Annotated in this window: 209 protein-coding genes and 2 pseudogenes (2 of these 211 only partly in view); 110 read left to right on the plus strand and 101 right to left on the minus strand. The window is 60.3% G+C overall.

Features of this window, described 5'->3' with window-relative positions:
- Positions 1–8,705, minus strand: the 5' portion of a protein-coding gene (locus AB4N74_RS11800; protein ID WP_460100318.1) for an amino acid adenylation domain-containing protein. Its footprint begins 4,312 nt before the window's first position; only the first 8,705 of its 13,017 coding nucleotides appear in the window; it begins with the start codon at positions 8,703–8,705; the stop codon falls past the left edge of the window.
- Positions 8,706–8,963: 258 nt separating this feature from the next.
- Complete coding sequence (locus AB4N74_RS11805; RefSeq protein WP_460100321.1) at positions 8,964–15,374, minus strand: amino acid adenylation domain-containing protein; 6,411 nt, start codon at positions 15,372–15,374, stop codon at positions 8,964–8,966.
- Between the two features lie 486 nt (positions 15,375–15,860).
- Between AB4N74_RS11805 and AB4N74_RS11810 the strand changes: the two genes are divergently transcribed.
- The 4 genes from AB4N74_RS11810 to AB4N74_RS11825 all read left to right on the plus strand — a co-directional run bounded on the left by AB4N74_RS11810 (position 15,861) and on the right by AB4N74_RS11825 (position 19,324).
- A complete protein-coding gene (locus AB4N74_RS11810; protein ID WP_095047888.1) occupies positions 15,861–16,655 on the plus strand; it encodes a helix-turn-helix transcriptional regulator in 795 nt (264 codons plus the stop codon).
- A 33-nt stretch (positions 16,656–16,688) separates the two neighbouring features.
- Complete coding sequence (locus tag AB4N74_RS11815) at positions 16,689–18,083, plus strand: efflux transporter outer membrane subunit (protein ID WP_460100324.1); 1,395 nt, start codon at positions 16,689–16,691, stop codon at positions 18,081–18,083.
- A gap of 156 nt (positions 18,084–18,239) precedes the next feature.
- A complete protein-coding gene (locus AB4N74_RS11820) occupies positions 18,240–18,845 on the plus strand; it encodes an SCO family protein (protein ID WP_007915980.1) in 606 nt (201 codons plus the stop codon).
- On the plus strand, positions 18,845–19,324 hold the full coding sequence (locus AB4N74_RS11825; protein WP_116254890.1) for a copper chaperone PCu(A)C: 480 nt from the start codon (positions 18,845–18,847) through the stop codon (positions 19,322–19,324). The genes AB4N74_RS11820 and AB4N74_RS11825 overlap by 1 nt, the downstream gene beginning before the upstream one ends.
- A gap of 80 nt (positions 19,325–19,404) precedes the next feature.
- On the opposite strand, the gene AB4N74_RS11830 is transcribed toward AB4N74_RS11825, so the two are convergent.
- Entirely contained in the window at positions 19,405–19,902 is a 498-nt protein-coding gene (locus AB4N74_RS11830; protein ID WP_257355369.1) for a cupredoxin domain-containing protein, read from the minus strand.
- A gap of 221 nt (positions 19,903–20,123) precedes the next feature.
- Between AB4N74_RS11830 and AB4N74_RS11835 the strand changes: the two genes are divergently transcribed.
- The 3 genes from AB4N74_RS11835 to AB4N74_RS11845 all read left to right on the plus strand — a co-directional run bounded on the left by AB4N74_RS11835 (position 20,124) and on the right by AB4N74_RS11845 (position 22,337).
- A complete protein-coding gene (locus AB4N74_RS11835) occupies positions 20,124–20,498 on the plus strand; it encodes a hypothetical protein (protein WP_093430735.1) in 375 nt (124 codons plus the stop codon).
- On the plus strand, positions 20,495–20,692 hold the full coding sequence (locus tag AB4N74_RS11840) for a helix-turn-helix transcriptional regulator (protein ID WP_194933138.1): 198 nt from the start codon (positions 20,495–20,497) through the stop codon (positions 20,690–20,692). The genes AB4N74_RS11835 and AB4N74_RS11840 overlap by 4 nt, the downstream gene beginning before the upstream one ends.
- A gap of 61 nt (positions 20,693–20,753) precedes the next feature.
- Positions 20,754–22,337 (plus strand): alkaline phosphatase D family protein, encoded by a 1,584-nt coding sequence (locus AB4N74_RS11845; RefSeq protein ID WP_460100330.1) that lies wholly within the window; start codon positions 20,754–20,756, stop codon positions 22,335–22,337.
- Positions 22,338–22,370: 33 nt separating this feature from the next.
- On the opposite strand, the gene AB4N74_RS11850 is transcribed toward AB4N74_RS11845, so the two are convergent.
- Positions 22,371–23,387, minus strand: a complete 1,017-nt coding sequence (locus tag AB4N74_RS11850; RefSeq protein ID WP_038365959.1) for an ABC transporter substrate-binding protein — start codon at positions 23,385–23,387, stop codon at positions 22,371–22,373.
- Positions 23,388–23,806: 419 nt separating this feature from the next.
- Between AB4N74_RS11850 and AB4N74_RS11855 the strand changes: the two genes are divergently transcribed.
- Together AB4N74_RS11855 and katG are read left to right on the plus strand one after the other, a co-directional pair.
- Complete coding sequence (locus AB4N74_RS11855; RefSeq protein WP_460100333.1) at positions 23,807–26,017, plus strand: LTA synthase family protein; 2,211 nt, start codon at positions 23,807–23,809, stop codon at positions 26,015–26,017.
- A 151-nt stretch (positions 26,018–26,168) separates the two neighbouring features.
- On the plus strand, positions 26,169–28,439 hold the full coding sequence (gene katG / locus AB4N74_RS11860) for a catalase/peroxidase HPI (RefSeq protein WP_099756501.1): 2,271 nt from the start codon (positions 26,169–26,171) through the stop codon (positions 28,437–28,439).
- Positions 28,440–28,723: 284 nt separating this feature from the next.
- Here katG and pepN read toward each other — a convergent pair whose 3' ends face one another.
- The 6 genes from pepN to AB4N74_RS11890 are packed head-to-tail and all read right to left on the minus strand — an operon-like array spanning position 28,724 to position 35,240.
- Positions 28,724–31,381, minus strand: a complete 2,658-nt coding sequence (gene pepN / locus AB4N74_RS11865; RefSeq protein ID WP_460100336.1) for an aminopeptidase N — start codon at positions 31,379–31,381, stop codon at positions 28,724–28,726.
- Between the two features lie 10 nt (positions 31,382–31,391).
- Positions 31,392–32,222 (minus strand): DUF2797 domain-containing protein, encoded by an 831-nt coding sequence (locus AB4N74_RS11870; RefSeq protein ID WP_093430729.1) that lies wholly within the window; start codon positions 32,220–32,222, stop codon positions 31,392–31,394.
- Complete coding sequence (locus AB4N74_RS11875; protein WP_007919229.1) at positions 32,219–32,479, minus strand: YeaC family protein; 261 nt, start codon at positions 32,477–32,479, stop codon at positions 32,219–32,221. The genes AB4N74_RS11870 and AB4N74_RS11875 overlap by 4 nt, the downstream gene beginning before the upstream one ends.
- A 33-nt stretch (positions 32,480–32,512) precedes the next feature.
- Positions 32,513–33,382, minus strand: a complete 870-nt coding sequence (locus AB4N74_RS11880) for a rhomboid family intramembrane serine protease (protein ID WP_257355375.1) — start codon at positions 33,380–33,382, stop codon at positions 32,513–32,515.
- Positions 33,379–34,350, minus strand: coding sequence for a metallophosphoesterase (locus AB4N74_RS11885; RefSeq protein WP_093430727.1), 972 nt, complete (start codon positions 34,348–34,350; stop codon positions 33,379–33,381). The genes AB4N74_RS11880 and AB4N74_RS11885 overlap by 4 nt, the downstream gene beginning before the upstream one ends.
- Positions 34,350–35,240, minus strand: a complete 891-nt coding sequence (locus AB4N74_RS11890) for an NAD(+) kinase (protein WP_003224174.1) — start codon at positions 35,238–35,240, stop codon at positions 34,350–34,352. The genes AB4N74_RS11885 and AB4N74_RS11890 overlap by 1 nt, the downstream gene beginning before the upstream one ends.
- A 115-nt stretch (positions 35,241–35,355) precedes the next feature.
- Here AB4N74_RS11890 and AB4N74_RS11895 point away from each other — a divergent pair, with 115 nt between their 5' ends.
- Positions 35,356–36,306 carry a DUF1853 family protein gene (locus tag AB4N74_RS11895; protein WP_460100341.1) on the plus strand — a complete coding sequence of 317 codons (951 nt, stop codon included), beginning with the start codon at positions 35,356–35,358 and terminating at the stop codon, positions 36,304–36,306.
- 104 nt (positions 36,307–36,410) lie between these two features.
- Here AB4N74_RS11895 and AB4N74_RS11900 read toward each other — a convergent pair whose 3' ends face one another.
- Positions 36,411–37,694, minus strand: coding sequence for an arsenic transporter (locus AB4N74_RS11900; RefSeq protein WP_099756505.1), 1,284 nt, complete (start codon positions 37,692–37,694; stop codon positions 36,411–36,413).
- A 165-nt stretch (positions 37,695–37,859) separates the two neighbouring features.
- Entirely contained in the window at positions 37,860–38,417 is a 558-nt protein-coding gene (locus tag AB4N74_RS11905) for an NADPH-dependent FMN reductase (RefSeq protein WP_038366013.1), read from the minus strand.
- 185 nt (positions 38,418–38,602) lie between these two features.
- Here AB4N74_RS11905 and AB4N74_RS11910 point away from each other — a divergent pair, with 185 nt between their 5' ends.
- Both AB4N74_RS11910 and AB4N74_RS11915 read left to right on the plus strand, forming a co-directional pair.
- Positions 38,603–38,833, plus strand: a complete 231-nt coding sequence (locus AB4N74_RS11910; protein WP_093430724.1) for a hypothetical protein — start codon at positions 38,603–38,605, stop codon at positions 38,831–38,833.
- Positions 38,834–38,918: 85 nt separating this feature from the next.
- Entirely contained in the window at positions 38,919–39,812 is an 894-nt protein-coding gene (locus tag AB4N74_RS11915; protein ID WP_186624347.1) for a LysR family transcriptional regulator, read from the plus strand.
- Here AB4N74_RS11915 and AB4N74_RS11920 read toward each other — a convergent pair.
- From AB4N74_RS11920 to AB4N74_RS11940, 5 genes are all read right to left on the minus strand, one after another.
- Positions 39,778–40,392, minus strand: coding sequence for a GNAT family N-acetyltransferase (locus AB4N74_RS11920; RefSeq protein WP_099756507.1), 615 nt, complete (start codon positions 40,390–40,392; stop codon positions 39,778–39,780). The genes AB4N74_RS11915 and AB4N74_RS11920 overlap by 35 nt on opposite strands.
- 14 nt (positions 40,393–40,406) lie before the next feature.
- Entirely contained in the window at positions 40,407–42,662 is a 2,256-nt protein-coding gene (locus tag AB4N74_RS11925; RefSeq protein WP_460100348.1) for an Orn/Lys/Arg family decarboxylase, read from the minus strand.
- A gap of 133 nt (positions 42,663–42,795) precedes the next feature.
- Positions 42,796–43,554: a DNA polymerase III subunit epsilon gene (gene dnaQ, locus AB4N74_RS11930; protein WP_093430720.1), complete on the minus strand. Its 759-nt coding sequence runs from the start codon at positions 43,552–43,554 to the stop codon at positions 42,796–42,798.
- Between the two features lie 217 nt (positions 43,555–43,771).
- The gene (rnhA, locus tag AB4N74_RS11935; protein WP_093430719.1) at positions 43,772–44,242 is read right to left on the minus strand and encodes a ribonuclease HI; all 471 of its coding nucleotides are present in this window, start codon (positions 44,240–44,242) and stop codon (positions 43,772–43,774) included.
- A gap of 91 nt (positions 44,243–44,333) precedes the next feature.
- Positions 44,334–45,092: a class I SAM-dependent methyltransferase gene (locus tag AB4N74_RS11940; RefSeq protein ID WP_093430718.1), complete on the minus strand. Its 759-nt coding sequence runs from the start codon at positions 45,090–45,092 to the stop codon at positions 44,334–44,336.
- Between the two features lie 66 nt (positions 45,093–45,158).
- On the opposite strand from AB4N74_RS11940, the gene gloB reads away from it, so the two are divergent.
- The 8 genes from gloB (at position 45,159) to fabI (ending at position 56,021) form a co-directional block, all read left to right on the plus strand.
- On the plus strand, positions 45,159–45,926 hold the full coding sequence (gene gloB, locus AB4N74_RS11945) for a hydroxyacylglutathione hydrolase (RefSeq protein WP_093431663.1): 768 nt from the start codon (positions 45,159–45,161) through the stop codon (positions 45,924–45,926).
- Positions 45,927–46,025: 99 nt separating this feature from the next.
- A complete protein-coding gene (locus tag AB4N74_RS11950) occupies positions 46,026–47,489 on the plus strand; it encodes a transglycosylase SLT domain-containing protein (protein WP_093430717.1) in 1,464 nt (487 codons plus the stop codon).
- A gap of 336 nt (positions 47,490–47,825) precedes the next feature.
- Entirely contained in the window at positions 47,826–49,658 is a 1,833-nt protein-coding gene (locus AB4N74_RS11955; RefSeq protein ID WP_099756511.1) for an extracellular solute-binding protein, read from the plus strand.
- On the plus strand, positions 49,655–51,496 hold the full coding sequence (locus AB4N74_RS11960) for an extracellular solute-binding protein (RefSeq protein WP_460100354.1): 1,842 nt from the start codon (positions 49,655–49,657) through the stop codon (positions 51,494–51,496). Before AB4N74_RS11955 ends, AB4N74_RS11960 begins: the two co-directional genes overlap by 4 nt.
- Positions 51,497–51,500: 4 nt before the next feature.
- Positions 51,501–52,574, plus strand: a complete 1,074-nt coding sequence (locus AB4N74_RS11965) for a microcin C ABC transporter permease YejB (RefSeq protein ID WP_007910584.1) — start codon at positions 51,501–51,503, stop codon at positions 52,572–52,574.
- 1 nt (position 52,575) lies between these two features.
- Positions 52,576–53,595, plus strand: a complete 1,020-nt coding sequence (locus AB4N74_RS11970; RefSeq protein ID WP_093430714.1) for an ABC transporter permease — start codon at positions 52,576–52,578, stop codon at positions 53,593–53,595.
- A gap of 1 nt (position 53,596) precedes the next feature.
- Entirely contained in the window at positions 53,597–55,207 is a 1,611-nt protein-coding gene (locus AB4N74_RS11975) for an ABC transporter ATP-binding protein (RefSeq protein ID WP_460100358.1), read from the plus strand.
- A 19-nt stretch (positions 55,208–55,226) separates the two neighbouring features.
- Complete coding sequence (gene fabI, locus AB4N74_RS11980) at positions 55,227–56,021, plus strand: enoyl-ACP reductase FabI (RefSeq protein ID WP_007910591.1); 795 nt, start codon at positions 55,227–55,229, stop codon at positions 56,019–56,021.
- Between the two features lie 572 nt (positions 56,022–56,593).
- On the opposite strand, the gene AB4N74_RS11985 is transcribed toward fabI, so the two are convergent.
- From AB4N74_RS11985 to AB4N74_RS12000, 4 genes are read right to left on the minus strand one after another with little or no spacing between them, the layout of a single operon-like run.
- A complete protein-coding gene (locus AB4N74_RS11985) occupies positions 56,594–57,559 on the minus strand; it encodes a GGDEF domain-containing protein (RefSeq protein ID WP_093442483.1) in 966 nt (321 codons plus the stop codon).
- A gap of 55 nt (positions 57,560–57,614) precedes the next feature.
- Complete coding sequence (locus AB4N74_RS11990; protein WP_093442488.1) at positions 57,615–58,193, minus strand: hypothetical protein; 579 nt, start codon at positions 58,191–58,193, stop codon at positions 57,615–57,617.
- 1 nt (position 58,194) lies between these two features.
- A complete protein-coding gene (locus tag AB4N74_RS11995) occupies positions 58,195–60,357 on the minus strand; it encodes a xanthine dehydrogenase family protein molybdopterin-binding subunit (RefSeq protein WP_257355389.1) in 2,163 nt (720 codons plus the stop codon).
- A 22-nt stretch (positions 60,358–60,379) separates the two neighbouring features.
- Positions 60,380–60,835: a (2Fe-2S)-binding protein gene (locus AB4N74_RS12000; protein WP_003224136.1), complete on the minus strand. Its 456-nt coding sequence runs from the start codon at positions 60,833–60,835 to the stop codon at positions 60,380–60,382.
- 266 nt (positions 60,836–61,101) lie between these two features.
- On the opposite strand from AB4N74_RS12000, the gene AB4N74_RS12005 reads away from it, so the two are divergent.
- Entirely contained in the window at positions 61,102–61,941 is an 840-nt protein-coding gene (locus AB4N74_RS12005) for an alpha/beta fold hydrolase (RefSeq protein WP_257355390.1), read from the plus strand.
- A gap of 170 nt (positions 61,942–62,111) precedes the next feature.
- On the opposite strand, the gene AB4N74_RS12010 is transcribed toward AB4N74_RS12005, so the two are convergent.
- The gene (locus tag AB4N74_RS12010) at positions 62,112–62,504 is read right to left on the minus strand and encodes a GFA family protein (protein ID WP_460100364.1); all 393 of its coding nucleotides are present in this window, start codon (positions 62,502–62,504) and stop codon (positions 62,112–62,114) included.
- Positions 62,505–63,135: 631 nt separating this feature from the next.
- Here AB4N74_RS12010 and AB4N74_RS12015 point away from each other — a divergent pair.
- The 3 genes from AB4N74_RS12015 (at position 63,136) to AB4N74_RS12025 (ending at position 65,355) form a co-directional block, all read left to right on the plus strand.
- Positions 63,136–63,501 (plus strand): DUF6124 family protein, encoded by a 366-nt coding sequence (locus AB4N74_RS12015; RefSeq protein WP_460100367.1) that lies wholly within the window; start codon positions 63,136–63,138, stop codon positions 63,499–63,501.
- Between the two features lie 145 nt (positions 63,502–63,646).
- Positions 63,647–64,558 carry a carboxymuconolactone decarboxylase family protein gene (locus tag AB4N74_RS12020; RefSeq protein ID WP_460100370.1) on the plus strand — a complete coding sequence of 304 codons (912 nt, stop codon included), beginning with the start codon at positions 63,647–63,649 and terminating at the stop codon, positions 64,556–64,558.
- A gap of 128 nt (positions 64,559–64,686) precedes the next feature.
- Positions 64,687–65,355 carry a class I SAM-dependent methyltransferase gene (locus AB4N74_RS12025; protein WP_460100373.1) on the plus strand — a complete coding sequence of 223 codons (669 nt, stop codon included), beginning with the start codon at positions 64,687–64,689 and terminating at the stop codon, positions 65,353–65,355.
- A gap of 153 nt (positions 65,356–65,508) precedes the next feature.
- Here the strand turns inward: AB4N74_RS12025 and AB4N74_RS12030 are convergent, their stop codons facing one another.
- Positions 65,509–65,760, minus strand: a complete 252-nt coding sequence (locus AB4N74_RS12030) for a transmembrane sensor/regulator PpyR (RefSeq protein WP_460100376.1) — start codon at positions 65,758–65,760, stop codon at positions 65,509–65,511.
- A 313-nt stretch (positions 65,761–66,073) separates the two neighbouring features.
- Between AB4N74_RS12030 and AB4N74_RS12035 the strand changes: the two genes are divergently transcribed.
- From AB4N74_RS12035 to AB4N74_RS12055, 5 genes are all read left to right on the plus strand, one after another.
- Positions 66,074–66,577 (plus strand): VOC family protein, encoded by a 504-nt coding sequence (locus tag AB4N74_RS12035; RefSeq protein ID WP_460100379.1) that lies wholly within the window; start codon positions 66,074–66,076, stop codon positions 66,575–66,577.
- A 35-nt stretch (positions 66,578–66,612) separates the two neighbouring features.
- Entirely contained in the window at positions 66,613–67,446 is an 834-nt protein-coding gene (locus tag AB4N74_RS12040) for an AraC family transcriptional regulator (RefSeq protein WP_257355399.1), read from the plus strand.
- 191 nt (positions 67,447–67,637) lie between these two features.
- Entirely contained in the window at positions 67,638–67,940 is a 303-nt protein-coding gene (locus AB4N74_RS12045; RefSeq protein ID WP_116254907.1) for an ArsR/SmtB family transcription factor, read from the plus strand.
- A 62-nt stretch (positions 67,941–68,002) separates the two neighbouring features.
- Positions 68,003–68,986, plus strand: a complete 984-nt coding sequence (locus AB4N74_RS12050) for a zinc-dependent alcohol dehydrogenase family protein (protein ID WP_460100382.1) — start codon at positions 68,003–68,005, stop codon at positions 68,984–68,986.
- A 22-nt stretch (positions 68,987–69,008) separates the two neighbouring features.
- Entirely contained in the window at positions 69,009–69,317 is a 309-nt protein-coding gene (locus tag AB4N74_RS12055) for an antibiotic biosynthesis monooxygenase family protein (protein WP_460100385.1), read from the plus strand.
- A 117-nt stretch (positions 69,318–69,434) separates the two neighbouring features.
- Here AB4N74_RS12055 and AB4N74_RS12060 read toward each other — a convergent pair whose 3' ends face one another.
- The 3 genes from AB4N74_RS12060 to AB4N74_RS12070 all read right to left on the minus strand — a co-directional run bounded on the left by AB4N74_RS12060 (position 69,435) and on the right by AB4N74_RS12070 (position 73,201).
- Positions 69,435–70,022 (minus strand): LysE family translocator, encoded by a 588-nt coding sequence (locus tag AB4N74_RS12060; protein ID WP_093442549.1) that lies wholly within the window; start codon positions 70,020–70,022, stop codon positions 69,435–69,437.
- A 330-nt stretch (positions 70,023–70,352) separates the two neighbouring features.
- The gene (locus AB4N74_RS12065; RefSeq protein ID WP_257355402.1) at positions 70,353–72,590 is read right to left on the minus strand and encodes an ATP-binding protein; all 2,238 of its coding nucleotides are present in this window, start codon (positions 72,588–72,590) and stop codon (positions 70,353–70,355) included.
- A complete protein-coding gene (locus tag AB4N74_RS12070; protein WP_460100388.1) occupies positions 72,587–73,201 on the minus strand; it encodes a biliverdin-producing heme oxygenase in 615 nt (204 codons plus the stop codon). The genes AB4N74_RS12065 and AB4N74_RS12070 overlap by 4 nt, the downstream gene beginning before the upstream one ends.
- A gap of 274 nt (positions 73,202–73,475) precedes the next feature.
- Between AB4N74_RS12070 and AB4N74_RS12075 the strand changes: the two genes are divergently transcribed.
- Positions 73,476–74,096, plus strand: a complete 621-nt coding sequence (locus AB4N74_RS12075; protein ID WP_099756527.1) for a LysE family translocator — start codon at positions 73,476–73,478, stop codon at positions 74,094–74,096.
- Here AB4N74_RS12075 and AB4N74_RS12080 read toward each other — a convergent pair.
- A complete protein-coding gene (locus AB4N74_RS12080) occupies positions 74,093–74,506 on the minus strand; it encodes a VOC family protein (protein WP_320336590.1) in 414 nt (137 codons plus the stop codon). The genes AB4N74_RS12075 and AB4N74_RS12080 overlap by 4 nt on opposite strands.
- Before the next feature lie 210 nt (positions 74,507–74,716).
- On the opposite strand from AB4N74_RS12080, the gene AB4N74_RS12085 reads away from it, so the two are divergent.
- The 4 genes and pseudogenes from AB4N74_RS12085 (at position 74,717) to AB4N74_RS12100 (ending at position 78,225) form a co-directional block, all read left to right on the plus strand.
- Positions 74,717–75,799: a bifunctional transcriptional activator/DNA repair enzyme AdaA gene (locus AB4N74_RS12085; RefSeq protein ID WP_460100393.1), complete on the plus strand. Its 1,083-nt coding sequence runs from the start codon at positions 74,717–74,719 to the stop codon at positions 75,797–75,799.
- 32 nt (positions 75,800–75,831) lie between these two features.
- A complete protein-coding gene (locus tag AB4N74_RS12090; protein ID WP_460100396.1) occupies positions 75,832–76,629 on the plus strand; it encodes an isocitrate lyase/PEP mutase family protein in 798 nt (265 codons plus the stop codon).
- Positions 76,630–77,260 (plus strand): annotated as a pseudogene (locus AB4N74_RS12095) (DNA-3-methyladenine glycosylase family protein).
- A 449-nt stretch (positions 77,261–77,709) separates the two neighbouring features.
- The gene (locus AB4N74_RS12100; protein ID WP_257355407.1) at positions 77,710–78,225 is read left to right on the plus strand and encodes an HvfX family Cu-binding RiPP maturation protein; all 516 of its coding nucleotides are present in this window, start codon (positions 77,710–77,712) and stop codon (positions 78,223–78,225) included.
- Positions 78,226–78,228: 3 nt separating this feature from the next.
- On the opposite strand, the gene AB4N74_RS12105 is transcribed toward AB4N74_RS12100, so the two are convergent.
- Entirely contained in the window at positions 78,229–79,845 is a 1,617-nt protein-coding gene (locus AB4N74_RS12105; RefSeq protein WP_460100399.1) for a L,D-transpeptidase family protein, read from the minus strand.
- A 151-nt stretch (positions 79,846–79,996) separates the two neighbouring features.
- Here AB4N74_RS12105 and AB4N74_RS12110 point away from each other — a divergent pair, with 151 nt between their 5' ends.
- The 4 genes from AB4N74_RS12110 (at position 79,997) to AB4N74_RS12125 (ending at position 83,312) form a co-directional block, all read left to right on the plus strand.
- Positions 79,997–80,707, plus strand: coding sequence for a murein L,D-transpeptidase catalytic domain family protein (locus AB4N74_RS12110; RefSeq protein ID WP_095047934.1), 711 nt, complete (start codon positions 79,997–79,999; stop codon positions 80,705–80,707).
- A 254-nt stretch (positions 80,708–80,961) separates the two neighbouring features.
- Complete coding sequence (locus tag AB4N74_RS12115) at positions 80,962–81,219, plus strand: DUF2790 domain-containing protein (protein WP_064389346.1); 258 nt, start codon at positions 80,962–80,964, stop codon at positions 81,217–81,219.
- Positions 81,220–81,228: 9 nt separating this feature from the next.
- Entirely contained in the window at positions 81,229–81,900 is a 672-nt protein-coding gene (locus tag AB4N74_RS12120) for a heavy metal response regulator transcription factor (RefSeq protein ID WP_007918415.1), read from the plus strand.
- Complete coding sequence (locus AB4N74_RS12125; protein WP_095124590.1) at positions 81,897–83,312, plus strand: heavy metal sensor histidine kinase; 1,416 nt, start codon at positions 81,897–81,899, stop codon at positions 83,310–83,312. The genes AB4N74_RS12120 and AB4N74_RS12125 overlap by 4 nt, the downstream gene beginning before the upstream one ends.
- A gap of 28 nt (positions 83,313–83,340) precedes the next feature.
- On the opposite strand, the gene AB4N74_RS12130 is transcribed toward AB4N74_RS12125, so the two are convergent.
- A complete protein-coding gene (locus AB4N74_RS12130) occupies positions 83,341–84,753 on the minus strand; it encodes an MFS transporter (protein ID WP_460100404.1) in 1,413 nt (470 codons plus the stop codon).
- A 103-nt stretch (positions 84,754–84,856) separates the two neighbouring features.
- Here AB4N74_RS12130 and AB4N74_RS12135 point away from each other — a divergent pair, with 103 nt between their 5' ends.
- Entirely contained in the window at positions 84,857–85,744 is an 888-nt protein-coding gene (locus AB4N74_RS12135; protein WP_460100407.1) for a LysR family transcriptional regulator, read from the plus strand.
- Here the strand turns inward: AB4N74_RS12135 and AB4N74_RS12140 are convergent.
- Positions 85,741–86,361 carry a cell wall hydrolase gene (locus tag AB4N74_RS12140; RefSeq protein WP_257355411.1) on the minus strand — a complete coding sequence of 207 codons (621 nt, stop codon included), beginning with the start codon at positions 86,359–86,361 and terminating at the stop codon, positions 85,741–85,743. The two genes, AB4N74_RS12135 and AB4N74_RS12140, sit on opposite strands and share 4 nt — an antisense overlap.
- A 198-nt stretch (positions 86,362–86,559) precedes the next feature.
- On the opposite strand from AB4N74_RS12140, the gene AB4N74_RS12145 reads away from it, so the two are divergent.
- The 3 genes from AB4N74_RS12145 (at position 86,560) to AB4N74_RS12155 (ending at position 89,665) form a co-directional block, all read left to right on the plus strand.
- Positions 86,560–87,411 carry a CAP domain-containing protein gene (locus tag AB4N74_RS12145; protein WP_460100410.1) on the plus strand — a complete coding sequence of 284 codons (852 nt, stop codon included), beginning with the start codon at positions 86,560–86,562 and terminating at the stop codon, positions 87,409–87,411.
- 322 nt (positions 87,412–87,733) lie between these two features.
- Positions 87,734–88,732, plus strand: coding sequence for a GTP 3',8-cyclase MoaA (moaA, locus tag AB4N74_RS12150; protein WP_460100413.1), 999 nt, complete (start codon positions 87,734–87,736; stop codon positions 88,730–88,732).
- 36 nt (positions 88,733–88,768) lie between these two features.
- Positions 88,769–89,665, plus strand: a complete 897-nt coding sequence (locus tag AB4N74_RS12155; protein ID WP_460100416.1) for a bestrophin family protein — start codon at positions 88,769–88,771, stop codon at positions 89,663–89,665.
- 1,343 nt (positions 89,666–91,008) lie between these two features.
- Here the strand turns inward: AB4N74_RS12155 and AB4N74_RS12160 are convergent.
- Positions 91,009–92,214, minus strand: a complete 1,206-nt coding sequence (locus AB4N74_RS12160; RefSeq protein WP_460101131.1) for a molybdopterin molybdotransferase MoeA — start codon at positions 92,212–92,214, stop codon at positions 91,009–91,011.
- Complete coding sequence (gene moaB, locus AB4N74_RS12165) at positions 92,211–92,750, minus strand: molybdenum cofactor biosynthesis protein B (RefSeq protein WP_095047943.1); 540 nt, start codon at positions 92,748–92,750, stop codon at positions 92,211–92,213. The genes AB4N74_RS12160 and moaB overlap by 4 nt, the downstream gene beginning before the upstream one ends.
- A 289-nt stretch (positions 92,751–93,039) precedes the next feature.
- On the opposite strand from moaB, the gene AB4N74_RS12170 reads away from it, so the two are divergent.
- From AB4N74_RS12170 to AB4N74_RS12185, 4 genes are all read left to right on the plus strand, one after another.
- Positions 93,040–93,975 (plus strand): LysR family transcriptional regulator, encoded by a 936-nt coding sequence (locus AB4N74_RS12170; RefSeq protein WP_460100419.1) that lies wholly within the window; start codon positions 93,040–93,042, stop codon positions 93,973–93,975.
- 382 nt (positions 93,976–94,357) lie between these two features.
- The gene (gene chrA / locus AB4N74_RS12175) at positions 94,358–95,701 is read left to right on the plus strand and encodes a chromate efflux transporter (RefSeq protein WP_257355424.1); all 1,344 of its coding nucleotides are present in this window, start codon (positions 94,358–94,360) and stop codon (positions 95,699–95,701) included.
- Between the two features lie 409 nt (positions 95,702–96,110).
- Entirely contained in the window at positions 96,111–97,475 is a 1,365-nt protein-coding gene (locus tag AB4N74_RS12180; RefSeq protein WP_460100422.1) for a glutamine synthetase family protein, read from the plus strand.
- Between the two features lie 146 nt (positions 97,476–97,621).
- Entirely contained in the window at positions 97,622–98,905 is a 1,284-nt protein-coding gene (locus tag AB4N74_RS12185; RefSeq protein WP_460100425.1) for an NAD(P)/FAD-dependent oxidoreductase, read from the plus strand.
- Between the two features lie 104 nt (positions 98,906–99,009).
- On the opposite strand, the gene AB4N74_RS12190 is transcribed toward AB4N74_RS12185, so the two are convergent.
- Together AB4N74_RS12190 and AB4N74_RS12195 are read right to left on the minus strand one after the other, a co-directional pair.
- Positions 99,010–99,795: a DeoR/GlpR family DNA-binding transcription regulator gene (locus AB4N74_RS12190; RefSeq protein WP_116254933.1), complete on the minus strand. Its 786-nt coding sequence runs from the start codon at positions 99,793–99,795 to the stop codon at positions 99,010–99,012.
- 252 nt (positions 99,796–100,047) lie between these two features.
- Positions 100,048–100,941 (minus strand): LysR family transcriptional regulator, encoded by an 894-nt coding sequence (locus AB4N74_RS12195; RefSeq protein ID WP_460100428.1) that lies wholly within the window; start codon positions 100,939–100,941, stop codon positions 100,048–100,050.
- Between the two features lie 85 nt (positions 100,942–101,026).
- On the opposite strand from AB4N74_RS12195, the gene AB4N74_RS12200 reads away from it, so the two are divergent.
- The gene (locus AB4N74_RS12200; RefSeq protein ID WP_460100431.1) at positions 101,027–101,803 is read left to right on the plus strand and encodes an NAD(P)H-dependent oxidoreductase; all 777 of its coding nucleotides are present in this window, start codon (positions 101,027–101,029) and stop codon (positions 101,801–101,803) included.
- 330 nt (positions 101,804–102,133) lie between these two features.
- On the opposite strand, the gene AB4N74_RS12205 is transcribed toward AB4N74_RS12200, so the two are convergent.
- From AB4N74_RS12205 to AB4N74_RS12215, 3 genes are all read right to left on the minus strand, one after another.
- Entirely contained in the window at positions 102,134–103,156 is a 1,023-nt protein-coding gene (locus tag AB4N74_RS12205; protein ID WP_460100434.1) for an AbrB family transcriptional regulator, read from the minus strand.
- Between the two features lie 141 nt (positions 103,157–103,297).
- The gene (locus AB4N74_RS12210; protein ID WP_460100437.1) at positions 103,298–103,720 is read right to left on the minus strand and encodes an HD domain-containing protein; all 423 of its coding nucleotides are present in this window, start codon (positions 103,718–103,720) and stop codon (positions 103,298–103,300) included.
- A 15-nt stretch (positions 103,721–103,735) separates the two neighbouring features.
- Positions 103,736–104,125 carry a hypothetical protein gene (locus tag AB4N74_RS12215; RefSeq protein WP_093440769.1) on the minus strand — a complete coding sequence of 130 codons (390 nt, stop codon included), beginning with the start codon at positions 104,123–104,125 and terminating at the stop codon, positions 103,736–103,738.
- Positions 104,126–104,290: 165 nt separating this feature from the next.
- Here AB4N74_RS12215 and AB4N74_RS12220 point away from each other — a divergent pair, with 165 nt between their 5' ends.
- Positions 104,291–104,722 (plus strand): hypothetical protein, encoded by a 432-nt coding sequence (locus AB4N74_RS12220; RefSeq protein ID WP_460100440.1) that lies wholly within the window; start codon positions 104,291–104,293, stop codon positions 104,720–104,722.
- A gap of 78 nt (positions 104,723–104,800) precedes the next feature.
- On the opposite strand, the gene AB4N74_RS12225 is transcribed toward AB4N74_RS12220, so the two are convergent.
- From AB4N74_RS12225 to AB4N74_RS12240, 4 genes are all read right to left on the minus strand, one after another.
- Entirely contained in the window at positions 104,801–105,085 is a 285-nt protein-coding gene (locus AB4N74_RS12225; RefSeq protein ID WP_122598586.1) for a hypothetical protein, read from the minus strand.
- Positions 105,086–105,236: 151 nt separating this feature from the next.
- Entirely contained in the window at positions 105,237–105,650 is a 414-nt protein-coding gene (locus tag AB4N74_RS12230; RefSeq protein ID WP_460100443.1) for a hypothetical protein, read from the minus strand.
- 130 nt (positions 105,651–105,780) lie between these two features.
- A complete protein-coding gene (locus AB4N74_RS12235; RefSeq protein ID WP_320337654.1) occupies positions 105,781–106,116 on the minus strand; it encodes a hypothetical protein in 336 nt (111 codons plus the stop codon).
- Positions 106,117–106,195: 79 nt separating this feature from the next.
- Entirely contained in the window at positions 106,196–106,621 is a 426-nt protein-coding gene (locus tag AB4N74_RS12240; RefSeq protein ID WP_007919295.1) for a hypothetical protein, read from the minus strand.
- Positions 106,622–106,793: 172 nt separating this feature from the next.
- Between AB4N74_RS12240 and AB4N74_RS12245 the strand changes: the two are divergent.
- Positions 106,794–106,886: pseudogene (locus AB4N74_RS12245) on the plus strand (fructose-bisphosphate aldolase); the annotation flags it as partial.
- Between the two features lie 242 nt (positions 106,887–107,128).
- Here the strand turns inward: AB4N74_RS12245 and AB4N74_RS12250 are convergent.
- The 4 genes from AB4N74_RS12250 to AB4N74_RS12265 all read right to left on the minus strand — a co-directional run bounded on the left by AB4N74_RS12250 (position 107,129) and on the right by AB4N74_RS12265 (position 112,559).
- Positions 107,129–107,677 (minus strand): cupin domain-containing protein, encoded by a 549-nt coding sequence (locus tag AB4N74_RS12250; protein WP_007950154.1) that lies wholly within the window; start codon positions 107,675–107,677, stop codon positions 107,129–107,131.
- 414 nt (positions 107,678–108,091) lie between these two features.
- Positions 108,092–109,375: an NAD(P)/FAD-dependent oxidoreductase gene (locus tag AB4N74_RS12255; protein ID WP_093440793.1), complete on the minus strand. Its 1,284-nt coding sequence runs from the start codon at positions 109,373–109,375 to the stop codon at positions 108,092–108,094.
- A gap of 49 nt (positions 109,376–109,424) precedes the next feature.
- Positions 109,425–110,915 carry an aldehyde dehydrogenase gene (locus AB4N74_RS12260; protein ID WP_093440797.1) on the minus strand — a complete coding sequence of 497 codons (1,491 nt, stop codon included), beginning with the start codon at positions 110,913–110,915 and terminating at the stop codon, positions 109,425–109,427.
- A 267-nt stretch (positions 110,916–111,182) separates the two neighbouring features.
- The gene (locus AB4N74_RS12265) at positions 111,183–112,559 is read right to left on the minus strand and encodes a glutamine synthetase family protein (protein ID WP_093440801.1); all 1,377 of its coding nucleotides are present in this window, start codon (positions 112,557–112,559) and stop codon (positions 111,183–111,185) included.
- A gap of 282 nt (positions 112,560–112,841) precedes the next feature.
- Here AB4N74_RS12265 and AB4N74_RS12270 point away from each other — a divergent pair, with 282 nt between their 5' ends.
- The 5 genes from AB4N74_RS12270 (at position 112,842) to AB4N74_RS12290 (ending at position 118,089) form a co-directional block, all read left to right on the plus strand.
- Positions 112,842–113,603: a gamma-glutamyl-gamma-aminobutyrate hydrolase family protein gene (locus tag AB4N74_RS12270; RefSeq protein WP_093440805.1), complete on the plus strand. Its 762-nt coding sequence runs from the start codon at positions 112,842–112,844 to the stop codon at positions 113,601–113,603.
- 363 nt (positions 113,604–113,966) lie between these two features.
- The gene (locus AB4N74_RS12275; RefSeq protein WP_007919249.1) at positions 113,967–115,109 is read left to right on the plus strand and encodes an ABC transporter ATP-binding protein; all 1,143 of its coding nucleotides are present in this window, start codon (positions 113,967–113,969) and stop codon (positions 115,107–115,109) included.
- Positions 115,106–116,020: an ABC transporter permease subunit gene (locus AB4N74_RS12280; protein ID WP_034155532.1), complete on the plus strand. Its 915-nt coding sequence runs from the start codon at positions 115,106–115,108 to the stop codon at positions 116,018–116,020. Before AB4N74_RS12275 ends, AB4N74_RS12280 begins: the two co-directional genes overlap by 4 nt.
- On the plus strand, positions 116,017–116,892 hold the full coding sequence (locus AB4N74_RS12285; protein WP_038365610.1) for an ABC transporter permease subunit: 876 nt from the start codon (positions 116,017–116,019) through the stop codon (positions 116,890–116,892). Before AB4N74_RS12280 ends, AB4N74_RS12285 begins: the two co-directional genes overlap by 4 nt.
- A 99-nt stretch (positions 116,893–116,991) precedes the next feature.
- Complete coding sequence (locus AB4N74_RS12290; protein ID WP_034155530.1) at positions 116,992–118,089, plus strand: polyamine ABC transporter substrate-binding protein; 1,098 nt, start codon at positions 116,992–116,994, stop codon at positions 118,087–118,089.
- A gap of 250 nt (positions 118,090–118,339) precedes the next feature.
- Here the strand turns inward: AB4N74_RS12290 and thpR are convergent, their stop codons facing one another.
- Positions 118,340–118,861: an RNA 2',3'-cyclic phosphodiesterase gene (thpR, locus tag AB4N74_RS12295; protein ID WP_116254945.1), complete on the minus strand. Its 522-nt coding sequence runs from the start codon at positions 118,859–118,861 to the stop codon at positions 118,340–118,342.
- Between the two features lie 107 nt (positions 118,862–118,968).
- Here thpR and AB4N74_RS12300 point away from each other — a divergent pair, with 107 nt between their 5' ends.
- Complete coding sequence (locus AB4N74_RS12300; RefSeq protein WP_093440824.1) at positions 118,969–119,160, plus strand: hypothetical protein; 192 nt, start codon at positions 118,969–118,971, stop codon at positions 119,158–119,160.
- Between the two features lie 116 nt (positions 119,161–119,276).
- Here the strand turns inward: AB4N74_RS12300 and AB4N74_RS12305 are convergent, their stop codons facing one another.
- Both AB4N74_RS12305 and AB4N74_RS12310 read right to left on the minus strand, forming a co-directional pair.
- Positions 119,277–119,630: a DUF1428 domain-containing protein gene (locus AB4N74_RS12305; RefSeq protein ID WP_093440829.1), complete on the minus strand. Its 354-nt coding sequence runs from the start codon at positions 119,628–119,630 to the stop codon at positions 119,277–119,279.
- Between the two features lie 2 nt (positions 119,631–119,632).
- Positions 119,633–120,715 (minus strand): hypothetical protein, encoded by a 1,083-nt coding sequence (locus AB4N74_RS12310; protein ID WP_099756558.1) that lies wholly within the window; start codon positions 120,713–120,715, stop codon positions 119,633–119,635.
- A 288-nt stretch (positions 120,716–121,003) separates the two neighbouring features.
- Between AB4N74_RS12310 and AB4N74_RS12315 the strand changes: the two genes are divergently transcribed.
- Positions 121,004–121,279: a hypothetical protein gene (locus tag AB4N74_RS12315; RefSeq protein ID WP_095047967.1), complete on the plus strand. Its 276-nt coding sequence runs from the start codon at positions 121,004–121,006 to the stop codon at positions 121,277–121,279.
- Positions 121,280–121,335: 56 nt separating this feature from the next.
- Here the strand turns inward: AB4N74_RS12315 and AB4N74_RS12320 are convergent, their stop codons facing one another.
- Entirely contained in the window at positions 121,336–121,539 is a 204-nt protein-coding gene (locus AB4N74_RS12320) for a hypothetical protein (protein ID WP_007918829.1), read from the minus strand.
- A 243-nt stretch (positions 121,540–121,782) separates the two neighbouring features.
- Here AB4N74_RS12320 and AB4N74_RS12325 point away from each other — a divergent pair, with 243 nt between their 5' ends.
- The 4 genes from AB4N74_RS12325 (at position 121,783) to paoC (ending at position 127,597) form a co-directional block, all read left to right on the plus strand.
- On the plus strand, positions 121,783–123,537 hold the full coding sequence (locus AB4N74_RS12325) for an L-lactate permease (protein WP_257355441.1): 1,755 nt from the start codon (positions 121,783–121,785) through the stop codon (positions 123,535–123,537).
- Positions 123,538–123,825: 288 nt separating this feature from the next.
- Positions 123,826–124,449, plus strand: a complete 624-nt coding sequence (paoA, locus tag AB4N74_RS12330) for an aldehyde dehydrogenase iron-sulfur subunit PaoA (RefSeq protein ID WP_460100456.1) — start codon at positions 123,826–123,828, stop codon at positions 124,447–124,449.
- Positions 124,446–125,402 (plus strand): FAD binding domain-containing protein, encoded by a 957-nt coding sequence (locus AB4N74_RS12335; protein ID WP_460100459.1) that lies wholly within the window; start codon positions 124,446–124,448, stop codon positions 125,400–125,402. The genes paoA and AB4N74_RS12335 overlap by 4 nt, the downstream gene beginning before the upstream one ends.
- Positions 125,399–127,597 carry an aldehyde oxidoreductase molybdenum-binding subunit PaoC gene (paoC, locus tag AB4N74_RS12340; RefSeq protein ID WP_427120659.1) on the plus strand — a complete coding sequence of 733 codons (2,199 nt, stop codon included), beginning with the start codon at positions 125,399–125,401 and terminating at the stop codon, positions 127,595–127,597. Before AB4N74_RS12335 ends, paoC begins: the two co-directional genes overlap by 4 nt.
- 249 nt (positions 127,598–127,846) lie before the next feature.
- Here paoC and AB4N74_RS12345 read toward each other — a convergent pair whose 3' ends face one another.
- Positions 127,847–128,323, minus strand: coding sequence for a (R)-mandelonitrile lyase (locus AB4N74_RS12345; RefSeq protein WP_320337646.1), 477 nt, complete (start codon positions 128,321–128,323; stop codon positions 127,847–127,849).
- A 97-nt stretch (positions 128,324–128,420) separates the two neighbouring features.
- Here AB4N74_RS12345 and AB4N74_RS12350 point away from each other — a divergent pair, with 97 nt between their 5' ends.
- Positions 128,421–129,314, plus strand: a complete 894-nt coding sequence (locus AB4N74_RS12350; RefSeq protein ID WP_460091317.1) for a LysR family transcriptional regulator — start codon at positions 128,421–128,423, stop codon at positions 129,312–129,314.
- A 19-nt stretch (positions 129,315–129,333) separates the two neighbouring features.
- On the opposite strand, the gene AB4N74_RS12355 is transcribed toward AB4N74_RS12350, so the two are convergent.
- On the minus strand, positions 129,334–130,281 hold the full coding sequence (locus AB4N74_RS12355) for an aldo/keto reductase (RefSeq protein WP_460100463.1): 948 nt from the start codon (positions 130,279–130,281) through the stop codon (positions 129,334–129,336).
- Positions 130,282–130,393: 112 nt separating this feature from the next.
- On the opposite strand from AB4N74_RS12355, the gene AB4N74_RS12360 reads away from it, so the two are divergent.
- On the plus strand, positions 130,394–131,164 hold the full coding sequence (locus tag AB4N74_RS12360; protein ID WP_460100466.1) for an alpha/beta hydrolase: 771 nt from the start codon (positions 130,394–130,396) through the stop codon (positions 131,162–131,164).
- 274 nt (positions 131,165–131,438) lie between these two features.
- Positions 131,439–132,305 carry a CAP domain-containing protein gene (locus tag AB4N74_RS12365; RefSeq protein ID WP_460100468.1) on the plus strand — a complete coding sequence of 289 codons (867 nt, stop codon included), beginning with the start codon at positions 131,439–131,441 and terminating at the stop codon, positions 132,303–132,305.
- Here the strand turns inward: AB4N74_RS12365 and AB4N74_RS12370 are convergent.
- The 3 genes from AB4N74_RS12370 to AB4N74_RS12380 form a co-directional block, all read right to left on the minus strand.
- Positions 132,275–133,216, minus strand: a complete 942-nt coding sequence (locus tag AB4N74_RS12370; protein WP_460101134.1) for a DHH family phosphoesterase — start codon at positions 133,214–133,216, stop codon at positions 132,275–132,277. The genes AB4N74_RS12365 and AB4N74_RS12370 overlap by 31 nt on opposite strands.
- Before the next feature lie 101 nt (positions 133,217–133,317).
- Positions 133,318–134,601: a Zn-dependent hydrolase gene (locus tag AB4N74_RS12375; protein ID WP_186624588.1), complete on the minus strand. Its 1,284-nt coding sequence runs from the start codon at positions 134,599–134,601 to the stop codon at positions 133,318–133,320.
- Positions 134,602–134,745: 144 nt separating this feature from the next.
- Positions 134,746–136,230, minus strand: a complete 1,485-nt coding sequence (locus AB4N74_RS12380; protein WP_460100471.1) for an NCS1 family nucleobase:cation symporter-1 — start codon at positions 136,228–136,230, stop codon at positions 134,746–134,748.
- Between the two features lie 626 nt (positions 136,231–136,856).
- Here AB4N74_RS12380 and hydA point away from each other — a divergent pair.
- From hydA to preA, 3 genes are all read left to right on the plus strand, one after another.
- A complete protein-coding gene (gene hydA / locus AB4N74_RS12385) occupies positions 136,857–138,296 on the plus strand; it encodes a dihydropyrimidinase (RefSeq protein WP_460100474.1) in 1,440 nt (479 codons plus the stop codon).
- A 159-nt stretch (positions 138,297–138,455) separates the two neighbouring features.
- Positions 138,456–139,823, plus strand: a complete 1,368-nt coding sequence (locus tag AB4N74_RS12390; RefSeq protein ID WP_460100477.1) for an NAD(P)-dependent oxidoreductase — start codon at positions 138,456–138,458, stop codon at positions 139,821–139,823.
- The gene (gene preA / locus AB4N74_RS12395; protein WP_099756571.1) at positions 139,824–141,098 is read left to right on the plus strand and encodes an NAD-dependent dihydropyrimidine dehydrogenase subunit PreA; all 1,275 of its coding nucleotides are present in this window, start codon (positions 139,824–139,826) and stop codon (positions 141,096–141,098) included.
- 250 nt (positions 141,099–141,348) lie between these two features.
- Here the strand turns inward: preA and AB4N74_RS12400 are convergent, their stop codons facing one another.
- The gene (locus AB4N74_RS12400) at positions 141,349–141,969 is read right to left on the minus strand and encodes a TetR/AcrR family transcriptional regulator (protein ID WP_007919317.1); all 621 of its coding nucleotides are present in this window, start codon (positions 141,967–141,969) and stop codon (positions 141,349–141,351) included.
- A 139-nt stretch (positions 141,970–142,108) separates the two neighbouring features.
- On the opposite strand from AB4N74_RS12400, the gene copC reads away from it, so the two are divergent.
- Together copC and copD are read left to right on the plus strand one after the other, a co-directional pair.
- Positions 142,109–142,471: a copper homeostasis periplasmic binding protein CopC gene (copC, locus tag AB4N74_RS12405; RefSeq protein ID WP_099756572.1), complete on the plus strand. Its 363-nt coding sequence runs from the start codon at positions 142,109–142,111 to the stop codon at positions 142,469–142,471.
- 3 nt (positions 142,472–142,474) lie between these two features.
- Positions 142,475–143,332 (plus strand): copper homeostasis membrane protein CopD, encoded by an 858-nt coding sequence (gene copD, locus AB4N74_RS12410; protein ID WP_460100482.1) that lies wholly within the window; start codon positions 142,475–142,477, stop codon positions 143,330–143,332.
- A 120-nt stretch (positions 143,333–143,452) separates the two neighbouring features.
- Here copD and AB4N74_RS12415 read toward each other — a convergent pair whose 3' ends face one another.
- Together AB4N74_RS12415 and AB4N74_RS12420 are read right to left on the minus strand one after the other, a co-directional pair.
- Positions 143,453–144,595 (minus strand): HlyD family secretion protein, encoded by a 1,143-nt coding sequence (locus tag AB4N74_RS12415; RefSeq protein ID WP_093440910.1) that lies wholly within the window; start codon positions 144,593–144,595, stop codon positions 143,453–143,455.
- A complete protein-coding gene (locus AB4N74_RS12420; protein WP_093440914.1) occupies positions 144,592–146,247 on the minus strand; it encodes an MFS transporter in 1,656 nt (551 codons plus the stop codon). The genes AB4N74_RS12415 and AB4N74_RS12420 overlap by 4 nt, the downstream gene beginning before the upstream one ends.
- A 293-nt stretch (positions 146,248–146,540) precedes the next feature.
- Here AB4N74_RS12420 and AB4N74_RS12425 point away from each other — a divergent pair, with 293 nt between their 5' ends.
- From AB4N74_RS12425 to AB4N74_RS12450, 6 genes are all read left to right on the plus strand, one after another.
- Positions 146,541–147,836: an OprD family porin gene (locus tag AB4N74_RS12425; protein WP_093440919.1), complete on the plus strand. Its 1,296-nt coding sequence runs from the start codon at positions 146,541–146,543 to the stop codon at positions 147,834–147,836.
- Positions 147,837–148,112: 276 nt separating this feature from the next.
- Positions 148,113–148,937 carry an NAD-dependent epimerase/dehydratase family protein gene (locus AB4N74_RS12430; RefSeq protein ID WP_220556436.1) on the plus strand — a complete coding sequence of 275 codons (825 nt, stop codon included), beginning with the start codon at positions 148,113–148,115 and terminating at the stop codon, positions 148,935–148,937.
- Positions 148,938–148,967: 30 nt separating this feature from the next.
- Positions 148,968–149,861, plus strand: coding sequence for an SMP-30/gluconolactonase/LRE family protein (locus AB4N74_RS12435; protein ID WP_460100486.1), 894 nt, complete (start codon positions 148,968–148,970; stop codon positions 149,859–149,861).
- 61 nt (positions 149,862–149,922) lie between these two features.
- Complete coding sequence (locus tag AB4N74_RS12440; protein WP_257355456.1) at positions 149,923–150,894, plus strand: TRAP transporter substrate-binding protein; 972 nt, start codon at positions 149,923–149,925, stop codon at positions 150,892–150,894.
- A 76-nt stretch (positions 150,895–150,970) separates the two neighbouring features.
- Positions 150,971–151,498 (plus strand): TRAP transporter small permease, encoded by a 528-nt coding sequence (locus AB4N74_RS12445; protein WP_093440938.1) that lies wholly within the window; start codon positions 150,971–150,973, stop codon positions 151,496–151,498.
- Positions 151,498–152,778, plus strand: coding sequence for a TRAP transporter large permease (locus AB4N74_RS12450; RefSeq protein ID WP_016986826.1), 1,281 nt, complete (start codon positions 151,498–151,500; stop codon positions 152,776–152,778). The genes AB4N74_RS12445 and AB4N74_RS12450 overlap by 1 nt, the downstream gene beginning before the upstream one ends.
- 43 nt (positions 152,779–152,821) lie before the next feature.
- Here the strand turns inward: AB4N74_RS12450 and AB4N74_RS12455 are convergent, their stop codons facing one another.
- The 3 genes from AB4N74_RS12455 to AB4N74_RS12465 form a co-directional block, all read right to left on the minus strand.
- Positions 152,822–153,622 carry a sulfite exporter TauE/SafE family protein gene (locus tag AB4N74_RS12455; RefSeq protein ID WP_150708839.1) on the minus strand — a complete coding sequence of 267 codons (801 nt, stop codon included), beginning with the start codon at positions 153,620–153,622 and terminating at the stop codon, positions 152,822–152,824.
- Positions 153,623–153,631: 9 nt separating this feature from the next.
- Positions 153,632–154,876 carry an NAD(P)/FAD-dependent oxidoreductase gene (locus AB4N74_RS12460; RefSeq protein ID WP_460100492.1) on the minus strand — a complete coding sequence of 415 codons (1,245 nt, stop codon included), beginning with the start codon at positions 154,874–154,876 and terminating at the stop codon, positions 153,632–153,634.
- Positions 154,877–155,043: 167 nt separating this feature from the next.
- Complete coding sequence (locus AB4N74_RS12465; RefSeq protein WP_007915092.1) at positions 155,044–155,385, minus strand: ArsR/SmtB family transcription factor; 342 nt, start codon at positions 155,383–155,385, stop codon at positions 155,044–155,046.
- Between the two features lie 91 nt (positions 155,386–155,476).
- Here AB4N74_RS12465 and AB4N74_RS12470 point away from each other — a divergent pair, with 91 nt between their 5' ends.
- Entirely contained in the window at positions 155,477–156,340 is an 864-nt protein-coding gene (locus AB4N74_RS12470) for an MBL fold metallo-hydrolase (protein WP_186624574.1), read from the plus strand.
- 96 nt (positions 156,341–156,436) lie between these two features.
- Here AB4N74_RS12470 and bkdR read toward each other — a convergent pair whose 3' ends face one another.
- Positions 156,437–156,925, minus strand: coding sequence for a Bkd operon transcriptional regulator BkdR (gene bkdR / locus AB4N74_RS12475; RefSeq protein ID WP_008059350.1), 489 nt, complete (start codon positions 156,923–156,925; stop codon positions 156,437–156,439).
- Between the two features lie 185 nt (positions 156,926–157,110).
- Between bkdR and AB4N74_RS12480 the strand changes: the two genes are divergently transcribed.
- The 5 genes from AB4N74_RS12480 (at position 157,111) to AB4N74_RS12500 (ending at position 163,309) form a co-directional block, all read left to right on the plus strand.
- The gene (locus AB4N74_RS12480; RefSeq protein WP_003224001.1) at positions 157,111–158,346 is read left to right on the plus strand and encodes a 3-methyl-2-oxobutanoate dehydrogenase (2-methylpropanoyl-transferring) subunit alpha; all 1,236 of its coding nucleotides are present in this window, start codon (positions 157,111–157,113) and stop codon (positions 158,344–158,346) included.
- A gap of 1 nt (position 158,347) precedes the next feature.
- Positions 158,348–159,406, plus strand: a complete 1,059-nt coding sequence (locus AB4N74_RS12485) for an alpha-ketoacid dehydrogenase subunit beta (protein WP_003224000.1) — start codon at positions 158,348–158,350, stop codon at positions 159,404–159,406.
- A complete protein-coding gene (locus AB4N74_RS12490) occupies positions 159,407–160,675 on the plus strand; it encodes a dihydrolipoamide acetyltransferase family protein (RefSeq protein ID WP_460100497.1) in 1,269 nt (422 codons plus the stop codon).
- Positions 160,676–160,682: 7 nt separating this feature from the next.
- Positions 160,683–162,056, plus strand: a complete 1,374-nt coding sequence (lpdA, locus tag AB4N74_RS12495) for a dihydrolipoyl dehydrogenase (protein ID WP_460100500.1) — start codon at positions 160,683–160,685, stop codon at positions 162,054–162,056.
- A 233-nt stretch (positions 162,057–162,289) separates the two neighbouring features.
- Positions 162,290–163,309 (plus strand): branched-chain amino acid aminotransferase, encoded by a 1,020-nt coding sequence (locus AB4N74_RS12500; protein WP_007915073.1) that lies wholly within the window; start codon positions 162,290–162,292, stop codon positions 163,307–163,309.
- A gap of 250 nt (positions 163,310–163,559) precedes the next feature.
- Here AB4N74_RS12500 and AB4N74_RS12505 read toward each other — a convergent pair whose 3' ends face one another.
- The 3 genes from AB4N74_RS12505 to AB4N74_RS12515 all read right to left on the minus strand — a co-directional run bounded on the left by AB4N74_RS12505 (position 163,560) and on the right by AB4N74_RS12515 (position 166,514).
- Positions 163,560–164,393, minus strand: a complete 834-nt coding sequence (locus AB4N74_RS12505) for a TIGR03915 family putative DNA repair protein (protein WP_093440970.1) — start codon at positions 164,391–164,393, stop codon at positions 163,560–163,562.
- Complete coding sequence (locus tag AB4N74_RS12510; protein WP_093440974.1) at positions 164,390–165,610, minus strand: putative DNA modification/repair radical SAM protein; 1,221 nt, start codon at positions 165,608–165,610, stop codon at positions 164,390–164,392. Before AB4N74_RS12510 ends, AB4N74_RS12505 begins: the two co-directional genes overlap by 4 nt.
- A 145-nt stretch (positions 165,611–165,755) precedes the next feature.
- Positions 165,756–166,514, minus strand: a complete 759-nt coding sequence (locus AB4N74_RS12515; RefSeq protein ID WP_093440977.1) for an ArsR/SmtB family transcription factor — start codon at positions 166,512–166,514, stop codon at positions 165,756–165,758.
- A gap of 79 nt (positions 166,515–166,593) precedes the next feature.
- Between AB4N74_RS12515 and AB4N74_RS12520 the strand changes: the two genes are divergently transcribed.
- A complete protein-coding gene (locus AB4N74_RS12520) occupies positions 166,594–167,697 on the plus strand; it encodes a cytochrome P450 (protein WP_460100504.1) in 1,104 nt (367 codons plus the stop codon).
- A 130-nt stretch (positions 167,698–167,827) separates the two neighbouring features.
- Here AB4N74_RS12520 and AB4N74_RS12525 read toward each other — a convergent pair whose 3' ends face one another.
- Both AB4N74_RS12525 and AB4N74_RS12530 read right to left on the minus strand, forming a co-directional pair.
- Entirely contained in the window at positions 167,828–169,147 is a 1,320-nt protein-coding gene (locus tag AB4N74_RS12525; protein WP_460100507.1) for an Nramp family divalent metal transporter, read from the minus strand.
- Positions 169,148–169,219: 72 nt separating this feature from the next.
- Complete coding sequence (locus AB4N74_RS12530; protein WP_460100510.1) at positions 169,220–169,756, minus strand: chalcone isomerase family protein; 537 nt, start codon at positions 169,754–169,756, stop codon at positions 169,220–169,222.
- A 147-nt stretch (positions 169,757–169,903) separates the two neighbouring features.
- Here AB4N74_RS12530 and AB4N74_RS12535 point away from each other — a divergent pair, with 147 nt between their 5' ends.
- Both AB4N74_RS12535 and AB4N74_RS12540 read left to right on the plus strand, forming a co-directional pair.
- Entirely contained in the window at positions 169,904–170,677 is a 774-nt protein-coding gene (locus AB4N74_RS12535) for a hypothetical protein (RefSeq protein ID WP_116254965.1), read from the plus strand.
- Between the two features lie 84 nt (positions 170,678–170,761).
- Positions 170,762–171,319: a DcrB/PsbP domain-containing protein gene (locus tag AB4N74_RS12540; protein ID WP_093440992.1), complete on the plus strand. Its 558-nt coding sequence runs from the start codon at positions 170,762–170,764 to the stop codon at positions 171,317–171,319.
- Here AB4N74_RS12540 and AB4N74_RS12545 read toward each other — a convergent pair.
- The 4 genes from AB4N74_RS12545 to AB4N74_RS12560 all read right to left on the minus strand — a co-directional run bounded on the left by AB4N74_RS12545 (position 171,309) and on the right by AB4N74_RS12560 (position 174,976).
- Positions 171,309–172,025, minus strand: coding sequence for an alpha/beta hydrolase (locus AB4N74_RS12545; RefSeq protein WP_460100512.1), 717 nt, complete (start codon positions 172,023–172,025; stop codon positions 171,309–171,311). The two genes, AB4N74_RS12540 and AB4N74_RS12545, sit on opposite strands and share 11 nt — an antisense overlap.
- A 182-nt stretch (positions 172,026–172,207) precedes the next feature.
- Positions 172,208–173,320: a M14 family metallopeptidase gene (locus AB4N74_RS12550; protein WP_460100515.1), complete on the minus strand. Its 1,113-nt coding sequence runs from the start codon at positions 173,318–173,320 to the stop codon at positions 172,208–172,210.
- 200 nt (positions 173,321–173,520) lie between these two features.
- Positions 173,521–174,300, minus strand: coding sequence for an ABC transporter substrate-binding protein (locus tag AB4N74_RS12555; RefSeq protein WP_016984244.1), 780 nt, complete (start codon positions 174,298–174,300; stop codon positions 173,521–173,523).
- A gap of 247 nt (positions 174,301–174,547) precedes the next feature.
- The gene (locus AB4N74_RS12560; RefSeq protein WP_116030086.1) at positions 174,548–174,976 is read right to left on the minus strand and encodes a rhodanese-like domain-containing protein; all 429 of its coding nucleotides are present in this window, start codon (positions 174,974–174,976) and stop codon (positions 174,548–174,550) included.
- Between the two features lie 101 nt (positions 174,977–175,077).
- Between AB4N74_RS12560 and ftrA the strand changes: the two genes are divergently transcribed.
- From ftrA to AB4N74_RS12575, 3 genes are all read left to right on the plus strand, one after another.
- Positions 175,078–176,052, plus strand: a complete 975-nt coding sequence (gene ftrA, locus AB4N74_RS12565; protein ID WP_095048007.1) for a transcriptional regulator FtrA — start codon at positions 175,078–175,080, stop codon at positions 176,050–176,052.
- Positions 176,053–176,488: 436 nt separating this feature from the next.
- A complete protein-coding gene (locus tag AB4N74_RS12570; protein WP_460100518.1) occupies positions 176,489–176,869 on the plus strand; it encodes a DUF6124 family protein in 381 nt (126 codons plus the stop codon).
- Between the two features lie 2 nt (positions 176,870–176,871).
- Positions 176,872–177,141 carry a hypothetical protein gene (locus AB4N74_RS12575; RefSeq protein ID WP_007915053.1) on the plus strand — a complete coding sequence of 90 codons (270 nt, stop codon included), beginning with the start codon at positions 176,872–176,874 and terminating at the stop codon, positions 177,139–177,141.
- 139 nt (positions 177,142–177,280) lie between these two features.
- Here the strand turns inward: AB4N74_RS12575 and AB4N74_RS12580 are convergent, their stop codons facing one another.
- Positions 177,281–177,694 (minus strand): hypothetical protein, encoded by a 414-nt coding sequence (locus AB4N74_RS12580; RefSeq protein ID WP_460100520.1) that lies wholly within the window; start codon positions 177,692–177,694, stop codon positions 177,281–177,283.
- 35 nt (positions 177,695–177,729) lie between these two features.
- Complete coding sequence (locus AB4N74_RS12585) at positions 177,730–178,068, minus strand: FKBP-type peptidyl-prolyl cis-trans isomerase (protein WP_460100522.1); 339 nt, start codon at positions 178,066–178,068, stop codon at positions 177,730–177,732.
- A 163-nt stretch (positions 178,069–178,231) separates the two neighbouring features.
- Between AB4N74_RS12585 and AB4N74_RS12590 the strand changes: the two genes are divergently transcribed.
- A complete protein-coding gene (locus AB4N74_RS12590) occupies positions 178,232–179,308 on the plus strand; it encodes a diguanylate cyclase domain-containing protein (RefSeq protein WP_460100525.1) in 1,077 nt (358 codons plus the stop codon).
- 5 nt (positions 179,309–179,313) lie between these two features.
- On the opposite strand, the gene AB4N74_RS12595 is transcribed toward AB4N74_RS12590, so the two are convergent.
- On the minus strand, positions 179,314–179,778 hold the full coding sequence (locus AB4N74_RS12595) for a hypothetical protein (RefSeq protein ID WP_460100528.1): 465 nt from the start codon (positions 179,776–179,778) through the stop codon (positions 179,314–179,316).
- 101 nt (positions 179,779–179,879) lie between these two features.
- Complete coding sequence (locus AB4N74_RS12600) at positions 179,880–180,185, minus strand: RcnB family protein (protein WP_116030094.1); 306 nt, start codon at positions 180,183–180,185, stop codon at positions 179,880–179,882.
- A 1,158-nt stretch (positions 180,186–181,343) separates the two neighbouring features.
- Here AB4N74_RS12600 and tcuC point away from each other — a divergent pair.
- The gene (gene tcuC, locus AB4N74_RS12605; RefSeq protein WP_095048013.1) at positions 181,344–182,636 is read left to right on the plus strand and encodes an MFS transporter; all 1,293 of its coding nucleotides are present in this window, start codon (positions 181,344–181,346) and stop codon (positions 182,634–182,636) included.
- A gap of 12 nt (positions 182,637–182,648) precedes the next feature.
- The gene (locus AB4N74_RS12610) at positions 182,649–183,419 is read left to right on the plus strand and encodes a substrate-binding domain-containing protein (protein ID WP_034156154.1); all 771 of its coding nucleotides are present in this window, start codon (positions 182,649–182,651) and stop codon (positions 183,417–183,419) included.
- On the opposite strand, the gene AB4N74_RS12615 is transcribed toward AB4N74_RS12610, so the two are convergent.
- Positions 183,409–184,323: a LysR family transcriptional regulator gene (locus AB4N74_RS12615; RefSeq protein WP_460100532.1), complete on the minus strand. Its 915-nt coding sequence runs from the start codon at positions 184,321–184,323 to the stop codon at positions 183,409–183,411. The genes AB4N74_RS12610 and AB4N74_RS12615 overlap by 11 nt on opposite strands.
- A 251-nt stretch (positions 184,324–184,574) precedes the next feature.
- Between AB4N74_RS12615 and AB4N74_RS12620 the strand changes: the two genes are divergently transcribed.
- A complete protein-coding gene (locus tag AB4N74_RS12620; RefSeq protein WP_093441057.1) occupies positions 184,575–186,383 on the plus strand; it encodes a monovalent cation:proton antiporter-2 (CPA2) family protein in 1,809 nt (602 codons plus the stop codon).
- Between the two features lie 115 nt (positions 186,384–186,498).
- Here the strand turns inward: AB4N74_RS12620 and hcnC are convergent, their stop codons facing one another.
- From hcnC to AB4N74_RS12640, 4 genes are all read right to left on the minus strand, one after another.
- A complete protein-coding gene (hcnC, locus tag AB4N74_RS12625) occupies positions 186,499–187,758 on the minus strand; it encodes a cyanide-forming glycine dehydrogenase subunit HcnC (protein ID WP_460100535.1) in 1,260 nt (419 codons plus the stop codon).
- Entirely contained in the window at positions 187,751–189,160 is a 1,410-nt protein-coding gene (hcnB, locus tag AB4N74_RS12630) for a cyanide-forming glycine dehydrogenase subunit HcnB (protein WP_460100538.1), read from the minus strand. Before hcnB ends, hcnC begins: the two co-directional genes overlap by 8 nt.
- Positions 189,157–189,474, minus strand: coding sequence for a cyanide-forming glycine dehydrogenase subunit HcnA (gene hcnA, locus AB4N74_RS12635; protein WP_194936307.1), 318 nt, complete (start codon positions 189,472–189,474; stop codon positions 189,157–189,159). Before hcnA ends, hcnB begins: the two co-directional genes overlap by 4 nt.
- 240 nt (positions 189,475–189,714) lie before the next feature.
- Positions 189,715–190,254: a hypothetical protein gene (locus tag AB4N74_RS12640; protein WP_460100541.1), complete on the minus strand. Its 540-nt coding sequence runs from the start codon at positions 190,252–190,254 to the stop codon at positions 189,715–189,717.
- On the opposite strand from AB4N74_RS12640, the gene AB4N74_RS12645 reads away from it, so the two are divergent.
- A complete protein-coding gene (locus AB4N74_RS12645) occupies positions 190,247–190,456 on the plus strand; it encodes a hypothetical protein (protein WP_147307379.1) in 210 nt (69 codons plus the stop codon). The genes AB4N74_RS12640 and AB4N74_RS12645 overlap by 8 nt on opposite strands.
- Positions 190,457–190,480: 24 nt before the next feature.
- Here the strand turns inward: AB4N74_RS12645 and AB4N74_RS12650 are convergent, their stop codons facing one another.
- Entirely contained in the window at positions 190,481–191,410 is a 930-nt protein-coding gene (locus AB4N74_RS12650) for a hypothetical protein (RefSeq protein WP_093441079.1), read from the minus strand.
- A 307-nt stretch (positions 191,411–191,717) separates the two neighbouring features.
- Here AB4N74_RS12650 and AB4N74_RS12655 point away from each other — a divergent pair, with 307 nt between their 5' ends.
- Both AB4N74_RS12655 and AB4N74_RS12660 read left to right on the plus strand, forming a co-directional pair.
- Positions 191,718–192,401 (plus strand): response regulator transcription factor, encoded by a 684-nt coding sequence (locus AB4N74_RS12655; protein ID WP_007914996.1) that lies wholly within the window; start codon positions 191,718–191,720, stop codon positions 192,399–192,401.
- Positions 192,379–193,773, plus strand: coding sequence for a sensor histidine kinase (locus AB4N74_RS12660; protein WP_099756601.1), 1,395 nt, complete (start codon positions 192,379–192,381; stop codon positions 193,771–193,773). The genes AB4N74_RS12655 and AB4N74_RS12660 overlap by 23 nt, the downstream gene beginning before the upstream one ends.
- A gap of 131 nt (positions 193,774–193,904) precedes the next feature.
- Here AB4N74_RS12660 and AB4N74_RS12665 read toward each other — a convergent pair whose 3' ends face one another.
- From AB4N74_RS12665 to AB4N74_RS12675, 3 genes are read right to left on the minus strand one after another with little or no spacing between them, the layout of a single operon-like run.
- Positions 193,905–194,315: an SRPBCC family protein gene (locus AB4N74_RS12665; protein WP_034156162.1), complete on the minus strand. Its 411-nt coding sequence runs from the start codon at positions 194,313–194,315 to the stop codon at positions 193,905–193,907.
- 21 nt (positions 194,316–194,336) lie between these two features.
- Positions 194,337–195,134 (minus strand): SDR family NAD(P)-dependent oxidoreductase, encoded by a 798-nt coding sequence (locus AB4N74_RS12670; protein ID WP_099756603.1) that lies wholly within the window; start codon positions 195,132–195,134, stop codon positions 194,337–194,339.
- Entirely contained in the window at positions 195,131–196,153 is a 1,023-nt protein-coding gene (locus AB4N74_RS12675) for an aldo/keto reductase (protein WP_460100546.1), read from the minus strand. The genes AB4N74_RS12670 and AB4N74_RS12675 overlap by 4 nt, the downstream gene beginning before the upstream one ends.
- Before the next feature lie 112 nt (positions 196,154–196,265).
- On the opposite strand from AB4N74_RS12675, the gene AB4N74_RS12680 reads away from it, so the two are divergent.
- Positions 196,266–197,162: a LysR substrate-binding domain-containing protein gene (locus AB4N74_RS12680; protein WP_460100549.1), complete on the plus strand. Its 897-nt coding sequence runs from the start codon at positions 196,266–196,268 to the stop codon at positions 197,160–197,162.
- Positions 197,163–197,379: 217 nt separating this feature from the next.
- Positions 197,380–198,039, plus strand: coding sequence for a methyltransferase family protein (locus AB4N74_RS12685; RefSeq protein ID WP_460100552.1), 660 nt, complete (start codon positions 197,380–197,382; stop codon positions 198,037–198,039).
- A gap of 126 nt (positions 198,040–198,165) precedes the next feature.
- Here AB4N74_RS12685 and AB4N74_RS12690 read toward each other — a convergent pair whose 3' ends face one another.
- Both AB4N74_RS12690 and AB4N74_RS12695 read right to left on the minus strand, forming a co-directional pair.
- Positions 198,166–198,834, minus strand: coding sequence for an HAD-IA family hydrolase (locus AB4N74_RS12690; RefSeq protein WP_320337621.1), 669 nt, complete (start codon positions 198,832–198,834; stop codon positions 198,166–198,168).
- Positions 198,835–198,912: 78 nt separating this feature from the next.
- A complete protein-coding gene (locus AB4N74_RS12695) occupies positions 198,913–199,326 on the minus strand; it encodes a response regulator (protein ID WP_095048027.1) in 414 nt (137 codons plus the stop codon).
- 199 nt (positions 199,327–199,525) lie between these two features.
- Here AB4N74_RS12695 and AB4N74_RS12700 point away from each other — a divergent pair, with 199 nt between their 5' ends.
- A complete protein-coding gene (locus AB4N74_RS12700; RefSeq protein ID WP_116254989.1) occupies positions 199,526–200,467 on the plus strand; it encodes a class I SAM-dependent methyltransferase in 942 nt (313 codons plus the stop codon).
- Between the two features lie 149 nt (positions 200,468–200,616).
- Here AB4N74_RS12700 and AB4N74_RS12705 read toward each other — a convergent pair whose 3' ends face one another.
- A complete protein-coding gene (locus AB4N74_RS12705) occupies positions 200,617–201,390 on the minus strand; it encodes a helix-turn-helix transcriptional regulator (protein ID WP_460100557.1) in 774 nt (257 codons plus the stop codon).
- A 110-nt stretch (positions 201,391–201,500) separates the two neighbouring features.
- On the opposite strand from AB4N74_RS12705, the gene AB4N74_RS12710 reads away from it, so the two are divergent.
- The gene (locus AB4N74_RS12710) at positions 201,501–202,616 is read left to right on the plus strand and encodes an extracellular solute-binding protein (protein WP_258708445.1); all 1,116 of its coding nucleotides are present in this window, start codon (positions 201,501–201,503) and stop codon (positions 202,614–202,616) included.
- Positions 202,617–202,777: 161 nt separating this feature from the next.
- Entirely contained in the window at positions 202,778–203,896 is a 1,119-nt protein-coding gene (locus tag AB4N74_RS12715) for a DmpA family aminopeptidase (RefSeq protein ID WP_460100560.1), read from the plus strand.
- A 546-nt stretch (positions 203,897–204,442) separates the two neighbouring features.
- Here AB4N74_RS12715 and AB4N74_RS12720 read toward each other — a convergent pair.
- Positions 204,443–205,129, minus strand: coding sequence for a GNAT family N-acetyltransferase (locus AB4N74_RS12720; RefSeq protein WP_220556468.1), 687 nt, complete (start codon positions 205,127–205,129; stop codon positions 204,443–204,445).
- 151 nt (positions 205,130–205,280) lie between these two features.
- On the opposite strand from AB4N74_RS12720, the gene AB4N74_RS12725 reads away from it, so the two are divergent.
- The 3 genes from AB4N74_RS12725 (at position 205,281) to AB4N74_RS12735 (ending at position 206,526) form a co-directional block, all read left to right on the plus strand.
- Positions 205,281–205,766 carry a DUF3592 domain-containing protein gene (locus AB4N74_RS12725; protein WP_093441138.1) on the plus strand — a complete coding sequence of 162 codons (486 nt, stop codon included), beginning with the start codon at positions 205,281–205,283 and terminating at the stop codon, positions 205,764–205,766.
- A 181-nt stretch (positions 205,767–205,947) separates the two neighbouring features.
- Positions 205,948–206,271, plus strand: coding sequence for a YXWGXW repeat-containing protein (locus tag AB4N74_RS12730; protein ID WP_095048035.1), 324 nt, complete (start codon positions 205,948–205,950; stop codon positions 206,269–206,271).
- A gap of 42 nt (positions 206,272–206,313) precedes the next feature.
- Entirely contained in the window at positions 206,314–206,526 is a 213-nt protein-coding gene (locus AB4N74_RS12735; protein WP_007908149.1) for a YXWGXW repeat-containing protein, read from the plus strand.
- Between the two features lie 15 nt (positions 206,527–206,541).
- Here AB4N74_RS12735 and AB4N74_RS12740 read toward each other — a convergent pair whose 3' ends face one another.
- Positions 206,542–207,105, minus strand: coding sequence for a YceI family protein (locus AB4N74_RS12740; RefSeq protein ID WP_460100565.1), 564 nt, complete (start codon positions 207,103–207,105; stop codon positions 206,542–206,544).
- Between the two features lie 74 nt (positions 207,106–207,179).
- Entirely contained in the window at positions 207,180–208,535 is a 1,356-nt protein-coding gene (locus AB4N74_RS12745) for an MATE family efflux transporter (protein ID WP_099756614.1), read from the minus strand.
- 199 nt (positions 208,536–208,734) lie between these two features.
- Here AB4N74_RS12745 and AB4N74_RS12750 point away from each other — a divergent pair, with 199 nt between their 5' ends.
- The 3 genes from AB4N74_RS12750 (at position 208,735) to AB4N74_RS12760 (ending at position 211,732) form a co-directional block, all read left to right on the plus strand.
- Positions 208,735–209,298, plus strand: a complete 564-nt coding sequence (locus AB4N74_RS12750) for a chorismate mutase (RefSeq protein ID WP_093441152.1) — start codon at positions 208,735–208,737, stop codon at positions 209,296–209,298.
- A gap of 166 nt (positions 209,299–209,464) precedes the next feature.
- Entirely contained in the window at positions 209,465–209,944 is a 480-nt protein-coding gene (locus AB4N74_RS12755) for a phage infection protein (RefSeq protein WP_258708449.1), read from the plus strand.
- A gap of 147 nt (positions 209,945–210,091) precedes the next feature.
- Positions 210,092–211,732 carry a sensor domain-containing diguanylate cyclase gene (locus AB4N74_RS12760; protein ID WP_093441156.1) on the plus strand — a complete coding sequence of 547 codons (1,641 nt, stop codon included), beginning with the start codon at positions 210,092–210,094 and terminating at the stop codon, positions 211,730–211,732.
- Here AB4N74_RS12760 and AB4N74_RS12765 read toward each other — a convergent pair whose 3' ends face one another.
- The 4 genes from AB4N74_RS12765 to AB4N74_RS12780 form a co-directional block, all read right to left on the minus strand.
- Entirely contained in the window at positions 211,733–212,026 is a 294-nt protein-coding gene (locus AB4N74_RS12765) for a hypothetical protein (RefSeq protein WP_175553880.1), read from the minus strand.
- A gap of 112 nt (positions 212,027–212,138) precedes the next feature.
- A complete protein-coding gene (locus tag AB4N74_RS12770; RefSeq protein ID WP_093441166.1) occupies positions 212,139–212,834 on the minus strand; it encodes a hypothetical protein in 696 nt (231 codons plus the stop codon).
- A 197-nt stretch (positions 212,835–213,031) separates the two neighbouring features.
- A complete protein-coding gene (locus AB4N74_RS12775; RefSeq protein WP_460100571.1) occupies positions 213,032–213,418 on the minus strand; it encodes a c-type cytochrome in 387 nt (128 codons plus the stop codon).
- Between the two features lie 52 nt (positions 213,419–213,470).
- Positions 213,471–214,802, minus strand: coding sequence for an aminotransferase-like domain-containing protein (locus AB4N74_RS12780; RefSeq protein ID WP_460101138.1), 1,332 nt, complete (start codon positions 214,800–214,802; stop codon positions 213,471–213,473).
- Between the two features lie 89 nt (positions 214,803–214,891).
- Between AB4N74_RS12780 and AB4N74_RS12785 the strand changes: the two genes are divergently transcribed.
- Entirely contained in the window at positions 214,892–215,785 is an 894-nt protein-coding gene (locus AB4N74_RS12785) for a DMT family transporter (protein ID WP_460100574.1), read from the plus strand.
- Positions 215,786–215,788: 3 nt separating this feature from the next.
- Here the strand turns inward: AB4N74_RS12785 and AB4N74_RS12790 are convergent, their stop codons facing one another.
- The gene (locus AB4N74_RS12790) at positions 215,789–216,604 is read right to left on the minus strand and encodes an AraC family transcriptional regulator (protein ID WP_095048045.1); all 816 of its coding nucleotides are present in this window, start codon (positions 216,602–216,604) and stop codon (positions 215,789–215,791) included.
- A 131-nt stretch (positions 216,605–216,735) separates the two neighbouring features.
- Here AB4N74_RS12790 and AB4N74_RS12795 point away from each other — a divergent pair, with 131 nt between their 5' ends.
- Positions 216,736–217,248, plus strand: coding sequence for a carboxymuconolactone decarboxylase family protein (locus AB4N74_RS12795; protein WP_186625250.1), 513 nt, complete (start codon positions 216,736–216,738; stop codon positions 217,246–217,248).
- Positions 217,249–217,823: 575 nt separating this feature from the next.
- On the opposite strand, the gene AB4N74_RS12800 is transcribed toward AB4N74_RS12795, so the two are convergent.
- Positions 217,824–219,269 carry a SulP family inorganic anion transporter gene (locus AB4N74_RS12800; protein ID WP_093441205.1) on the minus strand — a complete coding sequence of 482 codons (1,446 nt, stop codon included), beginning with the start codon at positions 219,267–219,269 and terminating at the stop codon, positions 217,824–217,826.
- Positions 219,270–219,426: 157 nt separating this feature from the next.
- Here AB4N74_RS12800 and AB4N74_RS12805 point away from each other — a divergent pair, with 157 nt between their 5' ends.
- Both AB4N74_RS12805 and AB4N74_RS12810 read left to right on the plus strand, forming a co-directional pair.
- Positions 219,427–219,744 carry a DUF7693 family protein gene (locus tag AB4N74_RS12805; protein WP_257355493.1) on the plus strand — a complete coding sequence of 106 codons (318 nt, stop codon included), beginning with the start codon at positions 219,427–219,429 and terminating at the stop codon, positions 219,742–219,744.
- 53 nt (positions 219,745–219,797) lie between these two features.
- Positions 219,798–220,343, plus strand: coding sequence for a hypothetical protein (locus AB4N74_RS12810; protein ID WP_460100578.1), 546 nt, complete (start codon positions 219,798–219,800; stop codon positions 220,341–220,343).
- A 40-nt stretch (positions 220,344–220,383) separates the two neighbouring features.
- Here the strand turns inward: AB4N74_RS12810 and AB4N74_RS12815 are convergent, their stop codons facing one another.
- Entirely contained in the window at positions 220,384–221,019 is a 636-nt protein-coding gene (locus tag AB4N74_RS12815) for a hypothetical protein (RefSeq protein WP_460100581.1), read from the minus strand.
- A 128-nt stretch (positions 221,020–221,147) separates the two neighbouring features.
- Complete coding sequence (locus AB4N74_RS12820) at positions 221,148–221,606, minus strand: GNAT family N-acetyltransferase (protein WP_460100584.1); 459 nt, start codon at positions 221,604–221,606, stop codon at positions 221,148–221,150.
- A 143-nt stretch (positions 221,607–221,749) separates the two neighbouring features.
- On the opposite strand from AB4N74_RS12820, the gene AB4N74_RS12825 reads away from it, so the two are divergent.
- Positions 221,750–222,394, plus strand: a complete 645-nt coding sequence (locus AB4N74_RS12825) for a TetR/AcrR family transcriptional regulator (protein WP_093441219.1) — start codon at positions 221,750–221,752, stop codon at positions 222,392–222,394.
- Between the two features lie 19 nt (positions 222,395–222,413).
- Here the strand turns inward: AB4N74_RS12825 and AB4N74_RS12830 are convergent, their stop codons facing one another.
- The 3 genes from AB4N74_RS12830 to ggt form a co-directional block, all read right to left on the minus strand.
- Positions 222,414–223,427, minus strand: a complete 1,014-nt coding sequence (locus tag AB4N74_RS12830) for a lysozyme inhibitor LprI family protein (protein WP_320337608.1) — start codon at positions 223,425–223,427, stop codon at positions 222,414–222,416.
- A gap of 198 nt (positions 223,428–223,625) precedes the next feature.
- On the minus strand, positions 223,626–224,159 hold the full coding sequence (locus tag AB4N74_RS12835) for a cysteine hydrolase family protein (RefSeq protein WP_099756626.1): 534 nt from the start codon (positions 224,157–224,159) through the stop codon (positions 223,626–223,628).
- Positions 224,160–224,225: 66 nt separating this feature from the next.
- Complete coding sequence (gene ggt, locus AB4N74_RS12840; protein WP_093441230.1) at positions 224,226–225,953, minus strand: gamma-glutamyltransferase; 1,728 nt, start codon at positions 225,951–225,953, stop codon at positions 224,226–224,228.
- Positions 225,954–226,106: 153 nt separating this feature from the next.
- On the opposite strand from ggt, the gene AB4N74_RS12845 reads away from it, so the two are divergent.
- Positions 226,107–226,622 carry a methylated-DNA--[protein]-cysteine S-methyltransferase gene (locus AB4N74_RS12845; protein WP_460100588.1) on the plus strand — a complete coding sequence of 172 codons (516 nt, stop codon included), beginning with the start codon at positions 226,107–226,109 and terminating at the stop codon, positions 226,620–226,622.
- A gap of 98 nt (positions 226,623–226,720) precedes the next feature.
- Here the strand turns inward: AB4N74_RS12845 and AB4N74_RS12850 are convergent, their stop codons facing one another.
- Positions 226,721–226,902, minus strand: the 3' end of a protein-coding gene (locus AB4N74_RS12850) for an NUDIX domain-containing protein (RefSeq protein ID WP_460100591.1). Its footprint extends 406 nt past the window's final position; only the last 182 of its 588 coding nucleotides appear in the window; its start codon lies beyond the right edge, outside the window; its stop codon occupies positions 226,721–226,723.

Genomic DNA, 226,902 nt, shown 5'->3' on the forward strand with positions numbered 1-226,902 from the left:
TGCACGGTCGCGCCGATGCACAGCGCTGGCCAGACCTCCCACGCCATGGCATCGAAACCAAACCCGGCGACACTCGACGTGTGACTGCCCGCGTGCAGGTCAAAGGCGCCGTTGTGCCAGTGCACGAGGTTTTCCAGCGTCGCGTGTTCGACCATCACGCCTTTCGGCTGGCCGGTGGAGCCCGAGGTGTAGATCACGTAGGCCAGATGCGCCGGGGTCAGCGTCGGCACCTGCGGATTGCGGTCCGGCAGATGCGCCCAGTCAAGGCGATCGAGATCGATCACAGACGCAGCACCGAGCAAATCACGCGTCGAAGCCTCGGCCAGAACCGCCAACGGCGCGCTGTCCTCAAGCAAGTAGGCAATGCGTTCCGCCGGATAGGCCGGGTCGACCGGCACATAACCGGCGCCGGACTTGAGGATCGCCAGCAGCGCCACCAGCATCTGCGGGCTGCGCCGCACGCACACGGCGATGCGGTCGTCAGGCTGCACGCCAAGGCTGAGCAGATGGTGAGCCAGGCGGTTGGCGCGTTGATTGAGCTGGCCATAGGTCAACGCTTGCCCGCCCTGCACCACCGCCAGCGCCTCCGCCCGTTGTGCCGCCTGAGTCTCGACCAGCGCATGAAGGGTTGCGCCACGGCGAAACGCGACGGCACTCCGATTGAAATCGACCAGCAGTCGCGTCTGCTCCGGCAGCGACAGAATCGGTAGCTGATTGAGTGGCATTTGGGGCTGCTGCTCCAGCGCTTGCACCAGTTGCTCCAGTGCGGTGTGCATGTAACTGCAGATCCGCTGCGCACCGATCTCGGCGAGCGCCAGCACGTCCAAGGCAAAACCGTCGCCCAGATCATCCACCGACAGGGTCAGCGGATAGTTGCTGCGCTCCTCGCCACCGAGCATGCGCACGCCTTGCCAGATCCCCTGGCCGTCGCGCGGCTGTTGTGCGGCGGCGCTGTGCCGGTAATTGAGCAAGGCGCTGAACAGCGGCGCCGAACCCGGCATGCCGCTGCAGCGTTGAGCCAGCGCCAGTGACGCGTGTTCATGAGCGAGCAGCGCCGTCAGCCGCGCGTGGGTGGTTTTCACCCCGGCGCGCACACTTTCAGCGAGCCCCACCCGCAGCGGCAGGGTGTTGATAAACACCCCCAACGTGCGGTCGGCGCCCTCACCGCCCTGCATGCGCCCCATCAACACGGTGCCGAAGACCACGTCGCGACGGCCGGAAACGACGCCCAACACTTGCGCCCAGGCCATGTGCATCAGGCTCGCCGGGCTGACGCCCAACTGCCGCGCCTGTTCACGCAGACGCCGATTGAGCGCGGCATCCACCGCTTGCAGCGCTTCTTCGATGCCACGCCCGTCGCCCTGAACATCCTGCAGACCGAAGGGCAAAGTCGGCTCGTCGATGTCGCCGAGCATCTCGCGGAAGAACGCCTCATGTTCCTGCTCATCGGCGCCGAGGCGTGCCTGCGCCACGTAATTGCGGTACGGCATCGGCGGCGTCAGCGTGTCGAGCTGATCGAACATCAACGCATGCATTTCCCGGCCGATCACGTCCATGGCGGTGTGGTCGAGAATCGAGTGATGGAACAGCACGATGGCGACGACTTGCTGTTGCGCCGGATCCTCGGCGTAGACCATGCGGATCAACGGAGCTTGATTGAGGTCGAGGCGGAAATGCCGGGCATCAAAACGCGCGTGCAGCTGTTCGAGAATGTCTCCGTCCTGCGGATCCGGCAGCACTTGTTGCACGACCATCTGCGCCGTGCGCCAGACCACCTGATGCGGGCTCGGCAAGCCTTCCCAGACCACGCTGGTGCGCAAGATGTCGTGACGGGCGATGACCTGCTGCAAGTGCTCGGCGAAGCTGTGCAGACGTTCAAGGCTGTCGAAGGCCAGACGCGATTGCAGCAGGTACGGATCGCCCTGTTCGGCACTGAGGTGGTGATAAAGAATGCCTTCCTGCAACGGTGCCAGCGGATAGATATCCTGCACATTCGCAGCACCGCCCGGCACCGTCGCGACGATACGATCAATGCTGGCCTGATCCAGCGTGGTCAGGGTCAGCATGTCCGGGGTGATGTGCGTGCAATCGGCCGCAATCAGATTGGCCGGCACTGCGATTTCCCGGCCACTGCCCAAGGCCCGCGCCAGCGCGGCCAGGCTCGGTTGGTTGAACAGCACGCGCACATCGGCGCTCAGACCGGCCTGACGCATGCGCTCGATCAGGCTCACCGCCAACAGCGAATGGCCGCCGAGTTCGAAGAAATTGTCGTGACGGCCGATCTGCTCGATGTTGAGGACGTCGGCCCAGATCTGCGCCAGCGCCATTTCGACCGGGCCTTGTGGCGCTTCATATTCACGGCTGAGCCACGCGTCCTGATCCGGTTCGGGCAAGGCCTTGCGGTCGAGTTTGCCGTGAGCCGTGAGCGGCAGGCTGTCCAGTCGCACGTAAGCGGCCGGGACCAAAGTGTCCGGCAGCCGCGCGTGCAGATACTGATGCAAATCGCCGATCTCGACAGACTCGATGGCGGTAAACCAGGCGACCAGACGGCCGTCGCGCACAAGCACCACGCATTCGCGGACCGCATCATGTGCGCTCAGCGCCGCTTCGATTTCCCCGAGTTCTATACGCACGCCGCGCAGTTTTACCTGATCATCGTTACGCCCCAGGTATTCGATATTGCCGTCCGCCAGCCAGCGCGCCAGGTCGCCGGTGCGGTACATCCGCGCATGCGGTTCATCGCTGAACGGGTCGTCAAGGAATTGTGCTGAGGTCAGTTCCGGACGATTCAGATAGCCGCGCGCAACCCCGGCGCCGCCGACATACAACTCGCCTTGCACACCGGTCGGCACTGGTTGTTGCTGACGGTCCAGCAAATAGACTTTGGCATTGGCAATCGGCCGGCCTATGTGCAAAACCCGCCCGGGTTCGATGCGCCCGGACGTCGCCACCACCGTGGCTTCGGTCGGGCCATAGTTGTTGATCACATCGAACGTCTGATCTCGCGGGAACTGGCGCAATTTATCGCCACCGATCAGCAATGTGCGCAGGGTCGGATGACCCAATTCACGACTGAAGGCATATTCGGCCACCGGGGTTGGCAGAAAGCTCACCTGCAACGGCTGCGCGCGCCACCATTCGAGCAGTTCATCAAGATGTTCGTTTTTGATCGAAGACGGTGGCAGATGCACGGTCGCGCCAACGCACAACGCCGGCCAGACTTCCCAGGCCATGGCATCGAAACCGCAACCGGCGACGCTGGCGGTGTGGCTGCCGGCATGCAGATCGAAGGCTTCGGCGTGCCAGTGCACGAGGTTTTCCAGGGTGCGGTGCTCGACCATCACGCCTTTCGGCTGCCCGGTGGAACCGGAGGTGTAGATCACGTAGGCCAGATTCGCCGGGGCCAGCCTCGACAGCGCTGGGTCGGTGTCAGGCAAGTGCTGCCAGTCGCCGGCATCCAGATCGATCACGGGAACAACGCCAAGCAGCTCGCGCGTCGACGCCTGCGCCAGCACCGCGATCGGGTCGCTGTCCTGCAACAGGTAGGCGATGCGCTCTGCCGGGTAATCCGCATCGATCGGCACGTAACCGGCGCCGGCCTTGAGAATCGCCAACAGCGCAACCAGCATGTCCGGGCCGCGACGCAGGCACAGCGCGACACGGTCGTCGACTTGCACGCCGAGACCAATCAGGTGATGGGCGAGACGATTGGCGCGCTGATTCAGTTCGCGGTAGCTGAACTGTTGCTCGCCCTGCACCACCGCCAGCGCCTCGGGGTGCGCCGCCACTTGCGCTGCGAACAGGCGCGGCACGGTCTGCGCCGGCGGGTATTCACGACCGCTGATGTTGAAGCCGACCAGCACGCGCTGCCGCTCACTCGGCGACACGATCGACAGTTGCTGCAACGGTGCCTGCGACGTGTACTCCAGTGCCGTGACCAGACTGTGCAACGCGGTTTGCAAGAAATCGCAGACCCGCGCGCCGTCCACCTGTGGCACAGCTTGCACGCTCACGCGGAAGCCTTCGCCGAGGTCGTCGACGCTGACCACTAACGGATAATTGCTGCGCTCGCGGGAGCTGAGAATCTGCACGCCGTCCCACGCTACAGCGGCCGACTCGGGCGCGCTGTGGCGGTAGTTGAGCAAAGTGCTGAACAGCGCCTGCGCACCGCTAACACCACTGCAACGCTGGGCCAGTGCCAGCGAGGCTTGCTCGTGGCCGAGCAATTGCGCCAGACGCGCATGGGTTCCCCGCACCCCGCTCTCCACCGAATCAGCCCCGACGCTGACGCGCAGCGGCAAGGTGTTGATGAACATGCCCAACGCCCGATCTGCGCCTTCGCCGCCCTGCATGCGCCCGAGCAATACCGTGCCGAACACCACGTCCTGCTGGCCGGACACCTGCGCCAACACCTGAGCCCAGGCCTGATGCACCAGACTGGCCACACTGACACCGAGCCGCCGCGCCTGCTCACGCAGACGTTTACCGAGGTCGGCATCGAGTTCGGAATGACTGTCGAGAATGTCGCTGCCGTCGCCGTGCACGTCCTGCAGACCGAAGGCCACGGTCGGCTCGTCGATATCGCCAAGCATCTCGCGGAAGAACGCCTCATGGGCCTGATCATCAACGCCGAGCCGCGCCTGGGCGACAAAGTGGCGGTATTGCACCGGCGGCGGCAGATCCTCGCTGCGGCCAAGCATGACGTCATTCATTTCCGCGACCAGCACGTCCAGTGCGGTGTGGTCGAGGACGATATGGTGCATCAGGAGAATGCCGATCCAGCGCTGGTTTGGCTGATCTTCGGTGTAGACAAAACGCATCAGCGGCGCGCGATTGAGGTCCAGACGATAGTGGCGTGGATCGAAACGCGCCTGCATCTGTTCCAGCACATCGCCGTCGAGTTCGTCGGCATCGACGCGTTCCAGCGCCAGCGGCGCCTCGCGCCAGACCACTTGTACCGCCTCTTCAAGCCCCTCCCAGAAGATGCCGGTGCGCAGAATGTCGTGGCGCGCGATCACGCCGTTCAAGGCGCGAACGAAGGTTTTGATCTGCGCCAGACCGTCGAAGGCAAATTGCGCCTGCAACACATACGGATCACCGGCACTGGTTGCCAGATGATGATAGAGAATCCCTGCCTGCAAAGGCGCCAGGCCATAGATATCCTGCACATTGGCGCTGCCGCCCGGCACGCTGGCAACGACACGGTCGATCGCGGCTTGATCGAGATTGCTCAGCGGCAGCATGGCCGGGGTGATGCGCATACAACCCGGCTCGATCAGGTTGTCGGGAACGACGATGCCGCGTTCGCTGCTCAAGGTCGCCGCCAGCGCGGCCACACTCGGCTGACCGAACAGCACGCGCACATCACAGTGCAGATCCTGTTGGCGCATGCGTTCGATCAGCTTCACTGCCAGCAGCGAATGACCGCCGAGCTCGAAGAAATTGTCATGGCGGCCGACCTGCTCGACACCAAGCAATGTCTGCCAGAGACCAGCGATCAGATTCTCTACCGCTCCGACCGGCGCTTCGAAACCGCGCCGCGCGAATGCATCGCTGTCCGGTGCCGGCAAGGCTTTGCGGTCGAGCTTGCCGTTGGTGGTCAGCGGGAAGGCTTCCAGGCGCACGAAGGCGCTCGGCACCATGTAGTCAGCCAACCCCGCCAACAGCTGATCACGCAATTGCACCACATCCGGCGCCGCACCTTCATCGGCCAGCCAGTACGCGACCAGACGCTGATCGCCGGGGCTGTCCTCACGGGCGATGACCACGGCTTCGCGCACGCCTTCGCAACTAGACAGACGTGCCTCGATCTCGCCCAGCTCAATGCGGAAACCGCGAATTTTTACTTGATCGTCATTGCGACCGAGGTATTCGAGGCTGCCATCCGCAGCCCAGCGCGCAAGGTCTCCGGTTTTGTACAGCCGCGCATCGACATTTTCAGTGAACGGATCATTGATAAAACGCTCGGCAGTCAATGCTTCACGATTCAGATAACCGCGCGCCACCCCGGCCCCGCCGACGTACAACTCGCCGACCACGCCGACCGGAACCGGTTCGCGCTGAGCATCGAGGATATACAGTTGCAGATCGGGAATGCGCACGCCAATCGGGCTGACGCCGAGCAACTGCGCGTCGGCGGCTTGCAGCGGCCGATAGGTCACGTGCACGGTGGTTTCGGTGATGCCGTACATGTTCACCAACCGCGTGCCGGCATTGCCGACCCGCGCATACCACGGCTTGAGCAAGCCCGGTTCCAGCGCTTCGCCGCCGAACACCACTTCCCGCAACGAGTGTTGCAGCTGACTGCGGCCCTGCGCGGCGATCAGTTGGCGGAAGGCGCTCGGCGTCTGGTTGAGTACGGTCACGCCGGTCTGGCAGAGCAATGCATAGCAGTCGTCCGGCGAACGGCTGACGGCTTGCGGGATCAGCAGCAATTGCCCGCCGAACGCCAGCGCGGCCCAGATTTCCCAGACCGAGAAGTCGAACGCGAAGGAATGGAACAACACCCCGATGTCTTGCGGGTTGAACTGGAACCAATCGTGGGTGGCGGAAAACAGCCGCGCGACGTTGCGGTGCTCGACCATCACGCCTTTGGGTAAACCGGTGGAACCGGAGGTGTAGATCACGTACGCCAGATGCGCCGGGGTCAGCTCGGGGATCTGCGGGTTGCTGTCGAGTTCGGCCTTGAGGTGAGCGCTGTCGAGGTCGATCTGCGGCACTTCGAGAGCGGCCACGCGCTCGCGCGTCGCCGCCTGCATCAGCACCGCTGCCGGGGCGCTGTCCTGCAAGGTGAAGCTGATTCTGTCGGGCGGATAGGCCGGATCGATCGGCACGTAACCGGCGCCGGCCTTGAGCACACCAAGCAGGCCGATGATCATTGGCGCGCCACGCTCGACGCAGATCGCCACGCGGTCGTCGGGACGAATGTTCAGGGCCAGCAGATGATGCGCCACCTGGTTGGCACGGCGGTTGAGTTCGCCGTAACTGAGGGTTTGTCCGTCGAATATCAGCGCCGTGGCCTCAGGCTGGGCCTGGGCATGGGTTTCGAATTGCTGGTGAATCAACAGGGTTTCCGGGAACTGTGCCAGCGGCGAATTGACGCCGTACAGCAAGTGTTCGCGTTCGCTGGCCGGGAGGATGCGCAGCGTTTGCAGCGGCACATCGGCGCTGGCTTGCAAGGCTGCGAGCAGACTTTCCAACGCCGTGTTCAGGTACGCGGCCATGCGCTCGGCCCCCAGCGCTGCATCCGCCAGCGCGGTGATGCGCAAATCGGCGCCGAGGTCATCGATGTTGATGGTCAGCGGATAGTTGGTGCGCTCGCGGGCACCCAACACATGCACACCGGGGGCGATGTCGATCACCTCCGCCACTTCCTCAACGCTGCTGTGTCGGTAGTTGAGGATCGCGCTGAACAGCGGCGTCGGCACCGCAACGGCGCTGCAGCGTTGCGCCAGGGCTAGCGAAGCCTGCTCGTGCGCCAGCAGCGCGGTCAGGCGCCGATGGGTCGCCAGCACGCCGGCGCGCACGCTTTGCTCGCCAACATCAACGCGCAGCGGCAAAGTGTTGATGAACATGCCCAACGCCTGCTCACCGCCCTCGCCCGCGTCCATCCGCCCCAGCAGCACGGTGCCGAACACCACCGCCGTGCGCCCGGACAATTGCCCGAGCACCCGCGCCAGCGCCAGATGCGTCAGGCTCGCGACGCTGACGCCGAGCTGCCGCGCCTGCTCGCGCAACTGCCGGCTCAAGCGGCTGTCGAGCATCAGCGAGGCTTCCTCGATGGCGTGGCCATCGCCCTGCACATCCTGCAAACCACAGGGCAGCGTCGGCTCGTCGATATCCGCGAGCATGTCGCGGAAAAACGCTTCCTGCGCCTGCTCGTTACCAGCATTGCGTGCCCTGGCCAAGTGATCGCGATACGGCACAGCGGCAGGCACTTGCGCGGTCTGCCCGAGTAGACAGGCCTGGATTTCCCGACGCAGCACATCCAGCGCCACGTGATCCATGATCATGTGATGAAACAGCAACAGCGCGACCACGCGGCCCTGCGCGGGATCCTGCGCATACACCAGACGCAGCAAAGGCGCTTGCTGCATGTCGAGACGGAAGTGCTGCGGGTCGTGGCGTGCGAGCAGTTGCGTGAGCACGTCGGCGCCACTGTCGACGGGGACTTCCTCACACACCAGCGGCGCCTCGCGCCAGACCACTTGCAGCGCCTCGTCGAGGTATTCCCAGACGAACGAGGTGCGCAGGATGTCGTGACGGTTTACCACCCAGCGCAGCGCGTCGGCGAAGGCATCCAGCCGTTCCTGGCTGTCGAATACGAAGCGCGCCTGCGAGATGTAAGGGTCACCGGCAGCGGCCGAGAGGTGGTGATAGAGCATGCCTTCCTGCAACGCGGACAACGGATAGATGTCCTGCACGTTGGCGGCGCCACCCGGCACCGTGGCGACGATGCCGTTGAGGGCATCCTGCTGCAGATCCACCAGCGGCAGCATGTCCGGGGTGATGCGAAAGGCCGGGCTCAGCCAGTCGCCGCCGTGTTGGGCGACCAGCTCCAGCAGTTGCGCCTTGTGCGCCGCGAGGCTGTCCCACAACGCGTCATCCAGCGCGTCGTCGCTGCCCAGAATGACCAGGTCTTCATCTTCCTGTTGAAGGCGGATCGCACGGGTGGAAATGGCAGCCATCAGTTCGCTGAAATGCATGAGGTAACCTGCTGTAAATACGAAAAAAAAGAGCGCGCAGCAGCGAGTCCATGCAGGCGGCGCGCAGCCTGGAAAAACTAAAACATCGGGGCGTGGGTGTCTGACATGGGAAGCGGGGACAAGCCGCCGGCGCGAGCACCGCAAGTCCCCTGTGGGAGCGAGCTTGCTCGCGAAGGCGGTGTATCAGTCACCAGCAACATTGACTGAACCAGCGCTTTCGCGAGCAAGCTCGCTCCCACAGGTTTTGTGTCCGGTCCGTCAGAGCCGGCGTTTGCGGTTGAGGCTCGGGATGGTGGTCTGCGCGATTTCGACCTGCTTCGCCTGCCGCGAGGTCTGAGCCGCCAGCGCCGCCAGCGTCGGCTGGCTGAACAGCGTGCGCGCGTCGACATGCAGACCGGCCAGACGCATGCGCGCGACCAGACTGACCGCCAGCAACGAATGCCCGCCCAGCTCGAAGAAGTTGTCGTGCCGGCCCACCTGCTCGACCTTGAGCACCTGCGCCCAGATCTGCGCCAACGCGGTTTCCACGTCGCCTGCGGGGGCCTCGTAAGGACGGCTGAGCAGCGCCTCCGCCCCCGGTTCCGGCAACGCCTTGCGGTCGATTTTGTCGTTCGGCGTCAACGGCAACGCCACCAGCCTCACGTAGGCGCCAGGCACCATGAACTCCGGCAACTGCGCCAAGACATGCGCTCGCAATGCTTCCAGCGTCGGTGCAGCCAGTTCGGCGCGCAGGGTGTAATAAGCCACCAGTCGCTCATCGCGTACCAGCACCACCGCCTCGCGGATGGCCGGGTGTTCCAGCAGGCGCGCTTCAATCTCGCCCAGCTCAAGGCGCACTCCGCGCAGCTTGACCTGAAAGTCGTTGCGACCGAGGAATTCGAGGTTGCCATCGGCGCCGTAACGCACCAGATCACCGGTGCGATACAAGCGATCACCAGGTACGAACGGACTGTCGATAAAGCGTTCGGCCTGCAATTGCGGCAGTCCCAGATAGCCCCGCGCCACGCCCACTCCGCCAATGTGCAAATGCCCACTGACGCCAAACGGCACAGGCTGATCAAAGGCATCGAGGACGTACAGCCGCGTGTTGCTCAGGGCCTTGCCGATCGGCACCAGTGTCTGCGGCACCGGTTCGCCGGGTTGCAGCGTCCAGCCACTGCTGTCGACCGTGGTTTCGGTCGGCCCATAGACGTTGTGCAGGCGCACCCACGGCAGGCGCTCGCGCACTTGCCGGGCCAGGGCGACGGTCAACTCGCCGCCACCGTTGAGCACGTCGGTCAGGCTGGTGCACTGGCTGACATCGTCCTGTTCAATGAACTGCTGCAACAACGCCGGCACGAACTTGACCACGGTGATGTTCTGCTCACGGATCACTTGCGTGACATACGCCGAATCGCGATTGCCATCGGCCCGCGCCAGCACCAGGCGCATGCCCGAGCACAGTGGCCAGAAGATCTCCCACACCGAACTGTCGAAACTGTACGGCGCCTTTTGCAGCAACGCACCGTGTTCAGTCGGCGGCGACAACTGCGAACCCCAATGCACCATGTTGCACGCGCTGCGGTGCTCGATCATCACGCCTTTCGGCGTGCCGGTGGAGCCGGAGGTGTAGATCATGTAGGCCAGATTCGTCGCACCGAGACCGGGCACCTGCAGATTCTCGTGTGGTTGGTCCCGCCATACACCGAGATCGAGATCGATCAGTGGCACGCGGGATTCGCCGAGCAAATCACGCGTTGCGGCATGCACCAGCAGCGCGACCGGGGCGCTGTCCTGCAACATGTAGTTGAGCCGTTGCTGCGGATAATCGGGATCGAGCGGCACATAAGCACCGCCGGCCTTGAGAATGCCCAACAGACCGATCACCAGTTCCGGCCCGCGCTCGACGCAGATCGCGACCCGCGAATCCGGTTGCACGCCGAGCCCGCGCAGATGATGGGCCAGGCGGTTGGCCTGCTCGTTCAACTCGCGATAGCTCAGGCGTTGCTCGGCGAACTGCACGGCGATGGCATGCGGCTTGCGCTGCACCTGTTGTTCAAACAGCGCCTGAAGTGGCTGATCCAGCGGGCAGTCGACTGCCGTATCGTTGAACTCGATCAGCAGCCGTTGCAGTTCCTCCTGCGGTAACAACGGCAGGCTATTCAGCGGCCGCTGCGGCGTGTTCTCCAGCGCTTCGACCAACACGCTCAGCGCTGACTGCACATAACTGCATATCCGCTGCGCACCGATGCTCGACAGGGTTCGGCTGGTCAGACGCAAGCCTGTGCCGAGGTCATCGACACTCAGGGTAAACGGATAATTGGTCCGCTCCTCGTTGGCCAGGGTCTCGATGCCCTGCCAGGTTTGCCGGGAGGTTTTTTGCCCGACATCATCGCTGTGCCGATAGTTGAGCAAGGCGCTGAACAGCGGCGCCGGCGCAGCAACGCCGCTGCAACGCTGGGCCAGCGCCAACGAAGCGTGTTCATGGGCAAGCAACGCGCTCAGGCGCGCATGGGTGGACTTCAGCGCTGCGCGCGCACCCTCGCCGACATCGACCCGCAGCGGCAAGGTGTTGATGAACACCCCGAGCGCCCGGTCGGCACCCGCGCCACCCTGCATGCGGCCCATCAACACCGTGCCAAATACGACACTTTGCTGCGCGGAGGTCGCCGCCAACACTTGCGCCCAGGCGAGGTGGATCAGGCTGGCGATGCTCACGCCCGCCAGGCGTGCCTGCTGCTGCAGGCGCTGATACAGATCGCTGCCCAGCGCCTGCTCGGCTTCTTCGATGTTGCTGCCGTCGCCCTGCACGTTCTGCAAAGCGAACGGCAAGGTCGGCTCGTCGATGTCGCCGAGCATCTGCCGGAAGAACGCTTCATGCTCCTGCTCACTGACGCCCAGTCGCGTCTGCGCCACGTAGTTGCGATACGGTACTGGCGGCGCCAGCGTCTCCGAGTGCCCGGACAGGCTGGCGTGGATTTCTTCGCGCATCGCCTCCAGCGCAATGTGATCCATCGCCAGGTGATGGAACAACAAGATGCCGACCACCCGATTGTGCGCGGGATCACGGGCATACATCAGGCGCAGCAGCGGCGCCTGACTGACATCGAGGCGATAACGCCGCGCGTCGAAACGCTCGTGCAATTGGTCGATAATCGCGCCACGGGCAGGATCAAATTCAACCTTCTGCACCGGCAAAATCGCCTCGCGCCAAACGACCTGAACCGGTGACGTCAGCCCTTCCCAAACCACCGCCGTACGCAGGATGTCGTGCCGCGCCATGACCTGACGCAGCGCAGCGGCAAAGGCCTCGACCCGCTCGAGGCTGTCGAACGCCAGCAGCGATTGCAGCAAATACGGATCGCCCTGCGCAGCGGTGATGTGGTGATAGAGAATGCCTTCCTGCAACGGGGCCAACGGGTAGATGTCCTGCACATTGGCGGCACCGCCCGGCACGGTCGCGACGATGCGTTCGATCATCGCCTGATCCAGTTGCACCAATGGCAACAGGTCCGGCGTGATGTACGTGCAATCGGGCGCAATGCGGTTAGCCGGCACCTCGACTTCGCGGCCGCTGCCCTCTGCCGCCGCTAACGCCGCCAGTGTCGGTTGATTGAACAGCACGCGAACATCGCTGCTCATGCCAATCTGGCGCATGCGTTCGATCAGGCCTACGGCGAGCAAAGAGTGGCCGCCCAGCTCAAAGAAATGGTCGTGACGCCCTACCCGGTCGACCTGCAGGACCTCGGCCCAGATCTGCGCCAAGGCGATTTCGACGTCACCTTGTGGCGCCTCGTATTGACGACGGATCAACGCGTCCGGCCCCGGCGCCGGCAACGCCTGACGGTCGAGTTTGCCGTTGGCGGTCAGCGGCAAACTCGCCAATTGAATGTAGGCGGCCGGCAGCATGGCGGCTGGCAAACGCGATGTCAGGTGCGCATGCAGTTGCTGGATGTCCAGCGCTGCGCGCCCGGTGAACCATGCCAACAATTGACCGTCGCGCACCAGCACCACTGCTTCCTGCACCGCGTCATGGCTGGCGAGTGCGGCTTCGATTTCGCCCAGCTCGACACGCACCCCACGAACTTTCACCTGGTCATCGTTGCGACCGATGTACTCAAGATTGCCGTCGGCACGCCACCGCGCGAGGTCGCCGGTACGGTACATGCGCGCATCAGGCTGCGCACTGAACGGGTCGTCGAGAAAGCGTTCGGCGGTCAGGTCCGGACGATTCAGATAACCCCGGGCCACCCCGGCGCCGCCGACATACAACTCGCCCATGATGCCGATCGGCACCGGACGCTGCTGATCATCGAGCAGATAAGTCGTGGCATTGCTGACGGGTTTGCCGATGTGCAACGCCTGCCCCGGAGTGATTAGCCCCGAGGTGGCGACCACCGTGGCCTCGGTCGGGCCGTAGTTGTTGACCACCGCGAACGACTGCGCGCGGTTGAACTGGCGCAGACGATCGCCGCCGATCAGCAAGGTGCGCAAGGTCGGATGATCGGCCTGTTGGCTGAAGGCGTATTCGGCAATCGGCGTCGGCAGAAAGCTGACGTCCAGCGGCTGCGCCCGCCACCAGGCGAGCAGCGCATCGATGTCTTCGCTGCCTTCGCTCGCGGGTGCAAAATGCAGCGTTGCCCCGGCACACAGCGCCGGCCACACCTCCCAGGCCATCGCGTCAAACCCGAAGCCGGCCAGGCTCGAGGTGTGCTGCCCGGGGCCAAGTCCAAACGCCGAACAGTGCCAGTCGACCAGATTGCCCAGCGTGCGGTGCTCGACCATCACGCCTTTGGGCAACCCGGTGGAGCCGGAGGTGTAAATCACATAGGCGAGGTGGCGGGTGTTCAACCCCGTCACGTCGGGATCGGTCGTGTTGTCGAGCGACCATTCGCGCCGATCCAGCTCGATCACCGGCAGCGTTGTGGCGGGCAGACGCTCACGCAGATCGCTTTGCGTCAGCAGCGCCACCGGCGCACTGTCGCTGAGCAGATAACTCAGGCGCTCGGGCGGATGCGCCGGATCAATCGGCACATAAGCAGCGCCAGCCTTGAGAATCGCCAGCAACCCGACCAGCGTGTCCAGGCCGCGGCGGGCAACGATTGCCACACGATCGTCAGGAAGCACGCCGAGGCCGATCAGATGGTGGGCCAACGCATTGGCTTGCCGATTCAGCTCGGCATAACTCAGGGTTCGCCCCTGATACGTCGCGACCACAGCGTCCGGCTCTTCGGCCACTCGCGATTCGAAGCGCTGATGAATCAGTCGGCCTTGCGGATAACTGACCCGGGTGTCGTTCCACTCATTGAACAGGGCCAGTTCTGTCGGGCTATTGAGGTTGAAATCGGCGATCGCCAGCGCCGGGCATTCCAGACCTTGCTGCAGAATCAGCAGCAAGCGCTCGGTCAACGCCGCGATCTCGTCAGCCGTGAAATAGGCTGGCGAGTACACCAGATGCAGCCAGGCTTTGTCGGTGTAACGGTTGCTGCGCAGGTGAATGGCCAGCGGAGTCGCCTCGTGCTGATTAGAGACCTTGACCGAGTGTCCCGACGCCTCACCGTAACGGTAGTCGTGGTCGTCCTGCTCGTAGGACAGCGACAGCTCGAACAGTTGCGCACGATCTTCACGCAACAGCCCCAGCGCGCGGTTCATCTCGCTCAGCGGGTAGCGTTGATGGCGGAAATCCTGCTTCAGGTCAGCGCCGATCGCCTTGATCAATTCAGCGAATGACAACGTTCGACCGAAGCCCATGCGCATTGCACTGACCTGGGTGAACAAGCCCAAGGTGCTTTTGAAGCGGGCACCGGAGCGATTGAGAATCGGCAGACCGACCACCCACTCGTCACGTTGGGCGGTACGACTGAAATACACGTGCAGCGCCGCCAGCAATACATGAAAGGCCGAGCCACCGAATTGTCGCGCGCAGTCTTTCATGCGCTCGTGCAGCACGGCTGGAAAAGCCTCGACGTGGATGCGACTTGGCGCTGCTTCAACATCAAGGAATTCGCGATGACGGGGCGTCAACAAGGGCTCGGGCAAGCTACGGTACTTGTCCAGCCAGTAACGTTGATCGCGCTCATAGCGAGGTGACTGATGGTAGCGCGCGTCTTCTTCGATAAAGCCGACATAGGACGGTGCCGCCCTGCGCGGATGCTCGCCACGGCACAACGCGCTGTAGATCTCGCCCACCGACTTGAACAGCAGCGCGAAAGCCCAGCCATCGATGATCAAGTGATGGGCCTGGGCTGCCAGCCAGTGACGATGGCGATCGAGGCGAATCAGACTGAAGCGGAACAACGCCTGCCCGCTCAACACAAAGGCCTGCACCATCTGTGCTTCAACCAGCGTCTGGGCCGCCGACTGCGGATCGGCTTGCCCGCTGAGATCAAACAGCGGCATGGCCACCGGCAGTGCCGGCGCAAACCCTTGCAACGGCAGCCCGTCGTGCCCCACGTCCGCGAGCAGCACAATGCGCAAGGCATCATTCGCTGCCACCAGAGACTCAAGCGCCGATTGCAGCAATGCCGGATCCAGCGGCCCGCTCAGCTCCACGTAACCGCCAATGTTGTACAGCGGCGAATCGCCGCGGCTCAGTTGGTCCAGCCAGATATCTCGTTGGGCGGCAGTCAGCGCAAATGTCTCGACAGGCACGGACACATCGTCCGCCACGTTGGCAGAAGTAGGCTGCATAAGATCCATCTCATGAAATTTTGCCGGTATTCAAGCATCGGCCCCGGCGCCGACATGACACCTGAAACCCGGACAACCACCAGGCTCGTTCGCGCCTGTCTGACCTTGCGGGCGTGTTTACCGTAGGCACTGTCGAAAAGTTCGGAGAGGAAATACTGAAAAGCTTGTAGGAAAAAAACCACATAGCAGCGCCGCCATTTACCCGAGCGCTGCCGATCAGAATTCCCCTTCGCCAGGTTTTCCGGGGCTTGAGCGTGACTGAACAGTCACTCTCGCCGCTACGCCGGCGTTTAACAGCGTCAGAACCCCGGCGCCAATATTCAGAAATAGTGGCACTTTGTGTCCCTGTTTTCCCCTACAGACGTAGGACAAATCCATAGGCTTAAATCCCGCTCCAGATCATGTTCAAGGAGAAATGACTGCGTGGGCGGCTTTTACAGAGACGGCAGACGATTCAGTGATGGCTCTGAACCAAGGATGAAGGATATGAATCTGACCGGCAGCATTCGTAATATGGAAAACCCACACTTCTACTGGCAACTGGGTGAGTTGATTGCCAGCACCGGCGATGATCACTTCGCCACGAACATGTTCCAGTTGGTCGACACCTTGGTGCCGGTCAACCGCGTGGATCTCAGTGAGTGGACGCTGGATGAACGTCAGGCCAGTGTGGTCGACATCAAGCCGTTGGGCAGCGCCGGTTTGACGCAGACCTGTGCCGCGCCCGATCCGCTGGAAAGCCCCGACGATCATCCGCTGCTGCAGAAGATGATCGAGATGAACGACTCGCTGCTGATTCAACTGAAAGCCTCGCTCCAGCCTCGCCATCCGCAACACAGTGCCCATCAATGCAATCTGGTTTCGCGTACGTCCAACCGCCGTTGCGTGATTTCGTTTTACCGACCGCATACCCAACGGGTGTTTTCCCTGCCGGAGCTGTCGTTTCTCAAGAGCCTGTCCGACACCCTGCTGCCGCTGATCGAACGTCACGCGCAGATCAGTCGGCAAATCCTCGCCCGGCAACCGCGCCAACCGTTGGCCGAGCTGGATCAGGCGCCGCTGGCGCAGGTGTTCGATGAGCGCCTGGCATTAAGCGACATCGCCCTGTCGGTGCGCGAGAAAGAAGTCTGCCTGGGCCTGTTGACCGGCGGCACCGTGCCGCAAATGGCGGAAAAGCTGCGGGTCAAAAACAGCTCGATCGAGACGTACCTGAAACGCGCCACGGCCAAACTCGGCGTCAGTGGCCGCCATGGTCTGGCGAAATGGATGGCCGGGGCCTGAGCACAACGCTCTTTATATGCATGAGGCAGTTCGATGTTGACGTTGCGACTTTCCCTGCTGTCCATCGCGGTGCTGATGGGCGGTTGTTCATTGATTCCCGAGTATCAGCGCCCCGCTTCCCCCACCGCCGCGCAGTATCCGACAGCAACGCAGCCCGCCACGAGCGCCGAGGACTGGCGCACGCTGTTCACCGATCCGGCGCTGCAACAACTGATCGAAAGCGCGCTGGTCAACAACCGCGACCTGCGCGTGGCGGCACTCAACGTCGAAGCCTTTCAGGCGCAATACCGCATCCAGCGCGCCGACCTGCTGCCGGCGGTGTCGGCCAATGCCAATGAATTGCGCCAGCGCATGCCGCCGAGCGTGACCCAAGGCAAAGCGCTGATCAATTCGACGTACTCGGTCAACCTCGGCATCAGCGCTTATGAGCTGGACTTCTTCGGTCGCGTGCGCAGCCTCAGCGAGGAGGCCTTGCAAACCTGGCTTGCGACTGAAGAAGCGCGGCGCAGTGCCGAGCTGAGTCTGGTGGCCAACGTCGCCAACGCCTACCTGACCTGGCGCGCCGATCAGGAGCTGCTGGAGCTGACCCGCGACACCCTTGCTGCCGATGAACAGAGCCTGCACCTGACCACCCGCAACCGTGAGGCCGGCAAATCGTCAGCGCTGGAGCAGGCGCAGGCCAGAACCAGCGTCGACAGTTCACGGGCCAATCTGGCGCGCTATCAGCGTCAGGTCGCCCAGGACTTGAACAGCCTGACCTTGCTGGTCGGCGCGCCCGTGCCCGAGTCACTGCCCGCCCGCCCACTGGCCAGCGAGCTGGTGCGGCAACTGCCCGCCGGCCTGCCCTCGGATCTGCTGCAACGGCGTCCGGACATCCTTCAGGCGGAGTACAAACTGAAAGCAGCCAACGCCAATATCGGTGCGGCACGGGCGGCGTTTTTTCCCAGTGTCAGCCTGACGGCGAATGCCGGGACGTCGAGCCGCGATCTGTCCGGGCTGTTCGGCGGTGGCTCTGGCGCCTGGACCTTTCAGCCGCAGATCAGCCTGCCGATTTTTAACGCCGGCAGCCTGCGCGCCAGCCTGGATTATTCGAAATTGCAGAAAGATGTGGCGGTGGCCGAATACGAAAAATCGATTCAAACCGCATTTCAGGAAGTCGCCGACGGCCTCGCTGCGCGCAGCACGTATCAGCAGCAATTGCAGGCGCAGCGCGATCTGGTCGCGGCCACACAGACTTACTACAACCTGGCGCAAAACCGTTATCAGAATGGCGTCGACAGCAGCCTGACGTTCCTCGATGCGCAGCGTTCGCTGTTCAGTTCGCAGCAAGGCCTGATCACCGATCGCCTCGCGCAACTGGTCGCCGAGGTCAACCTTTACACCGCGCTGGGCGGGGGCTGGAGCGCCGCTGAATCAAGCGTCCAGTAAGCTGTAGTCACTTTTTCTTACACCTTTTGTCGCGCGATCCTCTGCCGTGCGGCGATCCGTGGCCGGCGTCTGCCTGCAGTTTGGTATCATGCGCCGCTTTTACGGTTAACCCCCCGCCAGTCCTGCTGACTGACGGGCTGCAAAAGGCGGTATTAGATGACGGCTTTGTTGACTCGCCGCAAGGTGCTTGCGGGAATGGGCGTACTCGGGCTCGGCCTGCTCGCCGGCTGCGACACCCGCGGCCAACTGTCGTACAAGTACGGCAAGGATCTGAGTAACAAGATCATGGGGCGCACCTTCAAACTGAAGAACACCGATGGCGAAACCATGACGCTGTCGAGCTTTCGCGGCATGATGCCGATGGTCTTCTTCGGCTTCACCCAGTGCCCGGCAGTCTGCCCGACCACCCTCGCCCGCGCGGCGAAAATCAAGAAACTGATGGGCGCCGATGGCGATCGTTTGCAGGTGATCTTCATCACCCTCGATCCCGAGCGCGATACCCCGGAAATCCTCGACGCCTACATGAAAGCCTTCGACCCGACGTTCGTTGCGCTGTACGGCACACTCGAGGAAACCGCGGCCACCGCCAAGGAATTCGACGTGTTCTACGAGAAAGTCCCGGCCGGCGACACCTATACCATCTCGCACACTGCCACCAGTTACGTTTACGACTCCAACGGCGGCTTGCGCCTGGGTCTGTCCACCTCGCTTTCGGCAGAACAATGCACGGAAGATTTGCTTACTGTTATGGAGGTTTGCTGATGCAACCTGTTCTGAACCACATCAAACGCGCTGTCATCGGTCTGTCTCTGCTGGGCCTGGCGTTCCAGGTGTCCGCGCAGACCAAAGTCGACGAAGCCTGGGTCCGTGCCACCGTGCCGACCCAGTCCGCCAGCGGCGCGTTCATGACCCTCACCGCCGACAGCGACAGCAAGTTGCTCAGCGTCGCGACGCCGGCGGCCAAAGACGTGCAGATCCACGAAATGACCATGAAGAACGACGTCATGAGCATGGGCCCGGTGAAGTTCGTCGAGCTGCCGGCCGGCAAAGCCGTCAAGCTTGATCCGAACGGCTATCACGTGATGCTGATGGGCCTGAACGGTCAGCTCAAAGAAGGCGAAAGCGTACCGCTGACCCTGACCGTGGAAAACGCCAAGGGCGAAAAAGAAACCATCGAAGTGAAGGCACCGGTTCGTGCGCTGACCAACATGGAAGGTCACGATCACAGCAAAATGCACTGATCTGACTGAGCGGCAATAAAAAAGGGGCGGCCTGATCGATAATCAGGCCGCCCCTTTTTTTGTCTTTGATGGGCGCCGCATTAACGCCTGCGGGCCAATGCCTTGCGCACACTTTCCCGTGACATTCCCGAGCCGGAACGGGGCACGGCCTTATCTACGGGCGCCTTGGCCAACTGTCCCTTGCGCTTTTCCACCTCACGCCACTGGTAACCGAGATATCCGCCTGCCGCCACAATCCCCAGCCAACCGAACACCGAACTGACGAAGAACCACAGCCCGAGGGTGATCCACACGTTTTTCGAGGTGAACAACTTCAAGCTGTCATCGGCACGCACCGGTTCAACCGGTTCAACCGCTGCCTGCGTCACCGGTACTCTGTGCACCCCATCCAGATCAATGCGCCAAGCGAAGTCCGCCCCGGCCACCGGAATGTCTAGCTGATTACCTTCAGCACGATGCACCCGAATTTCGCCATCGACGAGCGACATGGAGCTGAAACTGATCTGGGTTTCATGGTGAATCTCGCCGTTGACCAAGGTCACGACGGTTCGTTGTGGGTCATTGGGGGTCTCGCGCATGTCGATTCCTTGAGCGTTGCACGTCGGACGACGTGCGAAGGGATAATCCGTTGAGTTCGAATGCTACTGAGTGGTTATTACGCTGTCCAGAACGCGTGCCCCTACGCTGCAACTGCTCCGACACCAGCATGTTCGAGGCGACCAGCGTGATGGAAAGCGTGCTTTACATCGGATAAATCTTCGGCGACCATGTAAAGGGTCTTTTACATAGGAAGTGAAGAATGAACCGGTACTACCTCGAATTGGGCGCAGCATTAATCATCTACATGCTGGTGCTGACAGCCTCATTGGTTGCCTCGCAATACCTGATGGACGCCCCCATCGTGCTGCGCTCGGCCGTCGCAGTGACGCCGGTCATTCCGGCGGGACTGATGTGCTGGGCGATCGTGCGCAACATGCGGCGCATGGACGAGATGCATCTGCGCATCCAGTTTGAGGCGTTGGGTTTTGCCTTCGCCGCCTCGGCACTGCTGACCTTCAGCTACGGTTTTCTGGAAAACGTCGGCGCTCCGCACATTCCGTGGACGTGTGTATGGCCGGTGATGGGGCTGATGTGGATTGTCGGTCTGCACATTGCGCGACGCCGCTACCAATGAAAAACCGCCTCAAGGAATTGCGCGCCGAGCGCAAATGGTCGCAGGTCGATCTGGCTGAACGCCTGAACGTGTCGCGTCAGACGATCAACGCGATTGAAAACGAACGCTACGACCCGAGCCTGCCACTGGCCTTTCAGATTGCTCGGGCGTTCGAGTTATCAATCGAAAGCATTTTTGATGATGGCATGAACTGAAACGCTCCCCTAGCGTCCTCGCTACTTGCAAAAACGGACTACGCTCGGAGACACCACGGCATTGCGTGGCATCTGTTTTTCTATTGTCAGCGAGGACGACAACATGAGTCCCTTTGGCCCGGTTTTGAGCTTTCGCGGTATTCAGAATCAGAAATACTGTGTATCTGCCCTGCTGGTGCAAGACCTCAACGCACCGGCACCCACTACGCAGGTCGCGCAGGCACACAATCCGACGATCAAACGGATTGCCCGGATTCCTTTGATCAAACCGCGCATGGCCGTCTGGCGACTGGACATGCAGATCCAGCAAAGTAAAACGCAGTTGAAGATCGACTATGACTTGGGAGATGTGTCGGGCTCATTTCACGTCCCGCCTCTGGATCAGGCTCCCCGCATCGCTTACACCTCGTGCAACGGTGTGTCGGACGTCAAATACCTGAATTCGCTGGCAGATCGCTATGCCGAACGCTGGAGTCATCTCGCGCAGACCCACAAGCAAGCCGAGTACCATCTGTTGGTCATGGGAGGCGATCAGATTTACAGCGATGAACTGTTACAGACTCAAGGCCCCTTGAATGAATGGTACAAACAGTTCTCCTGGAATCGTGATGACACTCTGTGGACTGAAGAAATGGAAGTTCAGGCAGACGAGTTTTTCGCCAGTGTTTACCCGCGATACTGGGCCAGACCACAGATACTGAACATGCTCAGTTGCGTTCCGACCCTAATGATGTGGGACGATCACGACATCATCGACGGTTGGGGTTCCTATCCCCAGGCCCTGCATGAAAGCCCCGTACACCAAGGGCTGTTCCGTATTGCCAGCTATTACTTTCGTCTTTACCAATTACAGGTTGACGAAACCGAGAGCCGCCCGGGAGCGATCACTCGCCAGGGGCATACCTTCGCTTTTGAGGGCCTCGGCGGCCTCGCCATTGTCGTTCCCGACCTCAGGTCTGAACGTGCACCCGACATCAAGGGCAGAAACGGCCAGCTCAAACAGCCCACGCAAATCATGTCGCAAAAAAGCATCTCGCAGATGTTTACCTGGATCAAAAGCCTGACGGCCAGCAAACCTTCACACCTGCTGTTCATATCCAGCGTTCCAGTATCGTTCGTCAACCTTGCGCTGCTTGAGGCCCTGATCGGATGGATTCCGGGAGAGATCGGACCGGAGGATGATTTCCGCGACCACTGGCGCCATCAGCCGCACAAAAACGAGCGCAAGCAACTGATCAATGGGTTGCTCGATTTCGCCAAGTTGGCGAAATGCAAAGTCACCATTGTCTCCGGGGATGTGCATGTAGCGGCCGCCAGCGTCATTCGTTCGGCCAACCCCCGGCATATCGACAATGGTGCAGAAGTCATCCATCAGTTGATTTCAACCGGCATCGTCCATCCTCCTCTGCCTGTGCTGACGATCAGAAGCCTGGAAACGATCACCGGTACCCGGGAAAAGATCGACACCGACCTTACTGCCGAGATGCAAGCCATTGGATACGACGGAAATTGCCTGATTGCCAGTCGTAACTGGCTGTCCATCGAGCCAGACAAAAGTTCCGACGGGCGCAATCGGTTGTGGGTGAAATGGCACGTCGAGGGGCACGATCACCCCATTACGCGACTGATCGAGCCTGCCGGTTGAGTTCCGGAAATCCCCTGCACCGGGCCGGGTTCTTCAGCTACCGGCCCCACCATGCGCCTCTTCAAAGAAGTAATCCTTCCAGCTGTCGGCCTTGTTCTTCAGCACGCCCAGTTCCTGCAATTTCTCGGCATAAATAAAGGTGCGCTGTGGCACCACGGTGAAGTCGATTTCCGGGTCTTTGACGATTTGCTCGACCAGGGCCAGCGGCAACTTCGACTGCTCGACACGGATATAAGCCTGAGCCGCCGCCGGTTTGTCGGCCTTGATGATTTTCTCAGCCTCAGCCAAAGCGTCGTAGAACGCCTTATAGGTTTTCGGGTTTTCGTCGTGGAATTTTTCCGTGGTGTAGAGCACGTTGAATGTCGCCTGACCGCCGAGCACATCATAAGAGCTCAGCACTTTGTGCACGTTGGGATTCTGCAACGCCTGGTACTGGAACGGCGGGCTGGAGAAGTGCGAGTTGATCTCAGAGCCGCCGGCGATCAGCGCGGCCGTTGCATCGGGATGCGGAAGGCTGACTGAGATGTCATCGAATTTCTTGTACTGCGCGTCACCGAATTCCTTGGCGGTTTCGATCTGCAAGGTGCGTGACTGGAAACCGACACCGGCGGCCGGCACGGCAATGCGGTCCTTGTCGGTGAAGTCCTTGAGCGTTTTGATGTTCGGGTTGTTGGTCAGCAAATAGTTGGGCATCGAACCCAGCGCGGCGATGGCTTTGACGTTCTGTTTGCCTTTGGTGCGATCCCACACGGTGAGCATCGGCGGCACGCCCGCCGAAACCACATCGAGCGAACCGGTCAGCAGCGCCTCGTTCATCGCCGTAGCGCCGGAGATGCTGTTCCAGTCGACCTTGATGTCGAGGCCCTGCGCCTTACCGTGTTTTTCGATGAGGTTCTGGTCGCGCACTACATCGAGAATCAGGTAACCGATGCCGAATTGCTGGGCGATGCTGATCTTGCCTTCAGCCTGGGCGCCGGTGCTGAACAACGCACTCGCGGCCAGGGAGGCGGCCAACAGAGTCAGTGCAGAACGTTTGAACGGTGTGGCCATGACAACCTCGCAGCATGGGGGTGGTGTGCTGAAAGGCCTGACTTTATCGCTATAAAAAACAGAAATTAAATACCTTTATCGCATATCGATAGCACGGGTTGTCGAGCGAAAGGAGGCTGCAATCTTTTGATTCCGGGTTTCGATAACAAGATCAAAAGATCGCAGCGTGCCGCAACTCCTACATTGGAATCCGGTGGCGGCTCGACGGGTTAAACAGCCTGAAACAATAAATCCACCAGCCTCAATATCGTCGATTGCCGTGCCACGCGAAGGCGGGTCAGGCCTGCAGACACTCCATCACCTTCAGAGGCCACCGCACCAGCGCATCAGCTGAGGGTTTAAAAGGGCGATCAGACAGCTCACCCTTGGTATCATCGCGCACACTTTTATGACGATTTAATGGCTGGAAGGTCTTTTTTGTGAGCGCTCTTTTTAACCGGTTGCGGCAGCCGCATGCCCGTCTCTTTTCCCTGATTGTTCTGGTGCTGGTGGTGCCGCTGTGCCTGCGTGCGGCGCTGGGTTGGTCGGCACCGCTGGGCTATTTGTCGGATCTGGCCATCGGCAGCCTGTTGGTGGTGTTGCTGCATCGCCGGGCGTGGTGGCTGGCCTTGCCGGTGTTGCTGTTCTGGGGATTGCTGGCGGTGGCGACCGCTGAACTGGTCAGCGCGGTCGGTCGGCTGCCGACGCCTACGGACATTCATTACCTGATCGATCCGCAGTTCGTGGAAAACTCCACGGGTGGCGGTCTGGCCCATCCTGCGCTGGGCATCACTTTGCTACTGGCCCTGCTGTTCTGGCTGCTGACCCGGTTTGCCAACCGCAACCTGCCACGTCCGCCCCTGCCCCGCGCAGCCTGGAGCGCGCCGCTGGTATTGTTCGCCGCCCACTGGGGCGCGCAGAACCTGTGGCCGAACGAAGCGGATCCGTGGCGCCAGTACAACCTGCCGCACCAATTGCTGGCCAGCGAGGTCGCCGATCTGCAGATCCAGGCCGAGGAATGGCTGGACGGCGATGTCGAAGAACCCGCGCCGGCCATGGCCGGGCTCACCGACGTCGACCTCAACGGGCAGAAACTGCTGGCCGCGCCGGGACAAGCACGCAACGTGCTGATCATCGCGCTGGAAGGCATTCCCGGGGCTTACATCCGCGCCAACCGCGAGGCGATCGGCAGCCATTATCAGGAAGACCTGATGCCCAACCTCAGCCGCTGGGCCGAGCGCGGCATGAACACCCCGGACTACGTGCTGCATACGCACCAGACCATTCGCGGTCTGTACGCGATGCTCTGCGGCGATTACGACAAACTCAACAACGGCACGCCCAAAGGCGTGGAAATGCTCACCCTCAACGAGCGCAATCAGGCCTGCCTGCCGGCGCAGCTGCGCGAACACGGCGTCAGCACGCACTATCTGCAAGGTGCCGGGCTGCGCTTCATGGCCAAAGACAAGATCATGCCGCACATTGGTTTCGATGCGACGCACGGTCTGGAATGGTTCAGCAACAGCAATTATCTGGAATTCCCGTGGGGCAAGGATGACAAGGCGTTTTTCGAAGGCGCGCTGGATTATGTCGGCCAACTGAAAAAGCAGAAGAAGCCGTGGATGCTGACATTGCTGACCGTCGGCACCCATCAGCCCTACTCCGCGCCCGAGGAATACCTGGAGCGCTACGAAACGCCGAAACAGGCCGCCGTCGGTTATCTCGACGATGCGCTGGAGCAATTCCTCAGCGGCCTCGAGCACCAGGGCGTCCTGAAAGACACGCTGGTGGTGATCACCTCGGACGAATCCCACGGCATCGACGGCGTGCGCCTGGCCTCTTCATGGGGCTTCAACCTGACCCTGGCGCCGGAGCATGAACAACTGCCACGGCTGAACAAAGGCGTGTATGGCCATGTCGATCTGAGCACTTCCATCCTCGACTACTTCGACCTGCCGGTGCCTTCCGCGCTGAGCGGCCGCTCGCTGTTTCGCGACTACGACAGCGGCCGCGAAATCATGTCGTTCACCAACGGCAAGCTGCGCTATCACAACGGTCAGGGGATTTTTTCCGAGTGCGACATGCCGCGCCGCTGCCGCTATTACGAAAGCGCCGGGTTCATCGCTGAAAGCGCCACGTACAAAGGCAACTACAGCGGTCATCCGGCCCGGCAGATCGCCGCCCGCGCCAATGCTCTCGACCTGTCGCTGCTGCGCACGCCGCTCAATCATCGCTATCAGTTCGGCAGCACCAACGTCATCCCGCTGCAAGCGCAAATCAAGGATGACTGGGCCGACAACCTGATCGGCGCGCAGTACCTGGAAATGCCCAAAGGCTCGCACACCCGCGTGCGCCTGACCGTGCGCTCAGTCGATCCGCAACAAGCGGCGTACATTCAGCTCAAGGCCAAAGAGTTTGAACAGGACGTGCAGATTGGCCTGCCGCAGGAGATGGTGGCAACCGCCGAGCAGCCACTGGAAATGAACTTCAGCTTCGACAACCCGCAAGAGCGCAAAGCGTTTTCTTTCCATTTGCTGGGGTATGGATTGGGCGCGGTTGAGGTGACGGATTTCAGTGTGATTACCGAGTTGCCAGGGCAAGAGGACATCCTTGACGACGTGCCGGAGGACGACACGGCCCAATCCACCTGATCAAGGTCCTATAGGGGCGAGCGCGCAGTAAAAGGTTCTGACTATCAACGTCCAATAGTCGGCCTATTAGCTGACTTCCCCAGTCGGGTCTAGCCTTACTAGTCCGAAGTCGGCACGAGCCGGCCGTAGCAGACCTGATAAGGACCCGAACATGGCAAACGAATCGAAATGCCCGTTCAACCACGCCGCCGGTGGTGGCACGACGAACCGTGACTGGTGGCCGAATCAACTCAACCTGAAAATCCTCAGTCAGCATTCGCCAAAGTCCGATCCGTTGGGCAAGGATTTCGACTACGCCAAAGCCTTCAAAAGCCTGGACTTCCAGGCGCTGAAACAAGATCTCAATGCGCTGATGACCGACTCTCAGGACTGGTGGCCAGCCGACTTTGGCCACTACGGCCCCCTCTTCATCCGCATGGCCTGGCACAGCGCCGGCACCTATCGCACCGCCGATGGCCGTGGTGGCGCCGGCTCCGGGCAACAGCGCTTCGCTCCACTGAACAGCTGGCCGGACAACGTCAGCCTCGACAAGGCCCGGCGCCTGCTGTGGCCGATCAAGCAGAAATATGGCCGCAATATTTCCTGGGCCGACCTGATCGTTCTCACTGGGAACGTCGCGCTGGAATCCATGGGTTTCAAAACCTTCGGATTCTCCGGTGGCCGCCCCGATGTGTGGGAGCCGGACGAAGACGTTTACTGGGGTTCGGAGCACGAATGGCTGGGCGGCGACAGCCGCTATGGCAAAGACAAGTCCGCCATGCAGGAGCCCGGTGACGGCACGCTGGTGGCTGAACCGGATCTGCACGGCAAAGAAGAAAGCCGCACCGATCAGGGCGAACGCAATCTGGAAAACCCGCTCGCCGCCGTGCAAATGGGCCTGATCTACGTGAACCCCGAAGGTCCGGAAGGCAATCCAGACCCCGTCGCTTCAGCCCACGACATCCGCGAAACCTTCGGCCGCATGGCCATGAACGATGAAGAAACCGTCGCGTTGATCGCTGGCGGTCACGCCTTCGGTAAAACCCACGGCGCCGGCCCAGCCGATAACGTCGGGCCTGAGCCGGAAGCGGCCGGCCTCGAAGAACAAGGCCTCGGTTGGCGCAACGCGTTCGGTACCGGCAAGGGTGGCGACACCATTACCAGCGGTCTGGAAGTGACCTGGACCACCACACCGACGAAGTGGAGCAATAACTACCTGGAAAACCTGTTCGGTTTCGAGTGGGAACTGACCAAAAGCCCGGCTGGCGCGCATCAGTGGATTCCGAAAAACGGCGCCGGTGCCGGCACCGTTCCGCATGCCCATGATCCGAGCAAAAAGCTTTCGCCGACCATGCTCACCTCCGACCTGGCGCTGCGTTTCGACCCGGCTTACGAGCAGATCTCGCGGCGCTTCCTCGCCAACCCGGATCAACTGGCCGACGCCTTCGCCCGTGCCTGGTACAAACTGATCCACCGCGACATGGGCCCGCTGTCGCGCTATCTCGGCCCGGAACTGCCGAGCGAAGAATTGCTGTGGCAGGATCCGATTCCGGATGTCACTCATCCGCTGATCGACGACAGCGACGCGGCTGCGCTGAAAGGCAAAATCCTCGCGTCAGGCCTTTCGGTGTCGCAACTGGTCTCGACCGCATGGGCCGCTGCCTCGACCTTCCGTGGCTCCGACAAGCGCGGCGGCGCCAATGGTGGCCGTCTGCGTCTGGCACCGCAAAAGTTCTGGCAGGCCAACCAGCCTGAGCAACTGGCCAAAGTGCTGCAAACCCTTGAGGGCATTCAGAACGACTTCAACAGCGGCGCTGCTGGCAAGAAAGTCTCGCTGGCGGACCTGATCGTGTTGGCGGGCAATGCCGGAGTCGAACAAGCAGCGAAAAACGCCGGCCATTCGGTCACGGTGCCGTTCACCCCGGGGCGTACGGATGCAACCCAAGAGCAAACCGATGTTGATTCCTTCGGCTTCCTTGAACCGATTGCCGATGGCTTCCGCAACTACAGCAAAGGCAAATACACCGTCTCGGCCGAGGCGTTGCTGATTGACAAGGCGCAACTGCTGACGCTTACCGCACCGGAGATGACTGTGCTGCTGGGCGGTTTGCGGGTGTTGAACACCAATGTCGGGCAAACCCGGCATGGTGTGTTCACTTCGCAGACGGAAGCACTGACCAATGACTTCTTCACCAACCTGCTGGACATGGGGGTGGAGTGGAAGCCAACGTCACGGGATGCGGATGAGTTCGAGGGGCGTGACCGTAAAACCGGCAGCGTGAAGTGGACGGCGACGCGGGTTGATCTGGTGTTTGGTTCCAATGCGCAATTAAGGGCGCTGGCTGAGGTGTATGCCAGTTCGGATGCGAAGGAGCAGTTTGTTAAGGACTTTGTTGCGGCGTGGACGAAGGTCACCAACCTGGATCGTTTCGACCTGAAGTAACTTTTAGTCAAAAAAAACGCCGCATTGGTTAATGCGGCGTTTTTTTATGTGTACGGCTTGGGGTTTGTGGTGATGCGTGAATCCTACCCCCTCACCCCAGCCCTCTCCCCCCAGGGGGGCGAGGGGGAAAGGGAGCCGATCTTCGTGCTTTTCAAGTCCTGAGTTCGGCTCCGGACTTTCAGGTCGGTGTAACTCAACCATCCACCTCGGTCAGTCCCCTCTCCCACTGGGAGAGGGTTAGGGTGAGGGCCGGCAACAGCTGGAACACCGACACCAACACACCATCAAGCCAGGCTCTTGCTCACCACCTCATACACATCACTCGACAACTGCCCAGACGCCCGAATCCGCTCCAGCTCAGCCTTCATCAGCGCCTGCCGCGCATCGTCATATTTACGCCAGCGCGTCAGCGGCGCCAGTTGGCGCGAAGCGATCTGCGGGTTGAAGCCGTTCAACTCAATCACCAGATCCGCGAGGAAGCGATAACCGGAACCGTCCGCCGCGTGGAAGTTAATCAGGTTCTGCCCGGCAAACGCACCGACCAGTGCACGCACCTTGTTCGGGTTCTTGATGTTGAACGCCGGGTGTTGCATCAACGCTTTCACCCGTTCCAGACCGCCCGGCAAGGTGCTGCCGGCCTGCACGCTGAACCACTGATCCATAACCAGCGGGTTGTCCTTGAAGTGCTCGGCGAAACTGGCCAGTGCCAAGGCTTTCTGCTCTTCGAACGGCGAATTGACCAACACCGCCAGCGCGGTCAGGCGCTCGGTCATATTGTCGGCTGTTTCGAACTGTTCCAGCGCCGCCGCGAGTACTTCCGGCTTGCCGCTGAGCATCAGGTACGACAGCGCAATATTCTGCAGCGCACGACGGGCGAAGTGCTCGGCTTCGGCCACATACGGGGTTTTTTTCGACAAATCACGGTTGGCCTGATACCGCAGCCACAGCGCTTCGAACAGACCTTCCGCCAGTTGCTGACGAGCGAACTCACGGGCGATATGAATCGCATCGACATCCGCCACTTCGCTGATTTCAGTGAGGTACGCCTCACCCGGCAACGAAAGCATTTCGGCGACCATGGCCTGATCCAGCGACTCATCCGACAGCACCGTACGCAGCGCCGAGACCAGGCGCGGATCAAGCTTCAGGCTCTCGCCCTTCTGCTGCTGGCCAATCAGTTCTTGCAGCACTTGCACCGACAGTTGCTGACCGGCATCCCAGCGGTTGAAGCCGTCGCTGTCGTGCTGCATCAGGAACATCAGCTGATCGCGGTTGTACGGGAAGCTCAGCTTGACCGGCGCGGAGAAACCGCGCAGCAGCGAGGGCAGCGGCTGTTCGGCGATGTCGACGAAGGTGAAGGTCTGCTCGGCTTCGGTGACCGAGATCACGCGGGTGGTGCCTTGCGCCGATGCTTCGCCGCTCAGACGCAAGGCAATTTCGTTACCTTGGCTGTCGAGCAGGCCGAGTTCGACCGGAATCACGAACGGCAGTTTTTCAACTTTATCCGGGGTTTCCGGGCAGCTCTGGCGGAAGGTCAGGCTGTAGGTTTTTGCGGCAGCGTCGTACGACTCGCTCACCGCCAGACGCGGCGTGCCGGCCTGGCTGTACCAGCGCTTGAACTGGCTCAGGTCGACACCGTTGGCGTCTTCCATCGCTTTGATGAAGTCGTCGCAGGTCACCGCTTGGCCGTCATGGCGATCGAAGTACAGATCGCTGCCCTTACGGAAGCCTTCGGCACCGAGCAAGGTGTGGATCATGCCAACCACTTCCGAACCCTTCTCATACACGGTCAGGGTGTAGAAGTTGGAGATTTCGATAAAGCTGTCCGGGCGCACAGCGTGGGCCATCGGGCCGGCATCTTCGGCGAACTGGTGGGTGCGCAGATAAGCCACGTCCTGAATGCGCTTGACCGTGGCCGAGTTCATGTCAGCAGAGAAGCCCGAGTCACGGAATACGGTGAAACCTTCTTTCAGCGACAGCTGGAACCAGTCGCGGCAAGTCACGCGGTTGCCCGACCAGTTGTGGAAATACTCATGGGCGACGATTGCTTCAACGCGCTGGTGTGCGGCGTCGGTCGCGGTTTCGGCGCGGGCCAGTACGGCGCTGGAGTTGAAGATGTTGAGGCCTTTGTTCTCCATTGCGCCCATGTTGAAGTCGTTGACGGCGACGATCATGAAGATGTCCAGATCGTACTCGCGACCGTAAACCTCTTCGTCCCAGCGCATCGACTTCTTCAGGCTGTTCATCGCGTGCTGGCACTTGTCGATGTTTTCCGGCTCGACGTAAATGCGCAGTGCAACATCGCGGTTAGTCATGGTGGTGAAGCTGTCTTCAACGCACCACAAATCACCGGCCACCAGCGCAAACAGGTACGCCGGTTTCATGAACGGGTCTTCCCAGGTTGCCCAGTGCCGGCCGTCTTCGCCCGGGCCCGAGGCAATCGGGTTGCCGTTGGAGAGCAGCACCGGATAGCTGTGCTGTTCGGCGACCACGGTGGTGGTGAACTTGCTCATCACGTCCGGGCGGTCGAGGTAATAAGTGATCTTGCGGAAACCTTCGGCCTCGCACTGGGTGCAGAACATCGTGCCGGACTTGTACAGGCCTTCCAGCGCGGTGTTGGTTTCCGGATGGATCTTCACGCTGGTGTCGACCGTGAAGCTTTCGCTGGTCGGCTGCAGGGTCAGGTGGTTTTCGGTGAGCTGGTAGTCGCCGTCAGACAGTTCCTGATCCGCCAGCGTTACCGAGAGCAACTCCAACTGCTGGCCATCGAGCACCAGCGGCGGCAGGCCCGGGCCACGTGCCGGATTGCGGCGCATCACCAACTGCGCGTGGACCAGGCTGTGATCCTCGAACAACTCGAAGGTCAGGTGTGTTTCGTCGATCAGGTACTCGGGCGCCTGATAGTCCTTCAGGTAAATCATCTTCGGTTGTTCGGTGCGCATGCTGGCGTCCTTATTGATGCACGGCGAGCTGATAAGCCGTGTACTTGCGAATATTGATCACGCCGGTGTCGAAGATCAGGTACTGACCCTTGATCCCCAGCAGCGTGCCTTCGGCAATCGGGTTCTTGTCCAGGTTGAAGCTGACGATTTTGGCCGGGTATTGCTCGACCGGATAGCGGATTTCGAGAGGTTCGACATCGGCAATCGTCTGAATAGCCTGTAGGCCGAATCGCTCCTGCAAACCTTGCAGGCCTTCGGCGCAGCTTTCGAATAACTGGTCACGTACCTGCGCCAGATCGACCGCCGCCGCATCGCCCTTGAGCAGCGCGCGCCAGTTGGTTTTATCCGCGACCTGACTGCGGAACAGGTCTTCAACGAAGCCCGATTGCTGCCGTGTCGAGACGCGCATGATCGGCAATGCCTGACATGCGCCCTGATCGATCCAGCGAGTCGGCAGTTGCGTAGCACGAGTGATGCCAACCTTGATCCCCGACGAATTGGACAGGTAAACCACATGGTCGGTCATGCAGAATTTCTCGCCCCACTCCGGCTCGCGGCAGGTGCCGGCGTCATAGTGGCAGCGCTCCGGGCTCATGATGCACAGGTCGCACTGCGCCAGTTTGGTCATGCACGGGTAGCAGTAACCCTGACTGAAACTGGTTTTGGTCTTGCGCCCGCAATGGGTGCAGTGAATCGCCCCCAGGTATTCCAGACGCACCGTGCTGCCAATCAACGGATTGACCGGCACCTCGACGTCATCCAGACGAAACGCGTATTGCACGTTCGGCCCGTCCAGGCGCGCCGACATTTTGCTGATTGCACCGCGGCCAATCTCGATCAATGGATGGCATCCGATTTGAACAGAATGTTCGGCACTTCGATCGACTTCGATGCACATTCCTGCGGGCCCATGTAACCGGTGCGCTGGTCTTCAGGCAGGTTCTGGATTTCCCAGGCGATCATCGCCTGCAGCGACAGTTCGCGCTGTTCGGCGGTGAGTTTGCCACCGTCGGACCACTTGCCGATTTCCACGGCCAGTTTCAGGCTCTCGTAGATGTCCGGGGTGATGTTGTTGATCATGTCGTTAAAAGAGGACATCAGGGTCTCCGTGCTCTTTATCTACTGAAAATTTCAGGCGGCCAGTTTACGGCGGTTATACAAACCGCCCAACAAACCGGTGAAGCATCCGATGAGTAACCCGCCGACGTGGGCGGCGTTGGCGATTTCGCCGAAACCGATCATCGAGATCAGCCCGGACATGCACACCAGCAACCACACCAGCATCATCACCAGCACGCCACGCGGCAGGCGATAGGCCGGGTTCGGCGCCAGCAGTTGGAAGATCCAGCAATGTCCAAGCAAACCGTACAGCACGCCGGACAGGCCGCCGAACAAGGTCGCGCCGCTCCAGGCAAATTGCGCGTAGTTGGACACCAGGCTGAACAGCAGCGTCAGGCCGATCAGATTGATGCTGCCCTGGCGCGACTCGATACGCCGGCCCAGCTCCCAGTACCACATGCCGTTCATGGCCAAGTGGAGGATGCCGAAGTGGATCAGCATCGGCGTGACCAGACGCCACCACTGCCCTGCCGCCAGGCTGTCGGCCAATGGCGTGAAATGGATGTACTCGCCGACCACCTGAAAGTCGAGGAAGGTCAGCCAGCGCAGCGTTTGCAGGTTCTCGCCGAGGTACGTCAATCCGCCAACGATCAGGCACAACAACAGGATGAACCCGGTGGCCTTGGCGTATTTCAGTTGCTCGGCGAAGCTCGGCCGCTTGAAGGTCTGCGTAACGGGGATGTCCATTTGCTGATCGGGATCACCCGCCGGGAAGCGTTCGTACAAGGAGCGCACGTCTTCGCTGATTTCCGCCGGCGCCCACAACACCTGCTCGCCCGCCTCTTCGCTGACCCGATGCGGGACCTGCATGCGTTGCAGCAGCTTGACGAAACCACTCAAATCCACCGCCAACGGCAGACGCAATACCGCTACCGCACTCATTGCAGCACCTCCGGCCGCTCGACATCGACCCAGACAAATTTATGCGGATCCAGACGTGTTTCCTGATCCAGACGATAGGCGACCAGTTTGCCGTAAAGCACCGCGCTGTAATCCAGGCACGCGAGGTTCGGACGGATCGGCGCTGGTTTGCCGCTGCGCCAGTAATGGCCGACGAACAGCAGTGGCTCGTCGACGCCGTAGCGCAGCAGGTTGTTTTTTTCGCTGGACGTCAGTGGCTTCTGCGCCACCGGATCCGGCAGTGCATCAGGCTGGAAAACGATATCGCCGTAAGTCTTCGGATCGTCTTCCCAGAACTTGGTGCGGAAGAACGAACGCACCAGACCGTCGCCGCTGGTCATGGTCAGACCATCCGGCAGGCGCATGTCGGTGCCGCGCAACAGACGGTCGAACACGGTGCAGGCAAAGCTGTCCGGCACGGCCGAGGCCTGGAGGAAGTGTTCATCGATGCAGCCATTGGGGAACAGCGCGCGCAACGGCTCGATCAGGCCGGCATCCCAACAGGCATGCACGACGCGGAAGCGGCCGGCGTCGACAAACAGCGGCAACTCATAGAACCAGCGCTGGAAATCGTGCCAGTCACCGGGGTGGTCTTCGAACTGGGTCAGGGTTTCGTGCAGCAGACGCGCGTGGCGCGGCGTGTGTTCGCGAACGAACTGCTTGCCGCTGCCTGGCGGCGCCGGCGTGCTCCAGCCCAATGCGTTGAATTCGTGGTTGCCCATGATGCACAAGGCCTGACCGGCCTCGACCATGTCGTGGACGATGTGCAACGCCTCGCGGATGCGCGGGCCACGGTCGATGATGTCGCCGACGAACACGGCCATGCGCGATGGATGCCGCCAGACCCCGCCCTGCTTGTGATAACCGAGACGGTCCAGCAAGTGTTCAAGGGTCAGGGCGCATCCGTGCACGTCACCAATCAGGTCATAACTGCGCGCGGGATCGAGCATCAGTCGCCTCCACCACCCAACTTGCTGCCCCAGCCGAGCTTGGTGCGGCAGACTTCGTAGTAGTTGTGGTCGAGCGGATGAATCAGCCGCAGCTTCTGTGCTTTCTTGCTGACGGTGATGGTGTCGCCCGGCGCGCAGGTGAAGTGGTTCTGCCCATCGCAGGAGACTTGCGGGTAAATCTGCATGTTTTTCGACACGACGATTTTCAGCTCACTGTTGCCATCGACCACAATTGGCCTGCTCGACAACATATGGGGGTACATCGGCACAATCACAATGGCATCGAGCTTGGGATGCATGATCGGCCCGCCGGCAGACAGCGCATACGCGGTGGAACCGGTCGGCGTCGCGACAATCAGGCCGTCGGCTTTCTGGCTGCAGACGAACTGACCGTCGATGTACAGCTCGAACTCGATCATCCGGGTCGATTTGCCGGGGTGCAGCACCACGTCGTTGAGCGCATCGCCCTGACCAATGGCCTCGGCGTGGCGGCGCACTTCGGCTTGCAGCAGGAAGCGGTTTTCCACCAGATAGTGGCCGTCGAGCACCTTGGCGACTTCGACTTCCAGCTCGTCCGGGCGAATGTCGGTGAGGAAGCCGAGGCTGCCACGGTTGATCCCCAGCACCGGAATATTGTGTTTGGCCAGCGCTCGTGCGGCGCCGAGCAGGCTGCCGTCACCGCCGACGACGATGACCATGTCGCAGACTTCGCCGAGCATTTTGCGCGACGAGGTTTGCAAACCGTGGCCCGGCAGGACTTCGGCGATGGTGTCTTCGAGGATCACATGCAGGTGACGATCGAGCAGAAACCGTTTCAGTCGGCGGACGGTATCCAGCACCTGGGAACTGCCCAGGCGACCGATGATGCCGATATTACGAAATTGCTCCATGGGACCTCTGCGGACAATCGAAAACGCGAAAAGCACGATTATGGGCGAAAGCGCCGGTTAGACAAAATCCTTTCAGCCTCAAGGGTGCGCTCATGTTTCAGGCTATGCTCGCAAGATGATCCTGTTTCCCGATTTGCTTCAGTTGCCCCACCAATTACGCCACCCGGAAGTGCGGGATCTGGCGTGGGTGATCCTCGCCCCGCCGATGCTCGCCACCACGCCATGGCCGCAGCGTCATCCGCTGGCGGGCAGCGATTGGGTGCATGACCCGCAGCGGCTGGAGCACTGGTTGCGCCAGCTCGACCGCGACAGTTATGGCTTGTTGCATTGGCTGTCGCAGGCGCGCACGCGGCGTCTGGGCCTGTATTACGAACGGCTGTGGCAGTTTGCCGTGGAGCATGCGCCGGGCATTGAGCTGATCGCCGCCAACCTGCCGATCCGTCGTGAGGGGCATACTCTCGGCGAGCTGGACATGCTGTTGCGTGACCGCGACGGCGTGCATCACCTGGAACTGGCGATCAAGCTTTATCTGGGCCCGCAAAATGGCGACGGTCGTGATCCCGCGCAGTGGCTAGGCCCGGGTTGTCATGATCGGCTGGATCGCAAACTGGCGCATCTGGCCGAGCATCAATTGCCGATCTCGGCGCGCCCGGAAAGTCGCGAAGTGCTGGCGGCGCTGGATATCGAGGTGTTCAGCGCGCAGCTGTGGCTCGGTGGTTACTTGTTGTATCCGTGGCCCGGGCCCGCTGAATCACCGAGCGGTGCGCACCCGCAGCATTTGCGCGGCAGTTGGTTGCATCAGAAGGATTGGCCAGCATTCGTCGCTCAACGTCCGGCAGGACGCTGGCAACCCCTGCCCCGCCACGCCTGGCTGGCACCGGCGCATTATCCGGCGGACCAGACGTGGACCATGGAGCATTTACGCATGTGGCTGGAGGATCTTGCGCCGCTGGCCCCGGCACAGCTGATGGTGCGCCTGACCGAGAACGCGCAGGGGGAATGGGAAGAGGCTGAGCGGTTGTTTCTGGTGTCGGATCTTTGGCCGAATGTCCCCGGCCAGGCCTGAGTTTGTTGGTGTTTGATATGACGCCTTCGCGAGCAAGCTCGCTCCCACATTTGGAATGCATTCCCCTGTAGGAGTGAGCCTGCTCGCGATGGGGTCACCTCGGTCTAAAGTGAAAGCCGCAAAGCCAAAGCCGCCAACGTCACCAACAACACCGGCACCGTCAACACAATCCCGACCCGGAAGTAATACCCCCAGCCAATATGAATCCCCTTGCGCTCCAGCACATGCAGCCACAACAACGTGGCCAGGCTGCCAATCGGCGTGATCTTCGGCCCCAGGTCACTGCCAATCACGTTGGCATAGATCATCGCTTCCTTGACCACTCCGCTGGCCTGACTGGCATCAATCGACAACAAACCAATCAACACCGTCGGCAAATTGTTCATGATCGATGACAGCAACGCGGTCAGCACACCCGTGCCCATTGCCGCGCCCCAAACGCCATGACCGGCAAAGACATCCAGCCAACCGGCCAGATACCCGGTCAGCCCGGCATTGCGCAGGCCATACACCACCAGGTACATGCCCAACGAGAAAATCACGATCTGCCACGGTGCCTCTTTCATCACCTTGCGCGTGGAAATCTTGTGGCCGCGGGCGGCGATGCCCAGCAACAGCGCGGCGCACACGGCAGATATAGCACTGATCGGAATGCCCAGCGGCTCCAGCGCAAAGCAGCCGATCAGCAGAATCACCAACACCGCCCAACCAGCGTAGAACGTGGCTTTATCGTGGATCGCGGTTTCGGGATGTTCGAGTTGCTCAGGGTCGTACGCCGAGGGAATATCGCGGCGGAAAAACCACAGCAGCATGCCCAGCGTCGCCGCCACGCTGACGAAGTTGACCGGCACCATCACCGCTGCGTAGCGGTTGAAGCCGATGTGGAAGAAGTCTGCCGAAACAATGTTGACCAGGTTCGATACCACCAGCGGCAGGCTCGCGGTATCGGCGATAAACCCCGCGCCCATCACGAACGCCAGCGTCGCCGCCGGAGAAAAGCGCAGTGCCAGCAACATCGAAATCACGATCGGTGTGAGGATCAGCGCCGCGCCGTCATTGGCGAACAACGCCGACACCAATGCGCCGAGCAGCACCATAAAAGCAAACAGCTTGCGCCCACTGCCCCGCCCCCAACGCGCCACGTGCAACGCGGCCCAGTTGAAGAACCCGGCTTCGTCGAGCAACAGGCTGATGATGATCAGCGCGACAAAGGTGCCGGTGGCGTTCCAGATGATCTGCCACACCAGCGGAATGTCGCTGAGGTGGACGACGCCGAAGATCAGCGCCAACACCGCGCCAAGCGTCGCACTCCAGCCGACGCCAAGGCCTTTGGGTTGCCAGATGACAAGGGTAATGGTCAGCAGGAAAATCAGTGACGCAGCGAGCATCCGCAACAGCCTTAAATTAAGTAGAAGAGCTAAACACTAAAACCTGTGGGAGCGAGCTTGCTCGCGAAGACGGACTGTCAGTCACCCATGATGTGTGGCTGATGGCCTCTTCGCGAGCAAGCTCGCTCCCACAGGATGTCTGTTGTGCCAGGGATTTCGGTGAGCTTATTTTTTGTGTTGCTCTACGAATTGTCCGTAGGCATTGATAAAGCTTTGCAGAAAAGGTTTCACCGACTCGCTCAACTTGCCCGCCTCGTCAAACGCCGAACCCGCGCCGCCCAGATACGCTTCCGGTTGCTGCATGCACGGCACATTGAGGAATACGAACGACTGGCGCAGATGCTGATTCGCCCCGAAACCACCGATCGCACCGGGCGATACACTGATCACCGCCCCCGGTTTGCCACTCCAGACAGCCTTGCCATAAGGCCGCGAGCCGACGTCGATGGCATTCTTCAACGGCGCCGGCACCGAACGGTTGTACTCGGGCGTGACAAACAGCACCGCGTCGGAAGAACCCACTTTTTGCCTGAAAGTGCTGTAGGCTGCCGGCGGTGAATCGCCGTCGATGTCTTCGTTATACAGTGGCAGATCGCCAATCTCGACAATCTCAAGCTTGAGGTTCGCCGGGGCCAGCTCCGCCAGTGCCAGGGCGACTTTGCGATTGATCGAAGCTTTGCGCAGGCTACCGACCACTACAGCGACGTTGTAGACATTGCTCATGGAAGAACTCTCGATGGTCCGTGGGAGGAGCCACTAGTTATAGATGATCCGGTGACGATTCCACCAGCACACAATGGGAAATTCCCGCGCGCTGATTATTTTTTTCCTGTAGGAAAACTTACAGGCCTTGATGGCGGTCTACCAAGCCGCAAATCAAGCGTTTTATCTCCAGAGGTTCTAAGCAGATGGCAGCAGTACTGGTCGGTCAGTTCCATGCAAGAGATGCGGAAGGCCGCGTTTATTCCGTGCATGAGTTCCAGGAATCCAACCCGTCGGCAGACGGTTCCACTGGCTCGGAGCCGATTTACAAACTGGCCATTGGCGATCGCGTCAACAAGGTCAACGACAATGAGTTTCTCCTGGTTCAGTCAGGCATCACCCTGACCCGAGAGCCTGAGACCACCGTCGCTTCATAACTGGCCGTTATGAGCAGAAGTCATATGCGCAGAGTTGGGGTAGGATTCAGCCACTGACCCCACCTGCTGAACATGGACTTCACGCATGCGTTTACGTCATATCGAAGTGATTCAGGCGCTCTTGCAGACCGGTCACCTGGGCACTGCCGCCGAATGGCTGGAGTTGCCGGTGGCCGAGGTCGAAGAGCGTTTGCGCGAAGCCGAGAGTCAGTTGGGGTTCATGCTGTTCGCCAGCGTACGCGGGCGCCTGCAATCGACGCCCGAGGCGCGGGCATTGCAGGTCGAAATCGCCCACGTTTATGAAGCGCTGGAGCCGGTGCAGCGCCTGGCCAGCAGCCTCAAGCAATACCTCGCCCCACCCTTGCGCATCATCGGCACCCCGCCGCTGGCGCAACAATTACTGCCACAAAGCCTTGCCGCCCTGCGCCGACGCCTGCCCGATGCACCGTGCAGCCTGCTCAGCGCGCCAACCCGCGATATCGTCCGCAGCCTGTTGTTACGTGAAAGCGATCTCGGCTTGAGCCTGCACGATCCCGAACACCCCGACATTGATTGCCGGCCATTGGCCCAGGGCAAGCTGCAACTGCTCGCCCCCCATGGCTGGCTGCAACCGAAACAGAAATACATTTCCCTGCAGGATCTCGCTGGCCAGGCCATGGTCGGCCTCGAAGGCCAGGACCCGCTGAGCCCGGCGCTGGAAAACAAACTCCAGGCGTTGCGCCCGGCACCGAGCATCCAGACCCGCGTACAAACCCATCAGATGATGCGCAGCATGGTCGAGGCCGGCGAAGGCCTGGCCATCGTCGATCCGTTCACCGCACTGGGCGCGCGTCCGGCAGGGTTGGATGTCTGCCCACTGTCGCCGGCGGTGCCGATCAGCCTCTATGCCCTGACGTTCAAGCACACCGCGCCGGCATCGGCGATTCAGACGCTACTGGCGATCATCACGGAACAAGCCGAGGCGATGCTGGCGAGCTGAGCGGGTTTTCCAGCGGATTATCGAACAATCGATACCAGAACAGCGCCACTTCGGCGGTGTTCGGATCAATGCCGCGATAGCGCAACTGGTCCACGCCGCCAATCACGTAGCCGCAACGCTCATACAACCGACAAGCGCCGAGGTTGTTGTTCTGGGTTTCGAGCATGATCCCCGGCAGTTTTTTCTTGCGACTCCAGAACTGCGCGACATCGAGCAACGCCTTGGCCACGCCATGGCGCCGCGCCGGCGCATGCACCGCCAGCTCATCGATATGGGCGAAGCCGTTCCAGTTGGTACTGATCACCAGATGGCCGACCGGCTGATCATCCAGATACGCCATGAAAATCGCGCTGTCGGGCGCGTTATGAAAGGCGCTGAACTCTTCCGGATCGATGCCGTAGCACTTGCGGTACGGCACGATCGGCGTCACCCGCCATTGCTCGACAGGCTGGCCGATCACGGCAGCGCCATAGGCGGTGACCTCGAAACTGAAGTCGCTGCCCCAGATATACGGCGCAAAGCCTTCATCGGCGACGCGCACCGACAGCCCTGGGTATTTCGGATTCATGACCGGTTGCATACTGGGAAAAGTCCTCATTCCTTGACGCAATCGACGGTGTATTGCCGCCCATTGCCTTCATCTTCGTGCTGCAATCCATGCACATCCGCGACAAAACCGGGGAAGCTGCTATCGAACGTGCGAGCAAATTTCAGGTAATCAATGATCGAGCGTGTCGACTCGGTAAAGCGTTCGCCGGGCATGATCAGCGGAATCCCCGGCGGATACGGCACCAGCATCACCGCGGCGATGCGCCCTTCCAGCTCATCGATCGGCACCGCCTCGACTTCGCCACGCACCAGATGATCGTAGGCGTGCGCCGGTTTCATGGCAATTTCCGGGAGCACGGTGTACATGCGCTTGAGGTGTTTGGCCGTGGCATTGCTGCGATAACAGGCGTGCAGTTGATCACACAAATCCCGCAGGCCCATGCCGCGATAACGCACGGTGTCTTGCTGGGCAACACACGGCAGGCAGGTGTCGAGGCGCACATTGGCGTCGTAGCTGCGTTTGAATTCCAGCAACTCGGTGAGCAGCGTGCTCCATTTGCCTTTGGTAATGCCCATGGAGAACAGCACCAGAAATGAATACAGACCCGTCTTCTCCACCACCAGCCCCCGCTCCCAGAGGAATTTACTGACTACCGCCGCCGGGATGCCCTTCTCGCTCAGCGCGCCGCCGGCGTTCAACCCCGGCATGACCAGCGTGACTTTGATCGGATCGAGCAACACGTAATCGTCGCTGACCTCCCCAAAACCATGCCACTCGGCATCCGGTTGCAATAACCAGTCTTCGGTCTGCACGCGGTCGATGCCCTCGACACCCGGCGGCTGCCAGATCGAAAACCACCAGTCATCAGCGGCGATGTGCTGCCGCAGATTGGCCAGCGCGCGACGGAAGCTCAGCGCTTCGTCAAAGGTTTCCTGCAACAGCGAACGCCCGGCCGGGCCTTCCATCATTGCCGAGGCAACGTCGAGCGAGGCGATGATGCTGTACTGCGGTGAAGTCGAGATGTGCATCATGAACGCTTCATTGAAACGATCACGGTCCAGTTGCCGCGCACCGCCGTCCTGCACATGAATCATCGAGGCCTGACTGAAGGCGGCGAGCAGTTTGTGCGTGGAATGCGTGGTGAATACCAGCGGGCTGTCTTCGCTGCGCGAGGTGGCCATGCCGTAGCGCCCGGCGAAGAATTCGTGAAACGCCGCATAGGCGTACCAGGCCTCGTCGAAATGCAGCACCTCGACGCTGTTGCCGAGACTTTGCTTGATCAGCTCGGCGTTGTAACAGAGGCCGTCGTAAGTCGAATTGGTGACCACGGCGAGTTTGACTTTCGGCGCGCGGCCCTTGGTCAGCGGGCTGGCGTCGATCTTGGCCTGAATCGACTCGCGGCTGAATTCGCTCAGCGGGATCGGGCCGATGATCCCCAGCTCATTACGCTCCGGGCACAGGTACAGCGGGATCGCCCCGGTCATGATGATCGCGTGCAACACCGACTTGTGGCAATTGCGGTCAACCAGCACCAGATCGTCGCGCGCGACCATCGAATGCCAGACAATCTTGTTGGCGGTCGAGGTGCCATTGATCACGAAAAAGGTGTGATCGGCGCCGAAATTGCGCGCGGCGCGCGCTTCGGCTTCGGCGAGCGGCCCGGTGTGATCGAGCAGCGAACCGAGCTCCGGCACCGACACCGACAAATCCGAACGCAGGGTATTTTCACCGAAGAACTGGTGAAACGCCTGCCCGACCGGACTCTTGTGATACGCCACACCGCCGCCATGGCCGGGGGTGTGCCAGGAATAATTGGAGTCGGCGGTGTGCTGCACCAGCGCCTTGAAAAACGGTGGCAACAAGCCATCGAGGTACTTGCGCGCCGCGCGGGCCACTTGCCGGGCGAGGAACGGTACGGTGTCTTCGAACAGATAGAGAATGCCGCGCAGTTGATTGAGCTCGGCCATGGCATCGGCCGGCGCGTTTTCCAGGGTGACTTGCTCGCCGAGGGCAAAGATTGGCAGATCCGGAGCCCGCACTCGCGCCAGACCGATCAGCTCGGCCATGTTCTGCAACAGATGCGAGTGGGTGCTGGCGTCCTCGGCGGCAATCAGCATGCACGCCAGACCATGATGGGTCGACGCGACCAACCGCCCTTCGGCGTAGTCGGTGGCCGACACGATACTGAAACCTTCCTGCTCCAACTCTTGGGCGATGCCACGGATACGGTCACCGGCGACCGTGTCGGCCTTGATATCGCGATGAACGATCAATACCGGAAACTTCAAATCTTTGTACATGAGGCCCAGTGTCCTGAGGCGGCCGAATTGAATCGGCCAATGCACTCAAGGGTAGAGGGTTGCAGCGAATGTGGCGAGGGTGGCCAGTTGGCTTCATGCCGCCAAAAGCAAAGATCGTCCGATCCGTTGATCTTCAAGCCTGGGCGTCAGCTTCCGCGATCTGCGTCCACATCGCCGGGCCACCCGCAGACTTGGCAATAATTTCCAGCCGCACCAGATGCGCCGCCAGTTCCTCTTCGGTTGCACGAATGATCCGCGCTGGCTGACGATCAGCCGGCAAGCGGCGAATCTCGGTCGCCGAGTTGTCCGCGCCCTCGCCCGTGCCATTGCCGTCGGAAGCGTTGCCGGCCAGCGACAGGCTGGTCTGGCCACCGGTCATGGTCAGGTAGACGTCGGCGAGAATCTCCGAGTCGAGCAAGGCGCCGTGCAGTTCACGGCCGGAGTTGTCGACGCCATAACGTTTGCACAACGCATCGAGGCTGTTGCGCTGCCCCGGGTGACGTTCCCGGGCCATCATCAGGGTGTCGAGGATTGAGCAGTGCTGGGTGATGTCAGCACGATCGTGCTGACCCATCAGGGCGAATTCGTTGTTGATGAAGCCAACGTCGAACGCCGCGTTGTGGATGATCAGCTGCGCGCCCTTGATGAACTCGAAGAACTCATCGGCCACTTCGGCAAAGCGCGGCTTGCCTACGAGGAATTCGTTGGTGATGCCGTGGACGCCGATGGCGCCTTCATCACTCTCGCGATCCGGCTGCAGGTAAACGTGAAAATGCCGGCCCGTCAGGCGCCGACCGATCAGTTCGACACAACCGATTTCAATGATCCGGTGACCATCGGTCACCGGCATGCCGGTGGTTTCGGTATCGAGTACAACGGATCTGGTGGCCATCAGTGTTCAGCTCTCAACGGGTCGATCTTGCAAAAAACGCGGATGTTAACACGCTCGGCGGGGTGTTTCAGTCAGACCGTGGCGCGCCCTTCGCGAGCTGGCTCGCTCCCACATTGGAATGCATTCCAATTCAGGGAAGGGGCATCAGATCTGGAATGCATTTCCCTGTGGGAGCGAGCCTGCTCGCGAATGGCCACACCACGGTTCAGAAGCGAAATCAGCTCTGCTTGTAACCGCGAACCTCATCCACCCCACGGTTAGCCAATTGGTCAGCCCGCTCGTTACCGTGATGCCCGATATGGCCACGCACCCACTTCCAGGTGACCTTGTGGCGGTTGACCTGCTCATCCAGCTCTTTCCACAGATCAGCGTTCTTTACCGGCTCTTTCGCGGCGGTTTTCCAGCCGCGCTTCTTCCAGTTTGCCATCCACTCGTTGATGCCCTTCATCACGTATTGTGAGTCGGTCACCAGCAGCACTTCACAGGGGCGCTTCAAGGCTTCGAGGCCACGGATCGCGCCGAGCAGTTCCATGCGGTTGTTGGTGGTGTTGGTTTCGCCACCCCACAGTTCCTTTTCGACGCCCTTGCACACCAGCAAGGCGCCCCAGCCGCCGGGGCCGGGGTTGCCTTTGCAGGCGCCGTCAGTGAACAGCTCTACGGTGTCGACGCTTTCAACGCTTTCGCTCATGCCAATCTATCCAGAAAAATGCCTGTCCTGCCGATCACGGATCGACAATGACCGAGGCCGGGACACACCCGGCCACAAATAAAAGAAAGTTTTACGGTTCGATGCGGCGGCGGTTGACCTTGGCCATCGGCAGCGGAATCAGCTTGCCCATCGGCTCGCGCCGTTCCTGACGCAACGGTCGCAGTCCGACCACAATCTTGCGCGCGACCAGTAAATAGAAGCCGCCACCCGACAGTTGCCAGTCACCGGCCTTGCGTTCCCAGCCGGCCAGACGGGCCTGCCACTTGGGTGACGCGAGCGGCGGACGATAGCACCCGAAGCGGCGTTTCTCCAGCGCGAAGCCCAGCAGATTGAGCCAGTCGGCGACCCGCGACGGCGAGATGCAGCGCGCCTGGCGCAAGGCGTCGTGGGCGAACACATGGCGCAGGCCCCAGGTGCTCCAGGGGTTGATGCCGATGATCAGCAAATGCCCACCGGGACGCACGCTGCTCGCTGCTTCACGCAGCAAACCGTGGGGCGACAGGCAGAAATCCAGACCGTGCTGCATCACCACCACATCGGCGGCATGCTCGCTCAGCGGCCAGGCCTGCTCCTCGCAGACAATCTCGACCCCGGGCAACGGTGCACCGAGGCGCACATTGCGCTGCACTTGCGGTGCCGACGGCGGGGTTTCGGCCGATGGCCCGTAGTGCACCAGATAACCGCCAAAGAAACGGCCCAACTCGTCTTCGAGCATGCGCCGCTCTTCATCGAGCAGAAATTGCCCGAGCGGGCCGGACAGCCATTCACGGGCTGCACCGATCAGGGCCAGCCAGTCAGGATCAGCCTGTGCGAACGCTTTATCACTCATCGCATTCTCCAAAGCGCCAGGAACTACTAAGATGCGCCAATGTTTTCCGCTTGGCGAATTCCGACGATGATACAGATCAGTGCCCTGCCCGCGTTCACCGACAACTACATCTGGTTGTTACAGGATCACCGCACCCAGCGCTGCGCCGTGGTCGACCCGGGCGATGCCGCGCCGGTGCAGGCGTGGCTTGCAGCGCATCCGGGCTGGGTGTTGAGCGACATCCTGATCACCCACCACCATCATGATCATGTCGGCGGCGTCGAACGCCTGAAAGCGCTGAGCGGCGCAAAAGTCTACGGCCCGGCCAGCGAAAGCATCCCGGGGCGCGACGTGGCGCTCGAGGACAACGACACGGTCAGCGTGCTCGGCTGGGACTTCGACGTCTATGCGGTGCCCGGTCACACCTTGGGACACATTGCCTATTACCACCACGGCCTGCTGTTCTGCGGCGACACCCTGTTCGCCGCCGGTTGCGGTCGCCTGTTCGAGGGCACGCCGGAGCAAATGCACCACTCGCTCAGCCGCCTCGCTGCTCTACCGGAAGATACCCTGGTCTACTGCACCCATGAATACACCCTGAGCAACCTGAAGTTTGCCGCCGCCGTCGAGCCGGGCAATCCGGACATCGCCGCCCGTCTGGAAAAAGTCACTCAGCAGCGGCAAAACGGCGTCATGACCCTGCCTTCGACCCTTGCACTGGAAAAGCTCACAAACCCGTTCTTGCGTACCTCTGAAACATTAGTTACACAAAAAGTGGACGAACGGGCAGGCGCTCAAAACCGGGCGCCGAGTGAGGTATTTGCGGCTCTGCGGGCTTGGAAAGATAAGTTCTAAGCCCCCCACTACTTGGTACAAAAATTCTGAATGGTTGACCGCAGGGGGTGCGCTTTCTAGAATCGCCCGACATTTTTGCCCGGAACTTACTTCCAGCCAATGTCGTCATCCATACGTAAGTCCGTCAATTCAGACGCATTGACCCGCCTGGCGCAAGCCATCGCGGTGGCTGTGTCCGCCACGCTGGCGGGCTGTTCCAGCCATGCTCCGCAGACTGAAGCGACCCATACGCCGAACATTGCTGCGCGAGCCAAGCAGAAGCCGATCTGGCTGTCCGAAAAGCCCAGCCCACAGGTTCCCCAGGACATCTGGGAGCGCATGCGCCAGGGCTTTCAGCTGCAGGAAGGTCTCGGCGTCAACCCGCGCATCGAGCAACAGCGCCTGTGGTTCGCCAGCAATCCCTCTTTCCTCGAGAACGCCGGTGAACGCGGCAGTCTCTATATTCACTACATCGTCGAACGCCTCGAAGAACGCAACATGCCGCTGGAACTGGCCCTGCTGCCAGTGATTGAAAGCGCCTACAACCCGATGGCCTATTCCCGGGCCGATGCAGTCGGGCTGTGGCAATTCATTCCGTCCACCGGGCGTTATTTCAATCTGCGTCAGACGCGCTTCTACGATGGCCGTCGCGACATCACCGCCTCGACCACGGCAGCGATGGATTACCTGACCCGCCTGCACGACATGTTCAACGGCGACTGGTTGCTGGCCCTGGCGGCGTACAACGCCGGTGAAGGCACGGTCAGCCGTGCCATCGAACGTAACGAAAAGCTCGGTCTGCCCACCGACTACTGGAACCTGCCGTTGCCGGCGGAAACCCAGGCCTACGTGCCGAAGCTGCTGGCGCTGTCGCAAGTGGTGCTGGCGCCGGAAGCCTACGGCGTGAACCTCAACCCGATCGCCAACGAACCGTACTTCCAGGTCGTCGAAATCAACCAGCGCATGGACCTGTCCAAGGTCGCTGCGGTGGCCAACATCGACGAAGACGAACTGTTCCAGCTCAACCCGGCCTTCAAGCAACGCACCACCATCGACGGCCCTCAGCATTTGCTGGTGCCGACGTCGAAGGCGCAATTGCTGACGGCCAGTTTGCAGACCATGCGTCCGGAAGAGCTGATCAGCCCGCGTTCGCTGAAACCAGTCTTCGAAGGCGCCGATCCGTCGGAAGTGGCGCAGCTCAAGCGTGCCTATCGGGTGAAGCGTGGCGACAACCTCGGTTCCATCGCCAAGGCCAACAAGGTCGAAGTCAAGGATCTGCAGCGCTGGAACAAGCTGACCGGCAAGAACCTCAAGGTTGGTCAGACCCTGGTGATGCAAGACACCACCAAGCGTGCGCCGGCGCGCAAATCCGGCCGGGTCAACACGGTGATTGCGGCCAACAGCAAGAGCAAAGGCAAGGACGACAGCGCGCAGCAAACCCAGTACAAGGTCAAACGCGGCGACACGCTGTACGTGGTGGCCAAGCGCTTCAACGTTGAGATGCAGCATCTCAAGCGCTGGAATCCGGGTGCGGGCAAAGCACTGAAGCCTGGGCAGATGCTCACGGTTTATCAGCCGCACTGACAGAAGAGCCCCTGAGATTTCAGGGGCTTTTTTTTCGTCCGGATTTTGTGGCGTGCTTTAGATCGATCCCCCTCACCCCAGCCCTCTCCCCCACGGGGGCGAGGGGGAAAGGGAGCCGATCTCCGTGCTGTTCAAAATCCGAGTTCGACTCGGTATCGCACGTCGATGCAATTCGCCCAGACACCACAGTCAGTCCCCTCTCCCCCCGGGAGAGGGTTAGGGTGAGGGGCTCTTCGCGCAAACGATTAACCCTGCATTAACTCCCGTCTTTTTCCTGTCCAGACAAGCTGTTACTGTACGGCCCACTAAGCCCAAGCCGCCTGGATCGGATCTGACTTGAAGCGTCCCCTCCTCCTGCTCCTGATCAGCCTGGCCTTGAGCTCAACCGCAAGCGCGACGATTACCGAAAGTCACGGTTATGCGCAGTTCGGCACGCTCAAGTACCCGGCCAGATTTACCCACTTCGACTGGGTCAACCCGCAAGCGCCCAAGGGCGGTACGTTGCGGGTGATGGCGTTCGGCACCTTCGATACGGTCAATCCGTACACGTTCAAAGGCACCAGCCCGGTGACCACCGCGAATTTCCTCCAGTACGGCATCAATGAGCTGAACGAGCCGCTAATGGTCGGCACCGGCCAGTATTCGCCGTCCGGTGACGAGCCGGCGTCGAGCTATGGTTTGATCGCGCAATCGGTGGAGTACAGCGAAGATCGCAGCTGGGTCGTCTTCAACCTGCGTCCCGAGGCGCGTTTCCACGACGGCACGCCGATCACCGCTTATGACGTGGCTTTCTCCTATCGAACGCTGCTCAAGGACGGCCATCCGCTGTACCGTACCGCGTTACAGGAAGTGCTGCGGGTCGACATTCTCAACAAGCAGCGCATTCGCTTCGTGCTCAAGCGCTCGGGCAATCCGCTGCTGATCCTGCGCCTCGGCGAGTTGCCGGTGCTGCCGCAGCATTACTGGAAAGACCGCGACTTCAAGGCCACCACCTTCGAACCACCGTTGGGCAGCGGCCCGTATCGCATTACTTCGGTGACGCCGGGCCGGCAGTTGATCTTCGAGCGGGTCAAGGATTACTGGGGCAAGGACTTGGCGGTCAATCGCGGCAAGTACAACTTCGATCGCATGGAAGTCGAGTTTTACCGCGACAGCGACGTGGCCTTCGAAGCGTTCAAGGCTGGCGAGTTCGACATTTACATCGAGCATCAGGCGAAGAACTGGGCCAACGGCTACAACTTCCCCGCCGTGCGCCGTGGCGACGTGATCAAGGCGCAGATCCCGCATCAGATCCCGACCCAGACTCAGGGCCTGTTCATGAACACCCGCCGTGCGACGTTCTCGGACGTTAAGACCCGTGAAGCGCTGGGCCTGATGTTCGATTTTGAGTGGACCAACCGCGCGCTGTTCAGCGATGCCTACAAACGCACCACCAGTTACTACCCCAACAGCGAGTTCACCACCTCCGGCCTGCCGGTCGGGCATGAATGGCTGATGCTCAAGCCGTACAAGGAACAACTGCCGGCCAAGCTGTTCACCGAGCCGTTCACCCTGCCGCAAACCGACGGTCGCGGCATCCCCCGGGAAACCATGCGCAAGGCATTGGCATTGCTCGCCGAAGCCGGCTGGAAGCTCAACGGTCAGCGCCTGCAAAACGCTGACGGCCAACCGCTGCGGTTCGAGCTGTTGCTGGTCAATCCGAACCTTGAGCGCCTCTACCAGCCCTATATCGAGAACCTCAACAGCATCGGCATCGACGCGCGCCTGCGCACCGTGGATCGGGCGCAGTACAAACAGCGCCTCGATCAATTTGATTTCGACATGATCTCGATGACGCTCAACCAGACCCTCAGTCCGGGGCTTGAGCAGTGGCAGTACTTCCACTCCAGTCAGGTCGGGGTCAAGGGCAGCAAGAATTACGCAGGCATTGCCAACCCGGTAGTGGATCACCTGCTCGAACAATTGCTCGCCGCGCGCACCCGCGACGAGCAGGTCGCCGCCGGCAAGGCGCTCGACCGCGTGCTGCTCTGGCAGCACTACAGCATTCCCAATTGGTACCTCAATTATCACCGTCTGGCCTACCGCAACCGGTTGGCCTTCGTCACCACGCCGCCCTACACCCTGGGCCTGAGCGCGTGGTGGCTGAAGTCTTCGGAGAAAGATCAATGAAACCGATCCGCGCCCTGCTCGTCCAGGCCAGCGGTTTGCTGTTCGCCGGGCTGGCTTTTGCCGCTCCGCAACACGCCGTGACCCTGTACAACGAGCCGCCTAAATACCCGGCCGATTTCAAGCATTTCGATTATGTGAACCCCGATGCGCCCAAGGGCGGCATCTTCCGTCAGGCCGGTTTCGGCGGCTTCGACAGCCTCAACCCGTTTATCAGCAAAGGCGTACCGGCCGATGACGTCGGGCAGATCTACGACACTCTGACCAAACACAGCCTCGACGAACCCTTCACCGAATACGGCCTGATCGCCCGGCAGATCGAAAGAGCCCCGGACAACAGCTGGGTGCGTTTCTACCTGCGCCCGGAAGCGCGCTTCCACGACGGCCACCCGGTACGCGCCGAGGACGTGGTGTTCAGCTTCAACACGCTCACAAAAGAAGGCTCTCCACTGTTTCGCGGCTATTACAGCGACGTTTCCGAGGTAATCGCCGAAGATCCGCTGAAAGTGCTCTTCAAGTTCAAGCACACCAATAACCGCGAACTGCCGCTGATCCTCGGCCAGTTACCGGTGCTGCCCAGACATTGGTGGGCCGATCGTGATTTCACCAAGGGCAACCTGGAAATCCCGCTGGGCAGCGGCCCTTACAAGGTTGCCGAAGTGAAGGCCGGACGTTCAGTGCGTTACGAGCGGGTCAAGGATTACTGGGGTAAGGACCTGCCGGTCAACCGTGGTTTCTACAACTTCGACACGATGACCACCGATTACTACCGCGACAACACCGTCGCCCTTGAGGCGCTGAAGGCCGGACAATTCGATTACTGGCTGGAAATGACCGCAAAGAACTGGGCCAACGCCTACAACATCCCGGCGGTTACCGAAGGCCGTTTGATCAAGGAACAGATCGCCAACAGCAACCCGACCGGCATGCAGGGCTTCGTCTTCAACCTGCGCCGGCCGGTGTTTCAGGATGTGCGGGTGCGTCAGGCGCTCGGTCTGCTGTTCGATTTCGAATGGACCAACAAACAGCTGTTCAACGGCGCCTACTTCCGCACTCGCAGCTATTTCGAGAACTCGGAAATGGCCGCCACCGGCCTGCCCGATGCCGATCAAGTGGCGATCCTCGAACCGTTTCGCAGCAAACTGCCGGCGCAGGTGTTCAGCGAAGCGTTCGAGAATCCGAAGACCGATGCCAGCGGCATGATCCGCGCGCAGCAGCGCGAGGCCTACCAACTGCTGCAAGAGGCCGGCTGGAAGATCGTCGACGACAAAATGGTCGACTCCACGGGCAAACCGGTGGTGATCGAGTTCCTGCTCGCGCAGACCGAATTCGAACGCGTACTGCTGCCATTCAAGCGCAACCTCAGCGACCTTGGCATCGATCTGGTAATCCGCCGCGTCGACGTTTCGCAGTACATCAACCGCGTGCGTTCGCGGGACTTCGACATGATGGTCGGCAGCTTCCCGCAGTCCAACTCACCGGGTAACGAACAGCGCGAATTCTGGATGAGCGCCGCTGCCGACAAACCGAGCAGCCGCAACACCATTGGCCTGAAGGATCCGATTGTCGATCAACTGGTCGAAAACCTGATCAACGCCGACTCACGCAAAAGCCTGGTGGCCCACGCCCGCGCACTGGATCGCGTGCTGCAATGGGGTTACTACGTGGTGCCGAACTGGCACATCAAGACCTGGCGCGTGGCGTACTGGAACCACATCGGTCACCCGAAAGTCTCGCCCAAGTACGACATCGGGATTAATACCTGGTGGGTCAAGCCCGACGCAAAACCGGCAATAGAAGTCGAAACCAAACTGCAAGCCGACCCTGTGGGCACGGAGTAATCAGATGCTGGCGTATATTTTTCGGCGACTGCTGCTGATCATCCCGACCCTGTTCGGCATTCTGCTGATCAACTTCGTGATCATCCAGGCCGCGCCCGGTGGCCCGGTGGAACAGATGATCGCCAAGCTCGAAGGCTTCGAAGGCGCCACCAGCCGGATTGCCGGCGGCGGTGCCGAGGTGTCGGTGGCCGGCTCGTCCTACCGCGGCGCGCAGGGTCTGGACCCGGCGCTGATCAAGGAAATCGAACACATGTACGGGTTCGACAAATCGGCCCCGGAACGTCTGTGGATCATGGTCAAGAACTACGCGCAGCTGGATTTCGGCGACAGTTTCTTCCGCGACGCCAAGGTCATCGACCTGATCAAGGAAAAGATGCCGGTGTCGATCTCGCTGGGGCTGTGGAGCACGCTGATCATGTACCTGGTGTCGATCCCGCTGGGGATCGCCAAAGCCACGCGGCACGGCAGCCATTTCGACGTCTGGACCAGTTCGGCGATCATCGTCGGCTATGCGATCCCGGCGTTTCTCTTCGCGATCCTGCTGATCGTGGTGTTTGCCGGCGGCAGTTATCTCGACTGGTTCCCGCTAAGGGGCCTGACCTCAAACAACTTCGATGAACTGAGCTTCGGCGGCAAGATCCTCGATTACTTCTGGCACCTGGCGCTGCCGGTGACCGCACTGGTGATCGGCAACTTCGCGACCATGACCCTGCTGACCAAAAACAGCTTCCTCGACGAGATCAACAAGCAATACGTGGTCACCGCCAAGGCCAAAGGCCTGACGCGTCATCGCGTGTTGTACGGCCATGTGTTCCGCAACGCCATGCTGCTGGTGATTGCCGGTTTCCCGTCGGCGTTCATCGGCATCTTCTTCACAGGATCCTTGCTGGTGGAAGTGATCTTCTCCCTCGACGGCCTCGGCCTGATGAGTTTCGAAGCGGCGATCAACCGCGATTATCCGGTGGTGTTCGGTACCCTGTTCATCTTCACCCTGCTGGGGCTGGTGGTGAAACTGATCGGCGACCTCACCTACACCCTGGTCGATCCGCGCATCGACTTCGAAAGCCGGGAGCATTGAGATGAACCTGTCCCCTCTCAACCGCCGCCGCTTCGAACTGTTCAAGGCCAACAAGCGTGGCTGGTGGTCGCTGTGGCTGTTTCTGGTGCTGTTCGGCCTGAGCCTGGGCGCCGAGCTGATCGCCAACGACAAGCCGCTGGTGGTGCATTACGACAACAACTGGTACTTCCCGGCGATCAAGCGTTACCCGGAAACCACCTTCGGCGGCGAATTTCCGCTGGAAGCCAACTACAAGAGCCCGTACATCCGCGAACTGCTCAAGGCCAAGGATGCGTGGGTGTTGTGGGCGCCAATTCCCTACAGCTACCAGAGCATCAATTACGACCTGAAAGTCCCGGCCCCGGCGCCGCCCTCGGCGGATAACCTGCTGGGCACCGACGATCAGGGCCGCGATGTGCTGGCGCGGGTGATCTACGGTTTCCGCATCTCGGTGCTGTTCGCGCTGACGTTGACCGTGCTGAGTTCGATCATCGGCGTGATTGCCGGTGCTTTGCAGGGTTTCTATGGCGGCTGGGTCGATCTGGCCGGGCAGCGATTTCTGGAGATCTGGTCGGGGCTGCCGGTGCTGTATCTGCTGATCATCCTCGCCAGTTTTGTCCAGCCAAATTTCTGGTGGCTGCTGGGGATCATGCTGCTGTTCTCGTGGATGAGCCTGGTCGACGTGGTGCGCGCCGAGTTCCTCCGTGGCCGCAACCTCGAATACGTGCGCGCAGCAAGAGCGCTGGGCATGCAGAACGGCGCGATCATGTTCCGCCACATCCTGCCCAACGCGATGGTCTCGACCATGACGTTTATGCCGTTCATCCTCACCGGCGCCATCGGCACCCTCACCGCTTTGGACTTCCTCGGTTTCGGCTTGCCGGCCGGCAGTCCGTCGCTGGGTGAACTGGTCGCCCAGGGCAAATCCAACCTGCAAGCGCCGTGGCTGGGCATGAGTGCCTTTGCCGTGCTGGCGTTGATGTTGAGTTTGCTGGTGTTTATCGGCGAGTCCGCTCGCGATGCCTTCGACCCGAGGAAGTGAAATGAATCAGGACAATCTGATCGAAGTGCGCGACCTCGCCGTCGAATTCGGTTTCGGCGAGCGCGTGCACCGGGTCGTCGAAGGCGTGAGTTTCGACATCAAACGCGGCGAAACCCTGGCGCTGGTCGGCGAATCCGGCTCGGGAAAATCGGTGACTGCGCACTCGATCCTGCGCCTGCTGCCCTATCCGATGGCCCGCCATCCGGCCGGCAGCATCAATTACGCCGGGCAAAATCTGCTGGGGCTCAGCGAAAAGACCATCCGCCATATTCGCGGTAACCGCATCGCGATGATCTTTCAGGAGCCGATGACCTCGCTGAATCCGCTGCATTCGATCGAGAAGCAGATCAACGAAGTGCTCGGCATCCACAAGGGCCTGACCGGCAAAGTCGCGACCAAGCGCACGCTGGAGCTGCTGGAGATGGTCGGCATCCCCGAGCCGCACAAGCGCCTCAAGGCTCTGCCCCACGAGCTGTCCGGTGGCCAGCGCCAGCGTGTGATGATCGCCATGGCCCTGGCCAACGAGCCGGAATTGTTGATTGCCGACGAACCGACCACGGCGCTGGATGTGACCGTTCAGTTGAAAATCCTCGATTTACTCAAGGAATTACAGGCCAGATTGGGCATGTCGCTGTTACTGATCAGTCACGATTTGAACCTGGTGCGAAGAATTGCGCATCGCGTATGTGTCATGCAGCGCGGTTGCATCGTCGAACAGGCATCGTGCGCAGAGCTGTTCCGTTCGCCGCAGCATCCGTACACTCGGGAATTGCTCGGCGCGGAACCCAGCGGAGGCCCGGCGAACAATAAAATCGGCGCGCCACTGCTGGAAGTCGAGGACCTGAAAGTCTGGTTCCCGATCAAGAAAGGCCTGCTCAAGCGCACGGTGGATCACGTCAAGGCAGTGGATGGCATCAATTTCAGCCTGCCTCAGGGTCAGACCCTGGGGATTGTGGGGGAAAGCGGTTCCGGCAAATCCACACTGGGTCTGGCGATTTTGCGGCTGATTAGCAGCAAAGGCGTGATCCGTTTTGAAGGCAAGCAGCTAGACTGCCTGACGCAGAACGAGGTTCGCCCGTTGCGGCGGGAAATGCAGGTGGTGTTTCAGGACCCGTTTGGCAGCCTGAGCCCGCGCATGTGTGTCAGCGATATCGTTGGCGAAGGCCTGCGGATTCACAAGATGGGCACCGCCGAGGAACAAGAGGCGGCGATTATTGCGGCATTGAAGGAGGTAGGTCTGGATCCGGAAACCCGGCACCGCTACCCCCACGAATTTTCCGGTGGGCAACGGCAGCGAATCGCCATTGCCCGGGCTTTGGTGCTGAAACCGGCGCTGATCCTGCTGGACGAGCCGACGTCGGCCCTCGACCGGACGGTGCAGCGGCAAGTGGTGGAGCTGTTGCGTTCACTGCAAGCCAAGTACAACCTGACGTATTTGTTTATCAGCCATGATTTGGCTGTCGTCAAAGCGCTGAGCCACCAGCTGATGGTGGTCAAGCATGGCCAAGTGGTCGAACAGGGAGACGCGCAAAGTATTTTTGCCGCCCCCCAACATCCGTATACACAGCAGTTGCTGGAAGCCGCTTTTTTGGCACCAGCCACTGCGCAATAACCTGAAAGAGGAGCAACACATGGGTTTTCTCGCCGGTAAGCGCGTACTGATCGTCGGTGTCGCCAGCAAGCTGTCCATCGCATCCGGCATCGCTGCCGCCATGCATCGCGAGGGCGCTGAGCTTGCCTTCACTTATCAGAACGACAAACTGAAAGGTCGTGTTGAAGAATTCGCCCAAGGCTGGGGTTCGAGCCCTGAGCTGTGCTTCCCGTGCGACGTGGCCAGCGATGAAGAAATCGCCAAGGTCTTCGAAGCACTGAGCAAGAAGTGGGACGGCCTGGACTGCATCGTTCACTCCGTTGGCTTCGCTCCGGGCGACCAACTGGACGGCGACTTCACCGAAGCCACCACCCGTGACGGTTTCCGCATCGCGCACGACATCAGCGCCTACAGCTTCGTGGCCCTGGCCAAAGCCGGCCGCGAAATGATGAAAGGCCGCAACGGCAGCCTGCTGACCCTGTCGTACCTGGGCGCTGAGCGCACCATGCCGAACTACAACGTGATGGGCATGGCCAAGGCTTCGCTGGAAGCTGGCGTACGTTACCTGGCCGGCTCCCTGGGCCCGGATGGCACCCGCGTCAACTGCGTATCGGCTGGCCCGATCCGTACCCTGGCAGCCTCGGGCATCAAGAACTTCCGCAAGATGCTGGCCGCCAACGAAGCGCAAACCCCACTGCGTCGCAACGTCACCATCGACGAAGTCGGCAACGCCGGCGCCTTCCTGTGCTCCGACCTGGCGTCGGGCATCAGCGGCGAAATCATGTACGTCGACGGCGGCTTCAACACCACCGCCATGGGCAACATCGAAGAGTGATCTTCGCCTAGCCAATAAAAAAACCCGCCGATCTGGCGGGTTTTTTTATGCCTGCAACACTGCCCCCTGTGGGAGTGAGCTTGCTCACGAAGAAGCCAGCACGTTCAACGGAGATGTTGCCTGACCGGACGCCTTCGCGAGCAGGCTCGCTCCCACATGGATTTGTGGTGAACAGGGATGTTTTGAACACCGAAGGACCCGTGGGAGTGAGCTTGCTCACGAAGAGGCCAGCACGTTCAACGGAGATGTTGCCTGACCGGACGCCTTCGCGAGCAGGCTCGCTCCCACATGGATTTGTGGTGAACCGGGATGTTTTGAACACCGAAGGACCCGTGGGAGTGAGCTTGCTCACGAAGAGGCCAGCACGTTCAACGGAGATGTTGCCTGACCGGACGCCTTCCCGAGCAGGCTCGCTCCCACATGGATTTGTGGTGAACCGGGATTTGAGAACACCCGACACCCCTGTAGGAGTGAGCCTGCTCGCGATAGCGCTGGGTCAGGCAATGAAGAGGTTGATGGCCGGACACTATCGCGAGCAGACTCACGCCTACAAGCGATCTACGGTGCATTCGCTAACAACGCTTCAAGGCCTGCTTGTGCACATACATCGCGCTATCGGCATCCGCCAGCAGCCGATCCACGGTCTCATGGCGCTTGGCGTCATATTCGATCTGGCCCACGCTAAAGCGAATCGCATAGCCCCGGTGCAACGTGGCATTGCGCTCTTCGAGAATATCCTTGAGCCGCGCCATGATCGCCGTCGTTTCAATATGGCTGGAGCCGGTCAGCAGCGCAACGAACTCATCGCCACCGAGCCGCCCGACCACATCACTCTCGCGGAAGGCGATGCGCAGCACGTCGGCAAAAGTCTTCAGCGCACTGTCACCCTCGGCATGCCCATACAGATCGTTGATCTGCTTGAAGTCATTAAGGTCGAAAAACAGCAAGGTCGCCGGCCGTTCCAGCCGTGCGCAGGCGTCCAGTGCATGCTGCGCCAGTTGCTTGAAACCACGGCGATTGGACAGCAACGTCAACTCATCCATGCTCGCGATCTGCACAGCAGCCAACTCTTGCTCGGCCATTTCCGCCAGATCACGCAACAACGCACGCTCTTCCTCGTCGAGGTCGCGGGGCCTGGTGTCGATCAGGCACAGCGTGCCCATTTTGTTGCCATTGGGCACGGTCAGCGGATAACCGGCGTAGAAACGAATGTTCGGCGCGCCCGTCACCAACGGGTTGTCATGGAAGCGCACATCCTCGCGAGCGTCCGGCACCAACAGCAGGCCGTCGTTAAGAATCGCATGACCGCAAAACGAGACATCCCTCGGTGTCTCGCTGACATCCAGGCCCACGCACGACTTGAACCACTGCCGATTGGTGTCGACCAGCGTCACCAGTGCAATCGGCACATTGAACAGGCGTTTGGCCAACCGCGTCAGTCGATCGAAACGTTCTTCAGGGGCGGAATCGAGCAGCTCAAGACCGTGCAACGCTTGAACGCGCGCCGTTTCATTCGCAGGTTTTCCTGGAACCAGCATCAGCACACTCCATTGGCAACAATGCTTCCAAGCGTAGCGCTAATTTGGCAATGGCTCACATTTGCGCCACCGGGCATGGCCCGCCCGCATCGGCCCAGAGCTTGAATTGCGTGACAAAAATATCGTGCGGTACTGGCACCGGCGCGCGCCCTGCCCCGGGACTCCAGCCCCACAGCACCAATTTGTCTTCGCTGACATGCTTGATCAGCGCAGCAAAGTCGCGATCACCATTGCTCGAGCGATCCTTGATCATCGCGCATAGCTTGTCCGGCGGCAGGCCGATCCAGGCCATTTTGTGCGCCGCCGGCGGCAGGCTCCAGTGCGGCGCACCCGGTGGTGCATGCGGGCCGTAACTCGCCGGCGGATTGTTTTCCGCGTGACAGGTTGCACAGGGCAAACCGGCCGCGCCCTTGCCGTCCATGCCGCGCACCACGTTCATCGCATGGGGAATGCCGGCGTCGAACTGCAACGGCGAATCCCCGGGAATGTGGCAGTTCTGGCAGCGCGGACTCTGGAAGACTTTCTGTACGGTGGTGAAGGCTTTCAAGGCTTCCTGATCATCGGCAAACAGATCCGAGGCATAACCGCCCAGCCCCAGTAGAACCACCGTGCCCAACACTAGATGTCGTTTCATCTCACACCCCCGACAGTTGCAGCGGCAACTCGCGCAGACGTTGCCCGGTCAGGGCGAACACCGCGTTGGCCACGGCTGGCGCGGTCGGCGGCACACCGGCCTCGCCGATGCCGCCGGGTTTGTCGCTGCTGGGCACGATGTGCACTTCCACCACCGGCATCTCGTTGAGCCGCAGCACCTGATAATCGTGATAGTTGGACTGCACCACCGCGCCGTCCTTGAGCGTCAGCTTGCTGTGCAGCGCCATGCCCAGACCGAAAGTGATGCACGATTCCATCTGCGCCGCGATGCTCTGCGGGTTCACCGCAATCCCGCAGTCCACCGCACAGACCACGCGATGCACGCGAATTGCCAGATTGTCCTGCGACACCTCCGCGACCTGCGCCACGTAACTGCCGAATGACTCGTGCACCGCCACGCCCAGCGCATGGCCGTCCGGCAACGGGGCTTTCCAGTTAGCCTTTTCCACCGCCAGATTGAGCACGCCCAAATGCCGAGGATGATCCTTGAGCAAGGTTCGTCGGTACTCGACCGGATCCTTGCCCGCCGCCGTGGCCATTTCATCGATCAGCGATTCCATGACAAAACCGGTATGGCTATGACCCACCGAACGCAGCCACAACACATTGATGCCCGTTTGCGGCGAATGCAGATCGACCTGATGATTGGCCAGGCCTTTGACGTAAGGACTGTCGGCCACGCCTTCGACCGAGGTCGGGTCGATGCCGTTTTTGACCATCGTCGCCTCCATCAACGTGCCGGTCATGATCGATTGCCCGACCAGTACGTGCTGCCAGCTCGACGGCAAGCCATCAGCACCGAGGCCGATCTTCGCCTGATGCAGAAACATCGAGCGGTAGTACCCGCCGCGAATATCGTCTTCGCGCGACCACACGGTTTTCACCGGCATCGCGGCGGCTTTCGCCACTTGCACCGCCTCGGCGACGAAGTCTGATGTCGGGTTGGCCCGGCGCCCAAAACCACCGCCAAGGAATTCGGTGTGGATTTCCACCTGCTCCGGTTTCAGTCCGGTGATCTTGCCAGCGACCATTTGATCCAGCGTCTGGAATTGTGTGCCGGTCCAGATTTCGCATTTCTCGGCGCTGATCTTCACCGTGCAGTTGAGCGGTTCCATCGGCGCATGAGCCAGATAAGGCACGCTGTATTCGACATCGATCTTCTTCGCCGCTTTGCCAAAACTGCCCTTGGCATCACCGGCCTGACTGGCTGACGTGCCTTGCGTGGCGGCCAGTTTGCGGAAACTCGCCAGCAATTTCTCGCTGCTCAGATCGGCATGCGGACCCAGATCCCAATCGACCTTCAGCGCATCACGCCCCAGTTTCGCCGCCCAGTAATGCTCGGCAATCACCGCCACGCCCGTCGGTACCTGCACCACTTTGTGTACGCCCGGCACCGCCAGCGCTTCAGCGCCTTCGAAAGATTTAACAGTGGCACCGAATACCGGTGGGCGCGCGACCATTGCGGTCATCAAGCCTTCAAACTGCACGTCCATGCCGAACTTGGCGCGGCCGGTGATTTTCTCCGGTGTGTCGAGGCGTTTGGTCGGTTTGCCAATGACTTTCCAGTCCTTGGCTTCCTTGAAGGTAATAGACTTCGGATCCGGCACCGGCAATTGCCCGGCGGCATCCGCCAGCTCGCCATAAGTTGCACGTTTGTCACCGGCAATCACCACGCCCGATTCGGTGCGAATGGCCGACGGCGCCACCTCAAAGCGCTTCGCCGCCGCCTCCACCAACATCTGCCGCGCGGTCGCGCCTGCCAGTCGATAGCGGTCAAATTCCATCCACGTCGACGTCGAGCCGCCGGTAATCTGCATGCCGCCAAAACCGGGCATGCCGTAATCCGCCGCCGACGCGGGTGAGTGCTCGACGCGGATCTTCGACCAATCGGCGTCCAGCTCTTCGGCAATCAACATGGTCAGGCCGGTCCAGATGCCTTGGCCCATCTCCGAATGCCCCAGCAAAACGGTGACGCTGTTGTCTGCTGCGATGCGCAAAAACGCATTCGGCGCGAAAACCTTGCCTTCATTCTCGGCCGCATAGGCAAACTTGTGGCCGCCAGGGACGACAAACGCCACCACCAGACCGCCGCCCAACACGGCGCTGCCCTTGAGAAAACCCCGACGCGATACAGGACTGTTCATCGCCTATCTCCCACAGATTGAATCAGCCGATTTCCGATGCACGCTTAACCGCTGCGCGAATGCGGGGATAGGTGCCGCAACGGCAGATATTGCCGGAGAGCGCCTGATCGATATCGCTGTCGGTGGGTTTGGGGATTTTCGCCAGCAGTGCCGCCGCAGACATGATCTGCCCCGACTGGCAGTAACCGCACTGCACCACGTCGAGTTCGGCCCAGGCTTGCTGCACCGGGTGCGAACCGTCGGTGGACAGCCCTTCGATGGTGAGAATTTTCTGGCCATGCGCTACGGCGGTCGCGGGCGTAATGCAGGCGCGCAACGGCGCCCCGTCAACGTGCACGGTGCAGGCCCCGCACTGGGCCATGCCGCAGCCGAATTTGGTACCGGTCAGGTGCGCGACATCGCGCAGGACCCAGAGCAACGGCATGTCCGCAGGGACATCGAGCTCCTGATCCTTGCCATTGATATTCAAGGTCAGCATCGGGGAAATTCCTCAGACTCACGGTGTTCTGAAGGGGCGCCGCTGTGGCCAGCAAAGCCTACGCGCGCCTCGGCTTATCCCTTTCAGCAAAGCCTAATTTGCGTACGAAGCCAGACGTTGCGACCACCGGTCATGCAGATGTCGACTTTAATCCTACAGTTGATAACGGCTCGCACTGAGCCTGCACTGTAGAAAACTCGTCATGAGCGAAACCGGTCCGCGATCACCGCGCGGGTTATCCATCAGATTGGTCTGGAGTTGCGAACATGGGATTTGTCACCACCAAAGACGGCGTCGAGATTTTCTACAAGGACTGGGGCCCGAAAGACGCGCCAGTGATCCACTTCCACCACGGCTGGCCGCTCAGTTCCGACGATTGGGATGCGCAGATGCTGTTCTTCCTGGGCAAAGGCTTTCGGGTGGTTGCCCATGATCGCCGTGGGCATGGGCGTTCGAGTCAGGTCTGGGATGGCCACGATATGGATCATTACGCCGACGACACGCTGGCCGTGGTCAACCATCTGGGTCTGAAGAACGTCGTGCACGTCGGCCACTCGACCGGTGGCGGTGAGGTGATCCATTACATTGCCCGGCATGGTCAGGCCAACGTCGCCAAAGGTGTGTTGATCAGTGCGGTGCCACCGTTGATGGTGCAGACCGAGAGCAATCCGGGTGGGCTGCCGAAATCGGTGTTCGATGATTTTCAGGCGCAACTGGCGGCGAACCGGGCGCAGTTCTATCGGGACATTCCGACGGGGCCGTTTTATGGCTACAACAGGCCGGGTGCCACGCCATCGGAGGGGATTATTGCCAACTGGTGGCGTCAGGGCATGATCGGTGGAGCGAAGGCGCATTACGACGGGATCGTCGCGTTTTCACAGACGGATTTTACTGAGGATTTGAAGAAGGTCACGGTACCGGTGCTGGTGATGCATGGCGAGGATGATCAGATTGTGCCGTACGCAGATTCGGGGCCGTTGTCGGCCAAGTTGCTGCCCAATGGCACGCTGAAGTCTTATCCGGGATTCCCGCACGGGATGCCGACGACGGAGGCCGAGACGATTAACGCCGATCTGCTGGCGTTTATTCGCGGTGAAGATCTGTAAGTTTATGCACTGCACCCTGTGGGAGCGAGCTTGCTCGCGAAAGCGTCATTACTTTCAACATTGATGTCGACTGACACGACGCCTTCGCGAGCAAGCTCGCTCCCACAGGGACTATGTGACATGCCAAAAATCCTCACTCCATTCCAAGTCCCAGAAGTTTTCTGCCCCCTCTAATCCTCTGTACGCTCCGTGCTTTCACGATCACGCTCGTAGTGGTGAGCCAGTGGCAGCGCCGGCAGCCACGACTCGCGGCGGATGGTCCAGAGTTCGTAGGTGGGTTTGAACTGATTAGGCTCATCCAGCGATCCGACGCTGACCTCTACTTCATCTGCCGAACGCGCGAACACCGGAGAGCCGCAGCGCGGGCAGAAAAAGCGCCCGTTGTAGTCGCGCATTTCGCCGGTGACCTTCAACGCATCCTCGGGAAATATGGCCGAGGTGCCGAACAGCGCGCCGTGGCGTTTGCGGCAGTCGAGGCAGTGGCAGATGCCGACTCGGTAGGGCTGACCTATCACTTCGAAACGGACATCGCCGCATAGGCAACCGCCGGTCAATCGATCCATGTCGCACCTCCTCTTCAGATCCGAAATTACCGATAACCCAGACGACAGCCCTCACCCTAACCCTCTCCCAGAGGTAGAGGGAACTGACCGCGCTGAATGTGCAAGTTGCACCGACTTGAAATACCGAGTCGAACTCAGGTTTGAAGAGCACAAAGATCGACTCCCTCTCCCCCTCGCCCCCTTGGGGGAGCGGGCTGGGGTGAGGGGGAAAAATCTCACAGACTCACGCAAAACAGAAAGCCGCCACCAACCGACATTGCCCATGTGTAAACGTCATCCAGTGATCACGTTTAAAGCACACAAACCGTTACGCCATCCTCCCTACAACACCTTGCGTCGTTACCTACGCGTACGCCAGAATCCGCCGGCTTACACGGCTATGGGCCGGGCTATATCGTTTGCCTGTCACTGCAAAACAGTGATCGGGTTTGGTAGCCCGTCTGTAATAGCCGTGTGACGACACCCTGTGCTTTCTCTTTGTGGAGGCTCAGTTCAATGGTGGTCATGCGTGGGGCTCACTCGTGAGCGCCGGGTTCCTATTGCAGCCGGTCTACCAACCCGCGTATGGCCACCACCCACTCGTTTGGTAGCGAGAGTGATGGCTCCTTAAACTGCGATAGGAGTTTCATCCATGTTCAAAATCACGCCAAATCCGCCACCCACCGATCCAATCCCTCACGACCCCGCGCTCAACCCGCAAAAGGTCAAAGAAGCAACCGACCGCGCCCTCGACTACTACCTCCGGCCCGAAGCACTAGGGGCGCCGCCAAGCTCACCCAAGTTTCGCCCCGTCTACCTCGTCGACCCCACGCTGGATGACGAAACCCTGTTGGTCGAAGCCTGTGAGTCGCTTTCCTACGCCCACTCCATGGCCGGTAACATCGCCAACTCGATAGGCGGCCCGGAGCGCAAACCGCTGCTGGCGCTGCAACAGGTGATCATGCTGAACGAGCTGCTGGTCAATCGCCTGCTGGACAAGCTGCGCGTACCAAAGTAGTCACCCAAACGAATGAGTGCAGGGATACCCCTTCACTCATTCCGTGGATTGATGAGCAGAACTCATCAAGCCATCCCGATTTACCCGTCTAGTCCTCACCAGCCACCTCGCCTACTGTTCTCCCCACGCCCAAAGGGAGATCGACATGCACAAGCGCACACGCGGCAACCGTCCACTCGAAGTATCCGCCCTCGGCGTTGGTTGCATGGGCTTGAACCATGGTTATGGACCGACCACGGATACTCAGGACATCGCAGCACCGCAAAGGATGGAGCCTTTCACGATGGCCACTGACACACGCAGCAGCGCTGCCCTCCCCGCACTCATGGCGTTCTGCCTGAGCGTTGGGTCGATGTTCAGCGCTACCACTCAAGCAGCCGAGGCACCGCAATCCATGACTACTCCGCAAACCACAGCACAAGCCCTGTCGAGTAAACAACAGACGATTCCACTGATTGCCGCGTTCATGGCGACCAGCGACATGCCCAACCTCAACTCGGCGCTCAACCAGGCACTCGACGCCGGCCTGACCATCAGCGAAACCCGGGAAATTCTCGTGCAGCTCTACGCTTACGTCGGGTTCCCGCGCAGCCTCAATGCCTTGAACGAGCTGATGACCGTGGTGCAGGCACGCAAACAACGCGGCATCGAAGATGCGCCGGGGCGTGAGCCGGGCCGGGCGATTCCAGTTGGGGATGAACTGCTGGCCAGCGGCACCGCGAATCAAACGAAAATTTCGGGCGCCCCGGTCAAAGGCCCGGTGTTCGAGTTCGCCCCGGTGATCAACCGGTTCCTGCAAACCCACCTGTTCGGCGACATCTTCGAGCGCGACAACCTTGACTGGCAAAGCCGTGAACTGGCGACTGTCGGGGCCCTGGCAGCGACGCCGGGCGTGGAATCGCAACTGCGCGCACATATGGCGGCAAGCCTGCGCGTCGGGCTCAGCGCGGCACAGTTGGCCGAGGTCACTGAGCTGCTGAAAAAGCACGGTGATGCGCAAACCGCCGAGCGTGCAAATGCAGCGCTCAAAGAGGCTTTGGCGGCTTCGAAAAAATGACCGAAAAATGAGCCTGATATCGATTTCTCAAAAAATCGGCGTTCGGAGTTGTGTGGGTGCGCTGATCTACAAACCCTGGCTTGCGATCAGCGTCCATACTGTGGTTTTTCAGAAGTCGGGACACCGCCATGCCTTCCCCCGAAACCAGCCTTTTGCAGAGCTGGCACGACAACGCTGATGCCTGGATCGAAGTGATCCGCAGCGGCGCCATCGAAAGCCGTCAGCAGGTGACCGATCAAGCGATTCTGCTGGCGATCATGAGCCGGCAGCCGCAGCGTGTGCTGGACCTCGGCTGTGGTGAAGGCTGGTTGTTGCGGGCGCTGGCGGATCGCGGGATTGATGTCGTCGGGGTGGATGGCGATGCGCGGCTTATTGAAGCGGCGCGTTTGGCGGGGGCGGCGCGGGTGCATGTCGCCAGCTATGACACGCTGGTCGATGAGACGGTCGACATCGGTCGCGACTACGATCTGGTTTGCGCCAACTTCTCGCTGCTGCATCAGGACATTATTCCGCTGCTTGCGGCGATGCATACATTGCTGGTTCCCGGCGGCGCGCTGGTCATTCAGACCTTGCATCCGTGGGCTGTGGCGGCAGGCGATTATCAGGATGGCTGGCGCGAAGAATCCTTCGCCGGGTTCAAAGGCCAGTGGCAGCCGATGCCGTGGTATTTCCGCACGTTATCGAGTTGGCTGAATGCGCTGGATATGGCCGGGTTCCAACTGGCCAGCCTGCAAGAGCCACAACACCCGCAAAGTCCGCTGCCGCAGTCATTGCTGATGGTGGCTGAGCGCCGCTGACTTCCAGAACACCGCTGATCATTGTAGGAGTGAGCCTGCTCGCGATAGCGGTATTTCAGGCAATACAAGTGCAGACTGTCCCGACGCCATCGCGAGCAGGCTCACTCCTACAGGTTTTTGCGTTGACAACATATCCAAGTAATCCCAAAGGAATTACGCGGTTTGCGGGATCACCTGCGGACCACGGATTCGGTATTGCGCCAGCAGGCGCATGACGTAGCCGATCTTGATCAGGGTCGGGCCGAGGATGGTCAGCGAATGCATCGCCACCAGCAGCGCAATCGGCATGTGGCCGTTGTAGAGATATGCGCCGTAGATGCCGGCCAGCAACATGAGCAGACCAGCAACGAGGATTTGGCTCGAAAGGTGCAGAACGTTCAGCGGGCTTTCAAAGAAAGTGAGCATGGTGGCGTACTCCTGAGCGGTTCGTTTAGGTCAGTTGAGTACATCAAGTCTCGTGCCAGATTTTCAATTCAATTAAATCAGTTAGTTGCACGATAACGAGTCAATTTGACACAAGCCGGACGCAGTCAATTCGACCCGAAACCTCGTCATTACGACTACAGCAAGGCACGTAAGGAAAAGCCGGTCTGCGGCTCGGTGTCTCCGTCGTCGGGAGTTCCAATGCTCAACAATTGTCGATCTACGGCATCGGCAATCGACCAAGGACTGGCTACGCTGTAAATCCTGCGTGTCTAACCTGCCGAGGATGACTGCCATGCAACGCTTTCAAAAGCTCACGCCCTGCCTGTGGTTCGACGATCAGGCCGAAGCCGCTGCGAAGTTTTACTGCTCAATCTTCGATCACTCGAAAATCACCGGCCTGACCCACTACAGCAAGGTCGGCCAGGAATTTCACGGCAAGCCGGAAGGTGCGGTGATGACCGTCAGTTTCGAACTCGATGGCCAGACCTTCACCGGCCTCAACGGTGGGCCGATGTTTAAGTTCAGCGAGGCGATCTCGTTCCAAGTCAATTGCCAGAACCAGGAAGAAGTCGACCATTTCTGGGGCAATTTGTCGGAGGGTGGCCCCGTCGAAGCCCAGCAATGCGGTTGGCTCAAGGACAAGTTCGGCGTGTCGTGGCAGATCGTGCCGGTGGCGTTCATGCAGATGATGCTGGATGCCGACACCAGCAAATCGCAGCGAGCGGTGCAGGCCATGTTCACGATGAAAAAACTCGACATTGCCGAACTCGAACGGGCCTTTGCCGGCAAGAGCTAATACACTGGCGCCCTGGCCTGCCGGGAATAACAACGATGAAACACGCTGCCGCCAAACACCCTGAAAAAGCCCCGCGCTTCTGGCGTGACGCGGCGCTGCCGTTCATTGAAGCGCGGGCCATCGCCGATGGCCGCGAGGTCTGCTACGCCCGGCATTCCCATGCGCATTTTTCCATTGGCGCGATCACCGCCGGGCGCAGTACTTATGTGCATGAACAGGCGCAGTTCGAGGTCGCGGCGGGCACCGTGGTGCTGATGAATCCCGGCGATGTACATGCGTGTAATCCGATCGATGATCAGCCGTGGTCGTATGTGATGCTGTACGTCGAGACGCCGTGGCTGACGGATTTGCAGCATCAGTTGGGCTTTGCCGGTGATCTTGAGTTGCGGCGTTTTTCCACCACACACCTTGATGACACTGCGCTTTTCAACGAACTGAACGGGCTGTATCAAACGTTGGTCGACCCGCAACAGGATGTGCTGCACAAGCAAAGCGCTGCGGTAGAGTTTTTCAGCGATCTGCAACTGCGTTTGAACCCCGCCGCCCCCTCTCTGCGCGAACCCAATTTCAAACTGGAACGCGCTGCCGATTTCATCCGCGAGCACTGCACCGAGGTGCTCAACCTCGACGACATCTGCGCTGCTGCACAGCTTTCACCGTCCTACCTGATCCGCGCCTTCAAACAGCATTACGGCATGACGCCCCACGCGTTTCTGGTCAACCAACGCATCCAGTTCGCCCGCGAGCGTTTGCGCGGCGGGCAGTTGATTGCGGATGTGGCGCTGGAAGCCGGGTTTGCCGATCAGGCGCATTTTCAGCGGGCGTTCAAGCAGCATTTGGCGGCCACACCCGGGCAATATCGCGGCTGACACCTCATCTGAAACTCAACACTGCCCCCTGTGGGAGCGAGCTTGCTCGCGAATGCGGTTGAACAGTCAGCACATCCATTGACTGACACAGCGCCTTCGCGAGCAAGCTCGCTCTCACAGGGTCAGATGACACGTCGCTGGCCAACACATTCAGATATTGACATATCGGTAAATTCCGATATCGTCGCGGCATGGAACTACTCGAAATCTTCAAAGCCCTCTCGAACCGCACACGCCTGGAAATCCTCAAAGGCTTGAAGGATCCCGAGAAATACTTTCCTCCCCAAGACGAAGGTGACGTGCACACGGTGGGCGTTTGCGTCAGCAGTATTCAGGAAGGCGTCGGGCTGTCGCAGTCGACGGTGTCCGATTACCTGGCGACGCTGCAACGCGCCGGCCTGGTCGAAGTCAGGCGTATTGGGCAGTGGACCTATTACAAACGCAACGAAGCAGCGATCAGCGCGCTGGCCGAGATCATCGGCAGCGAGCTGTAATTTTTTACCCCCACGATATCGAGAATTCCCGATATCCCTTTTTACCGAAACGAGGCAATGCAATGAAAGCGATGATCCTTACATCATTTGGCGGCGCGCAATCGTTCGAACTGTGCGACGTGCCCAAACCAGAGCCACAAGCCGGAGAAGTACTGGTACGGGTGCACGCGACCTCCATCAACCCGCTGGATTATCAGGTGCGCCGTGGCGACTATGCCGATCTGGTGCCCCTCCCCGCCATCACCGGGCACGACGTCTCTGGCGTTGTCGAAGCGGTCGGCCCGGGGGTGACGGCGTTCGTGCCGGGTGACGAAGTCTGGTACACCCCGCAAATATTCGACGGTCCGGGCAGTTACGCCGAGTACCACGTGGCGGCCGAAACCATTGTCGGGAAAAAGCCTGCCACGTTGAGCCACCTTGAAGCGGCAAGCCTGAGCCTGGTTGGCGGAACGGCGTGGGAAGCGCTCGTCGTGCGGGCAGCGCTCAGAGTCGGTGAGAACATTCTGATTCATGGCGGTGCGGGCGGTGTCGGTCATGTCGCAATTCAATTGGCCAAAGCCATCGGCGCGAAGGTGTTCACCACCGTGCGTGAAGGCAATTTCGAGTTCGCCAGGCAGATGGGCGCCGATGTGCTGATCGATTACGAAAAGGAAGATTACGTCGAAGCGATCCTGCGGGAAACCGATGGCCGCGGCGTCGACGTCGTCTTCGACACCATCGGCGGCAACACCTTGACGCGCAGCCCCGACGCCCTCGCACAGCTTGGCCGCGTGGTATCGATCGTAGACCTTGCCCAGCCACAGAACCTGATTCAAGCCTGGGGCAAGAACGCCAGTTACCACTTCGTGTTCACCCGACAGAATCGCGGCAAGCTCGACGAGTTGAGTGCGTTGATTGCGAACGGGCAGTTGCGCCCACACGTTGGCGCAGTCTATGCGCTGGCCGACATCGGCCTCGCCCACACCCGGCTGGAGACGCCCAACAACGGCGTTCAAGGGAAGATCGCGATTGCCGTCGCGCCGTCGCCCGAACTCGCCAATCGCTGAATTCAGTCCCGAGGAGAACATCATGGTTTACGAGATCGCTCTGCTACCCGTTCACAAAGAACAAACTGAAGCGTTTCGGCGTGCGTTTACCGAGGTCGAGCCGTTGCTCAAACGCGCCAAGGGTTACGTCGGCCACCTGCTCGCGCCAGGAATCGAAACGCCGGAGGTGTTCAATCTGATCGTGCGCTGGCAATCGCTTGAGGATCACACGCCGGGGTTTGAAGCGAGTGAGGACCATCGGTTATTCATGCTGGGGCTGGAAGATTATTTTTCGGACGAGCCGAAGGTCTGGCACATCGAAGGTGGTGCGTTTCAGCAGCCGTTCAACTAATCTGCGGCAGTGACGCCCAATCAATGTGGGAGCGAGCTTGCTCGCGAATGCGGTGGAACAGTCAGCACATCCATTAACTGACACACCGCTTTCGCGAGCAAGCTCGCTCCCACAGGGTCAAGTGAACAACAAGTAAATTGCACTGAGTGCCAACAACCCCGCCATCACCCGATTGAACCAGCGCATCCCTACCGCATTGCTCAAATACCCACGCAAAAACGTCCCGGCATACGCCCAGCAGCCGACCGACAGATAACAGATCACCAGATACACCGCTGCAAACTGCCACACCAGCCGCGCCTCGCCATCGGCGACAAACGCGCCCATACCCGCGACGCATGCCAGCCAGGCTTTCGGGTTGAGCCATTGCATCACGGCGCCATACAGCATCGATGGCGCCCGCCCTGACTCACCGGCATTCAACTGCCCGTCATCCATGGCCAGTTTCCACGCCATGAACAGCAGAAACGCCACGCCGGCCAGTTGCACCACACGGGTCATGAATGGCCAGAGTTTCAGCACCTCGTGCAGACCCAGGCCCATCAACACCAGCAACAGCACAAACCCCAGCGTCGCTCCGGCAACATGCCGCTGACTGGCGCGAAAACCGAACTGCGCCCCGGAACTCAACGCCACGATATTCACCGGCCCCGGCGTGATGGACGCCGCCAGCGCAAACGCCGCCATGGAAACAATCAGACTCATCGCACACCTGCTTCAAATCGAGGAACAAGGTGCTCACGGTAGCGAGCACCTGGTCCTCGGTATTGAAGAAAATGCCCCTGTGATCCTGATCGTTCCCACGCTCTGCGTGGGAATGTAGCCCGGGACGCTCCGCGTCCCTTCCAGAGCCGAACGCAGAGCGTCCGTTGAGGCATTCCCACGCAGAGCGTGGGAACGATCAAACGACACAAATCCCCTGTGGGAACGAGCCTGCTCCGGGCGGCGTTCCGACGAAAGCGGTGGGTCATTCATCACTGCATTGCCAGGACGACCCCATTCGCGAGCACGCTCGCTCCCACATAAAAGCTGTGTTCAGTCCAAACGCGGCACGGTGAAGCGGAACTCGCTGCCCTGCCCCGGTTCGCTCTCGGCGAAGATCCGCCCGCCATGAGCTTCGACGATGCCTTGGGTGATGTACAAGCCCAGACCGGTGCCGGTCGGATTGCCCTCTTTCACCGTCCAGTAACGGTCAAAGACGTGCGGCAGATGTTCCTTGGGAATGCCCTCGCCGCTGTCGCGCACGGTGAAAACGATATCATCGCCGACCGACGTGGCATGCACGCCCACCGTGCCCAGGCGCGGGGTGAACTTGATCGCGTTGCCGACCAGATTAGACAGCACCTGAAACAGCCGCTCGGGGTCAGCATGGATACGCAGATCGGGGTCAGCGGCGAAAGAAATGCTGATGTCCTTGTCCAGCGCCAGCGGCGCGAGCAACGCCTGCGCCTCCTCGAACATCTGCCCGACGTCGAGTTTCTGCGGGGTGATGGAGTAGCGCCCGGCATCGATTTTCGAGGTATCGAGCAAGTCCTCCAACAGCGTGTTCATGCGGCCGGCGGCCTGTTGCATGGTGTCGATCGCCGTGGAGATCCGGCGCGAAGTGTGCGGGCCGTCGGAGCTGAAAGCCTTCTGCATCATGCCGCAGAGCATCGAGATCACGGTCATCGGGTTACGCAGATCGTGCGACACCACCGCCACCAGCTCATCGCGGGCGCGCACCGCTTCCTGCTCACGGCGCACCTGGCGTGCCAGATCGTTTTCCAGTGCCGAACGGCGCAGATCATTGGCGGCGAAAAGATCACCGTGGCTCCACTTGGTGGAGATCCCGGCCATCTCGACCTTCCAGATTTCGAACGAGGTGCGCGGGCGCAAGCGCAGGCCGGCGTCGGAGTTTTCCAGGTCCAGCGGCTTGCGCGGATCGCCGCTCCAATTGATGTTCTCCTTGACCTCGGGACGGAACCAGAACACGCCGTTGTCCACCGGTTTCGGCAGGCTCATGGCGAGCACGCCGCTGGCCACCTGTTGATACTGCGCGGCCGGCGGGTAGACGCTGGCCAGGTGATGACTGGCAAACACTGGCTCGCCGCTGTCCTGCAGCCATTTGTGCAAGGCGCGGATTTCTTCCGGCTCCGGACAGTTGCCGTAGCGGTGCAGTTGTTTGTCTTCGATGATTGCGATGCCGCCGGCATTGGTCAGCGCCATCAGGGTCTGCGGCTGATTGGCCAGACCGTCGAAGACATTCTGCGGCGAATCGATCATCGCTTGATTGAGCAGCGCCAACGCTTCGACTTTTTCTTCACGCTGGCGGCTGATCTCCAGCGCTTCCATGGCGCTGATCTGCAGCGACAGCACTTGACCGATGGTCTGGCACGCCGCACGCAATTCGTGCGGCACGTGCAGTGGCTGACGATTGCCGCAGCTGATCAAACCCCAGAGCTTGTCACCCTTGAGCAGGGAAATGCTCATCGACGACAACACGCCCATGTTTTTCATGTACTGGCAGTGGATCGGCGACACACTGCGCAGGGTGGCAAAACTCAGGTCCAGCGGCGTGTTCGTGTCCGGGCGCAACTTCGGCACCAGCGGCACCGGTTGGTAGTCGGCATTGGGGATGATCCGCAGCCAGTTGGTGCGATACAGCTCGCGCGCCTGTTCGGGAATGTCCGACGCCGGGAAAAACAGGCCATTGAACACTTCCATCGACGGGTCGGAGGCTTCGGCGATCACCTGACCGTGGCCCTCCTCCTCGAAACGATAGATCAACACCCGGTCGTAACCGGTCATGGCCTGAATTTCCTTGACGCTGATGTCATACAGCGCCTGCAACGTGGTGGCCGCCTGCAGACGCTGGAGCATGCGCCCCAGATGCGTTTGATTGCCGGCGATATTGCGCGGCTGGAAATTTTCCACGTGGATTTCCAGCTCCAGAATCAGCACACCTTGATGGCGGTGCAGCAAACCCTCGAATGCCGTGCCGTTGAGCCTGAAGCGCAGCGGCTGCACATCGGACAGCGACGGTTGCAGTAAAGCTTCGCGCACTTGCGCCGCTTCGGCGTCGCCGATCAGGCTTTCCAGTGGCTGGCCGATCAGGCTTTGCGGCACCCGGGCCAGCAGGCTTTCGACGTTGGCGCTGACCTGAATGATCGCCAATGCAGGTTCGCTCAGGGTCAACAGCAAGCCGTGGGGCTGGATCGCACCGGGGAAACGAATCGGCTCGTCGGCACAGTTGGCCAGCAGTTCTTCAAAGGCTTCTTTGTCTTGCGGGTTCATGCCAGTACCTCCCGGCTTTCGAGCCAGCGCTCGAAACAGCTGAATGTGGTTTGTGCGGCGGTGACGACAGCGCCGCGCTCGGCGGCGCTCATTGGCCGACTGCCGAGGTATTCGATAAAGTCACGCCAGCGCCGGCCCGTGGCGGCGCCGTAGATATCGAGAAAAGCCGCGCCGTTATCGGCTTCCAGGCCTAACCGCGTCGAGATTTCCCGGCGCAGAATCTGCCCGCCCAGCGTCGCGCCCTCAAGGACGTAGAGCACGCCAAGGCAGGCGGAGCTTGAGTCGATCACCGGCAACTGCTCGCACTGCGGCAGGCCTTGCAGCGCTTCGGCAGATACGCCCAGCGCGTGCAGATCAGTGCGCAAGGTTGGCGCTTTGAGTCGAGGCGTCAGATCAAAATCGGCTGGAATTGCATCACTGCGGAGCAAAGCGTTTTCCAGCGGCAGATAGAAGCCGTAATAAGCCTGCATCAACCGCACAAAAGCCTGGGTATCGAGGGTATCGGAGAAAAAAGGAAGGCGTTTTTCCAGTGCGATGTGCAGTTCGGCAGTGCCGGCTCGCAGATCTTGCAGCACCGGTGGCACATAAACTTCACGGGCCTTTGCTTGCATGTAGATCGCTCTTGGTGGGGCCGCCGGGGGCCAAACGGGGTGAATGCACGTCGGTGAAATTTTACACGGCTATCGCGGTTTCTGACCGGCCGGATAGATATTTCTGCCGAAACTATCACCCTCTGAGTCTTTCAGAGTGAAGGCATCTGCAAAAAGTTCGACCGCGTTGCCCAACGGCGCCGGGCGCTGTACCGCGACAGCGCCGCGTGACTGTATGGGTCTAGGCGGCTAGAGGCTGTGATAAAAATATTGCTGTCGTTTCTGGAGTGCTGTCATGGATCTCGCCACGCTCATCCTGTTTCTTCCGGCCTGCTTCGCCCTGAACATGGCCCCCGGGCCAAACAATCTGCTGTCGGTCAGCAACGCCACGCGTTATGGCTTTCGCCGTGCCTGCACGGCGGGTATCGGGCGGATTCTGGCGTTCGCCGGGATGATCGCACTGGCCGGTGCCGGTCTCTCAGTGGTGTTGCAGACTTCGGAATGGTTGTTCCATGCGATCAAGATCGTCGGCGCGGCGTATCTGTTGTACCTGGCCTGGCAGTTGTGGCGGGCCAATCCCGAGGCCGAGCAGCAAGTAACAGGCGGGACCGTTGGCTTCTTTGCTTTAGCACGACAGGAGTTTCTGGTGGCGGCGGGCAATCCGAAGGCGATCCTGTTGTTCACCGCGTTTCTGCCGCAGTTCGTCGACCCGGCGCGCCCGGTGGCGGCGCAATTCGCCGTACTCGGCGTGCTGTTCCTTTTATTGGAGTGGATCGCCATCAGCGCCTACGCGTGGATGGGCCTGCACATGCGCCGCTGGTTCGCCGAGCCGCGCGGCAAACGGATCTTCAATCGTTGCTGCGCAGGCCTGCTGTCGGCAGCGGCTTCGGTGCTGTTGCTGGCCAAACGCGCTTAAGCCTCGGACGGGCCTTTGAGTTCGACCTGATTGCCGTCCGGGTCGACGCAGTACAGCGACAGCCCTTTGCCCTCGGCGCCGAAGCGTGACTCGGCTTTGGCCACGCTCAAGCCGAAGGATTGCAAGTGCGCGCGCAGTACTTCTTCGTCGAACGGCTCGATGCGCAGGCAGAAGTGATCGACGTTACGCCGCTCGCTGCCGGCCGCCCCGCCGCCCTTGCGGCCGAGTTCGCCTTGCAGGTCGACGAGGTCGATCATCGAGGTGCCGGCGCGCAGGTGTATCAGGCCCAACGGTTCGTTGCGCTTGACCACTTCGGCGCCGAACACCTGGCCGTAGAAGTCGATGCTGCGTTGCAGGTCGGCGACGCGCAAGACGATGTGATCAATGTGTTGGATGGAAAACGGATGCATCGGGCACACCTCAACAAACGGTAGGAGCTGCCGATAGCGGCGATCTGGGATTTTGGGACGCGGAGCGTCCCGGGCTGCATTCCCACGCAGAGCGTGGGAACGATCAAGATCGCAGCCTGCGGCAGCTCCTACACGGTAGTTCAGGGGATTTGAAAATTCACTGTCGATTTTTCGGTGGAGCCATCGAGTATCTGGTTTTACTCTCGAACCATGAACATACAAACCGCTGTCCTGCCGCCCCACGCCGAAATGGTTCGCGCCATGCTCGAACGCGACACTGCCTACGAGGGCGTGTTCTTCACGGCCGTGAAAACCACCGGGATCTTCTGCCGCCCCAGTTGCACGGCGCGCAAACCGAAACCGGAGAACGTCGAGTTCTTCGCCCACGCCGACGACTGCCTGTCGGCGGGCTATCGCGCCTGCCTGCGCTGCAAACCACTGGATGCCGCAGCCATCGCCCCGGACTGGGTGCAACGGCTGCTCAACGCCGTGGACGCCGATCCGGAGGTGCGCTGGAGCGACGCACAATTGCTCGCTGAAGGCATCGAGCCGCTGAAGCTGCGGCGCTGGTTCAAGCAGCATTTCGGCATGACCTTCCATGCGTGGCTGCGTACGCGCCGCTTGGGCATGGCGCTGGGCGGGATCAAGCAAGGCATCTCGATTGATCATGCTGCGTTTGATTCAGGCTACGAATCGCTCAGCGGTTTTCGCGATGCCTTCCAGAAGTCCTTCCACATCACCCCGGGCCGCGCCGGACACAGCGAGCCGCTGCTGTTCACCCGGTTGACCACGCCGCTGGGGCCGATGATCGCCATGGCCGAACGCCGCGGCCTGGTGTTGCTGGAATTTCTTGATCGCCCGGCGCTGACCCGCGAAGTCGAAGAACTGCAACACCGCTACGGCTATGCGGTCGCGCCGGGGCACAACGCGCATTTGCAGCAGATCGAGGCGCAACTGGCGCAGTATTTCGCCGGCCAGCTGAATACCTTTACCGTGCCATTGCACCTGCCCGGCAGCGAGTTCGCCCGGCAGGTCTGGTCGGCGCTGCTGCAAATCCCTTACGGCCACACCAGCACCTACGGCGCCATCGCCGCCGGTTTGGGCAAACCCGGCGCCAGTCGCGCGGTCGGCCTGGCCAACGGGCACAATCGGCTGTCGATTGTGGTGCCTTGTCATCGCGTGATCGGCGCGGATGGCTCGCTGACCGGCTATGGTGGTGGGCAGCCGCGCAAAGCGTTTCTGCTGCGACTGGAAAACGCCGCCGTGCAGCTCACCCAACAACTGGCATTCTGACGAATCGAATCAACTGACAAGAAGGATTTTTGATGAACGCGCTCGCTACGCAGTTTCACCAGTTGCACCAGCAAGGCCTGTTGATGCTGACCAATGTCGGCGACGCCACCGGTGCGCGACTGGTCGAGCACCTGGGCGGTAAAGCCGTGGCCACCAGCAGTGCGGCGGTGGCCTGGGCCCACGGTTATCCGGACGGCAACGCTCTGCCCCTCGAACGGCTGGTGTCGACGGTAGAAGCCATCGCCCGGGTGATCAGCGTGCCGTTGACTGTGGACGTTGAAGCCGGTTACTCCGATGACCTCGGGCGCGTGGCCGAAGTGCTGGATGCGGTGATCGCGGCGGGTGCCGTGGGCATCAATATCGAGGACGGTTCTGCCGATCCGGAGGTGCTGGTGCGCAAGATCGAAGTCGCACGTCAGGTGGCCAACAAGCGCGAGGTGCAGCTGTTCATCAATGCGCGCACTGACGTTTATCTGAAAAGCCTTGTGCCGGCCGAGGATCGCGTCGCCGAAACTCTGCACCGCGCGGCGCTCTATCAAGCGGCCGGAGCGGATGGGTTGTTCGCGGCGGGCGTGACGTCGGCCTATGAAATCGAGGCCATCTGCAAAGGCTCTGCGCTGCCAGTCAACGTGCTTGGTTTCGCTTGCCTGCCTTCGCCCGAAGAACTGCAAGCACTGGGCGTACGCCGCTTGAGCGCCGGCTCCGGCATTGCCGAATTCCTCTATGGCGCGATGGGCGGGCTGGTGAAAAGCTTTCTGGCCAGCGGCAAACTCGACAGCCATGACCTCAAGGCGTTCACCTACGGCGAAGTCAACGGCTTGCTGAAATAAATGGCTGACGACTATCAAGCGGCCAGCGTGTTTCTGGCCGCGCTTGATCCGGACTGGCAGCGCCATGTCGCAGCGGTGGGTCCGTGCCTGCATCAACCGCATCCAGCGCGTGATCCTTATGAATCGCTGGTGCGGGCGATTGCTTATCAGCAGCTGCATGCCAAGGCCGGCGATGCGATTGTCGGGCGGCTGGTGGGGTTGTTTCCTGGGCAGACGTTTCCTCGTCCCGAGCAGGTTCTGGCGACGGATTTTGAGCGCATGCGCGGTTGCGGATTTTCGGCGAGCAAGATTGCGACGATTCAGGGGATTGCTCAGGCGACGCTGGATGGCGTGGTGCCGGATTACACCACGGCGCTGGCGATGGACGATGAGGCGTTGATCGAACGTTTGGTCAGTTTGCGCGGGATCGGTCGCTGGACGGTGGAGATGTTGCTGATTTACAGCCTGGAACGCATGGATATTTTGCCGGCGGATGACTTTGGTGTGCGTGAGGGTTATCGGCGCTTGAAGGGGTTGGAGGTGCAGCCTACGCGCAGGCAGATGGTTGAGATTGGATTGGGGGTGGAGCCCTTATCGAACGGTGGCGGCGTGGTATTTGTGGCGGGTGCCTAAACCGTTGCCCTCACCCTAGCCCTCTCCCAGAGGTAGAGGGGACTGATTGGGGGATATTGGAGATTTACACCGACCTGAAATAGCATCTGTGAATCCACGATCGACAAGACTTCTCAAACCTATAATCGACTGCCCTCACTAGCTCTCTCCCAGAGGCAAAGAGGACTGATTGGGGGAGATGGGAGATTTTACGCCGACCTGAAATAGCGTCTGTGAATCCATGATCGCCAAAACTTAGATCCATAATCGACCGGATTTCTCAGGTCGATGGATGACGCAAGACAACTCGGTCAGCCCCCTCTCCCTCCGGGAGATGGCTGGGGTGAGGGACCTTTGACTGTATCGCACTGTATATCCCGAAGCCGCAGACACACCAAAAGCACAATCCCCACACCGTCGACACACACCCGATACACCCCAACGCTGAAATGCCCCGGTCGATTTCACTCAACTCACCGGAGCTGCATCATGACCGCCACCCTTTCAACCGCCATCAAAGCCCTGCACCTGAACCTCGACCGCGCCGGCACCTGGCTCGCCCCTCTGACGCTGCGCCTGTTCATCGCCTGGGAATTCTTCGAATCCGGGCTGGAGAAACTCAACGGGCAGAACTGGTTCGAAGACATCCAGGACAGATTCCCCTTCCCATTCGATCAACTGCCGGCAACGCTGAACTGGGAACTGTCGATGTGGGCCGAACTGATCTGCGCACTGGCGATTCTGCTTGGCTTCGGCACGCGCATTTCGGCGGTTTCGCTGATCGTGGTCACCGTCGTGGCGACCGCCGCCGTGCACTGGCCCGCAGACTGGTCGTCACTGAGCGAACTGGCGCAGGGGTATGCGATCACCAACAAAGGCTTCGGCAACTTCAAGCTGCCGGCGATTTACCTGGCCGCGCTACTGCCGCTGGTGTTCGCCGGGGCGGGCAAGTTGAGTGTCGATGCGTGGCTGGCGCGGGTGTTCTGGAACCGAAGCACCCGCTGAGGCTCAGTGCGCTCGATCAAGCCCCACCAGCAACGCGCTATCGCGACTGTAGATGTCCGGTGAGTAGCGCACGCGGCCGCTGCTGTCGACCTGGGCCGTCCAGTAGGTCATCAGGATCGGCACCGGTGCCGACAAGCGAAATTCGTGAGTGGTGCCGGTGGCCAGCAAGGTTTCGGTGCGGGCCTTTTCCGCCGGGGTGAGCAGCAGATCACGCAGTTGCATTGGGTGTTCGACCCGCACGCAACCGGAGCTGAAAGCGCGTGGTCCTTTTTCGAACAGCGCCTTGCTTGGCGTGTCGTGCAGGTACACCGAGAACGGGTTGGGGAAGCGGATGACCATTTGCCCCAACGGATTACGCGGCCCGGCGTCCTGACGCAGCATGATGTTGCCGGGGTTGTCCCAATCGATGTCCGCCGCCGCCAGCGGCTGCCCGTTGGCGTCGAGCACTTGCAGGTTCTGCCGGCTGAGGAAGGTCTGGTCCTTGCGGATTTCCGGCAGCTTGTCTTCTTTCCAGATGGTCGGCGGCACGGTCCAGGTCGGGTTCAGGGTCAGGCGTGTCACCCGCGATTTCAGCAGCGGCGTCTGGCGTTCGGCTCGGCCCACCTGAGTGCGCGTCTGCCACACCGGTACGCCGCCCTGATACAGCGTCAGTTCCGCGGCGGCGACGTTGACCAGCAAGCCATCGGGCTCCATGTCCTGAGCCATCCAGCGGAAACGTTCGAGGTTGACCCGCAACTGCTCGCGACGGGTCAGCGGACTGATGTTGAGTTCGGCAATCGTGCCCGGCCCGACTACACCGTCAGCCTGCAGCGAATGGTTGGCCTGAAAACTCTTCACGGCGTCGACCAGCACGCCGTCATAAGCATTGCCGGGCGTACCAACGACCTGAGTCAGATAACCTTCGTTGTAAAGACGCTGGGCCAGTTCCGGCACGCGTTTGTCTTCCATGGCCGGGCGCAACAGCGGCCCGCTGCCCACCGACTGCCATTGCGGCAAGGCTTTGAGCCGTTGCGCAGCGTAGAGCTGACGCAGGTCCTGATATTGCGCCAGGCGCGGTCGGGCCAGTTCGAACGCGGCGGGAATGTGGTGCATGCCCGGTACCGCGATGGCCAACAATTCCGCCTGACGGTCGCGTGGGGTGGCGTCGGCATGCCACAGCGGTTCGAAGTGTGATTGCAGCAGGCTTCCGTAATGCAGATCCTGCAGGGCCTGGAGGTAGTTGCGGCTGATGTCGATGTCGGCACACAACTCGCCATCCTGCGGCGCTGTGGTCGCGATCGGATAGCGTTTTGGATTGAGGCCATCATCGGCCAACAACTGTAATTGCGCCTGCAACATCGGCAATCGCGCAGATTCACTCGCCCACACCGGCATCCAGTCCTGCTGCTGATAGAAGGCCTGCAATTGCGTCAGCGCCGGGCCATTGAGATGTGCGGCAATCGCCGGGCATGACTGCGCCAGACTGATCAAAACTGCCTGCAAGGGACTTTGCGGCTCGACCGGCATTTCTGCCGGTGGCGTCGGCAGTGTTTCCAGCGGCGGCAGCGGCTCATCGGCACAAGCGACAAACGGCGCAGCGAGCAAACAAATGCTCAAGTAGCATGCGTACTTTTTGAACAACTGCTTTACTCCAATCCATGGCCGTCCAGATGATGGCCAACCTTACATCAGGTGCGCTTGAGAGTCAGGCTCGATCGACGGGCTTGCGGGTATTGACTGGGAGTCAGGAGCCAAAGTGCCAAATAAGTAGCAAGTGAGGACACTTTATAAAATGTTGACGTTTTTGCGCCGACTTCTGTTGACTGCCACCGCTCTCGTCGTGACCAGTCCAGTTTTTGCCGCCGGCAAACCATCGCCGGTTCTCTACACCAGCCTCGCGCACGCCGCGCCAGAACTCAATCCCCAAGCGCTGAAAGGTGCGTTGAACGCCATGCAGTGCGCGGTCAACAACGGTGCGAAACCGTCCCGCCATCTGGCGATCATCGACTATTCGCAGCCATCCACCGAACGCCGTCTGTGGATCTTCGACCTCAACAAAAAGAAACTGGTGCTGCGCGATCTGGTTGCCCACGGCTCCAACTCCGGGGAAAACTTCGCTACGCAGTTTTCCAATGTCGAAGGCAGTTACCAGTCGAGCCTTGGCCTGTTCCGCACGCAGGAAAGCTACAGCGGCACCCACGGTTATTCGCTGCGCATGGACGGTCTGGAGCCGGGTTTCAATGACATGGCCCGCGATCGCGCGATCGTCATTCACGCCGCCAGTTATGTGAATCCGTTGTGGAGCAAGAAACAGGGGCGCATCGGCCGCAGCCAGGGCTGCCCGGCAGTGCGGCCGCAGATTGCCAAGCAGGTGATCGACCGGTTGAAGAATGGCCAGTTCATGTTTTCGTGGTACCCGGATCAGCGCTGGCTGAAGTCGTCGCCGTACCTGAACTGCCAGCCGCAGCAGGTGGCGAGCATCCTCAACACCCACGCGAGCTGACGGCACAACCTGTAACCCTGTGGGAGCTGGCTTGCCAGCGATAGCGGTGGATCAGTCAATGAAATTTTGACTGTGCAGGCCTCATCGCTGGCAAGCCAGCTCCCACAAGGATTTGAGTTGAGTCTGGAAAATCTTCGTACACCGTTTCATTACAACTTTGTCATTCAGCTGTCGGTTTGCCGTGCGGATCGCTCGGTAGCCTGAAGTTGTCCCGGCGCCAATGCCGATCAACTCCGACCACTGAGTGACTGACCATGAAAACCCTTCTGCTCGCCTTCACCGCCCTCCTCGCCACCGGCAGCGCGTTCGCCGCGAACATGCCCGACACCGCCGTGATTCATGACAAATCCGGTTTCTACGTCAATCTGGATGTCGACAAAGTCCTGTCCAGCACCGATATTTCACAAGCGTGTGGCGTGGTCCCGGCGCAATTGAATTACCTCGACCATCAGGGCCGCGAACATGTGCTGGACTATCAGGTACAAGGCAGCGGTTGCATCAATGACCATTGAGACTGATCGATGAATATTCTGGTTGTCGAAGACGAACCCAAGGCCGGCAATTACCTGCTCAACGGTTTGCAGGAACTGGGTTACAGCGTCAGCCTCGCCCGTGACGGCGCCGACGGCCTGCACCTGGCGCTGGAACACAGTTTCGATGTGATCGTGCTCGATGTGATGATGCCGAAAATGGATGGCTGGGAAGTCCTGCGCCGGCTGCGCAAGGAAGCTGATACGCCGGTGCTGTTCCTCACCGCCCGCGACGATATCGCTGACCGCGTCAAAGGCCTCGAACTAGGTGCTGATGATTACCTGATCAAGCCGTTTTCCTTCGCCGAACTGGTGGCGCGCCTGCGCACCCTGACGCGGCGCGGGCCGATCCATGAAGACGAACAATTGCAAGTCGCCGACCTGCAGATCGACGTGCTCAAACGCCGCGTAAGCCGCGCCGGGGTGCGCATCACCCTGACCAACAAAGAGTTCGCGTTGCTGCAGTTGTTCGCCACTCATACCGGCCAGGTTCTCGCCCGTTCGCTGATTGCTTCACGGGTGTGGGACATGAATTTCGACAGCGACACCAACGTGGTTGATGTCGCGGTGCGCCGCTTGCGGGCGAAGATCGATGACCCGTTCCAGCTCAAGCTGATCCATAGCGTGCGTGGCATCGGCTATCGCTTCGATACGCAACCATGAGCGCCCATCGCCCGTATTCCCTGACACTGCGCCTGGCGCTGGTGTTTGCCCTGCTCGCGTTCGCCTCGCTGGCCGGCCTCGGCGCCGCGCTGTACGGCGAACTCGAAGCGCAACTGATTCGCCGCGACGACATCTCACTGGTCAGCCGCGTCGATCAGTTGCGCACCTTTCTCAATGACAGCAACACCCTCGAATTGATCAAGAACAAACCGGCGTTGTTCCAGAACATGCTTGGTAATCGCGAAGCGTTGCTGACCATTGGCTCGCCGGGGCAACCGCCGCTGCTGGTGGTCAATCCGGGCAATCTGAGCACGCCTACGTTGCCGCCGGTGCCCAGCGACCAGCCGATGACGCTCAAGGACGTGCAGCACTTGCCGAGCGTCGACGGCGTGCCGTTTTCGGCGGTGGCGGCGAGTATCGATTCCGGTGAACTGGGCAACTTGCAAGTCACCACCGGGCGTTTGATGAGCGAGCGCACGGCGATGCTCGCCAACTACCGATTGAGTGTTTATGGCCTTGCCTCACTGGCGGCACTGTTGCTGGCGGTGGTGGGCTGTTTGCTGGTGTATCGCGGTTTGCTGCCGTTGCGACGACTGGCGAAACACGCGCATGGCATTGGTGTCGGCAACCTTGGCGAACGCCTTGCCAGCAGCGGTGCACCACGAGAATTGCAGCCGATGATCGAAGCCTTCAATGCCATGCTCGACCGCCTCGCCAAGGGCTTTACGCAGTTGAGTCAGGTGTCCACCGACATGGCCCATGAGTTGCGCACGCCGATCAACAACCTGCTCGGCGAAACCCAGGTCGCGCTGCAGCAGAACCGTAGCATTGAGGCCTATCAGCAGTTGCTCGCCTCTAACGTCGAAGAGCTTGAGCGGCTGACGCGGATGCTCGACAACATGCTGTTCCTCGCCCGCACCGATCCGGCCAGTGCGCTGAGCCAGCGCCAGGAGCTGGACGCGGCGGATGAGATGCAGCGCATTGCCGATTATTTTGAAGGATTGGCGGCTGATGTCGGGGTGTACATTGAGGCTCGTGGTAGCGGTGTGATCTGGGCCGAACCGATGCTGCTGCGCCGTGCGCTGGCCAACCTGTGCGCCAATGCGATCAAGTACGGTGCGGCGGATTCGACGGTGCAGGTGGAAGCGATTGCCGAGTTGGATGGCAGTTATCTGCGGGTACGCAATCAGGGCACAACCATTGCCCCTGAACATTTGGCGCGGCTGTTCGAGCGTTTTTACCGCGTCGATCAGTCACGCGAGCGCTCAGCGCAATCCAATGGTTTGGGCTTGTCAATCGTCGCGACCATCATGCAGTTGCATCAGGGCCGCTATAGCGTCAGCAGTGCCGATGGCATCACCTGCTTCGAACTGTTCTTCCCCGCCCGGCAAGACAGCACAAATCCCCTGTAGGAGTGAGCCTGCTCGCGATAGCGGTGGTTCAGCCAACATCCTCATTAACTGACACACCGCTATCGCGAGCAGGCTCACTCCTACAGTTGAACTGCGCTCGGCTTATGATCAAAGCCATAGCCATCAATGCCACCGCGACGCCAAAAGTGATGTGCAAGCCGCTGGCAATGGCGGTTGCAGGGGCCTGAGTCGGATCGCCCGCCGCCAGCGCAAACACTGCACCCATCACAGCCGCCCCGGTGATCAACCCCAGATTACGTGCCAATCCAAGCATCGCCGAAACCACACCGCGTTGCTCCTGACGAACTCCGGCCATCAACCCGGTGTTGTTCGCCGCCTGAAACAGCGCATAGCCGACGGCGACCACTGCAATCGACAGCAAATAGGCGGGCAACCCCAGACTCATCGGCAACAGCGCCAACAAGCCACAACCGCAGGCCATGGCGAGCAACGCGCCCGGCACGATGCGCCGCGCGCCGAAGCGGTCCACCAGACGCCCGGCCGGCACACCGCCAAACGCAGACAACAACGGCCCGACCGATAACGCCAAGCCGACCACGGCACTGCTGAGGCCCAATCCGCGACTCAGGTAAAACGGTCCCACCACCAGCGTGGTCATCATCACGGTCGTCACCAGCAAGGTCAGCGCCAGGCTGCTGCTCAATCGCCGGTCAGCGAACAGTGACAAGCGAATCAACGGCGCCTTGGCCTTCTTCTCGATCATGAAGAACAAGCCAGCGCCGCCCAGACTGGCCAGCAGCAGCGGCAACATGAAACCGTCGAGCGTCATTGCCAGCGCATAGGCCGCCAGCGTGAAGACCAGCACCGCGCTGCCAGAATAATCGAACGTCATTCGCGGCCCAACTGCGCGATCCGCCGGCAGAAAGCGATACACCAGCCAGACATTGAGCAAGCCCAGCGGCACGTTGAGCAGGAAAATCGCCTGCCAGCCGACATGCGTCATCAACAACCCACCCAACGACGGCCCAAGACTGGTGCCCGTCGCCGACATCGTCGCCAGCAAGCCCATCGCACTACCAGCCCGTGTCTTCGGCACCGCATCGGCCACCAACGCCACTGTCAAAGCGAACATGATCGCCGCGCCAACGCCTTGCACCGCCCGTGCGCCGATCAGCCAACCCAGTCCGGGAGCCAGCGCACAGGCCAACGAAGCGCTGGTGAAAATGCCGATCCCGATCAACAGCAGTCGACGTCGACCAAAACCATCGCCCAGACGCCCGACGCTGACGATCAACGTGGTGATCGCCAACAGGTAAGCGAGCACGATCCATTGCACCTGTTGAAACGTCGCCGCAAACGCCGCCGCCAGAATCGGCAGCCCGGCGTTGGCGATGCTGGTGTCCAGCGAAGGCATCAACATCGATAAGGCCAGACTGGTCAGCGCCCAGCGGGCGGGAGTGCTCAGGGGTTCTTGGGGCATGGCAGGCTCGCAGTGCAAAGGTGATGCGTCATAGCCTGAGCCTCGACAACACACGGCGCAAGACGCATGCTTTGCACTCAATACCTGCATGGAACGCCATGTCATGACTGCACCGGATCTGAACCTGCTGATCACCCTCGACGTGTTGCTGCGCGAAGGCAGCGTCGCCCGCGCCGCCAAATGCCTGCGGTTGAGCCCGTCGGCCATGAGTCGCGCCCTCGCCCGTTTGCGCGAAACCACCGGGGATCCCTTGCTGGTGCGAGCAGGTCGTGGCCTGGTGCCAACGCCGCGCGCACTCGAATTGCGCGAGCGGGTCAGTCATCTGGTGCAGGAAGCCGAGGCGGTTTTACGCCCTGCTGAGGTGCTCGACCCGAGCCGCTTGCAACGCACCTTCACCCTGCGCAACACCGACGGTTTTGTTGAAACCTTCGCCGCTGCCCTGCTCGCACGCATCGCTGAAGAAGCGCCGGATGTACGCCTGCGCTTTGTGCAGAAAGCCGACAAGGACAGCACGCCGCTGCGCGAAGGCCGCGTCGATCTGGAAACCGGCGTGGTCGATGACAGCACCGACCCGACACTGCACAGCCGCATCCTGTTTCAGGATCAATGGATTGGTGTGGTGCGTGAGGGGCATCCTTTGAGCACGGGAAAAATCACTAGCAAGCGCTTTGCCGGCGGCGAGCACATTCTCATTTCACGACGCGGGCGCAGCAGTGGACCAGTAGACGAAGCGTTACTCGCGCTCGGTCTGACGCGGGACATCGTCACCTCATTCGGTGGTTTCTCGGCGGCGCTGACGCTGGTGCGTGAGTCAGACCTGATCGCCACAGTCCCGCAGCGTCATACCAGCAAACTGCGCACAGGCCTGCACAGTTTCGCCCTGCCCTTCGCGATGCCGGACATCGGCGTGTCGATGCTCTGGCACCCGCGCATGGACGCTGACCCGGCGCATCGCTGGTTGCGTGATTGTGTGCGGCAGGTCTGCGCCTAACGCGCGTCGCCGCCGGCAGGTTTGTAGAAGAGAAATTTTTTCGTTTCGGCGGTCTTGCGATATTCCTTGGCCCAGCTCGGATGCACATTGCGGTCGTGGAAATACAGCGCGCCGTTGGTGCGATCCTTGAGCTGGCGGTTCAGCGCTTTGCGGGCGATATCCTTGGCCAGCGTGTATTCGGCATCTTCCTTGACCTGATCCGGACGCCCGTCGCACCACCAGGAAAACTGGCAGCTCTTGGTTTCCGAACCTTGTTTGACGACAGCGCAGACCTTGTCAGGGAAGCCTTCGTGGCCGAGGCGATTCATCACCACACTGGCCACCGCTTCCATTTCCGGCGTGTCTTTGCCTTTGGCTTCCCAATAGATACTGCGCGCCAGGCAAGTGATCGGATCGTCCAGCGGCGCAGCGCCGGCCGGGTCGACCGCTTGCACTTCGGTCGGGGTGATGGCTTCGGCTTTCGGTGCCGGTGCGGCGCTGACCTTGTCCGCCGCTTTCTCTTCCAGCACTTGGGCTTTTTCTTCAGCCTTCGCTTTGATCGGGGCCTGATCGGTGGCCCATGCAGAGCCTGCCAACAGGGTGAATACGAGACAACCCGCCCAGCCTTTCAATCCCATGTCTGTTCTTCCGGCAGCGCCCGAGTCGGGCAAGGTGTTACGTCGGGGAGACACCCGTATCCCGGGGTCTTCGGTGAGTGTAGACGGCAAACCCAGAGACAAAGTTGCGCAGAAAAACCGCTGAATGAAGAAAAAGACATTGCACTCACAGGGTGCCTTTCGCGCATCATGGGCGCATTCAGCTCAAGGGAGATTTCCATGCGCTTCATGCCGTTCGTTTTGCGTCTTGCCGCTTTGTCCGTGGGCGTTATGTCTGCCATTCCCGCGCTGGCTGGCGATGAGTCGCAATTGATCGAGTCGATCAACAGCTACCGCAGCCAGCCGCAGCGTTGCGGGTCGCAGGCATCGAATGAACTGCCACCGCTGTCGGCTGATCCCCGGCTGAGATTACGCGCCAGCGGTGCTGTCGATCTGCAACAAGCCATGGTCAGCGCCAGTTACCCGATGGTCAATGTGCAGGCAATCACGCTTAACGGCCCGCGCGATGCGGCGTCGGCGATGAAGGCGATTCAGGAAAGTTTCTGTCAGGTGGTGCTTGATCCGCAGTTCGTCGATGTCGGTGTCAGCCGCGATGATCGTGACTGGCGCATCGTATTGGCGCGGCCGCTGCTGTCGGCCAAACTGGGGGATGCGCAAAGTGAGGGGCAGAAGTTGCTCAGTGAACTCAACGCCGCGCGCAGCCAGGCACGTCAGTGTGGCGGTCAGGCATTCGCCGCTGCCGCACCGCTGGTCTGGAACGCGACGCTGGGCACGATCGCCCAGGATCACAGCCGCGACATGGCCAACAACAATTACTTCGATCATAAGGACCGCGACGGCCGCACCCCGGGCGATCGCGCGGAACTCGCCGGTTACAGCGGCCAACAGGTCGGCGAAAACATCGCCGCCGGCCAAGACACCGTGCACAAAGTCGTCGAAGGCTGGCTCGCCAGCCCCGGCCACTGCGCCAACCTGATGAACCCGCAATACCAGGAACTCGGCGCCGCCTACGCGACCGACCCGAAAAGCAGCGCCGGGATCTACTGGACCGCGATGTTTGGCGCTCAATAAGCCGCTCTCAAGTTCACCACCCACCCCTGTGGGAGCGAGCCTGCTCGCGAAGAGGCCTTTTCAGTCAACATCAATGTGTCTGACCTGACGCCTTCGCGAGCAGGCTCGCTCCCACAGTGATCGGTGCAATCCCCGTCATTCTCGGCCAACACAGCTCCCTCAGTGCCAAGCGGTGTATCCATGATCTGTGATACTCAAAACTCGGGTCATCGATGGCGTCAATCGATCAGTCACTAACAGTGATTGGACGCCATGGAACGCTGCCCATAACCTACGTTGCCCCCACTCTTTCCACAGCGGTTTTCATTCCTGCGAGGCTTCCTTGTCAGAGCGTGTCTTGATCGATGGTTACAACCGCCGCGTCGACTATCTGCGCATGTCGGTGACCGACCGCTGCGACTTCCGCTGCGTCTATTGCATGGCCGAAGACATGCAGTTTCTGCCGCGCCAGCAGGTGCTGACGCTGGAGGAGATCTATCAACTGGCGCAGAGCTTTGTGGCGCTCGGCACACGCAAGATTCGCCTGACCGGTGGCGAGCCGCTGATCCGCCCGGGCGTGGTCAAGTTGTGCGAGCAGATCGCCGCCCTGCCCGGCCTGCGCGAGTTGTGCATGACCACCAACGGTTCACAACTGGGCAAACTCGCCGAGCCGCTGTTCGACGCCGGGGTCAAACGCCTGAACATCAGCCTCGACAGCCTCGACCCGCAGCGCTTCAAACAGATGACCCGCACCGGCGATCTGGCGCAGGTGATCAATGGCATCGATGCCGCGCGCAAGGCTGGTTTCACCCGCACTAAACTCAACGTGGTGGTGATGCAGGGTCGCAACGATCAGGAAATCAATGATCTGGTCAGCTTCGCCATTGATCGGCAGCTCGACGTCTCTTTCATCGAAGAGATGCCGCTGGGGATCATCAGTGAACACAGCCGCGCCGAGTCGTTTTTCTCCAGCGCGCAGGTGCGCGAAAAGATTGCCGAACGCTATACCCTGATCGACTCGGCGGAGTCGACGCAAGGCCCGTCGCGCTACTGGCGGCTGGCGGAAGCGCCGGAGATTCGCCTGGGCTTTATCTCACCGCATAGCCACAATTTTTGCGGCACCTGCAACCGCGTTCGCCTCACCGTTGAAGGGCGCCTGCTACTGTGTCTGGGTAACGAGCATTCGGTGGATCTGAAAGCGCTGCTGCGCGCGCATCCGGGGCAACCGCAACGGCTGGAGAAAGCCATTATCGAGGCGATGAAACTCAAGCCGTATCGGCACAATTTCGAAGTGAACGATGATGTTCAGGTCGTGCGCTTCATGAACATGACCGGCGGCTGATCCCGCCAGTTTCATCGGTTATCGGAACCGCACAGCATGATCATCAGACCCAAGGTCAACCAGTTCGCCATTCTCTTCACCCTCAAGGGTTCGATTGCCAAACGCATCGCCCTGCGCACGCTGATGGTCACCCTGCTCGCTTCGGCTATCGTGCTGGTGGAAATCCTCCATCCGAGCAACTTCACCAAGGTCAATGCCACGCCGTTTACCTTGCTCGGTTTGTCGCTGTCGATCTTCATGAGTTTTCGCAACAACGCCTGCTATGACCGCTGGTATGAAGCCCGTAAAGCTTGGGGCGAGGTGATCGTGCACATTCGCTCGGTGATTCGCGAAACCCATGTGATTCGTGAATCGGCTGAGCGCAAGCCGTTGTTGCTCAACCTGTGCGGCTTTGCCCATGCGTTGAACGCGCGCTTGCGCAAGGAAAGTGAAGCGGACGCCAGTAGCCAATGGATCATGCCCAAACCTGATCCGCAGACGCCGGACTACAGTGGGCGCATTCTGCAAACGGTCGGCCAGCAGTGTTCCGATCTGCATCAGAACGGTGAGCTGACTGAATGGCGCTACATGTTGCTGGCCAATCACCTGACCAGCCTGACCCAGGCGCAAGCGGTGTGCGAAAGGATCAAGACCACGCCGCTGCCGTTTCCTTACACGCTGTTGCTGCACCGGACGATTTACTTGTTCTGCATCCTGCTGCCGTTCGCCATGGCCGAACCGCTGGGCTGGCTGACACCGTTGTTCACGGCGATTGTCAGCTACACGTTTTTTGGCCTGGATGCGATTGCCGATGAGCTGGAAGACCCGTTTGGCCGCGACGAAAACGACCTGGCAACCGACTCGCTGGTGCGCACCATCGAACGCGACATCCTCGCCGAACTTGGCGCAGAAGTGCCGCCGGCGCTGAAGCCGGTGGACTATGTGCTGAGCTGACCCTTAGCTCTGCAGACACCTCAAAACCCTGTGGGAGCGAGCTTGCTCGCGAAGAGGCCGTATCAGCCAACATCAATGTCGACTGACACTCCGCCTTCGCGAGCAGGCTCGCTCCCACAGGTTTTGCGTACACCGCGGATATTGATGAGCGCCATAAAGCCATTGTGGGAGCGAGCTTGCTCGCGAAGAGGCCGTATCAGCCAACATCAATGTCGACTGACACTCCGCCTTCGCGAGCAAGCTCGCTCCCACAGGTTTTGCGTATACCACGGATATTGATGAGCGCCATAAAGCCATTGTGGGAGCGAGCTTGCTCGCGAAGAGGCCGTATGAGCCAACATCAATGTCGACTGACACTCCGCCTTCGCGAGCAGGCTCACTCCCACAGGTTTTGCGTACACCGCGAATATTGATGACCACCACAAAACCAATGTGGGAGCGAACTTGCTCGCGAAGAGGCTCTGTCAGCCAACATCAATGTCGACTGACACTCCGCCTTCGCGAGCAAGCTCGCTCCCACAGGTTTTGCGTACACCGCGAATATTGATGACCACCACAAAACCAATGTGGGAGCGAGCTTGCTCGCGAAGAGGCCGTATCAGCCAACATCAATGTCGACTGACACTCCGCCTTCGCGAGCAGGCTCGCTCCCACAGGTTTTGCGTATACCACGGATATTGATGAGCGCCATAAAGCCATTGTGGGAGCGAGCTTGCTCGCGAAGAGGCCGTATCAGCCAACATCAATGTCGACTGACACTCCGCCTTCGCGAGCAGGCTCGCTCCCACGGGTTTTGCGTACACCACGGATATTGATGACCACCACAAAACCAATGTGGGAGCGAGCTTGCTCGCGAAGAGGCCGTATCAGCCGACATCAATGTCGACTGACACTCCGCCTTCGCGAGCAGGCTCGCTCCCACAGGTTTTGCGTACACCACGAATATTGATGACCACCACAAAACCAATGTGGGAGCGAGCCTGCTCGCGAAAAGGCCCTGTCAACCAACATCAATGTCGACTGACACTCCGCCTTCGCGAGCAAGCTCGCTCCCACAGGTTTTGCGTACACCACGGATATTGATGACCACCACAAAACCAATGTGGGAGCGAGCCTGCTCGCGAAGGGGCCCTGTCAATCACTATCAATGTCGACTGACACTCCGCCTTCGCGAGCAGGCTCGCTCCCACAGGTTTTGCGTACACCACGGATATTGATGAGCGCCATAAAGCCATTGTGGGAGCGAGCTTGCTCGCGAAGAGGCCCTGTCAGCCAACATCAATGTCGACTGACACTCCGCCTTCGCGAGCAAGCTCGCTCCCACAGGTTGAATTTGTGTTGGGTCAGAAGAGTTCGTTGAACGGGATGAAGCGCAGCGGGTCGCCGAGGTTGTGCGTGCTGTTTTCGGGAATTTCCACCAGGCCATCGGCCCAGGTCGCGCCGAGCAGGACGCCGGAGCTTTGATTCGGATAGAGCACCGCACGCCCCGCCTCCAGCTTCACCCGCAGGTATTCACGGCGACTGCCGGGCTTGTGCCAATCGAAACCTGCATTGACCGTGAAACTCAATGGCGTGACATCTTCCACGCCTTGAATGCGTAGCAAATACGGCCGCGCCAATAAGCCAAACGTCACCAGCGCTGAGGTCGGATTACCCGGCAGGCCAATCACCGGCACCGTGCCGAAATGGCCCACGGTCAGCGGTTTGCCAGGCTTGATCGCGAGTTTCCACAACAGCGGTTTGCCGTTGTCGCGCAGCACCTGCCCGAGGCAATCGGCATCGCCGGCAGACACCCCGCCCGTGGTCAGAATCAGGTCGGTCGCCACTTGCAATTGCTCAAGTTTGAGCCGCGTCTGCGCCGGGCGATCCGGGAGGATGCCGGCGTCGATCACTTCGCAGCCCAGCTCCCGCAACCAGTGGCCGAGCAATACGCGGTTGCTGTTGTAGATGCTGCCGGGGCGCAGTGGCTGACCCGGCTCGACCAGTTCGTCACCGGTCGATAGCAGCGCCACACGCGGGCGACGCACCACGTGCAGGTGCGCCAGCCCTTGCCCGGCGGCGACCGCCAGTTCGAACGGCCCAAGACGTTTGCCGGCCCGCAGCAGGATGTCGCCGACGCGATTTTCCTGACCTTGCGCGCGGATGTTCTGCCCCGCCTTCAGCGGCTGCAAGAAGCGCACGCGGCCGTCCTCCAGCACTTCGACGTTCTCCTGTATTTCGACGCAGGTGGCGCCGGGCGGCAGCGGTGCGCCGGTAAAAATCCGTGCGCAGGTGCCGGGCAGCAACGTGTCCGGCGTCAGCCCGGCGTAAACCCTCTGCGAGACCTTCAGCGGCTGTCGGTGCAGATCGGCGAGATTGAGCGCGTAACCATCCATGGCGCTGTTCGGCCACGGCGGCAAGTCGAGTGTCGCCAGCAGATCACTGGCCAGCACCCGACCACGCGCATCGTCAAGCGCCAGCAGTTCGCTGTCGGCCAGACGTTGCTCATTGGCCATGCCGAGCAATTGGTCGAGGGCGTCCTCGACCGGCATCAACGGTGCCTTGCTCATCCGCGTGGCCCACAGGCTTGCACGGCTTTCAGGTGCGGGACGAAGTTGCACGGGCGATGACGGTTATCCAGTTGTTCGGCAAGAATGCCTTCCCACGCGGTGCGACAGGCGCCGGTCGAACCCGGCAGGCAGCACACCAGCGTACCGTTCGACAGCCCGGCCAGCGCACGGCTTTGCACGGTGGAGGTGCCGATATCCAGAATCGAAATCGCCCGGAACAGTTCGCCGAAGCCGTCGATGTGTTTATCGAACAGACAGGCCACCGCTTCCGGCGTGCTGTCGCGACCGGTAAATCCGGTGCCACCGGTGATCAGCACGACCTGAATACCTTCGTCGGCGATCCACTGGGCGACCTGTGCACGGATCTTGTACAGATCGTCCTTGAGCAAGTTGCGCTCGCTCAAGGTGTGCCCGGCTTCCAGCAAACGACTGACGAGCAACTGGCCGGAGGTATCGCTGGCGTAATCGCGAGTATCGCTGACCGTCAGCACGGCAATATTCAGGGGGACAAACAGGGCATCGGCTTTTGCGCTCATGGCAGTTCTCCGGCAGCAATCAATCAACATTGCCGAGCAGCCTAAGTGCCACTTATGAGTACTGTCTAATCACTCCGGCCAACCACATTATCGACCGCCTCTATCGGTGCCTTTCACGTTGTTCCGTGCCAGTAAAACCGAGCCTGATAGAGCTGATCGATAGTCCTTCAAGCACTTCTGATTGGACGAACAACCGTTCAGATGAGATCGTCACAACCTGCGCTTTTCGTGCGCCCCGCGCATCTGCGTCACTACTCAATCAGAAAATCCCCCTCAAGCAGGTGCCATCGTGGACATCAAACAACTCAAGTTCCTGATCGCGCTGGACGAAACCCGACACTTCGGCCAGGCCGCCGCACGCTGCCACATCACCCAGCCGACGTTGTCGATGCGCCTGCGCAATCTCGAAGACGAGCTGGATCTGGTGCTGGTCAACCGTGGCCAGCGCTTTGAAGGTTTCACCCAGGCTGGCGAGCGCGTGCTGGCGTGGGCGCGCACCTTGCTGGCGGCCCATGACGGTTTGTTCGCCGAAGCGGCGGCGTGTCGCGGGCAACTGGTGGGTAGTCTGCGTTTGGGTCTGGTGCCGCTGAGCAGCTTCAATCCGGTCAATTACATTCAGGGTTTGTCAGGAACTTATCCGGAGTTGAAGTTCAGTCTTTCGTCGCTCAGTTCTGATGAGATCATCGCCCGGCTGGGCAACAATCAGCTCGATTTGGGCGTTTGCTATCTCGACCACGTCAACCCGAGCTATTTCGAATTTTTCGAGATCGGCGAAACCCGCGTCGGTCTGCTCTACGACAACCGCCACTTCCAGTTCGAAGGTTCGCAAATGAGCTGGGAAGACGCCGCCGAACTGCCGCTGGGGATGATCACCGCCGGCATGCATTACCGTAAATCCATCGACTTGAGCTTCCGCAGCCGTGGCCTCAGCCCGCAGCCGATCATGGAAAGCGACTCAACCTATCAGCTATTGCAGGCGATTCACCAAGGCTTCTGCTGCGCGATCATGCCGCTGGACAGTGGCCTGGAAGAGCCGATCGAACACCTGTCGTTCATGCAATTGCCCGATGCCAGTGTGCTGGCGCCGCTGGGCCTGGTGATGCGCAAGACCGAACCGCGTTCGGCGATTGCCGAGAAGTGTTTTGCCGAGGCGCGGAAGTTGTTTGGGTGTGGCGTTGCGCTGGAGTATGGCGCATGCCTGAAAAGCAAAAGCCCCTCACCCTAGCCCTCTCCCCGAGGGAGAGGGGACTGATTGGGGGATATTGCAGAAGTACGCCGACCTGAAGGAATTGTGGTGAATCCATAATCGATGGGATCTTTCAGATCGATGGACGATGCCAGACGCCTGCGCCAGCCCCTGCGGCTGGTAACCAAATCCATAATCGACTCGATCTTCCAGGTCGATGGATAACACCAGACACTTCGGTCGGCCCCCTCTCCCTCTGACCCTTAGCTGAAGACCCAATCCATAATCGACTCGATCTTCCAGGTCGATGGATAACACCAGACACCTCGGTCGGCTCCCTCTCCCTCTGGGAGAGGGCTGGGGTGAGGGTGCAAAGTCTGGTTAGATAGCCGCTCCGCCAGGATTCAACCCGGAGTCTCGCTTGAGCACAGCGCCGAACAACCTGCCCCGCCCCGATCCCGTCACCCTGCGCCAGGCTTGGCGCTTCTGGCTGAAACTCGGCTGCATCGGTTTCGGCGGGCCGGCCGGGCAGATCGCGATCATGCATCAAGAACTGGTCGAACGTCGGCGCTGGATTTCCGAAAAGCGTTTTCTGCACGCACTCAACTACTGCATGTTGCTGCCCGGCCCGGAGGCGCAGCAATTGGCGACTTACATCGGCTGGCTGCTGCATCGCACCTGGGGCGGTGTCATCGCCGGGACGCTGTTTGTGCTGCCGTCGTTGTTCATTCTGATCGCGTTGTCCTGGCTGTACATTGCCTTCGGTGATGTGCCGGCAGTGGCCGGGGTGTTTTACGGGATCAAACCGGCCATCACCGCGATAGTGCTGCACGCCGCGCATCGCATCGGCTCGCGTGCATTGAAGAATGCCTGGCTGTGGGCGATTGCCGGGGCGTCGTTCGTGGCGATTTTCGCCTTCAATGTGCCCTTCCCCTTGATTGTCCTCGGGGCCGCGCTGATCGGCTATCTGGGCGGACGATTCGCCCCTCAGCGGTTCGGCAACGCGGGTGCGCGCAACAGCGTGAAATCCTTCGGCCCCGCGTTGATCGACGACGATACGCCGGCGCCCGAACACGCCCGTTTCAGTCTGCCGAAGCTGCTGCGTCTGGGGTTGATCGGCGCAGTGCTCTGGTGTTTGCCCATGGCGTTACTGACGACGCTGTTCGGCTGGGACGGCACGTTCACGCAAATGGCCTGGTTCTTCACCAAAGCCGCGCTGCTCACGTTTGGCGGTGCCTACGCGGTGCTGCCTTATGTCTATCAGGGCGCCGTCGGGCATTACGGCTGGTTGACGCCGACGCAGATGATCGACGGCCTCGCCCTCGGCGAAACCACCCCGGGCCCGCTGATCATGGTGGTGGCGTTTGTCGGTTTCGTCGGTGCCTATGTGCAACCGGCGTTCGGCCCCGAACATGCCTTTGCCGCCGGGGCGCTGGCGGCAACGCTGGTGACTTGGTTCACTTTCCTGCCCTCTTTTCTGTTCATCCTCGCCGGCGGGCCGTTGGTGGAATCGACGCACAACGAACTGAAGTTCACCGCACCGCTGACGGCGATCACCGCTGCCGTGGTCGGGGTGATTCTGAATCTGGCGTGTTTTTTCGCCTACCACGTGTTCTGGCCGAACGGTTTTGCCGGGAAACTGGATCTGTTTTCGCTGATGCTGGCGGTTGCGGCAGCATTGGCCTTGTTCGTTTTCAAACGCGGCGTGATCAGCGTGTTGATCGTTTGCGCCCTCGCCGGGCTGGGCTTTGAGCTGACGCGCTGAAGCGGGGCCTGTGAATCTCCCGTTTACAGGCCCGCGAATTCCCCCTTACTATCCGGGCACACCGGTCGGCGGGTCAGCCCGCCACCGACGTTTTCCGCCAACGGAAACACGCGTTATGAGTACGTCACCACAACAACGAAAATCGTTGAACGTCTCTACCCTGCGCGCCCTCTCCCACAGGGGCGGCGTATGAATCGTATCGTCAATCTCCCCATGGCCCTGCGCCGTTCGAAGCTGCGTCACTCCGCACGCCCGCCGGATATCGCCCGGTCTGTCTGATCGCGTCCGTTAAAGAACCGCGACAGTCCCCTACTTCTTGATATCCCTGCCAGGACACCTACGCCTTTTTGTCGCGTCGTGTCCGGCCCGAATCTGCGCGCCTGCGCGGCGCCATCGTGAGTGATTGATTATGAAATTCGCAGCCATCGAAGACGCACGCCTGTTCCTTGAACAGAACCCCGATATCGACATGATCGAGCTGTTTATCCTCGACGCCAACGGCGTGCCGCGCGGCAAGCTGTTGCACCGTGAAGAACTGCTCGCCGTGTACCAAAGCGGTCGGCCACTACCCAGCACCATCCTCGGTCTGACCGTACAGGGTGAAGACGTCGAGAACTCCGGTCTGGTCTGGGATGTCGGCGACATCGACTGCCGCGCCTATCCGCTGGAAGGCAGTCTGGTGCGCCTGCCATGGCGCAAGATTCCGACCGCCGCCGTGCAGGTGAGCATGCACCCGACCGAGGGCATGCCCGCGAGCATCGCCGACCCGCGACACTTGCTGATCAAGGTCATCGACGGGCTCAAGGCCGAGGGTTATCACCCGGTGATGGCGTGTGAACTGGAGTTCTATCTGCTCGACGCCAAACGCGATCACAACGGTCGCCCGCAACCGGCGCTGGACGCTGACGGTGGTCGACCGCGACATACGCAGGTTTATGGTTTGCGCGAGCTGGAACAGATCGAACCATTCCTCGCCGACCTCTACAGCGCCTGCAAACTGCACGGCATTCCGGCGCGCACGGCGATCTCCGAATACGCGCCGGGCCAGGTGGAAATCACCCTCGAACATGGCGACGCGCTGGAGGCGATGGATCAGGCCGTGCGCTACAAACGTCTGGTCAAAGCCATCGCCCACAAGCACGGCATGCAGGCGACCTTCATGGCCAAGCCGTTCGATGATCTGGCCGGCACCGGCATGCACATGCATGTCAGTCTGGCCGATGGCGCGGGGCACAATCTGTTCGCCTCCGAAGACCCGGCCGGCACCCCGCTGCTGCGCACGGCGATTGGCGGCATGCTCGCGTCCTTGCTCGACTCGTTGCTGCTGTTCTGCCCGAACGCCAACTCGTATCGACGGTTTCAGGCCAACAGCTACGCGCCGCTGGCGCCGACATGGGGCGTCGATAACCGCACCGTCAGCCTGCGCGTACCCGGTGGCCCGGCCAATACCCGGCACATTGAACACCGCATCTGCGGCGCCGATGCCAACCCGTATCTGGCGGCAGCGGCGATCCTTGCCGGGATTCATCGTGGCATTCGCGAAGACCTTGATCCGGGCGCTCCGGTTGAAGGCAATGGCTATGCGCAGGCGAAGGAATTGCTGCCGACCGATTGGCTGGCCTCGCTGCAGGCACTGGAGAATTCGGTGTGGGCGCGGGATGCCTTGGGGCGGGAATTTCTCGGGGTGTATCTGGCGGTGAAGCGTGCAGAGTACCGGCAGTTCATGGCGGAGGTGGGTGAGCAGGATTGGCGCTGGTATCTCACCGAGGCCTGAAGACTCACCACTACCCCCTGTAGGAGTGAGCCTGCTCGCGATGAGGCCATGTCAGTCAAATCATCTGTGAATGACACACCGCTATCGCGAGCAGGCTCACTCCTACAGGGACCGCGTACAACCTAAGAATTTGTGTGGACACTGACATGACCGAACGCTGCAATTCCTACTACACCGCCACCCTTAACCAGGACACCGACTACCCGACCCTGCAAGGCCGACACACTGTCGATGTGGTGATCATCGGCGGCGGCTTCACTGGCGTCGCCACTGCCGTCGAACTCGCCGAAAAAGGCCTGAAAGTCGCCATCGTCGAAAGCCACAAGATCGGCTGGGGCGCCACCGGGCGCAACGGCGGACAAGTCACCGGCAGCCTTTCCGGCGATGGTGCGATGCGCAAACAGATGCGTCCGAAACTCGGCGATGACGTCGATGATTTCATCTGGCACCTGCGCTGGCGCGGACATGAAATCATCCAGCAACGCGTCGACAAGTACGGCATTCAATGCGATCTCAAACACGGCCACTTACACGCCGCGTACAAACCCAGCCACATGACCGACTTGCGCAAGGATTATGAAGAAGCCGTGCGTCGCGGATTAGGCGATGAAGTCAGCCTGCTCGACCGCAGTCAGGTGCGTGATCTGCTGCAAAGCGACCTCTACCACGGCGCAATCAAGAACACCCGCAACATGCATCTGCACCCGCTCAACCTGTGCATCGGTGAAGCGCGAGCGGCGGAAAGTCTTGGCGCGCTGATCTTCGAAAATAGCGAAGTGCTGGAGATCATTCACGGCGCTACGCCTAGCGTAAGAACCGCCCACGGCCAGATCGACGCCAAGCAGGTGATGCTCGCCGGCGACGTCTATCACAAGCTCGAACCGGGACAGCTCAAGGGCAAGATTTTCCCGGCCATGGGCGGCATCGTCACCACCGCGCCACTGGGCGATCTGGCGAAACAGATCAACCCCGAAGACCTTGCGGTGTACGACTGCCGCTTCGTCCTCGACTACTACCGCCTCACCGCCGACGGCCGCTTGCTGTTCGGTGGCGGTGCCAACTACAGCGGCAAGGATTCACGGGACATCGCCGCCGAACTGCGCCCGTGCATCGAGCAAACCTTCCCGGCGCTCAAAGGCGTGCAGATCGATTACCAGTGGAGCTGCGCGATGGGCATCGTCATCAACCGCATTCCGCAACTGGGCAAGCTCTCGGACAACGTCTGGTATTGCCAGGGCTATTCGGGGCACGGCATCGCGACGACGCACATCATGGGCGAAATCATGAGCCGCGCGATCACCGGGCAGATGGAGCAGTTCGATACGTTTGCCGCGTGTCAGCACATTCGTGTGCCGATGGGGGATTTGCTCGGTAACCCGTTGCTGGCCGCCGGGATGTGGTACTACCAAATGCTCGAAAAGTTGCGGTGATTGCATTGGCCCTATCGCGAGCAGGCTCACTCCTACATTTTGGAATGCGATCCCTGTAGGAGTGAGCCTGCTCGCGATGAGGCCATCAGCCGCACCGCAAAACCTCAATCCGGCAACTGCTCGACGACAATCCCCAACCGCCGATAATCCTCGACACTCCCCGACGCCACATGCCGTTCGGTAATCAGCGTATGCAGGCGCGTACAAGGCGCCACCACAAACGGCTCCACCGCTCCCAACTTGTCCGCCGAAGTCACCGCTATCACCCGCGTCGCGCCCTCCAGCATCGCCTGCTTCACCGGCACTTCATCGAAATGCAGCGAGGTAATCCCCACCTCCGGATGAATCGCGCACACCCCGGTAATCGCCAGATCCGCCTTGATCCCCGCCAGCAGCCGCAGCGCCTCATGCCCACCCGCCGCCATCGTTCGCGGGTTCAACTGGCCGCCAGCGAGAATCACTTTCACAGCCTTGAATTCGGACAAGGCAATCGCCGTCATCGGTGAAGCGGTCACCGCCGTGATGCTGATATCTGCACGTAACGAGCGCGCCACTTGCAGCGTGGTCGAGCCGGAATCGAACAGCACAATCTGCCCGTCCTCCACTTCCAGCGCCGCCCGTTGCGCCAAGCGAATTTTCACCTCATCCGTCTCGTCCAGCCGAGTGAAGTAATCCTTGCCGGAGTCTTTTGGACGCGGCAACGCGCCGCCGTGGACACGCTGCACCAGCCCGCCATTGTCCAGTTCGGCGAGATCGCGGCGGATGGTGTCTTCGGACACCGCAAAGTGCTGACTCAATTCGGAGGCCATGACCTTGCCGTCACGCTCAAGGAGCAAAAGGATTTTCTGCCGGCGCAGGGATGGCAGTTCAGCCGCGGAATGATCGTGCATGGTTATGCCTGTTTATGCTTGTAGTTGCAGGTTCTTGCGAGATTAGCCAAAGCCCTGAGCAAACACAATCCGGCGGGGTATCAATCGTTTCGATCATTGGAATCAACAAGGCGAATTTTTTCTTTGCTTTCAACCTGTTCAGAATGGCCCCACTCTAAAAGGCTCAGGATGAACACCTCATGAATCTCAATTTTGCGTTTGCGTGCATGATCGTCGTGTCGTTTGCGATTGCCCTGGGTCACGCCTAAGGCCTCAGACCGAAGCCAGCAATTGCTCGCGCAGCCATTTGTGCGCCGGATCGCGGTGCGAACGTTCGCCCCAGAACATCGCCATTTCGTAACCGGGCACTTGCAGCGGCGCGTCGACCACTTGCAAGGCCGGGTTGCCGCGCACCAGGCGTGACGGCAGCATCGCCACCAGGTCGGTGCTCGCCAACACCGACATCGCCATCAGAAAGTGCGGCACCGACAACACCACTTTGCGCATCAGCCCGACATCGGCCAACGCCCGATCGGTCACCCCGAAAAAGCCCCCGCCCTCGCGCGACACCATCACGTGTTCCAGCGCACAGAATTGCTTACGTGTGGGTGCAGACTTCAATCCCGGATGGCCAACTCGACCGGCCAGCACATAACGCTCGGTGAACAGCGGCCGTCGATGCAACTCCGGCGGCGCGTCTTCGCTGATGTGCAGCGCCAGATCGAACACGCCCTGCTCGGCCTGTTTGACCAGATGCGCCGGCGTCAGATCGATCACCGCCAGACGCGTGCCCGGCGCCTGCTCGCGCAAGCTGCTCAGCGCCGGCAGCACCACCGTCGACTCGCCGTAATCGGTCGCGGCGATCTTCCAGGTGTGCGTCGCCAGCGCCGGGCCGAACGCACTGGCCGGCGCCACCGCCCTCTCCAACGCCTCCAACGCTTCGCGCAACGGCTCACGTAACTCATCGGCGCGTGTCGTCGGGCGCATGCCGCGCGGCCCGGGCAACAGCAGCGGATCACCAAAGATGTCGCGCAACTTGGCCAGATGCACGCTCACCGAAGGTTGCGACAGATTCAGGCGCTGCGCCGCGCGGGTGACGTTGTGCTCCGACAGCAACACATCAAGGGTCAGCAGCAGATTGATATCCAGCCGTCTCAAATTATTCATGGCTATACCAGGCATATCAGACATTCATTTCCAATATACCGGTTGAACGCCGATCCTGCAGTCACTCAGCTAACGGAGCTTCAACATGAACGTCTTACTCGTTTACGCCCATCCAGAACCAACGTCCCTCAACGGCTCGCTGCGCGACTTCAGCGTCCAGCGCCTGCAAGCCGCCGGTCACACCGTGCAGGTCTCCGACCTCTATGCAATGAACTGGAAAGCCACCCTCGACGCCGACGACGCCCCGCAGCGCGATGCGACGAAACCGTTCCACGCCTCGCTCGACTCGAAAGTCGCCTACGCCGAAGGCACCCAGGCTGCCGACATCGCCCGTGAGCAGGAGAAACTACTCTGGGCGGATGCGCTGATCCTGCAGTTTCCACTCTGGTGGTTCACCATGCCGGCCATTCTCAAAGGCTGGGTCGATCGGGTGTACGCCTACGGTTTTGCCTATGGCGTCGGCGAGCATTCCGACAGCCGCTGGGGCGAGCGTTATGGCGAAGGGAGAATGAAAGGTAAACGGGCGATGTTGATGGTCACCACTGGCGGCTGGGAATCGCACTACGCACCGCGTGGGATTAACGGGCCGATGGATGATTTGTTGTTTCCGATCCAGCACGGGATTTTGTATTACCCCGGTTTTGAAGTGGTGCCACCGTTTGTGGTGTATCGGACCAGTCGGATGGATGCGGCGCGGTATGCCGAGACTTGTGATGAGCTGGGGCGGCGGCTGGATGAGTTGTGGAGCGCGCGGCCGATCGGGTTTCGGCAGCAGAATGGGGGGGAGTATGAGATTCCTGCTTTGACGTTGAAGAGCGATATCGCGCCGGATAGCGAAGGCTTCCAAGCACACATCCGCTAGCGCCGCATTGCCCTCACCCCAGCCCTCTCCCGGAGGGAGAGGGAGCCGACCGTGTTGGATGTTCGAGCTACACCGACCTGGTATCTCGAGTTGAACTCAGATTTCGAACAGCCCACAATCGGCTCCCTTTCCCCCTCGCCCACCTGGGAGAAAGGGGACTGACCGAGTTGCTTTTTCGCGCCACACCGATCTGATATCTCGAGTTGAACTCAGCTTTTGAAAGGCATCGAGATCGGCTCCCTTCCCCCTCGCCCCCCTGGGGGAGAGGGCTGGGGTGAGGGGGATGGATCTAACTGACACGCCGCAACATGCAGGCATCAGTGGCTCCGGTCAGGCCTCTTCGCGCGCTCGCCGCACTTGCACCAACAACGCCGGCGCGAAATGCAACAACACCATCCGGCTCAAATGATGCGTCAAAATAAACACCACATTCAGCCCGCCACCAAACGCGACAATCGCAATCGTCTCAATCGCCCCCGGCATATACGCCAGCCATAGCGACAGCGGATCGCAGCCCAACCAGCGCGCCGCGACTTCAGCAAACACAGCCGCAACCACGATCATCAACCCAACCGAGACCAACGCCGTACGACCGTGACGCCCGAGATCCGCGAAGCCAAGCCCCTGAAACCGTGAGCCGATCCGCACGCCGAGAATCAGCGCCGCCAGGTTCAAACTCCAGTCCGGCATGTGAAACCCGTGCAACCATCCCGATTTCACAAACACCGCCGAAATGATGATCGCCGTGAGCATGAACGGCGCCGGTACGCCAATCACCAGCAGCAAGCGTCCGAGCAGCACGCTCAACGCGATCACCGAAAACGCGGTCAGTGCCATGCCTGTCGTTAAAGGATCACCATCGGCAACCGCCACGGCAGCGGCTTGACCGGGAATCAAGAAACTCACCAACACCGTGATGAGCAGCAAGCGCATCAGATGCACGATGATGACCTTGCTCGACGCTTTCTCCGACTCGAGTAAATCGAACACTGCGGCCAGCGCACCGGGATAAACCGCCAACAGCGCATCAGTGCGATTCCAGCCTGCACCGCGCGTCAGCCACCATCCGGCCAATGCGATCTGCACTGCCAGGCAAATCAGCAACACGCCGAGGCTCGGCAACATCGTCGAGGCCGTCTCGCCGTCCCACGCTTCGAACATCAGTCCGGTGGCGATGCCCAGCGTGACCTGGATGTAGCCCAGTCCATAAGGAGTTGCCGGCGCGATACCAGTTTTGCTGGCAAACAAAGCGGTAACGACAATCGAGCCTAACAGCAGGCCATGCGGCACGCCTTCGAACTGCAACAGCGCGCCGAAACCGGCAGCCATCAACAAACAGAGAATGGATTTCATAGTCGCCTTCCTGGCTTTTTACCTGACACACCACAACCCGTGTAGGAGCTGCCGAAGGCTGCGATCTTTTGACTTTTGTTTTTAAAAGCAAGATCAAAAGATCGCAGCCTTCGGCAGCTCCTACAGGGGATGTATTCGTTTTCAGCCGCGCAACCGGCCAATCGCCCGGCGGTATTTTTCGATTCGTTCGAGGTCCTCCCAACTCGGCGAGGCAATCCGCGACAGGTCGCTGTTCTCTTCCAGATCCGCCAATTTCACCACTCGACCGATCGGGTTCTGTGCAGCGCGGTCGACGAAGTCTTCATAGGATTCGCCCGGCACTTTGGTCACCGATTTGATAGCGCTCAAAACGTCTTCATTGAAGCCTTCCTTGCGCAAGTCATCGAGGCTGATACCGCAATCCTCAACCACGTCATGCAGCACGGCGACAATGCGTTCTTCCAGCGTGCTCATGCGTAACATGACTTTCAGCGGATGCAGAATGTACGGCGCACCACCCTTGTCGACCTGCCCGGCATGGGCCGTGGCGGCGATGGCGATAGCGCGTTCGAGGGTCTGGGTCATGAGAGTCTCCGAGGGTTAGACGCCGTAGCGGCCGCCGACATGGATGTTGCGTTTGAGCCAGTTGCCGATTGCCCTCAGGCGTCCGATGGGCTTCGCAGGCCCGGAATGACGCTGAAGAATCAACGACACCAAGGTAGCCTGATCGGCTTTCGGATGAGCATCGATCAACTCGGCAACCCACGCGCAATCAGCCTTTTTCAGATGCTCACGCCACTCGCCGGGCCAAGCTTCCAGCTCATCCAGCGCCAACCAGCGGGCACCGCCATGTTCCATATGCCCGCCGGCCATCGACTGCTCGAAACAGAAAGGCGTGTCTGGCTTATCAGGGTCAATGTGAAACAGGTAGATGTCGTGAAATGGATGTTGTGAGGGGAGCGCGTTGTTGCGGCTGCCGATTTCGATCATGGGCAATATTCCATTCCTTGGGCGCTAATGTTTCTGATTGTTTCGCAGTGTACGCGACGGGAGCAAATCAAAAACCCGATGGAACCTCCCTCCTCCACAGAATCTCGAATCTGTATTAGCGCCAAATCACCGATCAGACACGGCGCCATTGAAGAGGAAACCCCGATGAACATTCGCTTCCTGCTTCTGATCGCCAGCTTCGCCATCATCCCCACCTGCGTCATGGCCGAAGGCTGCGACGTCCAGACCCAATCCTCCAGCGCCTCGGTACCAGCGGTGGAAACCCACAGTTGTTATGAATACGAAGGCATGCCCGTCAACTCCATCGACTGGTCTTGCAGCAACGAAAGCAAAGACATGCTCAGCAGCACTAAAACCAAGGTCGAACACTGTGCCGACCATTACCAGGCCACGTGCATCGCCACCATAACCCAGGAATCCCTGGCCAATCCGCACTCCACCAGCAAAGACAAAAACGCCAAAGCACTGAACATCCCCGACAACGCGCAAGTGACCACGTATTACTACGACGTGGAGCATTTGGCCCAGGCGCGGATTGATTGTGAGAATGGTGGCGGGCATTGGAAAACGAAGTAAACGACTGATATCCACGCCTGCGACAGACAAAGAAAAGCCCGGCTCAAAAGGACCGGGCTTTTTAGTGCGCAATATCCGTTAACCACCGCCGTTACCACCACTGCTACTACCGGACGGTTGACCCGCAGGGCTGGGCTTGGAGGCAGAAGGCACCGGCCCATTGTCGGTCTTGCCACCATCACCACCCTTAGGCAGCGAATCGGCATCCGGGTCGGCATTGGTGGCTGGAGACGCCGGCTCACGCGTCTGGCTGTTGCCGTCGTTCGCCGTCGGGGTCGACGTTTCGCCGGCCGCGATCGCGTACAGCGAGCTGCCGGACAGCAAGGCCGCGAGGGTTAACACCGCGATTTTATGGTTCAGCATGGTGGCTCTTCCTTTGCTGGGTGAGTTACAGCATTGGAAGAGTGGCTGGCACGAAGGTGCGGTGTATTGGATGAATGGTCATGGTTTAAGCGAAAAAAAACCGACGCCTGTTCAGGCATCGGTTTTCCCTATCGGTGACAGGAACCGGATGTCAGCGCTTCATCGCTTCACACTGGCTGCGCAGATCCCCATCGCCGATGCTCGAACAGCTACTGCCCTGCTTCGCTTCACAGAAGGCGCGCTGGTCACGATCCTGGATACTTGCGCACGAACCGCCTTTCTCCGCTTCGCAGGCCAGACGCAAATCGTAATTGTCGATGGAGTAACAACTACTGCCTTTCCTGGCGTCGCAATAGGCGCGCTGGTCACGATCCTGGATACTTGCGCACGAACCGCCTTTCTCCGCTTCGCAGGCTGTGCGTAAGTCGTAATTGCCGATGGAATAACAGCTGCTGCCTTCCTGCGTGGCTTGGCAATAGTTGCGTTTGTCAGGATCACTGATGCTCGCACAACTGGCATAAACGTAACTGCTGAACATCAACAAAATCGCAATAATCAATTTCATCTCATAGTTCCTTGAGTTGCCGGGAAACAGACTGGCAATGTTTGATCAGTTCACTGAGCGTTTCGATTCACCATCAGTCATCCAAAAGTGACATCCCCCGTGGAGGAACCTGTCACCTTTAAATCGGCACTCATTCTTTGGGCGTACTGACCAAGCAGGCAGAGAAATATTTGTTCTGGAAATCAGTGGTCGCGGCCGTCTGCTGCTCTGCGGTTTCGCGCCGAGGCTCTTCATACGCATCTTGAATGAGCCTTTGATACATCTTGGTGATCAACTTATTCTCATTTTTTTCCGAAATGTCCCAAAGCGTCGCCATGGGAGCGCCATCCTGACGTGCCTGCATCACGACCATCGCGGCGTTTTCAAGGATCTTGCAGCCTTTCAGATATTCGGTTTTTGAGATGGCTTGTGCGGAAAAGCTGCAAGTAAGTAATGCAGCACAGACAAAGAGTCGATTACGTAACACAGTGGTCTTCCTTGGAAAAATGGCCCGGGACTCTATCATTGATATCGTAATGCCATCAATTCAAACTGATCTGCAAGGTTCAACGTTTCAGGGCTTCGCAGCGGGTGCGCAGGTCATGGTTGTCGATATTCCCGCAACTGCTGCCGCCGGTCGTGGCGTTGCAATAGGCTCGTTGATCATGGTCATCGATGTTGCCGCAGGAGCTGTTGCCCTGCTCCGCATTGCACCGAGCACGCAAGTCGTGATTATCAATATTGCCGCAACTGCTGCCGCTCTTCTTCGCGTTGCAGTAGGCGCGCTGATCATGGTCATCGATGTTGCCGCAGGAGCTGCCACCCAACTCGGCGTTGCACGAGGCGCGCAAATCGTGATTATCGATATTGCCGCAACTGCTGCCGCTCTCCCTCGCATTGCAATAGGCCCGCTGATCGTGGTCGTCGATGTTCCCGCAACTGGCGAACGTGTAACTGCTGAACATCAACAACATGGCGAGTAATAGTCTCATCACACACTTCCTTGGGTTGCCAGGAAACAGCCTGGCACTGGTTGATCCTGTTCAATGAGCGTCGCGACACGCCATCAAATTGACATCGTTTTTTAGGAAAGTTCAAATTGAGGTGTGTACGGATTTGAGTTCTGAAAAAGGCGCAGGAAAACGCGCCGTGTGGTGAGGGGATTCGTCCGTCGAGAGCATCGCCAGGATCCTGGTGCAGGATGTGAGTGATGTGTTTCGGATGATTGAGCAGCGGGGGTTTGAGCCCGCCTCTTAAAAAGAACAGGTAAGGAAAGCGCAGGCATTCCTACTCCACGCATTAGCGAAGTGATGCAGGCAAACCTAAAAAGAAATAATCCGCACTGGTGACAGATCACTTTATAAATAGATCTGTCACCTTTTCGTTTTTTCCTGGAAAAAACTGATTCTTCGGAAACGGCATGATTAAAAAATCTTGCATAGCCGTCTTCTATTCTAAATGACACCTGATGAGGGCAGCCTTATGGCTGCCCTCATTAATTAGAAATTCGCTGGCGTATTCGCACTAATAATCTCAGCCTCATCCGCCCCGATATTCCGAAACTTATGCGGCAGCGTGGTCGGAAAATAATACCCATCCCCCGCATTCAACACACTCACCGACCCATCCACGGTCAACTCCACCGTGCCACGCGTCACCAACCCGCACTCCTCTCCTTCAGCATGCACAATCGGCTCTTCCCCGGAACTCGCGCCCGGTGCGTATTGCTCACGCAGCAAGCGCATTTGGCGGCTGGGCACGGAGGCGCCGATCAGCAGCAGTCGCAAGCCATGGCGGCCGAGGTCGGGTTGTTCGTTGGCGCGGAAGACGTATTGGTGTTCGCGCGGGGGTTGGTCGAAGGTGAAGAAGTCGGCCAGGGACATCGGTATGCCTTCGAGCAGCTTTTTCAGTGAGCTGACGGAGGGGCTGACGCGATTCTGTTCGATCAGGGAGATGGTGGCATTGGTCACGCCGCTACGCCGGGCCAGCTCACGCTGGGAGAGTTTGTAGCTTTCGCGTACTAGTTTGAGTCGAGAACCCGTATCCATGACTGCCTTATGTGAGAACGACTTAAGGGCGATGGGGGTGGGTGGCGGGTGACGCGCCGAGGGCGCGGATCACGTTGCTCCCGTGTCCCGGAACCGTGAAAGGCGGCTATTAAATCACGTTTGCCGGTGTTGCTCAGCAGGTTCGATGGACGGAGGGATAAAAGTCCCTCTGGCCTTGGTAATACGGACCTGTAGGAGTGAGCCTGCTCGCGATTGGGCGGCACATTCACCATTATTTTTGACTGGATAACCGCCTTCGCGAGCAAGCTCGCTCCCACAGGGTTTGTGGTGTTTCTGTGGGAGGGATGGTGGCTGGGCTGGCCTCATCGCGAGCAGGCTCACTCCTACATTTTGATATTTGGTGTATCAGGTAAAAAACCGGCGGGGTCTTGGGGCCGCCGCCGGGGAGGTAACCTAGATGCCGAAACGGTCGCGCAGCGAGTAGTAGACGGCGCCGAGGGCGGTGAGCGGCGCGGAGAACGTGCGGCCGCCGAGCATTGGCATGTGCGGCAGCGATGCGAAAGCATCGAAACGTTCGGCGTCGCCACGGATCATTTCCGAGATCAGCTTGCCGGCCAGGTGCGAGCAGGTAACGCCGTGGCCGCTGTAGCCTTGCATGTAGTAGGCGTTTTTCTCGATGCGGCCGAATTGCGGCATGCGTGACATGGTCAGCAGGAAGTTGCCGGTCCAGCGGTAGTCGATTTTCACGTCTTTGAGCTGCGGGAAGGTCTTGAGGATCTTCGGGCGGATCAGTTGTTCGATGTCGTCCGGTTCCCGCGCGCCGTAGACCACGCCGCCGCCGTACAGCAGACGGTTGTCGGCGGTGAGGCGGTAGTAATCCAGCAGATAGTTACAGTCTTCGACGCAGTAGTTGTTGGTGATCAAGCTGCGCGCCTGCTTCTCGGTCAGCGGTTCGGTGACGACGATCTGCGAACCGCACGGCATGCTTTTCGCGGTCACGCGGTTGTCGAGACCTTGCGGCAGATAAGCGTTGCCGGCGATCAGCAAGTACTTGGCGCGGACCTGACCTTTGGCGGTGCGCACGACGTTGGGCTCGCCGTATTTGATTTCTACAGCCGCTGATTGCTCGTAGATCTTGCCGCCCAAACGCGTGATCGCAGCCGCTTCACCGAGGGCCAGGTTCAGCGGGTGAACGTGGCCGCCCTGCATGTCGAGCAGACCACCAACGTAAGCATCGGAGCCAACTTCACGACGGATATCCGCTGCGTCGAGCATCTTCAGATTGCGGTTGCCATAACGCTCCCAGCCGCGCTTCTGCTCAGCCAGACCGTTGAGTTGTTTCTTGTTCATCGCTGCGAAGATACCGCCCGGGCGGTAGTCGCATTTGATGTCGTATTCCTTGATGCGCGAACGGATGATGTCGGCACCTTCGAAGATCATGCTGCCGAGGATTTCCGCAGTCTTGTCGCCGTAGCGCTCTTCGATCACGTCGACGTCGCGGCTATACGAGTTGACCAGTTGACCGCCGTTGCGACCACTGGCGCCGTAGCCGACTTTCGCCGCTTCCAGCACCGTCACTTTGTAGCCGGCTTCGGTGAGGAACAGCGCCGAGGACAGGCCGGTGTAGCCGGCGCCGATAATGCAGACATCGCACTCGACCGACTCTTCCAGAACCGGAAAGTCGATGACTTCGTTGCGAGTGGCGGCGTAGTAGCTGTTTACGTGTTGCTGTTTCATACGTTTCTCCGAGGGCCGCCAATAGAAGGCGACCACCGCTGTAATAGAGTCAGAGCTTGATCCAGGTCGCTTTCAGCTCGGTGTACTTGTCGAACGCGTGCAGCGATTTATCGCGACCGTTGCCCGACTGCTTGAAACCACCGAACGGTGCGGTCATGTCGCCACCGTCGTACTGGTTGACCCAGACGCTGCCGGCACGCAGACCACGAGCGAAGGTGTGCGCCTTGCTGAGGTTGCTGGTCCACACGCCAGCGGCGAGGCCGAAGATGCTGTCGTTGGCGATCTGCAGCGCTTCTTCGGCGGTGTCGAAGGTGATCAGCGACAGCACTGGGCCAAAGATTTCTTCCTGGGCGATGGTCATCGCGTTGGTCACGCCGTCGAAGAGCGCCGGTTGCACATAGAGGCCGCCGGTTTCTTCGAGGGTGCGTTGGCCGCCGGCGATCAGTTCGGCGCCCTGCTCGCGACCGATGCTGATGTAGCGCAGCACGTTATCGAGTTGACGCTGATCGACCACGGCGCCGACGGTGGTCGCCGGATCCAGTGAATGACCGGGTTTCCACGCTTGCAGCGCTTCCACCAACAGCGGAATGAATTGCTCGCGAATCGAGCGCTCGACCAGCAGACGCGAACCGGCGGTGCACACTTCGCCCTGGTTGAAGGCAATGGCGCCGGCCGCGGCTTGTGCTGCCGCGCGCAAGTCCGGGGCGTCGGCAAACACCACGTTCGGGCTCTTGCCCCCGGCTTCGAGCCAGACGCGTTTCATGTTGCTTTGCCCGGCATAAATCATCAGTTGCTTGGCAATCGCCGTGGAGCCGGTGAAGGCCAGCACGTCGACGTCCATGTGCAACGCCAACGCCTTGCCGACGGTGTGGCCGAAGCCTGGCAAGACGTTGAACACGCCTTTCGGAATGCCGGCATCCAGCGCGAGCTGGGCGATGCGGATCGCGGTCAGTGGCGACTTTTCCGAAGGTTTGAGAATGAACGAGTTGCCTGCTGCCAGGGCCGGCGCGAATTTCCAGCTGGCCATGATCAACGGGAAGTTCCACGGCACGATGGCCGCAACCACGCCGGAGGGTTCACGGGTGACCAGACCGAGTTGATCGTGCGGGGTGGCAGCAACTTCGTCGTAGATCTTGTCGATGGCTTCGGCACTCCAGCGGATCGCGTTGGCGGTCGCCGGGATGTCGATGTTCATCGAATCGCTGATCGGTTTACCCATGTCGAGGGTTTCCAGCAGCGCCAGTTCTTCCTGGTTCTGCAGGATCAGATCGGCGAAGCGAATCAGAATGCGCTTGCGCTCGGCCGGGGCCTTTTTCGCCCACACGCCGGACTCAAAAGACTGGCGCGCAACTTCAACGGCGAGGTTGGCGTCGGCTTCATCGGTGCTGGCCACGGAGGCGAGGAAACGGCCGTCGACGGGGCTCAGGCATTCGAAGGTGTCGCCACTGATGGCCGGGCGGTATTCACCGTTGATGAACGCGCGGGCTTCGATGGTCAGGGACTGGAAGCGTTGTTCCCAGTCGTTGCGGGTCGTTGTCATTGTTGTGGCTCGACAAGGGGGGATTGGGGGTGTCGGGTTGCTGTGTCTGGGTTGAGATGGCTGCCCTCACCCTAGCCCTCTCCCGGGGGTAGAGGGGACCGACCGAAGTGTCTTGGGATCTGCACCGACCTGAACGACCGAGTCGAATATGGATTCGGCAAAAATCGTTCAGGTCAGCGGATTGCCCGAGCATCCCCGGATCAGTCCCCTCTCCCTCCGGGAGAGGGTTAGGGTGAGGGGCTTTTGGCCTTTGGGGCCCTCAAACACTCAGACCGTATGCAGATACCAGTTGTACTCAAGGTCAGAAATCGAGTTCTCAAACTCGGCCAGCTCACTCTCTTTACACGCGACAAACACGTCGATGTACATCGGGTCGATGTAGCGGGCCATGACTTCGCTGTCGTCCAGCTCACGCAGCGCGTCGCGAAGGTTGTTCGGCAGGCTCTGTTCGTTTTGCTCGTAGCTGTTGCCTTCCACCGGGGCGCCCGGCTCGATCTGATTGGTCAGACCGTGGTGAACACCGGCCAGCACCGACGCCATCAGCAAGTACGGGTTGGCATCGGCACCGGCGACGCGATGCTCGATACGCACAGCATCGGCCGACCCGGTTGGCACACGGACCGCAACGGTGCGGTTGTCGATGCCCCAGCTCGGCGAATTCGGTACGTAGAATTGCGCGCCAAAGCGGCGGTACGAGTTGACGTTCGGGCAGAGGAACGCCATTTGCGCAGGCAGGGTCTCCAGCACACCGCCGATCGCGTGACGCAGTGCGGCGTTCTGCTCGGGATCCTCGCTGGCGAAGATGTTGTTGCCTTCTTTGTCCAGGATCGAAATGTGCACGTGCAGACCGTTGCCCGCCTGGCCCGGATACGGCTTGGCCATGAAGGTGGTGTCCATCTCATGGTCGTAGGCGATGTTCTTCACCAGACGCTTGAGCAGGACGGCGTAGTCGCACGCCTTGATCGGGTCGGAGACGTGATGCAGGTTGACTTCGAACTGCGCCGGGGCGCTTTCCTTGACGATCGCGTCAGCCGGGATGCCCTGCTCTTTCGCGCCTTCGAGGATGTCTTGCAGGCAATCGACGTATTCGTCGAGGTCGTCGATCAGGTACACCTGAGTCGACACCGGACGCTTGCCGGACACCGGCGAACGTGGCGATTGCGGACGGCCGTTCACGTTGTCCTGATCGATCAGGTAGAACTCGAGTTCGAATGCCGCGCAGATGGTCAGACCGAGGTCGTCGAATTTGCGCACGACGTTGGCCAGCACTTCACGCGGGTCAGCGAAGAACGGCTGGCCTTCGATCTCGTGCATGGTCATCAAGAGTTGTGCGGTGGGGCGCTTCTGCCACGGCTCGATGCTCAGGGTGCCGGGGATCGGGTAGCAAATACGGTCAGCGTCGCCGATGTCCAGACCCAGGCCGGTGCTTTCCACCGTGGAGCCATTGATGTCGAGCGCGAAAAGCGAGGCCGGCAGGTTGATACCTTTCTCGTAAACCTTATGAAGACTGGTGCGTTCGATGCGCTTGCCGCGCACCACACCGTTCATATCCGCAATCAGAAGGTCGACGTACAAAACCTCAGGATATTTCTTAAGGAATGCGTTTGCTTCGTTGAGTTGAACGGTACGCAGAGGGACCGACATGATGCACCTATTTAGCTGTTAATTATTATGTTCACTGCTGTTTCGCCGAGCCAGTCAACCCGAACGGCAAAGTGAAGTCAATAGCGAACAGATGGCCGCTCAGGGTTTATTTTTCGGGCTTTTTTTAACACTTGCGTGCCAATGCAGGGGTCGCAGCCCCGGAAATCATGAAGATATGATGAACCGCGTTTAGAATTTTTTACATGGCAGTTGTTAATTAAAATCAACGAGGCTAAGCTCCGGAAAAGCTCGTTCAAGTGTCAAACTTCGAGGTGAATAAAAATGGCATTCAAGCCATTGATCGGCGTTACTGCGTGCGTCAAACAGATTGGCCTGCACCCCTATCACATCAGCGGCGACAAGTACGTACGTGCTGTCAGCGTTGGCGCTAACGGGTTGCCAGTGGTCATTCCTTCCCTTGGCAACCTGACTGAAATCGAAGACCTGCTCGGTCAACTCGACGGTCTGCTGCTGACCGGCTCGCCCTCGAACGTGGAACCTTTCCACTATCAAGGCCCGGCCAGCGCTCCCGGCACGGATCACGATCCGGCGCGGGATGCCACCACCCTTCCTTTATTGCGTGCAGCCATCGCGGCGGGCGTTCCAGTGCTCGGCATCTGCCGGGGTTTCCAGGAAATGAACGTGGCGTTCGGCGGCAGCCTGCATCAGAAGGTGCATGAGCTGCCGGGCATGCTCGATCACCGTGAAGCCGACAGCCCTGACGTGGCCGTGCAATACGCACCGGCTCACGCGGTGACGGTATTGAGCGGCGGCGTGTTCGAGGCACTGGGGTTGCCGGGTGAGTTCCAGGTCAATTCGATTCACAGCCAGGGCATCGATCGTCTCGCGCCCGGCCTGCGTGCCGAAGCGGTGGCGCCGGACGGCTTGATCGAAGCGATCTCGGTCGAGCACAGCCCGACCTTCGCCCTCGGCGTGCAATGGCACCCGGAATGGCAAGTACTGGACAACCCGAACTACCTGAAGATTTTCCAGGCCTTCGGCGCGGCTTGCCGGCTACGGGCGACGCGGCGCAACCAGCGCTGACACAACACAAGAATCCGTAACGATTTACTGCCCCCACGGACGTCGGGTGTGCCTTTGCGCATCCGTCATTCGTGAACAACACCCGTAATAACAACAAGTACGACCCAGGCAGCCAGGACGGCGGCGCCGACCAAGCCGGACGGCGGGAGCAAGACCTTCAGATCAATGCAATACCCTGTGGGAGCGAGCTTGCTCGCGAAAGCGGTGTGTCAGGCAACAACGACGTCGACTGACACGACGTTTTCGCGAGCAAGCTCGCTCCCACAGGGGGATGTGATCCGACCGGGAATGCACCTGCAGGCTTGCAATCCACTTAAGCCCGGCCACATTGGCCAGGCGAACGAAACCTGTTGGGAGTTTCACATGGCAAACGCCTCCAGCACTTACAGGAAGGCACTTGAAGGTCATCAGCAACCGAAAAAGGTGCTGGTGAAAGTCGATCGTGTCACCAAGAAGTTCGACGAAACCGTGGCAGTGGACGATGTGTCCCTGGAGATCCATCAGGGCGAAATCTTCGCCCTGCTCGGCGGCTCCGGTTCGGGAAAATCGACCCTGCTGCGCATGCTCGCCGGTTTCGAGCGACCGACCGAAGGGCGGATTCTGCTCGACGGCGTGGACATCACCGACATGCCGCCGTACGAGCGGCCGATCAACATGATGTTCCAGTCCTACGCGCTGTTCCCACACATGACCGTCGCGCAGAACATCGCCTTCGGCCTCAAGCAGGACCGTTTGCCGGCCAGTGAAATCGACGCCCGTGTCGATGAAATGCTGCGTCTGGTGCACATGACCCAATACGCCAAACGCCGTCCGCACCAGTTGTCCGGCGGTCAGCGTCAGCGCGTCGCCCTCGCCCGCTCGCTGGCCAAGCGTCCGAAGCTGTTGCTGCTCGACGAGCCGATGGGCGCGCTGGATAAAAAGCTGCGTTCGCAGATGCAACTGGAACTGGTGCAGATCATCGAACGCGTCGGCGTAACCTGCGTGATGGTGACTCACGACCAGGAAGAGGCCATGACCATGGCCGAGCGCATCGCGATCATGCACCTCGGATGGATCGCCCAGATCGGCAGCCCGGTCGACATTTATGAAGCGCCGGTCAGCCGCATGGTCTGCGAGTTCATCGGTAACGTGAACGCCTTCGATGGCACCGTGGTGGAAGACCTTGAAGGTCACGCGATCATCCACAGCCCGGACTTGCAGCAGAAGATCTACGTCGGTCACGGCGTCAGCACTTCGGTGCAGGACAAATCGGTCACCTACGCGATCCGTCCGGAAAAAATGCTCGTCAGCACCACTCAACCGGAATTCCGCTACAACTGGTCCGAAGGCAAGGTACATGACATCGCCTACCTCGGCGGTCACTCGGTGTTCTACGTCGAATTGCCCGGCGGCAAAATCGTCCAGTCGTTCATGGCCAACGCCGAACGCCGTGGCGCGCGACCGACCTGGGACGACAAGGTTTACGTCTGGTGGGAAGACGACAGCGGCGTGGTACTGCGCTCATGAGAACCTTCAATCAGCAATTCCTGCGCCTGGTGCCCAGCGGGCGAAAACTGGTGATCGGCATTCCGTTCATCTGGCTGTTCCTGTTCTTCATGCTGCCGTTCTTTCTGGTGATGAAGATCAGTTTCTCGGAAGCCGCGCTGTCGATCCCGCCGTACTCGGAGATCTACACCTACGCCGAACAGAAATTCCAGCTGATGCTCAACATCGGCAACTACACCATGCTCGGCGAAGACGAGCTGTACCTGTCGGCCTACCTCGGTTCGCTGAAGGTGGCGGCACTGAGCACGATGATGTGCCTGCTGATCGGTTTCCCGATGGCCTACGCGATCACCAAGACCGGCAAGGAAACGCAAAACGTCCTGCTGCTGTTGATCATGATGCCGACCTGGACCGCGATTCTGATCCGCGTTTATGCGTGGATGGGCATCCTCAGCAACAACGGTCTGCTCAACGCGTTTTTGATGTGGACGGGGTTGACCGATCACCCGATCGAGATCCTCAACACCAACACGGCTGTGTATATCGGCGTGGTCTACGCCTACCTGCCGTTCATGGTGTTGCCGCTGTACGCCAACCTCGTCAAGCACGATGGCAGCCTGCTGGAAGCCGCGCAGGACCTGGGTTCGAGCAACTTCAACAACTTCTGGAAAATCACCGTGCCGCTGGCCAAGAACGGGATTATTGCCGGCTGCATGCTGGTGTTCATTCCGGTGGTCGGTGAGTTCGTGATTCCGGAACTGTTGGGTGGCCCGGAGACCCTGATGATCGGTCGCGTGCTGTGGCAAGAGTTCTTCAATAACCGCGACTGGCCGGTGGCGTCTGCCTTGGCGGTGGTGATGCTGTTGATCCTGATTGTGCCGATTCTGCTGTTCAACCGCAGCCAGGCCAAAGAGATGGAGGCACGGGGATGAAACGCTTCGGTTTTTCCAAGTTCATGTTGATCTTCGGCCTGATGTTCATTTATCTGCCGATGCTGATTCTGGTGATCTACTCGTTCAACGCATCCAAACTGGTGACAGTCTGGGGCGGCTGGTCGGTGAAGTGGTACGTCGGTTTGCTCGACAACACGCAACTGATGGGCTCAGTGGTGCGCTCGCTGGAAATCGCCTGCTACACCGCGATCGCCGCTGTAGCGTTGGGCACCCTCGCCGCTTTCGTGCTGACCCGCGTCACGCGCTTCAAGGGTCGCACGCTGTTCGGTGGTCTGGTCACCGCGCCGTTGGTGATGCCTGAAGTGATCACCGGTCTGTCGCTGTTGCTGCTGTTCGTGGCCATGGCGCAGTTGATCGGCTGGCCACAGGAGCGTGGCATCGTCACGATCTGGATCGCCCACACCACGTTTTGTGCCGCTTATGTCGCGGTGGTAGTCTCCGCCCGCCTCCGCGAGCTGGATCTGTCGATCGAAGAAGCCGCGATGGATCTCGGCGCGAAACCGTTCAAGGTGTTTTTCCTGATCACCATTCCAATGATCGCGCCGTCGCTGGCGGCGGGCGGGATGATGTCGTTCGCTCTGTCGCTGGATGACCTGGTGTTGGCAAGCTTCGTTTCCGGGCCGGGTTCGACGACCCTGCCGATGGAAGTGTTCTCGGCGGTGCGTCTGGGCGTCAAGCCTGAGATCAACGCCGTGGCCAGCCTGATTCTGCTGGCGGTGTCGCTGGTGACCTTCCTGGTCTGGTACTTCGGCCGCAAGGCAGAAGCCAATCGCAAACGAGCGATTCAGGAAGCGATGGATCAGACCGCAAACGAGTCGTGGCAGCCTCAGCAATCCGCAGCAACCGCTTAACCTGTAGTCAGCCCCTCGGTCAGTCCCCTCTCCCCCTGGTAGAGGGTTAGGGTGGGGGGGGCTTTGCGTAACGTGAATAAAAAGAATGGAGTTGTACCGATGAAAATGTTTGGCAGGACTCTGCTGACACTGTCCTTAATGGGCGCGATGGTCATGGGCGCCCAGGCCAACGACAAGGTGCTGCGTGTTTACAACTGGTCCGATTACATCGCGCCGGATACGGTCAAGAAGTTCGAAGACGAGACCGGTATCCGCGTGACCTACGACGTCTTCGACAGCAACGAAACCCTTGAGGCGCGTTTGTTGGCGGGCAAATCCGGCTACGACTTGGTCGTGCCGTCGAACAGTTTCCTGGCCAAGCAGATCAAGGCCGGCGTCTATCAGACGCTGGATAAATCCAAGCTGCCGAACTGGAAGAATCTCAACCCGGTGCTGCTGAAAAACGCCGCCGCCAGTGATCCGGACAACGCCCACGCGTTCCCGTACATGTGGGGCTCGATCGGCATCGGTTTCAACCCGGCCAAGGTCAAGGAAGTGCTCGGCGCCAACGCCCCGACCAATTCCTGGGACTTGCTGTTCAAACCGGAAAACGCTGAAAAACTCAAAGCCTGCGGCATTAGTTTCCTCGATTCGCCGACCGAAATGATCCCGGCCGCCCTGCACTACCTGGGCTACCCGGTGAACGACAAGGACACCGCGCACATCAAGGAAGCCGAGGCGCTGTTCATGAAGATCCGCCCGAACGTGGCGTACTTCCACTCCTCGAAATACATCTCTGATCTGGCCAACGGCAACATCTGCGTGGCGGTCGGTTACTCCGGCGACGTGCTGCAGGCCAAGGCCCGCGCGGTGGAATCGGGCAACAACGTGGTGATCGACTACAGCATTCCCAAAGAAGGCGCCGGCAGCTTCTACGACATGGTCGCGATCCCGCGCGATGCGGCGAACGTCGAGAACGCCTACCTGTTCATGGACTTCCTGATGCGTCCGGACATCATTGCAGAGATCACCAACAGCAACGGCTACAGCAACGCCAACGCGGCGGCCACGCCATTGGTGGATGAAGCGATCCGCAACGACCCGGGTTCGTACCCGTCGCAAGCGGTGATGGCGACGTTGTATGCGGTGCCGGATCAGCCGATTGCCACACAGCGAATCATGACCCGTGGCTGGACCCGGGTGAAACTCGGTAAATAGGACAAGTACAAATCCAAATGTGGGAGCGAGCTTGCTCGCGAAAGCGGGTGAACAACCGCTAAAGATGTTGGATGTGCCGACGCCTTCGCGAGCAAGCTCGCTCCCACAGGGTCAGTGGCTGACTCGAAGAAATTTATGATTTCCCGTTCACGCAGCGCCTTACCACCGCTGCACCCTGCAATGAACGGCCTCACCTGGCTTCCTCGGTCAAGGTGAATTTCAGGCGCCCTCGGGCGCCTTTTTTTGTGCCTCAGATCAGCGACCAGTCCTGCAGGATCCGGTAGCGCCCTTTGTGCGATTCGAACAAGGCAAAACGTTCAGCGCGCAGGAAAAACTCTGGCGGCGTAGCAGATTCCGGCTCTGGCGCACGGTAGTCTCGGGCCAGGGTCAGATGCGGACGAAACTCGCGGGGCGTCTCTTCAAAACCGAACGGCAACATCGCCTGTTCCAGCGCGTAGACCAGGCGCAGCAACGCCGGCGGTGCCTGCTCGGGCGCGAGCGACAACACCCCGGGGCGATGCCAGACCTGCAGTCGATCAAGCGGAATTCTCAAGGCCTCTCCCGGCGTACGCACTTGTCCGGCGGCCTCACAGACTTCGTTGATCTGCGCCAAGGGCACGGCGCCGATAAACAGCAGCGTCAGGTGAAAATTGTCCGCAGGCACCGGCTTACCGGTGCGTAAACCCAACTCCCCGCGCCACTGAGCAATTGCCTTGCGTTGCACCGCCGGGCAATCGAGGGCGAAAAACAGTCGCTTCGCTTCTTCGGTCATGGCCCTGCTCCCCTGTTCAAAGTGATCCGCCGGATTCTACACAGCCTGATCTGACGACTCGTGACAGGAAGCTATAGTTCAAGGATTGCCATCAACCGGAGGCCGCCATGCGCGCGATCCTCAGCAAAGAACCGTGGTGGGCCCGCCCGCCCAATCCCGGGCAGGATGAAAGTGAACTGGAATGGGGCTGGCTGGTGCATTACAGCGAAGGTGAGCCGCGCTTCGAATTCGTCCGCGAACGCCCGACGGACGAGCAGATCCGCAACCGTAAAAGCTGCAGAATCACCCCCTCGGAGTGAACACAATACCTGTAGGAGTGAGCCTGCTCGCGATGGCGTTCGCACATTCAATGCTTCATTGACAGACCCACCGCGATCGCGAGCAGGCTCACTCCTACAAAAGATTTACGCTGGTTTCAGGGTTCGAGGATATTTTTAAAGCCACCAAAGATCATCCGCTGGCCATCAAACCCCATCGGGTTGACGTCCGGTTGCATGCGCGGATCTTCCATCATTTTGCCCATGCCAGCGTCGCGAGTGGCCTTGTCGGGCCAGATCAGCCAGCCGGATGAAACCGTCTCGCCTTCCTTGAGTTTGACCGCCATCGGAAATGACGTGACCTTGCCCTCCGGCACGTCATCGCCCCAGCACTGCATCACATCCTGTGCACCGTATTCCTTGAACAGCTTCGCGGCGATTTCACAGTGTTTTTTGTACTGCTCACGATTGGCGGTTGGCACCGGCGCTACAAAAATATCGATGTAAGCCATGATCACTCTCCTTGCACGTTGGGTTCGATCTGCTGGTTAGTCGATTGCGGCGGCTGCCATTCGACAGGATTCACGCCCAAGCCGACCGACGGTTCATCACCCCCACCCAGATTGCGCTCGACCTGCCCGGCCACGTGCAACGTGCCGGCCATAACCCCGGTCGTCGGGTTCTGCACCAGTTTCAGCCAGGCCTTGTCAAAGGTGCTGCCCAGACTGCTGCGAATCAGCGCTTCGCTGTCGGGCCGGTCATTGGCCTGGAGGATGGCGCGAATGCCGGCGACACCGACCGAGATCAGCCCTCCAGCCAGTTTCCCCGCCGCAGCCGCTACAGCACTGGCGGCCCCGCGCGGCGCCATTTCCGCTTCCATCCGCTGACTGGCGCGCTTGGCCACCGGGGCCATGCCGGCATCGGTCGAGGCAATGCCCTTGGCGCCGCCGTCAGTGTGGATCTTGTCGATCAACGCGGCATAGGCCGGCAAGGTGTTCAACGGTTCCGTGCTGATCACTTGAAACAACGAAGCATCCCGCGCTGGCGGCGGGCCCAGTGCAATGGCGGGGATTTTCTGCAAACGCCCGTTGAGCTGAGCGACAGGCACACCATGACGCTGGGCGATGAGCGGCATCTGTTGCGCCATCAACTGCGCATAGAACGCCGTCGCCTGCCCCAGAATTGCATCCGGATCGATCTCCACCGCCACCGGCGCCAGCACCCTTTCCTGATATTGCTCAAGCAGATACGCCGCCAGCCGCTTGGCCGAGGCGTCCTGCTCACCGCCGGCATTGATCGTGTACCAACTGACTTTCATCGACAGCCATTCCTGGGTCCAGTAGCTGCTGAACCACGGAATGAAATTTTCTTCAGTTTGCTGATAGACGCGAGTACGCCAATGTTCCATCGAGCCACGGGCAAAGACTTTGACTTGCTCGGTGGCTTGCTGCGAAGCGCTGACGATTTCGCGGTCGATCTGCTGCCAGGTCTGCGGCGAGACGAACACGGCTTGCGGCGCTGACACCGGCGCCCGCGCCGAAGTGGCGCAGCCGGCCAGCAACAACAGTGCGGCGACGAGCAGCGCACGCGAGTTCACGGTTGAGGTTTCCTTTCAATAAGGAGGAGTCAGATTTGAGTATAGGTGTGGGTGCAGGGCCGTTTGTCCGGTTTTGGCTGGTCTGGCGCCATCGCGAGCAGGCTCACTCCTACAGGGGAATGCATTTCAAATGTAGGAGTGAGCCTGCTCGCGATAAGGCCAACAGCAACACCCCAAAAACCCGAACCATCACTGCCATCGATATTCACCATCGCCACGATTGCCTTCCGCCCGCCGCCCGTCAAAGGCACGATTAAGCCATCCGAAACACAACGAGGAGTTCACAACATGATTCACACCCACGTCACACTCTCCGTGAGTTTCCCGGTGTTCGGCAGCAACTATTACGACCAGCACGCCGTGTCGCACAAGGCGCAGGCACTGGTGTTCAACGAAGATTTCGAAGATCTGCTGATGCCCGCCGCCACCAATCATTTCAACAATGAAGTGGTCGGCATCAACGATCAGTTCCGTTTTCTGAGCGACATTCTCGCCACCCATTTGCTGGACATCGAGGCCTCCGTGCCTGCGCGATCCAGCGTCCGGGCGAGCGCTCACTTTTAATTGAGGGCTAATGACAGAGGGCGTTCCTTTTTGGGGAACGCCCTCTTTTTGTTCAATCAATCATCATCCCGATCACGGTAGTAACGACGCCCATCGCGGCGGTCATCGCGGTCATCCCAGCGCCGGTCATGGTCGTAATTGCGGCCATGGTCGCGGTCGTAATGCCGGCCATGGCGGTGGTCATCATCAAAATCCGCGACACAGCCGCCGAGCAATACGGCGGCGGTCACGGTCAGCAGCATCGTTGTTGCGCGCTTCATTCAACACTTCCCTAAAACCAAGGTCTTGACGACGGAATCGGCGACGCTGCCCGCGCCTTCAGGACGCGGTGCGCGCAGCCGCAGATACGACCGGGCAAAACGCCGTTGATTCACTGGCCACTATCGACCGTTTGTCGCCCCGCCCGCGCTGCCCGAGCAGCGGCGAAATGCCACCTATACTCCTTGCAACCAAGCCCCACGCAATGGATCTGCGCCCTCAATAACAACAAGCAGAGGTGGACCATGGTCTGGCAGCAAATTTACGACCCGTTCGGCAACCCGGTGATCTCCACGCTCATGGCCGCCGTACCGGTGGTGGTGATGCTTGCGGCGCTGGCGTTCTTCCACGTCAAGGCGCATCTCGCGGCGCTGCTGGCGCTGGCGTCCGCCCTGCTGATTTCGATTTTTGCCTTCGGCATGCCGGCGAGCATGGCCGGTTCTGCGGCGTTGTTCGGTGCCGCGAATGGCTTGCTGCCAATCGGCTGGATCGTCCTCAACATCATCTTTCTGCATCGCCTGACCACCGAGAACGGCTCGTTCAAAGTGCTGCAGGATTCCCTTGCGCGAATCACCGATGACCGCCGTTTGCAGTTGCTGCTGATCGCGTTCTGCTTCGGTGCGTTTTTCGAAGGTGCGGCGGGGTTCGGCACGCCGGTAGCGGTGACCGGGGCGATTCTGATCGGGCTGGGGTTTTCGCCGTTGGCCGCGTCGGGTCTGGCGCTGATCGCCAACACCGCGCCGGTGGCATTCGGCGCACTCGGTACGCCGATCATCACGCTGGCCAAAGTTACCGGGCTGGATGAAATGGAACTGTCGATGATGGTTGGTCGGCAGTTGCCGTTTTTCTCGGTGCTGGTGCCGTTCTGGTTGATCTGGGCCTTCGCCGGGTGGCGCAAGATGCTGGAGATCTGGCCGGCGATTCTGGTGGCCGGTGTCAGCTTCGCGATCCCGCAATTTCTGGTGTCGAACTACCACGGCCCAATGTTGGTGGACGTGATCGCCGCGCTGATTTCCATGGCCTGTCTGACGCTGTTTTTGAAGGTATGGAAACCGGCGACCATTCACACTTCGGCAGCGCTGTCAGGGCGGGTCGACAACTCCAAAGTCGAGGAAGAAAAAGTCACTGCCAGCGCCGCGTTCAGCGATCAGGCGCGCCCGGCGGTGATGCGCGCGTGGATGCCGTGGATCATCCTCACCGTGTTCGTGTTTGCCTGGGGTACTCAGGGCTTCAAGAATATGTTCGACACCCGCCCCGCCATTGATCCGGTAACCCACTCGGCCAAGCTCGACCCGCAGGGCAAGCCGCTGCGCGAAGCCAACCCGGTCTTCGCCCCGGCCGTGACTTTTACCACTTTGCACCTGCAAATCGAAAAAGTGCCGCCGGTGGTCGCGGCACCGAAAGCGGAAGAAGCGGTGTACAAATTCACTTGGTTCACCGCCACCGGCAGCGGGATTCTGCTGGCGGCGATTGTCGGTGGTTTGCTGATGGGCTATTCGATCCCGCAACTGATCAAGCAATACCTGCGCACGTTGTGGGTGGTGCGGTTTTCGTTGATCACCATTGCAGCGATGCTGGCGCTCGGGTTTCTCACGCGCTACTCGGGACTCGACGCGACCATGGGCCTGGCGTTTGCCGCGACGGGGATTTTCTATCCGATGTTCGGCACGTTGCTCGGTTGGCTGGGCGTCGCGCTGACAGGTTCCGATACCGCATCGAACGTACTGTTTGGCGGCTTGCAGCGGGTGACGTCGGAACAGCTCGGGATCAGTCCGATCCTGATGGCGGCGGCGAACAGCTCCGGCGGGGTGATGGGCAAAATGGTCGATGCGCAATCGATCGTGGTCGCCTCCACCGCGACCCGCTGGTACGGGCATGAGGGCGAGATTTTGCGCTACGTGTTCTTCCACTCGATTGTGCTGGCGATTCTGGTCGGCGGACTGGTGACGTTGCAGGCGTATGTGGCGCCGTTTACGCATATGGTGGTTGGCTCGCATTAGCCAAGTAGACCCATTCCCCTGTGGGAGCGAGCTTGCTCGCGAAGGCGTCCGTTCAGTCGATGAAGAGGTTGAATGTGCCGGCCTCTTCGCGAGCAAGCTCGCTCCCACAGGGATGTATGTAAGGCAGAAGATTGATGAGCTGTGCGCATAACTCTATAGCGCAAATCCGCAAAAACCTTTTCCTCTCTTCGGCAGTCACTCCTTTACGAGACCGGCGATGACGCTGGCTGCCCGCTTGGGCCATTCACGACCCTGCTGCCCTGATGAAGAGAGAAAAGGAATCGAACCATGACGATTTCCCGACGCGGATTTCTGATCCTCGGCGCCGTGACCGCCACCGCGTTCGCGATGCCGCCGTTTATCAGCCTCAAGGCCTACGCGGCCAATCTGGAGCAACCGGCCATGAGCAAAGTGACGATCAACGTCAACGGCAAGCCGCGTGCGCTTGACGTCGACACCCGCACCACCCTGCTCGATGCCTTGCGCGAGCACCTGCACCTGAGCGGCACCAAAAAAGGCTGCGACCACGGCCAGTGCGGCGCCTGCACGGTGATCGCCGATGGTCGACGCGTCAACTCTTGCCTGACCCTGGCGGTGATGCACGAAGGCAGCGAGATCACCACCATCGAAGGCCTCGGCATGCCGGACAATCTGCACCCGATGCAGGCCGCATTCATCAAGCACGACGGCTATCAGTGCGGCTATTGCACACCAGGGCAGATCTGCTCGGCGGTGTCAGTGATCAAGGAAATCCGCGACGGCATCCCCAGCCACGTCAGTGAGAGCCTCACCGAGGCGCCGCAGTTGATCGCCAGAGAGTTTCAGGAACGCATGAGCGGCAATATCTGCCGCTGCGGTGCGTACTCGAACATCATCGAAGCCATCACCGAAGTCGCGGAGGTACCGGCATGAGACCGTTCAATTACAGCCGCGCCGACTCCCCCGCCGCTGCCGCTGCGCAAGCCGCACAGGTCGAGGGCGCACGCTTCATCGCTGGCGGCACCAACCTGCTGGACTTGATGAAACTCGACATCGAAACCCCGCTGCACCTGATCGACGTCAACCACCTCGGCTTGGATCAGATCGAAGCCACACCCGAGGGCGGCTTGCGCATCGGCGCGCTGGTGCGCAACACCGATCTGGCGGCCGATATGCGCGTGCGGCAAGACTACGCCCTGCTCTCGCGCGCCTTGCTCGCCGGGGCTTCCGGACAGTTGCGCAACATGGCGAGCACCGCCGGCAACCTGCTGCAACGCACGCGCTGCCCGTATTTCTACGACACCCATCAGGCTTGCAACAAACGCAATCCCGGCAGCGGCTGCGCGGCGATTGGCGGGGTCAGTCGGCAACTGGGCATCATCGGCGTCAGCGACGTCTGCATCGCCACGCACCCGAGTGACATGGCAATTGCCATGCGTGCTCTCGATGCGCAGATTGACACGGTGAAACCCGACGGCAGCACCCGCAGCATCGCCATGGCCGACTTTCACCAGTTGCCCGGTACCACGCCGAACATCGAAACCAGCCTGACGCCCGGCGAGTTCATCACCTCGGTGACACTGCCCGCGCCCGTCGGCGGCACCCACATTTATCACAAGGTGCGTGATCGTTCGTCCTACGCATTCGCGCTGGTCTCGGTCGGCCTGATCCTGCAAAAAGACGGCAGCGGTCGCGTTGCGGTCGGCGGTATCGCGCCGAAACCGTGGCGAATTGAAGAGGCCGAAGCGCTGCTGCCAAAAGGCGCCAAAGCCGTCAGCGAACGCCTGCTCGACGGCGCCACGCCGACCCACGACAACCAATTCAAACTGACCCTGGTCGAGCGCACGCTCGGCTCGGTGTTGGCGCAAGCGAGGGATGAGGCATGAAATTCGACACGCCCGCCACCACCAACCCGATCGACCAGTTGAAGGTCATCGGCCAACCCACCGAGCGCATCGAAGGCCCGTTGAAAACCAGCGGCCAGGCCACGTATGCCTACGAGCAACATGAAGCGGCCGCCAATCAGGCTTACGGTGTCATGGTCGATGCGGCCATCGCCAAAGGGCGGATCAAAGCCATTCATCTGGACGCGGCGAAAGCCGCGCCGGGCGTGCTGGCGATTGTCACCGCCGCGAATGCCGGCAAGCTCGACAAGGGTCAATACAACGCCGCCCACCTGCTCGCCGGTCCCGAAGTTCAGCATTATCAGCAGGCCGTCGCGCTGGTCGTCGCTGAGACTTTCGAACAAGCCCGCGCCGCCGCGCAACGGGTCAAGGTCGATTACGAAGCCGTCGAAGGCAAGTTCGATCTGGCCAGCGTGAAAGACTTGGGCGTCGAGCCGAAAGACGAGTTGCCCGACGTCAATCATGGTGACTTCGACAAGGCCTTTGCCGCCGCGCCGGTACAGTTCGATCAGACTTACACCACCCCGGACCAGTCCCACGCGATGATGGAACCCCACGCGACATTGGCAGCGTGGAAAGGCGATCAACTGACCTTGTGGACCTCCAACCAGATGGTCGCCTGGAGTGTCGGCGACATTGCGAAAACCCTCGGTTTACCGAAGGAAAAAGTTCGTTTGGTCTCGCCGTATATCGGTGGCGGTTTCGGCGGCAAGCTGTTCATCCGCGCCGACGCGATTCTTGCCGCCCTCGGTGCGCGCATGGCCGGCAGACCGGTGAAAGTCGCCCTCGCCCGCCCGCAGATGGCCAACAACACCACGCACCGTCCGGCGACAATTCAGCGCATCCGCATGGGCGCCACGGCGGACGGCAAGCTCACCGCCATCGCCCACGAGGGCTGGTCGGGCAACCTCGCCGACGGCAAGGTCGAGCTCGCCGCACAACCGAGCCAGTTGCTGTACGCCGCCGAAAACCGTCGCGTGAGCATGCGCCTCGCGCCGCTCGATTTGCCCGAAGGCAACGCCATGCGTGCGCCGGGTGAAGCACCGGGGTTGATGGTGCTGGAAATCGCCATGGACGAGATGGCCGAGCAACTGAAGATGGACCCGGTGCAATTCCGCATTCTCAACGATACGCAGGTCGATCCGGTGAAGACCGAACGGCCGTTTTCCCAGCGGCAATTGATCAAGTGCCTGCAGACGGGCGCCGAGAAATTCGGCTGGAACCAGCGCAAGGCTCAACCGGGCAGCCGTCGTGAAGGTCGCTGGCTGATCGGCATGGGCGTGGCGGCGGCGTTTCGCAACAACCTGCTGGTCAAGTCCGGCGCCCGCGTGCATTTGGAGCGTGACGGCAAGATTGTTGTGGAAACCGACATGACCGATATCGGCACCGGCAGCTATACGATCATCGCGCAGACTGCCGCCGAGATGATGGGCGTAAGCCTCGACGCGGTGGTGGTGCGGCTGGGTGACTCGAACTTCCCCGTGTCGGCCGGCTCCGGCGGCCAGTTCGGCGGTAACTGCTCGACCTCCGGGGTCTTTGCCGCGTGCGTAAAACTGCGTGAAGCGGTGGCGGGCAAGCTGGGCATGGCGGCGGATCAGGCGGAGTTTGTCGACGGTCAGGTGCGGCTCGGCAACAAGAGCGTACCGTTGCGCAACGCGGCTGAAGGCGGCGCGCTGGTCGGCGAGGACAGCATCGAGTTCGGTGATCTGGCCGAGAAGTATCAGCAGTCGACCTTCGGCGCACATTTCGTCGAAGTCGCCGTCGACGCGGCCACCGGTGAAGTACGCGTGCGGCGCATGCTCGCGGTATGCGCGGCGGGACGGATTCTCAATCCGACTTCGGCACGCAGTCAGGTGATCGGCGCAATGACCATGGGCGTCGGTGCCGCGTTGATGGAAGAGTTGGCGGTGGACAAGAAACTTGGGTTTTTCGTCAACCATGATCTGGCCGGGTACGAGGTGCCGGTGCATGCCGACATTCCGCATCAGGAGGTGATTTTTCTTGATGAGACTGATCCAGTGTCTTCGCCGATGAAGGCCAAGGGTGTCGGTGAGTTGGGGATTTGCGGGGTCAGTGCGGCGGTGGCGAATGCGATCTACAACGCTACGGGGGCGAGAGTACGGGAGTATCCGATTACCCTCGATAAAATCCTTTCTTCACTGCCGGAGATGATCTAAACGCCTGAAAAGAGCCCCTCACCCTAGCCCTCTCCCAAAGGGAGAGGGGACCGATCCGGGGATGTTCGGGAGCTGCGCCGACTTGAACGTCCTGTTGTGAATCCATAATTGACACAGCACTTTCAGATCGATGGATAGCGTTTTCCTGTAAATCCATAATCGACTCGGTCTCTCAGGTCGATGTATGACGCCAGACACCTCGGTCGGCCCCCTCTCCCTTCGGGAGAGGGCTGGGGTGAGGGAAAAGCCTCACTCGGTTGACGGATACTGCTCATCACTCACCTGTTCCATCCACTCAACCACCTTGCCGTCCAGCACCTCAGCAATAGCAATATGAGTCATCGCCGTGCCAGGCGCCGCCCCGTGCCAATGCTTGGCCCCAGGCGCAATCCACACCGTATCCCCTGGACGAATCTCACGAACCGACTGCCCCCACTCCTGCACAAACCCGGAACCGGCCGTGACGATCAATGTCTGCCCCAACGGATGCGTATGCCAAGCGGTACGCGCGCCCGGCTCAAACGTCACTGTCGCGCCACTGATCCGCGCCGCGTCGGAGCCTTTGAACGGCGCATCCACCCGCACAGTGCCAGTGAACCAATCTGCCGGGCCCTTGGCCGAAGGTTGCGAACCATTCGGGGTGACGGTCACTCGTGGCGTTTCATTGGCCTGCACCTCACCCGCCAACAGGGAAAGGGTCAATGCAGAAGCGGCAATCGGGTTCATGGCAATGTCTCCAAATAAACAGTGCCACCACTCTAACGGCACCAACTCTTCAGATAATCGATTAGAATTCTAAAAAACTTATGCAGGACACTCATCAATGCTGCGTGAAAATGCCACCGACCTGCTCGCCTTCCTCGCCGTCGCCCGCGAGCGCAGTTTCACCAAAGCGGCGGCCAAACTCGGCGTTTCGCAATCGGCGCTCAGTCACACGATTCGCGCGCTTGAAGCGCGTTTAGGCCTGCGCTTGCTGACCCGCACGACTCGCAGCGTCTCGCCCACCGAAGCCGGCGAACACCTCCTGCAAACCATCGGCCCGCGCTTCGAAGAAATCGAACTGGAACTGGCGGCGCTGAGCAACCTGCGCGACACCCCGGCGGGGAAGATCCGCATCAGCGCCACCGATCACTCGCTGAACTGGTTGCTGCGCCCGGTGCTCAAGGATTTTCTGCCGCAGTACCCGGACATATCCATCGAGGTCTGCTGCGATTATGGTTTCGTCGACATCGCCGGCCAGGGTTTCGACGCTGGCGTGCGCCTGGGTGAAGACGTCGCGCAAGGCATGATCGCCACCCGCATCGGCCCCGACATGCGCATGGCGGTGGTCGGTTCACCCGCCTATTTCGCCAAACGGCCCCCGCCGCAAACACCCCGCGACCTGACCGACCACGCCTGCAACAACCTGCGCCTGCCCACCAACGGCGGGTTGTACAGTTGGGAGTTCGAGAAGGATGGCGAAAGCCTGAAAGTGCGGGTCTCCGGGCAGATCACTCTGAACGGCGTCTACCCGTTGCTCGACGCTGCGCTGGACGGTTTTGGCCTGAGCTACATCCCGGAGAACATCGTCGCGCCGTATCTGGCCGACGGCCGTTTACTGCAAGTGCTGGACGAGTGGTGCCCGACGTTTGCCGGTTATCACCTCTACTACCCGAGCCGACGTCAGGCGGCGCCGGCGTTTGCATTGTTGCTGGAGGCGTTGCGCTATCGCGGTTAAGCGCCGTCTACGAGATCGATTATCCCGCTGCTAACGCAATCAACTGATGCCGTTGCGCATCGGTGAGCATCGGCCCGAACCCGGCCTTGGCGTTATCGGCCATATAGCGCGGATTGCCCGTGCCCGGGATCACGCAAGTCACCGCCGAATGCGAGAGCAGAAACTTCAACGCCAATTGTGCCCAGCTGTTGACCTGCACATCCGACACCCAGCCCGGCAGCGGTTTGCCTTTGAGCCGGGCCAGCAGTCCCCCGCCACCGAACGGTCGATTACAGATCACCGCGACGCCGCGCTCGCGGCACAAAGGCAAAATACGTTTCTCCACGCCTCGGTCATCGAGGGCGTAATTGATTTGCAGAAAGTCCAGTTGTTCGGCCTTCAACACCGATTCGACTTCCTCATAGGCCGAGGGCGTGTAATGGGTGATGCCGATGTAACGGATGCGCCCCTGCGCTTTCCATTCACGCAGGGTCGGCAGGTGGGTTTGCCAGTCGAGCAGGTTGTGGATCTGCATCAGATCGATGCGCTCGGTGCGTAGCAGGCTGAACGACTGTTCCATCTGCGCGATGCCTTCCTTGCGCCCGCGCGTCCACACCTTGGTCGCCAGAAACGCTGGCGAACGCGGTTCGTGGATCGATAGCAGTTCGCCGGTGGTCTGTTCGGCGCGGCCATACATCGGTGAACTGTCGATCAGCGTGCCGCCCTTTTTGAACAGCTCATCGAGCACCGCCGGCAATTGCCGATAGGCCGGGTCACCGGGCGCGACGTCAAAGCCGCGATAGGTGCCCAGGCCCACGATGGGCAGCGACTCGGCACTGGACGGGATGGCACGGGTCTGCATGGTTTGGCCTCCGGTAGTCGCGGACGTGGTGGTTGTGGCCAGCGCCCGATCAAAGGTGAAGACCGCCGAAACCCCGGCAGCCAGCGTGAGCAATTGGCGACGGGAGTAACCCTCAGTGTGGCTCATGCTGGTTCCCCTGCTGCGTGGATCTGTTGCCTGTTGTGTGTGCGAGCGGCCCGGTGGCAGGGCTGAACTACACTGCGACAGCGATCCTTCACACACCGTTAAAAGTAGCCGAATGTCCCGAACCCTGATGCCACTCGTCGCATTGATCGTTGCCGTGTACCTGGTGCTGTGCGCGGCGCTGTTCTTTTTTCAGCGCTCGCTGATCTATTTTCCGCAGCCCAATGCCGTCAGCGGCAGCGACTCACAACTGATCCTGTCGATGCCGGACGCGCGGGTTTCAGTGATCACCCGCGAGCGCGTCGGGCCACGGGCGCTGATCTATTTCGGCGGCAATGCCGAGGACGTGTCGCGCAATCTGCCGGAGTTTGCCGAGGCGTTTCCCGATTACGCAGTGTATTTGCTCAACTACCGCGGTTTCGGTGGCAGCGGCGGTTCACCGTCGGCGTCGGCGATTGCTGAGGATGCGCTGGCGCTGTTCGATCAGGTCTACGCCAGTCATCCGCAGGTGGCCGTGGTCGGGCGCAGCCTCGGTTCCGGCGTCGCCGTGCGTCTGGCCAGTCAACGGCCGGTGCAACAGCTGATTCTGGTGACGCCTTACAACAGCCTCGAAGAAATCGCGGCGCGCCAGTATCCGTGGGTGCCGGTGCAGTGGTTGCTCAAGGACCGATTTGAATCCGGCAAGTACGCCGCGCATATCCGCGTGCCGACGTTGCTGCTGGCGGCCAGTGACGACGAGGTGATCCCTCGCGCCAGCACCCAGCGTTTGCTGGAAAGTTTCCCGCAAGGCGTGGCGATGCTCCGGGTGGTGCCGGATTCGGGGCATAACTCGATCTCGGATCGTGCGCAGTATTTGCAGTGGATGAAGGATGTGTTGAATCGGTGATAGTGGTCTGCCTGTGTCTTTTGTATTGTTTTCAGTGACGCCATCGCGAGCAGGCTCACTCCTACAGGGGAACGCATTCCAAATGTAGGAGTGAGCCTGCTCGCGATAGCGTCATCCGGCGCAACATAGCGCTCTGTTTGATTCCACTGTTCGTCGCTTCGCCGTAAAGCCTTCACCGCCCCTTGAACCAAGTCGAAAAAGCCCAGTCCTACTCGCGCCGCTTTCTGCGGCTCACTCAACTTTTGCGCTGTCCCTCTTCAGAGCTGCCCGTCTCATGCGCCACGCCGTTCGTTCGTCTCGCTTCGTTTCGCTGTGCCTGCTGATCCTTTCGCCGCTGTTCGCTGCAGCCGCCCATGCCGGTGCCGAGCGGCAACTGGTGGCCGCCATCAACGACTATCGTGCCCATCCGCAGCGCTGCGATCGACGCCCGGCACAACGCCTGGCGCCGTTGGCGCTGAAGTCGAACCTGGCCTTGCCGATCGGTTATCGCTACGCCGGCGGCATGCGTGAAGCGCTGAAGTCGTCCGGCTACTCCGCCGTTGCGGTACGCAGTATTCGCGTGATCGGGGCCGAGGACGCCGAAGAGGCCTTCGACTTGCTGCAAGACGAACACTGCGCCGCGCTGCTGGATGCGAGCTACGCCGACATCGGCATCAGTCGCTCACGCAATGAATGGCAAGTGGTGTTGGCGCAACCGGTGCTCGACAGCCGCGTTGGCGATAACCGCAGCGTCGGCAAGGCCTTGCTCGCTGAGGTAAACGCCGCGCGCGCCCGGCCACGGATGTGCGGACGCCAGCGCTTCGCCGCCGCCCGGCCGTTGAGTTGGAACGCAGCACTGGGCGCCGCCGCGCAGGGGCACAGCAAAGCCATGGCTTACGGCAACTACTTCGCCCACCGCGATCCGGACGGCGACCTGCCTGCCGATCGCGCCCGTGCAGCCGGATATCGCGGTCGGCAAATCGGTGAAAACATCGCCGCCGGACAGAGTTCACCGGGCAAAGCCATGGCCGGATGGCTGGCCAGCCCCGGGCACTGCGCCAACCTGATGAACCCGATGTTTACCCAGGTCGGTGCCGGGTTTGCCAGTGAAGCGCGCAGTGATGAAGGGGTTTACTGGACGATGGTGTTTGGTGCGCAGTGACTGCCAGCGTCCAGTGCCAATTTCAACAGTTCCTTGCGCAGCATTGAGGGTGCGCGCACGGCCAATCCGCCCTGCCAGTCGAGTGGCAACAAGCGATTGAGCTTTTGCTGGCTGACCTCGGCTGGCGCCAGAAAGCAGCTTTCGCGGTCGCGGATACTGATCACATTCAGCAGCCAGTCATCGCCCTGCTCTGCCATCCAGCGCCTGATCAGCGGCAGGTGTTTTTGCAGCAAGGCATCGGCATCCCAAACAGTCATTTGCGCGAAAAAGCATGGCAGGTTGCTCTCGGGTTTCATCCGTTTCGAGTCGGCTGCCAATGCAGCGGCAAGGTTCGATTCGATGCTGGCCTGGCACTCGAGAAAATATTGCCGAGGCCAGTCTGCCGGCAGTTTTGCCCGTGAAGCGAGGTCGACGTAAGCCTCGATGTCCGCTGGCGTGGTCATCTGCCCGGTGAAATTCTGCGTGTTGTCGAGAATCGCGGTGGTCAGCAAAGCGGCACTTTGCACGCTGATCTGCGGCAGCACACCGGCCGCCTGCCAGCGCTGAAAAACCTGAGTCGCTGCGGCGCCGATCGGGCGGATATCGGCAGCAGATCCAAGCTTCTGCTGCCAATAGTTTTCGTAGCCTGGATGATGGTCGATGACCTCCACCACCCGTTCAAGCACCACCAACGGGTCGAAATGGTGATAGTCCGAGACATCGACCAAGACAAACTCATCGTCCGATGTCGGCTGGTAGTCGTGAAACGCCGCGCCCCAGCCGAGCACGCTTGGCGAAACGCTGGCGTTGGCAGGTGCGCTGCTGACGGCGCGGGCGGGAATGCCTTGCAGGTTGAGCAATTCGGCATAGGCAATGCAGCAGGCGTAGGCGTCAATGTCCAGATAGGACGCGCCGGAGGTGATGATTTTCAGGGGCCGGCAACATCGCACAGGTTTGTGACGTTTGGGTGACAGGAAAAGATCGCAGCCTCGTTACACTCGACAGCTGCTGCAAGGCTGCGATCTTTTCATCTTCAAGCCGCCCGCTGCCCTCCCGCGACCATCGCCGAAGCCGCCAGCATCGCCCGCAATAACACCGCACACCCCGCCGCCAGATCATCCGGCGCGGCGTTCTCGATTTCGTTGTGGCTGATGCCGCCTTCGCACGGCACGAAGATCATTCCGGCCGGGCCGAGTTCGGCGAGGAAAATCGCGTCATGTCCGGCGCCACTGACGATGTCCATATTCGACAAACCCAGCCCTTTCGCTGCGCCGCGCACCGCTTCCACGCAGCCCTTTTCGAAGTACAGCGGCGGGAAGTCCGCTGTCGGCGTCAGTTCATAAGTCAGACCGTGTTCTTCACAGGTGGCTTCGATGACTTGTTTAACCTCGGCAATCATCGAGTCGAGGCGCGCCGGTTCCAGGTGACGGAAATCGAGAGTCATGCGCACTTCGCCGGGAATGACGTTGCGCGAGCCGGGATAGGCTTGCAGGCAACCGACGGTGCCACAGGCATGGGGTTGATGGCCGAGGGCGGCGCGGTTGACCGCACCGACGATCACCGAGGCGCCGACCAGCGCGTCTTTACGCAGGTGCATCGGCGTTGGACCGGCATGGGCTTCGACGCCGCGCAGCTTGAGGTCGAACCACTTCTGCCCCAGCGCGCCGAGCACCACGCCGATGGTTTTCTGTTCGTCTTCGAGGATCGGGCCTTGCTCGATGTGTGCTTCGAAATAGGCGCCGACCTTATGCCCGCTGACTTTACGCGGACCGGCATAGCCAATGGCGTTCAGCGCTTCACCGACGGTGACGCCATCGGCATCGACTTTGGCGAGGGTTTCTTCGAGGGTGAATTTCTCGGCGAACACCCCGGAGCCCATCATGCACGGGGCGAAGCGCGAGCCTTCTTCGTTGGTCCAGACCACCACTTCCAGCGGCGCTTCGGTTTCCACGCCGAGGTCGTTGAGCGTGCGCAGGACTTCGACACCGGCGAGTACGCCGAAGCAGCCGTCGAACTTGCCGCCAGTCGGTTGGGTGTCGATGTGGCTGCCGGTCATCACTGGCGGCAGGTCGGGATTGCGTCCCGGGCGACGGGCGAAAATGTTGCCGACGGCATCGACCGTGACGCTGCATCCGGCGTCCTTGCACCATTGCACAAAGAGGTCGCGGGCCTGGCGGTCGAGATCGGTCAGGGCCAGGCGACAGACCCCGCCCTTGACCGTCGCGCCGAGTTTGGCCAGTTCCATGAGCGAGGCCCACAGGCGGTCGCGGTTGATGTGCTGATGGCTCGATTGCAGAACGTCTACGGCTGCGTTCATGGGGATCTCCTCAGGCTGCTTTTCTTATGAGTTTCTTCAGATAAATCTCGGCCGTAAGTCAGGCCGCCTTCGCGAGCAAGCTCGCTCCCACATTTGGGATGCGTCCCCCTGTGGGAGCGAGCTTGCTCGCGAAGAGGCCTGCATTCACACCGCAGATTTCGCTACTGACGGACTAGCACGCATCACGCACAACCCGTAATAAATAATCCCGCCCAGCGCCGAGCCAGTGAACCAGCCATAGCTGTAAAACCAGCTGAACGCATCGCTGCCCAGCGACATCACGGTCAACACCACCGGTACGCCAAAGGCAACAAAACCGGCCCAGTTCCACGCTGGATAGACGTCGTCGCGGTACAGCCCGGCGAGGTCCAATTGCTGTTTCTTGATCAGAAAATAGTCGACCACCATGATCCCGGCGATCGGTCCGAGCAGGCTCGAATAACCGAGCAGCCAGTTGGAGTAGACACTTTCCAGGCTGACCTCGGAAACGATCCAGCCGAGCTTCTTCAACAGCTCATGCCCCATCAACAACAGCCCGACCAACCCGGTCAGCAAAACTGCTTTGGTGCGGTTGATCACCTTCGGCGCGATGTTCTGAAAGTCGTTGGTCGGCGAAACGATGTTCGCGGCAGTGTTGGTCGATAGCGTGGCGATGATGATCAATGCCATCGCCACCGCGACCCATACCGGACTTTGGATATGGCCGATCAGCGTCACCGGATCGGACACCGTCACACCGACCAGTTTCACCGACGCGGCGGTCATCACCACACCCAGCGCAGCGAACAGAAACATGGTTAGCGGCAGGCCGATGATCTGCCCGAGAATCTGATCTTTCTGGCTCTTTGCGTAACGACTGAAGTCCGGAATGTTCAACGACAACGTCGCCCAGAAGCCGACCATCGCCGTCAGGCCGGCGGCGAAGTAGCCGTAGACGCTGGCACCTTCGGGGCGTTTGGCCGGAATCGCCATCAACTCTGTCATCGACACATTGGGCATCGCCCACACCAGCAGACCGATGCCGACCGCCACCAGCAACGGCGCCGACAACGTTTCCAGCCATTTGATCGACTCGGCGCCGCGAATCACCACCCACAGGTTCAGCGCCCAGAACACCATGAAGCCAATCACCTCCCCCGTGCCGCCGAGGGATTTCCAGCCCTCGAACACCGAGCCGAGAAACAGGTGAATCGCCAACCCGCCAAACATCGTCTGAATGCCGAACCAGCCACACGCCACCAACGCACGAATCAGACACGGCACGTTGGAACCGAGAATGCCGAACGACGAGCGCAGCAACACCGGAAACGGAATGCCGTATTTGGTGCCGGGGAAAGCGTTAAGTGTCAGCGGAATCAGCACGATGATGTTGGCGAACAGAATCGCCAGCAGCGCTTCACCGACGGTCAAGCCGAAGTACGCCGTGAGCACGCCACCGAGGGTATAAGTCGGCACGCAGATCGACATGCCGACCCACAGCGCGGTGATGTGCCATTTGTTCCAGGTGCGTTCGCGCACCTTGGTCGGTGCCATATCGTGGTTGTAACGGGGACTGTCGAGGACGTCGCTGCCGGCTTCAAGCTCGTACAAGCCGTCGCGCTCGGTCACTTGCGATCTGATCTGTTGCATGGCCGCTCCACTGTTCTTCTGATTATTTTTTTGCTCATCAGGCGGCAGGCACACGCGGGTGCGAGCCGGACGATGGCCGGAGGAACTGACAACTTTCGTGCACCGGCCAAGGTGTCAGCGGCGGCATCAATAAACGTGCCGGGTGCCCCGCTTACGCATCGGGCCGAGGGTCAAACGCTTTGCAACTTTCTGATATTCATCAGTTTTAATTATTCACCGGGTGAGTTCGCGGAAACTTGTCTGGGCGCTCAGGCTAAACACTTGGCAAGTTGTCCGAACAGACAGGACTCAAACTGGTGCACTGCATTTATTTTCATCGTGAGCGAGCAGCCGCAGCTCAACTTCAAGCGGCTGATTTCACATAGGAAATCTTGCTCATATTTCCATCCTGTCAAGTGCGTCAAAATGGTGAACAGCCTCACCATTTTGGTGATTTACGTTTTTTATCGTTATTTTTCATACACTTAAAAAAGTCATAAGCTTATAAAAAATAATCTTGCTCTATTGCAAATCTGCGACTAGTTTCTATTCCTGACAGTGCTGACAGGAATACGCCCTGCATCGCCGTACATCAATAAAACATCTAGAACCGGCACAAGTCGGTCAATGCCTGCGAGGAACTCGGAATGTCTCTGTTGATCCGTGGCGCCACCGTTGTTACCCATGATGAAAGTTATCGCGCCGACGTCTATTGCGCCGACGGCGTGATCAAAGCCATCGGTGAAAACCTTGATATTCCCGCCGGCGCCGAAGTCCTCGACGGCAGTGGTCAATACCTGATGCCTGGCGGCATCGATCCGCACACGCACATGCAACTACCGTTCATGGGCACCGTGGCCAGCGAAGATTTCTATAGCGGCACGGCGGCCGGTCTGGCCGGCGGCACCACGTCGATCATCGACTTTGTAATTCCCAATCCGCAGCAGTCGCTGATGGAAGCCTTTCATCAGTGGCGCGGCTGGGCGGAAAAGTCGGCTTCCGACTATGGCTTCCACGTCGCAATCACCTGGTGGAGCGAGCAGGTGCGTGAGGAAATGGCCGAGCTGGTCAGCCATCACGGGATCAACAGTTTCAAGCACTTCATGGCTTACAAGAACGCAATCATGGCCGCCGACGACACGCTGGTGGCGAGTTTCGAGCGCTGCCTGGAACTCGGCGCGGTGCCGACCGTGCACGCGGAAAACGGCGAGCTGGTTTATCACTTGCAACGCAAGTTGATGGCGCAGGGCATCACCGGGCCGGAGGCGCATCCGCTGTCGCGGCCGTCGCAGGTTGAAGGTGAAGCGGCGAGCCGGGCGATTCGTATTGCTGAAACCATCGGCACGCCGTTGTATCTGGTGCACGTTTCGACCAAGGAAGCCCTCGACGAAATCACTTATGCGCGCAGCAAGGGCCAACCGGTGTACGGCGAAGTGCTGGCCGGGCATTTGTTGCTCGACGACAGCGTCTATCAACACCCGGACTGGCAGACCGCTGCCGGTTACGTGATGAGCCCGCCGTTCCGTCCGCGCGGCCATCAGGAGGCGCTGTGGCACGGACTACAAAACGGCAATCTGCACACCACCGCGACTGACCACTGCTGCTTCTGCGCCGAGCAAAAAGCCGCCGGCCGTGATGACTTCAGCAAGATCCCCAACGGTACGGCGGGTATCGAAGATCGCATGGCGGTGCTGTGGGACGAAGGCGTCAACAGTGGTCGTTTGTCGATGCAGGATTTCGTCGCTCTCACCTCCACCAACACCGCAAAGATCTTCAATCTCTATCCGCGCAAAGGTGCGATTCGCGTCGGCGCCGATGCCGATCTGGTGCTGTGGGATCCGCAAGGCAGCCGGACCATTTCCGCCAAGACCCACCATCAGCAGGTGGACTTCAACATCTTCGAAGGCAAGACCGTGCGCGGCGTGCCGAGCCATACCATCAGCCAGGGCCGGGTGGTCTGGGCCGACGGAGACCTGCGCGCCGAGCGCGGGGCCGGGCGGTACATCGAACGGCCGGCGTATCCGGCGGTGTTTGATTTGCTGAGCAAGCGGGCTGAGCAACATCGCCCGACTGCCGTCAAGCGCTAAAGCGAGGCCTTCGGCCTCATCGCGAGCAGGCTCACTCCTACATTTGGAATGCGTACACCTGTAGGAGTGAGCCTGCTCGCGATGGCGTCAGTTCAAACAACACAAAAACCACTGCCCGACAGAGGCAGAGAACCTCAAATAACCGTGAGGCACAAAACCGTGATCGAGACCCTGAACCATCTCCCCCACCCGCACGAAAGCGCGGCCGCCCTCGCCGGGCATTTCACCGATCTGGCGCCGCCGCTCAATGACCGGCAGGCGCATCTGGAAGCCTCGCGCTGCCTGTATTGCTACGACGCGCCGTGCGTCAATGCGTGCCCCAGCGAGATCGACATCCCGTCGTTCATCCGCAACATTCATCAGGACAACGTCCCCGGTGCGGCGCAGAAAATCCTCTCGGCGAACATCCTCGGTGGCAGTTGCGCGCGGGTCTGTCCAACCGAGATCCTTTGCCAACAAGCCTGCGTGCGCAACAACGCTCAGGAGTGCGCGCCGGTACTGATCGGCCTGCTGCAACGCTACGCCGTGGACAACGCGCACTTCAGCGAACATCCGTTCCAGCGCGCCGCAGCGACCGGCAAACGCATCGCCGTGGTCGGTGCCGGGCCGGCCGGTTTGTCCTGTGCGCATCGCAGCGCCATGCACGGCCATGACGTGGTGATTTTCGAAGCGCGGGAGAAGGCTGGCGGTCTCAATGAATACGGAATCGCCAAGTACAAACTGGTCGACGACTACGCGCAGAAGGAACTGGATTTCCTTCTGCAGATCGGCGGCATCGAGATTCGTCATGGTCAGAAGCTTGGCGAGAATCTGACCCTCAGCGAACTGCATCAGCAGTTCGATGCGGTGTTCCTCGGCCTCGGCCTCAGCGCCAGCAAGCAACTCGGTCTGCCTCACGAAGATGCCCCGGGGCTGCTCGCTGCCACCGACTACATTCGCGAATTGCGCCAGGCCGATGACCTCACGCAATTGCCATTGGCCGAACGCTGCATCGTCCTTGGCGCTGGTAACACGGCGATCGACATGGCCGTGCAAATGGCTCGCCTCGGGGCTCGCGACGTCAATCTGGTGTATCGCCGTGGCGCTGCCGACATGGGCGCCACCGGCCATGAGCAAGACATCGCCAAAGCCAATCAGGTGCGCCTGCTGACCTGGGCACAACCCGAAGAGGTGCTGCTCGACGCTCAGGGCCAGGTGCGCGGTATGCGTTTCGCCCGCACCGATCTGGTCGACGGTCGTCTGCAAACCACCGGCGAGACCTTCGAGCTGGCCGCCGACGCGATCTTCAAAGCCATCGGTCAGGCGTTCGATGGCAGCGCCCTCGCCGACCCGTTGGCCCGTGAACTCAAGCATCAGGGCGAACGCATCTACGTCGATGAAAACCTGCGCACCAGCATCCCCGGCGTGTATGCCGGCGGTGACTGCACCAGCCTCGATCAGGACCTCACCGTGCAAGCCGTGCAGCACGGCAAACGCGCCGCCGAGGCGATCAATGCTCAACTGATGCTTAACGTGGAGGCTGCGTAAATGGCCGATCTGTCGATTGTCTTCGCTGGCATCAAAGCACCGAATCCGTTCTGGCTGGCCTCTGCGCCACCGACCGACAAAGCTTACAACGTGGTCCGCGCCTTCGAAGCGGGCTGGGGTGGCGTGGTCTGGAAAACCCTCGGAGAGGATCCGGCGGCGGTCAACGTGTCGTCGCGTTACTCTGCGCACTACGGCAATAACCGTGAAGTGCTGGGCATTAACAATATCGAGTTGATCACCGACCGTTCGCTGGAGATCAACCTGCGCGAAATCACTCAGGTGAAGAAGGACTGGCCGGACCGCGCGCTGATCGTTTCGCTGATGGTGCCGTGCGTCGAAGAGTCGTGGAAACACATCCTGCCGCTGGTGGAAGCCACCGGCGCTGACGGTATCGAGCTGAATTTCGGCTGCCCGCACGGCATGCCTGAACGTGGCATGGGTGCGGCGGTCGGTCAGGTGCCGGAGTACGTCGAGCAGGTCACGCGCTGGTGCAAGACCTATTGCTCGCTGCCGGTGATTGTCAAACTGACGCCGAACATCACCGACATCCGCGTCGCTGCCCGCGCGGCCCACCGTGGTGGCGCCGATGCGGTGTCGCTGATCAATACGATCAACTCGATCACCAGCGTCGACCTGGAACACATGGTCGCCCTGCCCACCGTCGGCAGCAAAAGCACCCACGGTGGTTATTGCGGCTCGGCAGTGAAGCCGATTGCGCTGAACATGGTCGCCGAAATCGCCCGCGACCCGCAGACCCAGGGCTTGCCGATCTGCGGGATTGGCGGCATCGGCAGTTGGCGCGATGCGGCAGAATTCATGGCGCTGGGCAGCGGCGCGGTGCAGGTGTGCACGGCGGCGATGCTGCATGGGTTCCGCATTGTCGAGGAGATGAAGGACGGTTTGTCGCGGTGGATGGACAGTCAGGGTTACGCCAGCATCAGTGAGTTTTCCGGGCGCGCGGTGGGCAATACCACGGACTGGAAGTACCTCGACATCAACTATCAGGTGATCGCGAAGATTGATCAGGATGCGTGCATTGGCTGCGGGCGTTGCCACATTGCTTGCGAGGACACTTCACACCAGGCGATCAGCAGTCTGAAGCAGGCGGACGGCACGCATAAATATGAAGTGATTGATGAGGAGTGTGTGGGCTGCAATCTGTGTCAGATCACGTGTCCGGTGGCGGACTGTATCGAGATGGTGCCGATGGAGACTGGGAAGCCGTTTCTGGACTGGAATCATGATCCGCGGAATCCGTATCACGTTGCGGTCTAGATTGCCGACTGATCCAACAGCCCCCTCACCCTAGCCCTCTCCCAAAGGGAGAGGGGACTGATTGGGGGATGCTTCAGAAATCCACCGACGTGAACGATTTGCTTTGAATCCATAGTCGAAACAGCCACAGGCTCGGACGGCTTTGAATCCACAATCGACGCGGTTTTTCAGGTCGATGTACTTCGAGAGACACCTCGGTCAGCCCCCTCTCCCTCCGGGAGAGGGCTGGGGTGAGGGTTGGCTTTTGCTTTTAGGGTTCCAACCCGATCCCACGCAAGATCACACTCGTCACCGTCTGCACCGCCCGCTCAAACTGCATATCCGACAACGGCTGATGCTCATTCAGAATATTCACCTGATGATCAAAGTCAGCATAGTGCTGTGTCGACGCCCAGATCATATACAACAAACTCGACGGCTCCACCGGCAAAATCCGCTTGTCCTCGACCCACTGACGAATCTTCGCTTCCTTCATCTTCGCCCAGTCATACAGGCTGACATCCAGCGCCTCGCCCAACGTTGGCGCGCCGTGGATGATCTCGTTGGCCCAGACTTTCGAGCCGTACGGTCGGCTGCGCGAGTGGTTCATCTTGGCGCGGATGTAGCTGCTCAGCACCACGCGCGGATCGTCGAACATCTCAAAGCACAGCGCATCCTGTTTCCATACTTCCAGCAGATCGAACAGCACCGCGCTGTACAGCTCGCTCTTGGTGCTGAAGTAATAATGCAGATTGGAACGCGGCAGCTGCACCTCAGCCGCGATGTCGGCCATGGCCGTGCCGCCGAAGCCTTTTTCGGCGAAGACTTTTTCCGCCGCGAGGAGAATTTTCTCGACGTTGTTGCGACGAATCTCGATCTTGTGATTGCCCATAAGGGCTCCCTGACAACAGCGTTGCCCAAGACTAGCATCCGCTCTGGTCCGCGGGCGACCGCTGCAAACAAAACTTCGTACTGGCGTGAGCGGGTGGCTAAACTGACGCTTCTTCGATCCTGCCTCAGAGGTATCCGCGATGCTGTTCAAGAACGTCCTGACCACCACTGCCCTGCTCGCTTCGCTGTTCGCCGCATCTTCCGTATTTGCCCACGCCCACCTGAAAAGCCAGACCCCGGCCGCCGACAGCACCGTCGCTGCTCCCGCCGATTTGCGCTTGACCTTTTCCGAAGGTGTCGAGGCCAGTTTCACCAAAGTCACCTTGACCCGCGATGGCGCACCGGTCGCGGTCAAACCGCTGACCACCGAGGGCGACAAGAAAACCTTGATCGTTACCCCCGCAGCTCCTTTGAGCGCCGGCGAGTACAAAGTCGAATGGCACGCAGTGTCGGTCGACACGCACAAAAGCGAAGGCGCCTATCAGTTCAAGGTTGGCCAGTAACCCATGAGTGAAGCGCTGGTGCTGTGCCGCTTTGTGCATTTCGTCGTGGTGTTGATGCTGTTTGGGGCTTGGTTGTTCAGGCCGTTGCTGCTCAAGGATGAAGCGCCACAAGTGGATCGGCACCTGGCGCGACTGGCGCGTTGGCTGGCGGCTGTGGCGCTGCTCAGCGGGATTGCCTGGGCGCTGTTGATCACCGCGAGCATGGCCGGTTCGGCAGCGGCGGCGTTTGACCCGGACACGGTTGCGCTGGTGCTGGGCAATACGTTTTTTGGTCAGGTATGGCGTTGGCATTTGCTGATCAATGCCGCGCTGTTGGCGCTGTTGTTCACGCCTTGGCGCTCAAGCATGCCGATGCGACTGGGGTTGAGCGCATTGTTGCTCGCGACCCTGGCCCCGGTCGGACACGGCGCCATGCTCGACGGGTTGAGTGGGCAATTGCTGATTCTCAACCAGATCGTGCATCTGACCTGCGTGGCGGCGTGGCTGGGTGGTTTGTTGTTGCTGGTGATGATTCTGCGTCAGCCGACGGAACCGATGCGTGAAGTGTTGCGGCGTTTCAGCGGCGTCGGTTATGCGCTGGTCGCGGGGCTGCTGCTGACGGGATTGATCAATGTCCGCGTGCTGACCGGCCAGTGGTGGCCGACGCCGTTGTTCAGCGGGTTTGCGTTGATTCTGTTGATCAAGGCGCTGATCGTACTGGGGATGCTTGGGCTGGCGCTGTTCAATCGTTTGCGGATTGATGATTGCGAGCAGCGGATGGGCGCACTCAGGCGCAGTGTGCTGCTGGAGTGGCTGCTAGGCATTGGCGCGGTTGCGGCGGTTTCGCTGCTCGGCACCCTACCCCCGATGATCACAACCTAAAGATCATGGAGATCCAATGTAGGAGTGAGCCTGCTCGCGATAGCGGTGTGTCAGTCAAATATCCCTAACTGACACACCGCTATCGCGAGCAGGCTCACTCCTACAGGGGAATTATGTGAATCAGTGGGGCTGGGTGTCGCCCGCTGCGGTGTCGATGCTGACCACCACCGACATCCCCGGCCGCAACCGCTCCTCTTCCTGCTGATCCGGATCGATGGTGATCCGCACCGGCACCCGCTGAGCAATTTTGACGAAGTTGCCGGTGGCGTTGTCCGCCTGCAACAGGGCAAATTCCGAGCCCGTCCCCGGCGAAATATGCTGCACATGCCCAGTGAATCGGCGGTGATTCAGCGCATCGACGGTGAAGCGCACCGGTTGCCCGACGCGCACGTTATCCATCTGGGTTTCTTTCATGTTGGCGATCACCCATTTCTGGTTTGGCACCAACGCCATCAACTGCGCTCCGGAGTTGACGTAAGCACCGAGGCGCACGCCGATCTGCCCGAGCTGGCCATCACGCGGGGCGACGATGCGCGTATTCGACAGATCGATCCGTGCCAGTTGCACCGCCGCTTCGGCGCTGGCCACGGCCGCCTCCAGCGAGCCACGATTGACGATCACTGTTTGCAGATCCTGACGGGCGATTTCCAGATTGGCCTTGGCTTGCGCGACCGCCGCAATGCTTTGCGCATTCGCCGCCAGTGCGACGTCCATCTCGCGCTTCGACACCGAACCGTCGCGCACCAATTCCTGATTGCGGCGCAGATCCGCTTCACTCTTGCGCAACTGCGCTTCGCTGTCGGCCTGCGCCGCCTGACGCAATTTGATCGTCGCTTCGGCGCTGTTGCGTTGCTGCACCACATTGGCCAACGCGGCTTTCTGCACCGCCAGTTGCGCCAGTGACTGGTCGAGTCGCTGCTGATAGATGCGGTCGTCCAGACGCACCAGCAAATCCCCGGCTTTCACGTACTGGAAATCCTGCACCGGCACCTCGTAAACATAACCGGCGAGTTGCGGGCCGATGATCGTCACCTGCCCACGAATCAGGGCGTTTTCGGTGGTTTCGACCGCACTGCTGAACGGCGGCAATTGCCAGGCATACAAAACGATCAACACGCCGACGATGGCAATCGCGGCAAAGCCCAGCGAAGAAATGATCCGCACCCGCAGCGAGCGCGGCTCGGTGTTCGGCGATGACGGCGGCGCCACACCCTCAGGCGTGGCGGCAATGGCGTTGGTGGTTGTGGTGGTCGGTTCGGTCATGAAGAAGTGGCACCGCTCGAAGGTGTGGATGGCGCTGGGGCGACGGCTTTGGTGGTGCTCATCAGCCACAGCGCACGAATGGACAGCCAGATCATGGTCAGCACCGCAATCACGGCGATCAACATGAACACATCGTTGTAGGCCAGCACATTGGCCTCACGGGTGGCGGCGTTGGCCAGGCTGCGAATCCCCGCCAGGTTGCGCAGACTCGGGTCGGCCAGCAACGAGCCATACGCCGAGCCGCCGCTCTGCACGCGCGCGGCCACCAAGGGGTCAGACAGCGTCAGGTGCTCAACGATGTGACTGGAATGAAATTTTTCCCGGACGATCTGAAAAGTGCCCAGCAGCGCCGCACCGAGCAGGCCGCCGAGGTTGTTGCAGATCCCGAACAACACGGAAAAACTCACCAGATTGCGCGGATTGGTCAGCACGTTGCGCGTACCGAAAACCATGGTCGGGCCGAGGAAAAACGTGCTGCCGAACGCCAGCAGAAACTGGCTGAAGTAGAGGTTTTCCGGGCGGGTCAGGTTGTTGGAAAAGCTGTCCATCACCGACCCGGTGGCCATCAGTGCCAGCGAGATAATCAGCGGCATCAGCAGGTGTTTCGGGTCGATGGTCAACGCGCTGGTCAACAGCCCCGCGACACTGCCGATCAGCATCACCACGTAGAGGCTGTGCAACTGCTCGTAGCCCATGTTCAGGTTCTGCATGAAACCGACCGCACCGGTGGACTGCTCCGAGGTGACCATGCGAATCAGGGTCACCGCCAGCGCCAGGCGGATCATCGTCCCGCTGCCAAGCCAGCGGGTCATCAGCAGCGGGTTGCTACGGTTATGTTCGATGGCCAGACCGGCGAGGATCAAAGCAATCGAGGCAGCCAGCGCGTAGCCGATCCAGTTTGCCTCCAGCCACCAGTCAATCCGCCCCAGCGACAACACCGCACACAGTAGCGCCACACCAGTGGCGAGAATGGCGAAGGTGAGAAAGTCGAGTTTTTCGAAGGTTTTGAAGCGGTCGCCCGGCGGCAACTTGAGCATCAATACACAGCCCAGCGACAGCAGTGCCATGCCCAGTTCGAACAGATACAAGCCGCGCCATTCGGCGATCTGCAGCAAGTCTTCGGAAAATAAACGCGCCAATGGCAAGGCCAGTTGCGAGGTGCCGAGACCGAGTACCAGTGCCTTCAACCGCCACTTCGCCGGGAACGCCTGGACCATGTAATACAGGCCCAGCGAACTCAGCGCCGCGCCCACCATGCCGTGGGCCGCGCGCACCGCCACCGCCGAATTCAGATCGTTGACAAACAGATGGCCGAAAGTCACCAGCGCATACAGCACCAGAAACACTTCGGTGAATGCACGCAAACCGAACTGCTGACGAAACTTCACCAGCAACAGGTTCATCGACACGTTGGTCATCACATACGCCGCCGGCAGCCAGGCCATTTCCGCCGTGGTCGCGCCGAGTGCGCCTTGCAGATAAGGCAGGTTGGCCACCACCAGCGAGTTGCCCAAGCCACCGGTCACCGCCACCAGTACACCGACCAGCGCATAGGCCAGGCGCTTGGGGTTGGAGTGCAACGGCGTCGAGGGGGAACCGGGCAGACTGGGCTTTTCGTGGGGCTGCCAGTTGCGCGGGGCGTAGTGATCCATGGAGAAGCCTTGTGCGGAACGTGGGTGAAGTTTGCCGCAAATTCATTGCTAAAACACTTTTCCCTGTGGGAGCGAGCCTGCTCGCGAATGCGGTGTGTCAGTCGACAACATTGTCGGAGGAAAATCCGCATTCGCGAGCAGGCTCGCTCCCACAAGGGGTCGGGGTGATGGCAGGAGGTCATCGTATAACTTGCTGTTGACATTCCCGGAAAACCTAGGAAATATCCGCAACCATGTTGTACGACGACGTATGACAAATAATAAAAACAACAAACGCAACAGGGAGCGTCACAGTGAGCACACTCGCCCGTAATTTCGTCCGCCCTTCCCGCTTTGCCACGCTGCGCCCGCACACCACCCTTGGCCTGATCGGTTGCAGCAGCCTGGCCTTGGCCTTGCCGATGAGCGCCGATGCCGAAGGCTTTCTCGAAGACAGCAAAGCCACGCTGAACCTGCGCAATGCCTACTTCAACCGCAACTTCGTCAACCCTGCCTACCCACAAGGCAAGGCTGAGGAATGGACGCAGAACTTCATTCTCGATGCCAAATCCGGCTTCACTCAGGGCACCGTCGGCTTCGGCCTCGATGTGCTGGGGATGTATTCGCAGAAGCTCGATGGCGGCAAAGGTACGGGCGGTACGCAACTGTTGCCGATCCACGATGACGGGCGTCCGGCCGACAATTTCGGACGGCTCGGCGTGGCGTTGAAGGCCAAAGTCTCGAAGACTGAATTGAAGGTCGGCGAATGGATGCCGGTGCTGCCGATCCTGCGCTCTGACGATGGCCGCTCGCTGCCGCAAACCTTTCGCGGCGGGCAGATCACGTCCACCGAGATCAACGGTCTGACCGTCTACGGTGGCCAGTTCCGTGGCAACAGCCCGCGCAACGATGCGAGCATGGAAGACATGTCAATGAACGGCCGTGGCGCGTTCACTTCCGACCGCTTCAACTTCGGCGGCGGCGAATATACCTTCAACGACAAGCGCACCCTGGTCGGCGTGTGGTACGCCGAACTCAGCGACATCTACCAGCAGCAGTATTTCAACCTCAGCCACAGCCAGCCGTTGGGCGACTGGACCCTGGGCGCCAACCTCGGTTTCTTCACCGGCAAGGAGGACGGCAGCGCCCAGGCCGGCGACCTCGACAACAAAACCGCGTTCGCCCTGCTTTCGGCCAAATACGGTGGCAACACCTTCTACGTCGGCCTGCAAAAACTCAGCGGCGACGACGCGTGGATGCGGGTCAACGGCACCAGCGGCGGCACCCTCGCCAACGATAGTTACAACGCCAGTTATGACAACGCCAAGGAACGTTCCTGGCAGTTGCGCCACGACTACAACTTCGTCGCCCTCGGCATCCCCGGCCTGACCCTGATGAACCGCTACATCAGCGGCGACAACGTGCACACCGCCAGCACCAATGACGGCAAGGAATGGGGGCGCGAGTCGGAACTGGCCTACACGGTGCAGAGCGGCCCGCTGAAAAACCTCAACGTGAAATGGCGCAACGCAACGATACGCCGGGACTTCAGCACCAACGAGTTTGACGAGAACCGGATCTTTATCAGTTATCCGATTTCGTTGTTGTAACCAGCGGGCGCCGCAATCCCCCTGTAGGAGTGAGCCTGCTCGCGATAGCGGTGTGTCAGCCGCCTCTTCCTCAACCGACACACCGCTATCGCGAGCAGGCTCACTCCTACAGGGGATTGCATTGCAAGGAGGGAATTGTGCTGAAGGGAAAGGAACCGGGCCTTCCGTCATTTACACCAAAAGTCGCGTTGACAAGTTCCGGAAACCCTACCGATACTTCAGCGCAGTCATACGACAACCTACAACAAACCTAATAACAACGTGTAAGGGCTTGCCATGACGTCTACTTCAACTCCCCGCGCCCCGTTCAACCGTCTGCTGCTGACCGGCGCTGCCGGGGGCCTGGGCAAAGTTCTGCGCGAACGTATGCGCCCTTATGCCAATGTCCTGCGCCTGTCGGACATTGCCGCCCTCGCCCCGGCCGTCGATGATCGTGAAGAAATCGTGGTCTGCGATCTGGCCGACAAACACGCCGTGCATCAACTGGTCGAAGGTGTCGATGCGATCCTGCATTTCGGCGGCGTCTCCGTCGAGCGACCCTTCGAAGAAATCCTCGGCGCCAACATCTGCGGCGTGTTTCACATCTACGAAGCGGCGCGCCGGCATGGTGTGAAGCGAGTGATCTTCGCCAGTTCCAACCACGTCATCGGCTTCTACAAACAGGACGAACCGCTCGACGCCAGCTCCGCGCGCCGCCCGGATGGCTACTACGGCTTGTCCAAGTCCTACGGCGAAGACATGGCCAGTTTCTACTTCGATCGCTACGGCATCGAGACCGTCAGTATCCGCATCGGCTCCTCGTTTCCCGAGCCGCAAAACCGCCGAATGATGCACACCTGGCTGAGTTTCGACGACCTCACGCAATTGCTCGAACGCGCGCTGTACACGCCGAACGTCGGCCACACCGTGGTCTACGGCATGTCCGCCAACAAGGACGTCTGGTGGGACAACCGCTTCGCCAGCCACCTCGGCTTTGAGGCGAAGGACAGCTCCGAAGTGTTCCGCGAAAAAGTCGAGGCGCAGCCCATGCCAGCCGCCGATGACCCGGCACGGATCTATCAGGGCGGCGCGTTTGTTGCCGCAGGTCCGTTCGGCGACTGATCACCCTGACAACGACGCGAAGGAATGAGTATGCAAGCCGAATTGATCGTCGATGCCCGCAACGCCGTGGGCGAAAGCCCGGTCTGGGTGCCGCAGGAAAACGCGCTGTATTGGGTGGATATTGCCAACGGCGGGCTGCAGCGCTGGAGCGCCGATACCGGCCACGTGCATGCCTGGAAAACCCCGGAAATGCTCGCCTGCATCGCCCGCCATAGCGGTGGCGGCTGGGTTGCCGGCATGGAGAGCGGCTTTTTTCATCTGCACCCACACAGCGACGGCAGCCTCGACAGCGAGTTGCTCGCCAGCGTCGAGCACAGTCGCGCAGACATGCGCCTCAACGATGGTCGCTGCGACCGACAGGGCCGTTTCTGGGCCGGCAGCATGGTGCTGAACATGAGCCTGAGTGCGCCTGAAGGCCGGCTCTATCGCTACGGCGCCGGGCAGTCTGGCGTGATCGCAGCGCAGCTCGACGGTTTCATCGTACCCAACGGCCTCGGTTTCAGCCCTGACGGCACGACGATGTACCTGTCCGATTCGCACCCCGACGTGCAACTGATCTGGGCGTTCGATTACGACACCAATACCGGCACGCCATCGAACCGTCGTGTGTTCGTCGACATGAACCACTTTCCCGGGCGGCCCGATGGCGCTGCCGTGGATGCTGAAGGTTTCTACTGGATCTGCGCCAACGACGCCGGCCAGATTCACCGCTTCGCGCCGGACGGTCGTCTTGATTTCTCACTGGAGGTGCCGGTGAAAAAACCGACCATGTGTGCCTTCGGCGGCAGCCGCATGGACACTTTGTTCGTCACCTCGATTCGTCCCGGCGACGACCACGATCCGCACTCTCTGGCCGGTGGCGTATTCGCCCTGAACCCCAACGTCAAAGGCCTTGCGGAACCCTTGTTCAACGATTTGCTTTAAACCCCTCTGCTGCACCGCTGCGCCTTGAACACAACAATAACAAGACTGGAGACTCACCCCCATGTACTTCAAACGCACCTTGCTGGCCGCTGCACTCCCGCTGATGTTTACCTTCACTGGCGCCGCTCAGGCCCTGCAACTCAAATTCGCTGACATTCATCCCGCCGGTTATCCAACCGTGGTGGCCGAAGAAAACATGGGCAAGACCCTGACCAAGGAAACCAACGGCGAACTGACCTTTCAGTACTTCCCGGGCGGTGTGCTGGGTTCCGAAAAGGAAGTCATCGAGCAGATGCAGGTCGGCGCAGTACAGCTGTCTCGCGTCAGCCTGGGTATCGTCGGCCCGGTGGTACCGGACGTGAACGTGTTCAACATGCCGTTCATCTTCCGCGACCATCAACACATGCGTAACGTCATCGACGGCCCGGTGGGCGACGAAATCCTCGACAAAATCACCAACTCCGAATTCGGCTTGGTGGCCCTGGCCTGGATGGACGGCGGCACGCGCAACATCTACACCAAGAAACCGGTGCGCAAGCTCGAAGACCTCAAGGGCATGAAAATCCGCGTGCAAGGCAACCCGATGTTCATCGACATGATGAACGCCATGGGCGGTAACGGCATCGCCATGGACACTGGCGAGATCTTCAGCGCCTTGCAGACCGGCGTCATCGACGGCGCGGAAAACAACCCGCCAACCCTGCTCGAACATAACCACTTCCAGAACGCGAAGTACTACAGCCTCACCGGACACCTGATCCTGCCAGAGCCGATCGTGATGTCGAAAATCACCTGGGAAAAACTGACCCCGGATCAACAGGCGCTGGTCAAGACTGCCGCCAAGGCTGCCCAGGCCGAAGAGCGCGTGCTGTGGGACAAGAAGTCCGCTGCCAGTGAAGAAAAACTCAAGGCCGCCGGCGTCGAGTTCATCGAGGTCGACAAGAAACCCTTCTACGACGCCACCGCACCGGTGCGGGAAAAGTACGGCGCGAAGTACGCCGACCTGATCAAGAAAATCGAAGCCGTTCAGTAACGCCTCCCGCTCCGTAATTTTGAAAAAGGCCCGGCATGCCTGATGGCTCAGGCACGCCGGGTTACGGTGGAACCCGATGAAGAATCTACTGCTGCGTATCAACGACAAGATCTACATGACGTGCATCTGGGTCGCCGGCCTTTCCGTTCTGGCGATCTCCCTGATGATTCCCTGGGGCGTGTTCGCCCGCTACGTGCTGGGCACCGGCTCGAGCTGGCCCGAGCCTACGGCGATTCTGTTGATGATGGTGTTTACCTTCATCGGCGCTGCCGCCAGTTACCGCGCCGGTGCGCACATGGCCGTGGCCATGCTCACCGACCGCATGCCGCCGCAGTTGAGAAACGCGGCGTCGATTTTTTCCCAACTGCTCATGGCGTCGATCTGCATTTTCATGACGATCTGGGGCGCCAAGCTGTGCATGTCCACCTGGAACCAGTTCATGGCAGCCCTGCCCGATCTGCGGGTTGGCGTGACCTACTTGCCCATTCCCGTGGGCGGCTTGCTGACGCTGGTTTTCGTGCTGGAAAAACTCTTGCTCGGTGATCAGAGCAAACGGCGGGTCGTGCAGTTCGACCTGGTGGAAGAAAGTGAAGGTGCCGCTTAATGGACGCTTTGATACTGCTGGGCAGTTTTATCGTATTGATCCTGATCGGCATGCCCGTCGCCTACGCGCTGGGCGCCGCCGCGCTGATCGGTGCATGGTGGATCGACATCCCGTTCCAGGCGGTGATGATCCAGGTCGCGTCAGGAGTGAACAAATTCTCGCTACTGGCCATTCCTTTCTTCGTGCTGGCCGGTGCGATCATGGCCGAGGGCGGCATGTCTCGCCGGTTGGTGGCGTGTGCCGGGGTACTGGTGGGTTTTGTCCGCGGTGGCCTGTCACTGGTCAACATTGTCGCCTCGACCTTTTTCGGCGCGATCTCCGGGTCGTCAGTGGCCGACACCGCGTCGGTGGGTTCGGTGCTGATTCCGGAAATGGAACGCAAGGGCTATCCACGGGATTTCTCCACTGCCGTGACCGTCAGCGGCTCGGTGCAAGCCCTGCTGACTCCGCCAAGCCATAACTCGGTGCTCTACTCCCTGGCCGCCGGCGGTACTGTTTCGATTGCCTCGCTGTTCATGGCCGGCATCGTGCCGGGCTTGATGATGAGCGCCTGCCTGATGGTGCTGTGCCTGATCTTCGCGAAAAAGCGCAACTACCCCAAAGGTGAAGTCATCCCGATGCGCCAGGCGTTGAAAATCGTCGGCGAGGCCCTCTGGGGCATGATGGCGATGGTGATCATCCTCGGCGGCATCCTCTCGGGGATCTTCACCGCGACCGAATCGGCGGCAATTGCCGTGCTGTGGTCATTCTTCGTCACCATGTTCATTTACCGCGACTACAAATGGAGTGAACTGCCGAAACTGATGCACCGCACCGTGCGGACGATTTCGATCGTGATGATCCTCATCGGTTTCGCTGCGAGCTTCGGCTACATCATGACCCTGATGCAGATCCCGGCAAAGATCACCACGCTGTTCCTGACCCTGTCGGACAACCGCTACGTGATCCTGATGTGCATCAACGTCATGCTGCTGTTGCTCGGCACGGTGATGGACATGGCGCCGCTGATCCTGATCCTGACGCCGATCCTGATGCCGGTGATTCTCGGTATCGGTGTGGATCCGGTGCAGTTCGGCATGATCATGCTGGTCAACCTCGGGATCGGGCTGATAACGCCGCCGGTGGGCGCAGTGTTGTTTGTCGGTTCGGCGGTGGGCAAGGTCAGTATCGAGAGCACTGTGAAAGCGCTGCTGCCGTTTTATGCGGTGCTGTTCCTGGTGTTGCTTCTGGTGACCTACGTGCCGGCGATTTCGCTGTGGTTGCCGCATCTGGTGTTGTAAGCGGTTAATGGATCGCAGCCCTCACGGGCTGCGATTTTTTGCTTTAAGCCCGCAACAACATATACCCCGCCACCACCAGACAGACACTGGCAAATCCCACCTGCAACGCCCGCGCCGGCACCCGCGCACAGAGCTTGCGCCCGATGATCATGCCGACGATGCTGGCAACGATAAATGCCGCACCCTGCCCGTCAATCCGAACACCGGCGTGAAACGAGCCGATCACCCCGATTGCCGAAATCAGACTGATCACCATCAACGACGTCGCGACAATTCCGCGCATCTGCACGTCAGTCAGTTGCTTGAACGCCGGCACGATCAAGAAGCCGCCACCGACGCCGAGCAAACCGGACACCACCCCGGTAATAGCGCCCAACGCTGCCAATGTTGCGGTGCATTTCGCGGTCCAGTCAAAGCGCCCGGTTTCGGCATTGAGCATGCAATTCTTCTGGCCCCAACTGGCATGACCATGATCACTCGGCCCTTCCTGCTGACGCTCACGGCGCAGCATGCGCCAAGCGACCATGACCATCAGCAGACTGAACAGGATCATCAGGATTTTCTCCGGCAACTGGTGCGCGAAGTAGATCCCCAATGGCGAAAACACCGCGCCGAGCGCGGCAATCAACAACGCCGCACGATAGCGCACCAGGCCATGACGCAAACCGTCGATAGCCCCGACCGCCGCCGCACTGCCCACCGCAAACAACGCCACCGGCGCTGCCTGGGTCATCGTCCAACCGAGGCCGAGGACCAGCGCCGGAACAGCGAGAATCCCGCCGCCGGCCCCGGTCAAACCGAGCACCAACCCCATCACCACACCAAACAGGCTTGCCAGCAACATAGGATGTTCTCAGTCGACTTTGGACAGGCCGGTCAGCCACTCGCGCCCTTTGAGCATGCCGTTCCAGTAGAACCACGGCAGCAGCGTCGCCTTGAGCAACCACGCCGAGCGCCGCGCCACGGTCGGGTCCATCGGGAAGGTCGGCAGCAACTTACCGGCATAACCGAACTCGGCAAGAATCACCTTGCCCTTCTCCACCGTCAGCGGGCAGGAACCGTAACCGTCGTACTTCAGCGGCAGCGGTTGTTGCTTGCGCTGGGCGAGCAGGTTTTCCGCGACCACCACCACTTGTTTACGCACTGCTGCGGCGGTTTTCGCATTGCTGGTGCCGCAGATATCACCCAGCGCGAACACGTTTGGATAACGCAGGTGTTGCAGGCTGTGCGGATTGACTTCACACCAGCCGGCCGCGTCGGCCAAAGGACTTTGCGCGATGAAATCCGGCGACACCTGCGGCGGTACGACGTGAAGCAGATCGAAGGTTTTCGCCTCGCGGGTGACATTGCCGTCCGCGTCCCTGACCTCGAACCAGGCGGTTTTCGCCGGACCGTCGACCTTGACCAGATTCGAATTGAACGCCAGTTGCGCGTTGTACTTTTCGATGTACTTCATCAACGGCGGCACAAACGTCGCCACGCCGAACAGCGCCGCACCCGCAAGATTGAATTCGACATGGATGTTGTTCAACACGGCGGTTTTGCGCCAGTGATCGCAGGACAGGTACAGCGCTTTTTGCGGCGCGCCGGCGCATTTGATCGGCATCGCCGGCTGCGTGAACAGCGCTTTGCCGCCGCGCAGTTTCTGCACCTGATCCCAGGTGTACTGCGCGTGCTGATAGCTGTAATTAGAGGTGACGCCGTGCTGGCCGAGGCTCTCTTGCAAGCCTTCGATCTTCTCCCAGGCCAGACGCAGGCCGGGGCAAACAATCAGGTTCTGATAGCTGACCGTGCGTTGATCGTTGAGGGTGAGTTGGCGTTTGTCCGGGTCGATCGCGGTGACTGCCGCTTGCAGCCAGTTCGCTTGCTTGGGCATGACCTTGTTCATCGGCCGGACGGTGTCTTTGACGTCGTAGGCGCCACCGCCGACCAGCGTCCACGCCGGTTGGTAGTAATGCTGGGCACTCGGTTCGATCACGGTAATTTTCAGCGCAGGGTCACGCTTGAGCAGGCTGGCGACAAAACCGATACCGGCCGTACCGCCGCCGATGACCACGATGTCTGCACTGATGGATGGGCCCCAGTGTTGATCGTTCATTGCTTGTTCCTTTTGCTGCACGCAAGGAGTTTTCTAGCCAACACAAATCCGAATGTGGGAGCGAGCCTGCTCGCGAAGGCGGCGTGTCAGTCGATGCAAGTATTGCCTGACCTAACGCTTTCGCGAGCAGGCTCGCTCCCACATTGAACCAGTGTCATGGCTGGCATTTATTGGTGGCCCAGGCTTTTCAGCACGGCCCCGCAATACAACCCGGAGAGGGTCTTCATGACCTGAATGACTTCCGGACTGGCGAGGCCGTAGAAAATGTACTTGCCTTCACGCCGAGTCGCGACCAGGCCTTCATCCCGCAGGATGCCCAGTTGCTGGGACAGCGTCGGCTGGCGCACGCCGGTCATCTTTTCCAGTTCGCCAACGTTGCGTTCGCCCTGGGTCAGTTGGCAGAGGATCAACAGGCGATCCTCATTGGCCATGGCCTTGAGCAACGCGCAGGCCTTGGAGGCCGAGGCGCGCAGTTGGGCGACTTCACATTCGGTCAGACTGGATTGCATTTGCACGAGGCCTTCAAGGTCACTTAAGCTGCGAACATTATGTTTTTAGATAAAGTGTTGCAACCCATTTTCCTTGTTCAGGTTGGTGTCCATGCCCGCGCAGATTGAAGCTTTTCTCGACCCCGCCTCTTCGACCTACAGCTACGTGGTCTATGAAACCGACGGCGGGCAATGTGCGATCGTCGACCCGGTGCTCGATTACGACGGCGCCGCCGGACGCACCTGCACCGCCCAGGCCGATAAAATCATCGCCTTCGTCCGCGCGCACAACCTGCAAGTGCAGTGGCTGCTGGAAACCCATGCCCACGCCGATCACCTGTCCGCCGCGCCTTATCTGCGCCGGGAGCTGGGCGGGAAAATCGCCATTGGTGAATCGATCAGCAAGGTGCAGAACGTGTTCAAGGCGCTGTTCAATCTGGAGCCGGAGTTCTGCGTCGATGGCTCGCAGTTCGATCACCTGTTTGCGCCGAACGAGTCATTCAGGATCGGCAATCTCAAAGCCACAGCCTTGCATGTGCCAGGGCATACCCCGGCGGACATGGCCTACTTGATCGACGGCGAACAGATTCTGGTGGGCGACACGCTGTTCATGCCCGACGTCGGCACCGCGCGCTGCGACTTTCCCGGCGGCAACGCCCATCAGTTGTTCAACTCGATTCACAAACTGCTGGCCTTCCCGGCCAGCGTGAAACTCTACGTCTGTCACGATTACCCGCCCGAGGGCCGCGCCGCGCAGTGCCAGACCACCGTCGGTGAGCAGCGCAAAAGCAATATTCATGTGCATGACGGGATTGATGAGGCGGCGTTTGTCGAAATGCGCACACAGCGTGATGCCGGGCTGGGCATGCCGACGCTGTTGCTGCCGGCAATTCAGGTCAATGTGCGGGCGGGGAATCTGCCGGCGGCGGAAGACAACGGCGTGGTTTATCTGAAGATCCCGATCAATAAGCTTTAACAGCACAAGATCGCAGCCTGCGGCAGCTCCTACATCGATCGTTCCCCACGCTCTGCGTGGGAATGCTGCCGGGGACGCTCCGCGTTTCGCTTCGGGTCAGGTGCCTAACGTCAAGCCATTTGCCGGCAGCGGCAATGCAGTTTTGTATCTCACTTGCTTCAGCGCAAAGCTTGAGCGAATGTTCGCCACCCCCGGCACTTTGGTCAGGAAGTCCATCATGAACCGCTCAAGTGACTGAATGGTCGGCACCAGGACCCGGATAAGGTAATCCGGGTCTCCGGCCATCAGGTAGCACTCCATCACCTCGGGGCGATCAGAAATCGCCTCTTCGAAATGCTGAAGCGCCTCCTCCACCTGTTTCTCCAGGCTGACATGGATGAACACGTTCACATGCAGCCCCAGCAGGTCGGCATCCAGCAGCGTTACCTGCTCGCGAATCAGCCCTAATTCCTCCATCGCTTTCACCCGATTGAAACAAGGCGTCGGCGACAGATTGACCGAGCGTGCGAGGTCGGCGTTGGTGATGCGCGCATTCTCCTGAAGGCTGTTGAGAATGCCGATGTCGGTACGGTCCAGTTTGCGCATGAGACAAAACCACCTGTTTTTTATGTTTATGCAGAATTTCTATCTGCAAATCATCTCCAGCGCAACGAAACAGAGATAAATATTCTTCTTGCCCGGGCCTATGATTGTTGTAGGACAAGATTTCTTCTACCGAAGAATGACTGCCAGCTCACTACAAGAAATTCACAAGATCGAGCGTAGAAGCCATGACCCAAGCGTATGAACCGCTGCGTCTGCACGTCCCTGAACCCTCGGGCCGTCCAGGCTGCAAAACCGATTTTTCCTACCTGCATCTGACCGATGCCGGTACGGTGCGCAAACCTTCCATTGATGTCGAACCTGCCGACACCGCCGACCTGGCGCGTGGCCTGATCCGTGTGCTCGACGATCAGGGCAACGCCCTCGGCCCCTGGGCCGAAAACGTCCCGGTCGAGATCCTTCGCAAGGGCATGCGCGCCATGCTCAAGACGCGGATCTACGACAACCGCATGGTGGTCGCCCAGCGTCAGAAAAAGATGTCGTTCTACATGCAGAGCCTTGGCGAAGAAGCCATCGGCAGTGCTCAGGCCCTGGCCTTGAACATCGACGACATGTGCTTCCCGACTTATCGCCAGCAAAGCATCCTGATGGCCCGCGAAGTGCCGCTGGTCGACCTGATCTGCCAACTGCTGTCCAACGAGCGCGATCCGCTCAAGGGCCGTCAGTTGCCGATCATGTACTCGGTCAAGGACGCTGGCTTCTTCACTATCTCCGGCAACCTCGCCACCCAGTTCATTCAAGCCGTCGGCTGGGGCATGGCTTCGGCGATCAAGGGCGACACGAAAATCGCTTCGGCGTGGATCGGTGACGGCGCTACCGCCGAATCGGACTTCCACACCGCCCTCACCTTCGCCCACGTTTATCGCGCGCCGGTGATCCTCAACGTGGTGAATAACCAGTGGGCGATTTCGACCTTCCAGGCCATCGCCGGTGGTGAAGCCACCACCTTCGCCGGACGCGGCGTCGGTTGCGGCATCGCTTCGCTGCGCGTGGATGGCAACGACTTCTACGCGGTGTATGCGGCATCTGCCTGGGCTGCCGAACGCGCTCGCCGCAACCTCGGCCCGACCATGATCGAATGGGTCACCTACCGCGCCGGTCCGCACTCGACCTCCGACGATCCGTCGAAATACCGTCCGGCCGATGACTGGAGCCACTTCCCGCTCGGCGACCCGATCGCCCGTCTCAAACAGCATCTGATCAAGGTCGGTCACTGGTCAGAAGAAGAGCACGCCGCCGTCAGCGCCGAGCTTGAAGCCGAAGTGATTGCCGCGCAGAAACAGGCCGAACAGTACGGCACCCTCGCCGGCGGCCAGATTCCAAGCGCCGCGACCATGTTCGAAGACGTCTACAAAGAGATGCCGGAGCACTTGAAGCGCCAGCGTCAGCAGTTGGGGATCTGACATGAACGATCACAACAACAATATTCAGTTGGAAACCGCCATGACCACGACCACCATGACCATGATCCAGGCCCTGCGCTCGGCCATGGATGTGATGCTTGAGCGTGACGACAATGTCGTGGTGTTCGGTCAGGACGTCGGTTACTTCGGCGGCGTGTTCCGTTGCACTGAAGGCCTGCAGACCAAGTACGGCACCTCGCGCGTATTCGACGCACCTATCTCGGAAAGCGGCATCGTCGGTGTTGCCGTGGGCATGGGTGCTTATGGTTTGCGCCCGGTCGCCGAAATTCAGTTCGCCGACTACGTCTACCCTGCCTCCGACCAGATCATTTCCGAAGCCGCGCGCCTGCGTTATCGCTCGGCCGGCGAGTTCACCGCGCCGATGACCCTGCGCATGCCCTGCGGCGGCGGCATCTACGGCGGCCAGACCCACAGCCAGAGCATCGAGGCGATGTTCACTCAGGTTTGCGGTCTGCGCACGGTCATGCCGTCCAACCCGTATGACGCCAAAGGCTTGCTGATCGCCTCCATCGAAAACGATGACCCGGTGATCTTCCTTGAGCCGAAACGCCTGTACAACGGCCCGTTCGATGGCCACCACGATCGCCCGGTAACGCCGTGGTCGAAACACCCGCAAGCCCAGGTGCCGGACGGTTACTACACCGTGCCGCTGGACGTCGCGGCGATCACCCGTCCGGGCAAGGACGTGACCGTGCTGACCTACGGCACCACCGTCTACGTCTCGCAAGTCGCGGCCGAAGAATCCGGCGTTGATGCCGAAGTCATCGACCTGCGCAGCCTGTGGCCGCTGGACCTGGAAACCATCGTCAAGTCGGTGAAGAAGACCGGCCGTTGCGTGGTGGTTCACGAAGCCACCCGCACCTGCGGTTTCGGCGCCGAACTGGTGTCGCTGGTGCAAGAGCATTGCTTCCATCACCTGGAAGCGCCGATCGAACGCGTCACCGGTTGGGACACCCCCTACCCGCACGCGCAAGAGTGGGCGTATTTCCCTGGGCCGTCCCGAGTGGGCGCGGCGTTGAAACGGGTTATGGAGGTCTGAATGGGCACGCACGTTATCAAGATGCCGGACATCGGCGAAGGCATCGCAGAAGTCGAACTGTCGCAGTGGCACGTCAAGGTTGGCGATCTGGTCGTTGAGGATCAGGTGCTGGCGGACGTGATGACCGACAAGGCGATGGTCGATATTCCATCGCCGGTACACGGGAAAGTGATTGCGCTCGGTGGTCAGCCAGGTGAAGTGATGGCGGTTGGCAGTGTGTTGATCAGCATTGAGGTGGAAGGGGCCGGCAATCTGAAAGAATCGGCCGCGCCTGCTCCCGTCAAAGAAGCACCTGCTGCACCGAAAGCTGAAACCGTGGTGGAAAGCAAACCTGCTGCCGCACCACGTCCAGCTGCAGTTTGCCAAGGCCCGATGGTTGCCCGCGAAGCGGATGAGCGCCCACTGGCCTCGCCGGCCGTGCGCAAACATGCACTGGATCTGGGCATTCAATTGCGTCTGGTACGCGGTTCCGGCCCGGCCGGTCGTGTGTTGCACGAAGACCTCGAGGCCTATCTGGCGCAAGGTCAGTCAAATGCTTCGGCGCCGGTTGCCGCTGCTTACGCACAGCGTAACGACGAAGAACAGATTCAAGTCATCGGCATGCGCCGCAAGATCGCCCAACGCATGCAGGACGCCACTCAGCGTGCCGCGCACTTCAGCTACGTCGAAGAAATCGACGTTACCGCGATTGAAGAACTGCGCGCGCATCTCAATGGAAAACACGGCGCCAGCCGTGGCAAGTTGACCTTGCTGCCGTTCCTCGTCCGCGCTCTGGTTGTGGCCCTGCGCGACTTCCCGCAGATGAATGCCCGTTACGACGACGAAGCCCAGGTCATCACTCGCCTCGGCGCGGTGCATGTCGGCGTCGCCACGCAAAGCGATGTCGGCCTGATGGTGCCGGTGGTGCGTCACGCCGAGGCGCGCAGCCTGTGGGACAGTGCTAAAGAAATCTCGCGTTTGGCCAACGCCGCGCGTAATGGCAAGGCCAGCCGCGATGAACTGTCCGGCTCGACCATCACCCTGACCAGCCTCGGTGCACTGGGCGGCATCGTCAGCACGCCGGTGCTGAATCTGCCGGAAGTAGCGATCGTCGGCGTCAACAAAATCGTCGAACGGCCTATGGTCGTCAAAGGCCAGGTGGTGATCCGCAAGATGATGAACCTCTCCTGCTCCTTCGATCACCGCGTGGTCGACGGCATGGATGCGGCACTCTTCATCCAGGCGATTCGTGGCTTGATCGAACAACCTGCCACTTTGTTTGTGGAGTAAGGCGCGCATGCAATCTCTGAACACTACGCTGCTGATCATCGGCGGCGGCCCCGGCGGTTATGTAACGGCGATTCGCGCCGGGCAACTGGGCATCCCGACGATTCTGGTCGAAGGCCAATCTCTGGGCGGCACCTGCCTGAACATCGGCTGCATCCCGTCGAAAGCGCTGATTCATGTGGCTGAGCAGTTTCACCAGACCCGGCATCACAGCCAGCATTCGGCGCTGGGCATCAGCGTTGCCGCACCGAGCCTCGACATCACGAAAAGCGTCGAGTGGAAGGACGGCATCGTTGATCGCCTGACCACTGGCGTGGCGGCGCTGCTGAAGAAGAACAAGGTTCAGGTCATCAATGGCTGGGCCAAAGTCATCGACGGCAAGACTGTTGACGTCGGCGACACGCGCATCCAGTGCGACCACTTGGTGCTGGCCACCGGTTCGACCAGCGTCAATCTGCCGATCCTGCCGATTGGCGGGCCGATCATCTCCTCCACCGAAGCGCTGGCGCCGAAATCCGTGCCGAAACGTCTGGTGGTGGTGGGCGGTGGTTACATTGGTCTGGAACTGGGCATTGCTTATCGCAAGCTCGGCGCCGAGGTCAGCGTGGTCGAGGCGCAGGATCGTATCTTGCCGGCCTACGATGCGGAGCTGACGCAACCGGTGCATGAAGCGTTGAAGCAACTGGGCGTTAAGCTGTATCTGAAACACAGCGTGCTGGGTTTCGATGGCACGTTGCAGGTGCGCGATCCAGAAGGCGAAACCCTGAACCTGGAAACCGATCAGGTGTTGGTCGCTGTCGGCCGCAAACCGAATACCCAGGGCTGGAACCTCGAAGCGCTGAATCTGGATATGAACGGCTCGGCGATCAAGATCGACAGCCGCTGCCAGACCAGCATGCGCAACGTTTACGCCATCGGCGACTTGAGCGGCGAGCCGATGCTGGCCCACCGCGCCATGGCTCAGGGCGAGATGGTTGCCGAGTTGATCAGCGGCAAAACCCGTGAATTCAACCCTACGGCCATTGCTGCGGTGTGCTTCACCGATCCGGAACTGGTGGTGGTCGGCAAGACCCCGGACGAGGCCAAGGCTGCGGGGCTGGACTGCATTGTTTCCAGCTTCCCGTTCGCCGCCAACGGCCGGGCGATGACGCTGGAGTCAAAAAGCGGCTTCGTGCGCGTGGTCGCTCGTCGGGATAACCATGTGATTGTCGGCTGGCAAGCGGTGGGCGTTGGCGTGTCGGAGTTGTCGACAGCGTTTGCGCAAAGCCTGGAAATGGGCGCGCGGCTGGAAGACATCGGCGGCACCATTCACGCGCATCCGACCCTGGGTGAAGCGGTGCAGGAAGCGGCGTTGCGTGCCCTCGGGCATGCACTGCACCTGTGAGTGAGGGTGGCAATGATGGCCCCATCGCGAGCAGGCTCACTCCTACATTTTGGAATGCATTCCCTTGTAGGAGTGAGCCTGCTCGCGATTTCTTGAGAACAACGCGATTTATCTGCCTGTCATCCGATAGTCCGGGCTGCGAAACCGCTCAAGAATGAAGTATTGTTGTGCCCATCCAAAAAACGTCAGAAGCCTTGAACCGTTTCGGCGGTTGTTCAGTGATAGAGGGTGTCATGGGTAACGAAAGCATCAATTGGGACAAGCTGGGTTTTGACTACATCAAGACCGACAAACGCTATCTGTCGTACTTTCGCGATGGCGAGTGGGACAAAGGCACCCTGACCGAAGATAACGTGCTGCACATCAGCGAAGGCTCGACGGCCCTTCACTATGGCCAGCAGTGCTTCGAAGGCATGAAGGCCTATCGTTGCAAGGACGGCTCGATCAACCTGTTCCGCCCGGACCAGAACGCCCTGCGCATGCAACGCAGCTGCGCGCGTCTGCTGATGCCGACGGTCGACACCGAGCAGTTCATCGAAGCCTGCAAAGCCGTGGTTCGCGCCAACGAGCGCTTCATTCCGCCCTACGGCACCGGCGGCGCGCTGTACCTGCGTCCGTTCGTGATCGGCGTCGGTGACAACATCGGCGTGCGCACTGCGCCCGAGTTCATTTTCTCGATCTTCTGCATCCCGGTCGGCGCCTACTTCAAGGGCGGCCTGACCCCACACAACTTCCAGATCTCCAGCTACGACCGCGCCGCCCCACAAGGCACCGGCGCAGCCAAGGTCGGCGGCAACTACGCGGCCAGCCTGATGCCGGGCTCGAAAGCGAAGAAAGCCAACTTCGCCGACGCGATCTATCTGGATCCGATGACCCACACCAAGATCGAAGAAGTCGGTTCGGCCAACTTCTTCGGGATCACCCACGACAACAAGTTCATCACCCCGAACTCGCCGTCGGTTCTGCCAGGCATCACCCGCCTGTCGTTGATCGAACTGGCCAAGACCCGTCTGGGCCTGGAAGTGGTTGAAGGTGATGTGCTGATCGACAAGCTGTCGGACTTCAAGGAAGCTGGCGCTTGCGGTACAGCTGCGGTGATCACCCCGATCGGTGGCATCAGCTACAACGACCATCTGCATGTGTTCCATAGCGAGACCGAAGTGGGTCCTGTGACCCAGAAGCTCTACAAAGAGCTGACTGGCGTGCAGACCGGCGACATCGAAGCGCCAGCGGGCTGGATCGTTAAGGTTTGATTTGACGGGTGTTGATGTAGAAAAGCCCTCTACCGAGTGATTGGTGGGGGGCTTTTTTGATTGTGGTTGTTGGTTTTTTTGGGTAAGGCTGGAGATCTTTCCCCCCCTCACCCCAGCCCTCTCCCCCAGGGGGGCGAGGGGGAAGGGAGCCGATCTTTGTGCCGTTCAAAACCTGAGTTCGACCTGATCATTCAGGTCGATGTAGTACGCGAGAACACCTCGGTCAGTCCCCTCTCCCTCCGGGAGAGGGTTAGGGTGAGGGGCTTTTCAGCGTTATCCGTTTACCAAGCCGATCAGCAATCCCACTCGCCTGCCCATTCTGCTGCTTACCCATCCGCGCCTGCGTAATCAACCCGGGAATCAACTCCCCCTCCGGCAGATTCTTCCAGAACCGCGCCGGCAAGTGCCCCTGCATAACCTTCTCGTTCAACCGCGCAGGATTAAAGATATGGCTGTAATAAGTCAGCCACAGGTCACCATGAGGATCGTCGACGTTCTGCGCCAACTGCTGCCATTCCAGCGGGCATTGACGCTGATGAATCAGCTGCTCGCCATCGTAGTAAACCCCGTCACGCGGCGTGGCGATCAACCAGCGATGGCGACCCATCCGCCCGATGAAATGCTCACTGGCGCTGTGCAGAATGTCGTGGGCCGGCTCATGCCAAGCCACATATTGCGGACCCGCGCTGGATGAAGGCCGCTCGATGAAACGCACAAACGCATGCAGATGATGAGCTTCCCGATGCACTTGTTTGATCCGTCGCTGCAACTCGCTGCCGAGTTTGTCCCCGGCCATCATCGCGGTACGGTCGCCGTGGCTGACGCGCCACAGCACTTCATACAGCAAACTCCAGCGTTGATCACCGCGATAACGCGAGGCCTGTTCCAGGGTGTCGAGCAGCGCTCGCGGAATACGTGCCTGAAATGGCCCCTGCCCTTCAGGCACCGGCTCATCACTGGCAAACAGATCACCCACACCTTGCGAGGCCCAGCTCACCAGACTCGGATCGACTTCATGGCTTAGCAGCCAGCGCGCCTGCTGGCGCCAGGTGTCGAACAGGTCGTCGCAATCGAGATTGATCATCCCCACAACCCCATCTGTTGCGGCATCGGCCGGTCACGCAATTGCTGATAAAGCATATGGCTGGTGACCTCGGCCTGCTGCGGGTGATAGTCGCTGGTGATGATGAACGGCTTGGCCTTGGCCAGCACGCAGCGCATACGCGCGACGTCTTCGTAACGGATGCGCCGCTGGCGGCGCAGCTCGACCAGTCGTTCGGTGGTGCGCAAGCCGATACCGGGAATACGCGCAATCAGGGACGCTTCGGCACGGTTCAGATCGAGCGGAAACACTTCGCGGTTCTGCAACGCCCAGGCCAGTTTCGGGTCGATGTCCAGCGCAAGATTACCCGGCCCCTTGAGCAATTCATCAGCACTGTAGCCGTAGCTGCGCAGGAGAAAATCGGCCTGATACAAACGGTGTTCGCGCATCAGCGGCGGCGCGGCCAGTGGCACGCTTTTCGGGCTGTCGGGGATCGGGCTGAAGGCCGAATAGTAGACCCGGCGCAAACGGAAGTTGCCGTACAAGGCCTGGGCGCTGTGGAGGATGGTGCTGTCATCGGTGTCATCGGCGCCGACAATCAGTTGCGTGCTCTGCCCGGCCGGGGCGAATTTCGCCGAGCGCGGTTCGTTCAGCACGGTCTGCACGCCGGTGTAGATGGTGTTCATCGCCTGTTTGATCGAAGTGATGTCCTTCTCCGGTGCCAGCACTTGCAGGCTGGCATCGGTGGGCAGTTCGATATTGACGCTCAGGCGATCGGCGTAGCGGCCCGCCTCTTCAATCAATGCCGGATCGGCTTCGGGAATGGTCTTGAGATGGATGTACCCGCGAAACTCATGCTCTTCACGCAGCAGCTTCGCCACCCGCACCAGTTGCTCCATGGTGTAGTCCGCCGAGCGAATGATGCCGGAACTGAGAAACAGCCCGCTGACGCAGTTACGCCGGTAGAAATCCATGGTCAGCGCCACGACTTCCTCGGGGGTGAAGCGTGCGCGCGGGACATCGCTGGAGCGGCGGTTGACGCAGTACTGGCAATCGTAAAGGCAGAAGTTGGTCAGCAGAATCTTCAACAACGACACGCAGCGCCCGTCCGGCGTGTAGCTGTGGCAGATGCCCATGCCATCGGTCGAGCCCAGGCCGCTCTTGCCCTCGGAGCTGCGCTTGGGCGCGCCGCTGCTCGCGCAGGAGGCGTCGTACTTGGCGGCGTCGGCGAGGATGCTCAGCTTGTCGATGATTTGCATGGCGCGGGCCCTATACTGTTTGCATATACAGTATAGGGCCGACAGCGGTGATACAAGGTGGCAGATGCACCCCTCGTCGGCCAGAAGGTCAAGATCAAAGATCGCAGCCTTCGGCAGCTCCACATGGATTGGGTACGGTCGAGATTTATCGGGTGTACGCGATTCCTGTAGGAGTTGCCGCAGGCTGCGATCTTTTGATCTGCCCGTCTACCGGCCACTCAACGCCAAACCGCGCACCGATCTCCTTGCGCCCCAGCGCCGTCAACGCCAGCGCCCGACTGTCCAGATCCTGGGTCACCCACTTGCGCTTCAACGCGGTCTGCAACAGCGCCGCCCCCAGCGAACCACCGAGATGCGGCCGGCGCATGCTCCAGTCCAGGCACGGACAGGCAAACTTGCGGCGCAGGGTGGTCAAATCATGCACATCGATACCCAGCCCGAGAAACAGCGCCTCCCCGCTTTCACTCAAGCGATACGCCTGCTCGTCGGTTGCCACCAACCAACCGCCCTCGAGCAAACGGTCATGCAGCATCACCGCCAGCGTCCCGGCCATGTGGTCATAGCAGGTGCGCGCAAATTGCAGGCGATCCGGGGTGTGCGCCTTGAACGTTGGCGCGGCGTTCTGGCCAATCACCATCAACGCTTCCAGCGCCTGCGCCACGCGCTGATCGGCTAGGCTGTAATAGCGATGACGGCCCTGCACATGCAGGCGCAGCAGTGCCAGGTCCTTGAGTTTCGCCAGGTGCACGCTGGCGGTCGAGGCGCTGACTTCGGCGATCGTCGCCAATTCAGTGCTGGTGCGGGCGTGGCCGTCCATCAGCGAACAGAGGATTTTCGTTCGCGCCGGCTCGGCGATGGCGGCGGCCACTTGGGAAACGCCGATGTCTTGATGTTCTGCGTGCATAGTTCGCTCCCGGACGAATCATCGTCGTTGCGCAGTGGAGATAGTAGCAACACTTTCCCCGCCGACAAGGATGCAAACCATGAACCCGATCAGCGCCGCAACGCACGCCGATCCTTATCCCTACTACGCCGAACTGCGCGCAGCAGGTGGACTGACGTTTCATCCAGAGCTGAAACTGTGGGTCGCCAGCAGTGCCCGGGCGGTGTGTGCGGTGTTGGCCCACGCGGATTGCCGGGTGCGTCCGGCGCAGGAGCCAGTGCCCAAAGCGATTGCAAAAGGCATGGCCGGCAAAGTCTTCGGCCAACTGATGCGGATGAATGACGGTGAACGCCAGCGCTGCCCGCGCGCTGCCATTGAGCCTGAGTTGGCCTCGCTCGACCTTGAGGCCGTCGACAGACTGGTCGCCGCGCGGCTGATCACAGCGGACGCCGACGGGGTGTACAAGGCAATGCTTGGTGGCCCGGTGTGCGTGATCGCGGCGCTGCTGGGGTTCACCCCGGCGCAAGCGCGGGCGATCAGTGAATTGACGGCGGATTTCGTTGCCTGCCTGTCGCCGTTGAGCAATGACCTGCAACTGGCCGCAGCAGAGGCGGCGGCTGAACAACTGCGCGGTGACTTCATCGAATTGCTCGCCGAGCCGGCCAGCCCGTTGCTCAGTGCAATCCAGCAGCGCTTCACCGGCGATGAGGAAACCTTGATCGCCAACCTGATCGGCCTCTGTTCACAGACGTTCGAAGCCTGCGCCGGCCTGATCGGCAATACGCTGCTGGCGCTACGTCGGCAGCCAGCGTTGCGCGGCGAATCCATCGAAGCATTGCTTAGCGAAGTCCAGCGCTTCGACCCGCCCGTGCAGAACACCCGGCGCTTTGTCGCCGCGTCCTGTGAGATTGCTGGAGTACGTGTCGAAGCGGGCGATGTGATTCTGGTGCTGCTGGCCTCGGCCAATCGAGATCCGGCGCTCAACGAACAGCCGGAGCAGTTTCTGCCACAGCGCGCCAACCGCCGCAGTTTCAGTTTTGGCAGTGGTCGGCATCAGTGTCCGGGGCAAGCGCTGGCGATGAGTATTGCCAGCGCAACGGTGAGGGAAATAATCAGGCATGACATCGACCTGAATCGTCTGAACTGGCACTACAAGCCTTCGCTCAACGGGCGCATTCCAGTGTTCAGCGATGTGGGCGCCTGACAGTCCGTCTTCGCGAGCAAGCTCGCTCCCACATGAGTTATCGGGTGATCGCAATAGTGTGCACACCCGATAACCCTGTGGGAGCGAGCTTGCTCGCGAAGAGGCCAGCCCAGTCACTGAAAATGCTGGCTCAAGCCGCCCACTGCAAAATCAGCCAGCTGTTAGCGCCGCTGATCACCACAAACAACCCCCAGGCCAGCACCCGGGTAGGCCAGCGATTCACAAACGGCCCCATCAGTTGTTTGTCGTTAGTCATTCGAATGAGTGGATACAAGGCAAACGGCAACTGCAGACTCAACACCACCTGACTCAACACCAGCAATTTGCCGATCGCGTTATCGCCCATCAGCCACACGCCGACGAATGCCGGAATCAACGCCAGTCCGCGAGTAATCAAGCGCCGCTGCCAGCACGGGATCCGCAGGTTCAGATAACCCTCCATGATCACCTGGCCGGCGATGGTGCCGGTGAAGGTCGAACTCTGCCCCGATGCCAGCAACGCGACGCCGAACAACACGCTGGCCAGCGCCCCACCGACCAGCGGATCGAGCAAGTGGTAGGCGTCCTGAATGTCCACCACGTCGGTGTGCCCGGACTGGTGGAACGCTGCCGCCGCGAGAATCAGAATCGCCGCGTTGACCAGCAACGCCAGGGCCAGCGAACCGATGGTGTCGATGCGCGCCAGTTTCACCGCGTCCTGCTTGCTGGCGAGGTCCTTGCCGATCATCCGCGTCTGCACGATCGAGGTGTGCAGGTAGAGGTTATGCGGCATCACTGTCGCACCGAGAATACCGATGGCCAGGTACAACGGAGCCGCTTCGCCAATCGCCGCCAGCGACGGTTTGAAACCTTGGGCGACGTCCGGCCAGTAGGGTTTGATCAGCAGCAGTTCAACGAAGAAACACACGCCGATGGTCGCGACCAATACCAGCATGATTGCTTCCAGACGGCGGAAACCGCGATTTTGCAGGGCCAGCACCAGCAAGGTGTCGAACGCGGTCAGGGCGATGCCGAAGGTCAGCGAACAGCCGAGCAGCAAGTGGAACGCCAGCGCACAACCCAGCACTTCAGCCAGATCGGTGGCGATGATCGAGATTTCCGCCAACACCCACTGCAGCCGTGCGGTCGGTGTGCTGTAGCGCTCGCGGGACAATTGCGCCAGGTCGCGCCCGGTGGCGATGCCCAGCCGCGAGCACAGGCACTGCACGACCATGCCGGCCAGACTCGCCAGCAACACCACAAACAACAGGCTGTAACCGAAGCGTGAACCGGCCTCGATGGCGGTGGCCCAGTTGCCCGGGTCCATGTAGCCAATCGACACCAGCAAGCCGGGGCCGGCGAAACGCAGCACGCGTTTGAAGAACGAGGCGTTGGGATCCACCGCAACACTGCCGGCCACTTCCGGCGGGCAAAACGGCGCGGTGGCGATTTTGGGCAAACTGAATTTCACGCACACATCCAGAAACAAGTCGGAAAGACGCAGCTTAGAGGTTTCAGCCGGAGCCTTGAAGTGCAAAAGAATCTATCGACTCACCCCCAACAACTGTTCGCGCAGCTCGGGACTGCGCGTGCGCGGATCCAGCCAGATATCAAAAAATGCGCGGGCAAACAGCGGATCATCGATCTCATGCAGCAACTGCTGACCGACAAAAAACCGCGCACCCTGCCCCGGCAGATACACCCCGGTAATCCGCGTGCCGGCTTGCACATCGACGAACGATTGCTGCATCTGTACCTGCCACCCGGCCAATTGCGCCGGGCTGACGCGGGCACCGGCCAGCCGTTTGATTTCGTCGACGCTGGCCTTGACCAGATCATCGCGGGAGATGTTGCGGCGGTAGATCAACTCCAGCGCAAATGGCTGACCGTCGACCAAGGGCCGCGCGGCACTCCACAATCGCGCGTTGTAGACATCGAAACCGAACACGCTGTAATCGCCGGTGCCAATGATCTGCGCGCCGGGCACGGCGTCCTGCCAATTGGCCCAGGTCGGCGTCAGCAACAACGCCCACAAGCCGATGCCGCAGCATCCTCGCACCAGCTTCGGTGTTCTTCTCATCGCGGCATCGACTCCGGTAAACCCTGATACACACAGCATAGCCGGGTATCGCTCCCGTTACTTTGTATACAAAAATTGCGCACATAGGCAGCAATCGCCGATCGACAATGCTACCGTGGCCTACCCTCAACGGACGGAGACACCTGCGTGCTGATCCTCAAACTGCTGCTGATTCCCGGTTTTCTGCTGCTGATATCCCTGGCGGGCAAACGCTGGGGGCCGAGCGTGGCCGGGTGGCTGTCGGGGTTGCCGGTGGTGGTCGGGCCGATTCTGTTTTTCCTCGCCATCGAGCAGGGTCCGGCGTTTGCCGCACAGTCAGCGGTGGCGGCGTTATCGGCGATGTTCGCGATGATTGCGTTCTGCATCACCTACGCACAGGTCGCGCAACGGGCGAACTGGCCGCTGGCGTTGGCGGCGTCGCTGTCGGTGTGGGCCGTGATTGCTTGGGTGTTGTCGCTGATCCCGGCGTCGCTGCCGTTTTCGGTGGCAGCGGCGGCGGTTGCGTTGTTGGCATCGCCGTATCTGTTTCCTGCGGTACAACCGGTGCTCAACGGTCCGGCGCCGAAGTCGGACAAACTGATCTGGCGAATGATCGCCGGTGCCGCGTTGACCCTGCTGGTGACGATGCTGGCCAGCACCGTCGGCGAGCGCTGGAGCGGTTTGCTCGCGGTGTTCCCGGTGCTCGGCAGTGTAATGGCGGTGTTCTCGCAACAGACGCGCGGCCCGGCATTTACCGCCGCATTGTTACGGGCGACGGCGACCGGCATGTATTCGTTCTCCGCGTTTTGTCTGGTCTCGGCACTGACCTTGCCGAGCATGGGACTGAGTGGATTCGCCGTCGGTGTCGCGGTGTCGGTGGCGATGCTCGGCGTGACCAAACGCCTGTTGGCCCGTCCGCTGGCGAAAGCGCAGGCGCAGTAACCGGTCAGACGATTCGCGCTGGAACGCCCGCCCCCCTCCGTGGGATGATCGCCCGCCTCGCGCGACCATCCACCGGAGATTCACATGTCATTGTTGAGCAAAAAAGCCGTCGTCCTGCTGGTGGCGGCCCTCGCCGGTTTCGGCGCCCTCCACGCGCAAGCGGCCAAGAAAAATGCCGGCACCGAGAAAGTTTCGATGCTCGAGGGCAAGTTCACCTTTGTGTTGCCTAAAGGTTTCGTCGCCGACCCGCTGCCGACCAGCCCGAGCGGAACCAAAGGCACGATGTACACCAATGAAGCGACGAAGACCGTGGTCATTACCGCTGAAAACCAGATTCCCGAAGGCCAGCACGTCAAGGATAACGACGGGCAGTTCCTCGACAGCACCGTCTCGAGTTTCATCGACGACCAGCGCAAGGCCCTGCCGGACTTCAACAAACTCAGCGAAAAAAGTCTGACCCAGAAAGGCACCGGCCTTGGCCTGCGCCAGGTCGACAGCACCGCGACCCAGGGCGGTGGCCAGACCCTCAACACCACGCTGATGGCCGGCTCCGGGACGAAAATGGCGCTGGTGCAGGTGATCTCCCGCGCCAGCGACAAGAAAGGTCACGATGCTTTGGTGAAAACCATCCTCAAGGATTGAGCTGCTGCAGCCAGCCATTCAAGTCGCGCAGCTCGGCCGCACTGATACTGTGGCCGACGCCGGGATAGGCATGAAACTGCGGTTTGTAGCCCAGCTTCTGTAGCTGCGCATTGGCCTCGGTGCCGTCGTGGTAGGGCACCCGATCATCGGCGGTGCCGTGGCCGATAAAGATACTCAGCGGCAACGGCTGCTGCTCGCCTTTGAGTTCAGCTTTCAACACTGGCAATAAACGCCCGCTCAACGCAGCGATCCCGCCGACAGCGTCTGGCGGCCGCAGCCCCACCTCGTAGGTCATCATCGCGCCCTGGCTGAAGCCGATCAGGTACACCTTGCTCGGGGTGGTGTGATATTTCTTCGCCGCTTGCGCGATAAAGTCGCGCAGCTTCTGGCCACTGACCTTCAGATCATCGGTCTCGCCGTTGTAGGCACCTTCACCTTTCTTGCGAAACCACTGGAAACGTCCTTCACCCAATGACAACGGTGCCTGCACGGACAGGTAGTTGTATTGCGCCGGGAGCTGGAATTTCATGCCGATCAGATCGGCTTCGTTACTGCCGTAGCCGTGCAGAAAAATCACCAACGGACGCGTCTCGGCGTCGGCGTGCACCTGCTCGATGTACTTGAGTGGCAGATCGGATTGCAGCGTGGTCTGCGCCTGCACGGCGCTGGACGCCAGCAGGGTCAAGAGAGCAAAGACCTTCAACATAGAGCCTTCCTTCAAGGAGAGTCGGGTTCGGGGGGGAGCCTAACATCCTGCGGCGAGGATCCAAATTCGGTGGTGTTGCTGATGCCGCGATCGCGAGCAGGCTCACTCCTACATTTGGAATGCGTTCCCCCTGTAGGAGTGAGCCTGCTCGCGATGAGGCCATTAGCCCCAACGAAGATCCTTCAGTCGTTAGTCAGTTTCCCGGTACGAAACGCCACCCGCCCCGCCACTTTCGCCTGCCAGATCCCCGGCTCGGTATAACGCCCACGATCCAGCGCAAACAGCACGCCACTGGTGCCGGCGCGCACGGTGGTCACGCGATCCTGCAACGGATCGACCACCTCGAATAGCGCATCGCCCTGCTCCACCCACTCGCCGGCATTGCGCAGGAAACTCACCACGCCATGGTGCGGCGCAAACAGGTATTCGGTGCCCTCGAACGGCAGGCCTTCGCAGCACTCGCTCGGTGCCGCCGGCCACTCGCCGCTGATGAAACCCTGCTCCGCGAGGAATCCGAGGATCGCCTCACAATTGGCCTGCGCCTGATCGACCCGGGTGTCGCCCATGCTGCCCAGTTCCAGCGTGGTCGCCAGGTTCGCCGCCGGAATTGCAGCATTCGGGAATGCCCGCGCCAGACGCAACCATGGCGTCGAGCAGGATTCATCGAACGAGCTGCCACCGGAATCTTCACACAGCAGCGCCACGCCGGCCTTCAAGCGCGCCGCCAGCGATTGCCACTGTGGCCAGTGCTGCGGCAGCGCGTACAAGTGAATCGCCGCGTCGAAATCACAATGCAGATCGAGGGTGATGTCGGCATCGCAGGCATGGCGCAGCAACAGGCGATGCAAGGCTTCCAGTTGCGAGGCCGGCGCCGGCAGTTCATCGAATACCTGGCCCATGGTTTGGCGGATCAGCGCCACGTTGGCCTCGGCATCCGCGCCCAGACGCTCACCGATCAATGCCGCGACCGGCGCGCTGAGTTCGACGAAGGCGCGGTTGAAGTTCTTGCCGCTGCCCAGTTCGAAGCGGCCCATGTGCGCACCTTGCACGTGTTGATCGAGGCCGATCGGGTTGGCCACTGGCACCAGCTCGATCACGCCCTGCAAACGGCCTTGATGTTCCAGTTCATTGAGGCGTTGCTTGAGTTCCCACGCGGTGCGCATGCCCGGCAGTTCATCGGCGTGCAGGCTGGCCTGGATGTACACCTTGCGTGGGCCGGCGCCATAGCGGAACACACTGAGCGAGCGCTCGCTGCCCAAGTGGCTCCAGGGCAGAACATGGTCGATGCGTTGCATGGGAAAATCTCCTCAATTTCCGGATCACAAAGATCCCCTGTAGGAGTGAGCCTGCTCGCGATAGCGGTTTAACATTCAACAGAATCGTTGTCTGACACACCGCTATCGCGAGCAGGCTCACTCCTACAAAGGTCTCATCACAATTAGAGCGCAAAAAAAATGGCCACCGCGCAAACGGGGCCACTTTTTTCTACGGCGTATTAATGGCCGTACACATCAAAGTCGAAGTACTTGTCCTGGACTTTCTTGTACTCGCCATTGGCGCGGATTTCGGTGATGGCTTTGTTGAATTGCTCGGCCAGCGCGGTATCGCCCTTGCGCACTGCAATGCCGGCACCGCCGCCGAAGTACTTGGCGTCTTCGTAGGTCGGGCCAACGAATTCAAAACCTTTGCCGGCGTCGGTTTTCAGGAAACCGTCGCTCAGGTTGACCGAGTCAGCCAGCATCGCGTCGATACGCCCGGAAACCATGTCGAGGTTGGCTTCCTGCTGCGAGCCGTAACGCACCAGGTCGATCCCGGCCGGCACCAGCACTTCGGTGGCGTAACGGTCGTGGGTGCTGGCACGCAGCACGCCGACTTTCTTGCCCTTGAGCTCGGTCAGCGGGTCTTTGACACCGGAGCCTTCCTTCATCACGAAGCGCGCCGGGGTGTGGTAGTACTTGATGGTGAAATCGACGTTTTTCTTGCGGTCATCGGTGATGGTCATCGACGACAGAATCGCGTCGATCTTCTTCACTTTCAGCGCCGGGATCAGGCCATCGAATTCCTGCTCGACCCAGGTGCATTTGACTTTCATCTGCGCGCACAACGCATCGCCGATATCGACGTCGAAACCGGCGAGTTTGCCGTCAGGGGTTTTCATCGAGAATGGCGGGTAACCGGCTTCGATACCGATGCGGATCGGCTTGGCGTCTTCGGCCACGGCGGTCAGGGACAACATCGACAGTGCCAGGGCACCGAACATCACTAGCTTCTTCATTTATAACTCCTGTGTGCGGAGGCTTTTATTGGCAGCTTTCGATTCAGCGTTCGGTCATGGCCAATTGGCTACAAAAACCGAAGTGGCCGGCAGTCTATGGCGGCGCGCACAGGGTAAATTGTGTTTAAGCGACAAATACTTATGAAAGATCGGCGCACCGATTGACCGGGGTCAACGGGTGCGCCGTCGTGGTGCAAAGGCTGTAGGACAAGCGCTTTTTTTGCTCAGGATTTCTCTTAAAAGAACGTCAGCATTCGCAGCCGATGGCGGTTTTGCCGACTTGCTCAACGCTGAGTTGAAAGCCTTCATCCAGCCATCCGGTAACCCCGCCGATCATCTCCTTGACCGGATACCCCAGCGCTGCCAGTTTCACCGCCGCCTTGTTCGCGCCGTTGCAGTGCGGGCCGGCGCAATAGACCACGAACAGCGTGGTTTTCGGGTAGATCGCCAGCTCCGCCGCCGTCAGTAACCGGTTCGGGATATTGATCGCGCCCGGCACATGCCCGCGCTCATAGGCCAGCGGCCCGCGTACATCGACCAGGACAAAATCAATCTCGCCGGCCTCTTGGCTACTGAATACGTCGGAACAATCGGTTTCGAAAGTCAGACGATTGCTGAAGTGCATCAGGGCGATCGCCGACGGCGCCGCAGGAATGTCGCGAACCAGGCTGACCATGGGTGTTGCTCCTTTATCTGAACGGGTGTGAACAGACTTTATCGAGCGGTCACTTGCGGCTACAGTGGCGCACAAGACACTCACCGGGAATTTTCCGCCAAATGCCGACATCACCAGGTCTGGTTGCGATTCTGGCCTACGACGGCCTCTGCACATTCGAGTTTGGCATCGCCGTGGAGGTCTTCGGCCTGACCCGGCCGGAGTTCGATTTCCCGTGGTACACCCACGCCATTGCGGCGGTCGATCAAGGCCCGATGCGCGCCTTGGGCGGTATTCAGGTGCTGGCCGATGGCGGTCTGGAATTGTTGGCCGAGGCGCGCACCATCATCATTCCCGGCTGGCGCGACCGTAACGCGGCGGTGCCTCCAGCATTGATCGACGCGTTGCGTCAGGCCCATGCCCGGGGCGCGCGGTTGCTATCGATCTGCTCCGGTGTATTTGTGCTGGCGGCCACCGGTTTGCTCGACGGCCACGGCGCCACCACCCATTGGCGTTACACGGCGGAACTGGCGCAGCGCTTCCCGGCGATTGCTGTCGATGCCGATGTGCTTTACGTCGACTCCGGGCAGTTGATCACCTCGGCCGGCAGCGCCGCCGGAATCGATGCCTGCCTGCATCTGGTGGCGCGGGACTTCGGCACGCAAGTCGCCAACTCGGTGGCGCGGCGACTGGTGATGTCGCCACAGCGTACTGGCGGCCAGGCGCAGTTCATTCCAACCCCGGTCAGCCCGACGCCGCGCAACGATCTGTCACGGGTGATGCAGTGGGCGCGCGAGCGTTTACATGAACCGCTGGAGGTGCGTGATCTGGCCAGTGAAGCGGCGATGAGTGAGCGCACGTTTCTGCGGCGTTTTACCGAGGCCAGTGGGCAGTCGCCGAAGGCGTGGTTGCAACATGAACGCTTGGCGCGGGCGCGGGAGTTGTTGGAGAGTACGCCGCATAACACCGAGCAGATTGCCGAGCGTTGCGGTTATCGGTCGGTGGAGAGTTTTCGTGTGGCGTTTCGTGGGGTGGTGGGGGTGCCGCCGTCGGTTTATCGGGAGCGGTTTGGGCGGGGCGTGAGGGTTGAATCCTGAGGTGATTTTGCAGGCGCCTTCGCGAGCAGGCTCGCTCCCACAGTTTGGAATGCGTTCCCCTGTGGGAGCGAGCTTGCTCGCGAAGGCGCCCAGTCAAACGCAGCATCATTTAGACATCAGCCACAAGGCTACAGCGCCTTGCGCCTTTGCCTACAACTACGCCAGAATCCGCCGGCTTGTGCGGCTTGGAGGTCACCGGTAACTTGGTTCGCGTCACTGAATGTTCAGTGATCGGGTTTAGTCGCTCGGTGTTTTCTCAAGTTCGCAAGCTGTTATTCAGTCTGGCATTTCCGTGCCTGCACTCAATGGCGGCTATGCGCAGGGCGCTTTCGAGCGCGCCGGTAATGCTTGGGATGCCGGTCGACTAACCTGCGTATAGCTGCCACCTAATGTTTAGTCGCAGAACGGTGTCAGCCTCATTGAGGTTTCCCAGCATATGTTCAAAATTACGCCGAATCCGCCCGAAACAGATGCGGAAGTTGATCAAAATCCAACGTCCCCCTATTCCGAACCGGGCTCCAGAAAACTCCACGAAGCCGCCGAACGCGCCCTCGACCACTACCTGAAACCCACACCGCCTTCACCACCGCGCAGACCCAGCACCATGTTCCTCGTCGACCCGAACACCGGCGCCGAAGACCTCATGGCCCACGCCTGCGAATCCATGGCCTCGGCCAGCATCATGCTCAGCGACTTCGCCGCCCTGCTCGACTCGCCCTACCGCAACACCGTGCTCGGCATCCAGCAAGTGGTCATGCTCGGCGAACTCGCGGTCAACCGCGCCCTCGACAAAATCGAACCCGCCCTGAGGCAATAAACATGTCCAACAAAACCGATGCACAAGTCGTCGCGGCACTGGTGGCGATGGGTTTCAACGAGCGGGACGGACGCTGGGCGCAGAACGCCTGCCTGGTGCTCTTCGAAAGCGAACGCGAAACCATCGTCGCCTCCGCCGTCACCGTCCTTCCCCAACTCGATGAACTGGAAATCGACGCCGTGCTACCCGCACTGCGCCGCGTGACCCGCCGGTTCCCCTCACTGCAAAAAACCGTGGCCGACACACTGGCCGAGATGGCACACGCAGCCTGATTGACCGCGTAATCGTCCTTCGCGAGCAGGCTCGCTCCCACAGTTGTTCGCGGTTACTCGCGGTATTTGAGTACACCGCCGGCCCAATGTGGGAGCGAGCCTGCTCGCGATGGCGTTCTTTCTGCATCGGACGCGTGAGTCACGAAGATCGAAAATCCGCGAGGATAAAGGGTGTGTGCTCACGCAAGTAAACGTCGACATCGTCCAGCGAGTGCAACGCTTCACTGGATGACTCCACGCGTTCTTCATCGTCATGACGAATGACCGTGACGAAAAAGGTTTCTGCCTGTCGGACCAACGTCGCAGTGCGTTTGACCGGCCGCCCATCCTCCTGAGCAAAGGACATCGCACGTAACGTTTCATTTTGCAGAGCTTCAGACACGCCTGCTTTGAGGGCCTTCCGTTTGGCGAGCAGTTCTTTCGCGACTACCCAACTGCCAACTGCAGCGGCAGCGGAAACGAAATACATGTAGTTGTAAGTCGATCCTCTGCGCGAGGCATGCCTCTCCACCAGCCAATCGGCAACTTGTGAAACCCACTGCCACACATCCATCGCATTTATTCCCAAGCGTAAAAAACGACCCGGTTTCAATCCTCCCGCGTCAGCACTTCCAACAACTCAATCTCAAACACCAGATTCGAACCCGGCGGGATCTTGCCCATCGTCCGTTCGCCGTACCCCAAATGCGCCGGCACCAGCAATTTGCGCTTGCCCCCCACCTGCATGCCCATCAAGCCCTGATCCCAACCCTTGATCACCCGCCCGGTGCCAATCACGCACTGAAAAGGTTTGCCACGGCTGCAGGAGGAATCGAACTCGCTGCCGTCTTCCAGCCATCCGGTGTATTGGGTGGTGATCAGTGCGCCTTTGACGGCGGCTTTGCCTTCGCCGACCTGAAGATCGATTACCTGCAGTTCATCATTCATAACATTCACTCTATTGTTCAGCCGGCCGCCGTTTTCCCAGAAATGCCGGGGATTGGCAACCTGGCAGCGCAGATCAACATGGTATCCGAACCGAGTATTGAAGCATTAACATAGCCAACCGCCATTACTCCACGGATCGACCCGCCATGCTGGCAGCGCCCGAATGACTCTGTTCTGGATCAGCCTTGCTGTGGGCGCGATCATGCTGGCCATCATCGCCCTGCTGCTGTGGCGCGAACGCGGTTTGCGCAGGCAACTCGCGCACTACCGGGATCTGCTGACGCGTGCTGCTGATGGCCAGAACATTCAGCAGGACGGCGACGTCGAGCGTTTCAAACGCAGCCAGTACTTTGCGCGCATCGGCACTTGGGATTGGGAAGTCGACACGGATCGGCTGTACTGGTCGGACGCGATTTACGGCATGTTCGGGTTCAAGATCGGCGAGATTACGCCGTCCTATGCGCTGTTCTGCTCCTGCGTCCATCCGGACGACCGCACCAAGGTGCGCGAAGGCGAACTGCGCTGTCTTGAAACCGGCGAAAACCATGATGAGGAATACCGCGTGGTGTGGCCTGACGGCACGATTCGCTGGCTGCGGGAAACCGGCAACGTGGTGCACAACGACCACGATGCGGTGGTGAAAATGATGGGCGTGGTGCGCGACATCACCGAAGAAAAAGCCTCGGCCAGCTACCTGCAACACCTCGCCCACTTCGATCCGCTGACCGGCCTGCCCAATCGCCTGGTGCTGGAGCAACGCTTGTCGGAAGCGCTGGATCACGCGCGGCAGACCGAGACCCGCGTCGCACTGGTATTCATCGACCTCAACGGTTTCAAAACCATCAACGACCGCTACGGCCATGCTGCCGGCGACCGCGTGCTGATCACCAAGGCCACGCGGCTGAAACGCATTCTGCGCGCCACCGACACCGTCGCGCGCATTGGCGGTGATGAGTTTGTGGTGATCCTGCAAGGCCTGGCGCCGAACCTGAGTTTGCCGGACGAAGCCCGCAATATCTGCCAGAAAATCTTCATCGAACTGTCGCCCCCGATCAGCATCGGCAACGACCAGCGCCACATCGGCACCAGCCTTGGCGTGGCGGTGTTTCCGGATCATGCGACGGCGATGGATCGCTTGCTGCACATTGCCGATCTGGCGATGTATGAGGCCAAGCGCAGTGGCAATAATCAGTATCGGTTGGGGGGTGGGCAGGTGATGAATCACGTTCGGGTCGAGTAGCTCGATCAGTCCGCTGGTAGGCCAAACGGAACGCCATTGAAGGTATGCGTGCAGCAACGGCAATGAGGCTTCATCTCTTCGACACTCAGTTGCGGATTGACGATTTGCAGCTGCTTTTGCTCATCGACGAACAGGCCGTTGAAGTAGGCCGACTCGCCCAGTCGCACAATGTCCTTGCGATCGTCTTCGTGGATGGCAACCATCCAGAACACCGGTTCTGGCCGATCAAGGCGAGATACCGCTTCGCTGAAAATCTCATCCCAATGACCGCCGACGCGGGATAACAGAAAACGAAACAACGGCGTGTAGTCGTAGCCGTGGTGTTTGATGCCATGCATCGAGACGCGCGTGGCCTCGCTGCGGCTTTGCGCTTTGGTGTTTCGTTGATCACGGTAGTGCCCGCCGGGGTTGTTGCGCCAGACATTGTGGGCGGTGGTGTTTTCTTTGCGATACAGCGGTTTCTTTTCCAACCTGTTGCTCCTGACTTCCCTTCACTCGAAACGCCCCAAGGGTTTTACCCGAACGGCGCTCGATTGCAATCAACCGTCCATGGCTGATTGTTGCCGGAGGTTTAACGCGGGACTGGCTTCATCTCGACAATGGTGCCGTTGGTGATCATCACCATGACGTACTGGTCATTGATCTGTACCCACTGCGCCTGCTCAACAGGTTTTTTCAGGCCCTTGGTTTTCCAGTCGATGGCTTTTTCACTGCGCTGATAAATATCCGGGGCGCGGTCGTTGACCTTCAGTTCGCGGTCGCTGACCGGGGATTGCACGGCCTGTTCATTTGAGGTTTGCGCCGCTTGAACAAGTGGGCTGATCCCGGCAATGCCGGCGACGAGGGCCAGGCTGGCGATTAGGGTTTTGCTGTTCATCGGTGAACCTCCTGAGATGTGTGCTACCTGAACTCGGACTGCCGGGTTCGGGAATCATTCCTTTTTTTGCCGGGATGGGCGCTAGAGGTCATTGGAATGTGGGTGTCCTGTAAACAAAAGCAAAATCAAGAGCCCCTCACCCTAGCCCTCTCCCGGAGGGAGAGGGGACAGACCGAGGTGTTTGGCAGAAGTGTGCCGACGTGCGATACCGAGTCGAATGCACGTTTCAAAACCAACCGAAATCGGCTCCCTCTCCCTCGGGAGAGGGGACTGACGGAGGTATTTGGCAGAAGTGCGCCGATGTGCGATACCGAGTCCAATGCACGTTTCAAAACCAACCGAAATCGGCTCCCTCTCCCTCGGGAGAGGGGACTGACCGAGGTGTTTGGCAGAAGTGCGCCGATGTGCGATACCGAGTCCAATGCACGTTTCAAAACCAACCGAAATCGGCTCTCTCTCCCTCGGGAGAGGGGACTGACCGAGGTGTTTGGCAGAACTGCGCCGATATGCGATACCGAGTCGAATGCACGTTTCAAAACCAACCGAAATCGGCTCCCTCTCCCTCGGGAGAGGGGACTGACCGAGGTGTTTGGCAGAAGTGCGCCGATGTGCGATACCGAGTCGAATGCACGTTTCAAAACCAACCGAAATCGGCTCCCTCTCCCTCGGGAGAGGGAACTGACCGAGGTGTTTGGCAGAAGTGTGCCGACGTGCGATACCGAGTCGAATGCAAGTTTCAAAACTAACCGAAATCGGCTCCCTCTCCCTCGGGAGAGGGCTGGGGTGAGGGGTAGCCACACCACCAAACCAAAGCCATGCGCCCGCTTTTAACCACTCAATGAGCGCCAGCTCGAGTGCTCTTGATCTTTTCTCACCGGCGACGTCGAGCCTGTTAGGGCCGTACGTGGGAGCAAGCAATTTTTTGCTTACTATTTTTAGGCGTTTGTAAAAAAGTGAGTCGCCGTCAGGCGACGGCCATAAGCAGCCGTTACCGCTGCAATGGATTTGTACCCAAAAAACCATTGATCCGTCCTGAACATCAATCCATGCCAATAATGCAATTAACATCCTGTTACACCTGCGCCACCATCCACCTCAATAAAAACCGTGCGCCGCCCTCCCGTCGCGCACGTCATAAAAGCGGTGGAGTACTTTTCTATGACAGCCTCAATCCCTCACAACGGCTCGCGGGCCGGCGCCATTTTCCGGGTGACCTCGGGCAACTTCCTCGAACAGTTCGACTTCTTCCTTTTCGGCTTCTATGCCACGCAGATCGCGGCGGTGTTCTTTCCGGCGAGCAGTGAGTTCGCCTCCCTGATGATGACCTTTGCGGTGTTCGGCGCAGGCTTTTTGATGCGTCCGCTGGGCGCCATCGTGCTCGGTGCGTACATCGATGACGTCGGTCGGCGTAAAGGTTTGATCGTCACCCTGTCGATCATGGCCAGCGGCACGATATTGATCGTGCTGGTGCCCGGATACGAAAGCATCGGCCTGTTTGCGCCGGCACTGGTGTTGATCGGGCGCTTGTTGCAAGGCTTCTCGGCCGGTGCGGAATTGGGCGGCGTGTCGGTGTATCTCGCCGAGATCGCCACGCCGGGCCGCAAAGGTTTCTTCACCGCTTGGCAGTCGGCCAGTCAGCAAGTGGCGATCATCGTCGCCGCCGCTTTGGGCTATGCGCTGAACGCGTGGATGGCGCCGGATGTGGTGGCCGATTGGGGCTGGCGGATTCCGTTTTTCGTCGGTTGCATGATCGTGCCGTTTATCTTTTTCCTGCGCCGTAACCTGGCGGAAACCGAAGAGTTCGCCGCACGCAAACACCGCCCGAGCATGGGCGAAGTGTTCCGCACCCTCGGCCAGAACTGGGGCGTGGTACTCGGCGGCATGTTGATGGTCGCGCTGACCACCACCGCGTTTTACCTGATCACCGTGTACGCGCCGACCTTCGGCAAAACCGTGCTGCACCTGAGCACCTCCGACGCGTTGCTGGTGACCTTGCTGGTCGGTGTGTCGAACTTCTTCTGGTTGCCGATTGGCGGCCTGTTGTCCGACCGTATCGGCCGGCGTCCGGTCCTGATCGCCATGTCGCTGCTGGCCCTTGCCACGACTTATCCGGCGCTGTCGTACCTGGTGCAGGCACCGAGCTTCAGCCACATGTTGCTGTCGCTGTTGTGGCTGTCGTTTATCTACGGCTTGTACAACGGCGCAATGATTCCGGCGCTGACCGAGATCATGCCAGTTGAGGTGCGCGTTGCCGGTTTCTCCCTCGCCTACAGCCTGGCCACCGCCATTTTCGGTGGTTTCACCCCGGCGATGTCGACCTTCCTGATTCAGTACACCGGCGACAAAGCCGCTCCAGGTTACTGGATGAGCATCGGTGCGCTATGTGCCTTGTGCGCCACTCTTTATCTGTACCGCCGTGCCGGTGGTCGTCTGCAACCTGTCGCGGCCTGAGGAAAACTCGCCATGAAAAAACTCTTTACTGTCACCGCCCTGCTCGCCGGTCTCGCGTTCAACCTCGCGGCGCAGGCCGAAGAATTGAGCGTGATGACCTCCGGCGGCTTCACCGCCGCCTACAAGATTCTCGGGCCGAAATTCGCTGCCGCCAGCGGCAACACACTGACAACCAGCCTCGGCCCGTCGATGGGCAAGGCGCCGGAGGCGATCCCTAATCGCCTCGCGCGCGGTGAACACGCCGACGTGGTGATCATGGTCGGCTATGCCCTTGATGACTTGATCAAGCAAGGCAAGGTCGACCCAGCCTCGCGCGTTGAGCTGGCGGATTCGCGGATCGGCCTGGTGGTGCGCGAAGGCGCGCCGAAACCGGACATCAGCAGTGTCGACGGCCTGAAGAAAACCCTGCTCGACGCACAATCGGTGGCCTACTCAGACAGCGCCAGCGGCGTCTACATCGAGCAGCAGTTGTTCAAGAAACTGGGGATCGAAGATCAACTGAAACCGAAGGCCAAGATGATTGCGAAAATCCCGGTCGGCTCGGTGGTTGCCACTGGCGACTATCAACTGGGCTTCCAGCAGGTCAGCGAATTGCTGCCGGTGCCGGGGGTGAGTTTCGTGGCGAAGATTCCGGAATCGGTACAGTCGGTGACGCGTTTTGCCGCTGGGATTCCGGTCGGCGCACAGCATCCTGAAGAAGCCAAAGCCCTGCTCGCCTACCTCGCCGCGCCGGCCGCACAAGCTGACGTGCAGGCCACCGGACTGGACTCGGTCAAGCGCTGACAATTGGCGGCTGGACTTTCATTTCCACCACCAGCCGCTCCAGTTCCAATGCCGCCGGGGTCAACGTACGACCCCGGCGCTTGATGATGCCGACACTGCGCATCACTTGCGGGTCGGTCAACGGCACCTGCGTCAGGATCGGATGATCCGGCCCGGGCATCGCCATGAGCGGCACCGCCGCCACCCCCAATCCCGCCTCCACCAGACCGATCATCGTCGTCACATGCCGGGTTTCGCAGATGCTCGGGCGTTGCGGCACCACCGTGCTCAGCGCCTGATCGAGCAGAAAGCGGTTGCCGGAGGTCTTGTCGAGCGAGATGTAATCCTGCTGATAGAACTCGTCCCAGGTCACGCTGCTGCGCCCGGCCAGCGGGTGATCGCGGCGACAAGCGACGACGTAGCACTCCTGCACAAGCGGTTCGAACTCGACTTTGGCATCCTGCGTGCCAAGGAAACTCAAGCCGAAATCCGCCTCGCCGTTGACCACCGCACTCAAGACATCGTGCGCACTGGAGTCGAGCACTTTGACTTTGATCCGTGGGAATTGCTGGTGATAGCGCGCAACCACGCGGGGCATGAAGTAGTACGCCGCCGAAGGCACGCAGGCGACGGTGACATGGCCCAAACGGGTCGATGCGACTTCGCTGATGCCCAATAAAGCCACGTCGAGATCATCCAGCAAACGCTCGACACTAGGCATGAATCCGCGCCCGGCCTGGGTCAGGCTGACCTTGCGTGTGGTGCGTTCGAAGAGTTTGACGCCGAGGGCGTCTTCAAGCTTTTCAATGCGCCGGCTCAACGCCGGTTGCGACAGGCGCACGGTGTCGGCGGCCTTGCGAAAGCTGCCCTGCTCGACCACGGCGCGAAAGGCTTGCAGGTCGTTGAGGTCGAAGTTGATGGCCATGGCGGGACTCGGTGGATTGATTCGTAGAGGTTATGAATGTAACCAATTGATGCCAATTATTATAGAAACGATGAAAATCCCCTGTGGGAGCGAGCTTGCTCGCGAATGCGATCTACCAGTGACAAACCTGTTGACTGACACTTCGCTTTCGCGAGCAAGCTCGCTCCCACATTGGATCTCCAGTGGCCTATAGGTCTTGGTAGCCCTTATCCTTGTCACCCCCGCCGTACCGTTGTCAGGAGTAACCCCCCATGCCCCATGAAGGCAATCTGTTGCAAGCCGCTGTCGTCTTTCTGTTCGCGGCCGTGCTCACCGTGCCTTTGGCCAAACGTCTGCAACTGGGCGCCGTGCTCGGTTATCTGTTTGCCGGGGTGATCATCGGCCCGTCGGTTTTGGGTCTGATCGGCAACCCGCAAAGCGTCGCGCATATTTCCGAACTGGGCGTGGTGTTGCTGCTGTTCATCATTGGGCTTGAGCTGTCGCCGCGACGCTTGTGGGTGATGCGCAAATCGGTGTTCGGCGTTGGTCTGGCGCAGGTGTTGCTGACGGCTTCGGTGATCGGCGTGCTGGCGCTGTCGGTGTTTGGCCAACCGCTGAACAGTGCGATCGTCCTCGGCCTTGGTCTGGCGCTGTCCTCGACGGCATTCGGTCTGCAAAGTCTGGCTGAGCGCAAGGAGCTGACCAGCCCCCATGGGCGACTGGCGTTCGCGATTCTGCTGTTTCAGGACATCGCCGCGATCCCGTTGATCGCACTGGTGCCGATGCTGGCGGGTGGTGCTCACGACACCAGTAACGCGGAAAGCCTGAACCATGCGTTGCAGGTGCTCGGCGGTATCGCCGTGGTCGTGGTCGGTGGGCGTTATCTGTTGCGTCCGGTGTTCCGCGTGGTGGCGAAAACCGGTCTGCCGGAAGTGTCGACGGCTACGGCGTTGCTGGTGGTGATCGGCACGGCGTGGTTGATGGATCTGGTCGGTGTGTCGATGGCGCTGGGGGCGTTTCTTGCCGGTTTGCTGTTGGCGGATTCGGAATATCGCCATGAACTGGAAGCGCAGATCGAGCCGTTCAAAGGTCTGCTGCTGGGGCTGTTTTTCATCAGCGTCGGCATGGGCGCCAACCTCAGCTTGCTGCTCAGCGCGCCGATCACCGTGTTGGGGCTGACGCTGCTGTTGATCGGGCTGAAATTACCGCTGCTGTTCATCGTCGGACGCCTGGCCGGGGGCTTGAACAAGGTCAGTGCGATTCGCCTCGGTATCGTCTTGGCGGCGGGTGGTGAATTCGCCTTTGTGGTGTTCAAGATCGGTCGCGATCAGGGCCTGTTTGAGCCGCGTCTGTACGACCTGCTGGTGCTGACCATCACCCTGTCGATGGCGGTCACGCCGTTGTTGCTGCTGATCTGCGCGCGGCTGGTCAGCCCGAAAGTGCAGCCGGTGGAAGTGCCGGAAAAATACCGCGAGATCGACACCGACACTCCGCGTGTGGTGATCGCCGGCATGGGCCGGATGGGCCAGATCGTCGCGCGGATTCTGCGTGCGCAGAACATCAAGTTCGTCGCGCTGGACACCTCGGTGGAAACCATTGAACTGTCGCGCAGTTTTGGCGGTGTGCCGGTGTTCTACGGCGACCCGATGCGCCCGGAAATCCTCAATGCAGCCAAGGTCGGCGAGGCGGAATATTTCGTGATTGCCACGGACGATCCGGAGACCAACATCAAGACCGCCGAGGTGGTGCGCAAGCTGTATCCGCACATGAAGATCATCGCCCGGGCCCGTAACCGTCAGCATGTGCATCGGTTGGTGGATGTTGGCGCGGAGGCGATTCGTGAGACCTATTATTCGAGTCTGGAAATGAGCCGGCGCACCTTGGTGGGACTTGGTTTGACCCAAGCCCAGGCCGATGCGCGGATCAAGCGCTTCAAGCATCACGACGAACAAGTGCTGGAGGCGCAACACGCGGTCTACGACGACGCCGCCAAAGTGCTGCAAACCGCCCAGGAAGCCCGGGCGGAACTGGCGCGGTTGTTCGAATCCGACCAGCTGGAAGAAGAATCCCGTAACACCTGAGCCCTGCACAGAACCTGTAGGAGTGAGCCTGCTCGCGATGCCGGTGTGTCAGTCGACTTATTCATTACTGACAGACTGCTATCGCGAGCAGGCGAAGGCCTACAGGGGATCGGTGTCAGGCCAGTTCTAATTCCAGTGCTGGTTTGACCGGCGCCACCTCAAACCGGTCCGCCAGAAACGGCGTGATATCCAGCGGCAGCGGTTCATCGTTGACCAGTTTGTCCAGCAGCACGCCGGTAATCGCCGAGGTCAGAATCCCGGTACGGAAGTGGCCGCAGGCATTCAAATACCCTTCCACCCCGCGCATCGGCCCGAGAATCGGCAACTCATCCGGCGAACCCGGACGCAAACCCGCCCAGGTGCGTTTCAGATTGACGTCCTTGAGTTCCGGCAGGCAGCGCACCGCCCCCTGCACCAGCCCGGCGATTTCCGGGTAGGTGGTGGTGACGTCGAAGCCTTTGTCTTCGGTGGTGCTGCCGATCAGGATCTCGCCGTTGTCCTTCTGCGCCACGTAGCAGTCGCTGGTGGTCAGGCAGCCGTTGAGGATTTTCGGCATGCGCTCGGTGAGCAGAATCTGGCCCTTCACCGGTTTCACCGGGATGCGAATGCCCGTCGCCCATTCGCTCAGATCAGCCGCCCAGGCACCGCCGGCGTTGATCAGCGTCTTGCAGTGGAACACGCCCTCCTCGGCCGTCTGCACACCGGTGACGCGACTGCCGTGATGCAACACACCGGTGACGTTGGTGTTGACGAAGATGTCGACGCCGTTCTGCCGCGCGCCTTCCATGTAGGCATCGGCGAGGCGGAACGGGCTGACCTGGTGGTCGCAGAGAAACTCCAGCGCCCCGCGTGCTTCATGGCTGACGCTCGGTTCAGACTCGCGTAGCGCCGCCTGATCGAGCCAGCGCACCTGATCGGCCAGGTGCGGAATGCAGCCGACGATGTGCTCGGCGTAGAGCCGGTCTTCATCGTCGTAAATGACGAATTTCAGCCCGGTCCTTTCGAACTTGAAATCCATGCCGTGATTGTCTTTCAGCTCACGGTGCAGAGCCGGGTACAGCGCGTTGGACTGCAGGGCGAAATCGAAGAATGACTCCGGCAGAATGTGCGGCGTGCTTGCGTCCACTGCCACCGCCGCGCCCTGGGTTTCGCGCTTGCGGTTGGCCGACATCATGCGGAAGAAAATCACCCCGCAGCCGAGGCCGACCGACTCACCGATCGCCCACAAACCGCCGGCCGAAGCACGGGTAGCATTGCCAGGGCGCTTGGCATCGATCAGCGCCACTTTGAGGTTTTTGCGCTTGGACAATTGATAGGCGCAGGACGCCCCGATCACGCCGCCGCCGGCAATGATCACGTCGTAGAACTTACTCATGGGCAGCGGCCTCCGTGCCGACAGACTGGAACGCGGAAAAAGGAATCGGATCGATCGGGAATCGCGGGCGCAGCCAACCGACGTCCTTGCGCCCGGTCGCCTGACGCAAGCGATCGCTGCAGTAGCCGACGCACATCCGGCCCTGACAATCGCCCATGCTCACGCGGGTGCGCATTTTCAGGCTGGCGATGTCTTGCACGCCCTGCTCCAGCGCCAGGTCGATGTCGGCGCGGGTCGCGTGTTCACAGCGACAGATCACCGTGTCAGCGGCGGGCAATGCGGTCTGGCCGACGCCGCGTTCGGTGTAACGATCGACGGCAGCGCGAAAGCGCACGATGGCTTTGAGTTTGCTCAAGTAACGGTCGCGGCGCACACGCGCCAATTCCTCCTCGAGCACGCCGCGTTGCAGGAGAATCGAGGTTGCGGCGATCTTGCCGGCGAGCATCGCTGCTTCACCGCCGCGAATCCCGCCCATGTCGCCGGCCAGATGCACGTGCGGTTCGTTGCTTTGCTGCCAGACGTTGGCGTTGGCGCGCAGGTAACCGTCGTCACTGAAGCCGTGATCCAGGCCCATCTGCTGGCTCAGTTGGGTGCGCGGAATGAAACCGTAACCGACCGCGAGGGTCTTGGCTTCGAAACGCTCGACGCGGCTCATGTCCGGTTCCCACGTGGCCGAGTAAGGCGCGACGCTGACGCTTTTCAGCTCGCCCTCGCCATGCGCCTCGACCACGCCCAAGCCGTAGTTCATAGGGATGCCGTGCAGTTTCAGGTAGGCGAGCATGCTCAAACCATCGAGAAACAATTGCGGCTTGTTCAGCAGCGCCAGACTTTCGCGGGCAATCTTGCCGAACGCGCACGCCTCATACACGCCCGCGACGCTGACGCCCGACGCATGCAACTGCGTCGCCACCAGCGGCAGCAACGGCCCGGTGCCGGCGATGATCACCGGCCCTTGCGGCTTGACCACGCCGCTTTTGATTTGCAGTTGCAGACCGCCGAGCATGATCACCCCCGGCAAGGTCCAGCCGGGAAACGGCACGCTGCGTTCATGACAACCGGCAGCCAGGAGCAATTGCGGATACTCGATCTCGTGTAACTGCTCGTCGCCATCGAGCACCACCAGCGCGCGGGTGCCTTCGGCGCCGACCACGCGATGGTTGAGGCGCACGTCGATCAGCCCGGCCTGCTCCTGAAAATCACCGTGCAGTTTGCCCAGTGCTTCGGAGTAACGCGGGCCGAGATAATCCAATTGCACGCCGTCACGCAACGGCCCGCGATAGACCACGCCGCCGAGTCGCGAAGCTTCTTCGAGCAAGGTGCAGCGCACGCCGTGGCGCGCCAGTTCGATGGCCGCCGCCATCCCCGCCGGGCCGCCGCCGACGATGACCGGTTGCTGGCTCATACGATCACCTCTTGCGTGGTGATGCGGTTGACCTGGGTTTCAATCTGCATGCCGTCACGCACCACGGTCTGACAGGCACGACGTTTGTGCCGGCCATTGATTTTCACCAGGCAGCACTGGCACACGCCCATACCGCAATAGGCGCCGGTGATCTGGTCGTGATCGTTGCGCGCGATCTGGCGAACGCCGAGTGATTGAATAACGCTGAGGACGGTTTCGCCGATGGCGGCGGTGACCGCTTGACCGTTGATGTGGACGGTCATATCCGCCTGCGCCAACGGCTGAATATCGAAGGTTCTTTCTTGGCAGTGCATTGCTATGTTCATCCGTGAGAGTTCGGTTGAGGTGGTGTCAGCTCCTTGCTGCACTACACCGGGTCGACGCGTTTATTGTGGCTGTGAGGAGCGTCGACGCAGCTACTTCGTCAGCGCAACAAGGTGCGCGTGAAGCACTGTAGTTCATGCCTCAGCAAAGGCCTGGATCATTTACGTTAGGCGATATCGCCCGGCGAAATATTGATCCAGGCCAGTGAAAGCGGCTGGATTGTCCAACGATCAGTTGGAGAAGACGTACTGCCCTTTGATCTTCCTTGTACCGACCAAAGCGAGGTCCGGAAACAACAGCCATTTGACCCAGGCGGCGTAGAACACCATGGCCAGAATGAACGCCACGCCGAGCAGAGTCGACACGGGTTCTTCACTGAAGCCGTAGAATTCACGAGGAATCTGGCTGATCGTGAAGGTGACATAGATTGTGTAAACCACCGCGATGCCCTTGTAAAAGCCCCACGCAAACAAGAGCGGAATCACGCCAATAATCAAGACCATGGTCAATGCCATAGCGGTGCCACCGTCATTGATTTGAAGCAGCCCGGCTATCGCCCCGAGAAGTCCCCAAATACCCATCAGTGCGACCAGAATGTTGACTTTAACGGCGTGTCGTTTTCTCAGGGCGGGATCCGGATGCGCCCCGATCCAGCCCGCCAGCACTCGATCCTTGACCTTGCCACCCGAAAACGCCTTAAAGGTTTCGGCCCTGGAATGCCCGCTATCGAGCATTTCGACGACTTTTCGTTTGATTGCTTGCTTGTTCAACGTATTCATCCTTAAACGTGCGCGCAACGGCCGCCCCGTTGCCGACGCGGATTCTCCCCTTGTTCCCCGTCAGAAAGCAAAAAGCCGCTTCCACCCGAAGGTGGAAGCGGCCGAGGCATACGCCTCAATCAAGCAATCAGTGCACGAACAGGGCGATCAGGATGATGATCGGGATTGGCACGCCGAGGAAAAACAGCAGTAATGAGCGCATGGTGATGCTCCTTGTTTAACGGACTGGAGTGGTCGTGGTGTAGGTGTCGACTTCTACGTACTCGACGGCATCACGACGACGACCGCCGTAAGTAGCCGCGAGGCTGGCGAAGAACGCACCGGCCAACAGCGAGATGAACATCCACAGCGAGGTCCAGGCAGCGACCTTCGCAGCAGTGTCGGCGGCTTGTTGAGCTTTGACTTTGGCGTCGGCGAGGGCTTTCTGAGTGCGCGCATAAATCTCGTCAACGCGACGTTCGGCATCGGCCTGAGTCAGGTTGGTACGTTGCGCGACCAGTTGTGCGAGGTAAGTACGGTCTTCAGCACTCAGCTGACCGTTGGCCAGGCTTTGCGCGAAGATCCGTGCCACAGCGCCATGAGCGGCGTCATCGCTGACAGAGGCCGGACGGTCATCGCGGAACAGGCTGTCGATGTAGTAGCCGTACTGGTTGCTGTCGGTGTTGGCCGCCGCAGAACCGGCTGCTTGAGTCATGGCGCTGGCAGCACCGCCAGCCACACTGGCACCGGCCTGCACACCACCACTGATCACGCTGCTGACCGAACCGACCACCAGCACTGCGGTAACCAATGTAGCCACGCACCAGGCCAGGAAGCCGTGCGCGGTGTCGCGGAAATACACTTCGTCACCGTGCATGTTCGCCCACTTCACCCGCAGGCGACCGGCGATGTAGCCACCCATGCCGGAAGCGATTATTTGCGTCGCCGCCAGCCAGACTATCGTGGAAATGCCCAGGCCCTTGGCGCTGACGCCCTCTCCGGCCCACGGTGAAACGGCAGAGAAACCCAAACCGAAACCGAGCAACACCAAAATCATCGACAGTGCAGCGGCAGCCGCGGCACCGGCGAAGATCGCGCCCCAGGACACGCCCGAAACGCTGCTCGACTCTTCAACGGCAGGATAAAACCCATCAGAGGATCTATTCATTGTTGTTCTGCTCCAGGCATGAAAAATGGTGTTACAACTCGTCAGCAGAGGAATTGCAGTGACCGTGCCAGTCGCGGAAATTAGATAAATCTATTAATTTCAATCAGTTAGAAAGAGTGAACTTACGCAAACCTTGCAAATTGCAATAATTGCCGGATAACAGCGGGTTTTATGCATTGGCCTCAAGTATCAATAGCGCTCCAAATCTGCGTTTGTGACAGGTCAACATGAAAGTTAATTTAAAGCGCCAGCGCAATTTCTTGGCAAAATGCTGCCATTCCGTTTGAACCGATCAGCAGGCCTGCCTATGACTCGTATCTTGACCATCGAAGACGACGCCGTGACCGCTCGGGAAATCGTCGCCGAACTGAGCAGCCACGGGCTGGAAGTCGACTGGGTCGACAATGGCCGCGAAGGGCTCGACCGCGCCGTGAGTGGCAACTACGACCTGATCACCCTCGACCGCATGCTGCCCGAACTCGATGGCCTGGCCATCGTCACCACGCTGCGTACCATGGGCGTGGCCACGCCGATCCTGATGATCAGCGCCCTCTCCGATGTCGACGAACGCGTACGCGGCTTGCGCGCCGGCGGCGATGATTACCTGACCAAACCGTTCGCCACCGATGAAATGGCCGCGCGGGTGGAAGTGTTGCTGCGTCGGCAGAACAGCGGCGCCACTCAGGCAACGACGTTGCAGGTGGCCGACCTCGAACTCGATTTGATCAGCCATGAAGCGCGCCGCGCCGAACAAGTGCTGACGCTGCTGCCGACCGAATACAAGCTGCTCGAATTCCTCATGCGCAACAGTGGCCAGATCCTTTCGCGGATGATGATTTTCGAAGAGGTCTGGGGCTATCACTTCGACCCCGGCACCAACCTGATCGACGTGCACATCGGCCGTCTGCGCAAGAAGATCGACGCCGCCGGCCATGTGCCGCTGATCCGCACGGTACGGGGCTCGGGTTATGTCATTGCCGAACCCGTCTGACGGCTGGCGCTCCTCCAGCAGCCGCTTGCTGGCGCTGTACAGTTCGCTGTTCGTGGCCTGGAGCGCGATCCTCATGGGGGTCATGTATTACGAGGTCTCCGGCTACCTCGACAACCTCGCCAAACACTCGTTGATGCAACGTCAGCACCTGTTTTCACACTTTCGCGGCGAACAACTCGAAGACGCCCTCGCCGCCAGCATGACCTTCGACATTCGCGGCATCGACGCTTATGGCCTGTTCGATGCGCAAGGCGTATACCTTGGCGGCGCACTCCAGCAGATCCCCGAAGGCCTGCCGCTGGACGGCAAGATCCACATGCTCGCCGACTGCGCCGACTCCGATGACCCGACCCTGCCCAATGACAGCTGCGACGCGGTGGCCACGCAAACCCGCGATGGGCGCTGGCTGGTATTGCTGCGCGATAACGGCTCGCTGTTCGCCGTCACGCGGATCATTTTGCATGCGTTGTTCTGGGGCGTGTCGCTGACGATTCTGCCGGGCATTGCCGGTTGGCATTTACTGCGGCGTCGGCCGTTGCGGCGCATCCGGGCGATTCAGGCCAGCGCTCAGGCGATTGTTGCCGGCGACCTGACGCGGCGCCTGCCCTTGTCCAATCGCCGCGATGAACTGGACATGCTCGCCGCCATCGTCAACGCGATGCTGGAGCGCATTGAGCGCTTGATGAATGAAGTCAAAGGCGTCTGCGACAACATCGCCCATGATCTGCGCACGCCACTGACGCGCCTGCGCGCGCAGTTGTATCGCATGCAGCAGCAGGCTGGTGAAGGTTCGCAGGAAGCGGCGCAACTGGATCTGGTGCTCGCCGAAGCGGACACGCTGATGGCGCGGTTTCGCGGGTTGTTGCGGATTTCCGAGCTTGAGGATCGCCAGCGCCGTTCAGGTTTTGTCGAGCTCGATCCAGTGCAATTGCTGGAAGAACTGCACGAGTTTTACCTGCCGCTGGCCGAGGAAGGCGAGCTGCGTTTCGAGCTGAACATGCCGGAGACGCTGCCGCCGCTCAATGGTGATCGGGCATTGCTGTTCGAGGCCTTGGCCAATCTGCTGAGTAACTCGATCAAGTTCACACCACCGGGCGGCACGGTGATGCTGCGTGGGGTGAACGCGGGTGGGCAGACGCGGATTGAGGTGCACGACTCAGGGCCGGGGATTCCCGAGGCTGAGCGTGAGGCGGTGTTCCAGCGCTTCTATCGCGCCGAGGGTGGGCAGCCGCAGGGTGGCTTTGGCCTCGGATTGTCGATTGTGGCGGCGATTGTCAGCTTGCATGGCTTCAGTCTTGAAGTCGGCAGCAGTGATCTGGGTGGGGCGAAACTGGCGCTCGATTGCCGGCAGAGCCTGATCGAGAATTCCTGATTCCCACCTTGGAATGCAATCAATGTGGGAGCGAGCCTGCTCGCGAAAGCGGTGTGTCATTCAACAAAGATGTTGCCTGACAGTCCCTCTTCGCGAGCAGGCTCGCTCCCACAGGGTTTTGTGCTCAATGATCAGGTTGGGTAATTGGCTCGCAGTGCCTCGAGGCCACCCTGATAGATGCCACTGAACAGCGCCACCACTTCCTCATCACTCACGCCTTTGGCGTTGAAACGCCCCGACCACGTCACGCGGGCGCCCTGCCCCTGGGCTTCGACCTTGATCGTCGCCAGGTAATCAGTCGCCGGGAACGGTGCCTGTTCGATCGAATAGCTGTAGGTCTTCGCGGCGTTGTCGAACGCTTGCAGGCGCTCGATTACCACAGCGCCGTCAGCGGTTTGCAAGGTGCGCACACGGCCACCGTCGCTCAGTTCACTGTTGGGAATAAAGGGCAGCCAATCGGGCAGCGTGTTGAAGCCGCCGATCAATTGCCAGACCTGATCGGCCGAGGCCGGAATGTCGATGGTTGCGGATGCTGTTGGCATAGATAAACGTCTCTCCAGAATTCAGATCGTCAGGCTGTCGACCACGCCGCCATCGACGCGCAATGCGGCGCCGGTGGTGGCCGAGGACAGCGGCGAAGCAATGTAGGTCACCAGGTGCGCGACTTCTTCGACATCCGCCACGCGCTGGATGATCGAGGTCGGGCGAGCCTTGAGCACAAAGGCATCGGCTTCATCGCGCAGGTTGCGCCCGGATTCGGCGGCAGCATCCTTGAGCATGTCTTGCAGGCCATCGGTGAAGGTCGGCCCCGGCAGGATCGCATTGACCGTCACCCCGGTGCCAGCCAGACGTTTGGCCAGACCGTGGGACACCGCCAGATTGGCGCTTTTGGTCACGCCGTAGTTGATCATGTCCGCTGGCGTGGCCACGCCGGATTCCGAGGACAGGAAGATCACCCGGCCCCAGCCCTGCTCGACCATCGCCGGCACGTAGTGCCGCGCCAGGCGCACGCCGGAAATCACGTTGACCTCATAGAAACGCGTCCACTCGCTGTCCGGCGCTTCGAAGAAATCCACGGCGTCGAAGATGCCGAGATTGTTCACCAGAATGTCCGCACGCGGTTCAGCGGCGAACAGCTTCTGCGCGCCCTCCGCGGTGCCCAGATCGGCAGCCAGACCACGCAACTGCGCACCCGGGACTTTCTCGCGAATACTCGCCAACGCCTGTTCAACTTTGCCCGTGTCGCGGCCGATCACCACCACCGTGGCGCCAGCTTCGGCCAGCGACTGGCTGATGCCCAAGCCGATACCAGCAGTGCTGCCGCTGACAATGGCCAGTTTTCCACTCAGATCAATCTTCATGCTTTCACCTCATCGATTGGCAATGGTGCACGTTCGGAAACCAGTTGGGCGTCGCGCATCGCCTGCCAGAAACCGGCAGGAATACTGGCCGACAATGCCGCGACATCTTCGGCGATGCGTTGCGGTTTGCTTGCGCCGGGAATCACCGCCGCAACAGCGGGATTGGCCAGCGAGAACTGTAGCGCAGCGGCTTTGAGATCAACATTGTAAGCGGCGGCGATGCGTTTGATCTGCTCGACCTTGGCGATGACTTCAGGGCGGGCCTGCTGGTATTCGAAGTGCGAGCCGCCGGCGAGAATTCCTGAGCTATAAGGGCCACCGACGACGATTTCAACGTTTTGCGCCAGCGCTGCATCCATCAGGCGTTGCAACGGACGTTCGTGGTCGAGCAGCGTGTAGCGGCCAGCCAACAGGAAACCATCCGGCTGCGCTTCGCTGAGGTCGAGGGTCAGTTCGCACGGCTCGACTTTGTTCACGCCCAGGCCCCAGGCCTTGATCACGCCTTCTTCGCGCAAGCGGGTGAGGACTCTGAACGCGCCGGTGCGGGCCTGGTTGAAGTACTCCAGCCATTGATCGCCGTAGAAATCTTGAGCGATGTCGTGCACCCAGACGATGTCGAGACGATCGGTTTGCAGGCGTTTGAGGCTGTCCTCAATGGAGCGCAGGGTTGCATCGGCGCTGTAGTCATTGACGATCTTGTTCGGGCGACCGTGTTCGAATACACCACTTTTTTCGCCGAGATCGCGGGCGGCGGCGTCTTCGATTTCATCGAGAATCACCCGGCCGACCTTGCTGCTCAGCACGTAATCGTCGCGTTTGTATTGCTTGAGTGCCTCACCAAGGCGGATTTCCGACAGCCCCGAACCGTAAAACGGCGCGGTGTCGAAGTAGCGCACGCCGGCATCCCACGCGGCGTGCACGGTGGCCTGCGCTTCTTCTTCGGGGATGGCGCGAAACATGTTGCCCAGCGGCGCGGTGCCGAAGCCCAGTTGCCCGGGCAGTTTGTCTTTCAAGCTCATTGGACTGTCCTCATACATTCTTGGTCGGTGTGACCGTTGAGCAGATCCTAGATTGCGCCACCGAGACCGTCCAAGACATAATCTGCAGCACTTGAGTCCCTATAGGTCTGACATGATCGACATCCGCCAATTGCGCTACTTCGTTGTAGTCGCCGAGGAAGAACACGTCGGCCGCGCCGCCGAACGGCTGCATATTTCTCAGTCGCCACTGAGCCGGCAGATCGCCCAGCTCGAAGAACGCCTGGGCCTGACGCTGTTCGAGCGCAGCCAGCAACGCATTCGCCTGACCCGTGATGGCCAGACTTTCCTCGCCGAAACCCGCGCCCTGCTCACCCACGCCAATCGCCTGGAATCTCTCGGCAAACGCTTGGGTCGTGGCGAAGAAGGCGGTTTGTGCATCGGCTATATCGAAAATGCCATGCACGCCGGCGTCTTGCCCAATGCCTTGCGCGTGTTACGCGTGGACCGGCCGAATGTGCATGTCGCGTTGTACAACCTCAGTTCTGCCGAGCAATTGGAAGGCTTGCGACAGCGTAGTCTCGATATCGCGTTGGTGAGCGAGCCGCCGACCGATGACGATCCGGATCTGCTGGGTTTTCAGGTGCTCGATGACCCGATGCTGCTGGCGTTGCCGGAGCAGCATCGTTTGGCGCAGCAAGCGGCGTTGAGTCCCGAGGATCTGGCCGATCAGGAATGGATCGGCGTGCAGCCGCGTCAGGATGCCAAAGATGAGTTCGTCAGCGCCTGCATCCGCGCGGGATTCACCCCGGATGTGCGCATGCAGGCGACCGAACCGTTTACCGCGCTGGGTCTGGTGGCGTCGGGGCTGGGGATTGCGATGATCCAGAAAGGCCTGAGCCATAACGCACCGCCGGGCGTAGTGCTGCGGGAGCTGCCGTGGCTGACCTTGACCACGCCATTGTGGGCGGCGTGGCACCGGATCAATTTGCGGCCATTGGTCGAGACCTTCCGCAAAGTCCTGACTGACGGTGAGATAGCCGCTGACTGACAGGGCCTCTTCGCGAGCAAGCTCGCTCCCACAGGAATTCGTGTCGTTCACAGATTGAAATCTACCCCATAACCTGTGGGAGCGAGCCTGCTCGCGAAGGGGCCGGCACATCCAACATCGAATGTGACTGACCCAACGCTTTCGCGAGCAGGCTCGCTCCCACAGGTTTTGCGGTGGATCTACACTCAACGGATCAGCATCCAGCCGTGAGTTGACCATGAGAATGTCCGCACAAATGACCGTCGTTGCGGTACTCGCCACACTTGCCTACCTCGGCCTGGCGGTGTGGGGGATTGGTGGTGTGGCGATGTTCTTTTCCCACGGTTCGCTGGTGATCGTCGCATTGGCGACGGTGGCCATGGTGATTGTTTCACTGTTCAGCGAGGTCAACCTCAGTTCCGGCGAGCGCGAAGACCGCGCCAATCGCTGGGTGATTCCGGCGTTCGGTGTGATCGGGCTGCTCAGTGGTTTTCTGCCGGCCTATTGCGACCGGGTGAATTTCTGGACGCTGGGCGGTGAAGGCGTGCGTTGGCTCGGCGCATTGCTGTTTATCGTCGGCGGCGTGCTGCGGTTGTGGCCGGTGTTTGTGCTGGGACGGCGGTTCAGTGGATTGGTGGCGATTCAACCGGGGCACCGATTGGTGACCGATGGCATTTACCAACGGCTGCGCAATCCGAGTTATCTGGGGTTGGTGATCAATGCCGTGGGCTGGGCATTGGCGTTTCGTTCGGTGGTCGGGTTGATGCTGGCGGCGCTGACGTTGATCCCGTTGATTGCCCGGATTCATTCGGAAGAAGCCCTGCTGCGGGCGCAGTTTGGGGCGGAGTATGACGATTACTGTGCGCGGAGTTGGCGGTTGGTGCCGGGGGTTTATTGATTTTCGAACTCACTCAGGATCCTGTGGGAGCGAGCTTGCTCGCGAAGACGGCGGCACAGTCACTATTGATGGTGGCTGACCCATCGCTTTCGCGAGCAAGCTCGCTCCCACAGGGATTTCGGGGTGTCAGTTTTTTTGCAGGTGGAGTTGACCGTCGCTATCGATCTTGACGCTGACCGCAGCGTAACTGGCCAACGTCGCATGGGTAGTTTCCAGCGGATGCTGATGCGTGGTGGTGATGATCATCAACGCCGCACCAGCCGCTTCGGCAGCCTGAATGCCGACCGTGGCGTCTTCGAAGATCAGGCAATCACGAGGCTCCAGACCCAGTCGCTTGGCCGCCAGTAAATAGCCGGCCGGATCAGGTTTACCCGCCTGCACATCTTCCGCGGTGATCATCACCGCAGGCTCTGGAATCCCCGCCGCCGCCATGCGCCGCAACGCCAGATCCCGTGGCGCCGACGTCACCATCGCCCAGCGATCTTTGGGCAGGCTATTGAGAAATTTCGCCGCGCCGGGTATCTCGACAATGCCTTCAACGTCTTCGATTTCCGCCTCGGTAATGAACGCCGCTTGCGCCTCGGCATCCACCCCCGGCAGGTTCAGCCGGGTGATGGTGTCGATCGCGCGCGCACCATGAATGGTTGGCAAAAACGTTTCCACATCGACGCCATGGCGCACGGCCCAAGCTGCCCAGATCCGCTCGGCGGCGGCAATGGAATTGAGGACGGTGCCGTCCATGTCGAACAGAAACGCGCCGAACGCGCGATCGAAGACGTTATCGTGAGCAGACAAAAGATCGCATCCTTTGACAAGACTGGGCGGATTGGCCGGGCAATGTAGCATTTTTGCCCAGCGATTCGTCCCGGCATCTCAGTGCAGGCGCGGAGCCTTGGACTTGAACGCGCTATCCACGCAGTCGAGTAACTGACCGATGGCCCACGGCTTCTTGATGAACGCCACCGGGTGCTTGACCCCCGATGTCTCCGGGGTTTCATAGCCGGACATGACCATGACCGGCTTGTCCGGCCAGCGTTCGCCGACCAGATTGGCCAACCCGGCGCCATTGATTTCGCCGGGCATGGTGATGTCGGTCAGCAGCAAGGCCACTTCCGGCGCGTGCTCTTCCAGATACAGCTTGGCGTCATCCGCGCTAGTACGTGGCTCGACCTTGAAACCTTCCTCCTGAAGAATTTCGCAGAGAAACTCCAGAATCAACGGATCATCCTCAACCACCAGAATCAATCCGTCAGGAAGGTGCGCGCTCGCCGTAGGTATTGGGCACATGGAACTGCACTCCCTGAATTGCATTAACGATTTAGCGGCTTGAATCCGCTGCTTAACTGGTATGAGCAGCGGGCTCTGCAGAAATTCATTTTTGATACAGGTCTTTTGCGAAAGGCCGTTTTTGCCCGTCGCCGGCAATCGTTCGTGACGGCGTATTTGTGGTTAAAATGCCGGCCCTTTTGCTTGCCGATCCTGACCGATGAACCCTGAAGCCCTCGCTACCCTCCATGCCCATCTGCTGCCGGCCCTCGCGGCCGCGCCGAGCGAAACCCGTCGCCTGTTCCACGGGCGTGGACGCTGCTGGGCCGGGCTGGAGCAGTTGACGGTGGACTGGCTGCAAGGCGTGGTGCTGGTGTCGCTGTTCAAGGAGCCGGCGCCTGAGCAACTGGACGATCTCAAGGCGTTGCTGATGAAACTCACCGGTTCCGCCGAATGGAAACAGTCCGGCGCCCACACGTTGCTGATCCAGCATCGCTATTTGCCGCAGAGCACTGCCGAGTGGCTGCTGGGTGATGAGATCGACGAAATGAGCATCGTCGAGGGTGGCTTGCAGTATCGCGTCGATCTGGGCCGCAAGCAGAACGCCGGGCTGTTTCTCGACATGCGTTACGGGCGCAATTGGGTGCGCGAACAGGCCAACGGCAAACGTGTGCTCAATCTGTTTGCCTACACCTGCGGTTTTTCCGTGGCGGCCATCGAGGGCGGCGCCAGTCATGTGGTCAACCTGGACATGTCCCGCGCGGCCCTGAGCCGTGGCCGCGACAATCATCGCTTGAACGGCCATGATCTGAGCAAAGTCAGTTTCCTCGGCCACGACCTGTTCAAGTCCTGGGGCAAGGTGATCAACAGCGGCCCGTATGATCTGGTGATCATCGATCCGCCGTCGTTCCAGAAAGGCAGTTTCCTGCTGACCAAGGATTACCAGCGCGTGCTGCGCCGCTTGCCGGAATTGCTCACGGCGCAAGGCACAGTGCTGGCGTGCATGAACGACCCGGCATTCGGTTCGGACTTTCTGATTGATGGCGTGACTCAGGAAGCACCGAGTCTGCGCTTTGTAGAGCGGCTGGAGAATCCGCCGGAGTTTCCGGACATAGATCCGCAGAGCGGCCTCAAAGCCCTGGTTTTCCAACGCACCACCTGACACCCCGAAGATCCCCTGAACAACACACACCCCCTGTGGGAGCGAGCTTGCTCGCGAAAGCGTTTTGTCAGTCGCCAGTGAGGTTGACTGATCTACCGCATTCGCGAGCAAGCTCGCTCCCACAGGTTTATGTGTACGACCGATGATCTTTAGTGAGAGCGCAGCACCAGCGCAAACAACTCTCCATGCCCGGTGACATTGAGCTTGTGATACAGATTGCGTCGATGCACCTTGACCGTCTCCGGCGAAATGCCCATCTGCTGGGCCATCGCCTTGCTGGAGAAGCCCTGCAAAATCAGCCGCGCCGTATCGACCTCACGCACCGTCAGCCGCGCGTCGAAGCGGTCGAGCAACGTCGCCAGATCCCCAACCACCATTTCCGCCACCGCGCCCTGCGGCGGCAGCAACTGCACATGCCGACGCATTGCCGCCAACACCCAATCGCGCACGCACAACAACCGGCCCTGCTCGGCCATGTCGAACGGCGTCGAACGGCCCAATGACAAACCGAGCACGCCGCCCTCGACGTTGATCATGAACTGCAACTCGTCCTCGCCCACCACCGAACGAAAGTAACTCTGGTAGTACTCGCTGTGCAGAAACTGGTCCGGCGCCACCGAGGCGAGGCTGTGCAAACCATCAGCAATGCCGGTCGAGGCGCTCTGGTAAAACGGATCGAGCAGGTACATCCCGGCACTGTAACCGGCCAGTTCTTCCTGCTCGTCGGGGCGGCCCTTGCTGTCGAAGTCGATCAGCAATTGCGGCGCCTGCCCGGCTTTCATCAACGCCACCAGCGCGTTGTCCAGCGGCACCAGCAGCCGCAACGTGTCCACCAGCGCACGCCAGAAACCGTCCTGACCGACACCGGCAAATACCCGCGCCAGGCTCTGATGCACTGGCAGTTCCTGCAGCAACGCGTCCACGCACTACCCCTTTTGAGTAACCCATGATGGGAATGGGTCAGGCGTGACCAGCCCGATAGGCTGACCACTCCTGTTCATCACCGGCCTGCACAGGCCAGGAGTGCCGCATCATGCGTGGTCACCGTGGCTGTATCAACCTCAGCATTCAACTGGGCCTGCTGGCCGGTATTGGCGCCAGCTCGATCGCCATGGCCGCTGACGCGCCGAGCGTGCACGTCTACAACTGGTACGACTACATCGGCCCGAACACCCTCCACGACTTCCAGCGCGACAGCGGTATCCAGCCGGTCTACGACACCTTCGACAGTGCCGAAGTCCTCGAAGGCAAATTGATGACCAGTCGCAGCGGCTACGACGTGGTGGTGGCAAGCAACTTCAGCCTGCCGACGCTGATCAAGGCCGGCGCGCTGGCCCCGCTGCCACGCGAGCAACTGCCGGGCTGGAAGAATCTTGATGCCGATTTGTTGGCAAAACTGGCCAACAACGATCCCGGCAATCAATACGCCGTGCCGTATCTGTGGGGCACCAACGGCATCGGCTACAACGTCGACAAAGTACGCGCGGCGCTGGGCGACAAGGCGCCGGTGGATTCGTGGGATCTGGTGTTCAACGAAGCCAACCTCGCCAAACTCGGCCAGTGCGGCGTGGCGATGCTCGATTCGCCGTCGGAGATGCTGCCGGTCGCCCTGCACTATCTCGGCTTGCCACCCAACAGCACCGATCCCGAAGACTATAAAAAAGCCGAAGCGCTACTGCTGAAACTGCGCCCGCACATCGCCTATTTCAACTCGTCGAAATTCATCAGCGACCTGTCCAACGGCAACATTTGCGTGGCAGTCGGCTGGTCGGGCGCGATGCTGGAAGCCAAGACCAATGCCGAGCAGGCCAACAACGGCGTGAAGATCGCCTACAGCCTGCCCAAGGAAGGCGCGCCAGTGTGGTTCGACACGTTGGTGCTGCTCAAGGACGCGCCGAATCGGCCCCAAGGGCTGGCGTTTATCGACTATCTGCTGCGCCCCGAAGTGATTGCGCCGGTCAGTGATCATCTGTCGTATCCCAATGGCAACCGAGCGGCGACAGCGCTGGTGGCCGCCGCCACGCGGGACAACCCGGCGGTTTATCCATCGGCCACGGCGATGGCCACGCTGTACACCCTTGAACCCCTGCCCAAAGCCACCGAACGGGTGCGCACGCGGGTGTGGAGCAAGGTCAAGAACGGCCAGTAATCCCCTTTTGAACATTTCACCAAATCCTGTGGGAGCGAGCTTGCTCGCGAATGCGGTGGGTCAGTCGACATCAATGTTGGATGTCGGATTGCCTTCGCGAGCAAGCTCGCTCCCACAGGGGCCGGTGAACAACCCTGCATTTTTTAGAGAGACAGAAATCAATGAAACCTCGTGCCCGTGACCTCAACATCCGCATCGGTCAACTGCATCCCGGCCCGCTCAACGCCATCACTGATGTACCCGGCGTACGCGTCGGCCACGGCAATGTGCGCGGACGCAGCAGCGCCGAACGGGACATCTGCACCGGCGTGACGCTGATCGAACCGCGTCCGGGTTCGACCAATCAGCAACCGTGTTTTGCTGGCGTGCATGTGCTCAACGGCAATGGTGACGCCACCGGGCTTGAATGGATTCGCGAGGCGGGTCTGCTGACCAGCCCGATTGCCTTCACCAACACCCACAGCCTCGGTGTGGTGCGCGATGCCTTGGTTGCACTGGATCGCCAGCAGCAACCCGACGACGGCCGTCTCTACTGGAACATGCCAGTGGTGCTGGAGACCTTTGACGGCCTGCTCAACGATATCAACGGTTTTCACGTGCAGCCCGCGCATGTGGCTGAAGCCCTGAAAAACGCGGTCGACGGCCCGGTGGTGGAAGGTGCCGTCGGCGGTGGCAGCGGCATGATCTGCCATGAATTCAAGGGTGGCATCGGTACGTCGTCGCGGCGTTTGAGCAGCGCCCAGGGCGGCTGGACCGTCGGCGCGATCGTCCAGGCCAACCACGGCATTCGCAGCGAACTGCGGGTCGATGGCTACCCGGTCGGGCGCTATATGGAACCGAAAGATTCGCCGTTCTTGCGCGCCTCATTGCCGCATCCGGGCATGGGTTCGATCGTCGTCTGCCTGGCGACCGATGCGCCGCTGTTGCCCCACCAGTGCACTCGCCTGGCACAGCGCGCGAGCCTCGGCCTGGCGCGCACCGGCGGCGGCAACGAGGATCACAGCGGCGACATCTTCATCGCCTTCGCCACCGGCAACGCTCATGTGCCACCGGCGGCGTACGAAGGCAAAGGCGCGCCGACCTGTGACGGCTTGCGCATGGTCAATAACGACCATATCAGCGAGTTGTTCCTGGCCGCGACCGAGGCGGTTGAGGAAGCGATCATCAATGCCTTGCTGGCCAGTGACAGCACCGAAGGCAACGGTCACTCGGTGCCGGGACTGGATGCCGAAACCCTGCTCGCCGCCCTCGAAAAATCAGGCTGGCCTGGCGCCCGTTGACAGCGCTTTTCCCCTGTAGGAGTGAGCCTGCTCGCGATCGCGGTTTGTCAGTCGAAGTAGATTTGACTGACCCACCGCGCTCGCGAGCAAGCTCGCTCCCACAAAGGGTTACATCAATATTTGGGGAAGGCTCCCGCGCCGCAGTCCGCGCGACTGGCGGTACTTGAGCCGTCACTTGCACACTCCTACGATGGAATCACGCAGTGGCTCCGCTCTTCGGGCGCTGCGTAGGCACGGGTGCTCTGAACCCCAATCAAGCCCATGCCTTGCTTCATGCGCATCTTGAGCCTCGAGGGCTCTACTTCCTCCCCATCAAAGAGCTTTGAGGCTCTTTTTTTGTCTGCGCAAATCAGTCGCCCGGTGCCTGATCGGCGCGAATCGAACGCCATGCTGCCCTTCACGCGCCCCGCCAACCTGTTCACGATACCGAGGGCAAACAGGTGTTCACGGCGCGGATCACCTTGAACGTCAAACCCGGCTGAATGGCGCCCACAAAAAAGCCCTTGCTGCGCGATTCACAGCAAGGGCTTTTTCGCCGAAGCGAGGTCAGTGCACGGTCAGGCGCTGGCGGACAAAATCCTCGACATGGCGAGTGGTCTGATCGAGGTGCCGGTCGCGCTGTTTCTCGGCATCGAGCATCGCCCGTTTGCCATTTTTCTGCAGCAGGTAGGTGTGGATCTGCTGCACTTCCAGCGAGCGGTAAATCGGCGTGGTGTCGATAAATCCGCGCAAGCCATTGCTGCGGTAATGCCGGGTGCTCATCAACACCTGGGTTTCACGCTGGCCAATCACCTCAAAGTCCAACGCTTCGAAGTGCGGGACTTTGCCGATCGTGCAGGCCAGCTCCGCATGGGGATAACGCCCGACCATCTCACCGATCATCGCCCGCGCCACGCCCTGGCGCCGATGCCCTTCGCGCACCGCCATGTAGGCCACGCTGCAGGCTTCCCAGTCGCCCTGCACCGGCAGGTACAACAGAAAACCGATCACTTGCTCCGGATCATCCTCGTCGGTGGCCACCAGCAACTCCACGTCGATACCCTTCTCGCCATTCAACGCTTCGAGATACAGATGCACCTCATAGCCAACTGCGTACTGATAGACGTTGTACAGCAGGTTGCTCGGGCCGAGGCCGACCGCGCTGATGTCGGTCAGGTAGTCGACGACCATCTGCAGGATCTGGCTGTTGACGGCCTCGGGGCATGGGGATTTGTAGTGGGTGATGCGTGGCATGACGAACTCCGACGGTAAAAAGCGTTGCCGACCGCCGCAGCGGTCGACGAGCCGCGACATCATACCGTGACGCACGCGCTCGACGTCTAAAGTTCCTGTTCCGAGCGCCGATGTAACGGTCTCCTACAAATGTCACCACCAGGGATCGGCCATGTACTACCCGCGCGAAGCTGCCAAGGATCACCTTTACAACCGTATCGTCATGCTGACCGTTGCTTGCTGCGTGGTTTTGCTGCTCGCTGCAATGGCGCACAAGTCGGGCATGCTTTATGGGGCGCTGAGTTTCAACGGTGTGGAAACCCGCGGCAGCGTCACGGCACTGGAAAAGATTCCAATGAACGCCAATGGCAAGGTCATTCACTATCAATACACCGATGCCCAAGGCCAGACCCATGAAGGGCAACACGCCGACGAACGCTACGTCGAGCATACCCAATATGAAGTCGACGGCCCCATCACCCTGCTGGTGTCGCCGTGGATGCCGGATAAAAGCTGTATCGCCAGCCAGTTGCAGAGTTACCGTACGAGCTTCTACATCATGACCGGCGGTGTGTTGCTCGCACTGCTGTTTCTGCTGATCTCGGGCAGGACGTTCTGGCAGATTCAGGCAATGAAAGAACAAGACCGGTTTTATTGAGTCCAGCCTCACAGGCAACAACCATCACGCGCGCCGGGCGTCTTGCTGCGGCGCCATCCTGACGTTCTCGCATCGCCCTCCCTGAAAAAAATTTCATCCACCTCAGACGGGATCTTTCGCAAATCAGGCATCCAATTCTGCAGCTGCGTTCACTTTTCAACGCAGGCCTTGAGGAGTTGTCATGAGCGTTTTGCGTTCCCTGTCCAAATGGCGAAAAACCCTGCTGCTGGTGTCGTTGACGCTGGCGGCGCTGAGCAGTGCCCCGGTGTTTGCGCAACCGGTGGTGATCGTCCAGCAAGCTCCACCGCCGATGCGCATGGAAGTGATGCCCGGCGCACGTCCCGGTTATGTCTGGGATCAAGGTCATTGGCGCTGGCAAGGACGCGGTTACGTGTGGATACCCGGCCACTGGCAACCGGTGAGGTACGGCGCGCGCTGGAAACCCGGGCACTGGCAGGCACGCGGACCAAACTGGTTCTGGGTCGAGGGGCATTGGGTGCGATGAATGCGCGACAGCCTGACCATCACTTCTTGCGAGAACACCTCCATGTCGAAGACCGTTAAAGCATTGCTGGCCGCCACGCTGGTGGCCGTTACGTTGTCCGGTTGCGTCGTCGAGCCGGCCCGTCCGCATCGGCCTCCGCCGCTGGTCGAAGTCGTTCCGGTGATGCCGGCGCCGGGTTATCACTGGGTTGCCGGGCACTATCGCTGGGGCGGCAACCAATGGCGCTGGGTGCCGGGGCACTGGCGGGCCTATTGATTGCAACGGCGGGCGTCACTGCTGTGGCGCCACCACTTTGAATTTGATGGCGATGTCCTTGGACACCACGGTGTCCGCCCACTCCCCCGCGCCGAGGCCGAACTCGTCACGGTTGAGCACCAGCTCACCGTCGAAAACGCCGATGGCGTTGTCCGGTTTCAATTCCACCGGTACCTGAACCTCACGGGTGATGCCTTTGAGGGTGAGCTGGCCGTAGATCAAGTAAAGATTTTTGATTTTTGGATCTTGGGTAAAACGCTTGGATTCGAACACCGCCAAGGGGAATTTTTCAGTGTCGAACCACGCCGGTTTCACCAGTTCGGTGTTGGCGTCTTCGCTGCCGGCATCAATGCTGGTGAGGTCGATATGCAACGAGGTGTGGGCGTCGGCGAGGTTGTCGGTGTCAAAGTCCAGCGTCGCCTCGAACTTGCCGAAGGTGCCGTAAACCCGCGAGCCCATCTGGTTGTAGGTGAAGCTGATCTGGCTGGCGGTGGTGTTGACCCGCGTGTATTCGTCAGCCTGCGCGGCACAGACGACGCACAGCGAACTCGCGGCAGCCAGCAGTATTCGGATCGACATGGGATTCTCCGGGCGGGGCTAGCCGTCGAGGGCTTCGATTGAATTAAGCAAACATCCGACTGTTACGCCAGCGCCTACACCAGACGCTCGATCTTCTGATGCTGCCAGACCAGTTTGTAATACAAGGTCTGCAACACCAGCATGCCCAGATAGGCCACCGGAAACGCCATCCACACACCCTGCAAACCGTACTGCCCGTCCAGCCAGTACGCCGCTGGCAGTTGCACGCCAACCACGCAAATGATCGCAATCGCCACCGGCACCAATACCGTGCCGCTGGCGCGCATGATCCCGCCGATGATTGCCTGGAAGCCGAACACCAACAGGCTCCACAACATGATGTGCAGCAGATGCTCAGCCATCGCCCGGGTCGAGTCCTCGGTCAGGAACAGCCCCAGCAGCCAGTGCGACAACAGGTAGCCGAGCACAATCAAACCGCCGGTCAGGCACACGTTGATCAACAGCCCGGTGCGCAGAATCGGCCCCATGCGCTCCAGCCGTCCGGCGCCGATGGCCTGCGCACCGAGGATCGACGCGGTGATCGCAATCGACAACGCCGGAAACTGCACATAGTTGACGATCTGCGTCACCGCCCCATACGCGGCGGTCGCTTGCGAGCCGTGCTGGTTGACCAGCGCCAGGATCACCAGCTCCGACAGCGACAGCACAATCATCTGCACGCCGGTCGGCAGACCGATGCGCAAGACCTTGCCGAGAATCGCCCCGTCAAGGCGCAGCGCGGCGAAGAACTCCCGATCCGGCGCCAACGGGTGCCCCTTGCGAATCAGGCGCCACGCCAGCCACGCCATCGCCGCGAGGTTACCGGCAAGCCCGGCGTACGCCGCACTCTGAATACCCAATTGCGGCAAGCCGAACCAGCCGCGAATCAGCGCCGGGGTCAGGGCCAGCCCGACGCAGGTCGAGACCATCAGCGCCAGCAATGGCGACAGCGTATCGCTGACCCCGCGCAACAGCTGGGTGAACAACACGAACACCAGCAGCGACGGCAAGATCCACATCATCACATGGGCATACGCCACCGCATCGTCGAGCACATCCGCCGGCGTCCCCAGCCCCGCCAGCGCCTGCCGCGCGAACACGCTGCCCAACACCGCCGCCACCAGACCGATCAACACCCCGAGCAACAGCGTTGCCCCGGCAATCGCCTTGACCATGTGCGGCTCACGCGCGCCCCACGCCTGACCGATCAACACTCCGGCGCCTGCGCCGAGGCCGATCACCAGTGCGATAAAGAAGAACACGATGGGAAACATCCCCGATACCGCCGCCAACGCCTGGGTGCCGAGCATCTGGCCGATGTAGATGCTGTTTACCGTGCCCGACATCGATTGCAGAAAGTTCGACAGCACCATCGGCGCAAGGAACAGCAGGTAGGTGTGCCAGAGTGGGCGTTGGGCGACGGCTTGCATTGAATAGAGGTCCATCTCGACGGCGGGAGGGCTGATGGAGGATAGCTTCGGTGAGTTGCACGCGGGGCGCAATTAACATTTCAAATCGGTGTTTATGACCGGTGGCCGCGCCTGTGTAACGGACACGGTTCTGTAGGTGCAAGTTCAGAGCTGTGGTAAACAACTGCCAACTTTGACTTCTCTCATTGAGGCTCTGTTCATGCCGCGCTTTGCCCATCTGCTGACCGCCACCCTCCTCGCCGTGCTCACCACCAGCGCTCACGCCGCCGCGCCTGGCGAAACGTTGAAGCCGTTGCTGGAAACACTCAACGAACGCCTGAACATCGGCGACCTCGTCGCGCTGACCAAATGGGACAGCGGCAAGCCGATTCAGGACAGCCCGCGTGAAGCGCAGGTTATTGCCAATGCCCGCAACCTGGCCACCGAACGCCAGCTCGACGCGGAAGACGTGGCGCAACTGATCGCCGCGCAAATGGAGGCGAATAAACTGGTGCAGTACGGCTTGCTCGCACAATGGCAAGCGTCCGGCGCTGCGCCGGACACCCCGCGCCCCGACCTGGCTAAACAGATTCGCCCACGTCTGGATGAGCTGCAAACCCGCCTGCTGCAGCAATACGCCGATTTCGCGCCGTATCGCCATGATGCGAATTGCCCGGTGTGGCTGGCCAAGGCGCGCATCGGTCTGGCCCACGACGCGCTGCATGAACTGGCCCTGACACGGGCGACCGGTGAGTTGTGTGTGCGGGCGGCGAACTCGCGCTGAGAAACGGCCAGATCAAAAGATCGCAGCCTGCGGCAGCTCCTACAGGGGGGATTGGTGAACCATCATTGCGGTCGATGTTCACCATCACGGCAATGAAGTTCTCATAAAAATTCCACGGCGTAACATCAGCTCCATACCAACCAACAACACCCCGGAGCACACGATCATGAAACGCCAGACCCTTCTCAGCATCGCTTTCTCGGTTTTCGCCATTAACGCTTTTGCCGCCACCCCGGCACACACCCAAGTCGCAGAAGGCGGCTCGGACAAGTTGATTGAAAGTCGTGTTGCTGAGGGCGGTTCTGATCGTCTGATCGAACGCCGCGTTGCTGAAGGTGGCGCTGATCGCCTGATCGAACGCCGCGTTGCCGAAGGTGGCGCTGATCGCCTGATCGAACGTCGTGTTGCTGAAGGTGGCGCTGATCGCCTGATCGAACGTCGTGTTGCTGAAGGTGGCGCTGATCGCCTGATCGAACGTCGTGTTGCTGAAGGTGGCGCTGATCGCCTGATCGAACGCCGTGTTGCCGAAGGTGGCGCTGATCGCCTGATCGAACGCCGTGTTGCCGAAGGTGGCGCTGATCGCCTGATCGAACGTCGTGTTGCTGAAGGTGGCGCTGATCGCCTGATCGAACGCCGCGTCGCATAACTCTGCGGCTTCATCGCAATCACAATGAAAGCCCGGCCTGATCAGCCGGGCTTTTTCACGTCCGGCGCCATCCATTCCCCGACTGGCCACCCACCGCCCATTGCGCATACCATGCGGCCACAACTCCAAAACAGACCTCGACTGCCCATGCTCAAAGCCAGTCTGCGTAGCCACCTCACCCTTTGGTTTGCCGGTTTATCCCTGCTGACGCTGCTGAGCGTGGGCTTCTATGTCGGCCATATCGCCACGGAACAAATGAAGCAGGCCAGCGGCAATGCGTTGCTCAACACCGCGCGCTCGGCTGCATCGTTGTTGGGTGAACGACTGCGCGAACGCCAGTTGGAGGTGTATCTGCTCAGCCGTGCGCCGCATCTGGAGCGTGGTGATCTGGATAACCCGGCGATTCTGAAATCGATGCAACTGCGCACCCAGGCCCGCACCGAGTATGCGTGGATGGGCGTCACCGATGCCGAGGGCAAGGTGCATCAGGCGGTGAACGACTTGCTGGTCGGCCAATCGGTGCAGCAACGGCCCTGGTTCCAGGCCGGGTTGCGCGGCGAGTACACCGGCGATCCTCATGAGGCGGTGTTGCTGGCGAAAATGCTGCCGGCCCTGCCGAACGGTGAACCGCTGCGCTTCATCGATTTCGCCGCACCGATCCGCAACGCAGACGGCCAGGTGATTGGTGTTCTTGGCGCCCACGCACACTGGAGCTGGGTGACGCGCATTGTTGAGTCGGCGGCGCTTTCGCATAAAAACTCAACGCCGGATATCGAAGCGTTGATCATCGATCACGATGGCAAAGTGCTCTACCCGGAAGCGCTGATGGGTCAGCAACTGGCAATTGACACCAAAAGGCAAGGCTGGACGGCGGGCAACGGATTCCTCACCAGCGTGGTCACCGTACCGACGCCATCGAGTACGGTGCTGTCATGGTCGATTGCCGTGCGCCAGCCATTGGAAACCGCACTGCAACCGGCGCGCCTGCTGATGTACAAATTGCTGATCCTGGGTGTGGTCGCGGCGGTGCTGTTCGGCTTGGTGGCTTACTACCTGGCGCTGTACCTGAGCCGACCGATCGAACAGCTCGCGCGCTCGGCGCGGCAAGTGCAAAACCAACAGCCCGGTGCGCAATTCCCGCTGCAGCACCCGGTGCTGGAAATTGCCCAGCTCGGCCAGTCCATTGATGCCATGACGCAATCGCTGCTCGGCAAAGAGCGCGAGCTGCAAGAGGCCAATGCCTCGCTGGAAGCAACCGTCGCGCAACGCACCGCTGCGCTGACGCAGGCCAATGCCGAATTGCTCAGCCTGGCGACCCACGACAGTTTGACCGGCGTTTACAACCGTCGCCGTTTCGACGAGAAACTCACCGAATACACACTGCTGTTCCGCCGCACCGGACGTCCGTTCTCCCTGCTGCTGATCGATGCCGATCACTTCAAGCGCATCAATGATTCCCACGGCCACGCAGTGGGTGATGATGTGCTGCAACAATTGGCGCAGTTGATTCAGAGCAGTTTGCGCACCACCGATTTCGTCGCCCGTTACGGCGGCGAAGAGTTCGCTGTGCTGTTGCCGGAAATCGCCAAACCCGACACTCCGGAAGTCGTCGCCGAGAAGATCCGCGTGGCGGTCGCCGAAGCTCACTTCCCGGTGATCGGGCAAGTGACGGTCAGCATCGGCATCGGCCTGGCGGACCCGGCCGATAACAACCACAACGCACTGATCAAACGCGCCGATCAGCAGTTGTATCAGGCCAAGGCGGCAGGTCGTAATCAGGTGGCGTGATCAGCCCTTCTTCACTTCGCAAATCCCGTTGGCCCGGTTCTTCCCGGTGTACGACACCGCAGGCGAACCGTCGGGATTGATGCTCAGGGAAATGGTCACGCCCGCGCCTTTGGTTTCGAAGTAGTTCTCATTGAATTTCTTCAACTGGCCTTCCTTGCCATTGATGTAGATCGGCCCGCCTTCATCGGCGTGCACTTCGATCTTGCCCGGGCACGTCGCGTTGAGCATAGGGATGCCGGCATGGGCGATTGCGCTGACAAGCAACAGCGGGGCTGCCAGTAGCAGAGATTTCATGGTGAGCTCCTTGAGTGCAACGGTGTGCCGGACGATAGGGAAATACCGCACAAGTACCCTATCGACCCGTGACCGACTGCAGCGTTCCGCGAACACGATCGCCTTGTGCCGATTACTGTTTCAAGTGATCGACCAGCTTGTTGACCACCAGATCGGACACATGGCTGAACGCTTTGCGCAACGCCTCGGGATCCGTGGCGTACTGCTCCGGTGTATAGGCGATGGTGTTGGCATCGTTGGATACAGAGATCGTGTCGAAATTACGCCATACCGCTGAGCCGTTGCGCTTGATTTGCGCCGTGGCACCGATGACGGGATACAACACGGTGCTGAAGTTCTTCAGGCAGAGGCCCCATTGAGAGACCAGAATTTCGACCTCGGCATCGGCTCGCTCACCCTCGCCCACCACGGTAAACAGATGTTCCTGCTGTACGCGTTTTTCGAAGCTTTGCCGGATCAACTGGCTCAGGTCGATGCCATTGGCCTTCATGTTGTTGCGAATCGCCAGAGTGATATCGCCGGTGGCCACGTCCGCCGCTTTCGTCCCTGCCACAGAGCCCGCCCCCGTTAACGCACCGGCGCCAGAAGTCGAAGCACCTGAGGCCATACCTGCCGCTGCGCCGGCTCCAGCACCCAGGCCGGCGCCCCAGGCCTGCGTCATGCTGGTGTATTGAAAGTTATCGACGGCAACAAACACCGGCAGCACTTTCACGGTTTTGATCTGCTGGCGGTCTTCAACGCTGAGATCTTTGGTCACGCAACCCGTCAGCAAAACGAGGGCAGCAACAGCGACGAGTAGCTTTTTCATGTCATTTTTCAATCAAGGACTTGGGTGTCCGGCATATCGCCCGAACACCGCAATACTTGAGTCGCGAAGAAGACGTAGTAGTGACGGTCATGACCCTGGCGGCGGAATCAATCGAGCGTGATGGAGGGGGTTGTCACAGAGAGCATCAACCGACATCGCTGCACCTCAAAAACACGCACGCCCTGTAGGAGCTGCCGTTATTGCGTGAAGGTCTGGAGGTACGCCAGCAAATTGTCGAGTTTTTCTTCGTCGCTCAAGCCCCAGAAAATCATCCGCGTACCCGGCACCACGCCTTTCGGATCCTTCAGATAGGCGATCAGCGTTTCGCGATCCCAGGTCACTCCCGAGTTCTTCATCGCCTCTGAATACACGTAATTCGCTGACGTACCGGCGAGCCGACCGATGATGCCATTGAGTTGCGGACCGAATCCGGGGCGGGCCGATTCGCCGACCTGATGGCAGCCGCCGCACAGACGGGGAAAGATTTTCGCGCCGGCTTCGGGGTCGCCTGCGGCGAGGGTGAACGTACTGGACAGGCCAGTGGCGAGCATCAGGGCGAGTGACAGTGCAGCGGTGTTTTTCATCGAGGGTTCCGGATCGGTCTGCATCGGGCGACGCAAGGGTAGCATTATGTTTTTACAGGTAAGCGCCAATGATCTTTCTGACTTTGCTCAACGCCTGACGCAACACGTCCATCTCTACCGAGCCCAACGCCAGGCGAATCGCATGCGGCATATGACCCGCCACCGAAAACGGTTCGGCCGTGGTGACGGAAATCTGCTCGTGCATCAGCTCGACGACAATCTGATCGGCGCGCACATCTTCCGGCAGCGGTAGCCACAGGAAATACGACGCCGGATGACCAATGCTCGGCAGGCCTTTCAACACTTCGGTCGCCAGTGCCTGCCGCGCCTTGGCGTCGTTGCGCTTCTGTTCTTCCAGCAACGTTACCGTGCCGTCGTCGAGCCAGCCACAGGCGATGGCAGTCATGACGCCTGGGGTGTTCCAGGTCGTGGCGCGGATGATGCGTTCCAGTGCTGGCACCACGTCGGTCGGGGCGGCGATGAAACCGACACGCAGGCCTGTGGCGATGTTTTTCGACAGGCCCGACACGTACACCGTGCGCTCCGGCGCCAGATCGATCAGCGTACGCGGTGGGTTTTCAACCAAAAAGGCGTAGGCCGCGTCTTCGATTATTGTCAGATCATGTCGCCGGGCAATAGCCACCAACTGCTCGCGCTGCGCCAGCGGCATCACCCAACCCAACGGGTTGTGCAACGTCGGCATGCTGTACACGGCGCGCACCGAGCGGCTGCGACAGAGTTTCTCCAGCGCGACGAGATCCGGCCCTTGATCACCGAGCGGAATGGCTACGACTTCCAGATGCAGCGCTTCGGCCAGCACCTTGAACCCGGAATAGGTCAGCGCGTCGGCGGCGATCACATCGCCGGGTTTGAGCAGCGCCATCAGCGTGACGGCCAGGCCTTGCTGGGCACCGTTGACGATCAGCACTTGCTCGGCCTCGACCCTCACCCCGCGCGTCAGTAGGTGCCGCGCGACCGATGCACGCTCGTGGCCGCGCCCGGCATGCGGTTGATAACGCAGCAACGCCTCCAGATCGCCGGACAACGCCAATTGGCGCAACGCTGTGCGCAACAAATCCGCCTGACCGGGCAACGACGGGTAATTGAAATTGAGGTCGATCATGCCGACCGCCACGTCTTTCTGATCGATGCCCTGCCCCGGCGACAACGACGTTTCGCGGACAAACGTACCGCGCCCGGTCTCGCCGCTGATCAGGCCCATGGCCTCCAGCTCTGCATATACCCGCGAGGCCGTGACCAGCGCCAACCCTTCCTGAGCCGCCAGTTGCCGATGGGTCGGCAACCGTGTACCTGGCGGCAACATCCCCGAGCGAATGTCCGCAGCAAAGGCGTCAACCAGTGTCTTGTAGCGCGAACGTGGCATGCCGGATGTATCCATGACAATTCTTTGATTGTGCTGATTCTCGGCTCTAGCATGACCGCAATGCAACCCACTTCCGAGCGTGAACGGTGATGGAAAGGACTTCGAATCTGACGACCCCGGCACTGGAAAAAACCAGTGGCTGGATCAACGGTTTTATCGGCGTGGTGATCTTCAGCGGTTCGCTGCCGGCCACGCGTATGGCGGTGCTGGAGTTCGATCCGGTGTTTCTCACGGTGGTCCGCGCCGCCATCGCCGGGGTGTTGGCGGTGGCGCTGTTGTGGCTGTTTCGCGAGCGGCGCCCGGCGCGCAATCAGTGGTTGTCGCTGTTGATTGTCGCGCTGGGCGTGGTGCTTGGCTTTCCACTGTTGACCGCACTGGCGTTGCAACACGTGACGTCGGCGCATTCGATTGTGTTTGTCGGCTTGCTGCCACTGGCCACAGCGATTTTTGCTGTGCTGCGCGGCGGTGAGCGGCCGCGACCGGTGTTCTGGATTTTCTCGATGCTCGGCAGCGCGCTGGTGGTCGGCTTCGCGCTGGCACAAGGTCTGACCGCCTCGCCCACTGGCGATCTGCTGATGCTCGCGGCGATTCTGGCCTGTGGTCTCGGTTATGCCGAAGGCGCGAAGTTGTCGCGCACTCTCGGCGGCTGGCAGGTGATTTGCTGGGCGCTGGTGCTTTCGCTGCCACTCATGGCGGTGTTGAGTGTGTGGCTGGCGCCCGCCTCGTTCAACGCAATCAGTCTGTCGGCGTGGCTATGTCTGGGCTACGTGTCGCTGTTCAGCATGCTGATCGGTTTTGTGTTCTGGTATCGCGGTCTGGCTCAGGGCGGGATTGCCGCGGTCGGTCAGTTGCAATTACTGCAGCCGTTTTTCGGTCTGGCGCTGGCGGCGACGCTGCTGCATGAACAGGTCAGCCTCGGCATGCTCGCCGTGACGTTTGGCGTGATCCTGTGTGTCGCCGGGGCGAAGAAATTCGCCAAATGATCCTCAGGCACCCGCCTTCCACTCGCGTGGGCTGAGCCCGGTCTTGCGCCGAAACGCCCGGGCCAGCGCCGAAGGACTTTCGTAACCGACCTCTTCGGCAATCAGCGCAATCGGTCTGCCTTCGCGCAGGCGTTTCTGCGCCAGACTGACGCGCCAGCTCAGCAGGTAATCGGCCGGCGTTTGCCCGACAACCCGGCGAAACTGCTCGGCAAACCCGGCGCGGGACAGGTTGGCGACAGCGGCCAGATCCGCCACGCTCCAAGGTTTTTGCGGTTGCTCGTGCATCAGGTTCAAGGCACGGGACAGGCGTGGATCGGCTAGACCGGCGATCATCCCCGGTTGTTGCTCCCGACTGCTGATCAAGTGCCGCAGCAACAGAATCACCAGCAGTTCGAACAGGCGATCCATCACCGCCACCCGCCCGCAATGACCTTCGAATGCTTCCTTGAACAGCCATTCCACGGTGTTGCCCAGTTCCGGGATGTCCGTCAGTTTCAGCACCAGATAATCCGGCAGCGCCGCCGCCAGGGCATTGCCGGAGCCGCCATCAAACGTCAGCGTGGCGCAGACCAATCGGGTGTCCATGGCTTCATCGGCAAACATGCGATGGGTAAAGGGTCGGGGGAAGAAGATCAGCGACGGTTCGCTCAGACGAATCTCACGCTCGTTGCCCGGTTTGAGCAGCAATTCACCGGCCTGCAAAAGATGCACATGCCCCACCGGCTCGTTGTCATGAACGCTGACGCCGCAAAACGCGCCGCTGTGGAACGTACCGGCATTCACGCCGAAATGGCTGAGCAATGTTGAAAGGCGATCCATGGACGACTCCGAGGGCATATCTGGACGATCTGCCGCATATCCTCGACGATTTGCCGCCAACCCACCAGCCCGGCTCAATAACATGACCTCCATCCCCGGCGCACTTCGCACCGGACTTTCGGAGAATCACCATGAGCCGCATCCACGCTATCAGCCTCGAAACCGCCGCCGACGCCAGCCGCCCTGTGCTGGAAGGCGTGAAAAAGAAAATCGGTTTCCTGCCCAACGTCTTCACCACCCTGGCCAAAGCACCGGTGGCCCTCGAAACCTACGTGCAAGCCTCGGCGATCCTCGGCAAGACCTCGCTGAACGCCCAGGAAAAAGAAGCCGTGTACCTCGCCACCTCACAGGTCAACGGTTGCGACTACTGCCTGGCGGCACACACCTTGTTTGCCGGCAAAGCCGGGCTCTCGGCGCAGGACATCGTCGCCGCACGCCAGGGCGAGCTCAACGCCTACGCCACCCTCGCCCGTCAGCTGACCGAAAGCCGCGGCCATTTGACTGATGAACAGATCGCCGCCGCCCGCGCCGCCGGCATCGACGACGTGAAGATCATCGAAGTGATCGCACTGGTGGCCGTACAGAGCCTGACCAACTACCTGAACAACGCGGCACTGACCGATATCGACTTCCCGGCCATCTGAAGTCTGGCCACACAACAACACCAGTGGGGGCGAATCTGCAAGCGCTAGCGGCGTGTCATTCAAAGCATCTTTGACCGACCCGACGCCATCGCGAGCAGGCTCACTCCTACATTGGGACTGAGTACATCCGATAGAAAATTGGTCGGCTGCCAGGCCGCCTTCGCGAGCAAGCTCGCTCCCACAGAAAAAAAGCACTTCCCACCTCGCACCGCATCGCTTCTAACCACTCAACAGGATGAGCGTTAGCTCGGCTGCCGCTCTTGATCTTGATCTTGATCCACGAGCGACGTCGGAAGGCTGAGTGGAGGGATTCATCCGGGCGTGGGAGCGCAGCGACCGTTTGGCGCAGCCAAACACATCGAGAGGAGGTGCAGCGAAGCAAACCGTAGGCGATGCGCCCGGAGGGATCCCGGAGCGAAGGAACCCCGAGCCCCAGCGAGCGGGCCGCACGTAGGAGCAAGCGTTTTTTTGCTTACTTTTTTTTAGGCGTTTGTAAAAAAAGTGAGTCGCCGTAAGGGCGAAACCCTAAGTGGCCGTGACCGCAGCAACGGATATATACCCGGTCAGCCAGACAATCAGTGATGCACCTCACCCGCCCGCTTCAACAATTTCTTGCACCGCTCAGACAAATGAAACACCTGCAAATGCTTACCCGCCTTGGCATAGCGCTCGCGCAGAGTCCTCAAAGCCGCAATCGCCGAATAATCAACAAAACTCAAATGCCGACAATCCAAAGTCACCCGGGCCGGATCATTAGCCGGATCAAACTGATTGAGAAAGGGCGTAGTCGAAGCAAAAAACAACGTGCCATGCAAACGATAAAGCTTGCTGCCGTCAGCCTCCAGATGCTCATCGGCATACAACTCACGCGCCTGCTGCCAGGCAAAGTTGAGCGCAGCGATGATGATGCCGCACAACACCGCGGTGGCCAGATCAGTGAACACAGTGATGGTAGTCACAGCAATGATCACCAGCACATCATTGAGCGGCACTTTGTTCACCACCCGCAACGACGCCCAGGCAAAAGTCTGCTGCGACACCACAAACATCACACCCACCAGCGCCGCCAGCGGAATACGCTCGATCAGCGGCGACAGAAACAGAATGAACAACAGAATCAGCACCCCAGCGACCACGCCAGACAAGCGCCCGCGCCCACCGGAGCTGAGATTGATCACGGTCTGGCCGATCATCGCGCAACCGCCCATGCCACCGAATGCGCCCGAGACCATATTGGCCGCACCGAGCGCCACGCACTCGCGATCCGGGTAGCCACGGGTTTCGGTGATTTCGTCGGTCAGGTTCAACGTCAGCAGGGTTTCCAGCAGACCGACCAGCGCCATCAGAATCGCGTAAGGCGCGATGATGCGCAGGGTTTCAAGATTCCACGGGATGTCCGGCAAAGCGAACGTCGGCAAGCCGCCGGCAATGTGCGCCATGTCGCCGAGGGTGCGGGTCGGCAGGCCGAACAGATAGACCAGCAGACCGACGCCGAGGATCGCCACCAGTGCCGGCGGCACCGCTTTCGTCAGACGCGGCAGGATATAGACGATGGCCATGGTCAGCGCCACCAGCCCGGCCATCAGGTACAACGGCGTACCGCTGAGCCAGTCCTCACCGTTCTTGAAATGTTCCAGTTGCGCCAGCGCAATGATGATCGCCAGGCCGTTGACGAAGCCGAGCATCACCGGGTGCGGCACCATGCGCACCAGTTTGCCAAGGCGCAGCAAACCGAACGCCATCATGATCAAACCGCCAAGCAACACCGTCGCCAGCAAATACTGCACACCGTGCTGCACCACCAGCGCAACGATGACCACGGCCATCGAACCGGCCGCGCCGGAGACCATGCCCGGCCGGCCGCCGAACAACGCCGTCAGCGTGCAAATGATGAACGCGCCATACAGGCCCATCAGCGGATTGAGGTGCGCCACCAGTGCGAACGCAATGCATTCGGGCAACAGGGCAAACGAGGTGGTGAGTCCGGCCAGGACATCGGCGCGCAGACGAATCGGTTTCATGGCTTACCTGATTGAGCGGCCGCCGAGTGCGGCTGCAGGTGTTCGGGAAAAAGAGGGTTGCGGATGTTACGGAATTGTCGCGGATCGGGCCAGTGAACGCTGACACTTGTCGGCCCGACCTTTATGCTGGCCCGCTCCTCTGGTCATTGAGTTCGACATGTCTGCATTTCTGAGCGCCCGCGAGGTGTGTCAGCGTCTGCGTGAAGCGGCGTTGGGCGTGCTCGCTTTGAAAATCTGCGAGCGGCCTACCAAGGCCGGGCTGGTCACGGTCGATATCGAAGGCTGGCAGTTGCGGCTGGATGTTGAAGGTGGGCGGTTACATCACTGTGAATTCGCCCGCAATGGTGACGGACAAGAAGGCGCGCTGGACAGTTGGCAGCGTTACGGCACCGATCCGGTGAGTTTGCTCAGTACCTGGGAATTGGCGCAGATCGAGCGATTGCTCAACGCGCAAACGAACGAGGTTGCTCAATGATGGCACTATGCCCATAATTCGCGCCCTCCTCTATTCCCACGCAAGGAACTGCCGTGAAGAAGTCGCTGTTGTTGATCCCGATGCTGGCCCTGCTCCTGCAAGGCTGTGGCATGACCATGACCCGTTACGAACCAAGCTTCGAGAACGTGCAGAAGCTCAAACAAACCCCGCCGCTGCACGCGATCAGCAATCCTCAGGTCACGGCCGAATCCGGTGAAGGTTCGCTAGTGGTCCGTGCCAACCCGGTTCGTTCGCCCTCCGGCAGCATCCCGGCACACATTCAGGACGCGATCACCGACGAACTGCGCAAGGCCGGTCTGCTCGATCCGCAGGCTCAGCGTCAGTTGAAAGTGCTGGTGGTGAAGAACGAACTGTCCGCCGGCATGGGCACGGGCGACGGCAAACTTGCTGCACGTTTCACTCTGCTCAACGGCAACAATGTGGTGTACGACGCGACCAAGAATGTCAGCAGCCAATGGAGCAGCAGCTTCTTCGGTTTCATTGCGATCCCGAACGCAGTCAACGCTTACAACCCGATGGTGCGTGACTTGCTCAAGGAACTGTACAGCGATCCACAGTTCATTCAGGCCCTGAAGTAAGGATAAAAAAAGAGCCGCGATTGCGGCTCTTTTTTTGGCTTCAGCCCCGTGGAATGCGGGTTTCGAGTGCCGAGTACTTCAGGTTCTTGCTATCAACCATCTGCTTGAGCAGCGCGTTGACCTGGCGGGTGAAGGTGTCATTCACCGCGTCTTTAGGTGTGTTGGCCATCAGCGGGATAAACCAGATGCCGAACCAGGTGCCGACCGCATCGTGGTTGCTCGCGGTGGTCAGGGCCTGACCTTGGCCATCCAAGCCTTCCAGGCTCAATGTGTACTGATCGGTGCCATACGCCGGGATCACCATCATGCTGAAGCCGCTGATGAAGGCCAGCACCATAGAACCGGCATTCGGCGGATGGTTGTACATTTTCAGACGCAGGCTGTAATCGCCCGGCTGCTTCTGGAACTCGTCCAGGGTGACACGGCCGAACAGACCCGAGTCAGTGAGAATTTTTTGCAGCTGTGGTTTCAGTTGATCGCGCGCTTGTGGCACTTCCACAGCGGAGCCGCTTTTCGGTTCGCCCTGGTAGAAGTCGAAATCGACGTAGACGTTTGGCTTGTTGGTGTAGCTGGCCATCGACGGCATGGTCACCGGCGCCACTTCGTCTTTGGTGAAACTGGCACAACCGCCCAGCGCAAGTACCAGCCCCAGCGCCAGAATTTTCCCGAATTGCATGATGTCCGTCCCTATGTGTACAAGACCAAATGATGGCATTGCGCCTTCATTGTGAAGGCCGGGCGGATTCTAGAGAGAGCGGCCTTCGGGCGAAAGCCTGAATTGAGGAAATCAGCAAAAAAATTTGCTCAGCCCTGCCGCAAGTCGAGGTTGTAGGTGTAATAACCGCTGTCACGCACGTAGCCGAGGGATTCGTACAAGCCTTGAGCCGTGAAGTTGTCGGTGGCGGTTTCCAGTACCAGCCCTATGGCACCGGTCGCCAAGGCAAAGTCACGCGCCGTGTTCATCAACAAGCGGCCAATCCCACGCCCACGGGCGGCGGGCGTGGTGAACAGGTCGCTGAGTAGCCAGGTGCGGTGGGCATCGATGGACGAGAACGTCGGATACAACTGCACGAACCCCAGCGCCTCGCCCTTTTCATCCTGAACCAGAAAAATCGCGGATTCATCGCCGGCCATGCGCGCGGCGATGAAGGTTCGTGATTGCTCAAGGTTCGACGGCTGCTGGTAAAAGACTCGGTAAGCGTCGAACAACTGCGCCACCGCATCCAGGTGTGTCGCGTCGGCCCGCAGTGTCTGAAGGGTCATGTGCCTGCTCCGTTTCCAGTCAATGATCGAACCAGCATAGCGTCGCCCTTCGAGTGTGCTGGCTTCATCGCTATATAGTTTTGTATATTTCGAAACCGAAATCGCCAGAATCTTTCCATGCCGTCCAGCCATCCTGTATTGCCATGAGTGCCATCCGCGTACGCAACGAGCAGTTGATCCTCGCCGCTGCCAGCGAGGAATTCGCCGCCAACGGCTTCAACGCCACCCAGACCCGCGATATCGCGGCGCGTGCCGGGGTGCCCAAAGCCAATCTGTATTACTACTTCCAGAGCAAGGAAAACCTCTACAGCAAAGTGCTGCTGGGGTTTGTCGAGCCGCTGCTGGAAGCCTCGGCGGTGCTGCGTGAAAGTGATGATCCGCTGACGGGACTGCGCGCCTACGTGGCCGCACGCATTCGCATCGCCCGCGAACATCCGGCGATTGCCAAGGTGTTCAGTGGCGAATTGTTATTGGGCGGTCGCCAGTTGCCGGATGAGTGCCGCGATCTGTTGCAGGCCGAAGCGCGGCGCAACGTTGAATGTCTGCGCAGCTGGATCGAGCGCGGTTTGCTCGCGCCGGTGGATCCGGAGCATTTGATGCTGTTCATCTGGTCGGCGACGCGCACGTACACCAATATCGGCTGGCAGATGGGCCGGATCATGGGGCGCGAAGTGCCGCAGGATGAGGATTATCAAACGGCGGCACAGACGATCACGCGCATGGTGCTGGAGGGCGTGGTCGTAGCGCCGCGGGTGGGCGAGATTCGTGGGGTGTTGTTTGCGACGTGATGGCGCAATGCTGCGCAGATCAGGGCATGAAGTCTACGGGGAGTTCCAGATGATCTTTCATGCGCTCGTTCCAGTCGTGCAAAGCGCCGGGTAGACGTTTTTTCCATTTCGCAACATCGGTGTAATAGCGCAGGCGCGAGTGTCCGGCGTTGTCGTAGGTAACCAACAAGACCCAGAAATGGCCATCGGCTGACCGCATCACGATGCCGGTGCCACCCAGGCCGCGCATCCACATCTCCCAGACCTGACTACCCGGTACATCAGCGGAAGATTCAGCGGTCATCAACGAGCCGGACTTTTCCACCAGCGTCTGATAATCAGTCTTGAGCAACGTGTGCAGTGCCTGGTTTTCTCCCGGTGTTTGCGCCAGGCCCAGGCTGAGCATGTCGTAATCCAGCGTCAGCGGTTGCTGCGAAGCGACAAAACGACCGGTGTAGTAGACGCCCAACCCGGCACTGCAATATCCGCCTGCACCGACGAGAGAAATATCCAGCACACCATTGATGGGGGTGAACAACAGGGTGCACTGGTCTTCCGAGTAAACGGCTTTACCGTCCTTGAGTGTGGCAACGCCATCCAGATCACCGGAGTTGGCGCCCTCAGCCGCCGTGATGTCGATGCTGATGTGCGTGGGGTCGCGGCGCTGGGTTATGACTGTCGCCGAGGTTGAGGTCCCTGGCGGAATGAGCTGCCAGGTCGCGTCCCAACTGAAGGGCTGGGTGGCGTGTTCAAGTTCGGTCAGGCGCATTAAATACTGCCGACGCAAACAGGCTGTCTGATCGCCACAGGCGTTGCGGTTTTTCAGCCACTGCCGCTGGTCTGCCTTGAGGGCTTTGGCATCGGGGACATCAGCCGATGTCGAGTGCCAGAGCTTGCCCAGCTTCTCATCGAGTTGCGAGATCTGCGGGTCGCCACAAATGGCTTTTTCAGTTTTGCTGGCAGCGCTGGCGCAATCGAAACTGCTGGCGTGGGTGATAGAGGCAAACGCAAGGCACATCAGCGCCAAGGCATGACGCCGGGAGATAGCGAACATCGAGAGATTCCATTCTTCGGACGGCGCGCAGTATGCCAGTGCTGCCAGCGGAAATCCCTGATGGTCACAGCAATCAGGATTCTTCAATCAATGTGGGAGCGAGCTTGCTCGCGAAAGCGGTGGATCAGCCACTATCAATGTCGACTGACACACTGCCTTCGCGAGCAGGCTCGCTCCCACAGGGTTTTGTCTGGATGGTCAGAACGTGATGCTGGCTGCGGGTTTGACGTCGATACGCGCCACCGAGCCAGTCAGATGCGCCAGATCCTTGTTGTGCTCGGCGATGATGTCTTCGGCGCTCATATTGCCGTTGTCGACGGTGGAATGCGCGTCGGCGGCAAGCACTACGTCATAACCCAGCTCATGGGCCCGGCGTACGGTCGCATTGACACAGTAATCGGTTTGCAGACCGCAAATAACCAGTCGTTCGAAGTCTTCACTTGGCAAAAATTTACCCAGGTCAGTCTGGTAAAACGAGTCCCGGGTGGTCTTGCGTACGCGCAGGTCCTTAGGCGATGTCTCAAGCCCTTCGGCCAGTTGCCAGCCTTCGGCACCATGGGCCAACGGGCTGTCCTTTTCTTCATGCTGGATCAGCACCACGGGCACGCCAGCCTTGCGTGCGCGAGCACTGAGACCGTTGATGGTGTCGAGCACGCGCTGAATGTCGTAGCACTGATATTCGCCCGAGCAGAGGGCGCGCTGGACGTCGATGATCAGTAATGCGGTGGTCATGATGAGCCTTCCTTGATCAGTCCTTGAGACAGGGGCGGACCTGAGCCCGCCTCCTTTTTACGCTCCTCAGTAACCCAGTGACAAGCCCGTGTTGCGGCGTGGATCGTTGGCGCCGTAGAAACGGTTTTTGCCGACCGGCTTACCGCCCAGCGAAGGTGCACCCACCAGAATCGCGGCGATGTGGTTGGCGTCCTGCGGGCCGGCAAACTTGTGACCCCAGCTCTCAAGGAGCTTCTTCGTGTCGGGGCTGGCGGCGAAGTCTTCGAGGTTGGTTTCCTCCGGCATCCACTGCTGGTGGAAACGTGGCGCATCGACCGCTTCCTGCAGGCCCATGCCGTAGTCGATGACATTGAGCATGGTCAGCAAAGTCGCCGTGATAATACGGCTGCCGCCCGGTGTACCGACCACCATCACCACTTTGCCATCCTTGGTGACAATGGTCGGGCTCATCGACGACAGCGGTGCCTTGCCCGGAGCAATCGCATTGGCTTCGCCCTGCACCAAGCCGTACATGTTCGGCACGCCGACCTTGGAGGTGAAGTCGTCCATTTCATCGTTGAGGATCACCCCGGTCTTGCTCGCCATCACGCCCGCGCCGAACCAGTCATTGAGGGTGTAAGTGACCGACACCGCATTGCCCCACTTGTCGACGATCGAGTAGTGAGTGGTGTTGCTGCCCTCATGGGGGGCTACGCCGGGTTTGAGTTCGGCCGACACGCCGGCCTTTTGCGGCTGGATGGCGTCGCGCAGTTTGGTCGCGTAATTCTTGTCCAGCAGATGCTCGATCGGGTTTTTGACGAAATCCGGATCGCCCAGGTAGCTGTTGCGATCAACATAGGCGTGGCGCATGGCTTCGATTTGATAGTGCATGCCTTGGGCCGAATGGAAGCCCAGATCCTTCATCGGATAGCCTTCGAGGATGTTCATGATCTGGCAGATCACTACCCCGCCAGAGCTTGGCGGCGGCGCCGAGACCACGTGATAACCACGGTAGTCGCATTCCACCGGAGCCAGTTCGCGGGTCTTGTATTTATCGAGGTCAGCCTGGGTGATGATGCCTTTGTTGGCCTGGCTGGAGGTGACGATGGCGTCGGCAACCCAGCCTTTATAGAAGCCGTCGGCGCCTTTTTCGGAAATGGTCCGCAGGGTTTTGCCGAGATCCTTCTGCACCAGTTTCTGCCCGACCTGCATCGGCTCGCCGTTATGCAGGAAGATCGAACCGGAGTCGCGCATGTCCTTCTTGAACACGTCGGTGGCGTACTCCAGCAACTCGACGTCACCCTGCTCCAGCGCAAAACCGTCTTCCGCCAGTTTGATCGCCGGCGCAATCATTTCCTTGCGCGGTTTGGTCCCGTATTTGCTCAGCGCCAGCTCCATGCCGGACACGGTGCCCGGCACGCCCACCGCCAGGTGGCCACGGGTACTCAAGTCGGGAATGACGTTGCCTTCCTTGTCGAGGTACATGTTGGCAGTGGCCGCCAGTGGTGCTTTCTCACGAAAATCGAGGAAGGTCTTGCGCCCGTCTGCCAGTTGAATGGTCATGAAGCCGCCTCCGCCCAGGTTGCCTGCTGCGGGATAGACCACCGCCAGCGCGTAACCCACGGCGACCGCCGCATCGACGGCATTACCGCCACTTTTCAATACGTCGACGCCAACATGGGTGGCCAGATGTTGCGCGGTGACCACCATGCCGTTTTCTGCGGCAACCGGTGCCACCGACGCCGCGTGAGCCATGAGACAGCTGAGTGCCAGTGAGGTCGCTATCAGCGATTTGGCCAAAGGTTCGTACTTCATGAGTCGATCTCTTTTTTGTTTTCAGGGTCTGTGCAGAACAGAGGGGGATACGCTGCAAGAGCACCAAGCAGTATGGTCGGCTTTGCGTATTGCGCCTCCCCGATCAGGCAGTATGCTGGGCGCTGTTGCCACCCTGCTCCGGAGTCTGTCGTCATGTCTTATACGTTCATCACCCTGCCCTCGCCCGTCGGCGAGCTGAAGCTGGTCGCGAACGGCTCACGACTGGCGGCCATCCTCTGGGAAAACGATAAACCGAACCGCGTGCGCCTCGGGCCGATGAGCGAGGCACACGACAATCCGATCCTGATTCGAACGGCTCGACAACTCGGAGAATATTTTTCCGGGACGCGGGACTGTTTTGACCTGGAACTGGATTTCGCTGGCACCGATTTTCAGAAAAAGGTCTGGGCGGCGCTGCTGACCATTCCTTTTGGCCAGACGCGCACCTACAGCCAGATTGCCAGACAGATTGGCAATCCCAGCGCTGTACGGGCAGTGGGCGCAGCGAACGGACGCAACCCGATTTCCATTGTGGCGCCTTGTCATCGGGTGATCGGCGCCTCGGGGAAGCTCACCGGGTTCGCCGGGGGGCTAGAGGCGAAAGAGCACTTGCTGACCCTGGAGGGTGGCGACTGGTCGACGGTTGGCAAAACCGGGGATTTGTTTTAGTCAGTTAACACAGATCAAGAGATCGCAGCCTTCGGCAGCTCCTACCCTGGAATGCGTTTTCCTGTAGAAGCTGCCGAAGGCTGCGATCTTTTGATTTATCAGGTAAACACGTTATTCATCGCCGCATACTGCAACAGCATGATGGTCTTGGCGTCGCAGATCTCGCCGCGCTGAAACGCCGCCAGCGCTTCGTCGAAGCTCCACTCCAGCACCTCAAGTTCTTCAGTCTCTTCTTCCAGACCACCACCTTCGCTGACCTTCGATGCCGCGTCGTATTCGG

It is taken from the genome of Pseudomonas sp. H3_C08 (genome assembly GCF_054669455.1).

Bases quoted from the DNA above. Each gene is read 5' to 3' on its own strand.
- AB4N74_RS11805 (WP_460100321.1), bottom strand. From the start codon at position 15,374: ATGCAGCCTACTTCTGCCAACGTGGCGGACGATGTGTCCGTGCCTGTC.
- AB4N74_RS11810 (WP_095047888.1), top strand. From the start codon at position 15,861: ATGAATCTGACCGGCAGCATTCGTAATATGGAAAACCCACACTTCTAC.
- AB4N74_RS11815 (WP_460100324.1), top strand. From the start codon at position 16,689: ATGTTGACGTTGCGACTTTCCCTGCTGTCCATCGCGGTGCTGATGGGC.
- AB4N74_RS11820 (WP_007915980.1), top strand. From the start codon at position 18,240: ATGACGGCTTTGTTGACTCGCCGCAAGGTGCTTGCGGGAATGGGCGTA.
- AB4N74_RS11825 (WP_116254890.1), top strand. From the start codon at position 18,845: ATGCAACCTGTTCTGAACCACATCAAACGCGCTGTCATCGGTCTGTCT.
- AB4N74_RS11830 (WP_257355369.1), bottom strand. From the start codon at position 19,902: ATGCGCGAGACCCCCAATGACCCACAACGAACCGTCGTGACCTTGGTC.
- AB4N74_RS11835 (WP_093430735.1), top strand. From the start codon at position 20,124: ATGAACCGGTACTACCTCGAATTGGGCGCAGCATTAATCATCTACATG.
- AB4N74_RS11840 (WP_194933138.1), top strand. From the start codon at position 20,495: ATGAAAAACCGCCTCAAGGAATTGCGCGCCGAGCGCAAATGGTCGCAG.
- AB4N74_RS11850 (WP_038365959.1), bottom strand. From the start codon at position 23,387: ATGGCCACACCGTTCAAACGTTCTGCACTGACTCTGTTGGCCGCCTCC.
- katG (WP_099756501.1), top strand. From the start codon at position 26,169: ATGGCAAACGAATCGAAATGCCCGTTCAACCACGCCGCCGGTGGTGGC.
- pepN (WP_460100336.1), bottom strand. From the start codon at position 31,381: ATGCGCACCGAACAACCGAAGATGATTTACCTGAAGGACTATCAGGCG.
- AB4N74_RS11875 (WP_007919229.1), bottom strand. From the start codon at position 32,479: ATGTCCTCTTTTAACGACATGATCAACAACATCACCCCGGACATCTAC.
- AB4N74_RS11880 (WP_257355375.1), bottom strand. From the start codon at position 33,382: ATGAGTGCGGTAGCGGTATTGCGTCTGCCGTTGGCGGTGGATTTGAGT.
- AB4N74_RS11885 (WP_093430727.1), bottom strand. From the start codon at position 34,350: ATGCTCGATCCCGCGCGCAGTTATGACCTGATTGGTGACGTGCACGGA.
- AB4N74_RS11890 (WP_003224174.1), bottom strand. From the start codon at position 35,240: ATGGAGCAATTTCGTAATATCGGCATCATCGGTCGCCTGGGCAGTTCC.
- AB4N74_RS11895 (WP_460100341.1), top strand. From the start codon at position 35,356: ATGATCCTGTTTCCCGATTTGCTTCAGTTGCCCCACCAATTACGCCAC.
- AB4N74_RS11900 (WP_099756505.1), bottom strand. From the start codon at position 37,694: ATGCTCGCTGCGTCACTGATTTTCCTGCTGACCATTACCCTTGTCATC.
- AB4N74_RS11905 (WP_038366013.1), bottom strand. From the start codon at position 38,417: ATGAGCAATGTCTACAACGTCGCTGTAGTGGTCGGTAGCCTGCGCAAA.
- AB4N74_RS11910 (WP_093430724.1), top strand. From the start codon at position 38,603: ATGGCAGCAGTACTGGTCGGTCAGTTCCATGCAAGAGATGCGGAAGGC.
- AB4N74_RS11915 (WP_186624347.1), top strand. From the start codon at position 38,919: ATGCGTTTACGTCATATCGAAGTGATTCAGGCGCTCTTGCAGACCGGT.
- AB4N74_RS11920 (WP_099756507.1), bottom strand. From the start codon at position 40,392: ATGCAACCGGTCATGAATCCGAAATACCCAGGGCTGTCGGTGCGCGTC.
- AB4N74_RS11925 (WP_460100348.1), bottom strand. From the start codon at position 42,662: ATGTACAAAGATTTGAAGTTTCCGGTATTGATCGTTCATCGCGATATC.
- dnaQ (WP_093430720.1), bottom strand. From the start codon at position 43,554: ATGGCCACCAGATCCGTTGTACTCGATACCGAAACCACCGGCATGCCG.
- rnhA (WP_093430719.1), bottom strand. From the start codon at position 44,242: ATGAGCGAAAGCGTTGAAAGCGTCGACACCGTAGAGCTGTTCACTGAC.
- AB4N74_RS11940 (WP_093430718.1), bottom strand. From the start codon at position 45,092: ATGAGTGATAAAGCGTTCGCACAGGCTGATCCTGACTGGCTGGCCCTG.
- gloB (WP_093431663.1), top strand. From the start codon at position 45,159: ATGATACAGATCAGTGCCCTGCCCGCGTTCACCGACAACTACATCTGG.
- AB4N74_RS11950 (WP_093430717.1), top strand. From the start codon at position 46,026: ATGTCGTCATCCATACGTAAGTCCGTCAATTCAGACGCATTGACCCGC.
- AB4N74_RS11960 (WP_460100354.1), top strand. From the start codon at position 49,655: ATGAAACCGATCCGCGCCCTGCTCGTCCAGGCCAGCGGTTTGCTGTTC.
- AB4N74_RS11965 (WP_007910584.1), top strand. From the start codon at position 51,501: ATGCTGGCGTATATTTTTCGGCGACTGCTGCTGATCATCCCGACCCTG.
- AB4N74_RS11970 (WP_093430714.1), top strand. From the start codon at position 52,576: ATGAACCTGTCCCCTCTCAACCGCCGCCGCTTCGAACTGTTCAAGGCC.
- AB4N74_RS11975 (WP_460100358.1), top strand. From the start codon at position 53,597: ATGAATCAGGACAATCTGATCGAAGTGCGCGACCTCGCCGTCGAATTC.
- fabI (WP_007910591.1), top strand. From the start codon at position 55,227: ATGGGTTTTCTCGCCGGTAAGCGCGTACTGATCGTCGGTGTCGCCAGC.
- AB4N74_RS11985 (WP_093442483.1), bottom strand. From the start codon at position 57,559: ATGCTGGTTCCAGGAAAACCTGCGAATGAAACGGCGCGCGTTCAAGCG.
- AB4N74_RS11990 (WP_093442488.1), bottom strand. From the start codon at position 58,193: ATGAAACGACATCTAGTGTTGGGCACGGTGGTTCTACTGGGGCTGGGC.
- AB4N74_RS11995 (WP_257355389.1), bottom strand. From the start codon at position 60,357: ATGAACAGTCCTGTATCGCGTCGGGGTTTTCTCAAGGGCAGCGCCGTG.
- AB4N74_RS12000 (WP_003224136.1), bottom strand. From the start codon at position 60,835: ATGCTGACCTTGAATATCAATGGCAAGGATCAGGAGCTCGATGTCCCT.
- AB4N74_RS12005 (WP_257355390.1), top strand. From the start codon at position 61,102: ATGGGATTTGTCACCACCAAAGACGGCGTCGAGATTTTCTACAAGGAC.
- AB4N74_RS12010 (WP_460100364.1), bottom strand. From the start codon at position 62,504: ATGGATCGATTGACCGGCGGTTGCCTATGCGGCGATGTCCGTTTCGAA.
- AB4N74_RS12015 (WP_460100367.1), top strand. From the start codon at position 63,136: ATGTTCAAAATCACGCCAAATCCGCCACCCACCGATCCAATCCCTCAC.
- AB4N74_RS12020 (WP_460100370.1), top strand. From the start codon at position 63,647: ATGCACAAGCGCACACGCGGCAACCGTCCACTCGAAGTATCCGCCCTC.
- AB4N74_RS12025 (WP_460100373.1), top strand. From the start codon at position 64,687: ATGCCTTCCCCCGAAACCAGCCTTTTGCAGAGCTGGCACGACAACGCT.
- AB4N74_RS12030 (WP_460100376.1), bottom strand. From the start codon at position 65,760: ATGCTCACTTTCTTTGAAAGCCCGCTGAACGTTCTGCACCTTTCGAGC.
- AB4N74_RS12035 (WP_460100379.1), top strand. From the start codon at position 66,074: ATGCAACGCTTTCAAAAGCTCACGCCCTGCCTGTGGTTCGACGATCAG.
- AB4N74_RS12040 (WP_257355399.1), top strand. From the start codon at position 66,613: ATGAAACACGCTGCCGCCAAACACCCTGAAAAAGCCCCGCGCTTCTGG.
- AB4N74_RS12045 (WP_116254907.1), top strand. From the start codon at position 67,638: ATGGAACTACTCGAAATCTTCAAAGCCCTCTCGAACCGCACACGCCTG.
- AB4N74_RS12050 (WP_460100382.1), top strand. From the start codon at position 68,003: ATGAAAGCGATGATCCTTACATCATTTGGCGGCGCGCAATCGTTCGAA.
- AB4N74_RS12055 (WP_460100385.1), top strand. From the start codon at position 69,009: ATGGTTTACGAGATCGCTCTGCTACCCGTTCACAAAGAACAAACTGAA.
- AB4N74_RS12060 (WP_093442549.1), bottom strand. From the start codon at position 70,022: ATGAGTCTGATTGTTTCCATGGCGGCGTTTGCGCTGGCGGCGTCCATC.
- AB4N74_RS12065 (WP_257355402.1), bottom strand. From the start codon at position 72,590: ATGAACCCGCAAGACAAAGAAGCCTTTGAAGAACTGCTGGCCAACTGT.
- AB4N74_RS12070 (WP_460100388.1), bottom strand. From the start codon at position 73,201: ATGCAAGCAAAGGCCCGTGAAGTTTATGTGCCACCGGTGCTGCAAGAT.
- AB4N74_RS12075 (WP_099756527.1), top strand. From the start codon at position 73,476: ATGGATCTCGCCACGCTCATCCTGTTTCTTCCGGCCTGCTTCGCCCTG.
- AB4N74_RS12080 (WP_320336590.1), bottom strand. From the start codon at position 74,506: ATGCATCCGTTTTCCATCCAACACATTGATCACATCGTCTTGCGCGTC.
- AB4N74_RS12085 (WP_460100393.1), top strand. From the start codon at position 74,717: ATGAACATACAAACCGCTGTCCTGCCGCCCCACGCCGAAATGGTTCGC.
- AB4N74_RS12090 (WP_460100396.1), top strand. From the start codon at position 75,832: ATGAACGCGCTCGCTACGCAGTTTCACCAGTTGCACCAGCAAGGCCTG.
- AB4N74_RS12100 (WP_257355407.1), top strand. From the start codon at position 77,710: ATGACCGCCACCCTTTCAACCGCCATCAAAGCCCTGCACCTGAACCTC.
- AB4N74_RS12110 (WP_095047934.1), top strand. From the start codon at position 79,997: ATGTTGACGTTTTTGCGCCGACTTCTGTTGACTGCCACCGCTCTCGTC.
- AB4N74_RS12115 (WP_064389346.1), top strand. From the start codon at position 80,962: ATGAAAACCCTTCTGCTCGCCTTCACCGCCCTCCTCGCCACCGGCAGC.
- AB4N74_RS12120 (WP_007918415.1), top strand. From the start codon at position 81,229: ATGAATATTCTGGTTGTCGAAGACGAACCCAAGGCCGGCAATTACCTG.
- AB4N74_RS12125 (WP_095124590.1), top strand. From the start codon at position 81,897: ATGAGCGCCCATCGCCCGTATTCCCTGACACTGCGCCTGGCGCTGGTG.
- AB4N74_RS12130 (WP_460100404.1), bottom strand. From the start codon at position 84,753: ATGCCCCAAGAACCCCTGAGCACTCCCGCCCGCTGGGCGCTGACCAGT.
- AB4N74_RS12135 (WP_460100407.1), top strand. From the start codon at position 84,857: ATGACTGCACCGGATCTGAACCTGCTGATCACCCTCGACGTGTTGCTG.
- AB4N74_RS12140 (WP_257355411.1), bottom strand. From the start codon at position 86,361: ATGGGATTGAAAGGCTGGGCGGGTTGTCTCGTATTCACCCTGTTGGCA.
- AB4N74_RS12145 (WP_460100410.1), top strand. From the start codon at position 86,560: ATGCGCTTCATGCCGTTCGTTTTGCGTCTTGCCGCTTTGTCCGTGGGC.
- AB4N74_RS12155 (WP_460100416.1), top strand. From the start codon at position 88,769: ATGATCATCAGACCCAAGGTCAACCAGTTCGCCATTCTCTTCACCCTC.
- AB4N74_RS12160 (WP_460101131.1), bottom strand. From the start codon at position 92,214: ATGAGCAAGGCACCGTTGATGCCGGTCGAGGACGCCCTCGACCAATTG.
- moaB (WP_095047943.1), bottom strand. From the start codon at position 92,750: ATGAGCGCAAAAGCCGATGCCCTGTTTGTCCCCCTGAATATTGCCGTG.
- AB4N74_RS12180 (WP_460100422.1), top strand. From the start codon at position 96,111: ATGAAATTCGCAGCCATCGAAGACGCACGCCTGTTCCTTGAACAGAAC.
- AB4N74_RS12185 (WP_460100425.1), top strand. From the start codon at position 97,622: ATGACCGAACGCTGCAATTCCTACTACACCGCCACCCTTAACCAGGAC.
- AB4N74_RS12190 (WP_116254933.1), bottom strand. From the start codon at position 99,795: ATGCACGATCATTCCGCGGCTGAACTGCCATCCCTGCGCCGGCAGAAA.
- AB4N74_RS12195 (WP_460100428.1), bottom strand. From the start codon at position 100,941: ATGAATAATTTGAGACGGCTGGATATCAATCTGCTGCTGACCCTTGAT.
- AB4N74_RS12200 (WP_460100431.1), top strand. From the start codon at position 101,027: ATGAACGTCTTACTCGTTTACGCCCATCCAGAACCAACGTCCCTCAAC.
- AB4N74_RS12205 (WP_460100434.1), bottom strand. From the start codon at position 103,156: ATGAAATCCATTCTCTGTTTGTTGATGGCTGCCGGTTTCGGCGCGCTG.
- AB4N74_RS12210 (WP_460100437.1), bottom strand. From the start codon at position 103,720: ATGACCCAGACCCTCGAACGCGCTATCGCCATCGCCGCCACGGCCCAT.
- AB4N74_RS12215 (WP_093440769.1), bottom strand. From the start codon at position 104,125: ATGATCGAAATCGGCAGCCGCAACAACGCGCTCCCCTCACAACATCCA.
- AB4N74_RS12220 (WP_460100440.1), top strand. From the start codon at position 104,291: ATGAACATTCGCTTCCTGCTTCTGATCGCCAGCTTCGCCATCATCCCC.
- AB4N74_RS12225 (WP_122598586.1), bottom strand. From the start codon at position 105,085: ATGCTGAACCATAAAATCGCGGTGTTAACCCTCGCGGCCTTGCTGTCC.
- AB4N74_RS12230 (WP_460100443.1), bottom strand. From the start codon at position 105,650: ATGAAATTGATTATTGCGATTTTGTTGATGTTCAGCAGTTACGTTTAT.
- AB4N74_RS12240 (WP_007919295.1), bottom strand. From the start codon at position 106,621: ATGAGACTATTACTCGCCATGTTGTTGATGTTCAGCAGTTACACGTTC.
- AB4N74_RS12250 (WP_007950154.1), bottom strand. From the start codon at position 107,677: ATGGATACGGGTTCTCGACTCAAACTAGTACGCGAAAGCTACAAACTC.
- AB4N74_RS12255 (WP_093440793.1), bottom strand. From the start codon at position 109,375: ATGAAACAGCAACACGTAAACAGCTACTACGCCGCCACTCGCAACGAA.
- AB4N74_RS12260 (WP_093440797.1), bottom strand. From the start codon at position 110,915: ATGACAACGACCCGCAACGACTGGGAACAACGCTTCCAGTCCCTGACC.
- AB4N74_RS12265 (WP_093440801.1), bottom strand. From the start codon at position 112,559: ATGTCGGTCCCTCTGCGTACCGTTCAACTCAACGAAGCAAACGCATTC.
- AB4N74_RS12270 (WP_093440805.1), top strand. From the start codon at position 112,842: ATGGCATTCAAGCCATTGATCGGCGTTACTGCGTGCGTCAAACAGATT.
- AB4N74_RS12275 (WP_007919249.1), top strand. From the start codon at position 113,967: ATGGCAAACGCCTCCAGCACTTACAGGAAGGCACTTGAAGGTCATCAG.
- AB4N74_RS12280 (WP_034155532.1), top strand. From the start codon at position 115,106: ATGAGAACCTTCAATCAGCAATTCCTGCGCCTGGTGCCCAGCGGGCGA.
- AB4N74_RS12285 (WP_038365610.1), top strand. From the start codon at position 116,017: ATGAAACGCTTCGGTTTTTCCAAGTTCATGTTGATCTTCGGCCTGATG.
- AB4N74_RS12290 (WP_034155530.1), top strand. From the start codon at position 116,992: ATGAAAATGTTTGGCAGGACTCTGCTGACACTGTCCTTAATGGGCGCG.
- thpR (WP_116254945.1), bottom strand. From the start codon at position 118,861: ATGACCGAAGAAGCGAAGCGACTGTTTTTCGCCCTCGATTGCCCGGCG.
- AB4N74_RS12300 (WP_093440824.1), top strand. From the start codon at position 118,969: ATGCGCGCGATCCTCAGCAAAGAACCGTGGTGGGCCCGCCCGCCCAAT.
- AB4N74_RS12305 (WP_093440829.1), bottom strand. From the start codon at position 119,630: ATGGCTTACATCGATATTTTTGTAGCGCCGGTGCCAACCGCCAATCGT.
- AB4N74_RS12315 (WP_095047967.1), top strand. From the start codon at position 121,004: ATGATTCACACCCACGTCACACTCTCCGTGAGTTTCCCGGTGTTCGGC.
- AB4N74_RS12320 (WP_007918829.1), bottom strand. From the start codon at position 121,539: ATGAAGCGCGCAACAACGATGCTGCTGACCGTGACCGCCGCCGTATTG.
- AB4N74_RS12325 (WP_257355441.1), top strand. From the start codon at position 121,783: ATGGTCTGGCAGCAAATTTACGACCCGTTCGGCAACCCGGTGATCTCC.
- paoA (WP_460100456.1), top strand. From the start codon at position 123,826: ATGACGATTTCCCGACGCGGATTTCTGATCCTCGGCGCCGTGACCGCC.
- AB4N74_RS12335 (WP_460100459.1), top strand. From the start codon at position 124,446: ATGAGACCGTTCAATTACAGCCGCGCCGACTCCCCCGCCGCTGCCGCT.
- paoC (WP_427120659.1), top strand. From the start codon at position 125,399: ATGAAATTCGACACGCCCGCCACCACCAACCCGATCGACCAGTTGAAG.
- AB4N74_RS12345 (WP_320337646.1), bottom strand. From the start codon at position 128,323: ATGAACCCGATTGCCGCTTCTGCATTGACCCTTTCCCTGTTGGCGGGT.
- AB4N74_RS12350 (WP_460091317.1), top strand. From the start codon at position 128,421: ATGCTGCGTGAAAATGCCACCGACCTGCTCGCCTTCCTCGCCGTCGCC.
- AB4N74_RS12355 (WP_460100463.1), bottom strand. From the start codon at position 130,281: ATGAGCCACACTGAGGGTTACTCCCGTCGCCAATTGCTCACGCTGGCT.
- AB4N74_RS12360 (WP_460100466.1), top strand. From the start codon at position 130,394: ATGTCCCGAACCCTGATGCCACTCGTCGCATTGATCGTTGCCGTGTAC.
- AB4N74_RS12365 (WP_460100468.1), top strand. From the start codon at position 131,439: ATGCGCCACGCCGTTCGTTCGTCTCGCTTCGTTTCGCTGTGCCTGCTG.
- AB4N74_RS12375 (WP_186624588.1), bottom strand. From the start codon at position 134,601: ATGAACGCAGCCGTAGACGTTCTGCAATCGAGCCATCAGCACATCAAC.
- AB4N74_RS12380 (WP_460100471.1), bottom strand. From the start codon at position 136,230: ATGCAACAGATCAGATCGCAAGTGACCGAGCGCGACGGCTTGTACGAG.
- hydA (WP_460100474.1), top strand. From the start codon at position 136,857: ATGTCTCTGTTGATCCGTGGCGCCACCGTTGTTACCCATGATGAAAGT.
- preA (WP_099756571.1), top strand. From the start codon at position 139,824: ATGGCCGATCTGTCGATTGTCTTCGCTGGCATCAAAGCACCGAATCCG.
- AB4N74_RS12400 (WP_007919317.1), bottom strand. From the start codon at position 141,969: ATGGGCAATCACAAGATCGAGATTCGTCGCAACAACGTCGAGAAAATT.
- copC (WP_099756572.1), top strand. From the start codon at position 142,109: ATGCTGTTCAAGAACGTCCTGACCACCACTGCCCTGCTCGCTTCGCTG.
- copD (WP_460100482.1), top strand. From the start codon at position 142,475: ATGAGTGAAGCGCTGGTGCTGTGCCGCTTTGTGCATTTCGTCGTGGTG.
- AB4N74_RS12415 (WP_093440910.1), bottom strand. From the start codon at position 144,595: ATGACCGAACCGACCACCACAACCACCAACGCCATTGCCGCCACGCCT.
- AB4N74_RS12420 (WP_093440914.1), bottom strand. From the start codon at position 146,247: ATGGATCACTACGCCCCGCGCAACTGGCAGCCCCACGAAAAGCCCAGT.
- AB4N74_RS12430 (WP_220556436.1), top strand. From the start codon at position 148,113: ATGACGTCTACTTCAACTCCCCGCGCCCCGTTCAACCGTCTGCTGCTG.
- AB4N74_RS12435 (WP_460100486.1), top strand. From the start codon at position 148,968: ATGCAAGCCGAATTGATCGTCGATGCCCGCAACGCCGTGGGCGAAAGC.
- AB4N74_RS12440 (WP_257355456.1), top strand. From the start codon at position 149,923: ATGTACTTCAAACGCACCTTGCTGGCCGCTGCACTCCCGCTGATGTTT.
- AB4N74_RS12445 (WP_093440938.1), top strand. From the start codon at position 150,971: ATGAAGAATCTACTGCTGCGTATCAACGACAAGATCTACATGACGTGC.
- AB4N74_RS12450 (WP_016986826.1), top strand. From the start codon at position 151,498: ATGGACGCTTTGATACTGCTGGGCAGTTTTATCGTATTGATCCTGATC.
- AB4N74_RS12455 (WP_150708839.1), bottom strand. From the start codon at position 153,622: ATGTTGCTGGCAAGCCTGTTTGGTGTGGTGATGGGGTTGGTGCTCGGT.
- AB4N74_RS12460 (WP_460100492.1), bottom strand. From the start codon at position 154,876: ATGAACGATCAACACTGGGGCCCATCCATCAGTGCAGACATCGTGGTC.
- AB4N74_RS12465 (WP_007915092.1), bottom strand. From the start codon at position 155,385: ATGCAATCCAGTCTGACCGAATGTGAAGTCGCCCAACTGCGCGCCTCG.
- AB4N74_RS12470 (WP_186624574.1), top strand. From the start codon at position 155,477: ATGCCCGCGCAGATTGAAGCTTTTCTCGACCCCGCCTCTTCGACCTAC.
- bkdR (WP_008059350.1), bottom strand. From the start codon at position 156,925: ATGCGCAAACTGGACCGTACCGACATCGGCATTCTCAACAGCCTTCAG.
- AB4N74_RS12480 (WP_003224001.1), top strand. From the start codon at position 157,111: ATGACCCAAGCGTATGAACCGCTGCGTCTGCACGTCCCTGAACCCTCG.
- AB4N74_RS12485 (WP_003224000.1), top strand. From the start codon at position 158,348: ATGAACGATCACAACAACAATATTCAGTTGGAAACCGCCATGACCACG.
- AB4N74_RS12490 (WP_460100497.1), top strand. From the start codon at position 159,407: ATGGGCACGCACGTTATCAAGATGCCGGACATCGGCGAAGGCATCGCA.
- lpdA (WP_460100500.1), top strand. From the start codon at position 160,683: ATGCAATCTCTGAACACTACGCTGCTGATCATCGGCGGCGGCCCCGGC.
- AB4N74_RS12500 (WP_007915073.1), top strand. From the start codon at position 162,290: ATGGGTAACGAAAGCATCAATTGGGACAAGCTGGGTTTTGACTACATC.
- AB4N74_RS12505 (WP_093440970.1), bottom strand. From the start codon at position 164,393: ATGATCAATCTCGATTGCGACGACCTGTTCGACACCTGGCGCCAGCAG.
- AB4N74_RS12510 (WP_093440974.1), bottom strand. From the start codon at position 165,610: ATGCAAATCATCGACAAGCTGAGCATCCTCGCCGACGCCGCCAAGTAC.
- AB4N74_RS12515 (WP_093440977.1), bottom strand. From the start codon at position 166,514: ATGCACGCAGAACATCAAGACATCGGCGTTTCCCAAGTGGCCGCCGCC.
- AB4N74_RS12520 (WP_460100504.1), top strand. From the start codon at position 166,594: ATGAACCCGATCAGCGCCGCAACGCACGCCGATCCTTATCCCTACTAC.
- AB4N74_RS12530 (WP_460100510.1), bottom strand. From the start codon at position 169,756: ATGAGAAGAACACCGAAGCTGGTGCGAGGATGCTGCGGCATCGGCTTG.
- AB4N74_RS12540 (WP_093440992.1), top strand. From the start codon at position 170,762: ATGTCATTGTTGAGCAAAAAAGCCGTCGTCCTGCTGGTGGCGGCCCTC.
- AB4N74_RS12545 (WP_460100512.1), bottom strand. From the start codon at position 172,025: ATGTTGAAGGTCTTTGCTCTCTTGACCCTGCTGGCGTCCAGCGCCGTG.
- AB4N74_RS12550 (WP_460100515.1), bottom strand. From the start codon at position 173,320: ATGCAACGCATCGACCATGTTCTGCCCTGGAGCCACTTGGGCAGCGAG.
- AB4N74_RS12555 (WP_016984244.1), bottom strand. From the start codon at position 174,300: ATGAAGAAGCTAGTGATGTTCGGTGCCCTGGCACTGTCGATGTTGTCC.
- AB4N74_RS12560 (WP_116030086.1), bottom strand. From the start codon at position 174,976: ATGGTCAGCCTGGTTCGCGACATTCCTGCGGCGCCGTCGGCGATCGCC.
- ftrA (WP_095048007.1), top strand. From the start codon at position 175,078: ATGCCGACATCACCAGGTCTGGTTGCGATTCTGGCCTACGACGGCCTC.
- AB4N74_RS12570 (WP_460100518.1), top strand. From the start codon at position 176,489: ATGTTCAAAATTACGCCGAATCCGCCCGAAACAGATGCGGAAGTTGAT.
- AB4N74_RS12575 (WP_007915053.1), top strand. From the start codon at position 176,872: ATGTCCAACAAAACCGATGCACAAGTCGTCGCGGCACTGGTGGCGATG.
- AB4N74_RS12580 (WP_460100520.1), bottom strand. From the start codon at position 177,694: ATGGATGTGTGGCAGTGGGTTTCACAAGTTGCCGATTGGCTGGTGGAG.
- AB4N74_RS12585 (WP_460100522.1), bottom strand. From the start codon at position 178,068: ATGAATGATGAACTGCAGGTAATCGATCTTCAGGTCGGCGAAGGCAAA.
- AB4N74_RS12590 (WP_460100525.1), top strand. From the start codon at position 178,232: ATGACTCTGTTCTGGATCAGCCTTGCTGTGGGCGCGATCATGCTGGCC.
- AB4N74_RS12600 (WP_116030094.1), bottom strand. From the start codon at position 180,185: ATGAACAGCAAAACCCTAATCGCCAGCCTGGCCCTCGTCGCCGGCATT.
- tcuC (WP_095048013.1), top strand. From the start codon at position 181,344: ATGACAGCCTCAATCCCTCACAACGGCTCGCGGGCCGGCGCCATTTTC.
- AB4N74_RS12610 (WP_034156154.1), top strand. From the start codon at position 182,649: ATGAAAAAACTCTTTACTGTCACCGCCCTGCTCGCCGGTCTCGCGTTC.
- AB4N74_RS12615 (WP_460100532.1), bottom strand. From the start codon at position 184,323: ATGGCCATCAACTTCGACCTCAACGACCTGCAAGCCTTTCGCGCCGTG.
- AB4N74_RS12620 (WP_093441057.1), top strand. From the start codon at position 184,575: ATGCCCCATGAAGGCAATCTGTTGCAAGCCGCTGTCGTCTTTCTGTTC.
- hcnC (WP_460100535.1), bottom strand. From the start codon at position 187,758: ATGAGTAAGTTCTACGACGTGATCATTGCCGGCGGCGGCGTGATCGGG.
- hcnB (WP_460100538.1), bottom strand. From the start codon at position 189,160: ATGAGCCAGCAACCGGTCATCGTCGGCGGCGGCCCGGCGGGGATGGCG.
- hcnA (WP_194936307.1), bottom strand. From the start codon at position 189,474: ATGCACTGCCAAGAAAGAACCTTCGATATTCAGCCGTTGGCGCAGGCG.
- AB4N74_RS12650 (WP_093441079.1), bottom strand. From the start codon at position 191,410: ATGAATAGATCCTCTGATGGGTTTTATCCTGCCGTTGAAGAGTCGAGC.
- AB4N74_RS12655 (WP_007914996.1), top strand. From the start codon at position 191,718: ATGACTCGTATCTTGACCATCGAAGACGACGCCGTGACCGCTCGGGAA.
- AB4N74_RS12660 (WP_099756601.1), top strand. From the start codon at position 192,379: ATGTCATTGCCGAACCCGTCTGACGGCTGGCGCTCCTCCAGCAGCCGC.
- AB4N74_RS12665 (WP_034156162.1), bottom strand. From the start codon at position 194,315: ATGCCAACAGCATCCGCAACCATCGACATTCCGGCCTCGGCCGATCAG.
- AB4N74_RS12670 (WP_099756603.1), bottom strand. From the start codon at position 195,134: ATGAAGATTGATCTGAGTGGAAAACTGGCCATTGTCAGCGGCAGCACT.
- AB4N74_RS12675 (WP_460100546.1), bottom strand. From the start codon at position 196,153: ATGAGCTTGAAAGACAAACTGCCCGGGCAACTGGGCTTCGGCACCGCG.
- AB4N74_RS12680 (WP_460100549.1), top strand. From the start codon at position 196,266: ATGATCGACATCCGCCAATTGCGCTACTTCGTTGTAGTCGCCGAGGAA.
- AB4N74_RS12685 (WP_460100552.1), top strand. From the start codon at position 197,380: ATGAGAATGTCCGCACAAATGACCGTCGTTGCGGTACTCGCCACACTT.
- AB4N74_RS12695 (WP_095048027.1), bottom strand. From the start codon at position 199,326: ATGTGCCCAATACCTACGGCGAGCGCGCACCTTCCTGACGGATTGATT.
- AB4N74_RS12700 (WP_116254989.1), top strand. From the start codon at position 199,526: ATGAACCCTGAAGCCCTCGCTACCCTCCATGCCCATCTGCTGCCGGCC.
- AB4N74_RS12710 (WP_258708445.1), top strand. From the start codon at position 201,501: ATGCGTGGTCACCGTGGCTGTATCAACCTCAGCATTCAACTGGGCCTG.
- AB4N74_RS12715 (WP_460100560.1), top strand. From the start codon at position 202,778: ATGAAACCTCGTGCCCGTGACCTCAACATCCGCATCGGTCAACTGCAT.
- AB4N74_RS12720 (WP_220556468.1), bottom strand. From the start codon at position 205,129: ATGCCACGCATCACCCACTACAAATCCCCATGCCCCGAGGCCGTCAAC.
- AB4N74_RS12725 (WP_093441138.1), top strand. From the start codon at position 205,281: ATGTACTACCCGCGCGAAGCTGCCAAGGATCACCTTTACAACCGTATC.
- AB4N74_RS12730 (WP_095048035.1), top strand. From the start codon at position 205,948: ATGAGCGTTTTGCGTTCCCTGTCCAAATGGCGAAAAACCCTGCTGCTG.
- AB4N74_RS12735 (WP_007908149.1), top strand. From the start codon at position 206,314: ATGTCGAAGACCGTTAAAGCATTGCTGGCCGCCACGCTGGTGGCCGTT.
- AB4N74_RS12740 (WP_460100565.1), bottom strand. From the start codon at position 207,105: ATGTCGATCCGAATACTGCTGGCTGCCGCGAGTTCGCTGTGCGTCGTC.
- AB4N74_RS12745 (WP_099756614.1), bottom strand. From the start codon at position 208,535: ATGCAAGCCGTCGCCCAACGCCCACTCTGGCACACCTACCTGCTGTTC.
- AB4N74_RS12750 (WP_093441152.1), top strand. From the start codon at position 208,735: ATGCCGCGCTTTGCCCATCTGCTGACCGCCACCCTCCTCGCCGTGCTC.
- AB4N74_RS12755 (WP_258708449.1), top strand. From the start codon at position 209,465: ATGAAACGCCAGACCCTTCTCAGCATCGCTTTCTCGGTTTTCGCCATT.
- AB4N74_RS12760 (WP_093441156.1), top strand. From the start codon at position 210,092: ATGCTCAAAGCCAGTCTGCGTAGCCACCTCACCCTTTGGTTTGCCGGT.
- AB4N74_RS12765 (WP_175553880.1), bottom strand. From the start codon at position 212,026: ATGAAATCTCTGCTACTGGCAGCCCCGCTGTTGCTTGTCAGCGCAATC.
- AB4N74_RS12770 (WP_093441166.1), bottom strand. From the start codon at position 212,834: ATGAAAAAGCTACTCGTCGCTGTTGCTGCCCTCGTTTTGCTGACGGGT.
- AB4N74_RS12775 (WP_460100571.1), bottom strand. From the start codon at position 213,418: ATGAAAAACACCGCTGCACTGTCACTCGCCCTGATGCTCGCCACTGGC.
- AB4N74_RS12780 (WP_460101138.1), bottom strand. From the start codon at position 214,802: ATGCCACGTTCGCGCTACAAGACACTGGTTGACGCCTTTGCTGCGGAC.
- AB4N74_RS12785 (WP_460100574.1), top strand. From the start codon at position 214,892: ATGGAAAGGACTTCGAATCTGACGACCCCGGCACTGGAAAAAACCAGT.
- AB4N74_RS12790 (WP_095048045.1), bottom strand. From the start codon at position 216,604: ATGGATCGCCTTTCAACATTGCTCAGCCATTTCGGCGTGAATGCCGGT.
- AB4N74_RS12795 (WP_186625250.1), top strand. From the start codon at position 216,736: ATGAGCCGCATCCACGCTATCAGCCTCGAAACCGCCGCCGACGCCAGC.
- AB4N74_RS12800 (WP_093441205.1), bottom strand. From the start codon at position 219,269: ATGAAACCGATTCGTCTGCGCGCCGATGTCCTGGCCGGACTCACCACC.
- AB4N74_RS12805 (WP_257355493.1), top strand. From the start codon at position 219,427: ATGTCTGCATTTCTGAGCGCCCGCGAGGTGTGTCAGCGTCTGCGTGAA.
- AB4N74_RS12815 (WP_460100581.1), bottom strand. From the start codon at position 221,019: ATGCAATTCGGGAAAATTCTGGCGCTGGGGCTGGTACTTGCGCTGGGC.
- AB4N74_RS12820 (WP_460100584.1), bottom strand. From the start codon at position 221,606: ATGACCCTTCAGACACTGCGGGCCGACGCGACACACCTGGATGCGGTG.
- AB4N74_RS12825 (WP_093441219.1), top strand. From the start codon at position 221,750: ATGAGTGCCATCCGCGTACGCAACGAGCAGTTGATCCTCGCCGCTGCC.
- AB4N74_RS12830 (WP_320337608.1), bottom strand. From the start codon at position 223,427: ATGTTCGCTATCTCCCGGCGTCATGCCTTGGCGCTGATGTGCCTTGCG.
- AB4N74_RS12835 (WP_099756626.1), bottom strand. From the start codon at position 224,159: ATGACCACCGCATTACTGATCATCGACGTCCAGCGCGCCCTCTGCTCG.
- ggt (WP_093441230.1), bottom strand. From the start codon at position 225,953: ATGAAGTACGAACCTTTGGCCAAATCGCTGATAGCGACCTCACTGGCA.
- AB4N74_RS12845 (WP_460100588.1), top strand. From the start codon at position 226,107: ATGTCTTATACGTTCATCACCCTGCCCTCGCCCGTCGGCGAGCTGAAG.